The 225087-nt window shown below is 73.0% G+C and carries 208 protein-coding genes, 3 tRNA genes and 7 pseudogenes (2 of these 218 running past the window's edge); 104 read left to right on the forward strand and 114 right to left on the reverse strand.

The window, feature by feature from the left end; translation table 11 throughout:
* From LG274_RS07690 to LG274_RS07705, 4 genes are all read right to left on the reverse strand, one after another.
* Positions 1 to 83: the 5' portion of a WGxxGxxG family protein gene (locus LG274_RS07690; protein WP_404463752.1), read on the reverse strand. The gene continues 304 nt to the left of window position 1, outside the view; only the first 83 of its 387 coding nucleotides appear in the window; the start codon lies at positions 81 to 83; its stop codon lies beyond the left edge, outside the window.
* Positions 84 to 223: 140 nt separating this feature from the next.
* On the reverse strand, positions 224 to 1915 hold the full coding sequence (locus LG274_RS07695) for an ATP-binding protein (RefSeq protein WP_404463754.1): 1692 nt from the start codon (positions 1913 to 1915) through the stop codon (positions 224 to 226).
* On the reverse strand, positions 1896 to 2624 hold the full coding sequence (locus tag LG274_RS07700; RefSeq protein WP_298714340.1) for a response regulator transcription factor: 729 nt from the start codon (positions 2622 to 2624) through the stop codon (positions 1896 to 1898). Before LG274_RS07700 ends, LG274_RS07695 begins: the two co-directional genes overlap by 20 nt.
* A 333-nt stretch (positions 2625 to 2957) precedes the next feature.
* Positions 2958 to 3701 carry a ubiquinone/menaquinone biosynthesis methyltransferase gene (locus tag LG274_RS07705; protein WP_404463757.1) on the reverse strand — a complete coding sequence of 248 codons (744 nt, stop codon included), beginning with the start codon at positions 3699 to 3701 and terminating at the stop codon, positions 2958 to 2960.
* A gap of 202 nt (positions 3702 to 3903) precedes the next feature.
* Between LG274_RS07705 and LG274_RS07710 the strand changes: the two genes are divergently transcribed.
* The 8 genes from LG274_RS07710 (at position 3904) to LG274_RS07745 (ending at position 10819) form a co-directional block, all read left to right on the forward strand.
* The gene (locus LG274_RS07710; RefSeq protein ID WP_404463759.1) at positions 3904 to 4980 is read left to right on the forward strand and encodes an iron-siderophore ABC transporter substrate-binding protein; all 1077 of its coding nucleotides are present in this window, start codon (positions 3904 to 3906) and stop codon (positions 4978 to 4980) included.
* 9 nt (positions 4981 to 4989) lie between these two features.
* Positions 4990 to 6045 carry a FecCD family ABC transporter permease gene (locus tag LG274_RS07715; protein ID WP_404463761.1) on the forward strand — a complete coding sequence of 352 codons (1056 nt, stop codon included), beginning with the start codon at positions 4990 to 4992 and terminating at the stop codon, positions 6043 to 6045.
* Complete coding sequence (locus LG274_RS07720) at positions 6042 to 7112, forward strand: iron chelate uptake ABC transporter family permease subunit (RefSeq protein WP_298714351.1); 1071 nt, start codon at positions 6042 to 6044, stop codon at positions 7110 to 7112. Before LG274_RS07715 ends, LG274_RS07720 begins: the two co-directional genes overlap by 4 nt.
* Positions 7109 to 7978, forward strand: a complete 870-nt coding sequence (locus LG274_RS07725; RefSeq protein WP_298714354.1) for an ABC transporter ATP-binding protein — start codon at positions 7109 to 7111, stop codon at positions 7976 to 7978. Before LG274_RS07720 ends, LG274_RS07725 begins: the two co-directional genes overlap by 4 nt.
* The gene (locus LG274_RS07730; protein WP_404463764.1) at positions 7975 to 9030 is read left to right on the forward strand and encodes a siderophore-interacting protein; all 1056 of its coding nucleotides are present in this window, start codon (positions 7975 to 7977) and stop codon (positions 9028 to 9030) included. Before LG274_RS07725 ends, LG274_RS07730 begins: the two co-directional genes overlap by 4 nt.
* 76 nt (positions 9031 to 9106) lie before the next feature.
* Positions 9107 to 9772 carry an NAD(P)H-binding protein gene (locus LG274_RS07735; protein WP_404463766.1) on the forward strand — a complete coding sequence of 222 codons (666 nt, stop codon included), beginning with the start codon at positions 9107 to 9109 and terminating at the stop codon, positions 9770 to 9772.
* 40 nt (positions 9773 to 9812) lie between these two features.
* Positions 9813 to 10196, forward strand: coding sequence for a YciI family protein (locus LG274_RS07740; RefSeq protein WP_298714362.1), 384 nt, complete (start codon positions 9813 to 9815; stop codon positions 10194 to 10196).
* A 5-nt stretch (positions 10197 to 10201) separates the two neighbouring features.
* Positions 10202 to 10819, forward strand: a complete 618-nt coding sequence (locus LG274_RS07745; protein ID WP_404463768.1) for a GNAT family N-acetyltransferase — start codon at positions 10202 to 10204, stop codon at positions 10817 to 10819.
* Between the two features lie 8 nt (positions 10820 to 10827).
* Here the strand turns inward: LG274_RS07745 and LG274_RS07750 are convergent, their stop codons facing one another.
* The 3 genes from LG274_RS07750 to LG274_RS07760 all read right to left on the reverse strand — a co-directional run bounded on the left by LG274_RS07750 (position 10828) and on the right by LG274_RS07760 (position 13692).
* Positions 10828 to 11562: a Pr6Pr family membrane protein gene (locus LG274_RS07750; protein ID WP_248115774.1), complete on the reverse strand. Its 735-nt coding sequence runs from the start codon at positions 11560 to 11562 to the stop codon at positions 10828 to 10830.
* A gap of 133 nt (positions 11563 to 11695) precedes the next feature.
* Positions 11696 to 13021 (reverse strand): glutaminase A, encoded by a 1326-nt coding sequence (gene glsA, locus LG274_RS07755; protein WP_248115775.1) that lies wholly within the window; start codon positions 13019 to 13021, stop codon positions 11696 to 11698.
* Positions 13021 to 13692, reverse strand: coding sequence for a GNAT family N-acetyltransferase (locus LG274_RS07760; RefSeq protein ID WP_298714374.1), 672 nt, complete (start codon positions 13690 to 13692; stop codon positions 13021 to 13023). Before LG274_RS07760 ends, glsA begins: the two co-directional genes overlap by 1 nt.
* Before the next feature lie 85 nt (positions 13693 to 13777).
* Between LG274_RS07760 and LG274_RS07765 the strand changes: the two genes are divergently transcribed.
* Positions 13778 to 15193 (forward strand): FAD-binding oxidoreductase, encoded by a 1416-nt coding sequence (locus tag LG274_RS07765; protein WP_404463771.1) that lies wholly within the window; start codon positions 13778 to 13780, stop codon positions 15191 to 15193.
* 66 nt (positions 15194 to 15259) lie between these two features.
* Complete coding sequence (locus LG274_RS07770; RefSeq protein WP_404463773.1) at positions 15260 to 16072, forward strand: GTP pyrophosphokinase family protein; 813 nt, start codon at positions 15260 to 15262, stop codon at positions 16070 to 16072.
* Here LG274_RS07770 and LG274_RS07775 read toward each other — a convergent pair.
* Both LG274_RS07775 and LG274_RS07780 read right to left on the reverse strand, forming a co-directional pair.
* Entirely contained in the window at positions 16033 to 16185 is a 153-nt protein-coding gene (locus LG274_RS07775; protein WP_248115779.1) for a hypothetical protein, read from the reverse strand. The genes LG274_RS07770 and LG274_RS07775 overlap by 40 nt on opposite strands.
* Entirely contained in the window at positions 16178 to 16552 is a 375-nt protein-coding gene (locus tag LG274_RS07780) for a helix-turn-helix transcriptional regulator (RefSeq protein WP_298714387.1), read from the reverse strand. The genes LG274_RS07775 and LG274_RS07780 overlap by 8 nt, the downstream gene beginning before the upstream one ends.
* A 128-nt stretch (positions 16553 to 16680) precedes the next feature.
* On the opposite strand from LG274_RS07780, the gene arsB reads away from it, so the two are divergent.
* The 5 genes and pseudogenes from arsB (at position 16681) to LG274_RS07805 (ending at position 21331) form a co-directional block, all read left to right on the forward strand.
* Positions 16681 to 17847, forward strand: a complete 1167-nt coding sequence (gene arsB / locus LG274_RS07785; protein WP_298714390.1) for an ACR3 family arsenite efflux transporter — start codon at positions 16681 to 16683, stop codon at positions 17845 to 17847.
* A 126-nt stretch (positions 17848 to 17973) separates the two neighbouring features.
* A pseudogene (locus LG274_RS07790) lies at positions 17974 to 18237 on the forward strand (low molecular weight phosphatase family protein); the annotation flags it as partial.
* Between the two features lie 165 nt (positions 18238 to 18402).
* On the forward strand, positions 18403 to 18753 hold the full coding sequence (locus LG274_RS07795; protein ID WP_404466032.1) for an arsenate reductase ArsC: 351 nt from the start codon (positions 18403 to 18405) through the stop codon (positions 18751 to 18753).
* A 106-nt stretch (positions 18754 to 18859) separates the two neighbouring features.
* The gene (locus tag LG274_RS07800) at positions 18860 to 20569 is read left to right on the forward strand and encodes a polysaccharide deacetylase family protein (RefSeq protein ID WP_404463776.1); all 1710 of its coding nucleotides are present in this window, start codon (positions 18860 to 18862) and stop codon (positions 20567 to 20569) included.
* A 78-nt stretch (positions 20570 to 20647) separates the two neighbouring features.
* Positions 20648 to 21331 (forward strand): low molecular weight phosphatase family protein, encoded by a 684-nt coding sequence (locus LG274_RS07805; RefSeq protein WP_404463778.1) that lies wholly within the window; start codon positions 20648 to 20650, stop codon positions 21329 to 21331.
* Between the two features lie 30 nt (positions 21332 to 21361).
* Here LG274_RS07805 and LG274_RS07810 read toward each other — a convergent pair whose 3' ends face one another.
* Both LG274_RS07810 and LG274_RS07815 read right to left on the reverse strand, forming a co-directional pair.
* Entirely contained in the window at positions 21362 to 21910 is a 549-nt protein-coding gene (locus LG274_RS07810) for a TIGR03086 family metal-binding protein (RefSeq protein ID WP_248115784.1), read from the reverse strand.
* A 128-nt stretch (positions 21911 to 22038) separates the two neighbouring features.
* On the reverse strand, positions 22039 to 22647 hold the full coding sequence (locus LG274_RS07815) for a TetR/AcrR family transcriptional regulator (protein ID WP_248115785.1): 609 nt from the start codon (positions 22645 to 22647) through the stop codon (positions 22039 to 22041).
* 59 nt (positions 22648 to 22706) lie between these two features.
* Here LG274_RS07815 and LG274_RS07820 point away from each other — a divergent pair, with 59 nt between their 5' ends.
* A complete protein-coding gene (locus LG274_RS07820) occupies positions 22707 to 23456 on the forward strand; it encodes an ATP-binding cassette domain-containing protein (RefSeq protein WP_248115786.1) in 750 nt (249 codons plus the stop codon).
* Positions 23457 to 26213 (forward strand): YhgE/Pip family protein, encoded by a 2757-nt coding sequence (locus tag LG274_RS07825; protein ID WP_404463781.1) that lies wholly within the window; start codon positions 23457 to 23459, stop codon positions 26211 to 26213.
* A 96-nt stretch (positions 26214 to 26309) separates the two neighbouring features.
* Here the strand turns inward: LG274_RS07825 and LG274_RS07830 are convergent, their stop codons facing one another.
* Positions 26310 to 26894, reverse strand: coding sequence for a GNAT family N-acetyltransferase (locus LG274_RS07830; protein WP_298714411.1), 585 nt, complete (start codon positions 26892 to 26894; stop codon positions 26310 to 26312).
* 52 nt (positions 26895 to 26946) lie between these two features.
* On the reverse strand, positions 26947 to 27429 hold the full coding sequence (locus tag LG274_RS07835) for a MarR family winged helix-turn-helix transcriptional regulator (RefSeq protein WP_248115791.1): 483 nt from the start codon (positions 27427 to 27429) through the stop codon (positions 26947 to 26949).
* Between the two features lie 114 nt (positions 27430 to 27543).
* Here LG274_RS07835 and LG274_RS07840 point away from each other — a divergent pair, with 114 nt between their 5' ends.
* The 3 genes from LG274_RS07840 to LG274_RS07850 are packed head-to-tail and all read left to right on the forward strand — an operon-like array spanning position 27544 to position 29268.
* The gene (locus LG274_RS07840) at positions 27544 to 28422 is read left to right on the forward strand and encodes a DODA-type extradiol aromatic ring-opening family dioxygenase (RefSeq protein ID WP_404463784.1); all 879 of its coding nucleotides are present in this window, start codon (positions 27544 to 27546) and stop codon (positions 28420 to 28422) included.
* A 49-nt stretch (positions 28423 to 28471) separates the two neighbouring features.
* Entirely contained in the window at positions 28472 to 29047 is a 576-nt protein-coding gene (locus LG274_RS07845; RefSeq protein ID WP_404463786.1) for an NADPH-dependent F420 reductase, read from the forward strand.
* A 44-nt stretch (positions 29048 to 29091) separates the two neighbouring features.
* Positions 29092 to 29268: a hypothetical protein gene (locus LG274_RS07850; protein ID WP_298714423.1), complete on the forward strand. Its 177-nt coding sequence runs from the start codon at positions 29092 to 29094 to the stop codon at positions 29266 to 29268.
* 63 nt (positions 29269 to 29331) lie between these two features.
* Here the strand turns inward: LG274_RS07850 and LG274_RS07855 are convergent, their stop codons facing one another.
* The gene (locus LG274_RS07855; RefSeq protein ID WP_248115798.1) at positions 29332 to 30096 is read right to left on the reverse strand and encodes a sulfite exporter TauE/SafE family protein; all 765 of its coding nucleotides are present in this window, start codon (positions 30094 to 30096) and stop codon (positions 29332 to 29334) included.
* Positions 30097 to 30340: 244 nt separating this feature from the next.
* Here LG274_RS07855 and LG274_RS07860 point away from each other — a divergent pair, with 244 nt between their 5' ends.
* Positions 30341 to 31783: a LamG-like jellyroll fold domain-containing protein gene (locus LG274_RS07860; RefSeq protein ID WP_404463789.1), complete on the forward strand. Its 1443-nt coding sequence runs from the start codon at positions 30341 to 30343 to the stop codon at positions 31781 to 31783.
* Positions 31784 to 32006: 223 nt separating this feature from the next.
* Positions 32007 to 32096: pseudogene (locus LG274_RS07865) on the forward strand (hypothetical protein); the annotation flags it as partial.
* A gap of 129 nt (positions 32097 to 32225) precedes the next feature.
* Here the strand turns inward: LG274_RS07865 and LG274_RS07870 are convergent.
* From LG274_RS07870 to LG274_RS07885, 4 genes are read right to left on the reverse strand one after another with little or no spacing between them, the layout of a single operon-like run.
* Complete coding sequence (locus LG274_RS07870; protein ID WP_248115800.1) at positions 32226 to 32429, reverse strand: hypothetical protein; 204 nt, start codon at positions 32427 to 32429, stop codon at positions 32226 to 32228.
* A gap of 57 nt (positions 32430 to 32486) precedes the next feature.
* The gene (locus LG274_RS07875; RefSeq protein ID WP_404463791.1) at positions 32487 to 33041 is read right to left on the reverse strand and encodes a DUF1697 domain-containing protein; all 555 of its coding nucleotides are present in this window, start codon (positions 33039 to 33041) and stop codon (positions 32487 to 32489) included.
* Between the two features lie 2 nt (positions 33042 to 33043).
* Positions 33044 to 33862, reverse strand: a complete 819-nt coding sequence (locus LG274_RS07880) for a class F sortase (protein WP_404463793.1) — start codon at positions 33860 to 33862, stop codon at positions 33044 to 33046.
* A 39-nt stretch (positions 33863 to 33901) separates the two neighbouring features.
* A complete protein-coding gene (locus LG274_RS07885; RefSeq protein WP_404463795.1) occupies positions 33902 to 34594 on the reverse strand; it encodes an excalibur calcium-binding domain-containing protein in 693 nt (230 codons plus the stop codon).
* A 247-nt stretch (positions 34595 to 34841) separates the two neighbouring features.
* On the opposite strand from LG274_RS07885, the gene LG274_RS07890 reads away from it, so the two are divergent.
* Positions 34842 to 38594: an AAA domain-containing protein gene (locus LG274_RS07890; protein WP_404463797.1), complete on the forward strand. Its 3753-nt coding sequence runs from the start codon at positions 34842 to 34844 to the stop codon at positions 38592 to 38594.
* A gap of 126 nt (positions 38595 to 38720) precedes the next feature.
* Here the strand turns inward: LG274_RS07890 and LG274_RS07895 are convergent, their stop codons facing one another.
* A complete protein-coding gene (locus LG274_RS07895; protein WP_404463799.1) occupies positions 38721 to 39953 on the reverse strand; it encodes a PucR family transcriptional regulator in 1233 nt (410 codons plus the stop codon).
* An 84-nt stretch (positions 39954 to 40037) separates the two neighbouring features.
* Here LG274_RS07895 and LG274_RS07900 point away from each other — a divergent pair, with 84 nt between their 5' ends.
* Together LG274_RS07900 and LG274_RS07905 are read left to right on the forward strand one after the other, a co-directional pair.
* Positions 40038 to 41090, forward strand: coding sequence for a ferredoxin reductase (locus LG274_RS07900; protein ID WP_404463801.1), 1053 nt, complete (start codon positions 40038 to 40040; stop codon positions 41088 to 41090).
* A 68-nt stretch (positions 41091 to 41158) separates the two neighbouring features.
* Complete coding sequence (locus LG274_RS07905) at positions 41159 to 42445, forward strand: fatty acid desaturase family protein (protein WP_404463803.1); 1287 nt, start codon at positions 41159 to 41161, stop codon at positions 42443 to 42445.
* 40 nt (positions 42446 to 42485) lie between these two features.
* On the opposite strand, the gene LG274_RS07910 is transcribed toward LG274_RS07905, so the two are convergent.
* The 3 genes from LG274_RS07910 to LG274_RS07920 all read right to left on the reverse strand — a co-directional run bounded on the left by LG274_RS07910 (position 42486) and on the right by LG274_RS07920 (position 46562).
* Positions 42486 to 43406, reverse strand: a complete 921-nt coding sequence (locus tag LG274_RS07910; protein WP_404466035.1) for a sugar ABC transporter permease — start codon at positions 43404 to 43406, stop codon at positions 42486 to 42488.
* A gap of 77 nt (positions 43407 to 43483) precedes the next feature.
* A complete protein-coding gene (locus tag LG274_RS07915) occupies positions 43484 to 45121 on the reverse strand; it encodes an ABC transporter permease subunit (protein WP_404463805.1) in 1638 nt (545 codons plus the stop codon).
* A gap of 118 nt (positions 45122 to 45239) precedes the next feature.
* Positions 45240 to 46562 carry an extracellular solute-binding protein gene (locus tag LG274_RS07920; RefSeq protein WP_404463807.1) on the reverse strand — a complete coding sequence of 441 codons (1323 nt, stop codon included), beginning with the start codon at positions 46560 to 46562 and terminating at the stop codon, positions 45240 to 45242.
* Positions 46563 to 46905: 343 nt separating this feature from the next.
* Between LG274_RS07920 and LG274_RS07925 the strand changes: the two genes are divergently transcribed.
* Both LG274_RS07925 and LG274_RS07930 read left to right on the forward strand, forming a co-directional pair.
* Positions 46906 to 47925 carry a LacI family DNA-binding transcriptional regulator gene (locus tag LG274_RS07925; protein WP_020624544.1) on the forward strand — a complete coding sequence of 340 codons (1020 nt, stop codon included), beginning with the start codon at positions 46906 to 46908 and terminating at the stop codon, positions 47923 to 47925.
* A gap of 82 nt (positions 47926 to 48007) precedes the next feature.
* Positions 48008 to 49087: an ABC transporter ATP-binding protein gene (locus LG274_RS07930; RefSeq protein WP_255843581.1), complete on the forward strand. Its 1080-nt coding sequence runs from the start codon at positions 48008 to 48010 to the stop codon at positions 49085 to 49087.
* Between the two features lie 33 nt (positions 49088 to 49120).
* On the opposite strand, the gene LG274_RS07935 is transcribed toward LG274_RS07930, so the two are convergent.
* The gene (locus tag LG274_RS07935; protein WP_404463810.1) at positions 49121 to 49600 is read right to left on the reverse strand and encodes an SRPBCC family protein; all 480 of its coding nucleotides are present in this window, start codon (positions 49598 to 49600) and stop codon (positions 49121 to 49123) included.
* 102 nt (positions 49601 to 49702) lie between these two features.
* Here LG274_RS07935 and LG274_RS07940 point away from each other — a divergent pair, with 102 nt between their 5' ends.
* Both LG274_RS07940 and LG274_RS07945 read left to right on the forward strand, forming a co-directional pair.
* Positions 49703 to 50575 (forward strand): EamA family transporter, encoded by an 873-nt coding sequence (locus tag LG274_RS07940; protein WP_404463812.1) that lies wholly within the window; start codon positions 49703 to 49705, stop codon positions 50573 to 50575.
* Positions 50576 to 50660: 85 nt separating this feature from the next.
* Positions 50661 to 53522 carry a cation-translocating P-type ATPase gene (locus LG274_RS07945; protein WP_404463814.1) on the forward strand — a complete coding sequence of 954 codons (2862 nt, stop codon included), beginning with the start codon at positions 50661 to 50663 and terminating at the stop codon, positions 53520 to 53522.
* Between the two features lie 50 nt (positions 53523 to 53572).
* Here LG274_RS07945 and LG274_RS07950 read toward each other — a convergent pair whose 3' ends face one another.
* Both LG274_RS07950 and LG274_RS07955 read right to left on the reverse strand, forming a co-directional pair.
* Positions 53573 to 54733 carry a dipeptide epimerase gene (locus tag LG274_RS07950; RefSeq protein WP_343282157.1) on the reverse strand — a complete coding sequence of 387 codons (1161 nt, stop codon included), beginning with the start codon at positions 54731 to 54733 and terminating at the stop codon, positions 53573 to 53575.
* A complete protein-coding gene (locus LG274_RS07955; protein WP_343282158.1) occupies positions 54733 to 55884 on the reverse strand; it encodes a DUF819 family protein in 1152 nt (383 codons plus the stop codon). Before LG274_RS07955 ends, LG274_RS07950 begins: the two co-directional genes overlap by 1 nt.
* A 143-nt stretch (positions 55885 to 56027) precedes the next feature.
* On the opposite strand from LG274_RS07955, the gene LG274_RS07960 reads away from it, so the two are divergent.
* Entirely contained in the window at positions 56028 to 56858 is an 831-nt protein-coding gene (locus LG274_RS07960) for a spermidine synthase (protein ID WP_343282159.1), read from the forward strand.
* 15 nt (positions 56859 to 56873) lie between these two features.
* On the opposite strand, the gene LG274_RS07965 is transcribed toward LG274_RS07960, so the two are convergent.
* Entirely contained in the window at positions 56874 to 57383 is a 510-nt protein-coding gene (locus LG274_RS07965; protein ID WP_343282160.1) for a MarR family winged helix-turn-helix transcriptional regulator, read from the reverse strand.
* Positions 57384 to 57407: 24 nt separating this feature from the next.
* Between LG274_RS07965 and LG274_RS07970 the strand changes: the two genes are divergently transcribed.
* A complete protein-coding gene (locus LG274_RS07970; RefSeq protein ID WP_404463817.1) occupies positions 57408 to 58694 on the forward strand; it encodes an MFS transporter in 1287 nt (428 codons plus the stop codon).
* Positions 58695 to 58725: 31 nt separating this feature from the next.
* Here the strand turns inward: LG274_RS07970 and LG274_RS07975 are convergent, their stop codons facing one another.
* A complete protein-coding gene (locus LG274_RS07975) occupies positions 58726 to 59436 on the reverse strand; it encodes a 4a-hydroxytetrahydrobiopterin dehydratase (RefSeq protein ID WP_404463819.1) in 711 nt (236 codons plus the stop codon).
* Positions 59437 to 59494: 58 nt separating this feature from the next.
* Here LG274_RS07975 and LG274_RS07980 point away from each other — a divergent pair, with 58 nt between their 5' ends.
* On the forward strand, positions 59495 to 59890 hold the full coding sequence (locus tag LG274_RS07980; RefSeq protein WP_319076404.1) for a DUF2809 domain-containing protein: 396 nt from the start codon (positions 59495 to 59497) through the stop codon (positions 59888 to 59890).
* 166 nt (positions 59891 to 60056) lie between these two features.
* Here LG274_RS07980 and LG274_RS07985 read toward each other — a convergent pair whose 3' ends face one another.
* Positions 60057 to 61148 (reverse strand): endonuclease/exonuclease/phosphatase family protein, encoded by a 1092-nt coding sequence (locus LG274_RS07985; RefSeq protein WP_404463822.1) that lies wholly within the window; start codon positions 61146 to 61148, stop codon positions 60057 to 60059.
* Between the two features lie 168 nt (positions 61149 to 61316).
* Here LG274_RS07985 and LG274_RS07990 point away from each other — a divergent pair.
* Positions 61317 to 62128 (forward strand): annotated as a pseudogene (locus tag LG274_RS07990) (NADP-dependent oxidoreductase); the annotation flags it as partial.
* Between the two features lies 1 nt (position 62129).
* Here the strand turns inward: LG274_RS07990 and LG274_RS07995 are convergent.
* Entirely contained in the window at positions 62130 to 62687 is a 558-nt protein-coding gene (locus LG274_RS07995; RefSeq protein WP_298714477.1) for a hypothetical protein, read from the reverse strand.
* A 275-nt stretch (positions 62688 to 62962) separates the two neighbouring features.
* Here LG274_RS07995 and trpB point away from each other — a divergent pair, with 275 nt between their 5' ends.
* Positions 62963 to 64309 carry a tryptophan synthase subunit beta gene (trpB, locus tag LG274_RS08000; protein ID WP_298714480.1) on the forward strand — a complete coding sequence of 449 codons (1347 nt, stop codon included), beginning with the start codon at positions 62963 to 62965 and terminating at the stop codon, positions 64307 to 64309.
* On the opposite strand, the gene LG274_RS08005 is transcribed toward trpB, so the two are convergent.
* The gene (locus LG274_RS08005) at positions 64278 to 64535 is read right to left on the reverse strand and encodes a hypothetical protein (RefSeq protein ID WP_404463825.1); all 258 of its coding nucleotides are present in this window, start codon (positions 64533 to 64535) and stop codon (positions 64278 to 64280) included. The two genes, trpB and LG274_RS08005, sit on opposite strands and share 32 nt — an antisense overlap.
* A 98-nt stretch (positions 64536 to 64633) precedes the next feature.
* Between LG274_RS08005 and LG274_RS08010 the strand changes: the two genes are divergently transcribed.
* Positions 64634 to 65002: a VOC family protein gene (locus LG274_RS08010; RefSeq protein WP_404463827.1), complete on the forward strand. Its 369-nt coding sequence runs from the start codon at positions 64634 to 64636 to the stop codon at positions 65000 to 65002.
* A 108-nt stretch (positions 65003 to 65110) separates the two neighbouring features.
* Here the strand turns inward: LG274_RS08010 and LG274_RS08015 are convergent, their stop codons facing one another.
* Together LG274_RS08015 and LG274_RS08020 are read right to left on the reverse strand one after the other, a co-directional pair.
* A complete protein-coding gene (locus LG274_RS08015; protein ID WP_404463829.1) occupies positions 65111 to 66031 on the reverse strand; it encodes an SDR family oxidoreductase in 921 nt (306 codons plus the stop codon).
* Positions 66032 to 66365: 334 nt separating this feature from the next.
* On the reverse strand, positions 66366 to 66887 hold the full coding sequence (locus tag LG274_RS08020) for a GyrI-like domain-containing protein (RefSeq protein WP_404463831.1): 522 nt from the start codon (positions 66885 to 66887) through the stop codon (positions 66366 to 66368).
* A 417-nt stretch (positions 66888 to 67304) separates the two neighbouring features.
* Between LG274_RS08020 and LG274_RS08025 the strand changes: the two are divergent.
* Positions 67305 to 67676, forward strand: a pseudogene (locus LG274_RS08025) (CGNR zinc finger domain-containing protein); the annotation flags it as partial.
* A gap of 77 nt (positions 67677 to 67753) precedes the next feature.
* Here the strand turns inward: LG274_RS08025 and LG274_RS08030 are convergent.
* Entirely contained in the window at positions 67754 to 69382 is a 1629-nt protein-coding gene (locus LG274_RS08030) for an amidohydrolase (RefSeq protein WP_298714488.1), read from the reverse strand.
* Between the two features lie 68 nt (positions 69383 to 69450).
* Positions 69451 to 70284, reverse strand: coding sequence for an alpha/beta fold hydrolase (locus LG274_RS08035; protein WP_404463833.1), 834 nt, complete (start codon positions 70282 to 70284; stop codon positions 69451 to 69453).
* A gap of 60 nt (positions 70285 to 70344) precedes the next feature.
* Here LG274_RS08035 and LG274_RS08040 point away from each other — a divergent pair, with 60 nt between their 5' ends.
* Positions 70345 to 71049 carry a Pr6Pr family membrane protein gene (locus tag LG274_RS08040; protein WP_404463835.1) on the forward strand — a complete coding sequence of 235 codons (705 nt, stop codon included), beginning with the start codon at positions 70345 to 70347 and terminating at the stop codon, positions 71047 to 71049.
* Between the two features lie 68 nt (positions 71050 to 71117).
* Here LG274_RS08040 and LG274_RS08045 read toward each other — a convergent pair whose 3' ends face one another.
* From LG274_RS08045 to LG274_RS08085, 9 genes are all read right to left on the reverse strand, one after another.
* Positions 71118 to 72662, reverse strand: a complete 1545-nt coding sequence (locus tag LG274_RS08045) for a sodium:alanine symporter family protein (protein ID WP_248115841.1) — start codon at positions 72660 to 72662, stop codon at positions 71118 to 71120.
* A 110-nt stretch (positions 72663 to 72772) separates the two neighbouring features.
* Positions 72773 to 73768: an ABC transporter substrate-binding protein gene (locus LG274_RS08050; RefSeq protein ID WP_248115842.1), complete on the reverse strand. Its 996-nt coding sequence runs from the start codon at positions 73766 to 73768 to the stop codon at positions 72773 to 72775.
* Between the two features lie 31 nt (positions 73769 to 73799).
* Positions 73800 to 74501 (reverse strand): ABC transporter permease, encoded by a 702-nt coding sequence (locus LG274_RS08055; protein ID WP_298714496.1) that lies wholly within the window; start codon positions 74499 to 74501, stop codon positions 73800 to 73802.
* A complete protein-coding gene (locus LG274_RS08060; RefSeq protein ID WP_366371990.1) occupies positions 74498 to 75247 on the reverse strand; it encodes an ABC transporter permease subunit in 750 nt (249 codons plus the stop codon). The genes LG274_RS08055 and LG274_RS08060 overlap by 4 nt, the downstream gene beginning before the upstream one ends.
* The gene (locus LG274_RS08065; protein WP_248115846.1) at positions 75244 to 76053 is read right to left on the reverse strand and encodes an ABC transporter ATP-binding protein; all 810 of its coding nucleotides are present in this window, start codon (positions 76051 to 76053) and stop codon (positions 75244 to 75246) included. Before LG274_RS08065 ends, LG274_RS08060 begins: the two co-directional genes overlap by 4 nt.
* Before the next feature lie 130 nt (positions 76054 to 76183).
* Positions 76184 to 76564 carry a hypothetical protein gene (locus LG274_RS08070; protein WP_298714505.1) on the reverse strand — a complete coding sequence of 127 codons (381 nt, stop codon included), beginning with the start codon at positions 76562 to 76564 and terminating at the stop codon, positions 76184 to 76186.
* Positions 76565 to 76632: 68 nt separating this feature from the next.
* A complete protein-coding gene (locus LG274_RS08075) occupies positions 76633 to 77490 on the reverse strand; it encodes a MerR family transcriptional regulator (RefSeq protein WP_248115849.1) in 858 nt (285 codons plus the stop codon).
* Positions 77491 to 77652: 162 nt separating this feature from the next.
* Positions 77653 to 78714, reverse strand: coding sequence for a zinc-binding dehydrogenase (locus LG274_RS08080; RefSeq protein WP_404463840.1), 1062 nt, complete (start codon positions 78712 to 78714; stop codon positions 77653 to 77655).
* Positions 78715 to 79045: 331 nt separating this feature from the next.
* Positions 79046 to 80449: a M28 family peptidase gene (locus LG274_RS08085; protein WP_404463842.1), complete on the reverse strand. Its 1404-nt coding sequence runs from the start codon at positions 80447 to 80449 to the stop codon at positions 79046 to 79048.
* Positions 80450 to 80621: 172 nt separating this feature from the next.
* Here LG274_RS08085 and LG274_RS08090 point away from each other — a divergent pair, with 172 nt between their 5' ends.
* Both LG274_RS08090 and LG274_RS08095 read left to right on the forward strand, forming a co-directional pair.
* A complete protein-coding gene (locus LG274_RS08090) occupies positions 80622 to 82124 on the forward strand; it encodes a long-chain fatty acid--CoA ligase (protein WP_404463844.1) in 1503 nt (500 codons plus the stop codon).
* Positions 82125 to 82166: 42 nt separating this feature from the next.
* Complete coding sequence (locus LG274_RS08095; RefSeq protein ID WP_366372000.1) at positions 82167 to 82889, forward strand: DUF6226 family protein; 723 nt, start codon at positions 82167 to 82169, stop codon at positions 82887 to 82889.
* Between the two features lie 27 nt (positions 82890 to 82916).
* Here LG274_RS08095 and LG274_RS08100 read toward each other — a convergent pair whose 3' ends face one another.
* The 4 genes from LG274_RS08100 to LG274_RS08115 all read right to left on the reverse strand — a co-directional run bounded on the left by LG274_RS08100 (position 82917) and on the right by LG274_RS08115 (position 85645).
* Positions 82917 to 83669 carry a metal-dependent hydrolase gene (locus LG274_RS08100; RefSeq protein ID WP_366372002.1) on the reverse strand — a complete coding sequence of 251 codons (753 nt, stop codon included), beginning with the start codon at positions 83667 to 83669 and terminating at the stop codon, positions 82917 to 82919.
* 178 nt (positions 83670 to 83847) lie between these two features.
* A complete protein-coding gene (locus LG274_RS08105) occupies positions 83848 to 84582 on the reverse strand; it encodes an LrgB family protein (RefSeq protein ID WP_404463847.1) in 735 nt (244 codons plus the stop codon).
* Positions 84579 to 84941 (reverse strand): CidA/LrgA family protein, encoded by a 363-nt coding sequence (locus LG274_RS08110; protein ID WP_002855541.1) that lies wholly within the window; start codon positions 84939 to 84941, stop codon positions 84579 to 84581. Before LG274_RS08110 ends, LG274_RS08105 begins: the two co-directional genes overlap by 4 nt.
* Positions 84938 to 85645 (reverse strand): GntR family transcriptional regulator, encoded by a 708-nt coding sequence (locus LG274_RS08115; protein ID WP_404463850.1) that lies wholly within the window; start codon positions 85643 to 85645, stop codon positions 84938 to 84940. Before LG274_RS08115 ends, LG274_RS08110 begins: the two co-directional genes overlap by 4 nt.
* Before the next feature lie 105 nt (positions 85646 to 85750).
* Between LG274_RS08115 and LG274_RS08120 the strand changes: the two genes are divergently transcribed.
* On the forward strand, positions 85751 to 85933 hold the full coding sequence (locus LG274_RS08120; RefSeq protein WP_366372008.1) for a hypothetical protein: 183 nt from the start codon (positions 85751 to 85753) through the stop codon (positions 85931 to 85933).
* On the opposite strand, the gene LG274_RS08125 is transcribed toward LG274_RS08120, so the two are convergent.
* The 7 genes from LG274_RS08125 to LG274_RS08155 all read right to left on the reverse strand — a co-directional run bounded on the left by LG274_RS08125 (position 85915) and on the right by LG274_RS08155 (position 90808).
* Complete coding sequence (locus tag LG274_RS08125) at positions 85915 to 86922, reverse strand: GIY-YIG nuclease family protein (RefSeq protein ID WP_404463852.1); 1008 nt, start codon at positions 86920 to 86922, stop codon at positions 85915 to 85917. The two genes, LG274_RS08120 and LG274_RS08125, sit on opposite strands and share 19 nt — an antisense overlap.
* Before the next feature lie 102 nt (positions 86923 to 87024).
* On the reverse strand, positions 87025 to 87180 hold the full coding sequence (locus tag LG274_RS08130; RefSeq protein ID WP_366372012.1) for a hypothetical protein: 156 nt from the start codon (positions 87178 to 87180) through the stop codon (positions 87025 to 87027).
* A 33-nt stretch (positions 87181 to 87213) separates the two neighbouring features.
* Positions 87214 to 87783 carry a hypothetical protein gene (locus LG274_RS08135; RefSeq protein ID WP_404463854.1) on the reverse strand — a complete coding sequence of 190 codons (570 nt, stop codon included), beginning with the start codon at positions 87781 to 87783 and terminating at the stop codon, positions 87214 to 87216.
* 194 nt (positions 87784 to 87977) lie between these two features.
* Positions 87978 to 88574 carry a DinB family protein gene (locus LG274_RS08140; protein WP_404463857.1) on the reverse strand — a complete coding sequence of 199 codons (597 nt, stop codon included), beginning with the start codon at positions 88572 to 88574 and terminating at the stop codon, positions 87978 to 87980.
* Positions 88575 to 88597: 23 nt separating this feature from the next.
* Positions 88598 to 89029: an alpha/beta hydrolase gene (locus LG274_RS08145; RefSeq protein ID WP_366372016.1), complete on the reverse strand. Its 432-nt coding sequence runs from the start codon at positions 89027 to 89029 to the stop codon at positions 88598 to 88600.
* A 220-nt stretch (positions 89030 to 89249) separates the two neighbouring features.
* On the reverse strand, positions 89250 to 90470 hold the full coding sequence (locus tag LG274_RS08150; RefSeq protein ID WP_404463860.1) for a Fic family protein: 1221 nt from the start codon (positions 90468 to 90470) through the stop codon (positions 89250 to 89252).
* A gap of 68 nt (positions 90471 to 90538) precedes the next feature.
* On the reverse strand, positions 90539 to 90808 hold the full coding sequence (locus LG274_RS08155) for a GNAT family N-acetyltransferase (RefSeq protein WP_404466037.1): 270 nt from the start codon (positions 90806 to 90808) through the stop codon (positions 90539 to 90541).
* A gap of 115 nt (positions 90809 to 90923) precedes the next feature.
* On the opposite strand from LG274_RS08155, the gene LG274_RS08160 reads away from it, so the two are divergent.
* The gene (locus tag LG274_RS08160; protein ID WP_404463862.1) at positions 90924 to 92066 is read left to right on the forward strand and encodes a GNAT family N-acetyltransferase; all 1143 of its coding nucleotides are present in this window, start codon (positions 90924 to 90926) and stop codon (positions 92064 to 92066) included.
* 220 nt (positions 92067 to 92286) lie between these two features.
* Here the strand turns inward: LG274_RS08160 and LG274_RS08165 are convergent, their stop codons facing one another.
* Entirely contained in the window at positions 92287 to 92736 is a 450-nt protein-coding gene (locus tag LG274_RS08165; protein ID WP_298712104.1) for a hypothetical protein, read from the reverse strand.
* A gap of 135 nt (positions 92737 to 92871) precedes the next feature.
* Between LG274_RS08165 and LG274_RS08170 the strand changes: the two genes are divergently transcribed.
* The 5 genes from LG274_RS08170 (at position 92872) to glpK (ending at position 97632) form a co-directional block, all read left to right on the forward strand.
* Positions 92872 to 93147, forward strand: a complete 276-nt coding sequence (locus tag LG274_RS08170) for a hypothetical protein (RefSeq protein ID WP_095353548.1) — start codon at positions 92872 to 92874, stop codon at positions 93145 to 93147.
* Positions 93148 to 93208: 61 nt separating this feature from the next.
* Positions 93209 to 93352, forward strand: a complete 144-nt coding sequence (locus LG274_RS08175) for a hypothetical protein (RefSeq protein WP_248116808.1) — start codon at positions 93209 to 93211, stop codon at positions 93350 to 93352.
* A 160-nt stretch (positions 93353 to 93512) separates the two neighbouring features.
* The gene (locus LG274_RS08180) at positions 93513 to 95252 is read left to right on the forward strand and encodes an FAD-dependent oxidoreductase (protein ID WP_404463865.1); all 1740 of its coding nucleotides are present in this window, start codon (positions 93513 to 93515) and stop codon (positions 95250 to 95252) included.
* Between the two features lie 13 nt (positions 95253 to 95265).
* On the forward strand, positions 95266 to 95988 hold the full coding sequence (locus LG274_RS08185; RefSeq protein WP_298988255.1) for an MIP/aquaporin family protein: 723 nt from the start codon (positions 95266 to 95268) through the stop codon (positions 95986 to 95988).
* A 111-nt stretch (positions 95989 to 96099) separates the two neighbouring features.
* A complete protein-coding gene (gene glpK / locus LG274_RS08190; RefSeq protein WP_298988257.1) occupies positions 96100 to 97632 on the forward strand; it encodes a glycerol kinase GlpK in 1533 nt (510 codons plus the stop codon).
* Between the two features lie 777 nt (positions 97633 to 98409).
* Here glpK and LG274_RS08195 read toward each other — a convergent pair.
* The 3 genes from LG274_RS08195 to LG274_RS08205 form a co-directional block, all read right to left on the reverse strand.
* Complete coding sequence (locus LG274_RS08195; protein ID WP_404463868.1) at positions 98410 to 98748, reverse strand: GIY-YIG nuclease family protein; 339 nt, start codon at positions 98746 to 98748, stop codon at positions 98410 to 98412.
* 15 nt (positions 98749 to 98763) lie between these two features.
* Positions 98764 to 99261 (reverse strand): hypothetical protein, encoded by a 498-nt coding sequence (locus tag LG274_RS08200; RefSeq protein ID WP_404463870.1) that lies wholly within the window; start codon positions 99259 to 99261, stop codon positions 98764 to 98766.
* Between the two features lie 96 nt (positions 99262 to 99357).
* Positions 99358 to 100932, reverse strand: a complete 1575-nt coding sequence (locus tag LG274_RS08205) for an ATP-binding protein (protein ID WP_404463872.1) — start codon at positions 100930 to 100932, stop codon at positions 99358 to 99360.
* Positions 100933 to 101031: 99 nt separating this feature from the next.
* Here LG274_RS08205 and LG274_RS08210 point away from each other — a divergent pair.
* Both LG274_RS08210 and LG274_RS08215 read left to right on the forward strand, forming a co-directional pair.
* Positions 101032 to 101325: pseudogene (locus tag LG274_RS08210) on the forward strand (long-chain fatty acid--CoA ligase); the annotation flags it as partial.
* Between the two features lie 284 nt (positions 101326 to 101609).
* The gene (locus LG274_RS08215) at positions 101610 to 103520 is read left to right on the forward strand and encodes a DUF262 domain-containing protein (RefSeq protein WP_404463874.1); all 1911 of its coding nucleotides are present in this window, start codon (positions 101610 to 101612) and stop codon (positions 103518 to 103520) included.
* A 55-nt stretch (positions 103521 to 103575) separates the two neighbouring features.
* Here LG274_RS08215 and LG274_RS08220 read toward each other — a convergent pair whose 3' ends face one another.
* From LG274_RS08220 to LG274_RS08230, 3 genes and pseudogenes are all read right to left on the reverse strand, one after another.
* A complete protein-coding gene (locus LG274_RS08220) occupies positions 103576 to 103803 on the reverse strand; it encodes a GNAT family N-acetyltransferase (protein ID WP_404466083.1) in 228 nt (75 codons plus the stop codon).
* A 140-nt stretch (positions 103804 to 103943) separates the two neighbouring features.
* A pseudogene (locus tag LG274_RS08225) lies at positions 103944 to 104318 on the reverse strand (alcohol dehydrogenase catalytic domain-containing protein); the annotation flags it as partial.
* A gap of 461 nt (positions 104319 to 104779) precedes the next feature.
* Entirely contained in the window at positions 104780 to 105274 is a 495-nt protein-coding gene (locus LG274_RS08230) for a hypothetical protein (RefSeq protein ID WP_404463876.1), read from the reverse strand.
* Between the two features lie 311 nt (positions 105275 to 105585).
* Here LG274_RS08230 and LG274_RS08235 point away from each other — a divergent pair, with 311 nt between their 5' ends.
* Positions 105586 to 105750 (forward strand): hypothetical protein, encoded by a 165-nt coding sequence (locus tag LG274_RS08235; protein WP_404463878.1) that lies wholly within the window; start codon positions 105586 to 105588, stop codon positions 105748 to 105750.
* A 129-nt stretch (positions 105751 to 105879) separates the two neighbouring features.
* On the opposite strand, the gene LG274_RS08240 is transcribed toward LG274_RS08235, so the two are convergent.
* From LG274_RS08240 to LG274_RS08255, 4 genes are all read right to left on the reverse strand, one after another.
* On the reverse strand, positions 105880 to 106386 hold the full coding sequence (locus tag LG274_RS08240; protein ID WP_404463880.1) for a GIY-YIG nuclease family protein: 507 nt from the start codon (positions 106384 to 106386) through the stop codon (positions 105880 to 105882).
* Positions 106386 to 108812 carry an SIR2 family protein gene (locus tag LG274_RS08245; protein WP_404463882.1) on the reverse strand — a complete coding sequence of 809 codons (2427 nt, stop codon included), beginning with the start codon at positions 108810 to 108812 and terminating at the stop codon, positions 106386 to 106388. The genes LG274_RS08240 and LG274_RS08245 overlap by 1 nt, the downstream gene beginning before the upstream one ends.
* Positions 108813 to 108832: 20 nt before the next feature.
* Positions 108833 to 110221 carry a replicative DNA helicase gene (gene dnaB / locus LG274_RS08250; RefSeq protein WP_404463884.1) on the reverse strand — a complete coding sequence of 463 codons (1389 nt, stop codon included), beginning with the start codon at positions 110219 to 110221 and terminating at the stop codon, positions 108833 to 108835.
* 598 nt (positions 110222 to 110819) lie between these two features.
* Positions 110820 to 112097: an NADH:flavin oxidoreductase/NADH oxidase family protein gene (locus LG274_RS08255; protein WP_404463886.1), complete on the reverse strand. Its 1278-nt coding sequence runs from the start codon at positions 112095 to 112097 to the stop codon at positions 110820 to 110822.
* A 145-nt stretch (positions 112098 to 112242) separates the two neighbouring features.
* On the opposite strand from LG274_RS08255, the gene LG274_RS08260 reads away from it, so the two are divergent.
* Entirely contained in the window at positions 112243 to 112683 is a 441-nt protein-coding gene (locus tag LG274_RS08260; RefSeq protein ID WP_404463888.1) for an acyl-CoA thioesterase, read from the forward strand.
* 78 nt (positions 112684 to 112761) lie between these two features.
* Here the strand turns inward: LG274_RS08260 and rimK are convergent, their stop codons facing one another.
* A complete protein-coding gene (rimK, locus tag LG274_RS08265) occupies positions 112762 to 114027 on the reverse strand; it encodes a 30S ribosomal protein S6--L-glutamate ligase (protein ID WP_248116775.1) in 1266 nt (421 codons plus the stop codon).
* 26 nt (positions 114028 to 114053) lie between these two features.
* Here rimK and LG274_RS08270 point away from each other — a divergent pair, with 26 nt between their 5' ends.
* The gene (locus tag LG274_RS08270; RefSeq protein ID WP_248116773.1) at positions 114054 to 114593 is read left to right on the forward strand and encodes a RimK/LysX family protein; all 540 of its coding nucleotides are present in this window, start codon (positions 114054 to 114056) and stop codon (positions 114591 to 114593) included.
* 89 nt (positions 114594 to 114682) lie between these two features.
* Complete coding sequence (locus LG274_RS08275; protein WP_404466039.1) at positions 114683 to 115873, forward strand: succinylglutamate desuccinylase/aspartoacylase family protein; 1191 nt, start codon at positions 114683 to 114685, stop codon at positions 115871 to 115873.
* A 122-nt stretch (positions 115874 to 115995) separates the two neighbouring features.
* On the opposite strand, the gene rplI is transcribed toward LG274_RS08275, so the two are convergent.
* The 6 genes from rplI to LG274_RS08305 form a co-directional block, all read right to left on the reverse strand.
* Positions 115996 to 116460: a 50S ribosomal protein L9 gene (rplI, locus tag LG274_RS08280; RefSeq protein ID WP_248116771.1), complete on the reverse strand. Its 465-nt coding sequence runs from the start codon at positions 116458 to 116460 to the stop codon at positions 115996 to 115998.
* 22 nt (positions 116461 to 116482) lie between these two features.
* Complete coding sequence (rpsR, locus tag LG274_RS08285) at positions 116483 to 116722, reverse strand: 30S ribosomal protein S18 (protein WP_002857788.1); 240 nt, start codon at positions 116720 to 116722, stop codon at positions 116483 to 116485.
* 206 nt (positions 116723 to 116928) lie between these two features.
* Complete coding sequence (locus LG274_RS08290; protein ID WP_298714566.1) at positions 116929 to 117555, reverse strand: single-stranded DNA-binding protein; 627 nt, start codon at positions 117553 to 117555, stop codon at positions 116929 to 116931.
* Between the two features lie 58 nt (positions 117556 to 117613).
* On the reverse strand, positions 117614 to 117919 hold the full coding sequence (gene rpsF / locus LG274_RS08295; RefSeq protein ID WP_248116767.1) for a 30S ribosomal protein S6: 306 nt from the start codon (positions 117917 to 117919) through the stop codon (positions 117614 to 117616).
* Positions 117920 to 118280: 361 nt separating this feature from the next.
* Positions 118281 to 119246 (reverse strand): endonuclease domain-containing protein, encoded by a 966-nt coding sequence (locus LG274_RS08300; protein ID WP_298988211.1) that lies wholly within the window; start codon positions 119244 to 119246, stop codon positions 118281 to 118283.
* A gap of 448 nt (positions 119247 to 119694) precedes the next feature.
* Positions 119695 to 121125 (reverse strand): M18 family aminopeptidase, encoded by a 1431-nt coding sequence (locus LG274_RS08305; RefSeq protein ID WP_298710857.1) that lies wholly within the window; start codon positions 121123 to 121125, stop codon positions 119695 to 119697.
* Between the two features lie 189 nt (positions 121126 to 121314).
* Here LG274_RS08305 and LG274_RS08310 point away from each other — a divergent pair, with 189 nt between their 5' ends.
* A complete protein-coding gene (locus tag LG274_RS08310; protein ID WP_298710855.1) occupies positions 121315 to 121644 on the forward strand; it encodes a hypothetical protein in 330 nt (109 codons plus the stop codon).
* Here the strand turns inward: LG274_RS08310 and LG274_RS08315 are convergent.
* A complete protein-coding gene (locus LG274_RS08315; RefSeq protein WP_404463893.1) occupies positions 121536 to 123146 on the reverse strand; it encodes a glycosyltransferase family 87 protein in 1611 nt (536 codons plus the stop codon). The two genes, LG274_RS08310 and LG274_RS08315, sit on opposite strands and share 109 nt — an antisense overlap.
* A gap of 176 nt (positions 123147 to 123322) precedes the next feature.
* Here LG274_RS08315 and LG274_RS08320 point away from each other — a divergent pair, with 176 nt between their 5' ends.
* A complete protein-coding gene (locus LG274_RS08320) occupies positions 123323 to 124408 on the forward strand; it encodes an inositol-3-phosphate synthase (RefSeq protein ID WP_248116758.1) in 1086 nt (361 codons plus the stop codon).
* Positions 124409 to 124520: 112 nt separating this feature from the next.
* Here LG274_RS08320 and LG274_RS08325 read toward each other — a convergent pair whose 3' ends face one another.
* Together LG274_RS08325 and LG274_RS08330 are read right to left on the reverse strand one after the other, a co-directional pair.
* Positions 124521 to 126284, reverse strand: coding sequence for a formate--tetrahydrofolate ligase (locus tag LG274_RS08325; RefSeq protein ID WP_404463896.1), 1764 nt, complete (start codon positions 126282 to 126284; stop codon positions 124521 to 124523).
* 41 nt (positions 126285 to 126325) lie between these two features.
* The gene (locus LG274_RS08330) at positions 126326 to 127786 is read right to left on the reverse strand and encodes a CCA tRNA nucleotidyltransferase (RefSeq protein ID WP_404463898.1); all 1461 of its coding nucleotides are present in this window, start codon (positions 127784 to 127786) and stop codon (positions 126326 to 126328) included.
* Positions 127787 to 127852: 66 nt separating this feature from the next.
* Here LG274_RS08330 and LG274_RS08335 point away from each other — a divergent pair, with 66 nt between their 5' ends.
* From LG274_RS08335 to trxA, 5 genes are all read left to right on the forward strand, one after another.
* Positions 127853 to 128461: an NUDIX hydrolase gene (locus LG274_RS08335; RefSeq protein WP_248116752.1), complete on the forward strand. Its 609-nt coding sequence runs from the start codon at positions 127853 to 127855 to the stop codon at positions 128459 to 128461.
* 47 nt (positions 128462 to 128508) lie between these two features.
* Positions 128509 to 130395, forward strand: coding sequence for a murein biosynthesis integral membrane protein MurJ (gene murJ, locus LG274_RS08340; RefSeq protein WP_404463900.1), 1887 nt, complete (start codon positions 128509 to 128511; stop codon positions 130393 to 130395).
* Positions 130396 to 130471: 76 nt separating this feature from the next.
* On the forward strand, positions 130472 to 132427 hold the full coding sequence (locus tag LG274_RS08345; RefSeq protein ID WP_404463902.1) for a hypothetical protein: 1956 nt from the start codon (positions 130472 to 130474) through the stop codon (positions 132425 to 132427).
* Between the two features lie 120 nt (positions 132428 to 132547).
* Positions 132548 to 133549 (forward strand): thioredoxin-disulfide reductase, encoded by a 1002-nt coding sequence (gene trxB, locus LG274_RS08350; RefSeq protein WP_366370832.1) that lies wholly within the window; start codon positions 132548 to 132550, stop codon positions 133547 to 133549.
* A gap of 98 nt (positions 133550 to 133647) precedes the next feature.
* Positions 133648 to 133971 carry a thioredoxin gene (gene trxA, locus LG274_RS08355; RefSeq protein ID WP_248116745.1) on the forward strand — a complete coding sequence of 108 codons (324 nt, stop codon included), beginning with the start codon at positions 133648 to 133650 and terminating at the stop codon, positions 133969 to 133971.
* 91 nt (positions 133972 to 134062) lie between these two features.
* Here the strand turns inward: trxA and LG274_RS08360 are convergent, their stop codons facing one another.
* The 8 genes from LG274_RS08360 to rpmH all read right to left on the reverse strand — a co-directional run bounded on the left by LG274_RS08360 (position 134063) and on the right by rpmH (position 141785).
* On the reverse strand, positions 134063 to 135454 hold the full coding sequence (locus LG274_RS08360) for a ParB/RepB/Spo0J family partition protein (protein WP_404463905.1): 1392 nt from the start codon (positions 135452 to 135454) through the stop codon (positions 134063 to 134065).
* Between the two features lie 2040 nt (positions 135455 to 137494).
* Positions 137495 to 138430, reverse strand: a complete 936-nt coding sequence (locus LG274_RS08365) for a ParA family protein (protein WP_248116739.1) — start codon at positions 138428 to 138430, stop codon at positions 137495 to 137497.
* A 77-nt stretch (positions 138431 to 138507) separates the two neighbouring features.
* Positions 138508 to 139239, reverse strand: a complete 732-nt coding sequence (rsmG, locus tag LG274_RS08370) for a 16S rRNA (guanine(527)-N(7))-methyltransferase RsmG (protein WP_248116737.1) — start codon at positions 139237 to 139239, stop codon at positions 138508 to 138510.
* Positions 139232 to 139813, reverse strand: a complete 582-nt coding sequence (locus LG274_RS08375; protein WP_404463908.1) for a protein jag — start codon at positions 139811 to 139813, stop codon at positions 139232 to 139234. The genes rsmG and LG274_RS08375 overlap by 8 nt, the downstream gene beginning before the upstream one ends.
* 2 nt (positions 139814 to 139815) lie before the next feature.
* Positions 139816 to 140811, reverse strand: a complete 996-nt coding sequence (gene yidC, locus LG274_RS08380) for a membrane protein insertase YidC (RefSeq protein ID WP_248116735.1) — start codon at positions 140809 to 140811, stop codon at positions 139816 to 139818.
* 5 nt (positions 140812 to 140816) lie between these two features.
* Entirely contained in the window at positions 140817 to 141185 is a 369-nt protein-coding gene (gene yidD, locus LG274_RS08385; RefSeq protein WP_248116733.1) for a membrane protein insertion efficiency factor YidD, read from the reverse strand.
* On the reverse strand, positions 141185 to 141619 hold the full coding sequence (gene rnpA, locus LG274_RS08390) for a ribonuclease P protein component (RefSeq protein WP_404463911.1): 435 nt from the start codon (positions 141617 to 141619) through the stop codon (positions 141185 to 141187). The genes yidD and rnpA overlap by 1 nt, the downstream gene beginning before the upstream one ends.
* A 28-nt stretch (positions 141620 to 141647) precedes the next feature.
* Positions 141648 to 141785 (reverse strand): 50S ribosomal protein L34, encoded by a 138-nt coding sequence (gene rpmH, locus LG274_RS08395; protein WP_248116729.1) that lies wholly within the window; start codon positions 141783 to 141785, stop codon positions 141648 to 141650.
* A gap of 351 nt (positions 141786 to 142136) precedes the next feature.
* On the opposite strand from rpmH, the gene dnaA reads away from it, so the two are divergent.
* The 10 genes from dnaA to LG274_RS08445 all read left to right on the forward strand — a co-directional run bounded on the left by dnaA (position 142137) and on the right by LG274_RS08445 (position 153851).
* Positions 142137 to 143669: a chromosomal replication initiator protein DnaA gene (gene dnaA, locus LG274_RS08400; RefSeq protein ID WP_404463913.1), complete on the forward strand. Its 1533-nt coding sequence runs from the start codon at positions 142137 to 142139 to the stop codon at positions 143667 to 143669.
* A gap of 800 nt (positions 143670 to 144469) precedes the next feature.
* Complete coding sequence (gene dnaN / locus LG274_RS08405; RefSeq protein WP_248116725.1) at positions 144470 to 145585, forward strand: DNA polymerase III subunit beta; 1116 nt, start codon at positions 144470 to 144472, stop codon at positions 145583 to 145585.
* 19 nt (positions 145586 to 145604) lie between these two features.
* Positions 145605 to 146816, forward strand: a complete 1212-nt coding sequence (gene recF, locus LG274_RS08410; protein ID WP_404463916.1) for a DNA replication/repair protein RecF — start codon at positions 145605 to 145607, stop codon at positions 146814 to 146816.
* The gene (locus tag LG274_RS08415; protein WP_248116721.1) at positions 146809 to 147381 is read left to right on the forward strand and encodes a DUF721 domain-containing protein; all 573 of its coding nucleotides are present in this window, start codon (positions 146809 to 146811) and stop codon (positions 147379 to 147381) included. Before recF ends, LG274_RS08415 begins: the two co-directional genes overlap by 8 nt.
* Positions 147382 to 147711: 330 nt before the next feature.
* The gene (gene gyrB / locus LG274_RS08420; RefSeq protein WP_348983742.1) at positions 147712 to 149853 is read left to right on the forward strand and encodes a DNA topoisomerase (ATP-hydrolyzing) subunit B; all 2142 of its coding nucleotides are present in this window, start codon (positions 147712 to 147714) and stop codon (positions 149851 to 149853) included.
* A 291-nt stretch (positions 149854 to 150144) separates the two neighbouring features.
* Positions 150145 to 152826, forward strand: coding sequence for a DNA gyrase subunit A (gyrA, locus tag LG274_RS08425; RefSeq protein ID WP_404466041.1), 2682 nt, complete (start codon positions 150145 to 150147; stop codon positions 152824 to 152826).
* Positions 152823 to 153323, forward strand: a complete 501-nt coding sequence (locus tag LG274_RS08430; protein WP_248116719.1) for a DUF3566 domain-containing protein — start codon at positions 152823 to 152825, stop codon at positions 153321 to 153323. Before gyrA ends, LG274_RS08430 begins: the two co-directional genes overlap by 4 nt.
* Before the next feature lie 126 nt (positions 153324 to 153449).
* Positions 153450 to 153523, forward strand: a tRNA-Ile gene (locus tag LG274_RS08435).
* A 56-nt stretch (positions 153524 to 153579) separates the two neighbouring features.
* Positions 153580 to 153753 carry a hypothetical protein gene (locus LG274_RS08440; protein ID WP_404463919.1) on the forward strand — a complete coding sequence of 58 codons (174 nt, stop codon included), beginning with the start codon at positions 153580 to 153582 and terminating at the stop codon, positions 153751 to 153753.
* 25 nt (positions 153754 to 153778) lie between these two features.
* Positions 153779 to 153851 (forward strand) — tRNA-Ala (locus tag LG274_RS08445).
* A gap of 11 nt (positions 153852 to 153862) precedes the next feature.
* On the opposite strand, the gene LG274_RS08450 is transcribed toward LG274_RS08445, so the two are convergent.
* The gene (locus LG274_RS08450) at positions 153863 to 154450 is read right to left on the reverse strand and encodes a hypothetical protein (RefSeq protein ID WP_248116715.1); all 588 of its coding nucleotides are present in this window, start codon (positions 154448 to 154450) and stop codon (positions 153863 to 153865) included.
* 126 nt (positions 154451 to 154576) lie between these two features.
* Here LG274_RS08450 and LG274_RS08455 point away from each other — a divergent pair, with 126 nt between their 5' ends.
* Entirely contained in the window at positions 154577 to 155344 is a 768-nt protein-coding gene (locus LG274_RS08455) for a queuosine precursor transporter (RefSeq protein WP_404463921.1), read from the forward strand.
* Here LG274_RS08455 and LG274_RS08460 read toward each other — a convergent pair.
* Complete coding sequence (locus tag LG274_RS08460; RefSeq protein WP_404466043.1) at positions 155317 to 156330, reverse strand: nucleoside hydrolase; 1014 nt, start codon at positions 156328 to 156330, stop codon at positions 155317 to 155319. The genes LG274_RS08455 and LG274_RS08460 overlap by 28 nt on opposite strands.
* A 55-nt stretch (positions 156331 to 156385) precedes the next feature.
* On the opposite strand from LG274_RS08460, the gene LG274_RS08465 reads away from it, so the two are divergent.
* Entirely contained in the window at positions 156386 to 156610 is a 225-nt protein-coding gene (locus LG274_RS08465) for an amphi-Trp domain-containing protein (RefSeq protein ID WP_248116708.1), read from the forward strand.
* 63 nt (positions 156611 to 156673) lie between these two features.
* Here LG274_RS08465 and LG274_RS08470 read toward each other — a convergent pair whose 3' ends face one another.
* Complete coding sequence (locus LG274_RS08470) at positions 156674 to 157843, reverse strand: hypothetical protein (RefSeq protein WP_404463924.1); 1170 nt, start codon at positions 157841 to 157843, stop codon at positions 156674 to 156676.
* A 207-nt stretch (positions 157844 to 158050) separates the two neighbouring features.
* Between LG274_RS08470 and LG274_RS08475 the strand changes: the two genes are divergently transcribed.
* Complete coding sequence (locus LG274_RS08475; protein WP_282442663.1) at positions 158051 to 158584, forward strand: peptidylprolyl isomerase; 534 nt, start codon at positions 158051 to 158053, stop codon at positions 158582 to 158584.
* Positions 158585 to 158688: 104 nt separating this feature from the next.
* Positions 158689 to 159543: a rhomboid family intramembrane serine protease gene (locus LG274_RS08480; protein ID WP_404463926.1), complete on the forward strand. Its 855-nt coding sequence runs from the start codon at positions 158689 to 158691 to the stop codon at positions 159541 to 159543.
* Between the two features lie 196 nt (positions 159544 to 159739).
* Here the strand turns inward: LG274_RS08480 and LG274_RS08485 are convergent, their stop codons facing one another.
* Entirely contained in the window at positions 159740 to 160051 is a 312-nt protein-coding gene (locus LG274_RS08485) for a cell division protein CrgA (RefSeq protein ID WP_248116700.1), read from the reverse strand.
* Positions 160052 to 160215: 164 nt separating this feature from the next.
* On the opposite strand from LG274_RS08485, the gene LG274_RS08490 reads away from it, so the two are divergent.
* Entirely contained in the window at positions 160216 to 160872 is a 657-nt protein-coding gene (locus LG274_RS08490) for an aminodeoxychorismate/anthranilate synthase component II (RefSeq protein WP_248116698.1), read from the forward strand.
* A 48-nt stretch (positions 160873 to 160920) separates the two neighbouring features.
* Here LG274_RS08490 and pknB read toward each other — a convergent pair whose 3' ends face one another.
* The 7 genes from pknB to LG274_RS08525 are packed head-to-tail and all read right to left on the reverse strand — an operon-like array spanning position 160921 to position 171090.
* Positions 160921 to 163200, reverse strand: a complete 2280-nt coding sequence (gene pknB / locus LG274_RS08495) for a Stk1 family PASTA domain-containing Ser/Thr kinase (protein ID WP_404463929.1) — start codon at positions 163198 to 163200, stop codon at positions 160921 to 160923.
* A gap of 21 nt (positions 163201 to 163221) precedes the next feature.
* Positions 163222 to 165219, reverse strand: coding sequence for a protein kinase (locus LG274_RS08500; protein WP_404463931.1), 1998 nt, complete (start codon positions 165217 to 165219; stop codon positions 163222 to 163224).
* Positions 165216 to 166661 (reverse strand): penicillin-binding protein 2, encoded by a 1446-nt coding sequence (locus LG274_RS08505; RefSeq protein ID WP_248116692.1) that lies wholly within the window; start codon positions 166659 to 166661, stop codon positions 165216 to 165218. Before LG274_RS08505 ends, LG274_RS08500 begins: the two co-directional genes overlap by 4 nt.
* A complete protein-coding gene (locus LG274_RS08510; protein WP_298710821.1) occupies positions 166658 to 168094 on the reverse strand; it encodes an FtsW/RodA/SpoVE family cell cycle protein in 1437 nt (478 codons plus the stop codon). Before LG274_RS08510 ends, LG274_RS08505 begins: the two co-directional genes overlap by 4 nt.
* Complete coding sequence (locus tag LG274_RS08515; protein ID WP_248116688.1) at positions 168094 to 169662, reverse strand: PP2C family serine/threonine-protein phosphatase; 1569 nt, start codon at positions 169660 to 169662, stop codon at positions 168094 to 168096. The genes LG274_RS08510 and LG274_RS08515 overlap by 1 nt, the downstream gene beginning before the upstream one ends.
* A 4-nt stretch (positions 169663 to 169666) precedes the next feature.
* Complete coding sequence (locus LG274_RS08520) at positions 169667 to 170257, reverse strand: FHA domain-containing protein (protein ID WP_248116686.1); 591 nt, start codon at positions 170255 to 170257, stop codon at positions 169667 to 169669.
* Entirely contained in the window at positions 170254 to 171090 is an 837-nt protein-coding gene (locus LG274_RS08525) for a DUF3662 and FHA domain-containing protein (protein ID WP_248116684.1), read from the reverse strand. Before LG274_RS08525 ends, LG274_RS08520 begins: the two co-directional genes overlap by 4 nt.
* 152 nt (positions 171091 to 171242) lie before the next feature.
* Here LG274_RS08525 and LG274_RS08530 point away from each other — a divergent pair.
* Positions 171243 to 171326: transfer RNA gene (locus LG274_RS08530), tRNA-Leu, on the forward strand.
* Between the two features lie 109 nt (positions 171327 to 171435).
* Here the strand turns inward: LG274_RS08530 and LG274_RS08535 are convergent.
* Positions 171436 to 171636, reverse strand: coding sequence for a hypothetical protein (locus tag LG274_RS08535; protein WP_248116682.1), 201 nt, complete (start codon positions 171634 to 171636; stop codon positions 171436 to 171438).
* A 22-nt stretch (positions 171637 to 171658) separates the two neighbouring features.
* On the reverse strand, positions 171659 to 172822 hold the full coding sequence (locus LG274_RS08540; protein WP_404463935.1) for a DUF1524 domain-containing protein: 1164 nt from the start codon (positions 172820 to 172822) through the stop codon (positions 171659 to 171661).
* A gap of 389 nt (positions 172823 to 173211) precedes the next feature.
* Here LG274_RS08540 and LG274_RS08545 point away from each other — a divergent pair, with 389 nt between their 5' ends.
* Complete coding sequence (locus LG274_RS08545) at positions 173212 to 174492, forward strand: Glu/Leu/Phe/Val dehydrogenase (protein ID WP_298987844.1); 1281 nt, start codon at positions 173212 to 173214, stop codon at positions 174490 to 174492.
* Positions 174493 to 174583: 91 nt separating this feature from the next.
* Here the strand turns inward: LG274_RS08545 and LG274_RS08550 are convergent, their stop codons facing one another.
* Entirely contained in the window at positions 174584 to 174934 is a 351-nt protein-coding gene (locus LG274_RS08550) for a universal stress protein (protein ID WP_248116675.1), read from the reverse strand.
* A 167-nt stretch (positions 174935 to 175101) separates the two neighbouring features.
* Between LG274_RS08550 and LG274_RS08555 the strand changes: the two genes are divergently transcribed.
* From LG274_RS08555 to tctA, 3 genes are read left to right on the forward strand one after another with little or no spacing between them, the layout of a single operon-like run.
* Complete coding sequence (locus LG274_RS08555; protein ID WP_298710807.1) at positions 175102 to 176106, forward strand: tripartite tricarboxylate transporter substrate binding protein; 1005 nt, start codon at positions 175102 to 175104, stop codon at positions 176104 to 176106.
* Positions 176103 to 176663 (forward strand): tripartite tricarboxylate transporter TctB family protein, encoded by a 561-nt coding sequence (locus LG274_RS08560; RefSeq protein ID WP_248116671.1) that lies wholly within the window; start codon positions 176103 to 176105, stop codon positions 176661 to 176663. The genes LG274_RS08555 and LG274_RS08560 overlap by 4 nt, the downstream gene beginning before the upstream one ends.
* Position 176664: 1 nt before the next feature.
* Positions 176665 to 178170, forward strand: a complete 1506-nt coding sequence (tctA, locus tag LG274_RS08565) for a tripartite tricarboxylate transporter permease TctA (RefSeq protein WP_404463938.1) — start codon at positions 176665 to 176667, stop codon at positions 178168 to 178170.
* 111 nt (positions 178171 to 178281) lie between these two features.
* On the opposite strand, the gene LG274_RS08570 is transcribed toward tctA, so the two are convergent.
* Positions 178282 to 179241, reverse strand: a complete 960-nt coding sequence (locus LG274_RS08570; protein WP_404463940.1) for an HpcH/HpaI aldolase/citrate lyase family protein — start codon at positions 179239 to 179241, stop codon at positions 178282 to 178284.
* A 398-nt stretch (positions 179242 to 179639) separates the two neighbouring features.
* Between LG274_RS08570 and LG274_RS08575 the strand changes: the two genes are divergently transcribed.
* The 5 genes from LG274_RS08575 (at position 179640) to LG274_RS08595 (ending at position 185144) form a co-directional block, all read left to right on the forward strand.
* Positions 179640 to 180176 (forward strand): YceI family protein, encoded by a 537-nt coding sequence (locus LG274_RS08575; protein ID WP_248116665.1) that lies wholly within the window; start codon positions 179640 to 179642, stop codon positions 180174 to 180176.
* A 158-nt stretch (positions 180177 to 180334) separates the two neighbouring features.
* Positions 180335 to 182308, forward strand: coding sequence for a long-chain fatty acid--CoA ligase (locus LG274_RS08580; RefSeq protein WP_298986784.1), 1974 nt, complete (start codon positions 180335 to 180337; stop codon positions 182306 to 182308).
* A gap of 172 nt (positions 182309 to 182480) precedes the next feature.
* A complete protein-coding gene (locus LG274_RS08585) occupies positions 182481 to 183206 on the forward strand; it encodes a dienelactone hydrolase family protein (RefSeq protein ID WP_404463943.1) in 726 nt (241 codons plus the stop codon).
* A 137-nt stretch (positions 183207 to 183343) separates the two neighbouring features.
* Positions 183344 to 184180 (forward strand): hypothetical protein, encoded by an 837-nt coding sequence (locus LG274_RS08590; RefSeq protein ID WP_404463945.1) that lies wholly within the window; start codon positions 183344 to 183346, stop codon positions 184178 to 184180.
* A gap of 142 nt (positions 184181 to 184322) precedes the next feature.
* Entirely contained in the window at positions 184323 to 185144 is an 822-nt protein-coding gene (locus tag LG274_RS08595) for a lysostaphin resistance A-like protein (protein WP_404463947.1), read from the forward strand.
* A gap of 25 nt (positions 185145 to 185169) precedes the next feature.
* Here LG274_RS08595 and LG274_RS08600 read toward each other — a convergent pair whose 3' ends face one another.
* Complete coding sequence (locus LG274_RS08600) at positions 185170 to 186534, reverse strand: uracil-xanthine permease family protein (protein ID WP_248116660.1); 1365 nt, start codon at positions 186532 to 186534, stop codon at positions 185170 to 185172.
* Positions 186535 to 186640: 106 nt separating this feature from the next.
* Between LG274_RS08600 and LG274_RS08605 the strand changes: the two genes are divergently transcribed.
* Positions 186641 to 187561 (forward strand): carbohydrate kinase, encoded by a 921-nt coding sequence (locus LG274_RS08605; RefSeq protein ID WP_404466044.1) that lies wholly within the window; start codon positions 186641 to 186643, stop codon positions 187559 to 187561.
* A 182-nt stretch (positions 187562 to 187743) separates the two neighbouring features.
* On the opposite strand, the gene LG274_RS08610 is transcribed toward LG274_RS08605, so the two are convergent.
* A complete protein-coding gene (locus tag LG274_RS08610) occupies positions 187744 to 188832 on the reverse strand; it encodes a malate dehydrogenase (protein WP_404463949.1) in 1089 nt (362 codons plus the stop codon).
* Positions 188833 to 188889: 57 nt separating this feature from the next.
* On the opposite strand from LG274_RS08610, the gene LG274_RS08615 reads away from it, so the two are divergent.
* On the forward strand, positions 188890 to 189735 hold the full coding sequence (locus tag LG274_RS08615) for an HAD-IIB family hydrolase (RefSeq protein WP_404463951.1): 846 nt from the start codon (positions 188890 to 188892) through the stop codon (positions 189733 to 189735).
* 40 nt (positions 189736 to 189775) lie between these two features.
* Here the strand turns inward: LG274_RS08615 and LG274_RS08620 are convergent, their stop codons facing one another.
* The 3 genes and pseudogenes from LG274_RS08620 to LG274_RS08630 all read right to left on the reverse strand — a co-directional run bounded on the left by LG274_RS08620 (position 189776) and on the right by LG274_RS08630 (position 193961).
* Positions 189776 to 191200 (reverse strand): amino acid permease, encoded by a 1425-nt coding sequence (locus tag LG274_RS08620; RefSeq protein ID WP_404466046.1) that lies wholly within the window; start codon positions 191198 to 191200, stop codon positions 189776 to 189778.
* Between the two features lie 216 nt (positions 191201 to 191416).
* Positions 191417 to 192490 carry a threonine aldolase family protein gene (locus LG274_RS08625; protein ID WP_404463953.1) on the reverse strand — a complete coding sequence of 358 codons (1074 nt, stop codon included), beginning with the start codon at positions 192488 to 192490 and terminating at the stop codon, positions 191417 to 191419.
* 40 nt (positions 192491 to 192530) lie between these two features.
* A pseudogene (locus tag LG274_RS08630) lies at positions 192531 to 193961 on the reverse strand (DUF6421 family protein).
* A gap of 30 nt (positions 193962 to 193991) precedes the next feature.
* Here LG274_RS08630 and LG274_RS08635 point away from each other — a divergent pair.
* Entirely contained in the window at positions 193992 to 194423 is a 432-nt protein-coding gene (locus tag LG274_RS08635) for an Lrp/AsnC family transcriptional regulator (protein WP_404466048.1), read from the forward strand.
* Positions 194424 to 194441: 18 nt separating this feature from the next.
* On the opposite strand, the gene LG274_RS08640 is transcribed toward LG274_RS08635, so the two are convergent.
* Both LG274_RS08640 and LG274_RS08645 read right to left on the reverse strand, forming a co-directional pair.
* Positions 194442 to 194990, reverse strand: coding sequence for an NYN domain-containing protein (locus LG274_RS08640; protein ID WP_248116655.1), 549 nt, complete (start codon positions 194988 to 194990; stop codon positions 194442 to 194444).
* Positions 194991 to 195106: 116 nt separating this feature from the next.
* Positions 195107 to 196219 carry a hypothetical protein gene (locus tag LG274_RS08645; RefSeq protein ID WP_404463955.1) on the reverse strand — a complete coding sequence of 371 codons (1113 nt, stop codon included), beginning with the start codon at positions 196217 to 196219 and terminating at the stop codon, positions 195107 to 195109.
* Between the two features lie 171 nt (positions 196220 to 196390).
* On the opposite strand from LG274_RS08645, the gene LG274_RS08650 reads away from it, so the two are divergent.
* Positions 196391 to 197236 (forward strand): glycerophosphodiester phosphodiesterase, encoded by an 846-nt coding sequence (locus tag LG274_RS08650; protein ID WP_298710882.1) that lies wholly within the window; start codon positions 196391 to 196393, stop codon positions 197234 to 197236.
* Positions 197237 to 197239: 3 nt separating this feature from the next.
* Here the strand turns inward: LG274_RS08650 and LG274_RS08655 are convergent, their stop codons facing one another.
* From LG274_RS08655 to LG274_RS08675, 5 genes are all read right to left on the reverse strand, one after another.
* A complete protein-coding gene (locus LG274_RS08655; protein ID WP_298710780.1) occupies positions 197240 to 197794 on the reverse strand; it encodes a hypothetical protein in 555 nt (184 codons plus the stop codon).
* 1 nt (position 197795) lies between these two features.
* Positions 197796 to 199205, reverse strand: coding sequence for an aldehyde dehydrogenase family protein (locus LG274_RS08660; RefSeq protein ID WP_404466050.1), 1410 nt, complete (start codon positions 199203 to 199205; stop codon positions 197796 to 197798).
* Positions 199206 to 199539: 334 nt separating this feature from the next.
* Positions 199540 to 201258: a phosphoglucomutase (alpha-D-glucose-1,6-bisphosphate-dependent) gene (gene pgm, locus LG274_RS08665; protein WP_248116651.1), complete on the reverse strand. Its 1719-nt coding sequence runs from the start codon at positions 201256 to 201258 to the stop codon at positions 199540 to 199542.
* A 171-nt stretch (positions 201259 to 201429) separates the two neighbouring features.
* The gene (gene katG, locus LG274_RS08670) at positions 201430 to 203724 is read right to left on the reverse strand and encodes a catalase/peroxidase HPI (RefSeq protein ID WP_404466052.1); all 2295 of its coding nucleotides are present in this window, start codon (positions 203722 to 203724) and stop codon (positions 201430 to 201432) included.
* Positions 203725 to 203832: 108 nt separating this feature from the next.
* On the reverse strand, positions 203833 to 204309 hold the full coding sequence (locus LG274_RS08675; protein WP_343282179.1) for a Fur family transcriptional regulator: 477 nt from the start codon (positions 204307 to 204309) through the stop codon (positions 203833 to 203835).
* Positions 204310 to 204477: 168 nt separating this feature from the next.
* On the opposite strand from LG274_RS08675, the gene LG274_RS08680 reads away from it, so the two are divergent.
* From LG274_RS08680 to LG274_RS08690, 3 genes are all read left to right on the forward strand, one after another.
* On the forward strand, positions 204478 to 205641 hold the full coding sequence (locus LG274_RS08680; RefSeq protein ID WP_404463958.1) for an acyl-CoA dehydrogenase family protein: 1164 nt from the start codon (positions 204478 to 204480) through the stop codon (positions 205639 to 205641).
* Positions 205638 to 207794 carry a PIG-L family deacetylase gene (locus tag LG274_RS08685; RefSeq protein ID WP_404463960.1) on the forward strand — a complete coding sequence of 719 codons (2157 nt, stop codon included), beginning with the start codon at positions 205638 to 205640 and terminating at the stop codon, positions 207792 to 207794. Before LG274_RS08680 ends, LG274_RS08685 begins: the two co-directional genes overlap by 4 nt.
* A 225-nt stretch (positions 207795 to 208019) precedes the next feature.
* The gene (locus tag LG274_RS08690) at positions 208020 to 208586 is read left to right on the forward strand and encodes a DUF4190 domain-containing protein (RefSeq protein ID WP_404463962.1); all 567 of its coding nucleotides are present in this window, start codon (positions 208020 to 208022) and stop codon (positions 208584 to 208586) included.
* A gap of 24 nt (positions 208587 to 208610) precedes the next feature.
* Here the strand turns inward: LG274_RS08690 and LG274_RS08695 are convergent, their stop codons facing one another.
* On the reverse strand, positions 208611 to 210083 hold the full coding sequence (locus tag LG274_RS08695) for an amidase (protein WP_404463964.1): 1473 nt from the start codon (positions 210081 to 210083) through the stop codon (positions 208611 to 208613).
* Between the two features lie 54 nt (positions 210084 to 210137).
* Here LG274_RS08695 and LG274_RS08700 point away from each other — a divergent pair, with 54 nt between their 5' ends.
* Complete coding sequence (locus LG274_RS08700; protein ID WP_248116639.1) at positions 210138 to 210464, forward strand: rhodanese-like domain-containing protein; 327 nt, start codon at positions 210138 to 210140, stop codon at positions 210462 to 210464.
* A complete protein-coding gene (pheA, locus tag LG274_RS08705; protein WP_404463967.1) occupies positions 210461 to 211393 on the forward strand; it encodes a prephenate dehydratase in 933 nt (310 codons plus the stop codon). The genes LG274_RS08700 and pheA overlap by 4 nt, the downstream gene beginning before the upstream one ends.
* A 38-nt stretch (positions 211394 to 211431) precedes the next feature.
* Here pheA and LG274_RS08710 read toward each other — a convergent pair whose 3' ends face one another.
* Positions 211432 to 212559, reverse strand: coding sequence for a diacylglycerol kinase family protein (locus LG274_RS08710; RefSeq protein WP_298710757.1), 1128 nt, complete (start codon positions 212557 to 212559; stop codon positions 211432 to 211434).
* A 41-nt stretch (positions 212560 to 212600) separates the two neighbouring features.
* Here LG274_RS08710 and serS point away from each other — a divergent pair, with 41 nt between their 5' ends.
* Positions 212601 to 213887 (forward strand): serine--tRNA ligase, encoded by a 1287-nt coding sequence (gene serS / locus LG274_RS08715; protein WP_248116632.1) that lies wholly within the window; start codon positions 212601 to 212603, stop codon positions 213885 to 213887.
* Between the two features lie 155 nt (positions 213888 to 214042).
* Entirely contained in the window at positions 214043 to 214885 is an 843-nt protein-coding gene (locus tag LG274_RS08720) for an HAD family hydrolase (protein WP_248118403.1), read from the forward strand.
* Between the two features lie 120 nt (positions 214886 to 215005).
* Here LG274_RS08720 and LG274_RS08725 read toward each other — a convergent pair whose 3' ends face one another.
* Positions 215006 to 215638 (reverse strand): hypothetical protein, encoded by a 633-nt coding sequence (locus LG274_RS08725; RefSeq protein ID WP_248118405.1) that lies wholly within the window; start codon positions 215636 to 215638, stop codon positions 215006 to 215008.
* A 98-nt stretch (positions 215639 to 215736) separates the two neighbouring features.
* Entirely contained in the window at positions 215737 to 216324 is a 588-nt protein-coding gene (locus tag LG274_RS08730) for an inorganic diphosphatase (protein ID WP_298710753.1), read from the reverse strand.
* A 204-nt stretch (positions 216325 to 216528) separates the two neighbouring features.
* On the opposite strand from LG274_RS08730, the gene LG274_RS08735 reads away from it, so the two are divergent.
* From LG274_RS08735 to folP, 9 genes are all read left to right on the forward strand, one after another.
* Complete coding sequence (locus LG274_RS08735; protein ID WP_404463970.1) at positions 216529 to 216765, forward strand: hypothetical protein; 237 nt, start codon at positions 216529 to 216531, stop codon at positions 216763 to 216765.
* A gap of 61 nt (positions 216766 to 216826) precedes the next feature.
* Positions 216827 to 217351 carry a helix-turn-helix domain-containing protein gene (locus LG274_RS08740; RefSeq protein WP_248118411.1) on the forward strand — a complete coding sequence of 175 codons (525 nt, stop codon included), beginning with the start codon at positions 216827 to 216829 and terminating at the stop codon, positions 217349 to 217351.
* Complete coding sequence (gene dacB, locus LG274_RS08745; protein WP_404463973.1) at positions 217348 to 218817, forward strand: D-alanyl-D-alanine carboxypeptidase/D-alanyl-D-alanine-endopeptidase; 1470 nt, start codon at positions 217348 to 217350, stop codon at positions 218815 to 218817. The genes LG274_RS08740 and dacB overlap by 4 nt, the downstream gene beginning before the upstream one ends.
* Positions 218818 to 218868: 51 nt before the next feature.
* Positions 218869 to 220086, forward strand: coding sequence for a zinc-dependent metalloprotease (locus LG274_RS08750; protein ID WP_404463975.1), 1218 nt, complete (start codon positions 218869 to 218871; stop codon positions 220084 to 220086).
* Between the two features lie 13 nt (positions 220087 to 220099).
* On the forward strand, positions 220100 to 221371 hold the full coding sequence (gene tilS / locus LG274_RS08755; RefSeq protein ID WP_404463977.1) for a tRNA lysidine(34) synthetase TilS: 1272 nt from the start codon (positions 220100 to 220102) through the stop codon (positions 221369 to 221371).
* Positions 221372 to 221423: 52 nt separating this feature from the next.
* A complete protein-coding gene (gene hpt, locus LG274_RS08760; RefSeq protein ID WP_298710738.1) occupies positions 221424 to 221975 on the forward strand; it encodes a hypoxanthine phosphoribosyltransferase in 552 nt (183 codons plus the stop codon).
* A gap of 177 nt (positions 221976 to 222152) precedes the next feature.
* Entirely contained in the window at positions 222153 to 224240 is a 2088-nt protein-coding gene (gene ftsH, locus LG274_RS08765; protein ID WP_404463980.1) for an ATP-dependent zinc metalloprotease FtsH, read from the forward strand.
* A gap of 32 nt (positions 224241 to 224272) precedes the next feature.
* The gene (folE, locus tag LG274_RS08770) at positions 224273 to 224893 is read left to right on the forward strand and encodes a GTP cyclohydrolase I FolE (RefSeq protein ID WP_298986789.1); all 621 of its coding nucleotides are present in this window, start codon (positions 224273 to 224275) and stop codon (positions 224891 to 224893) included.
* A 49-nt stretch (positions 224894 to 224942) separates the two neighbouring features.
* On the forward strand, positions 224943 to 225087 hold the start of the coding sequence (gene folP / locus LG274_RS08775) for a dihydropteroate synthase (RefSeq protein WP_298986738.1). It continues 752 nt past the right edge of the window; the window shows 145 of its 897 coding nt (coding positions 1-145); the start codon lies at positions 224943 to 224945; the stop codon falls past the right edge of the window.

Raw genomic sequence — 225087 nt, forward strand, 5'->3', positions numbered from 1 at the left:
GCGACGGCGGCGGGGGCGCCGAGGCCGGCGACGACGGCGGCGCCGAGGGTCAGGGCGGTAGCGGTGCGGCGGATGTCAGTCATGTTCGTGCTCCTCTCACCGGCGGCCTGCGCCGACCGGCGTCGGGGTGGATCGGCCGGAAGTCCCGGACGACCCTGTCGGTCATACACAAGCACCGTACGCACAGGGGGGTGGGGGTCCGTCCACGGTTGCCGACCCGGGGTCAGGGCCGGCCAGCCCGGGCGGAACCGCGGCAGGAGCCCGCAGCCCCCGGCCCGGCGCGCCCCGGGGCGCAGGGCACGACGACGTCGAAGCGCGTCCACCCGCCCTCGGACGCCACGGTCACGTCCCCGCCATGGCTGCGCGCGATCGAGCGCACGATGGCCAGACCCAGACCCGTGGACGGCTCCGTGCCCAGGGTGTCCGTCCGGCCCTTCCCGGGGCCGCGGACGAAGCGGTGGAAGAGGGTGGCGTGTCGGTCGGCCGGGATGCCGCCGCCGTCGTCGTGGACGCTGACGAGCATGAAGCCGGGCCGGGGCCGGTCCTGCCGCACGGAGGCCGTGACGGTGGTCCCGACGGGGGTGTGCTTGGCCGCGTTGGAGAGCAGGTTGCCGACCACGCGGGCCAGCTGAGACCGGTCGCCGGTGACGGACCGCTGGGCGCCCGGCTCCGCCCCCTCGGGCAGGTCCACCACCCACGTGTAGTCCGGCCACGCAGCGCGGGCGTCCATCACGCCCTCGAGGACCACCTCGGACAGGTCCACCTGTTCGGCCAGCGCCACCTCCCCGGAGGGCTCCAGGCCCATGGCCCGGCCGCGCGAGACGGATTCGAGCCGTTCGAGCAGGAGCATGTCGTCCACGAGGGCCGCCATCCGGTCGGCCTGGAACAGCACCCGGCCGAGCGACCGTCGGCCGGTCGCGGAGAGCTCCTCCGTCATCGCGATCATCTCGGCGTAGCCGCGCACCGAGGCGAGCGGCGTGCGCAGCTCGTGGGAGGCGTCCGCCATGAACCGGCGCATCTGCTGCTCCTGCACGCGGCGCTGCTCCAGGGCCGCCTCGACCGAGCCGGTGAACCGGTCGAGCGCCTGGGCGACGACGGCCACCTCGTCCGGCCCCTGCAGGAGCCGAGGCGGCATGCGTGAGTCCTCCGGGTCGAGCCCGGCGCGGGCCATGTCCACCTGGGCGACCCGCTCGGCGACGGCGGCGACCTCGCTGAGCGGGGCCAGGCCCCGACGCAGCCACAGGTTCACCAGGATCGCGGTGGTGAGGACGGTGACGGACAGTCCGACGGCGACCGCGACCAGCGCCTGGCGCGCGATGTCGGACATGGCGCCCGTCGGCGCCCCCACCACGAGCACCTGGTCTGCGGCCACCCAGGAGCCCGGCGCGGTCAGGGTCTGGGCCTGGACGCGATAGGAGACGTCGCCGACGACGGCGTCCAGCATCGGCCCGCCCGGCCGGTCCGGGACGGCGTGCAGGAGGTCGTGGGCCTCCCGCGCCGTGAGCGGCACGGACTGCCCGGCGTCACCGACCCGGTGCCCGGTGAGGGTGTCCTGCTGATGCGCCTCCAGACCGGAGAGCGGGACGAGCGCGACCACCGTGCCCTCGGGCTGGCCGAGGGTGCCCGGCGCGCGGAGGTACCCCTCCCCGGGGCCGGCGTCGCCCCCTCCGCCCGGCGAGGGGGCCGTCAGCTGCTCCGAGGCGCGGATCCATGCTTCGGAGGCGTCCCGGGAGGCGGATTCGGCCAGCAGGGCCTTCGTGATGCCGGCCGCGAAGAACGAGTAGGCCAGGATGGTGGCCACCAGGATCAGAAGGACGCCGGCGCCGATGCGTCGGGCCAGCGATGTGGGCCGCGTGCGGCGGGTGCTGCCGTGCCCCGACGGGACCGCGGCGGTCTCAGGCAGGCCGGATGACATACCCGGCGCCGCGGATGGTGTGGATCATCGGATCCCGGTCCGCGTCGATCTTCTTCCGCAGGTAGGAGATGTACAGCTCGACGATGTTCGCGCGGCCGCCGAAGTCGTAACCCCAGACGTCCTGCAGGATGCGCTCCTTGGAGAGCACCGTGCGGACGTTGGCCATGAGGAACTTCAGCAGGTTGTACTGCGTGGCCGTCAGTTCGATCTCCTCGCCGCCGCGGGTTACCTCGTGGGTGCGGGTGTTCATCACCAGGTCGCCGACCGCGAGCACCTCGGAGCCGCCCGAGACCACGCCGGAACGCTGCACGAGCCGGTGCGCGCGGATGAGCACCTCCTCCATGGAGAAGGGCTTGGTCACGTAGTCGTCGCCGCCGGCGGCCAGGCCCGCCACGCGGTCCTCCGTCGCGTCCTTGGCGGTGAGGAACATGGCGGGCATCTCCGACCAGTGGGCGCGCAGGCGCTCCAGGACGTCCAGGCCGTCCATGTCCGGCAGCATGACGTCCAGGATCGCCAGGTCCGGCCGGCCGGCGGCGCCCAGCTCGACGGCGGTCGCGCCGTCGTGGGCCACGATCACCTCCCAGCCGCACAGGGTGAAGCCCATGGAGAGCAGGTCGGCGATCATCGGCTCGTCGTCCACGACGAGCACCCGCACCGGCGCTCCGTCCGGGTGCGAGAGCTCGGGCAGGACCTTCTTCAGCTCTGCCATGGATGACGAGCCGGTGGTGCTCTGGATGGGGCTCACAAGGTTCCTCTACGTTCGGGAGACGGTTCACGGTGCCCACGCGGACGTCGCGGGCTGCGGGGACGAGCGCCTCACGACGGAGGGGCGACGCCGTTCCGGGGGATGGCGGACGGGCGGCGACCGAGGGTCGGGGGGATGCGCGGGTCCCCCTCGAAGGAGCCCCATGCTACGCGGATCAGCTGGCTCGGCCGACAGTCTTCTCAGAAAGCGGACATCAGTGTGACTCATCACAGCCCTGACACATCTGGCGGTGCCACCGGGGCCGCCCTGCGCTGAGGCCGCGGCGCGTGGCGCGCGTCAGTCGACCGGCTTCATGGCCCAGTGCGTGGCCAGGGTGCCGAACATGCGGGTCTCGTGGCCGATGTTCACGAAGCCGGCCCCGGCGAAGAGGTCCGCGACCTCGTCTGGCGTGTGGAACGCCTTCGTCGAGGAGGACAGGTACGCGTAGGCCTCGGGCCGGTCGGCGATCAGCTTCGCGAGCTGCGGCATCACCCGGTGGATGTAGAAGGAGGAGAACGGCTTGAGCACGTTGTCCGGCGCCGGCGACGTCTCGAGGGCCGCGACCCAGCCGCCGGGGCGCAGCACGCGGAACTGCTCGGCGAGGGTCGCCGGGATGTCCGCGACGTTGCGCAGCAGGTAGCCGTGGGTCACGGCGTCGAACGAGTCGGCCTCGAACGGCAGGTCGGTCGCGTCCGCGACGACCCACTCGATGCGGTCCCCGCCCGCGCGGGCACGGCCGACCTCCATCATCTCGGCGGCGATGTCGGCGCCCACCACCTGCGCGTCGGGGTGCTGCCTGAGCACCTCGAACGCGAGGTCGCCGGTGCCGGTGGCCAGGTCGAGCACGCGGGCCTGCGCGGGGATGTTGGCCCGCGCCACCGTGTGGCGCACCAGACGCGGCTCCTGACCCCATGTCATGACAGCGTTCATCAGGTCGTAGCGGCTGGCGATGGCGTCGAACATCGCGGAGACCCGGTCGTGGTGGTCGGCGGCGCCGCGCTGGGCGTCGCCACGCGGGGCGGGGAGGGGGTTCTGGCTCACCAGGCCACCGTATCCCGCCCACCTCCCCCGACGACGCCCCTCACCGGGATTGCACAGAAGCGTTAGGTAGACCTAACCTTCCGGAGTTACCTCACGTCGATGTTCGCTAATGCTGGCCCGGCAGGGCCGACGCATCCTCCGACCGCAGACCCGACCCCCTCCGCCCGGCGCCCGCGCGTCGCGACCGTGAAAGGCCACCACCATGGCATCGTCCCCCCTGTCCCGCCGCTCCCTCCTCGCCGGCGGGGGAGTCGGCCTCACCCTCCTGCTCGCCGCGTGCTCCACCGGCCCGGCGGGAGGCTCCGCCTCGTCCGCGTCGGCCGGTGCGTCGTCGTCGGACCCCGCGGGCGGGGACGCCGCGTTCCCGCGCAGCATCGAGCACGTCTACGGCACCACCGAGATCCCGCAGCGCCCGACCCGCGTGGCCACCGTGTCCTGGGTGAACCAGGACGTGGCCCTCGCCCTCGGGGTGGTGCCGGTGGGCATGGCCGCCGTGGAGTTCGGCGGGAACGCGGAGAAGTCCACCGACTGGTTCGACGCGAAGCTCGCCGAGACCGAGGGCGCCCAGAAGCCCGTGCAGTGGTCCGAGGCCTCCGGCATCGACGCCGAGGCGATCGCCGCCGTGAAGCCGGACGTCATCCTCGCCGTCTACTCCGGCATCACGCAGGAGGACTACGACCGCCTCTCGAAGATCGCCCCCACCGTGGCCTACCCGAAGGACGTCCCCGCCTACGGCACCTCGTGGCAGCAGTCCACGGAGGTCATCGGCCGCGTGCTCGGCAAGGAGCAGGAGGCGGAGGAGCTCATCGCGGACCTCGAGCAGCAGATCAAGGACGCCGGCGAGAAGCACGCGGACCTCCAGGGCGCCTCCTTCGTCTACGGCACCATCGACCCCGCCGCCGCGGACCAGATCAGCATCTACACGGACGTGGACAACCGCCCGAAGTTCCTCGAGCTGCTCGGCATGGAGCAGGCGCCGGTGGTGACGGAGAACTCCCCCAAGGACCAGGCGTTCTTCTTCACGTGGTCGCCCGAGCGCGCGGACGAGCTGGAGGCGGACGTCTTCGTCTCCTGGGCCGCCCAGGACTCGGTCCGCGAGGCCATCGAGTCCGACCCCCTGCTGGGCTCGATCCCCGCGGTGAAGGCCGGCGCCCTCGTCCTGCAGACGGACGAGCAGGAGGTCCTCTCCGTCTCCGCGATCTCCCCGCTGTCCATCCCCTTCGCGCTCGAGAAGGTCGTCCCGCCGATCGCCGAGGCCGCGAAGACCGCGCAGGGCTGATCCCACCCCATGCCGTCCACGGCCCTCTCCTCCCCGGCCCGCGCCCGCGCGGGCGTGCTGATGGGCGCCCTGCCCGCGGCGCTGCTGCTGGCGGCGCTCGTGGCCGGCGTCGCCCTCGGCGCGCGCACCGTGCCGGCGACGACGGCGCTCGACACCCTGGGCGCGGTCCTCACCGGGCACCCCGTGCCGGAGGGCATCGAGGCGGCGGCCGTGGCCTCCCGCGTGCCCCGCGTGGTGACGGGGGCGCTCGTGGGGGCGGCGCTGGCCGTGGCCGGCGTCGCCCTCCAGGGGGCCACCCGCAACCCGCTCGGCGACCCGGGGCTGCTCGGGCTCTCCGCCGGCGCGGGGCTGGCCGTGGCGGCGGGCATGGCGCTCGGCGTCGCCGGCTCCACGTTCGGGGTGCTGGCGCTGGCCGCCGTCGGGACGCTGGTCGCGGCGGCGCTCGGCTACGCGGTGGCCGCGGCCGCCACGCGGGGGGGCCGGACGCCCGGCGCCCCCTCCCCCATGGCGCTCGTGCTGGCCGGCGCCGCGCTCACCGCCGGCGCCACCGCCGGCACCACGGCGCTGCTCGTGCTCTCCCCCACGGTCCAGGACCGCCTGCGGTTCTGGGCCGTGGGCACGGTGGCCCGCGCCGACCTCGGCGAGGCGCTCGCCCTGGCGCCCGTGATCGCCGTCGGGCTGCTGGCCGCCGTCGTGGTGGCCCCCGGGCTCGACGCCCTCGCCCTCGGCGACGACCTCGCGCACGGCCTGGGCGGGCGCCCGGAGCGGGTGCGCGCGGTGCTGCTGGGCGCGGTCGTGCTGCTCACGGCCGCGGCGGTGGCGCTGGCCGGGCCGGTCGGGTTCGTGGGGCTGCTCGTGCCCCACGCGCTGCGCCGTCTGCGGCCGCCGAGCACGCGGGCCCTGATGGTCGGCTGCGCCCTGTGGGGCGCCGTCCTCGTGATCCTCGCGGACCTCGCCGGCCGGCTCGTGGTGGCGCCCGGGGAGATCCACCTCGGGGTGACCACCGTCCTGCTCGGCGTGCCCGTGCTGCTGGCGCTGCTGCGCCGCCCGGGGGTGGCCGCATGAGCCTCCAGCGCACCGCCTCGGACGACGTCGTCGCCCGCCTGCGCCGCTCCGACCGGCGCCGCCTCGGATGGGCCTGTGCGGGCCTCGCCGTGGCCGTGCTGGTCCTCGCCCTGCTGCGCGTGGTGTGGGGCACGTACCAGGTGACCGTCCCGGACCTCGTGCGGATCCTGGCCGGGGAGACGATCCCGGGAGCGAGCTTCATCGTGCTGGAGGAGAAGCTGCCCCGCGCCGTGGCCGCGGTGCTCACCGGCGCCGCCCTGGGCGCGGCCGGCGCGCTCTACCGGCGCACCCTGCGCAACCCCCTGGCCTCGCCGGACATCCTGGGCGTCACCCAGGGCGCCGCGGCGGCGGTCGTGCTGGGGATGCTGGCGACCGCCGGGCAGACCGGTGGCGGATCGGACCTGACGCGCGCCGCCACGGCACTGATCGGCGGCCTCGCGGCGGTGGTCGCCGTGTTCGCCACGGCCCGCTCGGTGGGTGGCGAACGGTTCGTGGTGGCCGGCATCGCGGTGGCGGCGGCGGGCCAGGCCGTGGTGGCCGGGGCCATGCTCTCGCTGGCCCAGCACGACCTGCAGTCGGCCACCGTCTGGATCGCCGGCTCGCTCAACGGGGTCACGTGGGGCCGCATCGCGCTGCTCGCGGGCGTGCTCGTGGCCGCCCTGCCGCTGGCGGGGGTGCTCCACGCGCGGCTGGCCCCCGCCGACGTCGGCCCGGACCTCGCGCACGCCCTCGGCGCCCGACCGCGCCCCACCTCGGCCGCGGCGCTGGGGCTCGGCGCGGTGCTGGCCGCCGTGGCGACCGCCGTCGTGGGGCCGCTGGCGTTCGTGGCGCTGCTGGCCACCCCGGTGGCGCGCGGGCTCACCCGCGGCCTGCCCTCCCTGCCCGCGGCGGCGCTCACGGGCGCCGCGCTCGTGCTGCTCGCGGACCTCGTGGCCGGCGAGGCCGTCCCCCTGCTCACCGGCGCCGCCCTGCCCACCGGTGTGCTCACCGGCGCCGCCGGCGCCCCGCTCATGCTCTGGCTGCTGCTGCGCCAGGGCCGGACCCCAGGAGGCGTGCGCCCCGCATGACCGCTCCCCCGCTCACCGTCCCGTCCCCCGCCGCACCGCGCGCCGGGGCCGCTAACGACGTCGCGATCCGCCTGCGCGGCCTGACGCTCGGCTACGGCCCGGCTTCGGCGCCGCCGATCGTCGAGGACCTCGACCTGGACGTGCCCGCCGGGCGCGTCACCGCGATCATCGGCGCCAACGGCTGCGGCAAGTCCACGCTGCTGCGCGGCCTGACCCGCCAGCTCGCCCCGCGCGCCGGGAGCATCGAGGTGCTCGGCCGGGACGCCGCCCGCGTGTCCGCGCGCGACTACGCCCGCACCGTGGCGCTGCTGCCCCAGCATCCCGTGGCGCCCGAGGGCATGACGGTGGCGCAGCTCGTGGCGCGCGGCCGTCACCCGCACCGCGGGCTCCTGGGCGGCCGGGCCGCCGGCGACGACGCCGCGATCGCCTCGGCGCTCGAGCGCACCGACCTCGTGGAGCTCGCCGAGCGCGAGGCCGGCACGCTCTCCGGCGGGCAGCGGCAGCGGGCGTGGCTCGCCCTCGTGCTCGCCCAGCAGACCCCGGTGGTGCTCCTCGACGAGCCCACGAGCTACCTCGACCTCAGCCATCAGGTGGAGGTGCTCGACCTGGTGCGCGCGCTCCCGGACCCGCGCGGCGGGGGCCGAGCGACCGTCGTCGCGGTGCTGCACGAGCTGAACCTGGCGGCGCGCAGTGCGGACCACATCGTGGCGATGGCCGCGGGCCGGGTGGTGGCGCAGGGCACGCCGGGCGAGGTGATCGTGCCGGAGGTGCTGGCCGAGGTGTTCGGCCTGGACGCGGACGTGGTGGCCGACCCGCTGCTGGGCCACCCCGTGGTGCTGCCGCGCGGGGACGGGGACCGCCGATGAGCGCCGACGGCATGTTCGTGGCGCACACGCGCGTGGTGTCCGTGGAGCAGCCGTGCCGCGGGTTCCGGCGGATCGTGCTGGCGGGCCCGGACCTGGAGGCCGCCAGCGGGGACCTGCTGGGACTGCTGCCGCCCGGCGTCGCCGACCTGCACGCCCTGTACCGGGGCGCGCGGCCGCGCCGGGACGCCTATGTGAAGCTGCTGATCCCCCCGCCGGGCGGGACGTCGGCGGACCCGGACCTGTCCGCCGGGTTCCGCGCCGGGTTCCTGGCCATCCCGGAGGAGGGGCGCGGCTGGATGCGCACGTACACGGTGCGCTCGGCCGGGCTCGTGCGGCTCGACGGGCGGCAGGTGCCCTCGCTGACCGTGGACGTGGTGCTGCACGGCGACCCGGACGACTCCGCCGACCCGCATCAGGGGCCGGGCCTGCGCTGGGCGCGCGCCGTCCAGGCGGGGGACGCGGTGAACGTGCTGGTGCCCTCGGCGGAGGCGCCGGCGTGGTCCGGCTGGCGGCAGACGGGGGCGCACCGTGTGCTGGCCGTGGGCGACGAGACCGCCGTCCCCGCCCTGGTGTCCGTGGCGGAGGAGCTCGCGGACCCGTTCGGCGGGTTCGACGGCGAGGCGGACCTCGTGCTCGAGCTGCCCCATGACGGGCAGGCCGCCGACCTCATCGCCGAGCGCCTGGCCGTCCCCGAACCGTGGGACTGGCGGGCCGTGACGGAGCTGGCGGACCGGGGCCGCGTGCGCCTGCACGTGGGCCGCCGGGCGCCGGGGGCGCCGTCGGGGTCCTGGGCGCACGCCCGCCTCGCCGCCCTGCTGGGCGTGGACCCCGACGACGCCGGCGGGCCGGTCGCGCCGCCCGCGGCCTCCCCCGAGCGCGAGTGGACCGTCGCCGCCCTCGAGGCCGACGAACGGCCCGAGGCCTACGTATTCCTCGCCGGGGAGTCCGCGATGGTGCGCGCCCTGCGCTGGCTCAGCGTGGGCCCCGGCGGGGTGCCGAAGAAGCACGTCTCCTTCATGGGCTACTGGCGGGAGGGCCAGGCGGAGAGCTGAATCCTTGCCGCGGCCGCACCCGCCAGGCCTAGCGTGGGCTCCAGACCCATCCGATGCAGGAACGAAGGAGAACCTCATGTCGAACGTGCTCATCCTCGGCGGCCACGGCAAGGTGGCCCTGCTGGCCGCCCCGCTGCTCGCCGCCGCCGGCCACACCGTCACCTCAGCCATCCGCGACGCCGCCCAGAGCGCCGACGTCAAGCAGGCCGGGGCCACCCCCCTCGTGCTGGACATCGAGCACGCGGGCGTGGACGAGCTCACCGAGGCCTTCCGGGGGCAGGACGCGATCGTCTTCTCCGCCGGCGCCGGCGGCGGCTCCCCCGAGCGCACCCGGGCCGTGGACCACGACGCCGCCGTCGCGAGCATGCGCGCCGCCGAGGCCACGGGCGTGCGGCGCTACGTGATGGTCTCCTACCTCGGCGCCTCGCTGGAGCACGGCCTGCCCGAGGACGACGACTTCTTCCCCTACGCCCAGGCGAAGGCCGAGGCGGACGCCGCGCTGCAGGCGACCGACCTGGACTGGACCATCCTGGGCCCCGCCGCGCTCACCCTCGTGGAGCCCACCGGCCGCATCACGGTGGACCCGGACCTCGACGCCCCGGACGCCCCGAGGGGCGAGGTCTCCCGCGGGAACGTGGCCCGCGTGATCGCGGCCGTGCTCGAGGACCCGTCCACGGTGCGCACGCGGATCGAGTTCGTGGACGGCGACACCCCGATCACCGAGGCGGTCGAGGCGGCCTGAGGCCCTTGACGCGCCCCGCCCCGTATGCCCGAATGGGCGCATGAGCCTGTACCTGATCACCGTGTGGCACGCGCCGGGCGTCCACGCCACCGGCGCCGCGTACCAGTCCCCCGAGGAGATGCAGATCGCGCACGAGCGCGTCAGCGCCTACAACGCCATGCTCCAGAACGCCGGCGCCTTCGTGGGCGCGGGCGGCCTGATGCCCCCGGAGGAGGCGCTCGTGGTCGACGCCACCGCCGCGGAGGGGCCGGAGAAGGCGAGCACCGCGGCCGAGGTGCGCGGCGGCATCCTCGCCCGGGGAGACCTGCAGATGGGCGGGTTCTGGATCGTCGAGGCCCCGGACGACGCCGGTGCCCGCACCTACGCCGCCGAGGCCTCCTTCGCGTGCGGGCAGCCCGTGGAGCTGCGCCGCCTCCAGGGCTGACGCCGGTGCGCGAGGGCGCTCCGGAGGGAGGGCCCTCGCTCTGCGAGGTCCCCGAGCTGGCCGATGGCGAACTCGCCCTCCGCGCCGCCGACGGCCGCCACGCGCGCAGCCTCGGCGCGCTCATGCGGGACGTCGAGGTGCAGGTGCTCACCGGCTCCGTCTCCTCCACGGCCGAGGCCGAGGCGCTGGCCCGCGGCGAGGCCGAGCCGGATCTGAGCTCCGCCCAGCTGAGGGCGGTCTATGACCGCTGGGCGGGGGCTGAGGACCGCGCGGTCTGGGCCATCGAGGTGGACGGCGCGGTGGTGGGCGAGGTCCTCCTGCTGGACCTGGACGCGGAGAACCGGGTGGGCGGGATGCGCCTGTGGCTCGCCCGGGAGCGGGACCGCGGGATCGGGACGCGGGCGCTGCGCCTCGTCCTGGACCACGCGTTCGGCACCGTGGGACTGCACCGGGTGGGCCTCGAGGTGTACGCCCACAACCCACGCGCGGTCCACGTCTACAGGAAGCTGGGCTTCGTGCTCGAGGGGACGCTCCGCGAGGCCCTGCTGCTGGACGGGCGCTGGGTGGACTGCCACGTCATGGGGCTCCTGCGCCACGAGTGGGCGGCGGCACGGAGGGCGTGACGCACCGCTCAGGCCGGCGTGAGGCGCCGGTCGAGGTCGCCGAGCATCCCCATGAAGCCGGTGAAGCCGGTGAGGATCCCCACCAGCACGAGCCCGACGGTGCGGGAGCCGAGGCGCGGCACGTCCAGGAACGGATAGGGGTACCAGTCGATCCGCCGCCCGCGCGTCATGGTCATGGCGGCCCACAGCAGGGGGATCACGGAGGCGAGGCCGGCCCGGCGGTGCGTGATCTGCCCACGGGGGTCGAAGAGCGCCCACACGGCGGGGGCGAGCACGGGGTTCACCACGTGCTGCAGCGTGTCGTTGACGCGGTAGAGCGCGGTGTCCTCCTCGTGGCCGCGCAGCACGGCGTTGTACACGATGCCCGTGACCATCACGGAGCCCAGCCCCGCGGTGCGCAAGGCCCAGAACGCGTCCGACGTCGGCGCCGTGTCCCGCGCGGCGAGCGTCAGGGAGGTGCCGGCCACGAGCGCGTTGGACAGCCACGTGAAGTAGGCCGGCTGGTTCAGGGCGTGCGCCCACCCGGCGGAGAAGCCGCCCTGGTAGCCCACGCCCGGGATGACCATGGTCGCCTTCCTGGCCCCGATGGAGAACGAGGTGAGGCACCCGACGGCGGGCAGCACTCCGGCGCTCCACCACGCCAGACGCGCGACCGGGCGCGGCGCGACGGCCGCCGTGCGGCGATGACGACGCAGGCGGTGCAGGGAGGAGGGCAGGCTGACGCGGGGGGTGGGAAGGGGCATGGGGGACCTCGCACGAGAACGCGGTGGCGGGACGGAGGAATCCCCCCAGTGTTGCATGAACGGAAGATGAACGGAAGTCGTCGAGAGGAAGAACGCACGCGCGGGGGCGCCCGCCCCCGCGCGCACCCCGCCCTCAGACCTCGGCGAGGACCCCGTCCGGATCGTCGATCCGCACGCGGACGCCGTCGGCCTCGAGGCGGTGCACGCCCTCCGCCATGAGCCGCCGCCCCACCTCGGTCACCCGGTCCACCCGCTCGAGGTTCAGCACGACCTCCTCGATAGCCCCGTCCTCCTCGCCGGCCGCCACCGCGTCCTCCAGGGCGCCCCGGCCGACGGCGGTGCACGCCGCCACATCCGGGTGCTCATCCCCGTCCCAGGACCAGCCCCGCTGCCGGCGCTCGCCCGTGCCGAGGTCCGCGAGCGCCGAGACCACGGCGTCCGCGCCGCCGAAGCGGATGACGCCCTGCAGGTGCAGGCGCACGCTGGCGCCCTCGCGGCTGACGTGGCGCACCACGGTGCCGCCCAGGGCGTCGGCCTCCATGATGTGCAGGTTCAGGTCCTCGGACATGCGGCGGCACACCCGCACGCCGCGCAGCGAGCTGCCGTGGGCGTCCAGGCGGGGGGAGAACACGCCGATCCCCACCTGTCCGGGCAGGGCGCCGAGCACGCCCCCGGCCACGCCGGACTTCGCCGGGATCCCCACGTCCACGAGCCACTGCCCGGCGTCGTCGTACATCCCGGAGGAGCTCATGACGGAGAGGACCTGGCGGGCCACGCGCGCCGCGATGACCCGCTCGCCGGTGAGCGGGTGGAGGCCGCCCGCGGCGAGGCACGCGCCCATGAGGGCGAGGTCGCGGGCGGTCACGAGGACGGAGCACTGCGCGATGTACCCGGCGACCACGTCCTCGGCACGGTCCTGGATGATGCCGTGGCTGCGCATCATGTGGCCGAGGGAGAGGTTGCGGTCCGCGGTGGCCAGCTCGGCCTCGTAGGACTCCTGGTCCACCCGCAGTGGCCGGCCGGCGAGCGCGGAGAGCAGGGAGACGAGCCGGTCGATCCGCTCCTGCGGGCGCGCGTCCGGCCCCACGAGGAGCTGGTGCACGGCGATGGCGCCGGCGTTGATCATGGCGTTGTCCGGGCGGTGGGACTCCGCCTCGAGGGAGAGCTCGTTGAACGCCTCCCCGGAGGGGTTCAGGGCCACGCGGGCGTCCACCTCGGCGCGGCCGCGGTCCATGAGGGCGGCCGCGTACCCGAACGGCTTGGAGACGGACTGGATGGTGAACTCCGTCTCGTCGTCGCCGGCGGAGTAGAGGTGCCCCGTGACGGTGGCGAGGGCGATGCCCAGCCGGTCCGGGTCCGCGGTGGCCAGCGTGGGGATGTACTGCGCGAGCTCGCCCTCGTTGGAGTCCCGGAGGGAGTCGTGGAGGGAGCGCAGGTAGTCCTGGATCGGGTGACGCATCAGCGGGCCTCCCACCACATGCCGGTGAGGTCCTCGGTGCCGAACGCCCGCACGGGCTCGATCTCGGCGAACCCGAGGCGCGCGTAGAACGGCACGTTGGCCCGGGTGGAGGACTCGAGGTAGATCCCGGTGCCGTCCGCGCGCCGCTGCCGGTGGCGCACGAGGGCGCTCGCCGCGCCCCGGCCGCGGGCCGCGGGAAGGGTCCCGAGGTCCGCGAGGTACCAGTGCGGGACCGTCGGGCGGGCGCGCTCGCACGCGGCCACGGTGAGCGCCATGTCCAGCGCGTGGGCGCCGTGCACGCGCAGCAGGCCGGGCACGGAGGCGACGGCGGCCGGCACGGTGGTGCCGCGCGGCGCGTCCGGCGCCCCCCACAGGGCGGCGGCGAGGACCGTGCCGTCCGCGGGGTCCACGGCGACGTCGACCGCGCCGGGCACCCGCCCGTCGGGCCCGGGAGACAGGGCGTCCCGCACCGCACCGGAGAACTTGCGGGTCAGCCGCTCGACCCTCCGGGCCGCGGGGAGGAAGGAGACCGTGTAGGGGTCGGTGAGGAAGGACTCGGCGAGGACGGACGCCACCCGGCGCACGGTGCTCCCGCGCAGCGCGTCCGGCCGCAGGGTCACCACCTGCACGCGGGCGCGGTCGAGGGCCGGGGAGGGGTCCGGGGACGTCATGGCCGCCAGTCTAGGGACCGCGGCGCCGTCGCGGCCCGGCGTCACCGGCGCGCGGGGGCCGACGTGATCGGGGACACTGGGGGCCATGACGACGACCCCCGACGTGCTCGCCCTGCTCGAGCGGGAGCTGCCCGGCCGCGTGGACACCGCGGCGGAGGCCCTCGAGGCCGCCCGCACCGACCGATCCGGCCACCGCTCCCCCGCCGCTCCGCTGGCCGTGGTGCGCGCCGGCCGCGTGGAGGACGTGCAGGCCGCGTGCCGGATCGCCCACGCCACGCGGACCCCGCTCGTGACCCGCGGGGCAGGCACGGGGCTGGCCGGGGGCGCCGTCGCCGGGGCGGGCGAGATCGTGCTGGACGTCAGGGCGATGGACCGGATCCTCGAGGTCTCCCCCGCGGACCGCGTCGCCGTCGTCGAGCCCGGGATCCTCAACGGCGCGCTCAACGCGCGCCTGGCCGAGCACGGGCTGTGGTGGGCGCCCGACCCGGCCTCGAAGGACATCTCCACCGTGGGCGGCAACATCGCGATGAACGCGGGCGGGCTGCTGTGCGCCAAGTACGGCGTCACGCGTGAGGCGGTGCTGGGGCTGGACGTGGTGCTCGCCGACGGCACGCTCCTGCGCCTCGGCCACCGCACGGTCAAGGGCGTCACGGGCTATGACCTCACCGCCCTGCTGATCGGCTCGGAGGGCACCCTCGGCGTGATCGTGGGCGCCACGCTCGCGCTGCGCCCGCTCGTCCGGGGCGCCCAGGTGACCCTGGGCGGGTTCTTCTCCGACGTCGTCGCCGCCGCGGCCGCCGCCCAGTCCGTCACGGGCGCGGGCCACGTGCCGGCCCTGATGGAGCTCATGGACGAGGCCACGCTCGCGGCGGTGCGCGCGTACGTCGGCCCGGAGCTGGGCGCGGCGCTGCCCGAGCGCGGCGCGTTCCTGCTGGTGCAGGCCGACGGCGCGGGGGCGGCCGAGGACGGCGCCGCGATGGCGGCCCTGATGGAGGCGGCCGGCGGCGCGGTGACCGCCACCGCGGACCCCAGGGAGGCGGAGGCGCTCATGGCCCTGCGCCGCAGCGCGTTCCCCGCCCTCGAGGCGCTCGGCACCCCGCTCGTGGAGGACGTCGCGGTGCCGCGCAGCCGCATGGCGGAGATGTTCGCGCGGATCCGGGAGATCGAGGCGCGCACGGGCGTCGCCATCCCGACGTCGGCCCACGCCGGGGACGGAAACCTGCACCCGGTGCTGGTGTTCGGCTCGGCGGGCGAGGTGGGCGGCGAGGCCGGCACCGCGATCCCGGAGGCCGTGTGGGAGGCGGCGGGCGAGCTGTTCGCCGCCGGACTGGAGCTGGGCGGCACCCTGACCGGAGAGCACGGCGTGGGCCTGCTCAAGCGGGCGTTCCTGAGGGACGAGCTCGGGGAGGCCCAGCACGCGCTGCAGGAGCGGATCAAGGCCGTCTTCGACCCGCACGGGATCCTCAACCCGGGCAAGATGTTCACGCCGGACGCGGCCTGACGGGGCCCGGGCGGCGGCTGTGGAGATCCCAGGGCCCTCCAAGGCGGCGGCTCTACGCTCGGGGGCATGCCCGAGGAGCAGCCCCGCACGCCTCCGCCGTCGCCGGAGCGCCCGCCGTCGCCGTCCGAGCGCGCGCCCTCAGCGGCGACGGCCCTGGAGACCCTGCGCCGCACCCCCGTCGCGCAGCTGACGCAGATGCCGCCGGCCATGACGCGGGCCCTCGGCGCCCTGCGGGAGGACTTCGAGCGGTTCGACCTCGAGTACCGCTCCGCCCTGGTGCAGGTGGAGACGCGCCTGGAGACCCTGCAGGACGAGTTCGCCCTGGCGCACGACCACAACCCGATCGAGCACATCGTCACCCGGGTCAAGTCGCCCGAGTCCATCCTGCGCAAGGCCGCCGACCGCGGGCTCTCCCTGGACCTGGACGCGATGCGCCGCACGGTCACGGACATCGCGGGGGCGCGCGTGATCCTCAGCTTCACCGAGGACGTCTACCGCGTGTTCCGCCACTTCACCTCGCAGCCGGACATCCGCCTCGTGGAGGTGGAGGACTACATCGCCTCCCCCAAGCCAAGCGGCTACCGCAGCCTGCACTGCCTCGTGGAGGTGCCGGTCCACTTCTCCACGGGCACGCGCCACGTCACCGTGGAGATGCAGTTCCGCACGATCGCCATGGACTTCTGGGCGTCGCTCGAGCACAAGATCAACTACAAGTTCCAGGAGGACGTGCCCGCCGACATCGCCACGGAGCTCGTGGCCGCCGCCCGCGTGGCGGCGGACCTGGACTGCCGGATGGAGCACCTGCACCGGCAGGTCGCCGAGGGCCCCGGCGACGCGGGTCAGCCCGCCGGCGGCACCGCGTCCGGGGCGAGCGCGTAGATCCAGGCCCGCACCGTCCGGCCGTCCTCGAGGAGGACGTGCGCGTTCGAGCGGCCCGGCGCGAGGGTGCCGCAGACCGCGCGGCGGTGGTCCGAGGACGTCACCTCAGTCAAGGCCGAGCACCCCCCGGAGCTGCTCGAAGGCCTCCGGGACCACGGTGTAGTGCGCCCAGCGACCGCGCTGCTCGCGCGTGAGCAGCCCCGCGTCCACGAGGCGCCTCATGTGATGGCTCACCGTGGACTGCGCGATCCCGAGCTCCGCCGTGAGGTCGCACGCGCACACGTTCTCGCAGCCCTGCGCCGCCACGTGGGAGAGCAGGCGCAGGCGCATGGGGTCCGCGAGCGCCTTGAACACGACGGCGGTCCGTGACGCCGCGTCGGCCGAGAGGGGCGCCGTGGTGAGGGAGCAGCAGTCGGCGGGCAGGGCGCCCGCGTCGGGCCCAGACCCCGGGGGTTCACGCGTGGACAGGGGGGTGCTCATGCGAGCATGCTACTCACATTGACGTCCATCGATCTGTGATCGTCGCGTCCACATGCCCTGCGTCGACGCGACCCCTCGCGTCGCGTCACCGCTCCCCTCCCCCGCCGGACCGACCCGAACAGGCTGACATGACCCCTCCCGTCGTCGCCCCCGCCGCCCGCACCCCGTCCGCCGACCACCATCCCGTCCTCAAGGAGATGTCCTTCCTGGACCGCTGGCTCCCCCTGTGGATCCTGCTGGCCATGGGCCTGGGCCTGCTGCTGGGCAACCTCATCCCCGGCCTCGACCACGCCCTCGAGTCGGTCACGATCGCCAACGTCTCCGTGCCGATCGCCGTCGGCCTGCTCGTGATGATGTACCCCGTGCTGGCCAAGGTCCGCTACGACGAGACGCGGCGCATCACCGCGGACCGCCGGCTCATGGCCACCTCGCTGCTCCTCAACTGGATCGTGGGCCCCGCGCTCATGTTCGGCCTCGCATGGCTCTTCCTGGCGGACCTGCCCGAGTACCGCACGGGCCTGATCATCGTGGGCCTGGCCCGGTGCATCGCCATGGTGCTCATCTGGAACGACCTCGCGTGCGGCGACCGCGAGGCCGCCGCCGTCCTCGTGGCGATCAACTCGGTCTTCCAGGTGCTCGCCTTCGGCGTCCTCGGCTGGTTCTACCTCCAGGTCCTCCCCGCCTGGCTCGGGCTCCCGACGACGTCGGCCGAGTTCTCCGTCGGGGCGATCGTCCTCTCCGTGCTCGTCTTCCTCGGCATCCCGCTGCTCGCCGGCTTCCTGACCCGCACGGTGGGCGAGCGGGCCAAGGGGCGCGACTGGTACGAGAACCGGTTCCTGCCGAAGCTCGGCCCGTGGGCGCTCTACGGCCTGCTCTTCACGATCGTGCTGCTCTTCGCCCTCCAGGGCCAGGCCATCGTCGAGAGCCCCCTCGACGTCGCGCGAATCGCGCTGCCGCTGCTGGCCTACTTCGTGATCATGTTCCTGGGCTCCCTGCTGCTGGCCCGCGCCGTGGGCCTCGACTACGCCCGCGCCACCACGGTGGCCTTCACGGCCTCCGGCAACAACTTCGAGCTGGCCATCGCCGTGGCGATCGGCACGTTCGGCGTCACCTCCGGACAGGCCCTCGCCGGCGTCGTCGGGCCGCTGATCGAGGTGCCCGTGCTCGTGGCCCTCGTCTACGTCTCGATGTGGCTCGGCCGCCGCCTGTTCCCGAACGATCCCACTGTGCCCGGCCCCGTCGTGTCCGGCAGTGCCTCCGAGCCGACCGAGCGCGACGCCGCCGCCCGCCCCTGACGCCCACCTCCCTCCCACCCTCTCCAGGAGAACCCCGTGAACGATCAGCAGACCGCCGCCGCCCGCCCCTCCGTCCTGTTCGTCTGCAGGAAGAACGGCGGCAAGTCCCAGATGGCCGCCGCCCTCATGGAGCGCCTCGCCGGCGACGCCGTGGAGGTGCACTCCGCCGGCACCCACCCCGGTGAGGAGGTCAACGCCCTCGCCGCCGAGTCGGTGGCCGAGGTCGGCGCGGACATGTCCCACGGCACGCCCAAGCCCGTCGACCCCGCGCTCGTGGCCCGCGTGGACCGTGTGGTGGTGCTGGGCGACGAGGCGAAGGTCGAGCCGGCGGAGGGCATGGCCGGGAGCATCGAGACGTGGCGCACCGACGAGCCCTCCGAGCGAGGCGTCGAGGGCGCCGAGCGCATGCGCCTCGTGCGCGACGACATCGACGCGCGCGTGCACGCCCTGTTCGCGGAGCTGACCGGGCAGGCGACGCCGACGGATGACGACGAGGACGCCGAGGACCGTCCCTCCGTGCTCTTCGTGTGCGTGCACAACGCGGGCCGCTCGCAGATGGCTGCCGGCTGGCTCGAGCACCTGGCCGAGGGCCGGGTCGAGGTGCGCTCCGCGGGCTCCGCCCCGAAGGAGGAGGTCAACCCGGCCGCGGTCGCCGCCATGGCGGAGGTGGGGATCGACATCGCCGCGAACACCCCGAAGGTCCTCACCACGGACGCCGTGAAGGACTCCGACGTGGTGATCACCATGGGCTGCGGGGACACCTGCCCCGTCTTCCCCGGCAAGCGCTACGAGGACTGGGCGGTCGAGGACCCGGCCGGCCAGGGCGTCGAGGCCGTGCGCCCGATCCGCGACGAGATCCGCGCGCGCGTGGAGACGCTCGTCAGAGAGCTGCTCCCGCGCCTGTGACCTGCACCATCGCGGACGGGCGATCCCGCAGACCTTGGCACACCTGTGGCCAGATCGTGACCGAAAGACCGCAGGAGCGACGCGGTCTCAGGCTTAGCCTGGACCGGTGCTCTCGTCCCGCCCCGCCCGCCGTCTCCGTCCGCTCGCCGCCGCCGCGCTCGTCGCGGCGATGGCACTGACCGGCTGCTCGAGCGGGTCCCCGGACGGCCCGGCCGCGTCCTCCGCGCCGTCGTCCGGCGCATCGTCGGCGCCGGCCTCCTCCGCTCCTGCCTCCTCGCCCTCGGCGGCAGAGGCCGGCGCGACCGCGACGGAGGGCTCCCCGGAGTGGCCCCGCACCCCCACCCTGGACCGCATGCCGTTCGCCGGCCTCGACGTGAGCACGATCTCGGACAACCACCGCGCCACCCACCTCGTGGTCCCGCAGCTCGCGGGTGCCGAGCCCCTGAACTCGCGCCTGCGCGATCAGGCGCAGCGGCGCGCCGAGCAGTTCTGGTCCGACTCGGAGGGCAGCGAGGTCTCCGTGGCGCCCCCCTCGCTCTCCGGCTCGTGGCAGGCGGTGGGCGTGTCCCGGGACATCGTGGGCGTGCTGACGTCGGTGACGGAGTTCGCGGGTGCGGGCCACTCCATCGAGGAGCGGACCACGTGGTTCGACGCCGCCGCCGGCACGGTGGTCGAGCCCCTGGACCTGGTGTCCTCGGACAGCCGCGGCCTCCTGGAGCAGCGCGTGCACGCGGCCGTGGACGCCCTCCCCGGCGCCGAGCGGGAGATGAGCCCCTCCAGCGCGGACACCGCGTGGGAGCAGCTCCGCGACGGGGACGTCCGCACGTGGTTCACGCCGGAGGGCGACCTTGCGATCGGCTTCTCGGAGCACACGATCCTGGCCGGCAGCGCGGGCACGCCCGCGATCACGCTTCCGGCGTCCGACGTCGAGCCGTGGCTCTCCGACGCCGGGCGGGCGGTCCGCACGGCCGTGACCCGGCCCGACGTGGAGGCGTGGAACGCGGCGCATGCCCCCGTCACGGCCGGGCCGACGTCGTCCGCCCCGGCTCTGACACCCCCCGTCACCCCCGCACCGGCGTCCAGCTCCGAGGCCGCGCCCCGTGCGACGCCCACGGCACCCTCCACCCCCAGCGCGACGAAGAAGTCCTCCTCCACCCCCAGCGCGACGAAGAAGCCCTCCTCCGCCCCCAGCGCGACGAAGAAGCCCTCCTCCACCCCGGCCGCGGGCAGGGGCAGGACGGACTGCTCGGTCAAGCGCTGCATCGCCCTGACGTTCGACGACGGCCCCAAGCCCGCGACCGACGCCCGGCTGCTGGAGATCCTGGCCCGTCACGACGTCCGGGCGTCCTTCTTCATGATCGGCTCCTCCGTCGATGCGTTCCCGGGCACCGCGAAGAAGATCAGCGCCGCGGGCCACGAGGTGGGCAACCACACGTACACGCACGCCCTCCTGAAGCCGCTGGGCCGGGCAGCCCTGGACGCCGAGCTCTCGAAGGCCAGCACGGCCATCGAGCACGCGACCGGGGTGCGGCCGGCGGTCATGCGTCCGCCCTACGGCGCCTACAACGCCACGGTCACCACGGCGATCGAGGCCCACGGCATGCGCAAGGCCATGTGGACGGTCGACACGCTCGACTGGAAGCACCGCGACCCCGCCAAGACGCTCGCGATCGTGAAGAAGGAGGCCGCCCCCGGCGGGATCATCCTGATGCACGACATCCACGCCACGACCATCGAGGCCGTGGACCCCGTGGTGACCTGGCTCCAGTCCCAGGGCTACACCCTCGTGACCGTCTCCGACCTGCAGGACGGCTGATGGCCCCGCAGGTCAGACGCGATACCCTGGCCGCGAACGCACCCTCTCCCCGCCCCCAGGACACGAGGAGGCCACCCCATGCGGATCGCTGATCCCGGCCCTGCCGCCCCCGACCCCGGACGCGGCGCCCCCAGCGGCCCGGATGCCGTCGACCCGCTCACCGCGGGCCTCGGCGAGCTGCGCCGCCGCTATGCGGAGGCGCTCGGCGCCGAGACGGTGGAGCGCCACGTGCAGGACGCCCTGGCCGACCTGGCGCGTGCCGGCACCACGGGGCCGCACCTGGAGAAGATGGCCGTGCGCTTCGCGGCCTCCCGGCTGGACGCCCTGGCCGAGGCGGAGGGGCTCGTGGACCCACAGGCCCCGCGCGTGCTCTTCGTGTGCGTGCAGAACGCCGGCCGCTCCCAGCTGGCCGCCGCCCTGCTGGCCGAGCACGCCGGCGACGCCGTTCGGGTGCTCTCCGCGGGGTCCCGCCCCGCCGCGCACGTCCACGGCACCGTGGCCCCGCTGCTGGCCGAGCACGGCGCGGACCCGGAGGAGACGTTCCCCAAGCCCGTCACCGAGGAGATCCTCCGGACGGCCGACTACGTCATCACCATGGGCTGCGGCGACGAGTGCGAGGTCCACCCGCACACCGTGCACCGGGACTGGCCGGTGGGCGACCCCGCCGAGGCCGACTGGGACCGCCTCCAGGAGATCGTGGCGGACATCGAGCGGCGCGTGGCCGAGCTCTGGGCCGAGATCCAGGCGACCCTGCCGCGCTGAACCGCCGGCTCCCGCGTCCGCCGCGCGGCCTCAGGCCCGGCGGCCGAGGCGGGCGAGCAGGCGCTCCTGGCGCGGGGCGCCGTCGGCCACGGGGATCGCGGCCCCGAGGATCCCCGGGGTGTAGGCCCGCTCGCCGAAGCTCTCGAGGGCGGCCTCCACGTGGTCCATCTCCGCGTCCGTGAACTGCTCGTCCACGCCCTGCGAGCGGGCGAGGTCCCAGCGATGCACGATCAGGTCGAACACGTGGAAGTGCAGCAGCGCCTCGCCCACGGTCATGGCGCCCACCGCGGTGTCCATGGCCCGCTGCGTGAACTCCGGATCGCCCGCGAGGGCGGACATGGCGGCCTCGTGCTTGATCCACTGGAGGTGCCTCGGGGAGCGCGAGCCGTCGAACACGGGGACCTCGCGCCCCTGACGGGCGGCGAAGTCGCGCTCCGCGGTGACGACGTGGTCCAGGAGGTCCGCGGCAGTCCAGCCGTCGCAGGGGGTGGGCGCGTCCCAGTCGGCCACGGCCTGCACGAGGGCGGTGAACGGGGCGGCGGCGGCGTCCCAGCGGGCTTCGGTCTCGGTGGTGGCCATGGGGTCTCCTGAGGGTCGGTGCGACGCGGACGGCGTGTCCGCGCCGGGAACATGATCCCCCATTCCGGCGCGCGCCGCGCAGCGCCGCCACCGTGGAGGGGGCAAGCGCCTGGGCTGAGGGGCCGCCCTCAGGGCAGCAGGGCCTCGATGACGGTCTCGATGCTCGTGAGCACCGTCTCGCGGTCCACCTCGTCCGGGCGGAGGTGGCGTTCCACCGCGACGGTGTGGACGAGCATCAGCAGGAGCGCGGCCATCCGCGTCAGCTCCGCGTGGTCCGCGCTCGCGAACCGCTCGTGGTTCTCGAGCAGCTCCACGAGGAAGGCGCGCCGGCGCTCGCTGAAGGCCGCGTACTCGGCGCCCACCACGTCGTCGCGCAGGGCCACGGCCTGGAACTCGTGGACCAGCACCGGCCACTGGCCCGAGGCGTTCAGGACCGTGGACCCCAGGGCCTCGGCGAGCCGGCGCGTCAGCTCCTCCCGGCCCACCCCCTCCTCGACCAGCGCCGCCGCCACGCCGCGCATCGCCTCCGTGGTGATCCGCTCGAACTCGGTGGCGCACACCTCCGCGAACAGCTGCGGCTTGCCGCCGAAGCCCGAGTACACCGCGCCCTTGGTGTAGCCGGCGTCGGCCGCGATCCGGGCGAGCGACGCCTTCACGTACCCCTCGTGCTCGAACGCCCGGGCGGCGTGGTGCAGGAGGTCGGCGCGCACGTCGGCGCTGCGGGGTCGAACGGCCATGTTGCCCTTTCGGTACCGATGGTATTGAATACTGCATGAATCCAGTACCGATGGTACTGATGCCCGCGCAGCACGGCAAAGCACCCTCGAAGGAGCCCGCCCTGATCCCCGCGACCCCCACCCCCCTCGACCCGCCGGCACGGCGGGTCGCCGCCCGCGCCGCCCAGCACCACCTCGTGGCCCGCGGCCTGACCCTGCGCACCCGGAACGGGACCGTCTTCGCGCCCGTGGACCTGGACCTCCCCGCCCACACGCCGCTCGCCGTCCTGGGCACCCAGGGCTCGGGCCGCTCGGCCCTGCTCCTCGCCCTCACGGGCCGGCTCCAGGGCGTGGACGGGGAGCTGACCCTGGGCCGCATCGACGGCGTCCGCCACGCGCACCGCCTGCGCGAGGCCACGGCCGTGGCCCACGTCAGCGACCTCGTCGAGCTCGAGTCCACCCTCACCGTCCGCGAGTCGCTCGAGGAGCGGATCCTCACGGACGGCATCCGCCGCCGGGACGGCCGCGCGCGGTTCGCCCGGCTCAGCGAGGCCGTCGGCTTCGAGGCCGACCCCGGCACCCCCGTCGGGCACCTCCCGGCACCGGAGCGCACGGTCCTCACCGCGCTGCTCGCGTGCCTGCGCCCCGCCCGGCTCGTGGCCTACGACGACGTCGACGCCACGCTCACGGACGCGCAGCTCGCCCGCGTCTACACCGCCCTCGAGACCCTCGGGGACTTCGGACACCCCTTCGCCGTCAGCGCCCTCACCTCCTCCGCGGTCCCCCGCGGCGCCGTGGTGCTCCCCCTGACCCCCTCCCTGGAGGACTGAATGCTGTTCCGCTATGAGCTGCGCCGGTTCCGCGCCGGGCTGCCCCTGCTCGCCCTGATCTTCGTGCTCCTGGTGCCCGCGATCTACGGTGCCCTCTACCTCTCCGCCAACTGGGACCCCTACGGCCGGATGGACCGCCTCCCCGTGGCGATCGTGAACGAGGACCAGCCCGTGGAGTACGACGGCCGCACCCTCACCACGGGCGCCGACGTCACCCGCGAGCTCGTGGAGGACCGCGCGTTCGACTGGCACGAGACCACGCGCGCAGAGGCCGAGGAGGGCCTGCGGGAGGGCCGCTACTACCTCGTGCTCGAGATCCCGGAGGACCTCAGCGCCGACCTCGTGAGCCCCAGCGACGACGTCGGATCGCCGGAGCAGGCGCAGATCACCCTGCGCCGGGACGACTCCAACGGCTTCGTGATCGGGTCCGTGACCGCCTCGAGCCAGTCCAAGATCGAGAACTCGGTAAACCAGGCCGCCGTCGAGGCCTACTTCAAGGCCGTCTTCTCCAACATCGCCACCCTGCGCGACGGGATGGTGCAGGCCGCCGACGGAGCCGCCCAGCTGGCGGACGGCGCCCAGCAGGCCCGCGACGGGGCCACGTCCATCGACGACGGGCTCGCCCAGGCCACGGACGGCTCGGGCCGGCTCATGGAGGGCGTCGCCCAGGCCAAGGAGGGCTCGGCCCAGCTCGCCGACGGCGCCCGGAGCGCGAAGGACGGCGCCGACCGCGTCGCCAGCGGGGCCGCCTCCGCCGAGGAGGGCTCCGCGCGGCTCGCCGAGGGCGTGGCCCAGACCAAGGACGGCTCGGCCGCCCTCGCCGACGGCGCCGGCCAGCTCAACGCCAACGTTCCCGCCCTGCGCGAGGGCGCCCAGAGCCTGGCCGGCGGGCTGGCGCAGCTCGACGACGGCTCGAGCCGGCTCGTGGACGGCCTCGCCTCCGCCCGCGAGGGCTCCGCGGCGCTCGCGGACGGCGCGGACCAGCTGAACGCCAACGTGCCCACCCTCCGGGAGGGCGCGCAGAGTCTGGCCGGCGGGCTCGACGAGCTGGGCGCCGGCTCGGCCGAGCTCACGGACGGCGCGCGGCAGGTGGCCGGGGGCACCCAGGAGCTCTACGACACCGTGGCGCCCCGCCTCGACACCGTGATCGAGAACCAGGACGCGGTGGCGGCCGACGTGGCCGCCGTGAACCAGGACGTGCAAGGGCTGAACGAGATCGCCGGGGCCGCGGAGACCCGCGTCTCGGGCGCCGTCGGCACGGCCCAGGAGCAGCTGGCCGCCCTCGCCGAGGAGAACCCGGAGATCGCCGACCAGCCCGGCTACACCGCGCTGGCCGAGACCCTGGCCGCGGCCGCCGAGCGCTCCGCGCGCATCGAGGCCCGGTCCGCCGAGATCGCCGAGACCTCGGCGGCGGCGAACGATCGGGTGCAGTCCGCCGTGCAGGAGGACGTGGCCGGCGACGCGAAGGACAAGATCACCCGGCTCAACGACGGCGCCCACGCCGTCGCCGACGGTGCCGGCTCCCTGCAGGAGGGGATCGGGCAGGCCGGCGAGGGCGCGAACACCCTCGCCGACGGCGTCGGGAGGTTCTCCGACGGGCTCACCCAGCTCTCCGACGGCGCCACCGCCCTCGACGGCGGCATCGGACAGCTGCAGGACGGCGCGGGCACGCTCAGCGACGGACTCGGCACGGCCCATGATGGCGCGAACAGCCTCGCCGACGGCGTCGGGAAGTTCTCCGACGGGCTCACCCAGCTCTCCGACGGCGCCACCGCGCTCGACGACGGGCTCGGCCAGGCGCAGGACGGCGCCACCGCGCTGCACGACGGCCTGGCGCAGCTGAGCCCGGGTGCCGCGAGTCTCGCGGACGGCGTCGGCCAGCTGGCCGACGGGGCCGGCAGCCTCGACGACGGACTGGGCCAGCTCGGAACCGGAGCCAGCGACCTGGACGCCGGCCTGGGCCAGCTCAAGGACGGCTCGAGCCAGCTGCGGGACGGCCTAGGATCCCTCGACGACGGCGCGCACACGCTCGCCACGGAGCTCCAGGACGGCGCCGACCGGGTCCCGGCGCTCTCCGAGGACGAGGGCGAGGACGCCGCCCTGGTCATGTCCCGCCCCGTGGACGTGACGATGGACGTGCAGAACCCGGCCGACGTCTACGGCCGCGGCATGGCGCCGATGTTCTTCTCGATCGCCCTCTGGGTCTTCGGCATCGCGGCCTTCAACATCATGCGCCCCATCAGCGGACGCATGCTCGCGGGCCGCCGCAATCCCCTCGCCCTCGCCCTCTCGGCCTGGCTGCCGGTGGGGCTGGTGGCCACCGCGGGCGGGATGATCATGCTGCTGGCGACTCTGCCGATGGGCATGGCCCCGGTGCATCCGTGGCGGCTGGTCCTGCTGGTCACGGTGGTGGCGGTGGTGTTCTCGCTGTTCGCCCACCTCGTGCAGACCGCCCTCGGCACGCCCGGTTCCGCGGTCCTGCTGGTCCTGCTGATCCTGCAGCTGGCCTCCACGGGCGGCACGTACCCGGCCCAGGTGCTGCCCGGGTTCTTCCGCTGGCTGCACCCGTTCATGCCGATGAGCTACTCGATCGAGGCGTTCCGGCACGCGATCTCCGGCGGCCTGGACTCCCACTACTGGGGCCCGATGGCCGTGCTCCTGGCCCTCGGCGCGGTGCTGGTCGTGCTGGACGTGCTCGCGATCCGGAGACGCCAGCGGTTCCGCATGAAGGACCTGCACCCCGCGCTCGAGAAGTGAGAGGCGCGCGCCCGGGACCCCGGGCGCGCGTCCCGGCGCGGGCGACGGGGACGGGACGTCGTGGGTCGACGTCGGGGAGGCGGCGTCGGGAGCGGGTCAGAGCGCGATGAGCCGGGTGAAGTCCGTCTCGGCGTGGCCGGCCACGCGGAAGGTGCGCTCCCCCACGATCCGGAAGCCGATCCGTTCGTAGAACGCGTTGGCCCGGTGGTTGTGCACGTTCGTGCCGAGCCAGCCGTAGGCCAGGCCGCGGGCCCGCATCGCGTCCAGCCCGGCGGCCATGAGGGCGCCCGCCGCGCCCGTGCCGCGTGCCTCCGCGAGCACGTACAGCTTGGAGAGGCAGCCGACGGGCGCGTCCCCGACGACGGCGGCCACGGCCGGCTCGGCGGCCGGGGCGAGCTCCGTCATCACGTAGCCCACGACGCGGCCGGCCGTGTCCTCGGCCACGGCCACTGCGTGGTCGGCCGAGGCGATCCAGCCACCGATCACGTCCGCGTTCAGCTGCGCGGCGATGTGCTCGTCCATCGCCTCCCGCGTGGTGGTCGGCGGGCACGCGTCCGGGAACGTCGCGGCGGCCACGCGCGCGACGGCCGCGGCGTCGCCGGGGACGGCCGGGCGGACGGTCACGGGAGCGGGGGACGCGCGGACGGTCGGCTCGGGCGTCGGATCGGGGTCGGCGGTCATGCGGGGGACGGTACCCGAGGCGCTGGGCTGAGGCCCTGGCGAGACGCCGGGCTCATTCCTCGAGGCAGCGGTCCTCGGGGTCGATCGCGCCCATGATGCGACGCCCGATCACGGCGAGCTGACGCACCTGCGCACGGGTGAGCGGGTCCAGCACGGTGCGGCGGACCTCCGCCACGTGGCCGGGCGCCGCGCCGACCACCACCTCGCGCCCCTCGGCGGTGAGGGTCGCCAGCGTGACGCGCCCGTCCCGAGGGTCGGGGCTGCGGCGCACGAGGCCGCGCTTCTCGAGACGCGTCACCACCTGGGAGAGCCGTGGGAGGGAGCCGGCGGAGAGGTGCGCCAGCTCCCCCATGCGCCGTGTCCCCTCGGGCGCCTCGGAGAGGTGGGAGAGCACCGAGTACTCGAAGTGGCTGAGGCCGGCGTCGCGGCGCAGCTGCGCGTCCAGCGTGGGGTCCAGGCGCAGCACCACGCTCATCAGGGCGAGGAACGCGCGCCGTTCCTCGTCGTCCAGCCAGGGTGTCGTGTCATCCGCCATGCAGCCCATCGTACCCGCGGCCGACGGACCAATCACTTGCACTATGAAGTGCCTGCGGCCTACAGTTGATTAACGGATGAAGCATCACGCCCCGCCGTCGTCCAGGAGGACACCATGACCGCCACCATCCAGGATCCCTGGGCCCAGCCCACCCCCGCCGGCGCCTACGACGACCTGCTCGCCCGCGCCCTGCCGATGACCCGCGCCCAGCGGCGCTGGGAGCCCAGCGACGGGCGCATGCCCACGCTGTTCGTCAGCCACGGTGCGCCGCCCACCCTCGACGAGCCGCAGTGGCTCGCGGACCTGTTCGACTGGGCACAGTCCATGCCCAAGCCGCGGGCCGTGGTGATCGTCTCCGCCCACTGGGAGGACGCACCCGTGGCGATCTCCTCGGCGACGGCAGGCACCCCGCTGGTCTACGACTTCGGCGGCTTCCACCCGCGCTACTACGAGCTGCGGTACGCCACCCCGGACGCCACGGATGTGGCCGCCCGCGTGGCCGGCGTGCTCGGCCAGGGCCGCCCCGGCTCCGTGCACCAGACCGGCCGCGGCCTGGACCACGGCGCGTACATCCCGCTCATGGCCATGTACCCGGCCGCGGACGTGCCCGTGGTGCAGGTGTCCATGCCCTCGCAGGACCCGAAGGCCCTGCTGGAGCTCGGAGAGAGGCTCAGGGGGCTGCGCGAGGACGGCGTGCTCGTGATCGGCTCGGGCTTCATGACGCACTCGTTCGCCGCCATGCGCGACCCGCGCCTCTTCGGCCACGTGGACGCCTTCGACACGTGGGCTGCCGAGATGACCCACGCCGGCGACGTCGACGCGCTCATGGGCTACCTGGACAAGGCGCCCGGCGCCCACATCGCCCACCCGACGGCGGACCACTACGTGCCGCTGCTGCTCACCATGGGCGCCGCGAACGACCCCTCGAGCGCCCGGACCGTGTTCGACCGGTTCGTGTTCAGCAACCACATCCGCTCGTTCCAGGTCGACTGACCCGGAGCGCTTCACCCCCCCCCCCCCCGAAAGGAAGAGGTACCCCCTCATGACCACCCTGAGCATCATCGGCGACGGCACCATGGGCGCCGCGATCGCGGAGGTCGCCCGCCGCGGCGGTCACGACGTCACCCTCATCGGCCGCGACGGCACCGCCGCGGACATCACCGGCGAGATCGTCGTGCTGGCCCTGCCCTACCCGGCCCTCTCCGACGTCATCACGACGTACGCCCCCGCCCTCGAGGGCAAGGTCGTCGTGGACATCACCAACCCGCTGGACTTCGACACCTTCGACTCCCTGCAGGTGCCCGCGGACTCCTCCGCCGCCGCCGAGGTGGCCGACGCCCTGCCGAACGCACGCGTCCTCAAGGCCTTCAACACCACCTTCGCCGCCGCCCTCTCCTCCGGGAGGATCGGCGACCAGACCACCACCGTGCTGATCGCCGGTGACGACGCGGACGCCAAGTCCGCGCTGGCCGACGTCGTGACCTCGGGCGGCCTGAACGCGATCGACGCGGGCGCCCTGAAGCGCGCCCGCGAGCTCGAGGCCGTCGGCTTCCTGCAGCTCACGCTCGCCGCCGCCGAGAGGATCGGCTGGACCGGCGGCTTCGCCACCGTGCGCTGACCCTGCACGTCCCCGGACCGAGGGGCTCATGCCACACTGACGGTGTGAGCCCCTCGTCCGTGCGCCGGCCCTCCCCGGCGGCCGCTGCACTGGCCGCCCTCGGCGCCATGCTCGCGCTCGTGGTCCTGGTCAGCGCGCTCCTCGCGTTCGGCCCCGGCGGCGCCGCCGCCCCCGGGGAGGGCCCGACGTCGGCCGCACCGTCGTCGACCGCTTCGCCCTGACGCGCGGAGCAGGCCCTGGAACGAGCCGGAGGTGGGAGCGGCGGCGACCGTCGGCGCCGCCGATCAGATCCCTGACAGGCCCCGCACCAGAGCCACCGTGCCCCCGACGCCGGCCAGGCAGACGGCCAGGGTCCGCGCCTTCGAGGCGTCCACGCTCCGCGCGACGCGGGAGCCGAGGAGGATCCCCACGGGACCGGCGACGACGGCGACCGCCCAGACGAGTCCGGGCACGTCGACGTCGGGGGGCACCGCCGTGCCGAACAGCGACTTCGTGGCGAGGGAGGTGAGGTTGGCCAGCAGGAAGATCGGCTGCAGGGTGGCCGCCCAGGACTTCTGATCCCACTTGGCCGCCACCGCGTAGACCGCGAGCGCGGGACCGGCGACGCCCGCCGTCGTGTTCATGAAGCCGGCCACCGCCCCCGACGCGAAGACCGCGCCGTTGCCGGTGAGGGTGAAACGCTTCTGGAGGCCGAGGGCGGCGGCGATCGCGACCAGCACGGACGCGCCGAGCAGGATCTCCAGGGCGTGCGGCTCGAGGGAGCGCACCGCCCAGGCACCGAGGAACGAGCCGCAGACCAGCAGGGGGGCCAGGCGGACGAAGCGCGCCCAGTCCACGTGCCTGTGGAGGAGTGCGAAGAGGATGGCCGCGGACATCACGGCCGCCACGTTGGAGATCGTCACGCCGGCCACGGGGCCGAGCAGGATCGAGAGGGTCGGCGCGGCGATCATGCCCACGCCCATGCCGCTGATCCGCTGCAGCGCGCCGCCGACCGTGATGGCCAGCAGCACGACGAGGGCCATGGTGAGCGTGCCGGCGTCGAGTCCCATGGGCAGAAGTCTCCTCCGGATTCTGGGCGAGTCTCGACGAGCGACTCGCCCACCACCGTGTGACCGATGAGCACGTCGCCCAGAACCCGAGAGCGAACGGGGCCCTGGCGGCGTACACGGCCGCTTCCCCGGGCGTCTGGCGGGCCTCGAGGCGTTCCTCACCCGCTGACCCCCGCCCCCGCCCAGCCCAGCCCAGCCCAGCCCAGCCCAGCCCAGCCCAGCCCAGCCCAGCCCAGCCCTCAGGGTGGTCACGACACGCCGCATCCCGTTCCCGCAGATGGCGTGTCGTGACCACTCGGGACGCGTCGACGCGCCCGCCACGACCGACTCCTCGCTGGCGGCGCCCGCCGATCGCATCTCGTTCAGCGTCCTCCCCGACACGCAGTTCTACTCGCGCTATGCCACCGCCGGGACCGGAGACCCGTACATGACCCACTACGGCTCGGAGCCCTTCCTGGCCCGGACGCAGTGGATCGCGGACAACGACCAGGCCTACGACGTCGCCTTCACGATGCACCTCGGTGACGTGGTGGACCGCGCGAACCCGCCCGAGGAGTGGGCGGTGGCGGACGAGGCCATGTCCGTGCTGGAGCAGGCCGGCGCCCCGTACTCGGTGCTGGCCTGCAATCACGACGTCGGCGCCGGCGCCTCGGACACTGACGCCGTCTCCTACGAGACCTACGTCTCGCACTTCTCCGCCGAGCCCGCGGCGCAGCAGTCCACCTTCCTGGAGCGCGACCCCTCAGGCGCCTCGGAGGCTCACCTGGTGGCGCAGGACGGGACGACCTTCCTGGTGCTGGCCATCTCGTGGCAGTCCCAGCAGGAGACTCTGGACTGGGCGAACCGCGTGATCGCCGCCCACCCGGGCGTCCCCACGATCCTGACGAGCCACCAGATCCTCAACGTGGACGAGGCCACCGGCGAGCAGCTGTCCACGGCGTACGGCGAGCGCCTGTGGAACGACGTCATCGCGCCCAACGACCAGGTGTTCCTGACCCTCAACGGCCATCACCACGGTGCCACCGAGCAGGTGTGCTTCGACGACGCCGGCCGCACCGGCAACACGGCCAGCTACTTCACCACCGCCGACGGCGCGGACGTGAACGACGAGACCTTCCCGAACGGCTTCACCCTCGAGGCGTTCATCAAGATCGACCCGGACTTCACGCCCGAGGAGAACGCCTGGATGCAGTGGCTGACGCGCGACGGGCAGCGGGAGAACCTCCCCGGCTATGTGGACACCGAGGGCGATGAGCCCCCCTTCGCCTGGGCCTTCTCGAACCTCCGCGATGTCCAGCTCTCCGTGGTGGACTCCCAGGCCCCGGTCGCCACGGAGACGTCCGCCTGGTCCAGCGAGATCGTGGGCAGCGGGCAGTGGCACCACCTGGCCGCCGTGAACGACCCGACCACGAAGACCACCACCATGTACGTGGACGGTGTGCCAGTGCAGCGCAACGCCACGGAGACCGTGGGCATCGCCCACGACGAGGCGCAGCGCTGGGTGTTCGGCGCCGGCTCCTACGACGGCCAGCGTCAGTCCGGCTTCCTCGACTGCCTCGGCGAGACCCGCATGGTGGACCGCCCGCTCGCCCAGAACCAGTGGCTCACCTCCCGCGCGGAGACCACGACGCCGGTGGATCCGCCCCCGTCGAGCCGACCCCCGTGGCGCACCCGGAGCGCATGCTGACCCGTGGCGACGCCGTCGCCCTCGTCCGAGACCGCACCGGCGTGGACCTGACCGGCATCCTCGCCGACCAGCGGGGAGGCCGCCGAGGCGCTCGCACACCTGCGTTGACCGTGACCCCGCCGGGGCGACCCGCGGAGGGTCCCCGGATCCTGGGCGAGTCTCGACGAGCGACCTGACCTGGCAGGAGGTCGACGGGAGACAGCGGCTCGAGGTCGGCTCTCACGTGCGGGCCGACCTCCAGGGGCGCGGCTGCGCGGCCGAGGCCGCGGCAGCCCGCCGGGACCCCGCGCGGAACGCGCAGCGCAGTGCCGAGCTCGTCGCGGACATCCACCCGGAGAACACGGCGTCCCGGCGGGTGACGGAGAAGATCGGCGGGGACGGCCCTCGGAAGGACATGGGTGAGCCCCCACCTCAACGGCGGGGGCTCACCCATGGAGTCAGCTCACTTGGCGTGGCGCTGGAGCAGCTCCTTGGCCTTCTCCAGGCCGGCGGCCTCGATGTCATAGGAGCCGGTCGCCTTGTAGTGGTCCTCGACCGCGTCCGTGACGCTGTACTCCTCCGGGTTGCCGGGGGGCGTGGACGTCTCCAGGACGTGGAGCAGGTAGGTCTCTCCGGCGGCCAGGGCCTCGGGGGTCTCATGTGCCATGCCAGTCTCTCCTTGCAGTGCTGACGGTGGAGGAAGAGAGCGTATGACACCGCGGCGTCAGGACGCCAGCATCCGCACCGTCGCCAGGTTCCGGGCCGTGCCCACGACGCCGAGGGTCCGCTCGATCCGAGTCAGCGTGAGCGGCGAGTCTCGCACGGTCGTGGCGTGGCGGATCCAGAGGAACCGGCCCACGAGCACCGCGCGGTCCTCCCCCGGGTCCAAGGCCGCGAAGGCCACCGCCCGGCTCGGGTCCGGGACCGCGTCCAGCAGGGTGAGCTGCACCGCCTTCGGCTCCTGCTCCGGCCAGCCCTGCGCCTCGAGCACGGCGAGGGCCTCCCGGAGCTCGGCCGGCGACGTCGCCATCACCGGCACGTCGATGTCCCGCTCAGCCCGCGCCGCGGCGGCCACGGAGGCGGCGACGGCGGCCGGGTCCGCGCCGGCGGGCAGCGTCAGGATCACGTTGCCGCTGGCCTGGACCGTGCGGACGTCCGTGCCGCCGGCCTGCTCGGCCCAGCGGATGAGGTCCACCTTGGGGATGCGGCGGTGGGCGCCCACGTTGATGCCCCGCCAGAGGAGCACGTGGACGTCGCCCAGCGTCGTCGGGGCAGCCATGGTCAGCGCGCCTCGACCAGGTGGGCATAGACCACGCGGTTGTCCTCGAACGTCCGTGTCCACGGGTTGTAGCCGTCGCACGTGATCATGCGCAGCTCCGGGCGCTCGGTGTTCCCGTAGACCTCGTCCGTGGGGAAGTCATCCTTGCCGTACTCCTCGACGCGGTCCACCTCGAAGACGGCCGTGGTGCCGTCCTCGCGCTCCACCGAGACGACGCCCCCCGGCTCGAGCTCCGAGAGGCGGCGGAACACGCCGTCGCTGTTGCCGTACGCGCTCACGTGGCCGAGCAGCACGGCCGGGCCGCGCTCTCCGGGCGTGGGCGAATGGATGTACCACGCGGCGGGCGTCCCCGGGTCGCCGGAGGGGACCTCGAGGGCGCCGTCGTCGCGCAGGCCGAGATGCAGCAGCTCTGAGTCCAGGCCGATCTCGGGGGCGGAGACGGAGACGGGCTCGGACGCGGGCAGCACGTCGGGTGCGCCCTCCTCCGCGGCGGCCGTCGACGGCGGCGCGGAGCCAGTCGAGGCGGACGCGCTGGGTGCCGACGCGGGGATGCTCGCCGAGGCCGAGGCAGGCGGGGTGGACACGGGCGTCGCGCTCGGGGACGGCGCGTCGCCGGAGGACGAGAGGGAACGGCGATACGCGCTCTCACGGACGTCGGCGAAGTGCGGGGAGGACGACGAGGTGGACGGGCTGGGTGCGCTCGTCGCCGGCACGGGCTGGGTCGGCGAGGCCGACGGCGTCGAGCAGCCCGTGACGAGGAGAGACACGGCCGCCGCGGACGCCCACAGGCGCCCGCGGCGGCGGTCAGGGGATCCGGTCATGCGCGAAGCGTAGGGGATCCGCCGGGAGGGATGCCGGTGTCAGGCCTGCGCACGACGGCGGGTCGCCACACCGGCGCCGACGACGGCGGCCAGGCCCAGCGCGCCCACGGCCAGGGCGGCGGCGGGATCGGACTCCGGGGCGATGCCGGTGTCCGCGGCGCCGACGGGCACCTTGGTGACCTGCTTCTCCTCGGCCTCCTTCGTGGGCTCGGCCTCCTTGGCGGCGGACGCCTTGATCGCGGCGATCTCCTCGGCGGCGGCCCTCTCTCGGCCCTCGACCTTGATGCCGGTCGCCACGTCGATCTCGCAGCCGATGCCGTCCTGATCGGAGTCCAGGTCGTCGTGGTAGAGGTCCGAGGACTCCTTGATGTTGCCCTTGCCGGCGGCCCACGCGTCCTCGCAGTCGGCGTAGGTGTACGCGGCGTCCGGCTTCGCCTGGTCGCGCGGGTCGTGCGAGGCGGTGGGGGCAGGAGCGGGCTCGGCGGACGGCTTCGTCGCAGGGGTCCACTTGTGGGTGCTGGATCCCTTGGGAGGGTTCACGCACGCGACCTTGTCCCCGTCGCCGTCAAGGCCCTTGCGGAAGCCGGGGGTGTCCGGAGTGATGTGGGAGAGGTTCGCGGCGTAGACCTCCTGGCAGTTCGCATAGTAGGGCGCAGCCGTGGCCGGGGCGGCGGCGAACAGGGACACACCGAGGGCGGCGGTCAGGGTGACGCCGGTGGCGAGCTTCTTCATCGGGATTCCTCCGAGATCGTGGCGGGTGCCGTCCCTCATGCCGTCGTGTGGCGGGGGCGACATCTCGCATTCAAGCCGATCCCTCCAGCGATATCCATTCGACAGCCGGGGTGCCGCACAGGCCCCGATCAGCTGCCTCGCGCACACCGCCGCTTCCTGTGCTCGTCATCACATTCACCGTCTGACCTGGGAAGCTCCCGGCCGCGTCAGGGCCTTAACGTGTCCGGCCCGTCAGTAGCCTGCCTGGATGGACATGGACACGCGCGACCCCCACGCCCCGGCGGACCGGGAGCTGCTGCAGCGCGCCGCGGACGAGTGGCGTGACGCGCTGATCGACGTCGGCGGCACCAACCGCCTGCTGCACTTCCGCAGCACGGCCGCCACGGTGGACCTGGCCCAGGCCGCGCCGGACGCCTACACGGCCCTGCTCGCGGGCGGCGCCGTCCGCCTCTCCCAGCTCTTCCCGGGAGCGGACGCCCACGCCGCCGCGCACCGCGCCTGCACCCAGCTGCACCGCCGGCAGCGCGAGGCCGTGGAGGAGTACGGCGTCCCGGTCACGCACCTCGCGGTCGGCTTCGCCACCTGGCTCGGCGAGTCCGACGCCGCCCCCCGGCCCCACGCGCCCGTGCTGCTGCGCCCGCTGCAGATCGAGCGCACTCGCGGCGCCGGGGAGGGTTGGACGCTCACCCTCACGGACGACGTGCAGGTCAACACCGTGCTGCTGCACGTGCTCGCGCACGCGGGCGCCGAGATCGCCGAGGAGGACCTCCTCGCCCCGCTCGAGGACCTCGGCCCCGAGCAGGGGATGCGCGTGAGCCTCGCCCGGCTGGACGCGCTGGCCGCGGACGTCGAGGGCTTCGCCGTGATGCAGGAGGCCGTCCTCGCCGCCTTCTCGTACCAGAAGCAGCCCATGGTCGCGGACGTCACGGACCTGGACGCCCTGGCCGGCTCCGAGCTGGTCCGGGCCCTCGCCGGCGAGCCGGACGCCATGCGCGGCGCCCGCACGGCCGCCACGGGCGTGCCCGTGGAGCCCTCGTCCCCGGACTACGCGCCCGTGGACTCCGAGTACCTCGTGCTGGACGCGGACGCCAGCCAGTCGTACGTGGTCAACGCGGCCCTCGCCGGGCGGAACCTGGTGGTGCAGGGCCCTCCCGGCACGGGCAAGAGCCAGACGATCGCCAACCTGATCGCCGCCCTGATCGCCTCGGGGAAGCACGTGCTGTTCGTGGCGCAGAAGCGCGCCGCCATCACCGCCGTCCTGGACCGCCTGGACCACGTGGGGCTCTCCCACCTGCTGCTGGACCTGTTCGCCGCGGACGGCTCGCGGCGTCTGGTGGCCGAGCAGCTGAAGGCCGCCCTCGAGCGGCCGGAGGAGGACACGGGCCCGGAGGACGTCGCCCTCCACAGTCGGCTCGCCGCCGCCCGTGACCGCCTCGTGGCGCACAAGGACGCCCTCACCGAGCCGCGCCACGGCTGGGGGATCAGCGTGAGCGCCCTGCGCACCGGCACCGCCGGCATCCCGACGGCGGCCCGCACCTCCTTCCGCCTCCCCGCCTCCGCGTTCGGCGACTGGGCGCCCGGCGACCTCGACCGCCACGCCGCGGCACTGGACGAGCTGCATGAGCTCGGCGCCCTGAGCCCGGCCTGGCGCACCGCCCCCGGCTGGCGCCCGGACGCCCTGCGGACGCGCGAGGACGCCCAGCGGCTGCGCGGCCGCGTGCTCGAGCTGCAGCAGCGTCTCGTCGGCCTGACGGACCTGCTGCCGCCGCTGGCCCGCGCCGCCGGCTATCCGGCCCCGGCCACGCTCGAGCAGGTCGCGTGGGTCGTCGGGCTGCACGCGGGCGCCGCGCGGCTCGAGCGGCGGGTGCCGGGTCTCGTGCACGCCCCGGACGTGGAGGAGCTCGCCGCCGCCGTCGGGGGCGGCGAGGACGTCGGGTTCTGGCGGCGCCGCGGCCTCAAGCGCCGCGCGCGGGACGTCCTCGAGGGCGTGCCCCGAGAGGAGCACGCCGCCCTCCTGGCCGAGGCGGGGCACCTGCGTTCCCAGTGGCGCGGCAACGGAGCCCCCTCGGCCGCGCCCGCCACCGCCGAGGCCGAGGCCGCCCTCGCCGAGGTGCGCGCGCTGCTCGGCGAGCTCGCCCCCGCGGTGCAGGGCATGGACCTGGAGGGCCTGGGCCTGGAGGAGCTCCAGAGGCGCCTCGCCCGGCTCACCGACGGCGGCCGGGCCAGCGCGCTCGTCCGCTCGGCTGACGCGCGGGCCGCCCTGGCCGCGGCCGGCCTGGACCCGTTCGTGCGGATGCTCGTGACCCGGCTGTCCTCGGGCGAGCCGCTCGACGCCGAGCCCGGGCTCCTGCTGCGCTGGGCCGTGCTGCGCTCCCTCCTCGAGGAGGCCGAGCTGAGCAGCCCAGGCCTCGCGGGCCTGCGGGGCGCGGACCTGGACCGCGCGGCGCGCGCGTACCGCACGGCCGACGTCGCGCACCTGGCCGCCAATGCCACGCGCGTGCGCCGGCGCGCGGCCGAGCACCTCGAGAGGGAGATCGACGCCCACGGGGAGGAGTACGCCCGCCTGGTCACGGAGATCACCCGCAAGCGCACCGTGCGGCCGGTGCGCCAGCTCTTCGAGGACTCCCCCCACGTGATGCGGGCCGCCACGCCCGTGTGGGCCATGAGCCCCCTCCAGGTCTCCCGGCTGCTGCCCGCCGAGCGGTGCTTCGACGTGGTGGTCTTCGACGAGGCGAGCCAGATCAGGCCCGCCGACGCCGTCCCGGCCCTCCTGCGCGCCGGCCAGGCGGTCGTCGCGGGCGACAGCCGCCAGCTGCCGCCCACCGAGTTCTTCACCAAGGTCATGGAGGACGCGTCCGAGGACGAGGACGACGCCGTCGCCCTGGACGGGCGCGGCAGCGAGGGCCGTCGGGACGCGCGGCCCCGCGCCGGGAGCCTGACGAAGGACGCCGAGTCCATCCTGGCGGCCATGGACCGGCTGCTGGCCGGCCAGAGCCGCGGCCTGCAGTGGCACTACCGCTCGCGGGACGAGCGGCTCATCGCCGTCTCCAACGAGCACGTCTACCACCGCAGCCTCACCACCTTCCCGGCCGCGGACGCCCAGGACGCCGTGCGGCACGTGGAGGTGCCCGCGAGCCCCGGGATCAACGGCTCCGCCAACAGCCCCGAGGCGGAGGTGGCCGCCGTCGTCGAGCTGGTGCGCGAGCACGTGCGCCGCCATCCCGGGGAGAGCCTGGGCATCATCGCGTTCGGCGCGAAGCACGAGGCGCGGATCGAGGCGGCGCTGTTCCAGGCCATGGCCGAGGACCCGGCGTTCGAGCGCGCCCTGAACGCGCGCACGGACGAGCCGTGGTTCGTGAAGGCCATCGAGCGCGTGCAGGGCGATGAGAGGGACGCGGTCATCCTCAGCGTGGGCTACGGCAAGGGCGCGGACGGGCGGCTGCGCTACTTCTGGGGCCCGCTCCTGCGGGAGGGCGGCGAACGGCGCCTCAACGTGGCCATCAGCCGCGCCAAGCGCCGCATGACCCTGGTGACGAGCTTCAGCCCGGACGACGTCCCCGCGGACGGGCACTCCTCCGCGGGCTTCCAGCTGATGCACCGGTTCCTGCACTTCATGGCCTCGGGGGGCACGCGGCTGACCGGCGGGCCGAGCGGCGGGATCGCGCTGAACCCGTTCGAACTGGACGTGCAGCGCCGGCTCGAGGAGGTCGGCCTGAGCCTGGACGCGCAGGTGGGCGTGGGCGGCTGCCGGATCGACTTCGCCGCGCGGCATCCGGAGAAGCCGGGGCGGCACGTGCTGGCCATCGAGGCCGACGGTGCCTCGTACCACTCCGGCCACACCGCCCGGGAGCGCGACCGCCTGCGGCAGTCCATGCTCGAGGCCCGCGGCTGGCGCTTCCACCGCATCTGGAGCACGGACTGGTTCGCGGACGCGGATGCGGAGGTGGCCAAGACGGTGGCGGCGTTCGAGGCGGCGGTGGCGGCCGACGACGCGGGGTGACGGCGCGTGTCCCCGCAGGCTCAGATACCGTCGGCCCCGGCCGGGGCTCCGGCTCAGCGGTTGCCGGGGAAGCGCGGGTCGACCGCCTCGCCGCCGGGCGCGTGCACCGTGGCGGGGGCGCCCGTCTCATCGGCGCCGCGCGCGCAGCACGAGCTCGAGGTCGAACCGGGCGTCCGGGTCGTCCAGCGCGTCCCCGAAGAGCTCCCGCAGGCGTCCCACCCGGTAGCCCACGGTCTGCGGATGCACGCCCAGCTCCGCGGCGATCGGCGCGCGCTGGCCCCAATGCGTGAGCCAGGAGAGCAGGGTGGCCTCGAGGATCTCGCGCTTGGCCGCGGTCACGCCCTCGAGCGGCGCCAGCACCCGGCCGGCCAGCTGCGCCACCACGCGGGGCTCGGCTCCCAGCACGACGCGGGCGAGGTGGTGCTCGGCCAGCACGGGATCCCCCGTGCCGCCGCGGCCCTGCACCGCGAGCGTGCGCGCCACCCGGTACGAGTGCGGCGCCAGGCCCCACTCCACCGCCGGACCGACGACGGCCGCCGTGCCCGCGAGGAGACGCAGCATCTGCTCGCGCCGGACGCGGGGCGGCAGGGCGTCCACCACCGCGACCACCTCGGACTCCCGCTCGACCACCAGGCCGGTGCGGCCGAGGCGGTGGCGGACGTCCGCGCCGGCCGTGGCCGGGAGGACCACGACAGCCAGACGGCGCGGCAGGCGCCAGTCGGCGAGCGCGGCGAGGCGCTGCACCTCCTTCTCCTCCGCGCCGCCGCGGATGAGCGCGGAGGCGAGGTCGGAGCGGTAGAGCTCGAGCAGACCCGCCTGGGCCGACTGGGCTTGGGCATAGGCCTGCGCACTCACGGAGGAGAGCTCGTCGATGTACGCCCAGATGGACTCGCCGAGGTCGATCACCACGGACATGTCCATCCCCTGCCGCGCGCACTCGGCCGAGAGGTCACGGAACACGATCCGCGCAGACGTGCGGTACGCCCCGAGGAGGGCGTCCATGCTGCGGCCCTCCCGGAACTCCCCCGCGCCGAGGGTGGCCATGAGGGCGCGGGAGTCGTCGTTGAGGGCGGGCAGGTCCGTGCCGGGCAGGCGCATGAGCTGCTCGAATGCGGTCCGCACCCCGTGGGAGAGGTTGCGGCCGTACTTGCCGTCCCGGGCTTCGGCGTAGGCCGGGATCTGATCCGGGACGTCCTGGATCATGCGCGCCATGACGGCCGGCAGGGCCGGCGCGAGCTTCTCGGGCAGGTCGGCGGGCAGCGACTGCCACGGGGGGCTCCACTCGCCGTCGTCGCTGGTCAGGCCAGGGTGGACGACGGCGGGGGACGAATCCGGGAAGGGGGCGGGGGGCTGGCTCATCATTGTCTCCTCATGATGAAGAACGTCCCTCGATCGTACGTCCAGCGAGAAGAAACACAGCGTGTCCCGCCATACGCTTGGGCCATGGCCGGACCGACCCTGCTGACCCGCATCGCCTCGGTGCTGCTGCATCCCCTGACCCCCGAGGACGTGCTCGGACTGCTGGACCCCGTGCGCTCGTCGCGCCAGCTGCGCGGCGTGGTCACAGCCGTCACGCGCGAGACCGCCGGCACCGCCACGATCGCCTTCCGCCCCGGACCGGACTGGACGGCGCACGACGCCGGCCAGTGGGCCCGCATCGGCGTGGACGTGGACGGCGTGCGCCAGTGGCGCTCCTACTCGCTCTCCGCCCCTGCCGGCGCCGACCCGGAGATCACGGTCTCGGACATCGGGGTGGTCTCGGGCACCCTGGTGCGCGGCACCAAGCCCGGGGACGTCCTCTTCCTGGACCTGCCCGAGGGCGACTTCACGCTTCCAGAGGAGCCGCGCCCCCTGCTCATGCTCACGGCCGGCTCGGGCCTCACGCCCGTGATGTCCATGATCCGCACGCTCGTGCCACGCCGGGCCGACGCCGACGTCGTGCTGATCCACTCCTCCCGCACCCCGGAGGACGCGCTTTTCCGCGAGGAGCTGGCCGAGCTCGCAGACCAGTTCCCCGGCCTGACGGTGCACCACCGCTACACCGCCACGGACGGGCGCCTGGACCTCACCACCCCCGCCGATCTCGAGGCCCTGTGCCCGGACTGGCGCGAGCGGGCCGCGTACGCGTGCGGCCCGGCCGGCCTCCTGGACGCCGCGGAGGCACTGTGGTGCGCGCACGCCGGCGAGGACCTGCGCATCGAGCGCTTCCGCGCGGACCTGACCGCCGGCGTCGCCGGGGCGGGCGGGCGCGTGACCTTCGAGCACTCGGACGTGGAGGCGGACGCCCCGGGCGACGTGCCCCTGCTCGAGGTGGCGGAGGACGCCGGCGTGGCCGCGCCCAGCGGCTGCCGCATGGGCATCTGCCACGCCTGCCTCACTCCGCTGCGCTCCGGCCAGGTCACGGACCTGCGCACGGGAGAGGTCCACGGCGACCCCGGCGAGCTCATCCAGACCTGCGTGAGCGCGGCCGCCGGGCCCGTGAGCCTGGCCGTGTGAGCCCCGCCGGCCCCCTCCCGGCCCCTTCGACATCCACCCATCGCCTCCCGAACCGTCAGGAGACCACCGTGACCCAGACACTCCCCCGCCCCGCCGGCGCCACCGCCCCCGCAGACCCCGCCCTCGCGATCCCGGGCACCACCGTCCGCGGGCGGCAGGCCCGCGTCCTCCCCGACGACCGCCCGGACACCACGAGCTGGGCCCCGCGCGGCGACGAGGCCGACGCCGCGACGAGGGCCGCGCCGAAGGCCCGCCCCGGGATACTGGCCACCGAGGGCGGCCCCACCGTGCGCCCGCCGGCCGCCGCGCACCTGAGCGACGAGCAGGTGGCCGAGCTGGGCCGCGAGCTCGACGCGATCCGCGACGACGTGCTCGCCCGCCGCGGCGCGAAGGACGCCGCCTACATCCGCCGCGTCATCCGCCTGCAGCGCTGGCTCGAGGTGGGCGGACGCACGCTGCTGCTGAACGCGAAGAACCGCGCCGCGTTCGTCGCCGGCATCGCCATGCTGACCACCGGCAAGATCATCGAGAACATGGAGATCGGCCACAACGTCCTCCACGGCCAGTGGGACTGGATGCGCGATCCGGACATCCACTCCACCACGTGGGAGTGGGACTTCGTCACGCCGTCGTCGGCCTGGCAGAACACCCACAACGACGCGCACCACCGCTGGACCAACGTCATCGGCAAGGACACGGACGTGGGCTACAACCTGCTCCGGATGGACGAGTCCGAGCCGTGGCAGCCCCGCCACCTCCTCAACCCCGTCCTCAACGCGGCCCTCGCCCCGATCTTCGAGTGGGGCATCGCCCTGTACGACCTGGAGCTGTCCAAGTTCCAGGCCGGAGAGAAGTCCTGGGCGGAGATGCGCCGGGACCTGGCGTCGGTGGCCGTGAAGGCCTCGCGCCAGGCCGCGAAGGACTACCTGGCCACGCCGATCGTGGCCGAGGCCCTCACCGGCTCCGGCAGGGCCGCGGTCAAGGCCACCCTCATCTCCGGCGTGCTGCGCAACATCTGGGCGCACTCGGTGATCTTCTGCGGACACTTCCCCGACGGCGTGGAGACCTTCACGGAGGAGATGGTGGAGGGCGAGACGCGCGGCGACTGGTACGTGCGCCAGATGATCGGCTCCGCCAACATCTCCGGCTCGAAGCTCATGCACTTCATGACCGGCAACCTCTCCCTGCAGGTGGAGCACCACCTGTTCCCGGACCTGCCCTCGAACCGGTACGCCGAGGTGGCACCCAAGGTCCAGGACATCTGCCGGCGCTACGGCCTGCCCTACACCACGGGGCCGTTGCACAAGCAGGTCGGCTCGGCGTGGGCCAAGGTGTTCCGGCTGGCGCTGCCGTGAGGCGGGAGGGGTGGGCGCCCCTCCCACCGCCGTCGTCGGCTCAGCCCTTCACGCCGCCTGCCGTGAGGCCGGAGACGATGTACCGCTGCAGGAACAGGAACAGCGCCATCACGGGCAGGGCCGCCAGCACGGCGCCGGCCGCGAACACGCCCCAGTTCTCGGAGCGGGTCTCCGAGACGTAGCCGTAGAGGCCCACCGCGAGCGTCTGCGCGGACGGGTCCGTGAGCACCACGGAGGCGATCACGAACTCCGAGACCGTGGTGATGAAGGACAGCAGGGCCACCACCGCGAGGATGGGGGTCACCAGGCGCAGGATGATCGAGAAGAAGATCCGCGCGTGCGAGGCGCCGTCGAGCTTGGCAGCCTCGTCCAGCGACGGCGGGATGGTGTTGAAGAACCCGTACATCAGGTACGTGTTCACCCCGAGCGCGCCGCCCAGGTACACGAGGATGAGGCCGAGCTGCGAACCGATGCCCAGGACGGGCACCAGGTTGCCGATGTAGGTCAGCAGCAGGAAGATCGCCACCACCGCGAGCAGCTGCGGGAACATCTGCACCAGCAGCAGCGTCAGCAGCCCCACGCGGCGGCCCGTGAACCGCATCCGGGAGAACGCGTAGGCGGCCAGGGCGCCGAGGAACACCGTCATCACGGACGTGATGACGCCGATCACCATCGTGTTGATGAACCAGCGGCCGAAGGGCCGGTTCGGGTCGCTGAACAGGTCCACGTAGTTCTGCCCGCTGAACGAGGAGAACAGCCGGTTCGAGCTCGCCATCGTGCCAGTCGGGTCGAGCGACGCGGACAGCACGTACAGCAGTGGGAACAGTGCGAACGCGCTGGCCAGCACGCCCACCGCGTGGCGCCAGCCCAGCTCCCGCATCCAGCGGCCGAACGAGCGGCGGCGTCGTGGCGGGGCCGGGTCCTCCTCCCAGCGCAGCGGGTCCGTCTCCTGCTGCGCCAGGGCGGCGGCGAGGGGCGAGGTCGGGGCGGCCGCCTCGGGGGTGTCCGGCCGGGGCCGTCCGGAATCCTGGGGGATGCTCACTTGTCGATCTCCTCGAGCGCCTTGGTCTGCCGGAAGCTGATCGCCGAGATGGTCGCCACGATCAGGAAGATCACGATGGACAGGGCGGAGGCCAGGCCGTAGTCGCGCCCCACCCCGCTGAACGCCGTCTTGTAGACGACCGTGATCAGCAGGTCCGTGGCGCCGATGTTCGAGCCCGCGTCGGGGAACCGCGGTCCGCCGCCGGTCAGCATGTAGATGATGTTGAAGTTGTTGAAGTTGAACGCGAACGAGGAGATCAGCAGCGGCGCCACCGAGACCAGCAGCAGGGGCAGCTTGATGGAGCGGAAGATGCGCCACGGGCCGGCGCCGTCCATGCGGGCGGCCTCGTCCACGTCCTCGGGCAGGGACTGCAGGGCGCCCGTGGTCACCAGGAACATGTAGGGGAAGCCCAGCCACAGGTTCACCACGAGCACCGACAGCCGGGCCAGCCACGGGTCGGTGAGCCACGGGATGTCCGCGCCGCCGAAGAACACGGTGTTGACGAAGCCGAACTCCGGGTTGAGCAGGCCGGCCCACACGAGGCCGGACAGGAACGCCGGGAACGCGTACGGCAGGATCATCATCACCCGGTAGACCTTCTTGCCGCGCATGTCCGAGCGGTTGAAGGCGATCGCCAGCAGCAGCCCGACGGCGAATGTCGTGGCCACGCTCAGGAACGCGAAGGCGAAGGTCCACACGGTGACCCGCACGAGCGGGTCGCGCAGCTCGGGGTCGGTGAACGCACGCGTGAAGTTGTCCAGGCCTACGAACACCCGCCAGCCGGTCTGCAGCGTGCTGCCGTCGTCCGCCTGGAACTGGCCCTCGCCGTTGTCCCGGTACTCCGCGCCGCTCTCGAGGTCCGTGAAGGTGTCCCGGGCCTCGTCGTACTTCAGACGCGGCGTGTACACGTACCCGCGGGAGCCGTCGCGCGTCTCCAGGGTGCCGTCCGCGGCGTCGTCGCTCAGCGGGACCTTCAGGCGGGTGACCTGGTCCTGACGCTGCAGCAGGTCGCCGAACCGCAGGGTGGTGTACCCCTCCACCCCCACCGGCTGTCCGTCCTGCATCTGGGCCTCGACCGGCTCCAGCTCCTGGTCCGCGCCACCGAGGACGGGCTCCCCGTCCCGCAGGGTCAGCAGGTAGAGGTCGCCGCTCTCCTCCAGCACAGTGAGGTCGTACACCGGGGAGTCCGGCACGCGGATGGAGGAGGAGCGCTGGATGATCTCGATCGCCGCGGCCTTGTCCGAGTTGTGCCCGGCGCCGTAGTTCGTGAAGGCGATGTAGGAGGAGTAGACCACCACGAACACCTGGAACAGCATCAGGAAGACCAGGCCGGGGGCGAGGTACTTGGCCGGGAGGCCGCCGCGGCGCAGGTAGATCCAGTTGATGCCGATCGTGACCGCCAGGGTCAGCGCGAACACCGCCCAGTCCCCCGCGGCCGCGAGCTGGAACAGCAGGAACGCCGCGAAGGCGTCCACGAGGCCCAGCAGGACGATCTTGGCCAGCGTGCCACCGAGGCCCTCGGTGCCCCGGGCGTCCGCACGACGACGACGGCCCGGGCCGGTGCGGCGCGCGGCGTCGTCGAGGGCGGCGGTGGCGGCGTCGGACCGGTCCGACGCGGTGGAAGACGGGCTCATGGTTCCTCATCCGGCCCGAGGGCCTGCCGTGGAAGGGGGGGTGCGCGCCCCGAGGGCGCGGGGGCCACGGTCTGCCTCCGGCGTCCCCGCGGGGACGCCGGAGGCGGACCGCGCCGGATCACTGGCCGATGCGGCCCTCGATGTCGGAGATCATCTTCTGCCAGGTCTGGACCGGGTCGCCCTCGCCCTTGATGATGCTCATCTCGGCGCCGCCCCAGAACTCGAACACCGCGCCCATCTCGGGGGCCGCCGGCATGGGGACGCCGTCCTCGCCGATCTCGCCGAACGCCTTGACGGTCTCGTCCGAGGCCGCCTTGTCGAAGGAGGCGGTCAGCGCCGGGGGACGCTTGCCCTCGGCGTAGAGCGCGTCCTGGGCCGCCTCGGTGGAGAGGTAGTTGACCACGAACTCGTTCGCGGCCAGCTGGTTCTCGGACTCCGAGGAGACGAAGAAGGCGTTGACGCCCACGAACGGCTGCGCCGGCTGGTCGCCCATGGACGGGATGGCCTCGACCTCGAAGTCGATGCCGGCCGCCTCGGCCTCCTCGACGTTCCACGGGCCGGTGATGAAGTAGGCCGCGTTGCCGGAACTGAACTGCTCCTTGGCGATGTCCGCGGTCATGTTCGGGTTCAGCACCCCGGACTCGCCGTACTCGGCCAGCTTCTCGGCGAAGGCCTCACCCTCCGCTCCGCCCATGGCCAGCGAGCCGGTGTCGTACGAGCCGTCCTCGGCCTGCTTGAACACGGGGGCGCCCATGGAGGTCTGGAACGGGTACAAGTGGTACGGGTCGCCTTTGACGGCGTCCAGGCCCACCACGAACGGGTACTCGGCCTCGCCGGCGTCGACGGCCTTCTGGCCCTCCGCGATCATCTCGTCGAAGGAGGCCGGGGTGGACTCGGCCAGCTCGGTGTTGCGCAGGACGGCGATGTTCTCCACGGAGTACGGCACGCCCCAGGTCTGACCCTCATAGGTGACGGCCTGCACGGAGGACTCCACGAAGTCGCCGGCTCTCTCACCCAGCTCAAGGGGCTCGATGGTGCCGTTCTGCACGAGCGAGCCGATCCAGTCGTGGGCGCCGACGATCACGTCCGGGCCCTCGCCCGTGGGGTTCTGGGTGATGAAGTCGTCCTTCATCGTGGAGTTGTCCTTGACCACGAGCTCCACCGTGATCCCGGTGTCCTCCTTGAAGTCCTCCGCCACGGCCTGCAGCGGCTCCTGGCGGCTCTGGTCCACCCACATGGTGATGGTGGTGGCGCCGGCCTCGGAGAGGTCCTGGCTCGGGGACGCGGCGGCCGTGCCCTGATCGGTGGCGCCGGCCGGGGAGGAGGACGCCGGGGCGGGGGAGCCGCCGCCGCACGCGGTGAGCGCGAGGGCGGAGAACGCCGCGGTGAGGGTCAGGCTGAGCGGGCGGCGGAGGAGGCCGCCGGTCGTCGTCGACTGCATGGTGTGCCTTTCACGAGGGGTGGCGGCCCGCGGCATGCGCCGGCCGTTGCGTCGCCGACGTGGGCCCCGCGGTGAGACGGCGCCTGCCCCCGGCGGCTGAAGGAGTCAGTCCCCAGAAGTGTAAACGCTTCCACTGTGATGTGCCACACAGAGGTGCGATCCCGCATGAACCCGGGCATGCGGGAGTGGGGGCGGGGGTCAAGGCCGGCTGAAACCGCAATGGAAGCGCTTCCACCACCCCGCCTGCCGTGCCGTACTCTGGTGCCACGCATCGACCCCCGGCCCGCCGCCGTCGTGCACCCGCCCCGCCGCAGAACCCCACGAACCGGGAGGAGGACCGCCGATGGTCGGCATCAAGGACGTCGCCCGCATGGCCGGGGTCTCCACCGCCACCGCCTCCCGCGCCCTCACCGGCTCCGGCCCCGTGGCGGCCGCCACGCGCACCCGAGTCCAGGAGGCCGTCGCCACGCTCGGCTACGTGGCGGACTCCGCCGCTTCTTCGCTCGCCTCGGGCCGCACCCGCAACATCGGGCTGGTGACCCCCTCCGTCCACCGGTGGTTCTTCGCCGCCGTGCTCGAGGGCGCCGCGGACGAGCTCGTGCGGCACGGGTACGACCTCACGCTCTACGACGTCGGCCAGGACCCGGAGCGTCGATCCACGGTCATCTCCGACCTGCTGCCCCGACGGCGGCTGGACGCCCTGATCACCCTCTCGTTCCGGCTGAGCATGTTCGAGCTCGCCGGACTCGAACGCCTCGGCCTGCCCGTGATCGCCGTCGGCGGCCGCCTGCCGGCGGGCGAGACCCTGCCGGACTGGTTCACCGCCGTCCAGGTGGACCACGCCCGCGCCGCACGGATGGCCACCGAGCACCTGCTGGAGCTCGGACACCGGGACATCGCCTACGTGGGCCGCGTGGACGAGGACATCGAGTTCCAGGTCAGCACCGAGCGCACCCGCGGGTTCCTGCACGCCCTCGCCGCCACCGGGGTGCGCACGCCGGCCGACTGGATGGTGCCCGCGGACTTCACCATCGGCGGCACCTACCACCAGGCGCGCGCCCTCCTCGCCGACCCGCGGCGCCGGCCGACGGCGGTCATGTGCATCTCGGACGAGATGGCCATGGGCACCTGGATGGCAGCCCACTCCCTGGGGCTGCGCGTGCCCGAGGACGTGTCCGTGATGGGCCTGGACGGCCACCCCGAGGCCGCCCGCCTGGGCATCAGCACCGTGGACCAGAACCCGCTCGAGCAGGGCCGCCGCGCCGTCCGCCTGGCGCTCGGCGCCCTCGACGGCGCCGCCCACCCCCACCGGATCATGCACCACCTGGCCCTGCGGCCGAGAGCGAGCACCGCGCCGCCATAGACCGTCAGCCCCGACCCTCACCCACCCCTCTCCTTCACCTTGGATCGTCGGGCACGTACCTGCCCGTGAAAGGAACCCCACCATGGCCTCCGTGACCTTCCGCTCCGCCAGCCGCCAGTACCCCGGCTCCCCCCGCCCCGCCGTCGACTCCCTCGACCTGGAGATCGCCGACGGCGAGTTCCTCGTGCTCGTGGGCCCCTCCGGCTGCGGCAAGTCCACCTCCCTGCGCATGCTCGCCGGCCTCGAGGAGCTCTCCCGCGGCAGCATCCTGATCGGCGACCGGGACGTCACCGACGTGGACCCCAAGGACCGGGACATCGCGATGGTGTTCCAGAACTACGCCCTGTACCCGCACATGACCGTGGCGGACAACATGGGCTTCGCCCTGAAGATCGCCGGCGTCCCCGCGGACGAGCGGCGCCGCCGCGTCGAGGACGCCGCGAAGCTGCTGGACCTGACCGAGTACCTGGACCGCAAGCCGAAGGCCCTCTCCGGGGGCCAGCGTCAGCGCGTGGCCATGGGCCGGGCGATCGTGCGCGACCCGCAGGTGTTCCTCATGGACGAGCCGCTCTCCAACCTGGACGCAAAGCTGCGCGTGCAGACCCGCGCCCAGATCGCCAACCTGACCCGTCGCCTGGGCACCACCACCGTGTACGTGACCCATGACCAGACCGAGGCCATGACCATGGGCGACCGGGTGGCGGTCCTCAAGGACGGCCGCCTCCAGCAGGTGGACACGCCGCGCAACCTCTACGAGCGCCCGATGAACGTGTTCGTCGCCGGGTTCATCGGCTCCCCCGCCATGAACATCTTCCGCATGCCCGCCACGCACGAGGGCGTGCACTGGGGCGAGACGGTCATCCCCGTGCCGCGGGAGGATCTGGCCGACGCCGGCACGGCGGTGGACCTCGGCGTGCGCCCCGAGAACCTGGTGGTCAGCGACGACGCTGCCGGCCTGCCCGTGGAGGTGGACACCGTGGAGGAGCTCGGCGCGGACGCGTACGTGTACGGTCACGCGACGATCGGCGGCGAGGAGCGGCTCATCACCCTGCGGACGGTGGGCTACACGGCGCCGGAGAAGGGATCCGTGGTGCACGTGGTCCCGGACCCGGAGCGCGTGCACCTGTTCCACGCCGAGACCGGCGAGCGACTCAACCGCTGACGGCGGCGCGACGGCGGCGGGCGGCGCCTGCCCTCAGCCCTGACGCCCGGCCAGCTCCGCGAGCCGGTCGATCGACGCGCGGAGCTGCTCTTCGCCGGTCCGCAGGGCGCGACGGATGCGCTGCGGGTCGGCGAGCCGCGTCCAGTCATAGGTGTGGGTGACGCGGCAGCCGCCGTCGTCGTCGTCCTCGACCTCCCACCGCCACAGCTGGCCGAACGGCTCCCCGCCGACCTCGGAGGGCTTCCAGGCGATGCGGCGGCCCTCCTCGAACTCCACGACGCGGTTCTCGCGGTCCTCACCCTTGGTCAGGGTCATGACGAACACGTCCCCGACGGCGGTCACCCGCCGCCCGGGGGCGGCCTCAGCCAGGTTGTCATTGCTGTCCCACTCGGGCTGGCGGGAGGGGTCCGCGATCAGCTCGAAGACGACGCCGGCCGGCGCGTCGACGTGGCGGGTCGCGGACACGACGCGGTCCTCGGGGGCGGGCAGGGCGGTCTCGTCGATGTGCTCCATGGCGTCAGGGTAGGGGTGCACCGCCGCCGTGGGCCATGCCCTCCGCACGCGGGCGAGGAGCGCTCGCACGACCCCGGCTCCTCACCCCCTACCCTCGTGAGCATGACGTCCCGGCTGCGCCTCCTCCTGACCACCGCGATCGTCCCGGTGTTCTGGGGCTCCACCTACGTGGTGACGCGGCAGTGGCTGCCCGCGGACCTGCCCCTCACCGGCGCTGCGATCCGGGCCCTGCCGGCCGGGCTGATCCTGCTCGCCCTGACCCGGCGCCTCCCCCGCGGGGCGTGGTGGTGGAAGTCCGCACTGATCTCCTTCCTGACCATGGGCGGGTTCTTCGTGCTCGTGTACGTCTCCGGCTCCCGCCTGCCCAGCGGCGTGGCCGCCACGCTCATGGCCTCCGGGCCGCTGGTGATGGTGGTGCTGGGCCGCCTGCTGCTCCGCGAGCGAGCGCCGCTGATGGCGTACGTCGGCGCCCTCGTCGGGATCCTCGGCGTGGCCCTGCTGGCCGGCAGCGCGATCGCCACCCTGGATCCCATGGGCGTGGCGGCCGCGCTGACCGGCGTGCTGACGTCGTCGCTGGGGTACGTGCTGACGAAGCGGTGGAGGCCGCCCGTGGACTCGCTGACGTTCAGCGCGTGGCAGCTGACCCTGGCCGGCGTGATGCTGGCACCGGTGGCGCTGGCCGTGGAGGGCCCGCCACCGCCCCTGGGCCTGCCCGCCGTCCTGGGGTTCGCGTACATGGGCCTGATCGCGACCGGGCTGGCCTACGTGCTGTGGTTCCGGGGCCTCGCGGCGCTGCCCGCCCGGACGGTCGGGATCCTGGGGCTGCTCAACCCCCTGACGGGCGTCCTGCTCGGCGCCGCCGTGGCCGGGGAGATGCTCAGCCCCCTGCAGGCACTCGGGGCGGCGGTCATCCTGCTCGGCGTGGGTCTCGGGCTCATGACGACGCCGCGGGTGCTGCGACGGCGGCCCGCCTGACCGGGCCCGCCGCCGTAGACTCGAGACATCCGCCGTCATCGGCGCGGCCCGCCGGTGACCTGGTCCTTCCGAGGGAGCCCGCGCCGTGACCGACCACCCAGGCACGCCGACCGCCACCGCCCATCCCGTCCCGTGGACGCGGGCCACCGCAGCCGAGGCCCTCGCGCACTTCGGCGTGGACGGCCAGGTGGGGCTGAACTCCGCCGAGGTCCTCCGCCGCCGCGCGGAGCACGGCGCCAACGAGCTCGAGGCCTCGGCCGCCGAGTCGTCCTGGCGCCGATTCCTGAGGCAGTTCGCCGATCCGCTGATCCACCTGCTGGCCGCCGCCGTCGTGATCTCCGTGGTGGCCTGGTTCTTCGAGGGCGCGCACGGCGCCCCCGTGGACGCGATCGTGATCGCCGTGATCATCGTGTTCAACGCGGTCCTGGGCTACGTGCAGGAGGCGCGCGCCGCGGACGCGGTGGCCGCGCTGCAGGGGATGGCGGCGGTGATGGCCACGGTGGTCCGTGACGGCCGCACCGTGCAGGTGCCGGCCGTCGACGTCGTCCCCGGGGACGTGCTCGCGCTCGCCGAGGGCGACTCCGTGGCCGCCGACGCCCGCCTGATCGCCTCCTCCTCCCTGCACATCGCCGAGGCCGCGCTGACGGGCGAGTCCGCCCCGGTCGGCAAGGGCCCGGCCCCGATCCCGGGCGAGGTCAGCCTCGGCGACCGGGCGAACATGGTCCACAAGGGCACGGCTGTGACGCAGGGCGTGGGCACCGCGGTGGTCACCGCCACGGGCATGGAGACCGAGATGGGGCACATCGCGCGGCTGCTCAGCTCCACCGAGAAGAAGGCCACTCCGCTCACGCGGGAGATCGACGCCCTCGGCCGCACGCTGGGGATCGCCGTCATCGGGATCGCGGTGGTGGTGATGGCGGCGATCGCGATGACGAGCGGCATCCACTCCGTGCGCGAGGCGGTGGACGTGCTGATCGTGGGCGTCTCGCTCGCCGTCGCCGCGGTGCCGGAGGGGCTGCCCGCCATCCTCTCCGTGGTCCTCTCCCTCGGCGTGACGGCCATGAGCCGGCGCAACGCGATCGTGAAGAACCTCTCCTCCGTGGAGACGCTGGGCTCCGCCTCCGTGATCTGCTCCGACAAGACCGGCACCCTCACCCGCAACGAGATGACCCTGCAGGCCGTCCGCGCCCCCTCCGGGCAGGCCCGCCTCAGCGGCGTGGGCTACGCGCCGGAGGGCCGCGTGCTCCTGGACGACGGCGTCGACCTGCTCGCCGCCGACGCCGCGCACCCCCTGCGCGAGGAGGGCGTCGCGCTGCTGTGCGGCGGCTCGCTCGCCTCCAATGCCGAGGTGCGCCGGGACGACGACGGCGCCTGGTCCGTGCTGGGCGACCCCACGGAGGCCGCGTTCGTGGTGGCCGAGCGCAAGGCCGGCCTCGAGGAGGCCCGCGCCGCGCGCTTCACCCGGGTGGCCGAGGCGCCGTTCACGTCCGAGCGCAAGATGATGTCGGTCGTCGTGACGGACGGAGAGCGGGACGGCGCCCCCCTGCTCGTCGCGAAGGGCGCGCCGGACGTGCTGCTCCAGCACTGCACCCGCGTGCGCAGGGGTGACGAGGTGCTCGCGCTCGGGGAGCCCGACCGCGCCTCGGCGGCGCGCGACGTGCAGGAGCTCTCCGACCAGGCGCTGCGCACCCTCGCGGTGGCGTACCGCGGCCTCGAGCCCGCCGAGCTCGAGGCCGCCCGGGCGGCGGACGGGACCCTCGACGGCGAGGCCCTGCGCGGCCTCGAGAAGGAGCTCGTGTTCGTGGGCACCGCCGGGATCATCGACCCGGCCCGCGCCGAGGCCGCCGACGCCGTCGCCACCGCCCGCGGCGCCGGGATCCGGGTGGTCATGATCACGGGCGACCACCCGGCCACCGCGCTGCGGATCGCCCAGGAGCTGGGCATCGCCGAGCCCGGCCACCGCGCCCTCTCCGGGCCGGAGCTCGAGGCGATGGACGCCGAGCAGCTGCGCGCCGCCGTGCGGGGCGTGGCCGTCTACGCGCGCGTCTCCCCCGAGCACAAGCTGCGGATCATCGGTGCGCTGCAGGCCGACGGGGCCATCGTCTCCATGACCGGCGACGGCGTGAACGACGCGCCGGCCCTCAAGAAGGCGGACATCGGCGTGGCCATGGGCATCACGGGCACCGAGGTGTCCAAGGAGGCCGCGGACATGATCCTGGCCGACGACGACTTCGCCACGATCGTTGCCGCCGTGCGGCAGGGCCGGGTGATCTTCGAGAACATCAAGAAGTTCCTGCGCTACCTGCTCTCGTCCAACACGGGCGAGGTGCTCACCATGTTCTTCGGCGTGATGCTCGCGGGGTTCCTCGGCCTGACCGGGCACGGGTCCGGCGTGGTGGTGCCGCTGCTGGCCACGCAGATCCTGTGGGTCAACCTCGTGACGGACTCCGCGCCCGCCCTCGCCATGGGGATCGACGCGGAGGGCGACGACGTGATGGCCCGCCCGCCGCGCCGGGCGACCGACCGCGTGATCGACCGCCGCATGTGGGGCGGGATCCTCACGATCGGCGCCGTGATGGCCGCGGTCACCCTCCTGGCCCTGGACAGCCAGCTCCCGGGCGGCCTGCTGGCCGGCTCCGGCACCGTGGTGGACGCCCAGACCTGCGCGTTCACCACGCTCGTGCTCGCGCAGCTCTTCAACGCCCTGAACTCCCGCTCCGAGACCACCTCCGCCTTCCACCGCATGTTCCACAACCGCTGGCTGTGGGCGGCGATCGCCTTCGGCGTGCTCTCCCAGGTGCTCGTGGTGCACGTGCCGTTCCTGCAGACCGCGTTCGGCACCACGGCGCTGGATGCCGGCCAGTGGCTGATGTGCCTCGGCCTGGCCTCCGTGGTGCTGTGGTTCGACGAGCTGCGGAAGCTGGTGCTGCGGGCCCGCGGGGCGTGAGGACGGGGCGGCCCCGACGGGCCGCTGAGGCCGGGCGCAGGCGGCGGCCGTCACATCGTGGGCGGGTCGTCCTCTGCGCACAGCCGCTCCAGCCCCAGGCCGGGCCCGCCCGTGAGGCGCAGCGTGCCGTCGTCGGTGAAGCCGCCGGCCGGCAGCGGCGAGGCGAACCACGCGGGCGGATCCAGGTCCACCATGGCGATCGCCGGGTGGGCGAACGCGAGGTGCGCCCCGGCGGCGATCCCGATGCGCGGCTCCATCATTGCGCCGACCATGCAGGTCAGCCCGGCCTCGGCGGCCAGGTCCGCCACGGCCAGGGCCTCCCCCAGCCCGCCGGTCTTGGCGAGCTTGATGTTGAGCATGTCCGCAGCGCCGGCGTCGATGATCCGGCGCGCGTCGTCGGGGCCCCAGACGGCCTCGTCCGCCATGACCGGGAACGGGCTCTCGGCCCGCACGCGGGCCAGGCCGGCGAGGTCGTCGCGCGCCACGGGCTGCTCGACGAGGTCGATCGGCAGGCCGTCCGCGGCGAACCGGGCGAGCACGCGCACAGCCTCGTCCGGGGTCCAGCCCTGGTTGGCGTCGATCCGCAGGCGCGCGCCGGGCGCGGCCTCGACGACGGCAGCCAGACGCTCCCGGTCCTGCTCGGCGTCCCGGCCGAGCTTGATCTTGAGGATCCCATAGCCGTCCGCCGCCGCCTCGCGGGCGTGGCCCGCCATGACCGCGGGCTCCTCGAGAGAGACGGTCATGTCCGAGGCGATTCCGGCGGCCGGGTCCAGGCGCACGCCGCACGGCGCCCCCAGCAGCTCCACGAGCGGGACGCCGAGGGCGCGCGCAAGGGCGTCGTGCACCGCGACGTCGACGGCGGCCCGCGCGCTCGAGGCGCCCGGGACGACCCCGCGTGCCAGGGCGGCGAGCTCGTCCGGGGTGCCGGACACCCCCTCGAGGGCGGCCCGGATCGGCCCGTTGACGGCCGCGAGGATGGTCTCGGCGCTCTCGCCCGTGACCGCCACGGTCTCGGCCGCGGAGCCCTGCCCGACGACGCCGGCCACCTCCCCCGGACCGCCCGCGAGGGTCACGTCCACGGCCACGTAGGCCACGGCCTCCGTGCGGCGCTGCGCCGTCACGAACGGGCGCAGCAGACGGCTGGCGTGGAGGTGCGCCCGCACCGAGGCGACGGTGACGGGAGAGGTGCGCGCGGCGTCGTCATGCGCCATCAGAGGCCCTGCATGATCTGAGCGCCGAGCAGGCCGACCCAGGTGCCCATGAGCGTGCCGATCAGGGCGAACAGGATGCCGACGGGCACGAGCTGGCGGCTGAAGGTGCCGGCCACAACGGGAGCGGAGGCAATGCCGCCCACGTTGGCCACGGAGGCCACCACGATGGAGAAAAGCTCGGTGCGGGTGAGCTTCGCGTAGACCACCATGATGATCGCGTGGATCAGCAGCGTCACCACGCCGACCCCGAGGTACACCGGGGCCTGCGAGATGCCCGCGAAGTCGGAGCCGGTGGCGATCTGGCCTATCACGATGAACAGCATCAGGGTGCCGAGCTCCGCGGAGCCGGCCGCGCGCGCGAGCGGGGTCTGCGCGAAGATCAGACCGAGCACCGAGACGATGATGATGGTCCACGCGGTGGAGTTGATGAACGTGCCGACGGCGGGCAGGAGGCCGCCGATCCAGATGGCGAGGGTGGCGATGAGGATCGAGCCGAAGCCGAGGCCGGCCAGCGAGGTCACGGAGATCGGGCGCTTCTCCTCCTCGACCGCGGCGATGTGGCCGTCCAGGTAGCTCGCGTCCGCCTTGGTGAAGCGGTTGAACCGGTCCGAGAGCAGGACGGCGGAGAACATCAGCATGAGCCACACGGAGTAGACGACCGTGTCCGTGATGAGTGCGTAGCCGAAGATGTTCTCCGGCGCCTTCACGATGTCCTGCACGGCCACCATGTTGGCGCTGCCGCCCGTCCAGGAGCCCAAGAGCGCGCCGAGTGCCTTGCCCGACTCGGGGTCGAGGGCGCCACGGAAGAGCAGGAACGCCAGGATCATGCCGACCATGATGGACGCGGCGGTCACGAAGAAGGTCAGCAGCAGCTTGGGGCCGAGCGCCATGATCCGGCGCAGGTCGCAGCCGAGCAGCAGCAGGAAGATCATGGCGGGCAGCGCCACGTCCTTGAGCGCCTTGAGGGGCGCGCGGACGTCCTTGGCGTCGCCGAACACCCCGAGCGTGTTGAGCCCGGCGCAGATCAGGTACATGAGCACCATGGCGGGGACGTACTTGAAGAACTTCCAGCCGGTCGTCTTCTCCAGCACGATCAGCAGGCCGGCGAGTCCGAGGACCACGCCGATCATGAGCAGGCCGTCGGTGATCACGGGCCCTCCTTGGGTGGGTGCGAGCGCACAGCGGCGCGGGGGGCAGTCGAGTGTGAGCCACGCGATGACGAGTATGGCTCAGGTCACAGTACCGGAGCCGGGCCCCGCGTCGGCGCGGCGGCGCGGCCCGCATACTGGGGGCCATGCCCGTTCAGCGTCCTGCCGGCTCCCCCGCGCCCCGCACCGTCCACCTCGGCACGTCCGGGGAGCTCGCCCGGATCCTGCCCGACGAGCACGACGACGGCTGGGTCCTCGAGATCGGCGGGGCCGTGCAGTCCCACGTGGACCTCGAACACCCGGGGCGCATCCGGTACGAGTACCTGCGCCGGATGGCGAACGTGCTCGACGCCGCCTTCCCGGCGGGCGAGCCGGTCCGCGTGCTGCACCTGGGCGCCGGCGCGTTGACGCTGCCCCGGTACGTGCAGGCCACCCGGTCCGGCTCGGAGCAGACCGCGGTGGACCTGGACCGGGAGCTCGTGTCCTTCGTGCTCGCCGAGCTGCCCCTGCCGGCGGGCACGGACCTCGTCTCCGTGGTCGCGGACGCGCGGCTGGCCGCCGTCGACCTCGCGATGGACGGGGAGCGGTTCGACGCCGTCGTGCTGGACATCGGCACCGGTGAGGACGGTGCCGAGCACCTGCGCGGGGCCGTGTTCTACGGGGAGCTGCTCGAGCTGCTGACGGCGGGCGGGGTGCTGCTGGTGAACATCGGCGACGACGCCGGCCTGGGCTTCCTGGGCGCCGAGCTGGGCGCCCTCGAGGAGGCTGCCGCCGAGGCCGGGGTGCCCGGCCCGTGGACGCTCGCGGACCAGGGGATGCTGGAGCGCCTGGACTGGGGCAACGTCGTGCTGGCCGCGGGGGCGCCGCTGGGAGAGGCCGGCTGCACGGAGCGCCTCGCCGCGGCGGGGCCGCATCCGGCGGCCGTGCTGGACCCGGCGGAGTCGGCCGCGCTGGCCTCCCGCATCCGTCGCGCCTGAGGGCGGGCGCGGTGCTCAGGGCCGGGGGTCCTCCGCACCGGGGCCCGCCTGCGGCCGGGGCCACGGGTGACCCCGGCGCTCCTCCGCCCCCTCGTTGAAACGACGCAGGAGCCTGCTGAACTCGACGACGTCCTCGGCGGGCCAGGAGGAGACGATCTGCGCCACGTTGTCCGCGCGGGAGCTCAGCTCCGCGGCGAGGCGGGCGCGTCCCTCCTCCGTGGGACGGTGCAGCCGGGCGGAGCCGCCGTCGGGGTCCGCCACCCGCTCGACGAGGCCGGCCTTCATGGCGGCGGCCACCTGCCGGTGGACTGTGGAGACGTCGAGGTCGAAGGCCTCGGCCAGCTCGGCGACGCTCATGGCCCCGCCCGCCTCCAGGCGGGCCAGCAGCACGGTGGCGCTGCGCTCCAGCGCGCTCGACCGGCCGTAGGGGGCCACCCCCTGCGTGGCCACCCGCAGCAGGAGCATGTGCTCGTACATGATCCCGCGGACCGGGTCGGCCCACGCCCCCTCAGATGATTGCATCATGCAAACGATGCTACCTTTTGCACCATGCAAATCGCCGAGCAGGAACGCATCGCCTCCCCCACCTTCGTGCTCGCGTGGGTGGTCTCCTTCCTCCAGTTCGTCGTGTTCTACGCGCTCGTCACCACCATGGCCCTCTACGCCGTGCGCCAGTTCGCGGCGTCCGAGGCCGGTGCGGGGCTCGCGTCGAGCTCCTTCGTCATCGGAGCCACGCTCGCTCGGATCGTCACCGGCCACGTGGTGGACCGGTTCGGCCGCCGTCGGGTCCTGCTGGTCGCGCTCGCCGTCGTCGTGGTCTCGTGCGCGCTGTACCTGCCGGCCTCGTCCCTGCCGGCACTCATCGTCGTGCGCATGCTGCACGGTGCGGCCTACGCGTTCGCCAGCACGGCCGTGATGGCCGCGGCGCAGTCCGCCATCCCGGCCTCCCGACGCGCGGAGGGCACGGGCATCCTGGCCCTGGGCACCACGCTCGCCACCGCGATCGGCCCCGCCCTGGGCCTCTTCCTCGTCGGCTCGGCCGGCTACGGATGGCTGTTCTGGACCACGCTCGGCGTGACCGTGGCCAGCCTGCTCCTCGCTCTCGCCCTGGGCGAGCACCCCGCGGCCGCCCCGGCACCGACCCCGGACCCGGCCCCGGCCGGCGTGGACCACGGCGAGGCCCTCACCCCGGGCGAGGAGGGCGCGAGCGAGGTGCCCGTCGAGCATCCGGCGCCCGCGGTCGGCTTCCGCCTGCGCTCCGTGCTGCACCCGGCGGTGGTGCCGATCGCCGGGTTCATGCTCATCGTGGGCCTGGCCTACTCCGGGGTCATCACCTACCTCGACGCCTACTCCGTGGACCGCGGGCTCACGGCCGGAGCGGGGTTCTTCTTCCTCGCCTACGCGGCCGCCATGCTGCTCATGCGCCTGACCCTCGGCACGGTGCAGGACCGCCGCGGCGACGACGTCGTGGTGTACCCCGCGCTGGTCTGCTTCCTCGCCGCGCTGCTGCTGCTGGCGACTGCCACGCAGGACTGGCAGGTGGTGGTGGCCGGCGCTCTGAGCGGCCTGGGCTACGGCACGCTCATGCCGGCGGCGCAGGCGATCGCCGTCAACGCCGTGCCGGCCCACCAGCTCGGCGCCGGCATCTCCACGCTCATGCTGTTCGCCGACGTCGGCCTGGGCCTGGGGCCGGTCGCCCTCGGCGGGCTCGTGGCCGCGGCCGGCTACGGGGCGATGTACGCCGTGCTCGCGGCGGCACTCGTGGTCGGCTGCGTGTACTACTTCGCGGTGCACGGCCGGAAGCACGGCCGGAACGGGACCGCCGCCGCCCGCTGAGGCGGCTCGACGGCCCGGGCGCCAGGACGGCTCAGTGCTCGCGGTCGGGGCGCAGCGCGGTGCAGACGCACGCCCGATTGCCGTCGGCGTCCTCGATCACCCAGAACGAGGGCGCGGAGGCGTCGCTGAGCAGAGTGGCCCCGGCGTCGAGGGCGGCCTGCAGGCGGGCCTCCGCCTCCTCCGGGGCCACCCACACGTCCAGGTGCCAGCGCTGCTCCACCTCGGGGGCGGGCAGGGCGTGCTCCCCGGTGGAAGCCTCGCCCTCCGGGCCCTGCCACCACATCGACGGCGTCTGCCCGCTCGGGTCGGCGAGGTCGCCGTCCCCCGTGACATCGGCGCCGAACAGCGCCGCGTAGATCCGCGCCTGGGCCGCCCCGCGCGCGGTGTCGAGGGCGAGCTCCAGCTGGGTCAGGCCGGCGACGTCGGCGCGCACGCCCAGCTCCCGGGCGATCCCGCTGATGCGCCGGGCCATGCGGAGGTCGCGGGAGGTGACCCCGCCGACGTCGTGGCTGGCGAGCGTGAGCACCACGTCCGTGTAGGTGAGCGTGAGCTCGGGGTGGTGGTCGGCGTCCTGCGCCGCGGCGCCGATCCGGGCGGCGAGCTCGAGGCCGGTGGCGTAGTCCGCCGGGGTGAAGCGCGCCTTGAGGCGGCCGGCGAGCAGGCGCCAGTCCTCCAGGCCGGCGTCGGCCACCTCAGCGGTGCGCAGGAGGCGGCGGGGGTCCGTGACGGGGGTCTCACTCATGACGTCATCGTGCCACCGGGAGGTGGCCCCGGAGGAGACTGGGGGCACCATGGATCGCGTGAGCACCCTTCCCCCGACCTCCGCACGACGTCGGGCCGCCCTGGCGTGCGCCGCGGCCCTCGTGCTGGTGCTGGGACTCGGCGTCCGCCTCCTGCTCCACGGTGTGTGGACCGGGCCCGCCGGCGACGCCCTCTATGCGGTGCTCGTGTACCTCGTGGTGGCGTTCGTGCTGCCGCGGCAGAGATCCCTCACGGTGGGCGGCGTCGCGTTCGCGGCCTGCGCGGCGATCGAGCTGTTCCAGCTCACGGGCCTGCCCGTGGCGTGGGCGCAGGCCTTCCCACCGGTGCGGCTGGTGCTGGGGACGACGTTCGTGGCGGGCGACCTGCTGCTCTACGCGCTCGGCTGCGCGGCGGCCGCCCTGGCTGACGCGGGGGTGCGGGCGCGTCGGCGGTGAGGCGGGGGTGCGGGCGCGTCGGCGGTGAGGCGGGGGGCGCAGGCGCCTCGCCTGTGCACCCGAGGGTCGACGCGAGGCCGGGGTGAGACGACCCGGGCCGTTCCCCGGGGGGAGGGTGCTCCCTCGAGAATTGCCATGGGCTATCCGATCTAGCCCATGGCATTTCTCAACCGACACCCCCACCCCGGCCCACAGGGTCGCCCACCAGGCGGAGCGTCGCCGCGTAGGCGAGGTGGTCGGACGCACCGACCCGCAGCGTCGCGCAGTCGACCACCTCGACGTCGGGGGTGACGAGCACGTGGTCGATCGGGGTGCGGAGCCAGGCGGGCCGCTCGGCCGTCCACGTCCCCTCCGGGCTCCCGGGGCACTGCGCCGCCGTGTCCACCAGTCGCGTCCGGGCCGCCAGCGGCCCGTGCCGGAGAGTGGCGTTGAGGTCGCCGGCGAGGATCAGTGGCCCGCCGTCCGCCACGGCATCGGCGTCTGCGACGGCCAGCCTCTCCAGGTCGGCGCGCCACGCATCCATCAACCGGGGCACGGGCGGGGCGGTGTGCACCCCGAGGATCGCGGGGAGGACGCCGTGGGGGCCGGGGTCCTCAGACGCCGGGCTGGCAGGGTCGAGGCGGACCGCGCCGAACGTCGTCGGGACCGGGTCCCCGGGGGTGACGGCCCCGAGGCGTGCGTGGACGGCGATCGTCGTCGGCGCGACCCCTGCGGGCCGGCCGGCACTGAATCCGGCCTCGGTCGCCGAGTGGACACCCCCGGCGAAGCCCGTCCCCGCCACGGCCCGGCGGACGCGGTCCGGTGAGGCCTCCGGCAGCACGAGGACGTCCGGGTCGAGGTGGGTCACGAGCCGGTCGACGTCCGCCGCGGTCAGGGTGTCGAGGCTGTTGAACACGGTGACCCGCAGCATCGGACCCGTGTTCCCGACGGCGCCGGCCGGGCCCACGGACCAGGGCGGCCCCACCGGGAACGCGCTCAGGAGGACGCCCAGCAGCATCAGCGTCACGGCCGGTCCGGCGACGACGGCGCTGACCCGCGGGCTCACGCGCCGCGCCCGGGCCGCGGAGAGGAGGAGCGCCGCCAGGCCCAGGACGACGGCGGACGCGCCGAACACCCCCGGGAACGCGAGCGCCTGTGCCACGGGGATCCGCGTGCCCAGCCACTGCCCCGGCGCGCTGCCCGGGGCGAGGACGACGACGCTGGCCGCGAGGAGGACGGCCCAGAGGGCGGCGACGGCGATCCGGCCCAGGAGCGTCATGGGTCAGATCAAGCCGAGCCCGGTCAGCTTCGCGGCGGTGGTGTCCATGGGCCCAGGGTAGGCCGCGCCCCGCCGGTGCGTGCTCGACGCCGCGGACGCTGGGGCCGCGACGGCACGGGCGCACGCCGTGACGGACCCCTCATCTCGCGCTCAGCGGAGCGCGGCGGCCTGGACCGCGGCGCGACCCCCGCCGACCGCCCCGCGCGGACACGCCAGGTGGTGCTGGCCGCACGCCCGCACGGCGCCCCCACGCCCGAGGACTTCCGCCTCGAGACCGTGGACCTCCCCCCGCTCGAGGAGGGTTAGGTGCTCGTGGCCAACGCCGTGATGTCCGTGGACCCGTACATGCGCGGCCGCATGAACGACGTGAAGTCCTACGTGCCCCCGTTCCAGATCGACGCCCCGCTCGAGGCGGCGCCGTCGGCACGGTGATCGATTCCCGGAACGCGGACCTGCCCGTGGGCGCCCCCGTCCTCCACCAGCTCGGCTGGCGCGAGTACAGCGTGCTGGCCGGCCAGGACGCCACCGTCGTGGACACCGACGCCGCCCCCGACTCCGCCTACCTCGGCGTGCTGGGCATGACCGGCCTCACCGCGTACGCGGGCCTCACCGCCGTGGCGCAGATGAAGGAGGGCGACGTCGTCTTCGTCTCCGGGGCGGCCGGCGCCGTCGGCTCCACCGTGGGCCAGCTTGCGAAGGCGCTGGGCGCGTCGCGGGTGATCGGCTCCGCCGGCTCCGCCGAGAAGGTGCGCCGCCTCGAGGAGCTCGGCTTCGACGCCGCGTTCAACTACAGGGACGGCGCCGTGGCCGACCTGCTGGCCGAGGCCGCCCCCGACGGCATCGACGTCTACTTCGACAACGTGGGCGGGGAGCACCTCGAGGCCGCGATCGGCGGCATGAACCGCGGCGGCCGCGCGGCCCTGTGCGGGGCGATCTCGCAGGACAACAGCACGGAGACGCCGCCGGCCCAGCGGGGCCTGCTCAGATCGTCGCGGAGCGGCGGGCGGCGGCGGTCATCGCCGCGAGGCGCTCGCCCACGCGGGCGTCGGCCGGGTCCAGTGCAGGCTTGAGCGCGGCGGCCACCTCCCGCGCCACCTCCCCCAGCGATGCGGCATCCTGCGTCACCCAGGCGCGCAGGCTCAGGTGGGCGCGCATCCACGCGGTGAGCTCGTCCTCGGACTCGGGGGTGAGCGCGAAGCCCTCCCCGGTGGCGCCCGGGCTGGTGGGCTCCACGTCCAGGTCGAGGGTGCCCGCGAGCAGGGCCGCGAGCGCCTGGCGGACGGGTGAGGCGGCGGTGCGGCCGGACTGGAAGGCGACGCGCGCCCGTCGGCACTGCAGGCTCTCGTCGGCGGCGTCCACGGCGAGGACGTCGGTGGCGACGCCCAGGGCAGCGCGGGCCTCGTCGTCCGCCACGACGGCGACGATGCCCGGCACGGCGGGAGCGGCGGTGAGGAACTCGGCGTACCGCATGCCCGGCACGGCGGCGAGCACGGCGAGGGCGTCGGCGGTCTGGGTCGTCTCCGGTGCGGTGGTCGTCATGGAGACAGAGTGAATCGCCGTTCACCGAGCGGGCGATCCCCATCCACGATGTGAGACGTCGTTTCGCATGGTGGTCATGTGTCGGCGTCATGGACGGGGGGGCATGACCCTGCGCCTTCCCGGGGGCGTACCCTCACTGTCATGCAGACGCGCGCGCAGTGGTGGACCGCCTGAGGGCGGCCCCTGTCACGCGCACCTGACACACGAGCCGCCCGCCTGCCGGGCGGCTCTTCGCATGAGCGGCTCCGGCGGGCACCACCCACCAGGAGGACCCCATGACGCACCGCAATCCCGAGGACAACGCCCTGAGAACCGCCGCGGACATCGCCGGCGCCGACACCACCGCCGGTGTGCCGGACGCCGCCGAGCCCCGCACCCTCGCCGAGGCCACGGACCTCGTGCACACCCCGGACCTCGCGCCCTCCGAGGACGGCATGTTCGGCACCTACGGCGGCGCGATCCTGCCGCCCCCGCTGGCCGGCCCCATGCGCGAGGTCGCCGAGGCCTACGCGGAGGCACGCCATGACCCCGCGTTCTACGCCGAGTACGCCCGCCTGCTGCGCGACGTCGTCGGGCGCCCCTCCCCGCTGACCCCGCTCGAGCGCCTCTCCGACGAGCTCGGCGGAGCGCGGATCGTCCTCAAGCGCGAGGATCTGAACCACACCGGCGCGCACAAGATCAACCACACCCTCGGCGAGGTCCTGCTGGCCAAGCGCATGGGCAAGCACAGCGTCATCGCAGAGACCGGCGCGGGCCAGCACGGCGTGGCCCTGGCGACGGCGGCCGCGCTCGTCGGCCTGGACTGCGAGATCCACATGGGCGCGATCGACGTGGCCAAGCAGCACCCGAACGTGGTGCGCATGCGCCTGCTCGGCGCCAAGGTCGTCTCCGTGGAGAAGGAGGGCCGCTCCCTCAAGGAGGCCGTGGACTCCGCGTTCGACGTCTACGCGCAGAACCCGGACAGGTACCTCTTCGCGATCGGCTCCGTGGTGGGCCCGCACCCCTTCCCCACGATGATCCGTGACTTCCAGGCCGTCGTCGGGCGTGAGGCCCGCGCGCAGTTCCAGGCGCGCTTCGGCGCGCTGCCGGACGCCGTCGTCGCGTGCGTGGGCGGCGGGTCCAACGCGATGGGCGCGTTCACCGCGTTCCTCGACGACGCCGACGTGCGGCTGGTGGGCGTGGAGCCCGGAGGCCGCTCCGGGGCCAAGGGCGAGCACGCGATGACGATGGGCAGGGGCGTGGACGGCGTCATCCACGGCATGGCCACGAAGGTGCTCCAGGACGAGGCCGGCGTGCCGGACCCCGTGCACTCGATCGCCTCGGGGCTGGACTACCCGGGCGTGGGCCCGCAGCACGCCCGCTTCGCGCAGCTCGGCCGCGTGGAGTACGTGGCGGAGGACGACGCCGCGGTGCTGGACGCGTTCCAGCGGCTCGCGAAGCTCGAGGGCATCATCCCGGCGCTCGAGTCCTCCCACGCGGTGGCGCGGGCGATCCGCATGGCCGCGGAGATGGGCACCGACCAGCGCATCCTGGTGAACCTCTCCGGCCGCGGGGACAAGGACGTCGACTACGTCGCGGAGAAGCTGGGCATCACGGGCGAGGCGGACGAGACGGTGCGCTGAGCCGACCGTCGTGCCCGCCGCGCCCCGGAAGCTCGGAGACGGCGGCGAGCGCCGTGGGGGCGCCGGCGTCCGGCAGGGAGATCCTCTCGAGCCCCGGCACCTGGCCCGCAAGCCAGTCGAACCAGTGCGCGTGGACGTCCGAGTCGAAGCCGTGCACCAGGACGACGCGGTCGAAGACGCCGCCGCGCGGGAGGACGAAGGGAAGGAGACGTCGGATCCCATGCACCAGACGCTGGGGCAGCTCCCGCAGGCCAGGTCACCCGGGGTCATCCGGCACGCCGCGGGGCCTGTCGCCGCACGGGTGTCCTGTGGTCCGATGGCCCCATGAGCCTCCGCCTCTCGCACACCACCTGGGACGCCCTGGACCCCTATACGATCGCCGAGTTCTGGCGCGAGCTGATGGGCTGGGAGATCACCGAGCCCGATGCCTACGAACCGGGATCGGACGAGTGCTACCTCGTCACGCCGCACGGGTACACGGTCCTCTTCTACCGCGTCCCGGACGCCAAGACGGTCAAGAACCGCGCCCACATGGACCTCGCCGTCGAGGGCGGCTCCACCCGCGACGCCGAGGTCGAGCGCGCCCGGGGCATGGGCGCCGCTATGGTCGACGACCGTCGCGCCGACCTCGGATGGGCCGTCATGGCCGACCCGGAGGGCAACGAGTTCTGCATCCTCGACATCGGCGACTGACCGTCCGCACCGACGGCCCGAACGTGAACGAGTCGTCACGTTCTGTTGGTATCCGCGCGGGATACCAACAAAACGTGACGACTCGTTCCGTGGGGGTGGTTCAGCCGATCACGGCGTGGGCATGCCGCCGGTGACCGCGATGGTCGCGCCCACCACGTAGGAGGACTCGGGCGAGGCCAGGAACACGTAGGCCGGGGCGAGCTCGGTCGGCTGGCCGGCGCGGCCCAGCGGCGTGGACTGGCCGAACTCCGGCAGGTCCTCGGGCTGCTGGCCGCCCGAGGGCTGCAGCGGCGTCCAGATGGGGCCGGGCGCCACGGCGTTCACGCGGATGCCCTTCGGGGCGAGCTGCTGGGCGAGGCCCTTGGTGAAGGTGTTGATCGCGGCCTTCGTGGCCGCGTAGTCCACGAGCTTCTCCGGCGGCATGTAGGAGACCACGGAGGTCGTGTTGATGATCGTGGCGCCCGGCTTCAGGTGCGGCAGGGCGGCCTTGACCAGGCGGAACTGCGCCAGGATGTTGACGTCGAAGGTGGCCTCGAGCTGCTCGTCGGTGATGTCCTCGATCGACTCCTGGGCCACCTGCTTGCCGCCGTTGTTGACCAGGATGTCGAGGCCGTCGAGCTCCTCCACGGCCTTCGCCACGAGGTCCTTCGCGAACTGCTTGTCGCGCAGATCGCCCGGGATCGTCACGGCCTTGCGCCCGTCGGCCTCGATGACCTCCTTGACGTGCTGCGCGTCCTTCTCCTCCTCGGGGAGGTAGGAGATGACGACGTCGGCGCCCTCACGCGCGAAGGCGATCGCGGTGGCCGCGCCGATCCCGGAGTCGCCGCCCGTGATGAGCGCCTTGCGGCCCGTCAGGCGGCCGGTGCCGCGGTAGGACTCCTCGCCGAGGTCGGCCTTGGGCGTCATCTCGGCGTCCAGGCCGGTGCCGGGCAGGGACTGCTCGGGCGGGGTGATGGCCGGGTAGCGCTTGACCGGATCCTGCAGGGTCAGCTGGTCGGTGGTGATGGTGTTCGCGTCGTCGTTCGCCACGATCTGCTCCTTCGTCTCGGGGGACGCGCAGTCCGCACGCCTCGTCCTCCCGACCCTACGGACGGGCGCGGGGGCTGGGCCACGCCTGCGATCCTGGGAGCACCCTGCGAGGCCGCGACGCCCGCCGCCGTCAGGGCCGTGATCGCCAGGAGCAGGACGGTGGTGCTCGCCGCCCCCTCGGCCCGCAGGTCCACGGCGAACTGCCCCGCGGTCTCCAGCAGCCACGTGCCGCCGAGGGCCCAGTACAGGCTGGGGGCGGCGTGGAGGAGGCCGGCCACCATCGCGAGCGTGAAGTAGCCCCTCCCCCGGGTCCGCCGCACGGCGCTCCCCGCCGTCAGCGGTCCCGCAGCGCCGGCGTGCCGTGGACCGGCACCGCCAGCCCGGTCACGAGAGTGGCGGGGTCGACGCCAGGGCCCGGCTCCGTGTCATAGGCCTCCCAGAAGACGTCACCGGGCTCGCCGCCGAGCTCCTGCACCTGCGTGATGAACGCGGGCCACGCCTGCGGCAGGCCCTCGTACGGGCCGGTGTGCTTGGCGGTGGCCAGGCGGCAGGCCGGTAGCGACGACGGCTCCACGCGCACCCCATCCATCTCCACGGGACCGGCCAGCGGCGCGGCCAGGGGGAAGCCGACCTCGAGGTCCACGGTGTCCCCGAGCCCATGGCGGACGTCGGCGTCGTACCTGGAGAAGGCCGGCCCCACGGGCGTGACCTCGCCCCGCGCGATGGCCCCGCCGAGGGCGGTGAAGGCGGAGTCCATGAACGTGTGCATGTCGGCGGTGGGCTGGTCCACGCCGCGCACCACGGCGGTGGGGAAGCCGGGGAAGTCGATGACCTGGACGTCGGAGAGGGTGCTCATGGGCTCAGTCTGCCCCGGGACGGACGATCCGGCACGTGTCGAGCCATGCCGGGCCGGGCCGAGCCGAGCCGAGCCGAGCCGAGGGAGGGAGGGAGGGTACGCGATCTAGAAATGCCATGGGTCAACCGGCTTAGCCCATGGCATTTCCGGACCGACACCTCCCCGCGCCGCCCACAGCTTGGCGTCACCGGCCACCCCGCCCCCGGCTCACGGCTCACGACTCACGACTCACGGCTCACGGCTCACGGCTCACGGCTCCGCACGATCCTGTGGACAACGTCGCCTCCGCGCCTCGCGCAGGGTTCCATGGATCGCATGCGTCTCTCGCCCGTCGCGCGCACCGGTGCCTTCCTCGCGGCCGAACTCGCGACGATCGAGCGCCACGGCAGCGGCGGCGCCGCGTACGCCGAGGCGTTGATGCGGCACGGTCTCCTCCCGGGCGCCCTCGACCCCGACGACGCCCTGACGTTCCCGCAGACCGTGCAGCTCGCCGGCTGGGCCCGGGCCCTGCGCCCGGTCTTCGGCACCACGAGCGCAACCGCCGCGCCGGACCGCGGCGCCGCCGTCGACGCCCTGCTCGAGCGCGCGGGGGTGCGACTACGCCTCGCATCCGGCCCCGACCCGCGGTGGCGATTCACGGTCGAGGGCGATGCGCCCCTGGCTGCCGTGCAGGCGTGCACGGCGGGCGGGCTGGCCCTGTTCGTCCTCGAGGCGGGCGCGGACCGGCTCGGCGAGTGCGCGTCACCGCGCTGCCACGAGCTGTTCGTGGACCTCACGCGCAACGGCAGCCGGCGGCACTGCACGCCCAGCTGCGGCAATCACCAGGCGGTGCGCCGCCGCCGGGACCGGCTGGCGATCGAGGCCCTCTACAGCCCGCCATGCACGAACTCCCCGCCCACGGCCGTGGCCACCACCTCGAGGTCCGCGATCTCCTCGCTCGGCACCTCCCGCGGATCCTCGGAGAGCACCGCGAAGTCCGCGAGCTGACCGGCCACGAGCCGGCCCTTGCGGCCGCCCCAGCCGGTGGCCTCGGCCGAGCCCACCGTGTAGGCGTGCAGGGCCTGCTCCACCGTGATCCTGTCCTCCCGGCCGTACACGCGCCCGGTCTCGGTGCGCCGCAGCACGAAGTCCTGGACCACGTTCAACGGCCGGCCCCCGGCCACGGGACGGTCCGAGCTGCCCGGCAGCACCAGGCCCGCGCGCAGCAGCCGCCCGGCCGGGTAGGACAGCGGCACCCGCGCGGCGCCGATCCGCTCCTCCACCGAGTCGCCGAACGCGCTGATGAAGTTCGGCTGCGTGGCCATCACCACGCCCAGCGCCGCCATCCGCTCGATCTGGTCGTCGCGCACCACTCCGCCGTGCTCCACGCGGTGGGGCATGGCCGGCCGGCCGAAGCGCTCCCGGGCCTCCTCGATCACGTCGAGGGAGAAGTCGAGTGCCGCGTCCCCGATCGCGTGCATGGCCAGGCTCCAGCCCGCCCCCGCCGCGGCCAGGGAGGCCCGCCGCATCTCGCCCGGGTCGCCCTGGAGGTAGCCGCTGCCGTGGGGTCCGTGGCAGTAGTCCTGCGTCATCGCGGCGGTCGCGCCCAGCATGGCGCCGTCGGTGAACACCTTCGTGGGGCCGATCTGCAGCCACTCGTCGCCGACGCCGGTGCGCACGCCGGCGTCGAGCGTCACCTGGGCGCCGTCGTCGGTGTGGCCCTCCACGGGGTGCAGGGCGTCCAGGGTGACCATCGTCTGGAAGCGCGTCTTGAGCAGGCCCTGCGCACGCGCCCGCTGGTAGGCGCCGAACTCGAGGGTGCTGTGGCCGATCCAGCCACCCGCGATCCCGGCGTCCGTCACGGAGGTGATCCCCTCGGCCGCGTACTCCGCGGACGCCCGCTGAAGGCACTCGCCGATGTGCTCGTGCGACTCCGGGTGCAGCAGCCGCTGCACGAGCGACATCGCGGTCTCCTCGAGGAGACCGGTGGGGCGGTCATGCTCGTCCACGTGGATGTGCCCGCCCTCGGGCTGCTGCATGACCTGCTCGGAGATCCCGGCCATGTACAGCACCGCACCGGACACCGTGAACGCGTGCCCGGTGTTGTGGCGGATCAGCACGGGGCGCCCGTTCGCGGCCGCATCGAGGCCGTCGCGGTCCGGCTCGGGCCCGGTGAGGTGGCCCGGGTCGTAGCCCGTGCACGTGACCCACGCGCCGGGGATCAGCTCGTCGGCGCGGGCCCGCACGAGCCGGTAGACCTCCTCGGTGCTCGTCGCATGCTCGAGGTCCACGTCGAGCATGCTCTGCCCGAACCACACGCTGTGCGCGTGGGCGTCGTTGAAGCCGGCCACGACCGTCCGCCCCCGCGCGTCGAGCCGCTCCCGGGCGGTGAGCCCGTCGAGCTCCTCGTCCACCCCGACGACGAGCCCGCGCCACACGCCCAGGCGCCGGGCGTGCGGTCGGGCGGGGTCGCCGGTGCGGATGCGGGCGTTGTCCACGATGAGGTCGAGCTGCATGGGTCCGGGTCTCCTGGGCGGTCGGCGGATCGGGCGGTGGGCGGATCGGGCGGCGGGCGGCGGGCGGATCAGGACGCGACGTTCCGGGCCACCAGCGCCGCCCATGCCCGGACGAGGGCGTGCACGGCCTCCGGCTGGTCCAGGTGCAGGTTGTGCCCGGCCGCGTCGAGGGCCGTGTACGTGGCGCGCGGATAGTGGGCCAGCAGCCCGAACTGGTCGCGGAATCCCACCAGGTGGTCCTCCCGGCCCGTGAGGATCAGCGCGGGCGCCTCGAAGGTCTCGGCGCTCTCCTCCGGCACCTCGGGGAGGACGTATCGTGCGGAGAGGCGCTCCACGGCGTCCTCGTCCACGAGGCGGATGCCGGGCAGCGCGTTCACACGGAACCGCTCCCACGTGTCCGGGGTCAGGCGCGGGGACATCTCGAGGAACGGCGCCGCGTCCTCGGGATCGAGGCCGTCCAGGAACGCGGCGTCGCGCTCGCGCACCACGTGCTCCTCGCGGTCACGCTCGTCCTCGTCCGGATCGACGACGGGCGCCAGCAGCGCCAGCCCCACCACCTGCGCCGCGAACACGGCCGCCGCGTGGCGGGCGAGGAGCCCGCCGAGGGAGTTGCCCAGGAGGGCGAACGGGCGCTCCCCGACCTCCTCGCGCAGCCAGGCGAGGAGCCAGTCGGCCAGCTCCGGGAGGCCGCCGTCGCCGTCGAGGGCGGCGGTGCGGCCGAAGCCGGGCAGGTCGACGTAGATCCGCTCGAACGCGCCGGCCTCGGCCAGGGCGTCGTCGAGGGGCAGCAGGAGGCGGTGGTCCACGCCGTTGCCGTGGACGAGCACCAACGGGGTGCCCGTGCCGCGGCGGACGACGTGCGGATGCTCGGGAGTGCGGGTGGGCGCGGTGCGATCGGTCATGGGGTGAGCGTACGAGGCCGTCGCTGGCGTCCGGTGCGTCCGCGGCCCCAGGATGGGCGCATGATCGACCCCACCCCCACTGCCGTCACGGCGACGGCCCGGCTCGCCTTCGCCGTCGCCGCCGTGCTGTCTCTCGGCGGGAACCTGCTCTCGTTCTGGATCGGCTGGCACAAGGACTCGGACCTGGACGCGGGGGCGGGCTACTCGCACGTGTTCGCGCACGGGTGGGAGAACCTGCTGAACCAGCCGACGTACTTCACGTTCCTCTCCAACTTCCTCGTCGGGATCACGTCTCTGCTGCTGGCGCTGCGCCTGCACCGGCCCTCCACCCTCTTCCGGGTGCTGCGGCTGACGGGCGTGGCGTGCATCGTGATCACGGGCGTGGTGTTCAACCTGCTGCTGCGCGACGGCCCCTCGGCCACCCCGCTCGAGGGGTTCAACGACACGGTGCAGCACATCGTCACCCCGATCCTGACGCCGCTCCTGTGGGCCGTCGTCGGCCCGCGGCGGCAGGTGACGTGGCGCGTGGTGGGGCTCTCCACGGTCGTTCCGCTCGCGTGGCTGGCGTTCACCCTGGTCCGCGGCCCGTGGCTGGACTGGTATCCCTACACGATCCTCGACGTCCCCCGGCTCGGCTATGGCGGGGTGCTGGTCTACGTGGTGGCGATCCTCGGGTTCTTCGTGGCCGTGGCCGCGCTGCTGCGCGGCGCCGACGCGGCCCTGGCGCGCGCCGGCGTCGGGGTGGGGGCGGACCGCCGTCGGTGAGCGACGGGGACCCTGAGCGGTCCCGAGGCTGAGCGGCGCCGACGGCGTCGGCCGCCGACGTCGGCCGGTCAGCGCCCCCTCGGCGGGACGATCGCGATGGAGCGGGTGTCCGGGGCGGTGTCCGCCACGTGGTCCATGGCCGCCTGCACGTCGCCGGTGCGCTGGTACTCGGCGTGCACCTGGCGCCACAGGTGGGCGTTGCGGGCGCCGATCGTGTCCGGGTCCAGGATCGGGTCCTGGCCGGCGCGGCGCTGGCGGTCGTAGTCCTTCATGAGGCGGATCGCCATGGGGCTGAGCAGCACGAGCGCGAGGATGTTCACCCACGTGTACAGACCGACGCCGAAGTCCGCGAGGGACCACACGAACGCGGAGGTCTGCACGGAGCCAAACACCATCGAGGCGGCCAGCAGCACGCGCGCGACGGCGATGCACGCCTTCTGCACGCCCTTGTCCGGGATCAGGTAGGCGAGGTTGGTCTCCGCGTAGAACGAGAAGGAGAGCAGCGTGGTGAAGGAGAAGAGGAAGACGGCGACCGCCACGAAGGCCGGCCCGAACGCCGGGAGGACCGTGTCCACGCCGGCCTGCACCCACGCCGGTCCCGCGTCGACGCCGGGCAGGTTCTGCGTCAATGTCGACTCCCCGTCCGGGCCCAGGACGTCGAAGCTGTTGGTGGCCAGGATGACCAGGCCGGTGACGGTGCAGACGAACAGGGTGTCCACGTAGGCGGAGAACGCCTGGGCCAGGCCCTGCTTCACCGGGTGGGACACGTGCGCGGCCGCGGAGGCCTGGGCGCCGGAGCCGGTGCCGATCTCCGTGGAGTACACGGCGCGGCGCACGCCCCACGAGACGGCCGCACCGAGGATGCCGCCGTAGATCGAGTGGGCGCCGAAGGCGCTCTCGACGATCATGGCGAACATCGCGGGGATCTGCTGCCACATCATGGCCACCACGAACAGGCCCACGAGGATGTACGCCGCCGCCATGAAGGGGACGACGAGGCCGACCGTGCGGCCCAGCCGGTGCATGCCGCCGAACACGATGGCGCAGAAGAGGGCCGCCATGGCCACGCCGACCCACAGCGGGTCCCAGCCCCACGCCGCCGTGGTGGCGGCCGTGACGGCGTTGGCCTGGATCTGCGGGCCGGTGACGACGGTGGCGAACACGGTGGCCGCCGCATACGCGAAGGCCAGCCAGCGCCACTGCCGGCCCAGCCCCTCGAGGATGTAGTAGGCCGGGCCGCCGCGGTACTCGCCGCGGATCTTGTGCTTGTAGAGCTGCGCCAGGGAGCTCTCCGCGAGCGCCACCGGGGCGCCGACGATCGCCGTCACCCACATCCAGAAGAGGGCGCCCGGGCCGCCGAGGTGGATGGCCGCCGCGACGCCGGCGATGTTGCCCACGCCGATGCGTCCGCCGAGCGCCATGGCGAACGCCTGGAAGGAGCTCACACCCGCCGACGAGGATCCGCCGTGGACCAGCTGGCCCACCATGTCCTTGACCAGCCGCACCTGCGGCACCGCCATGCGGATCGTGAAGTACAGGCCCAGGGCGAGGAGCCCGACGACCATGGTGAGGCTCCACATGAGCTCGTTGGCGGACGTGATGAAGTTCTCCATGGGATCCCCCAGGTCGACGACGAGTCCGTGTGACTATACCCACACCCGAGCCGGTGACCTGGCCCGAGCCGTCAGGAGAGGGCGGCCGCGGCCCCCGGAGGGCCTGCGCCTCAGACCAGCCCCTTCTCCTTCAGCCAGGCCGCGGCCACCTCGGAGGGCTGCTTCTTCTCCGCGCCCGAGTTCTGCGCGTTCATGGCCATCAGGTCCTCGGTGGTCAGCTCCGCCTGCACGGCGTTGACGGCCTCCTTCACCGGGTCCGTGGCCTTGTCCTGCGCCATGATCGGCACCACGTTCTGCGGGGTGATCATGCCCGAGGGGTCCTCGAGGGTCACGAAGCCGTTGTCCTTGATGGCCGGGGTGGTGGAGAAGATGTTGGCCAGGTCCACGTCGCCGTCGGCGAGGGCGCGCACCGTGAGGGGGCCGCCGCCGTCGCTGATGGCGGTGAACTCCATCGCGTCCTCCGGGACGCCGTAGACCTCGGTCAGCGCGCTCAGGCCGGCGCCGTAGTCGCGCTGGGCGAGCTCGGGCAGGCCGCCGATGCGCAGGGTGCCGTCGTAGTCCTTGAGCTGGTCGAGCGAGGTCAGGCCGTGCTCCTGCGAGAACTCGGCCGTCACGTTGTAGGAGTCCTTGTCCTGGGCCTCGGCGGGCTCGAGCATCACGAGGCCCTGCGGCAGGGCCGCGCGGAGGGCGTCGGCCACCTCCTGCGGGCTCGTGGCGGTGGCCTCCTTGTCGTAGAACCCCAGCAGGTTGCCGGTGTACTCGCCGATGAGGTCGATGGACCCGTCCTCGAGGGCGCTGAGGTACACCTCGCGCGCGCCGATCTGCATCTTGCGCTCCACGGTGATGCCCTTGGCCTCGAGGACCTGGGCGTAGAGCTCGCCGATGATCTCGGACTCCGCGAAGTTCGCCGAGCCCACGGTCACGGAGCCCGAGCCGCCCGCCGACGACGACGACGCACCGGACGCGGCGGCCGTCGTCGGGGTGGAGGAGGCGAGGGGGTCGGAGCCGCCGCCGCACGCGGCGAGCAGCGGGGTGGCGGCCAGCAGGCCGAGGACGGCGCGGCGGCGGGGGTTCGGGACGGAGGCCTGGGAGAAGGCGGCGGCCATGGTGGGGTCCTTTCGAATCGGGGAATGCGGCTCAGGCAGGTGCGCTTCCGGGGCCTGCGCCGCGGTGCGGGCGCAGTCCCCGAGGGGTCACGAGGCGTTGGGCGGTCAGCAGCACCGCGTCGGAGACGAGGGCCAGGAGGGCGATCAGCACGGCGCCGGCGAGCATGGTGGGGTAGTCCTGCACCGCGAGCGCGTCGAACAGGTAGCGGCCCAGCCCGCCGAGTCCGAGGTACGCGGCCACGGACGTGGTGGCCAGCACCTGCAGGACGGCGGAGCGCAGCCCGCCGACGATCATGGGCAGGGCCAGCGGCAGCTCGACGGCGCCGATCAGCTGGGCGGTGGAGTGGCCGTGGGCGCGCGCGGCGTGGACCACCTCGCGGGGCACGGCCTGGAGTCCGGCGTACGTGCCGGCCAGCAGCGGGGGCACGGCGAGCACCACGAGCACGATCACGGTGGGGATGAGCGCCTGGCGCAGGCCGATCTGCAGCACGATCGCCAGGAATGTGAGCAGGCCGAGCGTGGGGAGGGCGCGGAGGGCGCTGGAGAGGGCGACGACGGCGCGCCGCCCCTTGCCCGTGTGCCCGATCCACACGCCCACCGGCAGCGCGATCGCGGCGGCGAGGAGCAGCGCCAGGGCGGAGTAGCCGAGGTGCTCGAGCACGCGGGCGGGCACGCCGTTCTCCCCGCTCCAGTGGGCGGGGTCGGCGAACCACGCGAACAGGTCCGCGATCATCGGGCGCCTCCCGTCGTCGCGGAGGCGTCGGCCGGCGCGGTGGCGGGGTCCCCGCCGAGGGCCAGGGCGGCCGCGGGCCCGGAGCCGGCGCGGTCCTCCGCGGGCGCCCGCCGGGCGCGCCGGGTCCACGGCATGAGCAGGGCGGCCAGGCCCACCAGGAGCGCGTCGACGGCGACGGCGAGGATCACCGTGCCCACGATCCCCGCCCCGATCTCGGCGAGGAAGGCGCGCGCGTACCCCTCCGTGAACAGGGAGCCGAGGGACTGCACGCCGATCAGCGCCCCCACGGAGACGAGCGAGAGGGTGGAGGCGCTGACCACGCGCAGACCGGCCAGGATCGACTCGCCGGCCTGCGGCAGCTCGACGCGCCAGAACAGCTGCCACGGGCTGTGGCCCTGGGCGCGGGCGGCGGTGAGCAGGTCGCCGTCGACGGCGTCGAATGCCTCGGAGGCGCTGCGCACCAGCAGGGCGGCGCCGTAGAGCGTCAGGGCGATCACCACGTTGAGCGGATCGAGGATCCGGGTCCCGATGAGGCCGGGGAGGATCACGAACACGGCGAGCGAGGGGATCGCGTAGACCACCCCGGAGCCGCCGAGCAGGAGGCGCCGGCCGATGCGGGAGGCGTTGGCCAGGCGGGCCACGGGGACGGCGATCAGCAGGCTCAGGAGGATGGCCGGGGCCGCGATGAGCACGTGGCGCAGCGCCAGCTCGCCGATGAGGTCGAGATTGCTCCAGATCCAGCTCACGGGGCCACCAGGGTCCCGGCCACGCGGCCGGCGGCGTCGACGACGGTGGGCGTGCCCGCGCGCTCCTCCACGTGCAGGCGGCGCCGGTCCCCGCCCACGAAGCGGGCCACGAAGTCCGTGGCCGGGCGGAGCAGGACGTGCTCCCCCGTGCCGCGCTGCTCCACGCGGGCGCCCTCGCGGAGCACGAGCACCTCGTCGCCGAGGAGGACGGCCTCGTCGACGTCGTGGGTGACGAAGAGGATGGTCTTGGCGAGCTCGCGCTGGATGCGCAGCAGCTCCGCCTGCAGGTCTGCACGGACCACGGGGTCCACGGCGCTGAAGGGCTCGTCCATGAGCAGGATGTCCGGGTCGGCCGCGAGCGCCCGGGCCACGCCCACGCGCTGGCGCTGGCCGCCGGAGAGCTGGGCCGGGTAGCGCTGCGCGAGCGCCGGGGTGAGGCCGACCATCTCCAGCAGCTCGTGGGCGCGGGCCTTCTCCGCGGCGCCGGCCCGGCCGGCCAGGCGCGGCACGGTGAGGACGTTGTCCAGCACGGTGCGGTGGGGCAGCAGGCCGGCGTTCTGCATGACGTAGCCGATGCGGCGGCGCAGGGTCACGGGGTTCAGGGAGGCGACGTCCTCGCCGTCCACGAGCACGCGGCCGGCGGTGGGGTCCACCATGCGGTTGACCATCTGCAGGAGGGTGGTCTTGCCGCAGCCGGAGGAGCCGAGGAGCACGACCGTGGCGTGGCGCGGGATCTCCAGGCTGAAGTCCTCCACGGCGCGGGTGCCGTCCGGGAAGGTCATCCCCACGTGCTCGAACCGGATCATGCGGGGCCTCCAGGATCGTGACGCGGCGGTGCTGCCGGGCGCGCTCGGGACTCCACCCTAGGACACGCCCGCGGCGCGGGTACAGGGGCGGGGGGCGCAGGTGGAACGTCAGGGGGCCGCGCTCGACGCGTCAGCAGTCCCGGCGCATCACCAGCCGGGGCCGACCCGAGCCCTTGGCCTTCGTCTCCCCCACCACCGCGAAGCCGGCCTTGTCAAACATGGACCACGTGCCGGCGAAGGCCATGGTGAGGTCGATCCGGTCCGGTGCAGCGCCGGCGTCGGCCGCGCGATTGGCGATGGGGTGGGCCTCGACGGCCGGGGCGCCGAGGCGCGGGATCTCCGTGCGCGGACTGATGCTGCACCAGGCCACGGGCTCGCCGTCGGCGTACCCGACGACGCCGGGCGCGACGTCCCGGGCCGCGAGCGCGCGCATGGCGTCCTCGCGGGTCTCGCCGAGCTCGCGCATCTGCGGGGCGGGCGGGCCGTGGGTGGTGCGATCCGGAAATGCCATGGGCTGACGCGGATAGCCCATGACAATTCCAGGTCGAGGTCGGCGCCCGGGGCATCAGACCTGCGGGTTCACCCCTCGAGCTCCCGCACCGTCGCGGCCAGCTCGATGCGACCCTCCATCGGGTCGGCCATGATCTGGCGCAGCTCGGCGTCGGCGAACGCGTCGTCGTCGAACGCCTCCATCAGAGCGATCATCGAGGGGTGCGGGAGCGCACCGCCGGGGGCGTCCTCGAGGAGGTCCACGTCCTGCTCGCCCGCGGTGAACGCCGCGTAGCGCTCCATGCGGCGCGGCAGCACGCCGGTGACGGTCTCGAAGCCCTCCGCCGCGAACGAGGGCGGTACCTCACCCGCCACCGGCAGCGCGAGGACCATCTCGACCGTGGTCGCGCTCCGCGCGCCCGGACGCATCGCCGTCCACATCGGGCCCGCCGGCTGGAGGCCCGCGGCGACGGCGGCCTCGCCGAGCGCCCCGAACTGGTCGTTGGCCCCGGCGTTCGCCGCGTCGGCGTCGAGGGCGTCCAGGTGCAGCTCCATGACGACGCCGACCCACGCGACGGCCTCGGCGGTGCGCTCCCGCACGACCGGCGCGCCGTCGTCGGGACCCTCGGCGTGCGCGCGGGCCAGGGTGAGGGCGCGGTCCTCCAGGTCGCGACGGCGCCGCAGCGCCTCTGCGTGCTCCTCCAGCAGGGCAGGCATCCGGTCGGGCTCCTCGAGGACCGCCTTGACGTCCTCCACCGCGAGCCCGGCGGCGCGCAGGACACGGATCTGCACGGCGGCCCGGACCTGACTCGGGGCGTAGCGGCGGTAGCCGGAGTGCGGGTCGACGTCGACGGGCGCGAGCAGGGCGCGATCGTCGTAGAACCGAAGGGCCTTCACGGACAGGCCTGTGGCGAGTGCGAACTCGCCGATGCTCATCAGGGCGGTCATGGGGTGATCCTCTCTCGGGGGTGCTCCCAGCGTGGGCGCTCCTCCAAGGGGAGGGTCAAGGCGGATCCGGGCGGTCTTGGCGTGGAACGCCTCGGCTCGAGACGCCCGGCACGATTGCGGGCGCGGGGCACGGGCGGCGAGACGAGTCGGCCCGCCGACACCTCAGACCTCCAGCAGCACCTTGATCTCGCGGCGCTCGTCCATGGCCTGGTAGGCCTCGGCGGCCTCGTCGATCGGCAGGCGCTTCGTGAAGACCTTGCCGGGCTGGATCTCGCCGGACTGGATACGCTCGATCAGCTCCGGCAGGAAGCGGCGCACGGGGGCCGGCCCACCCTCGAGGTGGATCTCGCGGCCGAAGAGGGCAGAGCCGTCGATCGTCTGGTCGTGGGAGACGCCCACGAACCCGACGTACCCGCCGGGCCGCACGGAGGCGAGCGCCTGGTCCATCGACTCCTGCGTGCCCACGGCCTCGCACACGCCGTGTGCGCCGTAGCCGTTCGTGAGCTCCTTGACCTTCGCGGCGCCCTCCTCGCCGCGCTCGGCGATCACGACGTCCCCGCCGAACTCACGGGCGAGCGCGGCGCGGTCCTCGTGGCGGGAGAACACGATGACCTGCTCCGCGCCCAAAGTCTTGGCGGCCAGCACCGCGCTCAGGCCGACGGCGCCGTCGCCCACCACCGCGATGGTCGTGCCGGGGCCGGCCTGCGCAGCCACGGCGGCGTACCAGCCGGTGCCGAGCACGTCCGAGGCGGCCAGGTAGTCGGCCAGACGGTCCGGGTCGGAGGGCTCGCCCCCGGGGACCTTCACGAGGGAGCCGTCGGCCAGCTCCACGCGCATGTACTGCGCCTGGCTGCCCGTGTACTCGCCGGCGTTGACGCAGCGGGACTGGTAGCCGGCCTGGCAGATCTCGCACGTGTTGTCCGAGAGCATGAACGATCCGATCACGAAGTCGCCGAGCTGGAGGGTGGCGACCTCCGCGCCCTTCTCCACGATCGTGCCCACGTACTCGTGGCCCATCCGCCGGTGGTCCACCTCGTTGTGGCCGCGGTAGGGCCACAGGTCCGAGCCGCACACGCACGCGGCGGCCAGCTTCAGGACCACGTCACCGGGCTTCTGCACGCGCGGGGTGTCCACCTCCTCAACGACGACGTCGCCCGGGGCGCGCATGACGACGGCCTTCATCGTCTCGGGGATGGCAGGGGTGGTGGAGGTCTGGGCGGTCATGGTCTGTCCTCTCGTCTGGCCCGGCGGTCCGGGCGGCGGTGTGCTGGGACCAGTCTTCCTTCCCTGGACGGTGGGGACGACGGATCGGCGACGCAGGCGGGGCCGGTGGATGGCCGCGTGCCAGCGGTTCGGCAGACCCCTCGAGGCCCCGCTCCATGACGATGCCGCCGAGCCTGGGTGCGTAAATACAGGCACTTCGTCCTGAAACCCGACCCGCGGTGCTTGAGGAAGGTGCTCCAGCCGTCCCGCGACGCAGGCCCCACCCCACACGGGGGCGGGGCCTGCGGCCGCCCCCGCGGGGCCACCCAGGCCGCCACGTGAGGCGACTCGGTCAGGAGGTGGCCAGCGCGTAGGCCGCGCAGCCCTGGATCTCCATGGAAACCGTCAGACGCTCGAGGGAGATGTTGCGGGCCACCGTGTCGTCCGAGGAATGGTATTCGGGCTCGAGGAAGAATCCGTCCCGGTGGAGCCAGCCGAAGTTGCCGCTGTCCACGCCGACCTCGGAGAAGGAGGCGTGGTCGGATCGGCCCATCGGGAAGATCTCGCCCATCTTCGTCCGGTACCCCAGTCGGTCGCCGGCCGCCAGCACAGCCTGGTTCACCGGGTTGGAACGCCCGTTGAGCTCCAGGAGCCAGTACTTCTCGGCCGGCTCCCAGCTGGTGGCGATCATGTCGTTGTTGAAGACCCCGCGCAGCCGGGCACGCTCCGCGTCGGCCAGGTTCCGCGCATGATGCCGCGAGCCGACGAGGCCGACCTCCTCCGAGCCCCAGAAGCCGAAGGAGAGATCGGCCACCGTCGGTGATGTCGCCATGACCCGCGCCAGCTCGAGGCACAGCGCGGTGCCGGAGCCGTTGTCGTTGGCCCCGCGTGAGCCGATGACGCTGTCGTAGTGGGCTCCGACCATCACGCGGTCCCGCGTCCTGCCGGCGGCCCCCTTGCGGCCGGGCCGAGTGCCGATCACGTTGGAGCTGCGGGTGTCGCGGTACTCCATGGTGGTCACGGTCAGCCGGGCTTCACCCGCACGGAGCAGCCCCAGCAGCTGCTCCTTCTGGACCTGGCTGACACCGACGACGGGGATGTCCACGCGCGGGACGGTCAGCCGGGGGACGAAGGCGGGCGCCTGGGACGGGGCCGTGGCGTCGCGGCGGGTGGCGATGACGGCGACGGCTCCCCGCTCGGCGGCGGCGACCGCCAGCGGGGTCACGTCCTCGGTCTGCGTGACCACCCGCATGATCACCACGCCCGTCAGGTCCGCAGGGAGATCGGCCGGGGACGAGGACGGGGCGAGGCGCAGCGATCCGCTGACCGTGACGTCCTGGACCGCCTCGGCGGCGGACCCGACGCCCCATCCGAACCGCGCGTCGAGGCCGGCCCCGGACAGGGTTCCGATCCGCCGGTCCGGCACCGCGAAGCGTTCCACCTCCACGGTGTATCCGGCCTGATCCAGCTGCGCGGCGATGTAGTCCGCAGCGCGGTCCTCACCGGGCGTGCCGGTGTAGCGCTGGCCGATCACCTCGGTGAGGTACGTCAGATCGTCCACGGCTCGGGCGGGCCTGATTCGGTTGATGATCTGACGATCCTGACCCGTCAGGCGAGGCGGCCGGACGGCCCCCGGCCGCGTCGCGTCGACAGCCCACGCCGGCATGGCAAAGGCGGTGGTGGCCGCGCCGACCGCCCCGGCACCGCTGAGGGCCAGGAACGATCGACGGGAGAGGCGGGAGGCGGAGATGGGCATGCGGGCTCCTCAGGAGGCGGGGTGGAAGTGGCACCCATCACACCCCATGTCTGGCCCGGCGACAAGATGGCGTGAGGTCGACCGACACACCCCGCTCGGCTCACAGCGAACGAGCGACGCCGGGCGTTACGCTGTGGCTCCCATCACATCCGACTCCCCTCGGAGGCCCATCGTGACCCTCACCCTGCCCGCCCGGCTCGAGCGCACCGCCGCCGAGCACCCCGACTCCCCCGCGCTGGTCCTCGGCGAGGAGCGCCTGACCTACGCGGAGCTGCAGGACCAGGTCCGGCTCCTGGCCGGGCTCCTGCGCCAGGAGGGCATCGGACCCGGCGACCGCGTCGCCCTCATGGCCCCGAACGTCCTCGCGTTCCCCGTGGTGCTGTTCGCGACGCTGCAGGTGGGCGCCGTCGTCGTGCCCATGAACCCGCTGTTCAAGCGGCGGGAGGTCGAGTACTACCTGGAGGACTCGGGCGCCTCGATGCTGTGGGCGATCCCCTCGCCCGACGCCGCCGAGGCCGCGCAGGCCGCGGGCGTGCCGCTGCGCACCCTGGGCGAGGACGGACTGGCCCCGCACCTGGCGGAGAGCCCCGGCCCGGTGACCGAGGCCACGCCGCGGGACCTCGAGGACGACGCCGTCATCCTCTACACCTCCGGCACCACCGGCCGCCCCAAGGGGGCCCAGCTGACCCACCGGAACATGGGCACCAACGCGGACACCGCGGCGGAGACGCTGATCCAGCTCCAGCACGGGGAGACCGTGCTCGGCTGCCTGCCGCTGTTCCACGTCTTCGGCCTCACGTGCGCGCTCATGGCGCCCGTGACGATGGGCGCCAGCCTGGCGTTGATCCCCCGCTTCGATCCCGCCGTGGCCGCGCAGACCGTCCGGGAGTGCGCGGTGGACGTGTTCATCGGCGTGCCCACCATGTACGGGGCCGTGCTGGCCGCGGCCAAGGACCGTCCGGAGGACCTGGCCAGCCTGCGCCTGGGCGTCTCCGGCGGGTCGGCCCTGCCCGTGGAGCTGCTGCGCCGCTTCGAGGCCACCTTCGACTGCGAGATCCTCGAGGGCTACGGCCTGTCCGAGACCTCCCCGGTGGCGTGCTTCAACCATCCGGGTGAGGAGCATCAGCCGGGCTCGATCGGACGCGCCGTCCGAGGGTGCGAACTGCAGCTGGTGACGCCGGACGGGGCCGTCGTGCCCGAGGGCGACGAGGAGACCCTGGGCGAGGTGTGGATCCGCGGGGAGAACGTGATGAAGGGCTACTGGGGCAAGCCGGAGGCCACCGCCCAGGCCATCACCGAGGACGGCTGGTTCCGCTCCGGCGACCTCGCCCGGCGCGATGCCGCGGGCAACTACTACATCGTGGACCGCACGAAGGACATGATCCTGCGCGGCGGGCTCAACGTGTACCCGCGCGAGATCGAGGAGGTGCTCTACGAGCACCCGGCCGTCGCGGAGGCCGCCGTGGTGGGGGTGCCCCACCCGGAGCTCGGCCAGGAGGTCGCCGCGCACGTGGTGCTCGCCCCCGGCGCGCACGCCACGGAGGCGGAGCTGATCGAGCACGTGAAGTCCCAGGTGGCCCCCTACAAGTACCCGCGCACCGTGAACGTGCGGGACGGACTGCCCAAGACTGCCACCGGCAAGATCCTCAAACGGGAACTGACGCCGGCGGAGTGAGCCCGGGATGACCGCCCAGGCCGGACACACGGTGAGCCTCCCATGACGACCCTGCAGCGCCTGCGCACGGAGGTGGCCCGGCGGTACGCCGCCCTCGACCTGCCCGCCTGGCCTGCCCCGCACCCGGACAGCGCCCCGCCCTGGGAGGAGGAGTACTCCCGGGTGACCGACCCGCAGCGATATCGGATCGCGGCCGCCCGGGCCCGCGTGTGGTCCGAGGTGCTCGCGGAGGCGGGCGCCGCCGTCGCGCCGGACCCGGTGCCTGGCATCCCGCTCGACGAGGCCGGGCGCGCCGACCTGACGGTCCCCGTGGACCGGGCGCTGCGGGTGGCGCCGCCGGCCGGCGTAGACGGCGCCTCCCCCTGGTGGCTGCTGGAGACGGACGTACCCCAGGCCGAGGACGGCGGCGTCCTGCCGGTGATCCGGGTGGCGGTCGGCGCCCCGGGGCAGGTGCACGCGCTGCTCCCGGACTGCGGATGCGACGCCTGCGACCCCGGGTCGGACGAGCTGCTCGAGGCCGTGGACCAGGCGGTCGCGCGCGCGGTCGGGACGGGGGTGAGCCTGCGGGGCCGTCACGGGCAGCGGCGCCGGGACTGGCACGTGCACGGGCGCTCGGACGGCACGGCCGAGGGACAGGGACGGGTCCCGGGATGGCCGTTCGAAGCGCTCACGGACGCCTGCCGAGACCTGGCCGCCGGCGGCCGTCCGAGGCTGCCGCGCGGGACCGAGGCGACCGTGCGGGCAGGGTGGTTCCCGGAGACGTGAGGGGGCGGAGTCGCCGGGTGCCGCCGCTCAGAACAGTGCCGCCACCCCCCGAACAGCGAGCGGGAGGAGCCGCACGGCCCGCACCACGGTGAACGCCGTGACCACCGAGACGAGCACCCACTCCCGCCAGGACCCGGTCCGGCCGAGCAGGGGGAGCCGGAACCGTCCGGAGGACTGCCACCACCGCAGGCGCGCGGGAGGCTCCGGACTGAGCGGCCAGAGCAGGGCCACCCCGTTGTCGGTGAGGGCGTCGCCGAGGATGTGCACGCTCACGCCGACGGCCACGGAGGCGGGGATCCACCACAGCCCGTCGCTGAGGACGGTCGCCGACACCGCGACCAGGATGCCGAGTGCCCACGCGGCCCTCCATCCCCGGTTCGGGAGCAGTCGGAGGGCCTTGGCGGCCACGGCCGCCAGGAACGCGGCGATGACCCCCTGCCCCGGCGTGTAGACGTGCCCCGCGATCGGCACCTGGATGGAGGCGGCCGCCGTGGCGATGGCGGTGAACGCCGCAATCCCCACCAGCGAGTGTGTGCCGCGTCGATGCCCGCCGGCCACGTGGCGGATGCCGCGACTCATCCACTCGGTCAGGGGCGGCAGGGCGTGGACGACGGTGGCGCGGGGGTGGTCCCAGTCGCTGATCATGGCCGCGCCGGCGGTGGTCACGGCGCCGAGCAGCTGGAGTTCGGCGGGCAGGTGCAGCACGGCGACCGGCGACTGCCAGTGCGTGAGCGCCAGCCAGGCCGCGGCGCCGGTGACCGCGTGGGACGGGCCCATCATGGGTGGGGTCCTCTCGTTCGCAGGACCGGGCCGCGTCACCGCGCCCGCGAGGGCCGGCGGGCGGCCCGCGGGGAAGGAAGAGGACCAGGGTGGCAGGCGGGGCAGACACGGTAAGGGCGACGCCGCAGCCGGAGCGGGTCGAGGCGGCTGCCCGGCCGCTGGGCAGCCGCCCGGCCCCTCACCCCGTCATCGCCAGCACCAGCGGGGCCAGCAGGGCGGTGAGCACGCCGGAGCAGGCCATGGCGAGGGCGGAGAACGCGCCGGTCTTCGGCCCCTCGGCGAGGGCGCGGGCGGTCCCGATGCCGTGGGAGCTCACGCCGATGGCCAGGCCGCGCACGCGGGGGTCGCGCACGCGCAGCCGGTCGAGCACCCAGGGGGCGAGCACGGCGCCGAGCACGCCGGTGAGCACGGGGAGCACGGCGGCGAGGGAGACGATCCCGCCGCCGGCGTCGGCCACCGCCATGGCGATCGGCGTGGTCGCGGACTTGGGGGCGAACGTGGCGGCCAGCGCTGCGTCCCCGCCCATCAGCCGCACGATCAGCACGGCGCTCACCATGGCGGTCAGCGAGCCGACGGTGACCCCGACGGCGATCGGCAGCAGCAGCTTCCGGATGTCAGGCCCGGCCCGGTACAGGGGGACGGCGAGGGCCACGGTGGCGGGGCCCAGCAGGAAGGTGAGGTAGCTGCCGCCGATCATGTAAGTCTCGTAGTCGATGCCGGTCAGGGCCAGGAACGCGGCCACCAGCACGATCGTCACGAGCACGGGCGTGAGCAGGGCGGTCTGCCGGGCGGCGAGCCACAGGCGGCGGGCGAGCACGGCGAGGGCGAGGGTCAGCGCGATGCCGAACAGCGGTGTGTGCAGGAGCGCGTCCCAGGCCTCGGCGAGGGAGTCGGTGAGTTCGGCGGCGTTCACTGTGCGTCCTCCTTGTCCGTGAGGCGGCGGGCGAGCGGGGCGGCGACGCCGGCGGTGACCACCAGCCCCAGCAGCCAGGGCACCACGAAGCCGACCAGCATCAGCGCCCGGTGTTCCCCGATGAGGCCCAGCACCGCGACGACGCCGACGCCCGCCGGGACGAACAGCAGCGGCAGGTGCTGGAGCAGGTGGTGGCTCGCCGTCATCACCGGCGCGTCCTCGGCCGGCCGGCGCCACGCGAGCAGGCCGAGCAGCAGGAGCATGCCCAGCACGGCCCCGGGGATCGGCAGGTGCAGCGTGTCGGCCACGAGCGTGCCCGCCAGCTGGCAGAGCAGCAGGATCAGCAGGCCCTCGATCATCGGGGTTCACCCGCCTCGGACGAGCCCACGCGCGGCAGGCCGGGGACGACGCCGGTCCCCGCGGCGTCGAGGTGCGCCTGCAGGGCGCGCTGGGCGTCCGCGGCGCGCCCGGCGGCCAGCTGAGCGCAGATCTCGGCGTGCCCATCGAGGAGGCGGCGGGCGGCGTCGACGGATCCGCCGGTGGCGGCGTGGATGAGGCGGGCCAGGCGGGGGGCGAAGGTGCGCACGACCTCGTCGAAGGCGGCGTTGCCGCACGTGGCGATCACGTCCCGGTGGAAGCGCACGTCCAGCGCGGAGAACGCCGCGAGGTCGCCGGCGTCCAGGGCGGCGCGCTGCTGCTCCAGGTTGGCGGTGAGCGTGGCGACGAGGGGCCCGACGGCGTCGGGCCGCGCGGCGACCGTGGCGAGGGCGGTGGACTCGAGGATGCCGCGCAGGGCCGTGAGGTCGGCCACGCTCTGCGGCGTGAGGGCCTGCACCGCCGCACCCTTCTTGGGGAGGAGCCGCACCAGGCCCCAGCGCTCGAGCTGGAGGAGGGCCTCCCGGGCCGGCGTCCGGGAGATGCCGGCCTCCGTGGAGAGCTGGACCTCGGTGAGCATCTCCCCCGCGGCGATCTCACCGCGGACGATGCGCCAGGCGACGTCGTGGGCCAGGCGGCCGGCAGCCGTGGCACGACTGCCCCATAAGGGGTCGGAGAGTGGAGTCATGCGGGCCAGAATAACCAGATGCATGCATGGATGTATGCATTGTGTCGGACCCGGAAGGCGCCCGGGTGGGGAGGGGCCCATGATGCCGGCGCCCACCCTCACCCCATGACTGTCGCCATCACCCGTCTCGACCCCGCCGGCGCGGACCGCGCGGAGCTCATTGCGCTGCCCACCGGCAACGCGTGGGCCTTCCCTGTGCGCCCCCACCTCACCCGGCCGGTGGCGAAGGAGGCCATCGACGACGGCGGCAGGCACCACACACTGCCGGGTTACCAGCTCCCGATGTAGTCCTCCGAGCCGAGGAGGCCGTGGGTGTCTGCCCAGGCTCCCCAGCGGTCGAGGAGGAGGGGGATGGCCTGGTCCTCCCACCAGGGCAGGTGGACAAGGCCCTGACTCATGCCTCCGCGGTTGAACCGCTCCACGTTGACCTTGTCCTCGTCGTAAGGCTCAGCCCCCTCGAGGGAGCGTTCGAGCGCATCGTGCAGGAGCCGGCCGAGTTCATACTCACTGGCGGGCATGGGGGTGTCGTCGAGCCGTTCAGCGAGCTCCTCCCAGAGACCGACGCTTCCCCGCAGCCCGTACTGGCGGGGGCGGCGGCGGAACAAGTCGCCGACGGTCGCGCGCGCCGACGAATCGGCCTCCACCACGTCCACACCGCGCTTCGCCTGCTCCGCCATGGCCGTGCGGGCCTTCCGGATGCGCTGGCGGAGCACCTGTGCTTCGGGGCTGGTGCCGCCGTAGGTGAGGTTCAACGGCGGGGTGTGCGTGTCGATCACAGGCTTCTCAATGCCCCCGAGCGGTGTCACGTCTGCGAACCTGGCGGGTGCCTGCCACACGCGGACGGCGAGGTGGCGCCGCATCCAGGTGGTCAGCTGCTCGCCGCTCTCCGGGGTGAGGGTGAATCGACCCGCGGAGGCGACGGCGACCGGCTCCAGGTCCAGCCGATCCACCAGGAGTGCGGCCAGGGTGCGGCGCAGAGTGGAGTGCGCGGTGCCGGCATCCGCGAAATGCTTGCGTTCCAGGCGGGCCCGCAGGCTGCCCTCGGCCTTGCCGATGTAAAGCACATCGCTTCGACTGACAGACGTGTCTAATCGCAGCTCGGCTCGCACTGCGTCAGGATCCTGCGAGACAACCGCGTACAGCCCGGTCGAATCCGGCACGACCTCGCCGTCACGCCCACCGATGACCACGCCGCCGTCCTCGACGCGTGCGAACAGCTGAGGGTCGTTCTGCAGAGCATGGGAAGCGGCCGCGATGAGCCCCGCCTTGGTGGTCATGCCAATGTCCTCTCTTCGTCCGGGACATCTACCCCGGCTGCGCCTCGAGCCCACGGAGGGTCCTGGACACGGTAGGCGCCCTGGCGATGGATCGCTGACCCCTCACCGCGCCAGAATCCACCAGTCCTCGGGGCCGAAGACGTGGAGGTCGTCGCATGCGAAGTCGCGCAGCCACGGGACGTGGTCCACGACGCGCAGGTACAGGCCGCGGTGCACGCCGGACTCGTCGCCGATCAGCTGCTCAGCGAACACGTTCATCTCAACGCCAACCGCGCGCAGGAGGGCGGCGCTTCACGCCTCGTCGGGCGCCCGGTCCTCTGCCTCGGCGATGACATCCTCCAGAGCCTGCAGGTGGGGTTCGGCGTCGTCCCCGGCGCCCAGGTCGGCCAGCGCGAGGCGGAGGGCCTCGAGGAGCTCGCCAGCCTCTGCGTCCGCGGCGGTGGAACTCCAGCTCTCCCGCCAGGGCTCCTGAGTGGCGTCCTGCTGCTCCAGGAAGATGAGCCGCTCGACGTCGTCGGCCGGGATCTTGAGTTCCTCATCCCACGCCTGCATGGTCGTGACGTACGTCCGGTACCTGTCGGGGTAGGTCCAGCCGCCGCCGATCCGGACGTCGACGTCCTTCACATGCTCGGCGAACCAGGCGCGCACCACGGAGTCGAGGACGGGGGCGATGTCGGACTCCCGGTGGGCCTTGGTGAGGAAGGAGAGGTACTTGGTGCCGAAGGCCCCGCCGAGGTGCTTGAGGCAGCCGGCCCCGCTCTTGCGCTGCTGCCGAATGTGCTCGAGGGCCGCGGGCCCGCCCTGCTCGAGGGTGATGCGGGTGACGTCGGCGAGCTGCTCCTCGAACCCGGGCTGCGCCATGATGCGCTCCACCCGGGACGGGCCGTAACCGACCCGTCCCGTACCCCCACACCATCGCGGCGATGAAGGCGTCCCGCTGCACGGCGCGGTCCTCGGCCGTCACCTTCGCGGCGTAACCGGTGACGACGGCGCGGGTCAGCGGCTCGCACTCGAGGCAGGCAGGCAGGCAGGTCGGGCACGGGAGGCATGTGCCTTCAGTTCCGGCCCGGCCCGCCGCTTCCCTCCGCGATGGCGGTCAGACGGTCCACGTGGGCGGCCCAGCGGTGGGCGTCCCACGGGGGCAGGTTGTTCCCCGGGGCGCGCAGGCCGGCCTGCCCGTCGATCTGCTCCCGCAGGATGTCCGCGTGGCCGGCGTGCCGGGCCTCGTCCAGGGCGACATGCGCGATGATCTGCGCGAGCGTGACCTCCGCCTTGTCGTCGGGCCACCACGCCACCCGCCCGGGGGCGTCGGCGCCGAGGGCCGTGATGGTCTCGTCCGTGTGGGCGAAGCAGCGGCGGGCGAACTCGAGGACGTCCTCGAGGGACTCACCCTCGGCGGCGAACATGTCCACGTTGTCCTCCTCCGGCTGCCCCGCCGCCGCCCAGGGCAGCTGCACCTCGGCGGGGCGGCCGAACGTCTCGCCGAAGTACTCCAGCTCGATGACGGCGGCGTGCTTGACCAGTCCCAGCAGGTTGGTGCCGGTGGGAGTGCGCGGCAGGCGGGCGTCGCGCTCGCTGAGGCCCTCGAGCTTCTGCAGGAGGGCCGCGCGCTGGCGGCGCAGCCCGTCGTGGAGGATCTGCTTGTGGTCCATGAGGTGATCCTGCCCCAGAGCAATCAGGCCGCGAACCCCCGCACGAGCTCAGCCACCCGCTCCGGCGCCTCCAGGTGCACGTCGTGCCCCGCACCGGGCACCTGCACGTGCCGCACATCCGGGCGCCGCCGCCGCATCTCGTCCAGCTCTCCGGCGGGCACGTACCCGTTCTCCCCGCTGATCAGCAGGGTTGGCGCGCCGATCTGCCCCCATTCCTCCCACCGGGGCCGCGCGTGGACGGGCCACAGGGCGGTCTCCAGCACGTCGACGTCGAAGCGTGGCACCCAGCCGGCGTCCGTTTCCTCGAGCCGCTCGCGTCCGTGGCGTACGCGGTCCTTCGGCAGGACTGGGCCTCCGGCACGTCGACGCCGGTCCCCGCCGACGTCGACGTCCCGGGTGGAGCGCGGGGATGGCGCGGTTGCGGGCGGCCCCGCCCCTGACTGGCCGTTGCGCACCGCGCGCCTGACGCTGCGCCCACACCGGGAGGACGACCTTGGCTGGCCCTGCCGGATCGGTGTCTCTGGTGGTGGGGAACGTGGGCATGCCCGTGGGGACGTGATCCTGTGGCTGACGGACCGCGAGTCATCCCGCGGGCCTCACCTCGTGTGTTCGCCTGACCATAGCCGGGGCACTACATACGGCACTGAGGCTGGTCAACCCTGTAGACCGCCCCCGTCAGCCCCGCCGGCCCACACGCGCGGCGAACTCGTCCAGGCAGGCGAGCACCTCGGTGGCCAGCCACACCCGGTTCCGCCGCTGACCGGAGACGGACTGCAGAGCGCCGGCCTCGACAAGCTGGTCCACGGCCCGCTGGGCGGCCGGGCGCGAGACACCCAGCGCCTGGGCCAGATGGTCCACGGTCACGGCGGGTTGCGCGATGATCACCGCGAGCGCCCGCCAGACCGCCGCGTCCCGCCGGGCGGTGAGCCGCTCGCGCCAGCCGGTCAGGGCCTCGTCCAGGTCCGCGACGAGCTCTCGGCCGTTGTCGACGGCGGCCAGGGCGGCCTGCGCGAAGCGGCGCACGATGGGCGCGGGGTCGCCGTCGCGGTAGGCGGTGAGGGCGTCGAAGTATCCGGCCGTGTCCGTGAGGAGTCCCGCGGAGAGGGGCACCCCCATGCGGGTGATCGCGCCGGCCCGGTGCAGGACGGCGTGCACGAGGACGCGCCCGGTGCGGCCGTTGCCGTCCGCGAACGGGTGGATGGTCTCGAACTGGGCGTGTGCGATGGCGGCCTGCACGAGGGCGGGCACGTCCGTGCGTCGCAGATAGGCGAAGAGATCGTCCATCCCGGAACGCAGGCGCTCCGGGTGGGGCGGGACGAACTGCGCCGTGTGCGGCGTGGGTGCCCCTCCCCCGATCCACCCCTGCGCATCGCGGTAGGCGCCCGGCCGGGCATGCTCCTGACCGTCCATGAGGGCACGATGGGCGGCCAGCAGGGCGGGCTCGTCGAGGTCGGCGGCCAGCCGGGAAGCAGCGCCCATGGCCCTCACGTTCGCCGCCACGAGCGCTGCGTTCGGGCGGGTGCGTTCGCCGAGAGTCGCCAGGGCGAGGGCTCGCGCGCCCGCGGTGATGTGCTCGATCTGCGAGGAGGACGCGGACTCAGTGCGCAGGAGCACCGCGTCGATCGGGGCGATCTCTCCAGTGAGCCCCGGGAGGGCGTGGCTGATCTCAGCATCGAAGCGCACGACGGCGGCCGTCGCCTCCTCGACCTCGGTGGCCAGATCGGAGGGCAGGTCGAACCCGAGTCGGGCGATACGGGCTGGGAGCGCGGCTCGATACGGGCCCGCCGCGCGCACGCGAGCGCGGCGGGTGAGGACGCCGGCGTCGTCGGGGTCCGCAGTCCAGGGGCGCTGCTCCCACCCGACGACCCACGGGGTCGGGCGCAGATCGTTGCTCATGCCACAACCTTACGCAACGTTATGTCTAGAGCGTTGCGTACTTCTGGGCGTCGTGAGATGGAAAGCCGTCAGCCCCGGGCCCGATGCTCCGAGGCGAGCATCGCGTCAGTGACGCCGTCCACCCAGCCGCGGGTGCGGTGCAGTGACGCCTCCTTAAAGGTGCCCTCGTGGCGCAGGCCGACCTTCTCCATCACGCGCGGGATGGGCGCGTTGTCCGCGAAGGCGTGAGCCTCCACGGGTCGGACGCCGAGGCCCGCGAAGGCGAGGTCCAGCAGGGCACAGGCCAGCTCGGTGGCGTGGCCCCGGCCGGCGTGGGCCGTTGCTATGGTCCAGCCGATCTCGGCCTGCGCGTCCCGGGCTTCCTCGCGCGGCGCGCCGCGAGGTCGAGGAGGGGCGTGGCCATGGGGTCACGGCAGCGGGCGGCGGTGACGTCCCTCCCCTACTCTCGGCCCCATGGACGTCACCTTCGCTCCGCTCGACCCGGCAGGCGCCGACCGGGACGCGCTCGTCGCCCTGCTCACCGAGAACGCGTGGCCGTTCCACACGCGCCCGCGCGTCAGCCGGCCGGAGGCGGAGGAGGCCGTCGATGGCGGCGCCTGGGAGGATGAGGACCACCGCACCTTCTGGATCGAGCATCCCGAGCACGGCCGCGTCGGCGTGGTGCGCCTGGAGGACCTCACGGACCCCACCCCCTTGTTCGACCTGCGCGTGGCGGAGCGGTTCCGCGGGCGCGGGCTCGGCGCGCAGATTCTCACCGCGCTCACCCGGCACGTCTTCGAGACGATGCCCGCGGTGGACCGCTTCGAGGGCCAGACCCGCGAGGACAACGTCCCCATGCTGCGCACCTTCCGCCGGGCCGGCTGGGTCAAGGAGGCGCACTACCGGCGCGGCTGGCCCGTGGACGCCGGCGAGCCGCTCGCGTCCGTGGCCTACGCAATGTTGCGCCAGGACTGGGCGTCCGGCACGACGACGCCGGTCCCCGCCGACGTCGACGCCCCGCCTCTGGCGGGGCGCAAGGAGGGCGCGGCTGCGGGCGGCCGCGCTCCTGACTGGCCGTTGCCCACCGCGCGGCTGACGCTGCGGCCGCACCGGGAGGACGACTTCGGCTGGTTGCAGGAGATGTACACGCAGCCCGAGGTGGTGCGCCACCTGCTGGACGAGCCCTGGGACGAGGCGACCGCGCGGGCGAAGCTGGCCAAGCGGATCACGTGGGACGGCCTCGGCGGCCCGTCCGGGGCGGTGTCCCTGGTGGTGGAGCACGCGGGCGTCCCCGTGGGTGACGTGATCCTGTGGCTGACGGACCGCGAGCGCGGTGTCGCGGAGATCGGCTGGGCACTGGATCCGCGGCATGCCGGTCAAGGCTTCGCCCGGGAGGCCGCGGCTGCGCTGCTGGACCTGGGGTTCGAGACGTCTGGCCTGCACCGGGTGGTGGCACAGATGGATGCCCGCAACACGGCGTCCGCCCGACTGGCCGAGACGCTCGGGATGCGTCGAGAGGCACACCACCGGCAGGACCTGTGGAGCAAGGGCGAGTGGACGGACACCCTCGTCTACGCGATGCTCGCGAGCGACCGGGGGGTGAGGGGCCATCTATGACGACGAAGGCAACGTCAGCTCCGGAAGAACCGCCTAGGGCCCCGTGGCGAAAGAGAAATCCCCCACGTGCGCATCGTGGAGAGGCGTGGGGATGCGGTGATGTGAACGTTCGCATCCATGCGCACCGAGGTCGGCGTGTCGGGCGCAATCCGTGCCGCCGAACGGACTTCTACGCTCACCCCATGTAGCTCGACACCGTGAGGGGGTGGACTCGCGAGGCTCACCAGGTGTGCGGACCGAGGTCCTCGAGGATCTCCAGGTCGAGAAGCCACTCGTCAGGGCGGGGAGTCTCGGGGAGCACCGGCTCGTAGGCGCCGACGTAGACGACCTCCCCCATACTGAGGCCGGTGGCCTCCTCCGGCTCAAGGATCGTCAGATCAGCGTGGCCGGGGACGCGGTCGATCTCGGCGAGCCGCCCCGAGGGCCACACCTCGTGTGCCGCCCTCACCACGGCCCGCACACGACGCAACGGGATCGACCCGGCGGGGCTGCCGTCGTCGTGATGGGTGACGATCCAGCCTGCAGATGCCAGGGGCCCAGCCTGACTCACTCCCCGGGAGGGCAGCAGGATCAGCTCGTGGACTTCCCCCACGGCGATCGGGTCACCGCAGCATTCCTGCTCCCAGTCCGAGAGCGAGGCGCGGCCGACGGCGCCGACGGTGATGTCCATCATCGGAGTGTAGGGGCGGGGCCTCACCCGAGGGCGCGTGGGGCGTCTTCACCGGTGATGCTGGGGATTGGACTTGAGGCCAGACGAGTGAAGGCCCGGACAACTCACCCTCACCGCGTACATAGGTTCGACGCCATGACGCGAACGGGAGCCTTCACCATCGCGGGACTGGCCGCCTTCGCTATCTCCACCGGCATCCTGGTTCTCCTGCTGATCACGGGCTCGGAGACGCCTCGGGAGACGATGGCCTTCTTCGCCCTGATCATCGGCTGCTACGCACTGTCCGCGCTCTGCTTCGCTGCGGCGAAACGCGTTCTGCTGGCGCTGCTGTCCGGCGCGCTGGCTGTCGTCAGCTTCCCGCTCGCCCTGTTCATCGGGTACGTCGTGGAGATGCTTCAGAGCCAGCAGTGACACCGCCCGGGGCACGCGTCACCCGGGGCGCTCCACCCTCGTTCCAGCGGGACAGGGTGAGGTGCCACAGCCCGGGGACCGTGCGAGACGGGTCGCCTCCACGCGCGCCAATGTGCCCCTGTACGAGCGGCTCGGGTTCCGCGAGACCGGGCCCGTCACCGCCTACGGCACCGAGGACCTCACCGGCATGTGGTGGAAGGCCTGACCACGCCCACCCGGCGCGTGGCCGCCGCGTGGATACCCGCGGCCCGGGAGTGACGTCATGGACCTCGGATCGTGCTGATACCGGATCTCGTGACGTGACACCGGGTATCGTGAGCCACGCCACTACGCTGTGCCTCCACCGATAAAGGAGCAACCCCTCCATGCCGACCCTGCGAACCGTCCCCCTCTCCGCCGCCACGCGGGAGGACCACCTCGCCCGCCTCCGTGCCACCAGCCCGGAGGCCCCCCTCGACATCCTGATCGTGGGCGGGGGCTCCACCGGCGTGGGCGCCGCGTTCGACGCGGCCACCCGCGGCCTCGACGTGGGCATCGTCGAGGCCCGCGACTGGGCCTCCGGGACCTCGTCCCGCTCCTCCCGCCTCATGCACGGTGGCCTGCGCTACCTCGAGATGCTGGACGTCAAGCTGGTGTACGAGGCGCTGCGTGAGCGCGACCTGCTGCTCACCCAGACCGCGCCCCACCTGGTGCGCCCCCTGCGCTTCGTCTTCCCGTTCTTCCACAAGGTGATCGACCGCGGCTTCATCGGCGCCGGCGTCACCATGTACGACGCCATGCAGTCGCTCGGCCGCCGCCGCGCGATGGGCGCGCACCGCCATCTCAGCCGCCGCTCCATGGCCGCGACCTTCCCCTCCCTCGACGACGAGAAGATCGTCGGCGCGGTGGAGTACGCCGACGCCCAGTTCGACGACGCCCGCCTGGCCATGATGCTCGTGCGCTCCGCCGTGGACCACGGCGCCGTGGCCGCCAACTACACCGCCGTCACCGACTACATGCGCGGCGACGACGGCCGTGTGCAGGGCGTGCGTGTCCGCGAGGAGACCTCCGGCGAGGAGTTCGACGTGCACGCGCGCGCCGTCATCCTGGCCGGGGGCGTGTGGACCCAGGAGCAGCAGGAGCTGGCCGAGGCCGACGGCGGCCTCGAGGTGCTCGCCTCCAAGGGCGCCCACATCACCGTCCCGCGCGACCGCATCCGCGCCGACGCCGCCACCGGCGTGATCACCAAGACGGAGAAGTCCGTGCTGTTCCTCATCCCGTGGGACGAGTACTGGGTGATCGGCACCACGGACACCCCGTGGGCGGAGGACGTGGCCCATCCGGCCACCACCGCGGACGACATCGACTACATCCTCGAGCACGCCAACGCTGTGCTGAAGGAGGACCTCACGCGTGACGACGTGATCGCCACGTACGCCGGCCTGCGCCCGCTCCTGCAGCCGGTCACCGGATCCGACGGCGGCTCCACCAAGATCTCCCGTGAGCACACCGTCACCGAGGTGGCCCCCGGCCTCACCGCCGTGGCCGGCGGCAAGTGGACCACGTACCGGGCCATGGCCGAGGACGTCGTGGACTTCGTGGTGCGCGAGACCCACCCGACCCGTCCCAGCCTCACCGAGCGCATCCCCGTGCTCGGCGGCCTCGGCTACTCGGAGATCGAGGCGGAGGCGGACCGCATCGCCGCCGACTACGGCCTGGACGAGGCCCGCGTGGACCGGCTCCTGTTCCGCTACGGCACCGTGCTGCGCCACGTGCTCGACCTGATCGACGCCGACCGGTCCCTGAGCGTCCCTCTCGCCGGGGCGCCGCGCTACCTGCGCGCCGAAATCGTCTACGCGGCCCGAGCCGAGGGCGTCGTCCACCTGGACGACGTCATCGAGCGCCGCACGCGCCTGTCCACCGAGGTCCGCGACCGTGGCGTCGCGGCGGCCGAGGAGATCGCGTCCCTCGTGGCCCCCGAGCTGGGCTGGGACGCTGAGCGCATCGCCGGTGAGATCCGCGCGTACAAGGACCTCGTCGCCGCACGCCTCCGCGGCGAGACCGCCCACGACGACGTCACCGCCGCCGCCGCGCTCGCAGCCGCCGACGCCGCCCCCATCCACTGAGAGGAGCCCGTCCATGGGCACGATCTTCCTGTATGAGATCGCCGGCACGGCGATCCTCCTCCTGCTCGGCGTCGGCGTCGTCGCCAACGTCGTCCTCACGAAGACCAAGGGCAACGGCGGAGGCTGGCTGCTCATCAACTTCGGCTGGGGGCTGGGCGTCTTCGCGGGCGTCTACGTCGCTGCCGCGACCGGTGCGCACCTGAACCCCGCCGTGACCGTCGGCCTGCTCGTCAGCGGCGCCGAGGAGTACGCCCCCGGCATCGCCGTGACCCTCGGCACCACGCTCGCGTACTTCGCGGCGCAGCTGATCGGCGCCTTCCTCGGCGCGGCCCTGGCCTGGCTGACCTACCGCGACCACTACCAGGCGGAGACGGACCAGGGCGCGATCCTGGGCACCTTCGCCACAGGCCCCGAGATCCGCAACCCGCTGTGGAACATGGTCACCGAGCTGATCGCCACGTTCGTCCTGGTGTTCGTGGTCCTGCTCTTCGGCTCCACCCCCTCCGGGCTCGGCCCGCTCGCGGTGGCCCTGCTCGTCGTCGCGATCGGCGCGAGCCTGGGCGGCCCCACGGGGTACGCCATCAACCCGGCGCGCGACCTGGGCCCCCGCCTGTTCCACGCCGTCGCGCCGATCCGGCACAAGGGCGGCTCGGACTGGGGCTACGCCTGGGTGCCGATCGTCGGCCCGCTCGTCGGCGCCGTCCTGGCGGGCCTCGCCGCGCCGCTGTTCGTCTGAGCAGCCCGTTCATCTGAGCGGTCTGCCCGTCCAACCCCGGCGGGCACGTTCCCCTGCGGGAACGTGCCCGCCACCCCCACACCCCCGTGACCACCTCCGAAGGAGTAGGACATGACCACCCCCCGCTACGTGATGGCCATCGACCAGGGCACCACGTCCACGCGCGCGATCCTCTTCGACCACAGTGGGGCCATCGTGTCCACTGGTCAGCGCGAACACGAGCAGATCTTCCCGCGCGCCGGCTGGGTGGAGCACGACCCAGTGGAGATCTGGACGAACACCCGCGAGGTCGTCGGCGAGGCCCTGGCCCGCGCCGAGGTGACCCGACACGACGTCGCCGCCGTGGGCATCACGAACCAGCGTGAGACCACCGTGGTGTGGGACCGCAGCACCGGCAAGCCGGTGTACAACGCCATCGTGTGGCAGGACACCCGCACCGACCGCCTCTGCGAGCGCCTGGCCGGCGACGTCGGCGCGGACCGCTACAAGGAGCGCGTCGGGCTGCCCCTGGCCACGTACTTCTCCGGCCCCAAGGTGGCCTGGATTCTGGAGAACGTGGACGGTGCCCGGGAGGCCGCCGAGAACGGCGACCTCATCTTCGGCACCACGGACTCGTGGCTCGTGTGGAATCTCACCGGCGGCGGCGAGGGCGGCCGGCACGTCACCGACGTCACCAACGCCTCCCGCACCATGCTGATGAACCTGGACACCCTCGACTGGAACGAGGAGATCTGCGCGGACATGGGCATCCCGATGTCCATGCTTCCGGAGATCGTCAGCTCCTCCGCCGAGGTGGGCACAGTATCCGGCCAGCAGCTGCTGCGCGAGACGCCGATCACCGGCATCCTGGGCGACCAGCACGCGGCGACCTTCGGCCAGGCGTGCTTCGAGGTCGGCCAGGCCAAGAACACGTACGGCACCGGCAACTTCATGCTGATCAACACCGGCGAGGAGCCGGTGCAGTCGGACAACGGCCTGCTCACCACGGTGGCGTACCGCATCGGCGACCAGAAGCCGGTGTACGCGCTGGAGGGCTCGATCGCCGTCACCGGCTCGCTGATCCAGTGGCTGCGGGACAACCTCGGGATGATCGGCAGCGCCCCGGAGGTCGAGACCCTGGCCGCCGGCGTGGAGGACAACGGCGGCGTGTACTTCGTCCCCGCGTTCTCCGGCCTCTTCGCCCCGCACTGGGACGCCGCGGCCCGCGGCGCCATGGTGGGCATGACGCGTTACGTCAACAAGGGGCACATCGCCCGCGCGGCGCTCGAGGCCACCGCCTTCCAGAGCCGCGAGGTCCTGGACGCCATGAACGCGGACTCCGGCGTGGACCTCACCGAACTGAAGGTCGACGGTGGCATGGTCGCCAACGAGCTGCTCATGCAGTTCCAGGCGGACCTGCTGCGCGTGCCCGTCGTGCGCCCCAAGGTCGTCGAGACCACCGCTCTCGGCGCCGCCTACGCCGCAGGCCTGGCGGTGGGGTTCTGGGCGTCCCAGGACGAGCTCGTGGCCAACTGGGAAGAGGACAAGCGCTGGGAGCCCACCATGGACGAGGAGGAGGCTGAGCGCGCCCTGCGGCTGTGGAAGAAGGCCGTGGAACGCTCCCGCGACTGGGTCGACGAGGACGTCGAGTCGGCCCAGGGCTGAGCCGTCCGATCCATAGGCCGGTCCGGCCGGCCCCGTGCGTCCCGTGCGCCCGGGCCGGTCCGGGCCGAGGCGGCCCCCGAGCAGTTTGGCGTGACAGTCCTCCTGATCCTTGCGCGGTCGGGCGAGGTGCTGTTCGACCTCACGGATCGCGCGGCGATCAGTCCCCTGCCCTCCAGGCGCGAGGTGCCCGGCTGCTCCGACGTCGACCTGTCCTCACCCAGGGTGCCCTCTTCCGCGCGGCTCCCGCCCAAGGCGGCGGTGGCCAGTTCGCCGAAGTAGTCCGCATCCACGTCTCGGCCGTCCTTGATGGCGCTCCGATGTGGAATCTCCTCGGAGATGTTCTCCACGGCCGCGTTGTTCGCCGGGGCCACCACCATTTCGAAGCCGACCACCTCGGGCCAGAGTTTGCGCACCCGTCGTCGCGTCCTGCCCTCGCCGGTCCACTCATGGGTGCGTTCGGTGAAGGCGTCGAGTGGGTTCTCACACGCCGACAATCGGCGTGCTCGTTCGACGACGTTGGACGCCAGGATGTCCCGGAGCATGGTCGTCTTGCCGGTTCCGGGTGGGCCGTTCACACCCATCAGACCTGGGCCGCGCGACGACATCAATGCGGGGGGCTTGCAGATGCCCCGTGTGCTCGTGGGCAGTCGCATTCGAGGAACTCAGCGCTGCCCGCAGTGCCTGGATGGCGCACTTGTCCTCCTCTCCGAGTCTCAGCGCGGGCATTCCATCCCCCCGTCTGCCCTTCGCTCTCTCCCCCCGGACAACGACGTCCGTTCAGTTCCGGTTCAGCCCGAACCGACGCGTCATCAGCGCGTCCTTGTAGTGCTTCTCCGCGGCGTCGATCTCCGCCTGCGGGGTGTTGGAGCCGAACACGCGGAGCAGGCTGAAGGTGTAGCGGCTCGGCTGGGCGGGGTCGAGGGCGAGGGCGTCGCGCAGGGCCGCGTTCCCGCCGTGCCCATCCCGGGCGTAGGCCTCCCACCGACCAAGCACGCCACGCTCGCCGTCAGCCTTGCCCACATAGCACTGGCCCTCGGTCTCATCGGCGATCAGGTAGATCCCGCGTACAGCCTGCAGGGCGGTGCGCCAGCCGGCATAGCGGGTCTCGGCGACCATCGACTGCAAGCCCCCTTAGCTGAGCAGCACGTGGTCGAACCCGGGGAACGCCTCCGTGGTGGGATCGGCGATCTCCAAGACGGGGAACCGTGCCGCGGACGAACCCCGCATTACCCAGTTTCTGACGCCTCCGGACCACCCCACCACAAGGCGCTCCTCAAGGGCGGCCAGCAGCGGCGCCGGCACGACGTTGTAGTACCGGTGCCGCTGCGTGCGCTCGGCCACGGATTCCCCACGGTTCTCGTACACGGCGGTGAGGCGAGAGCGAAGCGCGCCCTCGGCCATGAAGACCAGCCAGAAGCGGGCAGGCTCCTTCGGGAACTTCCCGCTATGGAGCTGCTCGCGCGTGTAGGCGAGCACGCGCTCGGGCGTGGCCGCGGCCCGCGAGGGAAGCCCATCCGCCTTGTATGTGTGACGGATGGCAAGAACCTCGTGCGGGTCCAGGCCAGCGGCGTCGAGCACCGCCCCAAGAGTCAGGACGAACGGCTCGGGAACCGGATCAGAGTGCGGCATAGGACCTCATTCTGCTCATGGGACGGATCCACATCGACAGATTGACACTTCAGACTCACAGTCGACCACCAAGGGGGGCTCTCAAGAGCGGCAGTGTCAGTCTCCCGCCCCTCTGGCCGCCACCAGTCGGTACCGGGTGTCCTTGTGGCCCTGCCCGCCGGCCATCTCCACGAGCCCCTCGACCAGGGGGCGTCGCAGGGCGTAGCGGATCTGCCGCGCGGTCAGCATGGTGGCCTCCTCCAGGTCGCGGATGCCCACCGCCTCCCCCGCGGCCAGGGCACCGAGGACGCGCCCCTCGTGGCGAGTCGGCACGGAACTGGACGGCACGGCCGACGACGGTGTCCCAGCCTTCGCCCCGGGCGTCACCTCCGCGGGAGACGTCCTCGCGACCTCTACGGCAGGCTCCCGCCGATGCGGCAGGACCCCCTCGGGCCGCGGCCGCCAGAGCAGAGCCTTGAACTGGACGCCCGTGTCGATGAGCTGAGGCCGGTCCAGCCCCCACTGCCGAGCGGACCGGAACACCTCGTGGATGCCGCCGCCCTCGCCCTCGATGACGGAGGCGCCGTCCGGCGTCGTGAGCTTCTTGGCGATCTGGTACAGCCGCTGATTGACGGCGGCCTGGGCGTGTTCGTCACTTTCGAGCTGGGTGAGTGACACTCCGCGGAGGCCGCCCGGGCTCTGGATGAACAGGGCCCGGTCCGTGAGCCGCACCTGGATGGCCTTGCCCGCGCCGAGGGTGTCGGGGCCGAGGTCGCGGTGCACGAGGGCGTTGCCGAGGAGTTCACGGACGGCGGCGAGCGGGAGCTCGGGGCGGCGCTCGAGCTGACCGTCGGGGCGGTACACGTGCTCGGTCCCGAGGTTCTGGCGCACCCAGGCCATCACCTCGTCGAGCAGCACGGGGACGGGGCCGGTGAAGTCCGTGAGGTTGCGGCTGCGCGCCTGCCCCTCTCCCCCGCGCACCTGGACGGCGGCGGTGACGGTGAGCCCCGGATAGCGGCCCTGCGGGTAGTCGCCGAGGGCGTAGAGGCCGGCCAGGGTGGGCTCCCCGGCGGCGGTGAGGACGTTGGTCTGGCGGAGGATCTCCTGGTGCGTGCGGTCACGGAGGCGGCGGTCCCGCTCGCGCACGGCCGCCACGTAGTCGGTCACGAGCTCGGGGACCAGGTCCTCCTCGCTCATCCCGGTGACGGGCTTGACGTCGTAGTCCACGCGCTCGTCGGCGTGGAGCTTGGCGACCTCCAGCATGCGCAGCTCGTGCGCGTGCATCACGTAGTCGCCGTCGGACTGGCGGAGATAGGCCTGCCCTCGCACCGTGGCGGGCCGGTCCGTGAGGCGCAGGGGCACCACGTGGGCGACGAGCACGTCCTTCCCGTCCAGGCGGAAGACCTGGGGCAGGAGGGTCGGACTGGGCGTGACGGCCTCGCGCGCCTGGGCCACGAGCCCCGCCTCCAGCACGGCGACGTCGGGCACGCCCACCACGCGGAACTCGCCGTGCGCCTCGTCGACGCCGCAGACGACGGTTCCACCGGCGGGCATGTTGGCGAAGGCGCAGAGCGTCTCCGGCATGGAAGGGACGCCGCCCGTCGCCCGCTTGACCTCGACCGAGGTGGTGTCGCCACGGCGCGCGCGGAGGGCTTCGAGGGTGGCCGTCAGATCATCAGAGGACCAGTTCACAGTGACAACTGTAAGTCATGGTGTCAGTGTCATGACGGGCGCTTCCCGTGACGACCGTTCAACCCGGACCCCGGCGACGTCGAAAACCTGGACGAGGTGCGCCTCCGCGGCGGCATGAACGTGTGCCCGCAGGAGATCGAGGAGGTCCTCTACGAGCACCTGGCGGCGGCGGAGGCCGCCGTGGTGGGCGTGCCGCACCCGGAGCTCGGCGAGGAGGTGGCCGCCTACGTGACGCTGGCGCCCGGCGCGACCGCGACCGAAGAGGAGCTCGTCGCGCACGTGAAGTCCCAAGTAGCGCCGTACAAGTACCCGCGCAGCGTGGTGGCGATGGACGGCCTGCCGAAGACGGCGACCGGGAAGATCCTCAAGCGGGAGCTGGCCACGGCGCAGTGAGGCGGGGCCGGCCCCGGGCAGGGCCCGGGCTCTTGGTCCACAGGACCGCAGGTTTCCGTCAGAACCTGGGCCGTCGGCTCAGGTTCTTACCGAAACGCGCGGTCCGCGCGCGGCGACGGCGCGATCGGCGACGCCACGGGGAGCGCCGACAGCGCTGGGGTCGCTGACGGCTTTCAGTAGGCTCAGACTCACCACGTGGGCGCCATGGTGGATGAACCCGGCTCCCGGAGGGCGCGTCCCACGCGATACGCCCGTGGTCCGAGACCTCGACGGAATGGAATCCCGTGTCGACCTTCCAGACCCCCCAGTACACGATCGTCGAACTGCTGAACAAGGCTCAGTGCGGCGAGCTTCAGCTTCCCGACTTCCAGCGGCCTTATCGGTGGGACGACGAGCGCATCCGGTCCCTGCTGGTCACGATCCTCCGCGGGCACCCCATGGGCGTCATCATGACCCTCAAGACCGGAGGTCATAATGTCCGCTTCAAGCCGCGCCCCATCACCGGTATCGGCCACGAGGGCCTGAAGGAGCCCGAACTCCTTCTTCTGGACGGTCAGCAGCGCACCACATCGATGGTGCAGGCCCTCACGGGGGATGGCGTGGTGGACACGGAAGACGCGCGCCATCACAAGCTGAGGCGCCGATACTTCGTGGACGTGGTCAAGGCACTGGGCGATGTCCGGGAACAGGAGGACGCCGTCGTGTCTCTGCCGGACTCGGGCATCGTCACGGGGAACATCGGCCGAGACGTCGTGCTGGATGTGACGACGGAGGAGAAGCAGCACGCGGCGGGACTCATGCCTGCCACGGTCCTCTTCGACAGTGCACGCTGCTTCGCGTGGATGATGGGCTACCAGCAGGGCGCCCCGGAGCGGATGGCCGTCACCCAGCAGTTCCTCTCGACCGTGGCCCAGTCCGTGCAGACGTACAAGGTGCCCGCCATCGAACTCGACAAGGACATCTCCAAGGACGCTGTCGCCACCGTCTTCGAGAAGGTGAACACGGGCGGTCTGCGCCTCGACGTCTTCGAGCTCCTCACGGCCACTTTCGCGGGCGACGGCGCCTACTTCAAGGAGACGGGCGAGGACTTCCGTCTGGCTGAGGACTGGGCGCGCACCGAGGAGGTGCTCCACAAGCACCCGGTGCTCAAAGAAATGAGGAGCACAGACTTCCTCATGGCTGTCTCCGTGCTGATCACCCTGTCCAAGCGCCGCACAGCCCTGGCCGCCGGCAAGACGGGCAAGCAGGTGCCCCAGACCAGCGCCCGCCGTGAAGACATCCTCAGCATGAGTCTGGACGACTACCGGACCTGGGCTCCTCAGCTGCGGGATGCCTTGCCTAGGGTGGCCAGGCATCTCCGCGATCTCCACATCCACGAGAGTCGGGGCATCCCGTACAGCTCGCAGGTCGTTTCGTTGATGATCGTCACCACCCTGCTGGGCGAGCGAGCTGAAGAGCACGCGGTGCGCGCGCGCTTGAACCAATGGTTCTGGTGCGGAGTTCTGGGCGAGCTCTACGGGTCTACGATCACGACCCAGCTGGCCAAGGACGCGGAGCAGTTGCCCGATTGGTCTCTGGCCAAGAGCTCTACCACTCCGGAGGCCATCATCCGCGCCAGCTTCGCGGAGTCACGTCTCGGTTCTCTGCGCTCACGGCAGTCCGCCGCCTACAAGGGCGTCTACGCGCTGATCATGGCGCAGCAGACCCCCGTGAAGGACTGGATGTTGGATCAGAAGCTTGACTTCCAGTCGTATGACGAGCTGCAGGTCGACATCCATCATGTCTTCCCCAAGAAGTGGTGCGAGGACAACGCGATCGAGTATTGGCGACGCGAGAGCATCATCAACAAGACTCCTCTGGCGAAGAAGACAAACATCCGCCTGCGGGGCGACTCACCCGCCGTCTACATCGACCGCCTGGATGCGAAGGGCCTCAGTGCGGAACAGGTGGACGCGCAGATTGCGACCCATGCGATTGACCCGGCGTTTCTCCGGGCAGGGGACTTCGACGGCTACTTCCAGGATCGTCGCCGTCGACTCGTGGACCTCATTGAGAGCGCCATGGGCAAGTCCGTCGTTCGCGACTGGAACGTTGATTCCGAATCAACGGATGCACCCGCGAACTTCAATGAGCCAGCGGCATCGACGGGCGGTGTCTCCATTGGGGGCGAGCCGACACCGGACAGGACCCTCTGATCCTATCGGAGGCGAACTGGCCCACCGCTCTCGGACCGGCTCATGAGGAGACGGCTCAGCTCTGCGCGCGGTACTCGGAGGCGAGCATCGCGTAGGTGACGCCGTCGATCCACCCGCGGGTGAGATGCAGCGGCTCCTCCTTGAGCGTGCCCTCGTGGCGCAGCCCCACCTTGGCCATGACGCGCAGGCTGGGCGCCTTGTCCGCGAAGGCCTCCGCCTCCACGCGGCGCACGCCCAGGCCGGTGAAGGCGAGGTCCAGCAGGGCGCGGGCCTGCGCGGCCACGGCGGCGTACCAGCCGGTGCGAGCACGTCCGAGGCGGCGAGGTAGTCGGCCAGGCGGTCCGGGTCGGAGGGCTCGCCGCCGGGAACCTTCACGAGGGAGCCGTCCGCGAGCTCGATGCGCATGTACTGCGCCTGGCTGCCCGTGTACGAGCCCGCGTTGGCGCAGCGGGACTGGTAGCCGGCCTGGCAGATCTCGCACGTGTTGTCGGAGAGCATGAAGGAGCCGATCACGAAGTCGCCGAGCTCGAGGGTGGCCACGTCCTCGTCCTTCTCCACGATCGTGCCCACGTACTCGTGGCCCATCTGCCGGTGGTCCACCTCGTTGTGGCCGCGGTACGGCCACAGGTCCGAGCCGCGCACGCACGCGGCGGCCAGCTTGAGGACCACGTCCGTGGGCTTCACGACGCGCGGGGTCTCCACGGTCTCCACGACGACGTCGCCCGGCGCCCGCATGACGACGGCCTTCATGGTGGCGGGGATCTCGAGGTCGGTGGGGGTGGGCGTCTCGGTGCTCATGGTCGGTCCTCTCGTCTGAGCCGGGGATGTCGCGGAGAAGTCTCCTCCTCCGCCGGGCACGGGGGCGACGGCTGAGGGGCGGCGGCCCCGCGTGAACGGGGTGGCAGTCCTAGTCACTTCGTTCACCCATGCTCGGAATTCGCAACGACCTGGTCAGGTTGTTGCATAGAAGCCACGCGGCGCCTGACGGCACTGAACTGTGCAGAGGGCATCGGGATTTCACTCGCGACTCGCGGTGGCGCAATCACATAGAAGGACCGGCCGCTAGCCGGGTTCTGTGCTTGTCACGGGCACATAGCGCTTGCGTCATTGTCCTCAATGGCCCCTGGCAGCAGATCGGCGAGTGTCTCGAGATGCGCCTCAGCTTCGTCCTGGAGACCCAGGGCGGCGATCCGAGTCGCGAGATGTTCCAATAGCTCCTGAGCCCTCGCCGAGGGCGCATCGGCCCATGCCTCAGCCCACTAACCCCCCACCTCGGCTTGGCAGCTGACGAAGATGAGCCGTTCGATGTCGTCGGCAGGGATGCCGCGTTCTTCAGCCCGGGCCTGCATGGTGGTCACATAGGTTTCGTACCGCTCCGCGTAGCCCCAGTTGCCGCCGATTTCCACATTCGCGGCCACGACGTCGACGCTCCTCCGAAACCACATGCGGACGACCGAATCGAGCACGGGCGAGACCTCCTGACCCTTCACCGGCTGGGCCTTGGTGAGGAAGTACATGTACTTGGTGCCAAGAGCTGGACCCAAGTGCTTCGGGAATCCTCGGTCGCGCTTCTCACTGTGGCGAGCATCCCGCACGCGCTGATATCCCCCAACCCCGCCCTCCGCAAGGGTCACGCGGGTCAGGTCGGCGAGGCCATCGAGGAAGTGGGGCTCGGCAATCATCTGGGCTACGCGTGAGGGGCCATAGCCCACGCGGCCATAGCGCCCGATCATGGCAACTAAAAAGGCCGTCATCTACGCGGCACGGTCATCGACGGCAGCCTTCCCGGCCAACTCCGTGACGTTCTCACGCGTCAACGGGTCCCCGTGCAGGACAGCAGGCCACCCACCCAGCAGGTCACCAATAGGTTCGGCATCCCCCAACGCCTTCTCCCACGAGAACCGTTTCCATATCGTGGGCTCATCCTTGGGCTCGCCGGCTGCAGTCCATCGGTCGATCGCCGTCCGAAGGGAATCAAGGACGGGAGTCGTCATATCGGGGAGCATACCGATCCCGGCGCGCCAGGCAAATAAGGCGCAAACCAATCTCAGTCTGCAGTGGCTTCATGGAAACGGTACAGCAGTTCTTTCAGCGACTCGGCCAGCGCCGCCTGGGCCGTCCGGTCTCCCAGCGGGCCGTCCTAGGGGAGGTTGGTGTCCACCAGGACGCCGTCGATGACGACCTCGAGAAGGCCCCCGCCACCGAGGCGTACTTCGAGGACTCCCCCTGACATCACCCTGCCCCGCGCGCACGCCCAGCCCTCGTGCGCATCCGCCGGAGCAATCGCCTTCTTTGGCAACGCCTCACGCAATGCCGCGCCGAGTGTTCGGCACGCCCACACCTCGTGGGCGGCCCGGCGCTACGCTCTGGACTGTCGCCATGCCCGAGGACCTCGGATCACCGTGGGCCCACTAGAGTCGCCGCCCTCGCCGCTTTCAGGCGGGGCCGCGGACCGGCGTGTCAGGTTCAGCGGCGGGTTCAGGTCTGCGATCACCCCGCGCTCAACCGCGGCCAGCGTCACCCTGTCCGACGGAGGCGTCCAGACATGCACCGCGAGGTGCTCGGTCATCCACCCGGTCAGTTCGACCTCCGACTCCCCCGTCAACGCGAACGTGGCCAGCGCCGCCGAGTTCACCGGCACCGTCGCCCGCGGCACAGGTAGCAGGCGCAGCTCATCCCGCAGCGGCGCGGCGAACGTCCTCCGCACGGCCGACCGGCCCGTCTTCCCGATCCCGAAGTGCTGCCGTACGTCCCGCCGCGCCAAGCTCTTCTCCGTCTGGCTGATGTAAAGGAGGCCTCCGTGACTTCCCGAGGAATGCGGTTCACCGCCTATTTGATGGCCCGCAGAGGCCGCCCTGAAGACCATTAGAGACGTAGGTCAATCCACCTTTTTGAGAATTCACGAAGTTTACTCCTGCCAACTTCATCATTGAATGCCAAGGCTTGACCTGCCTCTACATACCAGGCAGTCCACAGATTTCGAACCTCGGATGGAATTGGCGCTTTCAACAGCCTCGACCTCTGAACGGATTTGATCATGTTTTCAAAAAACGTGACAAACGGGTACTCTGAATCGTCACGGGCCATTTTTTTAGCGGCAGAGACGTCCTCAATTGCCCTCATTACATTTACCCAAAAATTATCTGCCGTTGAGTTTTTCAACGCAATCCGAAAACGCACCGTCGCCGCCGTATTGTAAACAAAGGCGTCCTCGTGTCGGGTAATAGCGAAATCCACAAATCTCAGTGCATCTACACTATCACCAGCCCTACTTGCACAAAGGGCGCGCTGCTCCCAGTATCGCGAGTTCCATCCAAAAAGCTGCTCGAGATCCGCGTAAAACTCCAACGCGCGCCTCCGGCCTAGCCATTCGGTCACCCTCTCCTCGTCCATAAGGACTTGAGACGCCCTATAGGAAGGAGTTCCGCTCTGAATGGCCGCAATATTAAGAGTGGGAGAAAGGGCGCGACAAAGAGAAATAAGAATATCGAAGATCCAGCTTGGGCGCTCCGCCCGAATTCTCTCCAAAAAAAGCTCTGCATGTTTCTTATTTGTTACTTGAAGTATGCCCTCCCTGTCGCGCACTAGAGGGTTCAGGTGGGGGTTCTTTTCTATGCACCGCAAAACGCCCTTGGGAGATTCAGCAGCTATTGAGGAAATCCAGCCGATGCGTGCACCCTTAGCGGGCCGATCTAGCAGTGCACAGGCAAAATAAATACTTCTGGCGTTCACATCAAGCTTAAGGAGATCCTCCTGGACCCTCTCTGACAAATCGCGCCCCGTAAAGAACTCACTAATAAGGCTTGCGAAGTCGTGTACACCGAGGCTTTCAATTTCCTTTTCGGCCGCAGCGTCAGACCTTCTTATCCAGTTAGAATTGAGGACGCCGTGCTCTCTCATTTTGGCATAAAGGTCGATTCTCGTTGTATGTTTAACCCCACCCGGAACCTGTACTTTAGTAAAGGATCCCCAGCGCTCAAGACGAGACGATAGAAGGTTTCTATCTACGCAGACAATCTTTAGCGGAATCGAGGCTTCGTTTGCCTTTGCGAGAGTTGCGGAAATATCCGCACTAAACAGGCCGGCATGATCGACATACAAAATAGTATTCGGCTGATCAGCTAGGTAGGAAATTACGGCGCCGGGATCGATACGCTCTTCCTCTCGAAAAGCAAATACATTCCAACCCTTGCGAGCTAGAGAATCGAGCGCCTGGATCACTACAGTCGACTTACCGCAAAACGGCGGCCCCGAAACGAGTACCCTAGACTCATTAGACAATAGAGCCTCTTCAATTTCGCGCGTCAGTCCACGATCGACTGTCATCCCCCTTCGAACGTCATTGAGGGTAGGCTCCGCCCCCGTCAGGACATTAGTTCCCCCCATAGGAACCTCGAAGCCATCTCCAAACAGGCGCCACTGTTGGACGAACTTCATGATCGTTCGAGAAACTGTGCTTGCCCCGGAATTGTCCTTAGTGAACCTAGCCTTCTGGTCCGGAAGGCGCTTCATCATGTTCCGAAGAAATTCCTCGGCACTTACTTGGAGATGCCCAAATCCCCACTGCTCATATTCACGAAGCTCGAAACTCTTGGCCTCAGACGGCCTAACAATTATTGAAGGGTACGGTCCGCTTGACGTGTCGTCCCGCTCCTTAAGCGCCCGGGCGAGATCTGCTTCGTTTGACATTGACGCGCCCAACACTACAACTGGCCCCGCTGATATGAGCTCATTAAATTGTGCGGATAGTGATCGTGGTGCTCGTATAATGTCGGAGTATTCAGCGCGCGAGAACACAATAGACTCCGGACGATTAGCAATGCCATGCAGATGGACCACAAGGAACTTGCCGTCCCTGAAGCCATCGTTAGTATCTTTCCAAGTTCTAGATTCACACGATGATCCTAGGGATTGCTCTATGGCATCATCGACGTTAAATGTCCAGGCAACCTCAAAGCCGACGTCTTTGAGCAAGTGCACCCAGGAGGCGGGTTTAGTATCAAAGAATCTCTCCCGAAACCACGTATCGCGTGATTTTCCAGAAATCGTGGTGGAATTTTCTATTAGTCCATAGAGACGGTCTGTTTCGAGATCTCTACAGTCTTCATCCAGGCCAAAATCTCTAAACATCTCGCGGCCCAGCTCCCAGCCCCCGGGGAGATGGCGGCCATCAGCACTGGTTGAATCGAGCGAAAATCCGGCACCAATCAGGAGGGTGTACTTCTTGCGAAAAAATCCGTCAAAAAAGTCGTCCCAGGGAAACTCGTCAATATTCCAGATCAATTCGCTCACGATCCATTCTGTAACAGCTCTTAGAACCCACCACTCCCCCCGCCATCCTGAGCGAGGTTGCTGAAGCGACTGTAGTGCCCCTGGAACCCCACCACAATGGTCTTCGTGGGCCCGTTGCGGTGCTTGGCCACGATCAGGTCCGCCTCGCCGGCGCGGGGGGACTCCTTGTCGTACACGTCCTCGCGGTGCAGCAGGATCACCATGTCCGCGTCCTGCTCGATGGACCCGGACTCGCGCAGATCGGACACCTGCGGCCGCTTGTCCGTCCGCTGCTCACTGCCACGGTTCAACTGGCTCAAGGCGATCACCGGCACGTCCAGCTCCTTGGCCAGCAGCTTGAGGGCACGGGAGAACTCGGCCACCTCCTGCTGACGGGACTCCACCTTCTTGCCCGAGCTCATGAGCTGCAGGTAGTCCAGCACCACCATCTTGAGGTTGTTCTTCTGCTTGAGCCGCCGACACTTGGCGCGGATCTCCATCATGGTCATGTTCGGGGAGTCGTCGATGAAGAACGGCGCCTCGTTCAGCCGCCCCACCGTCGCCGCGATCTTGGACCACTGGTCGTCCCGGATGGTGCCCTTGCGCAGGTCCTGCAGCGCGATCGTCGCCTCCGCGGACAACAGCCGCATGGCGATCTCGTTCTTGCCCATCTCGAGGCTGAAGAACACGGTGGCCATGTTGTGGTGGATGGCCGCGGCCCGCGCGAAGTCCAGCGCGAGCGTGGACTTGCCGACGGCCGGGCGCGCCGCGATCACGATCATCTGCCCGCCGTGCAGGCCCTGCGTCAGCTCGTCGAAGTCGTAGAAGTCCGTGGGCACGCCGGTCATGCCCTCGCCCTGGTTGCCCGCGGCCTCGATCTCGTCGACCGCGTGCTCCATGATCTCGGAGAGCTGGACGTAGTCCTCGGACTGGCGGTTCTCCGCCACCTTGTAGATCTCGGACTGCGCCTCGTTGACGATCTCCTCGACCTCGCCGTCGCCCTGGTAGCCCAGCTGCGTGATCTTGGTGCCGGCGCCCACCAGACGCCGCAGGATGGCCTTCTCGGCCACGATCGCCGCGTAGAAGTTGGCGTTGGCCGCCGTCGGCACGGACTGGATGAGCTCGTGGAGCACGGCGGGGCCGCCCACGCGGCTCAGCTCCTGGCGCTTGTTCAGCAGGTCCGCCACGGTGACGGCGTCGGCGGGCTCGCCGCGGCCGTAGAGGTCGATGATCGCCTCATAGATCATCTCGTGGCTGGGGCGGTAGAAGTCATGGCCGCGCAGCAGCTCCACCACGTCCGCGATCGCGTCCTTGGAGAGCATCATGCCGCCCAGCACCGAGCGCTCCGCCTCCAGGTCCTGGGGCGGGAGGAACCGCTCGGTGGAACGGCCGCCGTCGTAGGAGCCCGAGTCTCCGTAGTTGTCCGTCACTGCGGAGACTCCCTTCCCCGGCCCCCACGACGGCGGCCCCCATGGCCGGCGCACGCCGACCCCTGATCCTGCTGGTCCCCACGGTGAACCGCCGCACCCACCTGCGAGAGGCGGATGCGGCGGCCCCCGGCCGCGACGATCATGCAAGCGGATGCGCGCCTGGCTCGAGGGCCTGGGGCCAATACCCGCTCTCGCGTTGGGGATACTTCGGGACACTACGCGCGGTCAGGGGGCCGGGCAAGCACGTTGTCCACAGGCAGTGTGGACAACGGGTGGATTCTGCGGCGTGTCGTGTGGACGCCCTGGGGACGGCGCTGTGGACAGCCCTGTGACGCCTCCCAGAATCGGCGCCTGACCTGGCGTTTTTCCATCCCCATGACTGTGGAGAAGAAAATTCTTCCGCTCCTGGAGAGCGCGGTGTCGACTTGACACAGGCCCCCCTTGCCCCCGTCTCTCCCCTCTGGCAACGGGGGTTGGCCCGCATTCCATCCACACCGTCCACATCTGTGGACAAACGCTGTGGACAAACCCGCCTGACCTGGGGAGAGCCAGCTTGACACCTCCTGTTAACCCGGAGGACACTCCCGTCGCCGCGGCCTCACCCCCGCCGCGGGCTGAGCGCCGCCGGGCCGTGCTGCCGCACCATGTGGACCAGCGGCGCGACGGCGCTCATCCGATCCTGCGCCTCGAGCCCCTTCCCCAGCCGGGCCAGCTGCAGCTCGTACCAGGGCAGGGCCAGTGCCGGCCCGAGCGTGGAGTCCACGGCGGCGAGGCCGGTCTTCACGCGCGGCAGCTCCACCTCGATCTCCTGCCCCGCGATCGCCCGGGCGGCCAGCTCCGGCTCGATCACGAACGGCCGGGCCAGGCCCACGACGTCGGTCACCCCGTCCGCGAGCGCCGCCGCCATCGTCGCCGCGGAGCGGAATCCGCCGGTCAGCATGACGGGGACGTCGGTGACGTCCCGCAGGCGGCGGGCGTACCGCTCGAAGTACGTGCCGCCGTCGTTGTTCCCGCCCATCATGGCGGGGCTGGTGTAGGAGCCGCCGGAGACCTCGAGGAGGTCCAGGCCCAGCTCGCCCATGCGCTGGGCCACCTGCCGCGAGTCCTCCTCCGTGAGGCCGCCCTCGGAGAAGTCGGAGGAGTTGAGCTTGAGGCCGATCGGGAAGGCATCCCCGAGCTCCTCGCGCAGCGCGGCGTAGATCTCCACGAGGAAGCGCATGCGCCCCTCGAGGTCCCCGCCGTAGCGGTCCGTGCGGCGGTTGGCCTCGGGCGAGAGGAACTGGTTGACGAGGTAGCCGTGCGCACCGTGGATCTGCACGCCGGTGAAGCCCGCGGCCCGGGCGTGGGCGGCCGTGACGGCGAACCGCTCCACGATCCCGCGCACCTCCTGCGTCTCCAGGGCGCGGGGCGTGCCGAAGAAGCGGCCCGCGGAGCCGCCGAGGGGCACCGCGCTCGGGGCGGCGGGCGTGCGCATCACGGACTTCGGCGCCTGCCGGCCGGGATGGTTGAGCTGCATCCACAGGTGCGCGCCGCCCTGAGTGCCGGCCTCGGCCCAGCGGCGCAGTGCGGCCGCGTGCCGGCCGTCCTCCACCGCCACGTTGCCCGGCTCGCCCAGGGCGTGCTCGTCCACCATCACGTTGCCCGTGATCAGCAGGCCCGCGCCGCCGCGCGCCCAGCGCCCGTAGACCCGCTCGTGGGCCACGGTGGGGGCGAGGTCCTTGCCCGCGAGCGCCTCGCTCATGGCGGACTTGGCGATGCGGTTCTTCAGCACGGCCCCGCTCGGCAGGGTCAGCGGGGCGCCGAGGCGGGCGCCGGCGGCGCGGGGATCAGTCGTGGGAGCGGAGTCGGGAGTGGGGGCAGGGGTCGCGTCGGTCATGCCCCCACCCTGACACGCGGCACCCGCACCGGGCACCCGGCGACGACGGCGTCGGCCGGCCCGGGCGTTCCTCTCACGCTCGGCGTAGCGTCGCCCCTGAAGACCCGCCCGTCCGGGCGCCCGCCGACCCTCAGGAGTGCCGCGCATGAGCACAGCCCACGATCCCGCCCCCTTCGAGACGGAGCTGCAGCTGCGCTGGTCGGACCAGGACGCCTACGGCCACGTGAACAACGGACGGCTGGTCACGCTGGCGGAGGAGGCCCGGGTGCGCGCGCTGGCCGATTGGGCCGACTCCTTCACGCCGGGCAGCGGCGCGCTCGTGGTCCGAACGCTCCACCTCGAGTACCTGCGCCCCGTGCAGTACGCCCCCGCGCTGACGGCCCGGGTCTGGGTCTCGCGGATCGGCACCACCTCGTTCGTGCTGCAGCACGCGCTCATCCAGGACGGCGCCGTGGCCGTGACCGCCGAGGCCCTGATGGTGCATCTCACCGCGGACATGAGCGCCACCGCGCCGCTGTCCCCGACCCTGCGGGAGGCCTTCGAGGCGGTGCACCGCCCCGGGGTGAGCGCCGCGCAGGACCTCTGACGGGACGACGGCGCCGCATCGTCCGGGCGTGAACTGCTCCCGGACGGTGCGGCGCCGTCGTCGTGCCCGGGAGGGCCCTCAGGCGTCCGAGCCGGTGCCCGGATCCGTGGCGGACAGCGCGGGCGCGGCCGGCGCGGCGGCCGCCTCCTCGGCCACGGGCTCGAGGATGGGGTTCTCCGGCAGCTTCCGCACCTTCTTCGGGCGCCGCGAGCGCGCCGGGATGAGCGAGCGCATGTTCTCCAGCTTGCCGAAGCACAGCAGGCGGTCGCCCTCCTCGAGCACCTTGGAGTCGGCGGGGTTGGGGAACACGGACGTGCCGCGGTGCAGCGTGAGCACCTGGACGTCCTTGGCCAGCAGCCCCGAGTCCTCGATGCTCTCGCCCACCATCTCCGAGCCCGCGTGCACCGCGACCTCGGCCACCCCGTAGCCGCGGGAGACGGAGAGGCGCTGGCGCACGTCGATGTCCGGGAAGCCGGCCTGGTCCGCGATGTAGTCCACGATCGCGCCCGCCACGTCCAGCTCGGTGGCCGCCTCGATGCCCTGCAGGCCGGGCGAGGAGTTGACCTCCATGACCAGTGGCCCGTCCGTGCCCTCGAGCATGTCCACGCCGGCCACGCGCAGACCCATGATGTGGGCGGCGCGCAGGGCGGTCTCCTCGTACTCGGGCGTGAGCTCCACGCGCTCCACAGACCCCCCGCGGTGCACGTTGGAGCGGAACTCGTCCCCCTGGGCGCTGCGGCGCATGGCCGCCACCACGCGGTCCCCCACCACGAGCGCGCGGATGTCCTTGCCCTTGGACTCCTCCACGAACCGCTGGATGAGCACCTGCTGGTTCGTGCCGTGCAGCGTCTCGATGATCGCCTCGGCCACCTTCTTCGTGGGGGCCAGGATCACGCCGATGCCCTGCGTGCCCTCGAGCAGCTTGATGACCACGGGGGCGCCGCCCACCATGTCGATCGCGGACGACACCTCGCCACGGTTGCGCACGAACACCGTGGCCGGCATGGCGATCTGGTGGCGGGAGAGGATCTGCGTGGCTCGCAGCTTGTCCCGCGAGTTCATGATGCCGGCGGCCGTGTTGGGCGTGTAGACGTCCATCTGCTCGAACTGGCGCACGACGGCGGTGCCGAAGTAGGTGACCGAGTTGCCGATGCGCGGCAGCACGGCGTCGTAGGAGGAGAGGGGACGGCCACGGAAGGTCAGGTCCGGCTCCTCCGTGGAGAGGTCGATGCCGAAGCGCAGCGTGTCCAGCACCTTCACGTCATGGCCGCGCTCGAGGGCGGCGGACTTGAGGCGCTGGGTGGAGTAGGCGCGCGGGGAACGGGAGAGGATCGCGAGCTTCATCGGGTGTTCCTGCGAAGATGGGTCACGTGACCGAATCTAAGCACACGCAGGTGTCCATCCCCGCAGGTGTCCACACCGGTCACGACGGCGGCGCGGACGCCCCCGGCGCCCGCGTCGGCTGGCGTGAGTGGGTGGGCCTGCCCGGGGCGCAGACGCCGTGGATCAAGGCGAAGATCGACACCGGCGCCCGCACCTCCGCGCTGCACGCCTTCGGCATCCGCCGGTTCGAGCGCGAGGGCGGCGACTGGGTCCGCTTCGAGGTGCACCCGTGGCAGACCTCCGCCGCGGACGCACGGGTGGTCGAGATGCCGATCGCCGACGTGCGCGCCGTCCGCTCCTCGAACGGGAACGTCCAGGACCGCATCGTCGTCGTCATGCCGCTCACGCTCATGGGCCGCACCGTGCAGGCCGAGGTCACGCTGACCCACCGCGACGAGATGGGCTTCCGCATGCTCGTGGGCCGCACCACCCTCGCCGCCGCCGGGCTCCTGGTGGACCCGGCCGCCTCCTACCTGGGCGGCCAGCCGCCGCGCGGCGTGCGCCGCCGCAACCGGGGCGCGCTGTGAGCGCACCCGGCCGCCACGACGGCGACGCGCCCCTCGCGGAGCCCACCCGGGCCCCACGCGGCCGGCGGCGCACCCGCGAGTCCTTCCGCCTGGGCGAGGTGGAGGTGCGCCCCGGGCACCGCCGCGAGGTCTCCCTGCCGATCTCCCGCCTGGTCACCGGCGCCGAGGTCACCCTTCCCGTGCACGTCCTCCACGGCCGGCACGACGGCCCCACGGTGTGGGTGTCCGCCGCGATCCACGGGGACGAGGTGGTGGGCATCGAGGTCATCCGCCGCGTGCTGCAGCGCCTCTCCCCCGGCCGGATGCGCGGCACGCTGCTGGCTGTGCCGATCGTCAACGTGCTGGGCGTGATGGCCGGGGACCGCTACCTCCCGGACCGCCGGGACCTGAACCGCTCCTTCCCCGGCGCGGCCCGCGGCTCGCTCGCGGCCCGGATCGCTCACCTGATGATGACGCAGATCATCAGCCGCTGCGAGGTGGGGATCGACCTGCACACCGGCGCCGACCGCCGCTCCAACCTCCCGCAGATCCGCTGCGACCTGGAGGACCGGCGCACCCGGGAGCTCGCCGAGGCATTCGGTGCGCCCGTGCTCTTCCACGCCAAGCTGCGCGACGGCTCGCTGCGCGCCGCCGCCCGGGAGACCGGCGCGCGCGTGCTCCTCTACGAGGCCGGCGAGGGCTGGCGCTTCGACGAGTACGCGATCGCCCCCGGCGTGGACGGCGTGCTGCGCGTGCTCACCGCGCTCGGCATGGTCGACGGCGGAGACGTGGGCGTGGCGCTGCCCCCGGCGTCGGCCGAGGACGCGGCCCAGGCGGCCGACGTCGTGGTGCCCCTCGGCGACGCCACCACCGAGGTCCCCGAGGCCCTCGACGCGATGGGCGAGGACGCGGAGATCGTGCACGCCAGCGTCGTGGACGGCGAGCAGGACGCGCCCCTGACCGTGTGGCACTCCAGCTGGGTGCGGGCCCGCGCCGACGGCCTGCTGCACCTCGAGGTCACCCTGGGCCAGCAGGTGCGGGCCGGGGAGAGCATCGGCGCGCTCTACAACTCGTTCGGCCGGCGGCTCTCGGACGTGAAGGCGGAGCTGTCCGGCGTGGTGATCGGCCGCACCGAGGCCCCGCTCGTGCACCGCGGGGACGCGCTGGTGCACATCGGCGAGCTCGGCGGCCGGCCCGGCTCCACGTTCCCCACCCCCGACGGCGGCCGGCGCCTCCCCCCGCGCGTCGCCGAGGGCGACCCGGAGGCCGCACGGCGCTCCGCCGAGGACGACGAGGGCTGACACCGTCCGGAGGTGCGGGCGTCTCGTCAGGATGGGGGGACGACGACGCCCCGGCCTGCTCGAGCGAGCGGACCGGGGCGGCGTCGGGGTGATCGGCGAGCCGATCGGTCAGAAGCGGATGATCACTTCTTGGAGGCCTTGGCGGCGACGACCTGCAGGTCGATCACGGCCACGACGTCCTCGTGCAGGCGCACGTGGGCCTGGTGGGTGCCCACGGACTTGATGTGGGCCGGCAGGGTCACGGTGCGCTTGTCGATGGAGCCGAGGCCGGCGGCCTCGACGGCCTCGGCCACGTCCGCGGCCTGGACGGCGCCGAACAGGCGGCCGCCCTCACCGGCGGTGCGCTCGAGCTTCACCGTGGCGCCCTGGAGCTTGGCGGCCAGGGCCTGCGCGTCCTCCAGGTTGGCCACGGCGCGCGCGGCGCGGGCGTTCTGCATGGACTCGACCTGCTTCTCCCCGCCCTTGGACCACACGGTGGCGACACCGCGCGGGAGCAGGTAGTTGCGGGCGTACCCGTTCTTGACCTCGACCACGTCACCGGAGGCGCCGAGACCGGCGACCTCCTGGGTCAGGATGAGCTTTGCCATCTGTCTTCCTTCCTCTGCTCGATCAGCCGCGGCCAGCGCCGGCGTAGGGCAGCAGGGCCACCTCACGGGCGTTCTTGACGGCCTGGGCGATCTTGCGCTGCTCCTGGACGGTCACGCCGGTCACGCGGCGAGCGCGGATCTTCCCGCGGTCCGAGATGAACTTGCGCAGCAGGGCCACGTCCTTGTAGTCGATCTCCGTGATCTTGGCGGCCTTGAGCGGGTTGGACTTGGGTTTGGGCTTGCGGAGTTCAGCCTTCGCCATCGTGGTGCTCCTCAATGTTCTCTGGAGCCCGCAGAACGGTTCTGCGGGATGGGATCACGCGGCGACCCGGAGGGGCCGCTGCCGCGTGAGAGGCGCCCCGGCGGTGCCGGGGTGCTCGGGGTGGTCCGCCGGGGGGGCGGGCCTCCGGGCGACGTGCGCCCGGACGGAAGTCGTCTCGGTGTCCTTCGGTCCCGTGGCGGGACGGCTCAGAACGGAGGCTCGTTGGAGGAGGGGGTGTCCCATCCTCCGCCGCCGCCGCTGCCGGCCCAGGGGTCCTGCGGAGCAGCGTTGGCGCCGCCCTGCTGACCGCCCCAGCCGCCGCCCTGCTGACCGCCGCTCTGCTGACCGCCGCCGAAGCCGCCGTCGTTGGAGCCGCCGCCGGCGTTGCCGCCGAAGCCGGAGCCGCCCTGCTGGGGACCGCCGAAGCCGCCGCCCTGCTGGCCGCCGCCGAACCCACCGCCGCCGCCGCGCTGAGAGCGCGTGACCTTGGCCGTGGCGTACTTCAGCGAGGGGCCGATCTCGTCCACGTCCAGCTCGTAGCTGGTGCGCTTGTTGCCCTCGCGGTCGTCGTACGTGCGCGCCTTGAGGCGGCCCTGGGCGACCACGCGAGTGCCCTTGGTGAGGGTCTCGGCCACGTTCTCGGCGGCCTCACGCCAGATCGACGCGCGGAGGAACAGGGTCTCCCCGTCCTTCCACTCGTTGGTCTGACGGTCGAACGTGCGCGGGGTGGACGCGATCGTGAAGTTCGCGACCGCCGCACCGTTCGGGGTGAAGCGCAGCTCGGGGTCGGCGGTGAGGTTGCCGACCACGGTGATGACGGTTTCTCCGGCCATGGTCACTCCTGGTGTTCGCGGGAACGGGCGGGTGGTCAGGACACCCGGACGAACGAGGTCACTCGGCGGTGACCTTCTGCTCCTCGGGACGGATGATCTTGGTGCGCAGGATCGTCTCGTTGATGTTCAGAAGACGGTCCAGCTCCTGGGTGGCGGCCGGCTCCGAGTGGAAGTTGACGACCACGTAGATGGCCTCGGACTTCTTCTGGATCTCGTAGGCGGTCTTGCGACGGCCCCACACATCGACATTGTCGATGGTGCCGCCAGCGTTGGTGACGACCTCAAGGTACTTCTTGAGGGTCGGCTCCACGGTGCGCTCGTCGACCTCAGGGTCGATCAGCACCATCAGCTCATAAGCACGCATGCGAACCCACCTCCTCTGGGCTTGCGGCCACGGTCTCTCCGTGGCAGGAGGTTCTGTGCTTGTCCCCGCGTGGGTGTCCGCGCTCTTCGGCGGCACGCAGGGAACCAATCGAGTCTAGCAGGTGCCGGGCACCGATCAGCCGGGGACCGATCCGCCGGGGGCCGATCCGCCGGGCACCAATCCGCCGGGGGCCGATCAGCTGGGGGCCAATCAACTGGGGGCCGATCAGCTGGGCGCAGTACTGCCAGGTAACGCCGGGGGTTACTTGGCAGTACTGCGCCCAGCTGATGGGTGCTCCGCTCATGACTGCCCCGCACCTGACGACAGCGCTCCGACCGCGCCCATCTCATGCCTCTCCTGCTCATGCGTGGCCCCGCTGCCGAAGAAGCCGGGCCACCCGCTCCACGAAGCGCGGCCACTCCGCGAGGCCGAAGACCTCCTTGTCCACCCGCAGCACCTCGACGCCCGCATCCCGCAGCTCCTCGTCGCGGCGCATGTCCCGCCGGTACTGCGCGGCGTGGGTGAAGTGATGCTCCCCCTCGTACTGGATCGCCAGGCGAGCGCGCTCGTAGAACAGGTCCACCGACGTGGACTGCAGGACCCGCCCCAGGGCGTCGCGCAGGAGCACCACCGGGGGATTCACCTCAGGCTCCGGCAGCCCTGCCTCGACGAGACGGAGCCGCAGTCGCGTCTCCTGCGGGGAGTCCGACCCCTCCCGGACCCGCTCGAGCACCTCTCCCATCACGCTCCACCGGCGCAGGCCGCGCCACTCCTCCGCGCCCTGCCACATCGCCGTGCGACTCGCCAGCGGGTGCCTCCATCCCCTCGGCAGGCTGCCGCGGGGGCCGTCGGCCCGGCGCAGGAGCGAGTCCCCGGCCACCACCAGGTCCTCCACGGGCAGACCGCTCGCGGTGAGATCGGCCCACGTGCGGACCGGACTCGTCACGGAGTAGGCGTCGTCGTCCTGCCCCAGCGTGATGACATGCCGCTCCGGGTCCAGGCGCAGCCGGTGGCCGTGCGCGCCCTTCACCCGCGGCTGGGCTCCGGGCCGCACGCGTGAGAGGTGCGGCCGCACCTGGCCGCCATGAGGGAGCCAGATCCCCCACACGGCGGCAGCGGTGTTGTGACTGAGGACCAGGCTGCGGTCGCGCCGAGCATGCGCGATCGCGGTCTGCAGGGGGTCCGGTGGGGATCCCCGACGACGGCGCAGCCCGCGGCCGGCGGCCTCCAGGTCGCTCCGGCGCGCTCGGCTCGTCGTCAGACCTGCCGTCACCGCGCGGTCGACGGGGAACACGGACTCGGGCAGGGCGTCGAGAGGATCACTCACTCCCGCAGTGAAGCGCGGCGCAGCGCCTCGCCGGCATGCCCGCGGCCCATCTGTGCACAGGAACTCGGCCCGCGGAGCCGGTGCAGGAGCCGACGTCGAGGGCTCCAGGTCTCCCCACCGGCAGATCGGATGGCGGGATGCTCCGCCGAACGGACCGCCGAAGGGACCGCCGTACAGGTCGATGGACGGGTGGCCGTACGGGTGGCCGTACGGGTGGCCTTACGGGTGGCTGGACGCACCGCCGGCCAGCCGCCCACTAGCTGGGCGCAGTACTGCCAAGCAACGCCGGGGGTTACCTGGCAGTACTGCGCCCAGCTGATGCCGCGCCGCGCTCACCTCGCCCGGACCACGCCGGCTCGCGCCCCGCCTCCCGCTCACACCCCGCCCCAGGACTCCGTACCCGCCTCCCGCTCACACCCCGCCCCAGGACTCCGGGCCCGCCTCCCGCTCACACCCCGCGGAAGAACTCCCGCACCGCCGCGCTCAGCCACGCGGGGTCCTGCGCGCCGCACATCTCCCGGGCGGAGTGCATCGAGAGCAGGCCGATGCCCACGTCCACCGTCCGCACGCCCAGGCGCGTGGCGGAGATGGGGCCGATCGTGGAGCCGCACGGCATGTCGTTGTTCGAGACGAACGTCTGGAACGGCACGCCCGCCGCCGCGCACCAGCGCGCGAACGCGGCCTCGCCCTCGGCGTCCGTGGCGTAGCGCTGGTTCGCGTTGATCTTCAGCAGCGGGCCGGCGTTGACGCGCGGGTGGTTCACGGGATCGTGGCGCTCGGCGTAGTTGGGGTGGACGAGGTGCCCCGCGTCCGCGGAGAGCAGCCACGAGCCCGCCCGCGAGCGCGCCCTCCCCTGGCCGCTCACGCCGAGCGCGTCCAGCACGCGGTCCATGACCTCCTCGAGCAGCGGCCCGCCCGCACCGGTGCGCGTGGCCGAGCCCACCTCCTCGTGGTCGAAGGCCGCCAGCACCGGCACGACGACGCCGCCCGCACCCCCGGCGCCCTCCTCGCCTGAACCGGGGGCCAGGGCCTCCATGGCCGCCAGCCCGGCGTGCACCGAGGAGAGGTTGTCGAGGCGGCCGGAGGCGAAGAACTCGCCGTTGGCGCCGAACGCCCCCGGGGCCTGTGCGTCCGCGACCACCACGTCCACGCCGCGCACCTCCGCCACGTCCACGCCCGCCTGGGCCGCGAGCAGCTCGATCACGTTGCCGCCGAGCTGCACGGACGCGGTGTCCCCACCGGCGGCCGAGCCCACGGCCGCGACGATGGGCTGCGTGTGGCGCTGGCGCTGGAGGGCCAGGCCGTCCGAGTTCACGTCGCGGTCCAGGTGGACGGCCAGCTGGGGGATGCGGCCCACGGGCCCGGTGGCGGCCAGCACCTGGGTGCCGTCCGCGAGCACGAGCCGGCCGGCGAAGCGCAGCTCCCGGTCCAGCCACGAGTTCAGCAGCGGCCCGCCGTACACCTCGACACCGGCCTGGACCCAGCCGTCAGCCGTCACGCTCATGTGCTGCGGCTTGAGCTTGAAGCCGGGGGAGTCGGTGTGGGCGCCGAGCACGCGGAACGTCGGAACGCCGCCCACGCCCCGGCCCGCACGTCCAGCCGCACTCCCGTCCGCACGTCCAGCCGCACTCCTGTCCACACTCCCGTCCGCGCCCTCCGGCACGATCCAGGCGATCACGGCGCCGTCACGCACCACCACGTACCCGCCGGGGGCGGCCGGGAAGTCGGCGGCCTCGTCCAGGCGGGTGAAGCCCGCGGCCTCGAGCCGGCGGGCGGTCTCGGCGGCGGCGTGGAAGCTGGAGGGGGAGGCCTGCACGAACGCGGCCAGGTCCTGCAGGTGGGCGGAGAGCGCGGGGGTGTCCGGGGTCACGGTGGTCATGTCCCGACCGTACCGCGCACCCCGGACGCGGCACCCGCACCGGGCACCTGCCTGCACCTGACGGCCGGCGGCCCGCGGCCCGCGGCCCGGCACCCCGCGCCCGGCATCCCACGTCCGCGCCACGCCCACGCCCGCGCCCCGCCCCCGTAGCCTGGGCGCGTCGCCGTCGTCGAGCGAGGAGGAGACGCCGTGGAGATCCTGACCGCCATGGCCGTGGGGGTGTTCCTCATGGTGGCCTGGACCGTGGGCGGCTGGCTGATCGTTCGCATGGGCTTCGCCCGGGACAGGGACGGCGCCCCACACCGCACCCCCGGCGCCCCCGCCGTGGACCCCGGCACCGACCCCAACGCGGCCTGGCGGGCGCAGATGAAGGCCGCGACCGCCGCCTCGGGCGCCGTGTGCGCGTGCCCTCAGCCGGCCGGAGCCGCCGACGGCCGCGGCGCGGGTGCCGGCGTCACCGGCGCCGACGTCGTCGAGCCCTCCCCCGACTGCCCGATCCACCGCTGGGACTTCGCCTGACCGGAGCCGACCGCGCCGGGTGTCCCGAACGCGCCGGCGAGCGGGTCGGCGTCGGGACCGGCGCCCTCGGACTGCTTCACCAGGTCCTCCTCCGGGTGCAGGATCTCCCGCACCACGCGGGCGCAGAGCCAGAGGACGGCGAGCATGTGGGCGAGGATCGCGGCCACGTACACGGAGTCGTCCATGGAGTGCTGCGGCATGGAGCCGGCGGCGGTCTTGGCCAGGTACATCCACACGGCGAAGAAGTGCAGGGCCTCCACGGTCTGCCACACCCAGAAGTCCCTCCAGCGCGGCAGGGCCAGCGCCATGAGCGGGATCAGCCAGATCACGAACTGCGGCGAGTACACCTTGTTCGTCAGCACGAACGCGGCCACCACGAGGAACGTCAGCTGCCCCAGGCGCGGGGTGTGCCGCGCGCGCACGCCGAGCACGAAGATCGCTGCGCAGCACACCGCGAACGCCCCGTAGGCCAACAGGGAGAGGGAGTCCGCCGGCACCCTCCCCCACCCGGCCTGGACGGCGACGACGTCCCACGCGTGCCACACGCTCGACAGGCCGGGGCCGCGCTCGCCGGAGAAGGTGAAGAACACGGACCACGCGTCGAAGTTGGCCACCATGAGGGGCACGTTGACGGCGGCCCACGCGAGCAGGGTGCCCGCCGTCGCCGTGAGGAACGGCGCCCAGCGGCGCGAGCGCACGGCCAGGATCAGCAGCGGCCCGAGGATGAGCAGCGGGTAGAGCTTCGTGGCGGCGCCGAGACCGAACAGCACACCCGCCCAGCCGGGCCGCCCGCGGGAGAACACCCACATGCCCCACGCCATCAGCGCCACGGCCCACAGGTCCCAGTTGATGGTGCCGGCCAGGATGATCCCGGGGGCCACGGCCACCATGAGCCCGTCCGTCCAGCGGCGGCCCGCGGTGCGCACGGTCAGCACGGCGACGGCGGCCCACAGCCCCGTGACGAACAGCAGGTTCACGATCCAGAACACGAGCGTGCCCTGCTCGGCGTCGAACGGGAGCCCCTGCGTGATCTGCGCGATCACCGACCCCACGAGGGACATCAGCACGGGGTACTCGAAGGTGGACCCGGCCGCGAACGGCGCCCACGCGTTCTCCGCGAACCCCCGCCCGCCGTACAGCGCCGCCCAGTCCGAGTAGCACCCGGCGTAGTACACGTTGGGCGCGCCCCAGCCGTTCAACAGGCACGGCGCCTTCTGCAGAAGGCTCACGACGGCGGCCAGCGCCACCAGCAGCCCGGCGAGGGCCGCGGGCGAGGCCCAGGATCCGGTCCCCCGGCCGGGGCCGTTCGCGGCCAGGCCCCCGGGGAGGGCGAACCGGCCCGCCCCGCGCCCGATGCGCGCCGCCGAGGCCGCCGCGTGTGCGCCCTCAGCGGAACGCGCGGCGGCGCCACGGCCCTGCTCGGAGGCCTCCCGGGAGGGCCCGGAGAGGGCATGCGTGGGCGGCTCGTCAGGGGTGGCGGCGTGCGCCGGGGCCGGGCTCATGCTCCCATCCTAGGAAGCGCGGAGGACACCTCGCCGCGCCCCCGCGCCCCCGTGCGTCGTAAACTGGGGGCGCTGTTCCCCCGGGACAGTGCGCCCGCGCACCGCTGCGCGGGCCCCTTGTGCGCACCCGCCGCGCCGAGCATCCATCCCGGATCCGCTGAGGAGAGAACCTGACCGTGGCCAAGAACCCCATCCGCGTCGCCATCGCCGGCGTGGGCAACTGCGCAACGTCCCTGATCCAGGGCGTGGAGTACTACCGCGACGCCGCGCCCACGGACGCCGTGCCCGGCCTGATGCACGTGCAGTTCGGGGACTACCACGTCTCCGACCTGGAGTTCGTGGCCGCGTTCGACGTGGACGCGAAGAAGGTGGGCCTGGACCTCTCCGAGGCGATCCTCGCCTCCGAGAACAACACCATCAAGATCGCCGACGTCCCCCACGCCGACGTCACCGTGCAGCGCGGCCCCACCTTGGACGGCCTCGGCAAGTACTACCGCGAGACCATCGAGGAGTCGGACGCGGAGCCCGTGGACGTCGCCCAGGCGCTCAAGGACGCGAAGGTGGACGTGCTCGTCTGCTACCTGCCCGTGGGCTCGCAGCAGGCGGCCGAGCACTACGCGCAGGCCGCGATCGACGCCGGCGTCGCCTTCGTCAACGCCCTGCCCGTGTTCATCGCCGGCACCCCCGCGTGGGCCGAGAAGTTCACCGCGGCCGGCGTGCCGATCGTGGGCGACGACATCAAGTCCCAGATCGGCGCCACCATCACCCACCGTGTGATGGCCAAGCTCTTCCAGGACCGCGGCGTGACCCTGGACCGCACGTACCAGCTCAACGTCGGCGGCAACATGGACTTCAAGAACATGCTCGAGCGCGAGCGCCTCGAGTCCAAGAAGATCTCCAAGACGCAGGCCGTCACCTCCAACACCACCGCGAAGCTCGCGGCGGACGACGTCCACATCGGTCCCTCCGACTACGTGGCCTGGCTCGACGACCGCAAGTGGGCCTTCGTGCGCCTCGAGGGCCGCAACTTCGGCGACGCCCCCGTCAGCCTCGAGTACAAGCTCGAGGTGTGGGACTCCCCCAACTCGGCCGGCGTGATCATCGACGCCGTGCGCGCCGCGAAGATCGCCCTGGACCGCGGCACCGGCGGCCCGATCCTCTCGGCGTCCTCGTACTTCATGAAGTCCCCGCCGGTCCAGCACAACGACGACGAGGCCCGCGAGCTCGTCGAGGCGTTCATCCGCGGCGACATCGAGCGCTGACGGACCGCACGCCGCACTGGGCGCAGTACTGCCAGGCAACCCACCGGGTTGCCTGGCAGTACTGCGCCCAGCTCATCTGGGGGAGGCCCCGGTGACCCCGAGGCCTCCCCCCTCAGAAGAGCCCCGTCACCGTGCCGTCGTCGGCCACGTCCATGCGGTCGGCGGCCGGGGAGGCGGGCAGGCCCGGCATCGTCATGACGGCGCCGGTGAGCGCGACGACGAACCCGGCGCCCGTCTTCGCGGAGAGCTCGCGCACGGACACGGTGAACCCCTCGGGCGCGTTCAGGAGCGTGGGGTCGTCCGAGAACGAGTACTGCGTCTTGGCCATGCACACCGGCAGGCGGTCCAGTCCACGAGCGCGCAGCTGCGCGAGCTGCCGCCGGGCCACGGGGCTCAGCTCCGCTCCGGCGCCCCCGTACACGCGGCGGACGACGGCCTGGATCCGCTCCTCCACCTCCATCCCCTCGGTCCACAGCCCGGTCACCGGCGGCGCGGGCTCGCCCGGGGCCGGCAGGTGCTCCCCCAGCAGGCGAGCCAGCTCGAGGGCGCCCTCGCCGCCGCCGCCCCACACGTCCGCGACGGCCACGGGCACGCCGTTCTCCACGCCCCACGCGCGCAGCACGTCGAGCTCGGCGTCGTCGTCCTGCGTGAACCGGTTCACGGCGACGACGACGGGCACCCCGTACGCGCGCATGTTCCCGACGTGCCGCTCGAGGTTCGCCAGGCCGGCCCGCAGGGCGTCCACGTGCTCGGCGCGCACGTCGGCGAGGCCCCGGCCCGAGCGCTCGGCCGCCTCGGCGACGCCCGCCTTCACGTCCGGCAGCGCGATCCCGGCCTGCAGCTTGAGCGCGCGCACCGTGGCGACGACGACGGCGGCCGCGGGCGGGAACCCGCCGGCCACGGCCGTGATGTCCATGAACTTCTGTCCGCCGAGGTCCGCGCCGAACCCGGCCTCCGTGACCACGAGGTCTCCGAGCCGGCGGGCCGTGCGCGTGGCGATCACGGAGTTCGCCCCGTGGGCGATGTTCGCGAAGGGGCCGCCGTGCACGAGCGCGGGCGTGCCGCCGAGCGTCTGCACGAGGTTCGGCTTGATCGCGTCCTTGAGCAGCACGGCCATGGCCCCCTGGGCACCGTTCGGGCCGATCTGGGAGGCGGTGACGGCCTCGCCGTCGTACGTGTAGCCCACCGTGATGCGGCCGAGGCGGGCCTTGAGGTCGGCCAGGTCCGCGGCGAGGCAGAAGACGGCCATGGTCTCGGTCGCCACGGTGATCTCGAAGCCGCCCTCGCGCGGCACGCCCTGCGTGCGGCCGCCCAGGCCCGTGACGACGTCGCGCAGCGTGCGGTCGTTCATGTCCAGGGCGCGCTTCAGGGCGATGGTCCGCGGATCGATGCCCAGCGCGTTGCCCTGCTGCACGTGGTTGTCCACGAGGGCGCAGAGCAGGTTGTGCGCGGAGGTGATGGCGTGGAAGTCGCCGGTGAAGTGCAGGTTGATGTCCTCCATGGGCACCACCTGCGCGCGGCCGCCGCCCGTGGCGCCGCCCTTGATGCCGAACACCGGCCCGAGGGAGGGCTCGCGGAGCGCGACGACGGTGCGGGCTCCGGCGACGGCGTCCGGCGCGTCCGGCTGCTGCGCCAGGAGGTTGAGGCCGTCGGCCAGGCCCACGGTGACGGTGGTCTTGCCCTCGCCGGCCGGCGTCGGGCTGATGCCGGTGACGAGCACGACGCGGCCGCGCTCGGGGGCGGTCAGCGCGTGGACGTCCACCTTGGCCATGTGCCGGCCGTAGGGGATGAGCAGGTCCTCGGCGATCCCGGCCTCGGCCGCGATCTCGGCGATCGGACGGATCGGATGGGCGGCGGCGATCTCGGCGTCGTTCATGGTGCCGATCCTGCCACCTGGCCCTCGCGGGCCGCCGCCCCTCAGCCCTCCGCGCCCTCCTGGGCCTCCGGCTGCTCCGCCCACCAGCGGCGCAGCTCGGCCTCGGCCACATCCGCCTCATGCGGGCCCTCGTCGAGGCGCCACTCGAGCAGGTGCCGGTAGGCCCGCCCGACCACGGGGCCGGGGCGGAGGCCGAGCAGCGCCATGATCTTCTCGCCGTCCAGGTCCGGACGGACGGCCGCCATCTCCTCCGCCTCGGAGATCTCGGCGATGCGCCGCTCGAGGTCGTCGTACGCGTGGGCCAGGGTCTCGGCCTTGCGGCGGTTGCGCGTGGTCACGTCAGAGCGGGTCAGCGCGTGGAGACGCGGCAGGAGGTCCCCGGCGTCGTGCGCGTAGCGGCGCACGGCGGAGTCGGTCCACCCGGCGTCCCCGTACCCGTAGAAGCGCATGTGCAGCTCCACGAGGCGGGCCACGGCCTTGGTGGTGTCGTTGTCGAACTTCAGGGCGCGCAGCCGCTTGCGCACCAGCTTGGCGCCCACGTTCTCGTGGTGCCGGAACGTCACGGCGCCGCCCTTCTCGAAGCGGCGCGTGGCGGGCTTGCCGACGTCGTGCAGCAGCGCGGCGAGGCGCAGGACGACGTCGGGCCGCTCCGGGGAGTACTCCGCCTCCAGCTGGGCGGCCTGCTCGAGCACCGTGAGGGAGTGGTCGTAGACGTCCTTGTGGCGGTGGTGCTCGTCCGTCTCCAGCTTCAGGGCGGGCAGCTCGGGCAGCACGTGCTCGGCCAGGCCGGTGCGGACCAGCAGGTCCAGCCCGCGCCGCGGGTGGGCGCCGCACACGAGCTTCACGAGCTCCTCCCGCACGCGCTCGGCGGAGATGATCGCGATGCGCTCGGCCATGGCCGTCATCGCGGCCTCCACCTCGGGCGCCACCTCGAAGCCGAGCTGGGAGGCGAAGCGGGCGGCGCGCAGCATGCGCAGCGGGTCGTCCGAGAAGGAGTCCTCGGGGGTGCCGGGGGTGCGCAGCACGCCCGCGGCGAGGTCCCGCACGCCGCCGTGCGGGTCCACGAGAGCCATCTCGGGCATGCGCAGGGCCATCGCGTTCACGGTGAAGTCGCGGCGGAAGAGGTCGTCCTCGAGGCTGTCCCCGAAGGCCACCTGCGGCTTGCGGCTCTCCGGGTCGTACTGCTCGGCGCGGTAGGTGGTCACCTCCAGCTGCCAGCCGCCCTTGCGGAAGCCGATCGTCCCGAACCGCCGGCCCACGTCCCACGTGGCGTCCGCCCAGCCGGCGCCCACGGCCTCGGCGGCGTCCGGGTCCGCGTCCGTGGTGAAGTCCAGGTCCCCCGAGTCCCGCCCCAGGAAGAGGTCGCGCACCGGGCCGCCCACGAGGGACAGCTCGTGCCCGGCGCCGGCGAACCTCTCCCCCAGCTCCACGACGACGGCGGGCAGGGAGGCGTCCGCGGGGAAGCCGGGGGGCAGTGCGAGGGAGTCGTGGCTCAGTTCCATGATGCCTACAAGGGTGCCAGACCCTCTCCGCCCCGGCTCCGCGCCCGCCGCGTTAGAGTTGTGGGCATGACCAGCCCCGATCCTTCTGCGCACCGGGGCGCCCCCCTGCCCTCCGCACTGGGGCTGCGACGACGTCGTCCCGAGCCCGTCCGAGCGGAGGTTCCCCCCGTCGTCGCGCCGCGGGCCCCCGGGGCGGCCGGACTGCCCACCGTCGAGGAGGTCTCCGCCGGCGGCATCGTGATCCGCGAGCACGAGGACGGCCTCGAGGTGGCCATCATCGCCCGGTACAACCGCGGCGGACGCCTCGAGTGGTGCCTGCCCAAGGGCCACCCCGAGGGCGCCGAGGACCACCGCCAGGCGGCCGTGCGCGAAGTCGAGGAGGAGACCGGGATCGCCGGGCACATCCTCGAGCCGCTGGGCTCCATCGACTACTGGTTCACCGTGTCCCGCCACCGCGTGCACAAGACCGTGCACCACTTCCTGCTGCGCGCGACCGGCGGCGAGCTGACCATCGAGAACGACCCGGACCACGAGGCCGTGGACGTGGCGTGGGTGCGCCTCGAGGACGTCGCGCGGCGCCTCTCCTTCGCCAACGAGCGCCGGATCGTGGACCTGGCGCGGCGGATCGTGGACCAGCACTTCCCCGCGGGCGGCGCCCGCGACCACCGCCCCTGAACCCCGGCCCCGAGCGCGGGGCCGCCTGAGAACGACGGGTGACCCCCATGAGCAGCAGACCTGCCCCGCGCCGCGCGCTGGAGACCGCCCCGGCCGCCACCCCCACCCAGGACGAGGTGACCGCCGAGGGGGCCGCGCAGACCGCCTCCCCCGGGGCGACGCCCTCGGCGGCCACCGAGGCCACGGCGCCCGCCGACGTCGTGCCGGAGGGCGAGCAGCGCGCCGCCCGCTCCACCGCGATCATGGCCGCGGGAACGCTCGCCTCCCGCGTGCTGGGCTTCGTGCGCACCATCCTGCTGGCGGTCGCGATCGGCTCGACCGCGCTCGTGGCGGACGTCTTCGAGTCCGCGAACACGATCCCCAACGTGATCTACATGCTGCTCGCGGGCGGCATCTTCAACGTGGTGCTCGTGCCCCAGCTGATCAAGCACGCGAAGGACGCCGACCGCGGCGCGGACTACACCTCGCGCCTCATGACCCTGGCGACCCTCGTGATGGCGGCGTTCACGGTGCTGCTGACGCTGGCCGCCGCGCCCCTCATGAGCACCCTCACCGCGGGCTGGTCCGAGCCGATGCTCGCGCTCGGCACGGTCCTGGCCGTCTGGACCCTGCCCCAGGTGTTCTTCTACGGGATGTACGCGATCGTGGGCCAGGTGCTCAACGCCCACGGGCGGTTCGGCGCGTACATGTGGGCGCCCGTGGTGAACAACGTGGTCGCGATCGCCACGATCGTCCTCTACCTCGTGATGTTCGGCCGCTACTCGGGCGGGGACCAGCTCGCGGAGTGGACCACCACGCAGACCATGGTGCTCGCCGGCGGCCACACCCTGGGCATCGTGGCGCAGGCGCTCATCCTGTTCCTGCCCCTGCGGAGGCTCGGCCTGGGCCTGCGCCCCACGTTCGGCTGGAGGGGCATGGGCCTGCGCTCCACGGGCAGGCTCGCGGGCTGGACCCTGCTGACCATGCTGGTCGGCAACGTGGTCAACCTGCTGTGCACCCGCATCGTCACCGGCGCGACGGCGGCCCGCGCGGACGCCTCCGCCCGCATCCCCGGCACGGAGGGCTGGTCCGACGCCTTCGCGCAGGCCGCGGTGCCCGGGCTCCAGGCGTACAACGTGGGCATGCTGATCGCGATCCTGCCGCACTCGGTGTTCGTGATCTCCCTGGCCACCGTGCTCTTCAACCGCCTCACCCGCGCCGTGGGCAGGGGCGACGACGGGGCCGTCCGCGACTCCCTGCGCTCCGGCCTGCGGGCGTTCACGGTGCCGCTGCTCTTCGCCGTGGGCCTCTACGTGGTGCTCGCTGGGCCCCTGGGCCGCATCTTCGGCTCCTCCGCGGACACCGCGCTGGCCTCCGGCGTGGCGATCGGCCAGATCCTCCTCATCCTGGCCGCGGGCCTGCCGTTCCGCTCCGCGAGCTTCTACCTGCTGCGCAGCTTCTACGCGGCCGAGGACGCCCGGACGCCCATGGTCATCCAGGTGACCTCCGCCCTCGGGATGCTGGTGCTCGCGTACGCCGGCGCCTGGGTGCTCCCGGCCTGGTCGTTCGGCCACTGGGTGGCCGCCGTCGGCACGCTCTCCTACGTCTATCAGTTCGTGGTCGCCCACGTGCTGACGGCGCGGCGCATCGGCGACTACGGCCTGGCCTCCGTGGTGGCCGCGCACGCGCAGACCGGCCTGGCGGCCCTCGTGGCCGCGGTGCCGGGCGCGGCGGTGGTGTGGATGCTCGGCGGCTACGACGGCGGCTACGCGTGGGACTCCATCCTGACGGCGCTGCTCACCTGCGCACTGACAGGCGCCGTGATGGCCCCCGTCTACCTGATGGTGCTGCGGGCCCTGCGCTTCCCCGAGCTCGACGACGCGCTGCGGCCGATCGTCAGCCGCGTGCCGGCCCTGGGCCGCGTGCTCGGCTCCCGTTCCCCCTCCGCCCGCTGACCCCGCCCCCGACCCGCCGTGGCGGGCCCCGCCCCAGTATCATCGGGATTCGTCCCCGTCGTCAGGAGAAGACCCCGTGACCCAGCCCCTCGCCGTCGGTTCCGTCCTGGGCGGCCGCTACCGCATCACCGAGCACCTGGTCACGTCCGCGGACCAGAACCTCGTGTTCCTCGGCGCCGACCAGGTCCTCAACCGACGCGTCACCATCCTGGTGGCCTCAAGGGAGGACGCGGCCCAGGTGGCCACCTCCGCACGGGAGCTGGCCACGGGCGAGCGCCAGGACGACGTCCAGGTCCTGGACCTGGGGCTCAGCGAGGGGCGGACCTACCTGATCGCCGGCGGCGGGCCCGACCCGGACGTCCTGCTGGGCCTGGCCTACCCCCAGGAGGTGTTCGTCGAACCGTTCCAGACCGACACCCTGGGCTCGGAGATCTTCGGCGAGGCGCGCCGGGGCGAGGCGCACCGCTACGAGGACGACGAGGACTACTACTCCGACCTCGACCGGCAGCTGCGCGCCGACGAGGAGCAGTCGCGGCGCCGCCCGGGCATCCTGAACCGCATCTCGGACCGCCTCACCGAGCGGATCCGCCCCGCGGACGGCACCGCGGCCAAGGCCGCCGCGGCGGCCTCCGCCCTCGCCGCCGCCGCCGCCGCCACGCGCGCCCGCGTCGAGGAGGTCAAGGCCCGAGAGGAGCGCGCGGCCTCGGAGCAGGCCGACGCCCAGCAGTCTGAGCTGAGGCCGCGGGACGAGCTCACGCAGGAACCCGATCCCACGGAGTCCGTCGCCGTCGTCCAGGCGGACGGCGCCACCGACGCCCCGACGGCGAACGAGGCCGCCGACGCCCCGACCGAGACCCAGGCCGACGCGTCCGAGACCCTCGAGGATGCCGCGGCCACGCCGTCCACGGAGACTCGCGCACCCGCTCCGACGCACCCCGAGGAGCCGTCGGCTGACACCGCGGCCTCCTGGCGGGCCGACGTCGCCGCGGCCACGGTGGCCGCCACCGGCGCCAAGCCGGCGCCGCGCACCCGTCCCGCGCCCCGCCGCGCGCTGCCCGCCTTCACGCCGCTGAGCACCACCCCGGGCACGGAGGGCGGGGAGACGCCCGCAGCGTCGTCCGGGGAGTCCCCCGACGCGTCCCGCGCCCCGCTGACCCCCATCGCTCCCCTGGCCCCCGACGCCCTGCCGCGCGCCGCGGAGGCGGCGGCGCGCCCCGCCGTCGCCCCCGTCCCCGACCACGTCCACGACGCCGAGGCCGGCTCCCGCGCCGAGGCCCCGGAGGGCTCGGGCGGACGGTCGAAGTGGCTGCTGCCCCTGCTGATCCTCCTGGGCCTGCTGGCCGCGGTGGCCCTGGGCTTCCTGCTGCTGAACCAGAACCTGCGCGCCGTGCCGGCGGCGGAGAGCTCCTCCGCCGCCGCACCCCCGGCGGCCTCGTCGTCCCCGGCCTCCTCCCCCGCGGAGACGGCCACCAGCCCGGCCGAGTCCGAGACGCAGTCCCCGGCCGAGTCCGCGGCCCCGGCGGCGAGCTCCCCCGCCGCGACCGGGGGCGCGTCGTCGTCGGAGACGGCCCCCGCCGGGCGCCCCCGAGCCGCGGGCGTGGCCCGGTCCGTCCCGGACATGCCGAGCCTGGAGGACGCCCACGACGGCGAGCTGGGCAGCCTCGTGGACGGCGACACGTCCACGGCCTGGCAGAGCTACACCTACACGCGCCCCAACTTCGGCGGCTATGTGGCCTCGATGGACCTCGCGGTCGCCCTCGAGGAGCCGGCCCGGGTGAACGAGGTCGTGGTCGACCACGCCGGCGGCTCCGGCGGTGCGTTCACGGTGCTCCTGGCGGACTCCCCCGACGGGGAGAACGCCCGCGAGGTCGGCCAGGGGACCTTCGACGCCGACCGCGCCGTGGTCCCGGTGGAAGCCGACGACGCGGCGGCCGGCCACGTGATCCTCCGCATCACCTCCCTGCCCCGCCTGGAGGCCGGGGGCGGCGAGCGCCCGTACGGACTGCGCCTGACGGAGGTCACCGTCCGCTGAGCCGTCCCACGCGGGGCGTCGGGAACCACCCGGGGCGCCCGCGGGCGGAATACCCGGGGCGCGGCCGGCTGTTGTGCCGGGTGAGCGTCCGTCATCCCGACCCCACCTGGAGGAACCCCCGTGGCACCCACCGATCAGGACCCGAGCGTCCGCAACGTCGCCATCATCGGCTCCGGCCCGGCCGGCTACACCGCCGCGATCTACACCGCGCGCGCCCACCTGGAGCCCGTGCTGCTGGCCGGCTCGGTGACGGCCGGCGGCGAGCTGATGAACACCACCGAGGTGGAGAACTTCCCCGGCTTCCCGGAAGGCATCCAGGGCCCGGAGCTGATGGCCAACCTCGAAGCCCAGGCCCGCCGCTTCGAGACGGAGGTGCGCTACGACGACGTCGTGGAGGCCGACCTCACCGCCACCCCCAAGGTGCTCACCCTGGGCGACGGCACGCGGATCAGCGCCCACGCCGTCATCATGACGACCGGCTCGGCCTACCGCGAGCTGGGCGTGGAGGGCGAGAAGCGCCTCTCCGGTCACGGTGTGAGCTGGTGCGCCACGTGCGACGGCTTCTTCTTCCGCGACCAGCACATCGCCGTGGTGGGCGGCGGCGACTCCGCGATGGAGGAGGCCCTCTTCCTCACCAAGTTCGCCTCCAAGGTCACCGTCCTGGTCCGGAAGGACTCGCTGCGGGCCTCGAAGATCATGGCGCGCCGTGCCGAGGAGAACGAGAAGATCGAGTTCCGCTGGAACACCGAGGTCGTCGAACTCGTGGGCGCGGACAAGCTCGAGTCGGTGCGCCTGCGGGACACCGCGACCGGCGAGGAGTCGACCCTGGACGTCACCGGCCTGTTCGTGGCGATCGGCCACGATCCGCGCACCGACCTGGTGCAGGGCCAGCTCGAGCTCACCGAGCACGGCACGATCCGCATCGACCACCCGTCCTCCCGCACGTCGGTGCCCGGCGTCTTCGCGGCCGGCGACGTCACCGATCACAGCTACCGCCAGGCCATCACCGCGGCCGGCTCCGGCTGCGTGGCCGCCCAGGACGTCGAGCACTACCTGGCCACCGTCGCGGACGTGGAGGAGGCCGCCCCGGCCGAGCCGGCCTCCGACAGCGTGCCGGCATGACCGTCTGACGATTGACCCGTGAGGTCTGCGGGACTGCGTCACCCTCGTATCAAAGAACGACCCTGAACCCGTCTCGAACCGAAAACCAGGAGGCTCCCATGAGCACCATCACCGTCACCGATGCCGACTTCCAGCAGAAGGTCCTCGACTCCGAGCTCCCCGTCCTCGTGGACTTCTGGGCGGAGTGGTGCGGCCCGTGCCGCATGCTCGGCCCCGTCCTCGAGGAGATGTCCGACGACTACGAGGGCAAGGTCGTCATCGCCAAGGTGAACGTGGACGAGAACCCGGCCTCGGCCGCCCAGTACGGCGTGACCTCGATCCCGCTGGTCCTCGGATTCCAGGGCGGCCAGAAGGTCGCCGAGTCCGTGGGCGCCAAGCCCAAGGCGGCGCTGGAGAAGGAGTTCTCCGCGCTGCTGGGCTGACCAGTCCCCCGGACTCCCACAGCAGGGCCCCCTCCAGACGGAGGGGGCCCTGCTGTGTCCGCGGACGCGGACCGATGCGCGGTGTGCGGGGTCAGCGGGAGGTGTCTCCCTGGATGACGTCCATGATCCGGTTCAGATCGTCCACCGAGGTGAAGTCGATCGCGATCCGACCCTTCCGCGCGCCCAGCGTGATCTTCACGTTCGTGTCGAGCCGCGAGGTCAGCGCCGTGGCGAAGTGGTCCAGCCGCTCGTGGTGGGCGCTCTCCCCTCGCGTGCGTCGCGCTGCGGGGCCGGGGCGAACCGTGCCCTGGAGCTGCGTGACAGCCTCCTCGGTGGCGCGCACGGAGAGCCCGTCGGCCACGATCCGCTGAGCGAGGCGCTCCATCTCCGCCGGATCGGTGAGGCCCAGCAGAGCGCGGGCGTGGCCCGCGGAGAGTGCTCCCGCGGCCACCCGACGCTGCACCAGGGGAGGCAGGCGAAGCAGGCGCATGGTGTTCGAGATCTGCGGCCGGGAGCGGCCGATCCGCTGCGAGAGCTCGTCCTGGGTGCAGGCGAAGTCCTCCATGAGCTGCTGATACGCGGCCGCCTCTTCGAGAGGATTCAGCTGGGATCGGTGGAGGTTCTCGAGGAGCGCGTCCCGCAGCAGGTCCTGATCCGGGGTGTGCCGGACGATGGCGGGAATGGTCTCGAGCCCGGCCAGCTGGGTGGCCCGCCAGCGGCGCTCACCCATGATGAGCTCGTACGGGACGGCTCCGGAGACCTCACGGACCACCACCGGCTGCAGCACGCCCACCTCGCGGATGGAGGTGACGAGCTCCGCCATGTTCTCCTCGTCGAACACCTCACGCGGCTGCCGCGGGTTCGGCTGGATGTCCCCCACGGGGATCTCCCGCAGCACGGCGATGCTCGTGGGGACGGTGCCCTCGCTCTGCGGTGCAGGACGGGCGGCAGTGGCGCGCCCGGCGGGCGGAGCTTCCGTGGTCGTGGCGCCCGTTGCTCCGGCGTCTGCCGGCTTCGTTCCGGTGTCCGCTCGTCCGGGTTTCTTCGTCGCCGGGGCCTTCACCGTGGGCATGACCGGCCGGCCGCCCCGCGGGGCCTGTCGAGAGACAGGCTCATCGGAGGGCGTCGCTGGGGTGTTTTCGACGGCAGCGGATGCCTCTCCCGACGACTCGGGCTCGGCGGGAGAGGAGAAGAAGACGTCCACGGGACGAGGTCCTGCGGCTCCCCCGCTCTTCTGTGCGGTGCCGGCCTTGGACTGCGGAGCATCGTCCGTGGAAGGGGCGGCCTTCGTCTTGCCCCCAGTGCCGCCTTCACTGTCTGCCTTGTCCGCAGGGCGCGACTTCCGAGCGTTCTCCGTCTTCGGCGTGGCGGCCGAGACGTCCTTGCCGGCCTTGGCGTCGCGCGCCTGCTCGGCGGGAACGAGAGTGGCCTCCTCCCCTGCCTCGGTCTGCTCGATCTCCGGTTCGGCGGTGCTCTGGATCAATGCTCCAAGGCCTCGGCCGAGGCCTCCGCGGCGGCTGGTCTTCACAGGTCCTCCTGGCGAGTGGGGTGGTCGAGGTCAGTCTATGCGCGGCTCTCGCTCTCGGTTGCTGCCTGTTCCTTTCTGCCGCAGCCGCGTTGCGGCCGGAACGACGCCAGCGAGGACGGCCGTCACGGGGTGGGATGTTCCCCGGCAGCTCTGAGGGTCTGTCGTTTCACGTGAAACACCATCCGTGCCCTTCGGCCGCAGGGGAGATTCAGAACTCCGGGGCTATCGACGTACACACTCGGCTGAGGCCCCGCTCCCGTACAGAGACTCGATTCAACAACCAGAAGCGCCTGTACCGGAGTCCTTCAGATGTGCTTCCGCAACTGAGGTCCAGATGTGCCGATGCGGCCCGCAGCTGACGGCCTTACAATCCGTGCCAGGTATCCAGTGCCCAGTGCCCAGCTTCGAACACGGCAGACAACTCCCCAGATCCCGCGATTGGCGGCAGCGGAGATGACCTGCCCCGAGGGAAGTCCGATCCCGTCCATCTGCGGGGATCTACTCCGCCCTAGGTGCCGAGACGAAACGCTCCACGTTTCACGTGAAACATGTCAGGCCAGGTGTATCACGATGCGGTGAATCAGGCAGTTGTTCCGACTCTTGGGCTACGGGCGGACGCGCGCATAGACAAGCACCGGCACGTGCCGATGCATCCGCCTCTCGCGGCCTGACGCTAGCGCCCACCTATGCGCCCGATAGAGGAGGGCTGCCTTCTGTGGAGTGTCGTATCCGGAGGACCACTTCAGGGCGCACCCTTCCACCTGCGTCAGGCCCAGAGGAAGAGCAGAGACTTCACTCAAGGTTCGCCGGATGATCCTCAAATGCATTCTTCAAGGATGGCGATCGGAGCACTCGGAAGGCTTCAGAACCACGGGCCACAGGGCGCGCGAGGTCGAATCGCCCCCTGTTTCACGTGAAACACGGCTGAGGCAGCTGGCCGTCGCCTTCGCTTGCCCATTGCGTTCATCCTTCTCAGTCCCTGCTCACGCCGGAGCCGCAGGTGAACTAGACGGTGCAGGTGTCATCCCCGTTGGGGGAGCGGTCCGTCCAAACGCGAGGTGCCACCCGGCCAGCACCGCTTTCCCAGAACGGCGCAGCACCTGCCGGCACGTCCCCGTGCATACAGTTCCCGGCTCCGCCATTGAGCGCTCGCCTTTCTCGGCGAGAGGAGTCCGAGGGAAATCACGCCCCTTCTGCCTCTGAGTTCGCCACGGGAAATAGCGGGCACAAGGGGAGCAGGGGCCAGTGCTCGGAAGATGCCTGAGCATTGCAGCCGCATTCCACCGTTCACTTCGACCCTCAGACCGCGGCTGGCAACTCGCCATCCACAGCTCCGCGCCTCGTGCACACCCCGGTGTCCACAGGCGAAAGAGTGAGAATAGGCCCCGTTATCCACACGGAGATCTTTCATGAACAGCAATCGACCTGTATGCCAGCAGACTGGTGTCGTCGTTGTCCACAGGAGTTCTCCACATATCAACAGCGGATCCTCCTCCTGCTCCCCGGGGCTCCACGGTCATCCACTCTCCCTCATCCTCTGCGCGGTCGCATGGGATCGACCCGCGGCGCTGGGGGAATGGGCGAGTGGCGAGCAGGGTCTCCGCGGGGATGGCGCGCCCAGCACCGCTCATATGCACTGAGGTCCGTCGCACGCGTGGACCCCGTCACGGTCCGCACAGAAGCGGCACCGCCCGGGGGAGAGGGCGCGACGCCGGCGCCGACTGCTCGTTGCAGAGTGGCCCATGCCTGGGGAGGCGTCCCGCGCCGGATAGGCACGCCTCGAACACCCCGCCGCACCGGGCCCGCGGCCCCGACCGGCACCCACCGGCCCGGGCCCGCCCAGTCCCCTCCCGCGAAGGGTCGACCGTCGAGGATGCCTCACGCGCGGTTTCACGTGAAACGGCGGCGCCCGCAGGCGCCGCCGTCGCTCCTCTTGCCCTGCACGATCAGGACAAACATCAATTCATCGCGTTCGATGTAACGCGGGCCGACCCGTCACAGAGGCGTCGGGGCACCTCGCCCGGCGATCTCGACCGCCGCCTCCCGATACGCCACCGCACCGGCAGACGCCGGGTCGTACGTGAGCACCGTCTGCTGATAGCTCGGGGCCTCGGAGATGCGCACGTTGCGGGGGATGGCGGTCTGGAGCAGCTGCTGGGGGAAGTGGGCCCGGACCTCTTCGGCGACCTGGACCGCCAGGTTGGTCCGCGCGTCGAACATCGTGAGGAGGATGGTCGTGACCTGCAGCCTGCTGTTCAGGTGCTTCTGGATCATCTGCACGTTCTTCAGCAGCTGCGAGAGGCCCTCCAGGGCGTAGTACTCGGCCTGGATGGGGATGAGCACCTCCTCGGCGGCCACGAACGCGTTCACGGTGAGCAGGCCCAGCGAGGGCGGGCAGTCGATGAACACGTAGTCCAGCCGCTCCTGGCCCTGCTCGGCGCGCCATGCCACGTAGCGCTCGAAGGCACGGGAGAGGCGCTGCTCACGGGCCACGAGGGAGACCAGCTCGATCTCGGCGCCGGCGAGCTCGATGGTCGCGGGGACCACCTGCAGCCCGTCGACGTCGGGCGCGTCCTGCACGACGTCCTGGATCTCCATCTCATCGAGCAGCACGTCATACACGGAGGGGACGTCCCCGGCATGGGGGATGTTCAGCGCGGTCGACGCATTGCCCTGCGGGTCGATGTCGATCACCAGCACGCGCATCCCGGCCCGCGCCAGGGCGGCGGCCAGGTTCACCGTGGTGGTCGTCTTGCCGACGCCACCCTTCTGGTTGGACGTGGTGATCACCCGCGTCCGCTCCGGGCGCGCCAGTCGGCGCGCCTTCGGACGGGCGGCCTCCTCGGCGCCCGACTTCTCGGGGGGCCGTCCGGACCACTTCTGGCGCAGGGCCTTCCAGGCCCCACCCCGGCTCTCCTGCTCCTGCGCCATGCGGCTCTTCCTTCCGTGAGGCGGGTACGACGTCGTCGACGGGGATCCGCGCCGGCCCCTCCCGGGGGAGGGGAGGGTCAGCGGGGGCGTCGGGCGGCCACGCGCACCACCGTGGTGGTCTCGGGGAGCAGCCCCTCGCCCAGCGTGAGGATCTCCGGTTCAGCTCCACCATACGTGCGGAGCACTTTCCGGGCCGCGCGGATCTCCTCGGGCGCGGAGCGTCCCTTGATGGCCAGCAGCTCGCCCTCCCCGCGCAGCAGGGGCATGGTCAGGGGCAAAAGGTTCTTCATGGCTGTCACAGCGCGCGCGGTCACGACGTCGGCGCTGACCTCGCCCACCACCTGCTCCGCACGGGCACGGACCACGTCCACGTTCCCCAGGCCCAGGTCCTCGACCACCATGTCCAGCCACTCGACACGCCGCTCGAGGGGCTCGATGAGCACGAACCGGCAGTCCGGGCGAGCCAGCGCGAGGCAGAGCCCGGGCAGCCCGGCGCCCGAGCCGACGTCGGCCACATGCGCGTCCCGGGGCAGCAGCTCCGCGACGACGGCGCAGTTGAGCACGTGCCGCTCCCACAGACGCGGCGCCTCGCGCGGGCCGATCAGGCCCCACTCGATGCCGGTGTCCGCGAGGTGGGCCACGTAGCGCTCCGCGAGGGGCAGAGCGTCCCCGAACAGCTGACGGGCGGGCCCGGCCAGCTCGGCGGTGAGCGGCGGGGCCGGCTGGCCCTCGGGCGCGGGTCGTTCCCCGCGCTCACCCGGGCGCAGCCCGGGCCGCTCCTCGTAGGACGGCGTCGGCGACTCAGGCATCGGCGGACACGACGACGTGGCGCCCAGCGCCCTCGCCGTCCGACTCGGAGGTCAGGGCCGCCTCGGCCACCACGTCGTGCACGATCTTGCGCTCGTAGGCGCCCATGGGCTCCAGGCGCACCGGGCCCTCGCCGTCACGCACGCGCGCGACGGCGTCGGCGGCCAGCGCGCGCACCTCGGCGTCCCGGCGCCGACGGTGCCCGCAGATGTCCAGGATGAGGCGGGAGCGGTGCCCCGTGGACGTCAGCACGGCCAGGCGCGCCAGCTCCTGCAGCGCCTCGAGGGCGCGGCCGTCCTGGCCCACCAGGGCCGCCAGGCGCTCGTCGTCCTCCTCGGACACCACGGAGACGTAGGTCCGGCCGTCGCGCACCTCGATGTCGATGTCCCCGTCGAGGTCGGCGATGTCCAGCAGCTCCTCGATGTAGTCGGCCGCCACCTCGCCCTCCTCCTCGAGGCGGCGCAGGCCGTCCTCCTCGGGTGCCTCGTCCGCGCCGGGAGCGGCGCCGTCGTCGGGCACTGCACCTCCCTCCGGAAGGCGGACGTCCTCCTCGACGGCGGGATCCTGTGCGGGCACGGTCACTTCCTCCTCCGGTTCTTGCGCTGCGGCTGCACGCGCTGACCCGGGCGGAGCGGCTCACCGTTGAGCACGGTGCCGGCGGACGCACCCGAGGTGTGCGCGGAGGACGAGGCGGCCGGGGCCTCGGTGACCTTCTTGCCGACGGGAGGCAGGCCCTTGGCGGCGCGGCGCTCGTTGAGCTCCTGCTCGGCGATCGAGCCGGGGGTGGGGTTGTTGCGGATGATCCACCACTGCTGGCCCACGGCCCAGAAGTTGGAGTACGTCCAGTAGAGAAGCACGCCGATGGGGAAGTTGATGCCGCCGATGCCGAAGATCAGGGGCATCGCGTAGAGCATGATCTGCTGCGTCTGGGCCATGGGACCGGTCAGCGCGGTCTGGCTCATGTTCTTGGACATGAGCATCTTCTGCATGTAGAACATGGAGCCGCTCATGAGCAGGATGAGGACCAGCGCCACGATGAGCACGGGCAGGCCGCCGTCCTGGCCGAACGAGCGCATGAAGGTGTCCGACATGCGGGCGCCGAAGATCGTGGAGCCCTCGAAGGAGCGGATCTGGTCCGCGGAGAGCGCGTCCATGCCCTGGCCCTGCTCGGCGGCGGTCCGCGCGCCGATGAGCACCTGGTAGAGGGCGAAGAAGAACGGCATCTGCACCAGCAGCGGGAGGCACGCGGCGAACGGGTTCGCCTTGTGCTCCTTCATGAGGGCCTGCTGCTCGAGCGCCATGGCCTGGCGGGAGAGCTGGTCCTTCTTGCCCTTGTACTTGGCCTGCAGCTTCTGCAGCTCGGGCTGGATGGCCTGCATGGAGCGCTGGGCGTTGATCTGCTTGACGAACAGCGGGATCAGCAGGGTGCGGATCAGCACCACCAGCAGGAGGATGGACAGCGCCCACGTCCAGCCGGAGTCGGAGGGCATGCCCACCGTCTCCAGCAGGGTGTGGAACGCCCCGAGGATCCAGGACATGAGCCAGCGGAACGGGGCGAGGATGGCTTCGAACATGGGGGTCAATCCTCCGGCTGAGGGTCGGGTGGGACGGGAGGGTGGTTCAGGGAGATGATCCGGGGCTGCCGGCCCGGCGGCCACACGCGTCGGCCTGGCGGCACGGGGTCCACCCCGCCGTCCGCCCACGGGTGGCAGCTGGCGATCCGACGAGCGGTGAGCAGACTCCCCTTCGCGGCCCCGTGCACGTGGACGGCCTCGAGGCCGTAGGCGGAGCAGCTGGGGAAGTACCGGCACACCTGCCCGTACAGGGGCGAGACGGCGAACCGCCAGGCCATGATGACCCACGCGAACAGCGTGGAGGGCAGGGCGCGGAGGGGTCCCCATTCCCGCGCGGGCTCGCGCACCGTGAACGGTGAGGAGGCGGTGGCCATCAGGCCTCCTTCGCGAGGGGCGGCGGCGGGGGGAGGGGAGAGGGGTCCGCAGTCAGGCCGCGGGTGCGCAGCGCCTTGGCGAGGGCGCTGCTCACGTCTCGGCGCAGCGTGGCGTGGTCCGCGTCGGCCGCGGCGGGCAGGGCCCGCACCTGGACGAGCACGGGCAGCCCCCGAAGGGCCGGGGTCTCGAACTCGTGGCGGACGATGTCCCGCAGGCGGCGCTTGACGCGGTTGCGGACGACCGCGTTCCCCACGGACTTGGAGACGACGAACCCGGCCCGCGGTCGCTGAGGCGTGCTCAGCGTCGAGGGCCGGGTCAGCGCAGGGTCCAGGGCGAGGGACACCACGACGCTCCGACGGCCGACCCGGGTGCCGGTGCGGCCGATGTGGCGGAACTCCGCGGGGGTCCGGACGCGCCGGTCTCGGGGCAGCACGGCGCGCGTCAGCCCTGGAGGCGCCTGATCAGGCGGACAGCTCCGCGCGGTTCTTGCCGCGGCGGGCGGAGAGGATGGCGCGGCCGGCGCGGGTGCGCATGCGGGCGCGGAAGCCGTGCTTGCGGGCGCGGCGGCGGTTGTTGGGCTGGAAGGTGCGCTTGCTCACTGTGATCACTCCACGACGTGTTGTGTGTGCCTGCGACCGCCGACCTGAACAGGTGAACCAGGGGGATGGACCGGTGAGGCTCTGACATGAAATCCCCGGCGGGCACGATGGATCGACAGCCCGGGGGACCAGGCAACTCTAGTTCCCACGGACGCGCGGGTCAAACGGGTGCGCGGGCGAGCCCGGGCGCGCGGGGCGGGCGGGCGGGGTCGTCCACAGGAGGATAAGGGTTGTCCACCGACTGTGCACAACCCTGTGGACAGTCGCTAGACTCCCCTCACCGAGTCCGAAGGACGCCGTTCGCCGCAGTCTCCTCACCATTGGTGGGCTGCCCCAGGAAAGGAAGTCTCCGTGGTGGCAGATCAGGCCGTGCTGACGTCGTGGCGCTCCGTCGTGAGCACGCTGGAGGACGACGCGCGGGTCAGCGCACGTCTCATGGGCTACGTCTACCTGGCCCAGCCGCAGGGGCAGATCGGCAACACCCTCCTGCTGGCGGTGCCCAACGAGACCACCCGCGAGACGCTCCAGAGCGCCCAGGTGGCCGAGGCCCTGACGGACGCCCTCACCGCGGTGTTCCGCGAGGAGATCCTGCTCGCCATCTCCATCGACGCGAACCTGCAGCCGCCCCGCACCCCCGAGCCGGAGGCCCGCCGCTCCGCCCTCGCCGGCGAGCCCGTGAGCGCCGAGCCGACCCCGGACCCCGACTCCCGGCCCGGCCGTCGCGCGGTCGCCGCCGAGCTCCCCGGCTTCGAGCGTCGCCAGGAGGACCCCGCGCCCGAGGCCCCGGCCCCGGGCGGTCCCGCCGCCGGCACGCCCACGCCGGCGCCGCCGTCGACCTCGGCCGAGACGAGCCGCCTCAACGAGCGCTACCACTTCGAGACGTTCGTGATCGGCTCCTCCAACCGCTTCGCCCACGCCGCGGCGAACGCCGTGGCGGAGGCGCCGGCGAAGGCCTACAACCCGCTCTTCATCTACGGCGAGTCCGGCCTGGGCAAGACGCACCTGCTGCACGCGATCGGGCACTACGCCCGCCGCCTCTACCCGGGCCTGCGCGTGCGCTACGTGAACTCCGAGGAGTTCACCAACGACTTCATCAACTCCATCCGCCATGACGAGGGCGCCTCGTTCAAGCAGCTCTACCGCAACGTGGACATCCTGCTGATCGACGACATCCAGTTCCTGGCGGACAAGGAAGCGACCGTGGAGGAGTTCTTCCACACCTTCAACACGCTCTACAACAACAACAAGCAGGTGGTCATCACCTCGGACCTGCCGCCCAAGCAGCTCTCCGGGTTCGAGGACCGCCTGCGCTCCCGCTTCGAGTGGGGCCTGATCACGGACATCCAGCCGCCGGACCTGGAGACCCGCATCGCGATCCTGCGCAAGAAGGCGGAGGCCGAGGGGCTCGTGGCCCCGCCGGAGGCCCTCGAGTACATCGCCTCCCGCATCTCCACCAACATCCGAGAGCTCGAGGGCGCCCTCATCCGCGTGACGGCGTTCGCCTCGCTGAACCGTCAGCCGGTGGACATCGAGCTGGCCGAGCACGTCCTCAAGGACCTCATCACGGACGACTCGGCGCAGGAGATCACGCCGGAGCTGATCCTCCACGCGACGGGGGAGTACTTCAACCTCACCCTCGAGGAGCTGACCAGCAAGTCCCGCACACGCACGCTCGTGACGGCGCGCCAGATCGCCATGTACCTGCTGCGCGAGCTGACCGAGATGTCCCTGCCGAAGATCGGCCAGGAGCTCGGCGGACGCGACCACACCACCGTGATGCACGCAGACCGCAAGATCCGCGAGCTCATGGCCGAGCGTCGCACGATCTACAACCAGGTGACCGAGCTCACCAACGAGATCAAACGCAAGCAGCGCGGCGCCTGAGGGACGTCCGATCCCCTTCAACCGGAGCCTGAGACTCCATCCACATTGTCCACCACTGTGGACAACCCTGTGGAGAAGCGCCCCCACTGTGGACAACGCGCGCCCCGTCCCCGCGGGATCCCCGCGCCGATTCCGAGCGGTCCACACCCCTGGGGACGGTGGCCGCGCACAGGGTGGGGAGCCAGCCTCGAGCGAGGAGTTCTCCACCGTCATCCACAGGCGTCCACAGGCGTGAACCGCATGATTCCGCGGATCCAGCGAGGTGTGGACAAGGTCTGTGGACAGAACTGTGGACGGCCGGAGGACAAACGGTGCAGCGCACCGCACAACCTCCCACACCCCTGTGGACGACGTCGGTGGGCTGCGATCGGCTCATCCACCGGCCGTGCACACCCCCGACGGGACGGAATCCCCACGCCCCCCACAGCGAGATCGGCGGCCTGACGCCGCACATCGCGGTTGTCCACAGAATCCACACGTGCTATTACCCCTACTGACCCTTCCGTAGAGATCCTGTCAAGCAACATCAAGGCTCCCTGCGCCGCGCCCCGCTCCCGGCCCCTGCCGGGCCCCTGAATGACACGTCCTCGGCAGCCCTCCACAGAGCGGGGGTGAACTGACACCGCCCGCGCCGAGCGCCTATGCTGACGTTCACGTGACGGCTCGCCGAACCGCGGTCCCGCACCGCACGCCCGAGTCCGTCACCGCCGAGGCCTCCCATCCCCTCCGCCGGCGCTCGCGCCGAAGAGGGACGGGTCTCCCATGACCGACGTCCCCGCCAGAGAGGCAGTGCAGAGCTCGTGAAGTTCACCGTCGAACGCGACATCCTCAGCGACGCCGTCTCCTGGACCGCCCGCTCGCTCTCCCCGCGGCCCCCCGTTCCGGTGCTCTCCGGCCTGCTCCTCACGGCGGAGAACGGCCTGGTCTCCCTGGCCAGCTTCGACTACGAGACCTCGGCACGCCTGGAGATCGAGGCGGACGTGGAGGCCGAGGGCCAGGTCCTCGTGTCCGGGCGCCTGCTGAACGACATCGTCCGCTCCCTGCCCGCCGCCCCCGTCACGGTGGAGCTCGACGGCGGCAAGGTCGTGGTGACGTGCCGCTCCTCCCGCTTCGCCCTGGCCACCATGCCGGTGGGCGACTACCCCTCGCTCCCGGAGCTGCCGACGGCCGTCGGCACCGTGGACGGCGCGGCCTTCGCGCACGCCGTGGCGCAGGTGACCGTGGCCGCCTCCAAGGACGACACACTCCCGATCCTCACCGCCGTGAAGGTCGAGATCGACGGCGACACCATGACGTTCCTGGCCACGGACCGCTACCGGCTGGCCATGAAGGAGATCCGCTGGACCCCCGCGGACCCCTCGATCTCCACCTCGCTGCTGGTCAAGTCCCGCACCCTCACCGAGGTGGCCAAGTCCCTCGGGGGCGGCGGTGACCTCGAGATCATGGTCAGCGAGAAGGTGGACCTCGTGGGCTTCGCCTCCGGCGGTCGCCGCACCACCTCGGTGCTCGTGGACGGCGAGTACCCCAAGATCCGCTCCCTCTTCCCGGAGTCGAGCCCCATCCAGGCCGTCGTGGAGACCGGCGCCCTCGTGGAGGCCTCGCGGCGCGTCGCCCTCGTGGCCGAGCGCAACACCGCGCTGCGCATGGTGTTCCGGGAGGGCGAGGTCAGCCTCGACGCCGGCACGGGGGACGACGCGAGCGCCACCGAGTCCGTGCCCTGCACTCTCGAGGGGGAGGAGATCACGGTCGCCTTCAACCCGTCCTATCTCTCCGAGGGCCTGGCCGTCGTGGACCAGCCGCAGGTGCGCTTCTCCTTCACCGCCGCTCCGAAGCCCGCGCTGCTCACGGGCGTCTCCGAGGACGCCGGCACCGTCTCCGACTACCGGTATCTCGTGATGCCGGTGCGCCTGGCCTGACGGGCCCGGCCCCCACCCCGTGCGCCTGTCCCGCCTGACCGTCCAGGACTTCCGGTCCTACCGGTGGGCCGACCTCGAGATGCAGCCGGGCTCCACGGTCCTGCTCGGGGCCAACGGCGTGGGCAAGACCAACCTGGTGGAGGCCATCGGCTACCTGGGGTCGCACCAGTCCCACCGGGTGAGCGCCGACGCGCAGCTCGTCCGCTTCGGCCAGCCCGGCGCCAGGATCGCCGGCCGGGTGCACCGCGGCTCGCGCACGGTGGCGCTCGAGCTCGAGATCCTCCCGGGCCGCTCGAACCGGGTGGCCATCAACCGCGGCGCCCCCGTGCGGGCCAAGGAGGGCCTCGGCATCCTGCGCACCGTGGTGTTCGCCCCCGAGGACCTCGGCCTCGTCACGCAGGACCCGGGCGGCCGCCGTCGCTTCCTCGACCAGCTCATGGTGCAGCTGCGCCCCGCCCTGGGCGAGGCCGCCTCGGACTTCGAGCGGGTCCTGCGCCAGCGCAACGCGCTGCTGAAGTCCGCGCGGCGTGCCCGGCGCTGGGGCGCGGAGGAGGAGTCCACCCTCGCGGTGTGGGACGAGCACCTGTGCGCGGCCGGAGCCCGGCTGCTGCACGGCCGGCTCCACGTGCTGCGCCTGCTGGCCCACCCGCTCCAGGAGATGTACGCGGCGCTGACCAACGGCTCCAAGGCCGCGACCTACGCCTATGACTCCACCGTCCCGCTGGCCCGCGGCACGCACGCGGAGGTCCCCTCCGTGGCCGAGCTGGCCGCGGACATGGCCACGGCCCTCCTCGCCCAGCGCGACGAGGAGCAGGCCCGCGCCCTCACCCTCGTGGGCCCGCACCGGGACGAGCTGACCCTCTTCCTGGGCCCGGCCCCGGCGCGCGGCTACGCCTCGCACGGGGAGACCTGGTCTCTCGCGCTCGCCCTGCGCCTCGCGGCGTACGACGTGCTCGTGGCCGACGACCCGGATCCGGACGGCCGTCCCGTGCTGATCCTCGACGACGTCTTCGCGGAGCTCGACTCCGCCCGGCGCTCGCGCCTGGCCCGCCTCGTGGGGCGCGCGGAGCAGGTGATCGTCACGGGCGCCGCCGTCGAGGACATCCCGGCGGAGCTGACCGGGCCGCGGATCCTCATCCGTCAGGACGCGGAGGGATCCGAGGCCGTGCCGGCCGCCGACCCGGTGGAGGGAGACATCCGCGCCCCCCGCGAGGGCGGCCGCGATGGCTGAGCCGGAGCCCCCGTTCACCCCGGACCGCCCGGACCTCGCCCTCGTGCAGCTGCGCCGGGTCCGCGACGCCGCCCGGGAGCGCGGAGAGGCCCCCCTGCGCACACGAGGGAGCGGCGCGGGGCTCGCGGCGTCGATGGCGGGTACGGGCGGCGGCCCCCGCGGGCACGACGACGGCGTCCGTCGTCGCCGGCCGTTCTCCGGCGCGGACCGGGACCCGGCCGAGGTCTCCGACGTCTTCTCCCGCCTCATCCGGGACCGCGGCTGGTCCACGCCCGTGGCCGTGGGCTCCGTGCTGACGCGCTGGACCGAGCTGGTGGGCCCGGAGATCGCGCTGCACTGCCGCCCCGAGTCCTTCGAGAACTCCGTGGTGCGGGTGCGCACCAGCTCCACGGCATGGGCCACGCAGCTGCGGCTCATGGCGCCGGTGCTGCTCGAGCGGTTCGACGAGGCGCTCGGCCCGGGCGTGGTCACGCGCCTCGAGGCGCTCGGCCCGCAGGCGCCGAGCTGGCGGAAGGGCCCGCGCACCGTGCGGGGCGGCCGCGGCCCCCGTGACACCTACGGGTGACCCGGGACCGTAGGCGCCCCTCTGACGCACGGAGGGCCCGTCAGACGGCCCGGGTGTCCTGGACGGGATCCCGCACCCCTCCTGAGGGGTCTCTGGGGCCGCTCAGGGGCGGTCTCGGCCTCCGCCTTCCGCGATGTGGCGGGCACGAGGGCGGCAAGCGCCTAGACTGGTGGGGAACTGCGGAGCCCCGGTCCCATCCGACGCTCCGCCCCCGCAGCAGCCCGTCCGCGTCCTCCCGCAGGACCGCGGCGCCGTCCGCCCCCCGGCCGTGCGCCCGCGCGCGGGATGCCACGTGAGGATGCCGCCGACGTTGAGGAGTGACCAGCACCCGTGAGCGACGCAACGCCCGAGAACCCGGCCGAGGTGCCCGCGGCCACGCCGCAGCCCGAGACGCCGCAGGCCTCCGCCGAGGCCGCGCCGGCCCCGCGCGACCGCAAGGTGCCCGGCGACTACGGCGCCTCCGCCATCACGGTCCTCGAGGGCCTCGAGGCCGTGCGCAAGCGCCCCGGCATGTACATCGGCTCGACCGGCCCGCGCGGCCTCCACCACCTCGTGTACGAGGTGGTGGACAATTCCGTGGACGAGGCCCTGGCCGGGTACGCGGACGGGATCGACGTGACGCTGCAGGCCGACGGCGGCGTGCGCGTGGAGGACAACGGCCGCGGCATCCCCGTGGACGTCCACCCCACCGAGGGCAAGCCGACCGTGGAGGTCGTCATGACGATCCTGCACGCCGGCGGCAAGTTCGGCGGCGGCGGCTACGCCGTGTCCGGCGGTCTGCACGGCGTGGGCATCTCCGTGGTCAACGCGCTCTCCCGCCGCGTGGACACCGAGGTGCGCCGCCAGGGCCACGCGTGGCGCATGAGCTTCGCGAACGGCGGCGTGCCGCAGGGCGAGCTCGTGAAGGGCGAGGAGACGGACGCCACCGGCACCGTCCAGACCTTCTACCCGGACCCGGAGATCTTCGAGTCCGTGGAGTTCGACTGGGAGACGCTGCGCGCCCGCTTCCAGCAGATGGCGTTCCTGAACAAGGGCCTGCGCATCACGCTCACGGACGAGCGCGTCCAGGAGGACAACGCGGTCCAGGACGACGAGATCGTGGGGGAGGGCACCGTCGGGGACGCCCTCGAGGAGAACGGCCTCGACGAGGCCGCGCCCGCGCCCCAGCGCCGCACCGTGACCTACCGGTACGAGAACGGCCTGCTGGACTACGTGCGCCACCTGAACTCCTCCAAGAAGGTGGAGCTCGTGCACGAGGACGTCATCGCGTTCGAGGCCGAGGACGGGGACCGATCCATGGCCGTCGAGGTGGCCATGCAGTGGACGGGCGCCTATTCGGAGTCCGTGCACACGTACGCCAACACCATCAACACCCATGAGGGCGGCACCCACGAGGAGGGCTTCCGCAGCGCCCTGACCGCCCTCATCAACCGGTACGCGCGGGACAAGGAGATCCTCAAGCCCAAGGAGGACAACCTCACGGGCGAGGACATCCGCGAGGGCCTGACGGCCGTGCTCTCCGTGAAGCTCGCAGAGCCGCAGTTCGAGGGCCAGACGAAGACCAAGCTGGGCAACTCCGAGGCCCGCGGCTTCGTGTCCAAGGTGGTCACGGAGCACCTGGGCGACTGGCTCGAGCGGAACCCGGGCACCGCGAAGGAGATCATCCGCAAGGCCATCCAGGCCTCGCACGCCCGCCTGGCGGCCCGCAAGGCGCGTGACCATGCGCGGCGGAAGTCCCCGCTCGAGTCCTTCGGCATGCCCGGCAAGCTCGCCGACTGCTCCTCGAAGGACCCAGCGCGCTGCGAGGTGTACATCGTGGAGGGCGACTCCGCCGGCGGCTCGGCCAAGCAGGGCCGCAACCCGGACACCCAGGCGATCCTCCCGCTGCGCGGCAAGATCCTGAACGTGGAGCGCGCCCGCCTGGACAAGGCCCTCGGCAACGCCGAGATCCAGTCCATGATCACGGCGTTCGGCACCAACATCGGCGAGGAGTTCGACCTCTCCAAGCTGCGGTATCACAAGATCGTGCTCATGGCCGATGCGGACGTGGACGGCCAGCACATCACCACGCTCCTGCTCACGGTGCTGTTCCGCTACATGCGCCCCCTCATCGAGGCGGGCCACGTGTTCCTGGCCCAGCCCCCGCTGTACCGCGTGAAGTGGTCCAACGCCCCGCACGACTACGTGTTCTCCGACGAGGAGCGTGACGCCGCGATCGAGGCCGGCCTGGCCCGCGGCTGGCGCTACCCCAAGGACAACGGCGTGCAGCGCTACAAGGGCCTGGGCGAGATGAACTACCAGGAGCTGTGGGACACCACCATGGACCCGGAGCACCGCACCCTGCTGCAGGTGACCATGGAGGACGCGGCCGCCGCGGACGCCGTGTTCTCCATGCTGATGGGCGAGGACGTCGAGTCCCGCCGCGGCTTCATCCAGCAGAACGCCAAGGACATCCGCTTCCTGGACATCTGATCCGCGCCCGACGCGCGGGCGGGCACCCCACGGGTGCCCCGCGCGTCGGGCCCCCGGACTTCCCCTGCATGAGCTGACGAGGACGAGAGGACCCGCGTGAGCGAGACGACCCCCCCGGAGAACGAGTCGCCGGAGAACGAGACGCCCGAGACCGAGATGCCCGAGGGCACCGCCCCGGAGGGCGGCGTGCACGCCGCCGTGGTCCCGGCTGAGGTGAGCGAGGGCATCGAGCACTACGTGCTGCCCGAGGGCGCGGCCGACAAGGTCGAGCCCGTGGACCTCGAGTCCGAGATGAAGCGCTCCTACCTGGACTACGCGATGGCCGTGATCGTCGGCCGCGCGCTCCCGGACGTGCGCGACGGCCTCAAGCCCGTGCATCGCCGCGTCCTCTACGCGATGTACGACGGCGGCTACCGCCCGGACCGCTCCTTCAACAAGTCCGCCCGCGTGGTGGGCGAGGTGATGGGCAGCTACCACCCGCACGGCGACACGGCGATCTACGACGCCCTCGTCCGCCTGATCCAGGACTGGGTGCAGCGCTATCCGCTCGCGCTCGGCCAGGGCAACTTCGGCTCGCCCGGCAACGACGGCGCGGCGGCCCAGCGCTACACCGAGACCAAGATGGCCCCGCTGGCCATGGAGATGGTCCGGGACATCGACGAGGACACCGTCGACATGCAGGAGAACTACGACGGCAAGCAGCTCGAGCCCGTCGTCCTTCCCGCGCGCTACCCGAACCTGCTGGTCAACGGCTCCTCCGGCATCGCCGTGGGCATGGCCACCAACATCCCGCCGCACAACATGCGAGAGGTGGCCTCCGGCGTCCAGTGGTACCTCGAGCACCCCGAGGCCACGCGCGAGGAGCTGCTCGAGGCGCTGCTGCAGCGCGTGCACGGCCCCGACTTCCCCACGGGCGCCCAGATCCTGGGCCGCAAGGGGATCGAGGAGGTCTACCGCACCGGCCGCGGGCCCATCACCATGCGCGCCGTGGTGAACGTGGAGGAGCTCCAGGGCCGCACGTGCCTCGTGGTCACCGAGCTGCCGTACATGACCAACCCGGACAACCTCGCCGCGAAGATCGCGGAGATGGTGCGCGACGGCAAGATCAGCGGCATCGCGGACATGCGCGACGAGACCTCGGGCCGCACGGGCCAGCGCCTCGTGATCGTGCTCAAGCGGGACGCCGTGGCCAAGGTGGTGCTGAACAACCTCTACAAGCACACCGAGCTGCAGTCCAACTTCTCCGCGAACATGCTCGCGCTCGTCGACGGCGTGCCGCGCACCCTCTCGCTCGACGGTTTCGTGCACCACTGGGTGAAGCACCAGATCGACGTGATCGTGCGCCGCACCGCGTTCCGCAAGCGCAAGGCCGAGGAGCGCGCCCACATCCTGCGCGGCCTGCTCAAGGCGCTCGACATGCTGGACGAGGTCATCGCCACCATCCGCCGCTCCGCCTCGGCCGAGGTGGCGCGCGAGGCGCTCAAGGAGCTCCTGGACATCGACGACGTCCAGGCGCAGTCCATCCTGCAGATGCAGCTGCGCCAGCTCGCTGCGCTCGAGTCCCAGAAGATCCAGGACGAGTACGACGAGCTCATGGCCCGGATCGCCGCGTACACGGAGATCCTGGAGAGCCCGCAGCGCCAGCGCGAGGTGGTCTCCGGCGAGCTCGCGGAGATCGTGGCCAAGCACGGCGACGACCGCCGCACCGAGATCGTGGCCGGCTTCGACGGGGACATGTCCATCGAGGACCTCATCCCCGAGGAGGAGATGGTCGTCTCCATCACGCGCGGCGGCTACGTCAAGCGCACCCGGATCGACCAGTACCGCTCCCAGGCGCGCGGCGGCAAGGGCGTGCGCGGGGCCACCCTGCGCGGCGACGACGTGGTGGAGCACTTCCTCACGGTGTCCACGCACCACTGGCTGCTCTTCTTCACGAACTTCGGCCGCGTGTACCGGATCAAGACGTACGAGCTGCTCGAGGCCGGCCGGGACGCGAAGGGCCAGCACGTGGCCAACCTGCTCGCGTTCCAGCCGGACGAGCGGATCGCCCAGATCCAGCCGCTCACGGACTACTCCCGGGCCCCCTACCTCGTGCTCGCCACGCGGGGCGGCCTCGTGAAGAAGACCCCGCTGCTGGACTACGACACGAACCGCACCGCCGGCCTGATCGCGATCAAGCTGCGCGAGGGCGACGAGCTCGTCTCAGCCCGGGTGGTCTCCGACACGGACGACCTCGTCCTCATCTCCCGCCTGGGCCAGTCCCTGCGCTTCACCGCCACGGACGAGGCGCTGCGCCCCATGGGCCGCGCGACCTCCGGCGTGACCGGCATGAAGTTCCGCGGCGGCGACTCCCTGCTGGCCATGGACGTCATCCGGGCCGAGGGCGACGACGACGCGTACGTGTTCACCGTGACCGACGGCGGCTACGCCAAGCGCACCCGCGTGGGCGAGTACCGCCTGCAGGGCCGTGGCGGCCTGGGCACCAAGGTGGCCAAGCTCGTCGACGACCGCGGCGGCCTCGCCGGCGGCCTCGTCGTCCACGGGGACCAGGAGGTGCTCGTGGTGATGGCCTCCGGCAAGGTGGTGCGCTCCGCCGTCGCGGGCGTGCCCGCCAAGGGCCGCGACACGATGGGCGTGATCTTCGCGAAGCCGGACAAGAAGGACCGGATCGTGGCCGTGACGCTCAACAACGAGCAGGAGATGGTGGCCAAGGCGGACGCGGAGGCCGATGCCGAGGCGAACGCGCCCGAGGCGGCCAGCGAGGCCCTCGGCGACGCCGCGGATCCGGCGGTCAGCACGGCCGGCCTGGGCGTCGTGGCCGGGGTGGAGACGGGAGCCGACGAGGCCTCCGAGGGCGTGGCGGGCCCGGATGTACCCTTGGACGCAGCAGCCGATCAGAACGACCCCGTAGCCGCGGACGACGGCGCCCTCGAGGCGTCCGATGCTGAGGATGCAGACGGAGGAGAGCAGTGAGCACGTCCGCAGCGCAGCGCCCGTCCGGCTCCGGCCGGGCCGCGGGCGGCACGGAGAGGTCCTCCCGTCCGGTCCGCAAGGCCACCTCGTCCGCGGGGCAGGAGAACCTGGTCCGCGCCGTTCCCAAGGCGAAGGTGCGCCGCGCGCGCCTGATGCTGAGCCGGATCGACCCGTGGTCCGTGCTCAAGCTCGCGTTCCTGCTCTCCGTGGCCCTGGGCATCCTGACCGTGGTGGCCTCCGTGGCGCTCTACTCGCTCGCCGACGTCACGGGCGTGTTCGAGAAGGTCAACGGCATCCTGGGCACCGTCCTGGGCGTGGAGGCCGGCCGCTTCACGGTGCAGAGCCTCGCGCCGCTGAGCACCGTGACCTCCCTGGCCACCGTGCTCTCCGTGCTGAACGTGATCCTGCTGACCGCTCTCGCCACCGTGTTCGCGCTGCTGTACAACCTCTGCGCGTCCCTCGTGGGCGGCATCGGCGTCACGCTCACGGACGACTGACCGCCGCCGTCGGTCTCTCCCGTATGGGCCGACGGCGGTGGGCGTCCGCGCGCATTTGCGCCGGGCGCCCGCGCTCGTGTAGTGTCATCTCCTGTTGTGAACGGCTTCTGCCGAGAACGACGGTGAGGGCGTATAGCTCAGGCGGTTAGAGCGCTTCGCTGATAACGAAGAGGTCCCAAGTTCAAGTCTTGGTACGCCCACTCCCACCACAGAGCCCCGGTCCGCTGGGGCTCCGTTCGTACCCGGAGGGTTTCCCATGGATCGTCTGGCCCGCGTCGCCCTCGTGGCGGCCGCCGCCGCGGCGGCCTACGGAGCCCGCACGTGGCGGGCGAACCGTGAGGGGAAGGAAATCTGGGCCTCGGCCACGGATGGCCTGCCGGAGAGCGTGTCCCACGCGGACCCGGCGCCGAAGGACCGACCCGCCTCCTGAACCGGAGACGTGGAGCGGACCGCTCGGGGGCATGGCGCAATTGGTAGCGCACCTGCTTTGCAAGCAGGGGGTTAGGGGTTCGAGTCCCCTTGCCTCCACGGACGGACCATCACGAGGGCCCCGCCGGACGATCGAGACGATCGGCTCCGGCGGGGCCCTCGCCGTCTCTGCAGATCTCGCCCGTGCGCCCGCCGCGCGCTGACCGGTCCACGAAGTGGACCACGGACGTCCCGGGGACCGTCAGGAGGGTGTCCGGCGCCCTGCCCTCCCCGGTCCACGAGGCCCGCTGACGCCGCGCCCAGGCGGCGACGCCCGGGAGGGACATCACGAGGCCCGCCCAGAGGACCAGCCCGCCCGTGACGGCCAGGTAGCCCGCGGCGACCGGTGCACCCGGCGTGGCCTCCCACGCGGTGTGCACCACGGCATACGCGAGCAGTGCCGTCACGGCGAGACGCATCCGGCGCCGCTTCGCCTCCTCCTCCGGGCTGCGGGGCGGCCCGTGCAGCGGCGGGGGCGCTGCGCGCGGCGGGCGGAGGAGGACACGTCCGGCCGACCACCAGGCGGCGCCGCAGAGGAGGAGCATCAAGGTCACCTGCCGGCGATCCCGCCTGCCGAGGAGCGGGCTGCCGGTCCACGCCTCCAGCACCCCCCACGCCGGGAGGGCGAGGCCCAGCACGGTGACCACGGCCCCTCCCACGATTCGCCTCCTCCCCTCCATGCCGCCGACGCTAGCGGCCCGCCCCACGCCTCCGGGATGCCCTGTGGACAACTCGAGCCGCCGCCGTCGCGCCGGGCCTGCCCCGCGGGATGGTTGGATGGGTCGGTGAACACCACCGAACACCCGACCACAGACCAGCCCGCATCTGGGCAGGGCCCCACGTCCTACGCCGCGGTGCCCCACAGCTACTACGACATCTTCGTGGGCGTCTTCGTCGCCCTCCTCATCCTCTCCGGCGTCACCGCCGCGAAGCTCTTCTATGGGCCGACGGTGCCGATCCTCTCCGACGTCTTCTACGAGGGCGGCCCCCTCATCTTCGACGGCGGCGCCTTCCTGTTCCCGTTCGTCTACATCATCGGCGACATCCTGGCCGAGGTGTACGGCTGGCGCCGGGCCCGCCGCGCCATCGTCCTCGGGTTCGCGATGCTCGTGCTCGCCGCCCTCACCTACACGGTGGTCTCCTGGACCACGCCCGTCGAGAACTTCGAGGTGTGGGACCAGGCCCTCGCGCCCATGCTGCGGATCACCGTGGCCGGCATCGTCGCGTTCCTCGTGGGCTCCCTGCTCAACGCGTCCATCGTGGTCCGCCTCAAGGAGCGCATGAAGGAACGGCACGTGGCGTTCCGGCTCATCCTCTCCACCGTGGTCGGCCAGTTCTTCGACACCCTGGTCTTCTGCACCATCGCCTACGCCGGCACCATCTCGCTGCTGGAACTGGCGAACTACACGGCGACCGGCTTCCTCTACAAGACGCTCATCGAGATCCTCATCGTGCCCGTCACCCTGCTGACCATCCGAGCCCTCAAGAAGCGGGAGCCCACCTACCGGGCCCCCGGCTTCGAGATCTACCGCGAGGCCTCGCCGGCCGCCTGAGCGAACGCCGCGAACACCGCATCGGGGTCGTTGCCCGTGACGCGCCGCGCGTTCGGGCGGCGGCCCCAGATGCCGCGGTCGTCGTGCACCGTGGTGCCGCGCAGCAGGTCCGATTCTGCCTCCACGTCGATCACCGTGACCGCCGTCGTGATCTCCGCCTGACCCGTGGCCACCTGCGCGGCGAACAGGTCGTGCAGGTGCGCCACGTAGCCCTGGTCGTAGTCGTGGTGGAACTCGAAGTAGAACCGCAGCGCGTCGGCCAGCACGTCCAGCACGGCGCTCCCGGTCCCCGCGAGGGGGCCGGGCTGCCGGACACGGTCCGCGCTCCACCCGACGGGGGAGCGGCCGGCGTCCGCGAGGAGCGCGTCCAGCAGGGCGGGGGTGTACGCGATCCGCTCCGTGGTCTCGAGCGCGCACACGATCGGCAGCCGCTCCTCGGGCAGCCCCTCGAAGGCCGCGAAGACCTCCTTCGCCGCGTCCGGGTCACACCACGTGTTCCACTCCGCGGTGGGCGTGGTGTTGCCGGGGTGGTGGAAGGCGCCGCCCATGATCACGATCTGCTTCGCCAGCTCCGGCAGGCGCGGCTCGGCGCGCAGGGCGAGGGCCAGGTTCGTCAGGGGAGCAGTGCACAGCAGCACGCTCTGGCCCGGATGTGCCCGCAGCTCCTCGAGCCACACGTCGAGCGCGGGGCGCGCCGAGATCCGCTCCTCGCGCCACGGCACGCGCGCGTAGCCCAGCCCCTGCGGCCCGTGCGTCTCCGGGGTGGTCTCGGCCGGGCAGCGCAGGGGGGCCTCCGCACCCAGGGCGACCTCGACGTCGTCGTGCCCCAGGACCTCCAGCAGGCCGGCCGCGTTGAGGGCGCACTGCCGGGCGGAGGCGTTGCCGCCCACCGCCGTCACCGCCGCGATCTCGGCGCCGGCGCCCACGAGCTGGATCAGCGCGCACGCGTCGTCGATGCCCGGGTCCATGTCCACCAGCACGCGCATACTCACGGTCCGGACCCTATCGCCTTCCGCCGCCGCGCCCGCTAGCCTCGGCCTCATGAGCGAGCTCTTCGAGAACGAGCAGAAGCAGTCCATGACCCGCGAGCAGGCGGCCGCCCGCCTGCGCGAGATCGCCGACCAGCTCTCACGCCAGAACGAGGTGCGGGTGGTGCAGGGCGGTCGCGACGTCGTCGTGGCCGTGCCCGACCGGGTGGAGCTGGAGGTCGAGGTGGAGGTCGAGCAGGGCGGGACGTCCGAGCTGGAGATCAGCCTGTCCTGGTGACCGGCTGACGGCCCCCCACGACGTCGAGGCCCCGCCGGAGCGATCCGGCGGGGCCTCGTCATGTCAGCGGGTGGGCTCGCCCGGCACGCGGGCGTCGGCGTCCGCCACGGCCTGGCCCTGGCCGACGACGCGGTGGCCCGTGGCCTCGGCGACGGCCTCGCGCTGCTTGGCGTAGAGATCGTTCGCCGCCCCGCGCTCCACCACGGGGATGTTGGCGGTGATGGGGCCGGGGGTCGGCGCGGCCCACGGGTCCTGCACCGGCTTGGTGAGCTTCCAGATCGCGAAGCCGGCGCCCGCGGCGGCGGCGGCCATGCCCGCGACGATCCAGCCGCGGCCGCCCGCGCGCTCGGAGCGGTCGGCCTTGCGCGCGGTGCGCTTGAGGTCCTTCTCGGTCTGGCCGGCGTAGTGCTCGGCGCCCTTGCGCAGCTTGGCCACAATCTTCTTGTCCCCGGTGAGGGCGATCAGGGCCTGCTCCACGGAGGTGGGCACCTGGACGTCGTGCGCGGTCTGGCGGGCGCTGCCGGCCACGTCGGCCAGACGCGAGGCGGCGACGGGCGCGAACTCCTCACGGCGCTGCTCGGCGTAGCGGGAGGCCTCGGCGAGGCGCTCCTGGACCTGCGGGGCCAGCTTCTCGCCCTGGTCCTGGACGGCGGCGACGGCGGCGGCCAGGAGCCCGGCGGCGGTGAGCCCGCCCTTCGCGGCGGCGTCCTTGGCCTTGCCGGCCTTCTGGGCGGTCAGGAAGCCCAGCACGTCGGCCTTCGTGTCCGCCTTCTTGGCGGCGCCGCGGGCATCCTTGCGGACCTGCTTGGTCTTCTTCGCGCCGCGCTTGCCGGCCTTCTTCGCGGCCTTGCGGGCGGACTCGGCCTCCTTGGTGAACTCCTCGCCCAGCTCGGCGGCCTGGTCCTGGAGCGCGGAGAAGAACTCGTGCAGGCCGTCCTTCTGCTTCGCGACCACGGGGGCGACGGCGCCCAGGCCGCCGGCCACGGCCTTGCCGGCGCGCTCGGCCAGGGGGGCCATGTCCTGCTTGACGTCCTTGGCGCGGCGGCGGCCCTCCTCGGCGGCGAGGGTGGTGCCCACCTCGCCGAAGGCGGTGCCGGCCTCGCCCCACGCGAGGGCGGCCTCGATCCTGGGCAAGGCCCAGTGGCGCAGGATCTCGCCCTGGCGGGTCAGGAACGTGTCCGCCCCGCCGTCGTGCTGGATCGCGGAGTCGGTGGTCGGGTTCTTGCGGGCCATGTCTGCCTCCCGTGCAGTCGGATGTTCGCTGGACTGGTCGTCTCCGGATCAGCCTAGTGGCGTGCGGTGGCCATGGCACGGTCCGAGCGCGCCCCTTCTTCGAGCACCGCCCCGCCGGGGCGCCGCGATTCGGCCCACCGCGAAGACGCGGAGGGCGCGTCGCTCGAGCCGGGGCAGGCGGGGGCCGCGGGTGGAACAATGACGCCCATGACCGCCAACGCAACGCACACCGCGACCATCCACACCAACCACGGCGACATCGTCGTCGAGCTCTTCGGCAACCACGCGCCGAAGACCGTGAAGAACTTCGTGGGCCTCGCCACCGGCGAGCAGGAGTGGACCCACCCCCAGACCCGCGAGAAGAACAACGGCGCCCCGCTGTACTCCGGCACCGTGTTCCACCGCATCATCAAGGACTTCATGATCCAGGGCGGCGACCCGCTGGGCATGGGCGTCGGCGGCCCGGGCTACCAGTTCGGGGACGAGATCCACCCCGAGCTCCAGTTCGACCGCCCCTACCTGCTCGCCATGGCCAATGCCGGCCCCGGCACCAACGGCTCGCAGTTCTTCATCACCTCCGTGCCCACCGGCTGGCTCAACGGCAAGCACACCATCTTCGGCGAGGTGAAGGACGAGGCCTCGAAGGAGATCGTGGACCAGCTCAACGCCGTCGCCACGGACCCGCGCGACCGCCCGCTCGAGGACGTCGTGATCGAGTCCATCGAGATCGCCGAGGCCTGAGCGGCCCGCTCCCGGTGAGCACCACCCCCGAAGGACCGCACGGCCCGGAGTCCGCGCACGGCACACCCCCGGTGTGCCCGCGGCATCCGGGCCGTGCGGCGTATGTGACCTGTCCCGCGTGCGGCCGCCCCGCGTGCCTCGAGTGCCAGCGCCCCGCCGGCGGCGCCATGGTGTGCGCGGACTGCGCCGCGGCGCCCGGCAGCGGCGCCGCCCCGACGCCGTCGTCCGCCCCCGCGCGGGCGTCCCGTGGGCGCGGCGGCGTCCTCGGCGCCCTGACCGCGTCACCGACGACGACCGGCCTCATCGTGCTCACCGCCCTCGTGTACGCGCTGCAGTGGCTGTACCGGGACCCCGTCACCGGCGTGACGCCGTCCCTCTGGTACGCAGGCCTCTACACCTCGCCGCTGGCCTTCGAGCCGTGGCGCCTGCTGACCTACGCCCTCGTGCACGACGTCTCCGGGCCCACTCACCTGGCCCTGAACCTGCTGGCCCTGTGGGTGATCGGCCGCGTGCTCGAGCCGGTGCTGGGCCTGTGGCGATTCCTCGCCCTGTACGCGATCTCGGCGGTCGGCGGAGCCGTGTTCGCCCTGTGGACCTCCGACCCGCTGCAGCCGGTGGTGGGCGCCTCCGGCGCCGTCTACGGGCTCTTCGCGGCGCTCTTCCTCCTCACGCGGATCGGCGGCGGTCAGGTGCGCTCGATCGCGGTGCTCATCGGCCTGAACCTCGCGGCCTCCTTCGCCCTGCCGGGGATCTCGTGGCAGGTCCACGTGGGCGGCCTGCTCACGGGAGCGGCGGTCGCCCTGGTCCTCACCCGGCTCGGCCCGCTGCCGGGCACTCCCGGGCGGGGGCGCGGCGGGGTGGGCGCCCAGGTGGCGGGCCTCGTGGTCGTGCTGGCGGCACTCGGGGGCCTCACCGCCCTGGGGGCCTCCCGGATCGGACTCGACGCGCTGGTGATGTGAGCCGTGCCGGTCCGCGCCGCGCGGGCCGGCAGGCCGGCCCGCGCGGTGGCGGACTGTCCACAGGGGCCCTGTGCAGGAGTGGCCCAGTCACCGTCCACACCTGTGGACAAACCCGGGGACAACTGCTTCAGCCGCGTCAGCGGGCCGATGAAGTTCTCCACAGGGTTGTCCACCGCTGTGGAGAATCACACCCGTGTCATTCGCTCCAGCGGGACATCATGAGGAACCCGAGAAGGGCGAGGCCGAAGCCGATGAGGATGTTCCAGCCGCCGAGGCCCACCAGCGGGAAGAGCCCCTGCGTGAGGTAGTAGGTGCAGACCCACAGCAGGCCGAGGATCATCAGGCCGAACATGACGGCCTTGTACCAGCGGGGCAGGGGAGCGGGCCCGGCGTCGACGACGCCGAGGTCGGTGCTCACGGAGGAGGCGCGGGCGCCGGAACGGGCCCTCTCGAGCTCGGCGCGCTTGCGGCGGGCCGAGTCCTTGCGCTTGCCGGAGGGGGCTGCCACGGTGATGCTCCTTCTGCTGCCCGGGTCCGGGCGTCGCGGGTGGGACGTGGGGGTCCAGGGGCCACGCGGTATCCTTCCCTGACCTGCCGAAGGACCGGCGCGCGGCGTGCCGGGCCAGTCTATGCACCCCGCCCTCGCGCGGCGGGGAGGAAGAAGCGGCCCTCGTGAGCGACTCTCCGGTCTCCGTGCTCGTCGTCGACAACTACGACAGCTTCGTCTACACCCTGGTGGGCTACCTCCAGGAGCTGGGCGCCCGCACCACCGTGATCCGCAACGACGAGGTGGACGCCGAGCGCGTCCTCGCCCTGGCCGCGGAGCACACGGCGGTGCTCATCTCGCCCGGGCCGGGCGCGCCCGCCGACGCCGGCGTCTCCCTCGACCTCATCCGCTCCGCGGCCGACGGCGGCCGGCCGCTCTTCGGGGTGTGCCTGGGCCACCAGGCGATCGCGGAGGCGTTCGGCGCGACCGTGACGCACGCTGAGACGCTCATGCACGGCAAGACGTCCGTGGTGCGCCATGACGGGCATGCGACCTTCACGGGGCTGCCGGAGCGCTTCACGGCCACCCGCTACCACTCGCTCGCCGCCGTGCGCGACACGGTGGACGAGTCCGTCCTGGAGATCACCGCGGAGACCGACGACGGGGTCGTGATGGGCCTCGCGCATCGCACGGCCCCGCTGTGGGGCGTGCAGTTCCACCCCGAGTCGGTGCTCACCGAGGGCGGCTACCGCATGCTGGGCAACTGGCTCGAGTCGGTGGGGCTGGACGGCGCCGCCGAGCGCGGCGCGCAGCTCACGCCGCTCGTCCGCGAGGACGCCTGACCACGAAGGCCCACGAGGACGGCTGAGCGGTCCCCGCCGCCCCGCGGCTCACGTGGAGGGCGTCGGCTCGATCGAGGGCTCGGGGACCACGGGCTCCACGCCGCCCGAGGTCGAGGGGTCCGGATCGGCCGGTGCGGTCGGCTCCGGGTCGGGTGCCGGGCCACTGGGTGAGGGCTCCGAGGGGTCCGGGCCGGGCACGGGATCGCTCGGCGGTTCAGTGCTCGGGTCCGGGGTCGGCTCGACGGAGGTGCTCGGCTCCGGGTCGTCGCTGCTGGGCCGCGGGTCGCTCGGAGGCGCCGGGGCCGCGGTGGTCGGATCCGGCCGCGGGGCGGTGGCGGGCGGCTCCGCCGGCGGGGGGTCCCGCGTCGGCTCGGGCTCGATCCAGGACGGGGCGGGCGCGGCCGGGTCCTCCACCAGGGCGGGTCCCTCCACGGTCGCGAGCGCGGAGGAGGACGTGGTCAGCGTGATCGCGGACCGGATGTCCACGCGAGTCCCCGCGGGCGGATCCTGGCCCACCACGACGCCGGTGTCCACGGCCCCGCCCCCGTCGGACTGGACGCGGGTCGCCAGGTCCGGGGCCGTCCGGCGCAGCGTCGCCTGGGCGTCCTCCACCGTCATCCCCACCAGGTCCGGGACCGGCACCATGCCGGAGGAGAGGTAGAGGACCACGGGAGTGCCGGAGTCCACGCCGCTGCCGAGCGACGGGTCCGTGCGCACGAGCCGGCCCCGCGCCATCCCGCCGGCGTCCTGGTACTCCACGGAGGACACGGACAGTCCCAGCCGCTCCAGCTCCGCGCGCACCGTGGACTCGGGCGCGCCCTGCAGGGACTCCGGGACCACGACGTCGGCGGGGCCGCGGGAGACGTGCACGCGCACCTCGGCGCCCCGGTCCATGGCGGCGCCGGCGGCAGGATCGGTGTCCACCACGTGCTGGGCGGGCACGGAGGCGTGGAACACCGGGACGACGGCGGCGGTGAGGCCCGCGTCCGAGAGCGCCGCCACGGCCTCCGCCTCGGTCCGGCCCCGCAGGTCCGGCACCGTCGAGGGGCCGAGGCCCCGCCCGCCCAGCGTCAGGGAGAGGACGGCGGCCAGGAGCAGCAGCACCGCCCCCATGGCGCCCACGAGGGCCAGGAGCCGACGGCGGGACGTCCCCGGCTCGGGCGGCGGCGGCGCGGCATGGGAGCCCGCGGGCGTCGGGGCTGCGGGCGCGAGCGCCAGGGGGACGGTGGTCGGGCGGGCCGGGGCCACCGCGTGATGCGAGCCGGTGCTGGGGGAGCGTCCGTCCACGGAGGCCGCGGCGGCGAGCTGGGCGGCCGAGGGTGCTCCGGGCAGGGAGGTGCCGGCCACGGCGTGCCCGGCCACAGCCTGGGTGTCCGCGTCGTCGGGCGCGTCGTCGGGCCGTCCCCCCTCGCCCACGGCGGGCGGCGCCGCCGGGAGCGCGCGGGTGACCGGTCCCTCCTCGGCGAGGGGGAGCGCGGTGGGGTCGGCGACGGCGGCCTCGAGGGCACGGCGGAACTCGGTGGCGGAGGCGTACCGCTCGGCCGGGTCCTTGCGCAGGGCGCGCAGCACCACGGGGTCCAGCGCCGGCGGCAGCCCGGAGGCCACCTCCGAGGGCGCGGGAGGGGTTTCGCGCACGTGCTGGTAGGCGACCGCCAGAGGGGTGTCCCCCGTGAACGGCGGCCGTCCCGTGAGCAGCTCGAAGAGCACGCAGCCCGCCGAGTACAGGTCGGCGCGGGCGTCCACCGCGCGCCCCGTGGCCTGCTCGGGGGAGAGGTAGAGGGCGGTGCCGACCACGGTCTGCTGGGACGTGTTCGCCGAGGTGTCCGCGAGGGCGCGGGCGAGTCCGAAGTCCGTGACCTTCACGTCCCCGGCGGGGGTCACCATCACGTTGGCGGGCTTCACGTCCCGGTGGACGATCCCCTCCGCGTGCGAGTGCTCGAGGGCCTCGAGCACGCCCACCGTCCACGCGGCGGCGCGCCGCCATGGCACGCACCCGTCGTCGAGGACCTCGCGCAGGGTCCGCCCGGAGACGTGCTCGAGGACCAGGAACGGGCAGTCGACGGGATGGTGCTGGTCCTCGCTCATGCAGACGTCGCCCGTGTCGTACACGCCCACGATCGAGGGGTGGTTGAGGGCGGCGGCGGCGCGGGCCTCGCGCCGGAACCGCGCCTGGAACTGGGCGTCCCGGGCGAGGTCCGCGCGCATCAGCTTCACGGCCACCGTCCGGTTCAGGCGCAGGTCCCGGCCGCGGAAGACGTCGGCCATGCCGCCGCGTCCGATCAGCTCGTTGATCCGGTAGCGGTCGTTGAGGATGCGGGGTCCGGGCACGGGCACCTCCGTCGGCTGGCGTCAGCCGGCGGGGGTCGCCGTGGACGTCGGGACGTCCGTGGCCGAGGGGTCGGCCACGCCGGGCGAGGAGGCGCCCCCGCCCGCGGGGGACGGGGTGCTCGTCTCGGCCGACGAGGGGTCGGGGGGAGTCGGGGCCGGGGCCTCCGTGGTCGGCTCCGGGAGGGGCTCGGCGGCCGAGGAGGTCGGGGAGCCCTCGGGGGTCACCGGGGCGGCCGGGGTGCTTTCGGCGGGCTGGGAGGTGCTGGGCGCGGCCGGCGGCGCGGCGGGGGCTGAGGACGACGCCGGGGCCGGCTCCACCGGCGGGGCCGCGGGGGCGGTCCCCGAGCCGGCCGTGGCCACGATCACCTGGACGGGTGTGTCGAAGCGGTGCCGCTCCCCCGAGCCGGGCACGACGCGGACCACCTCGCCGGCGGCGCCGTCGGCCTCCGGATCGTCCACACGGTCCACGCTGAACCCGCGCTCGCGCAGCAGCGCGACCACCGTGTCCACGGGCTGGCCCACGAGGTCCTGGGGGAGTGTCCCGGCGCCGGTGGAGACGGCCAGGGTCACGGTCTGGCCGCGTTGCAGGGGGCCCACGGGGTTCACACCCATCACGGTGCCCTCCGGCTGCGGGTCGTCACGGTCCTCCTGCGCCACGGTCAGGCCGAGCCGCTCCAGCTCGGGGCGCACCTCGGCCACGGGGCGGCCCCGGTAGGCCTCGGCGTCCACCTGGACGGCCGAGGCCGAGGGGGAGGAGCCTGGGGCGCCGCCGTCGCGCGCCCCCATGACCAGGGGCCACAGCAGGGCGCCGAGCACCGCGAACACGAGGAGGGCGAGGAGGGCGATGAGCGGCCAGCGGGGTCCGCGGCGCCGGCCCGCGGGCGCGGAGCCCGACCGGGGCGCCGCCGCAGGGGCGCCCCAGGACTCCCCGGCCGGCGCCACCATGGGCGAGGGGCGGGTGTCCGCCGGGCGCGTGGCGGAGATGTCCTGGTCGGCCTGGGGCGCGGACGCGGCGGCCACGGGCAGTTCCGCGGTGGCTGGGCCGTCCCCGCCGCCCCGGCCGTCCTCGGAGCCGCTCTGATGCGTCGCGCGCATGCCCGCGTAGTCGAGCGTGGCGGTCTCCTGGTCCGCCTCGGCCGGCACGCCCTGCTCCTCCAGGAACGAGGCCAGCACGGGCGCGGCGGCGACGGCGGCCCGTGTGTCCCGCTGGCGCAGGGCGTCCGCCGCGTCGGAGAGGGCCGTGGCGTCGGAGGGACGCTCCCTCGGGTCCTTCGAGAGCATGCACATGATCAGCGCGCGGACCGGCGCGGGGACGGTGTCCGGCAGCGGCGGAGGGGTGTCGTTGACCTGCGCGAGGGCGATCGCGATCTGGGACTCGCCCGTGAACGGCCGGCGGCCGGCGAGGGCCTCGTAGCCGATGATGCCCAGCGAGTAGATGTCCGAGGACCCGGTGGCCTGCTGGCCCGTGGCCTGCTCGGGGGCCAGGTACTGGGCGGTGCCCATCACCTGCCCCGTGGCCGTCAGCGGCACCTGGTCCGCCAGGCGCGCGATCCCGAAGTCCGTGACCTTCACCCGGCCCGAGGGCGTGATCATGAGGTTGCCGGGCTTCACATCCCGGTGCACCAGGCCCTGCGCGTGGGCGGCGGAGAGCGCCGCGGCGGTCTGGGAGATGATCCGCAGGGTGCGCTCCGGGGAGAGGGAGGTCTCCTTCTCCAGGATCGCGGAGAGCGGCTGGCCCGGCACGAGCTCCATGACGAGGTAGGCGGAGCCCTTCTCCTCGCCGTAGTCGTACACGTTGGCCACGCCGGGGTGGTTGAGCAGGGCGGTGTGCTGGGCCTCGGCCCGGAAGCGGCGCAGGAAGTTGGGGTCGCCCGTGTACTCCTCCTTGAGGATCTTCACGGCCGTGATCCGGCCCAGGACCTTGTCCCGCGCCTTCCAGACCTCGCCCATGCCGCCGATCGCGATCCGATCGGTCAGCTGGTACCTGCCCCCGAGGGTGATCCCCGATGTCGGCCTCATTCTGCGACCACCGCTTCCATGATGCTCTTCATGCCCTCCACCACTGTCCGGTGTCCGAAACTCGTGTCCACGTCCTCGATGACGATCGTCACCGCGACCTGCGGGTCCTGCGCCGGCGCGAAGCCGGTGATCCATGAGTGCACGTTCTCACTGTCACCGATCTCCGCCGTGCCCGTCTTCGCCGCGATCCTCATCCTGTCCGAGGCCGCGCCCGTCGCGGTGCCGCTGCGGACGACCTCCTCCATCATCCCCGTGATCTGCCGCGCCACGTCCGCGTCCGTGCCTCGGCCGTGCTCCCGGGGGCTGAACTCCTCCACCGTGGTCAGGTCCGGGCGGCGCACAGCCCGCACCAGCTGCGGCTCCATCACCATCCCCTCGTTGGCGATGCCCGCGGCCACCATGGTCATCTGCAGGGCCGTGGCCTGCACGTCGCGCTGCCCGATGGCGGACTGCGCCAGGGACGCGTCGTCGAGGTCCTCGGGGAAGCGGGACGCGGCGATCGGCAGCGGCATCGAGCCCTCCTCGTTGAAGCCGAAGCGCTCGGCGGTGTCGCGGATCGCGTCCTCCCCGAGCTCGACGGCGGCCATCGCGAAGGGGGTGTTGCAGGACTGGGCCATGATCGTGGTGAGCGTGGCCTTCTCGATGCCGTCGCACTGGCCGCCGTCGTAGTTGCCCATCTGCGCCGAGGTGCCGGGCAGGGTCCACCGCGCGGGGACGTCCAGGACGTCGTCCGGGGCGTAGTCGCCGGACTCCAGCATGGCGACGGCGTCGATCAGCTTGAACGTGGAGCCGGGGGAGACCGTCTGCTCGGACGGACGGTTGCGGTACGCGCTCGCGCCCGGGATCGCCTCGAGCGCGGACATGGCCTCCTGGGCCTTCGCACGCGTGTGGGAGGAGAGGGCATTGGAGTCGAAGCCCGGGCGGGAGGCCATCGCGAGGATCTCGCCCGTCTCGGGGTCCGTGACCACCACGGAGCCGCGCACGCCCTCGGGCAGCGCGGCGTAGGCGGCGCGCTGGGCCTCCGGGTCGATCGTGAGCTCCACCTGGTCGCCCTCCGCGGTGGCGCCCGTGATGATCTCCACGGCGCGGTCCATGAACTGCGAGGTGGGGGTGCCCGCGAGCTGCTCGTTCATGGCCTTCTCCAGGCCCTCCGTGCCGTACGTGAGCGAGTAGAAGCCGGTCAGCGGCGCATACAGCGCGGTGTCGTGGTAGACGCGCTGGTAGGTGAAGGCGTCGTCGGACTCCACGGACTCGGCGATCGGCTCGCCGTCCACCAGGATGGGCCCGCGTGGTGCGCCGAACTCCAGGAAGATCTGGCGCGAGTTCAGGGGGTTCTGCTTGAGCCGGTCCGCGGCCACCACCTGGATCACGGAGGCCGCTGCGGCCAGCACCAGGAACATGGCCACCATGACCGTCCACGTGCGTCGGATCGCCTCGTTCATCGCGGGCCACCCCCCGTGGAGGAGGAGCCGGAGGCGACGGCGGCGCGCGGCAGCTCCGCGCCCGGGTCGAGGTGGCCGGCGCCGGGGCCCGAGGCGTTCACCATGGCGTCCACCACGACGGGCCGGCGGGCCGCGTGCGAGATGCGCAGCACGAGGCCCACGATGATCCAGTTGGCCAGCAGGGACGAGCCGCCTGCGGCCAGGAACGGCGTGGTCAGGCCGGTGAGCGGCAGCACGAGGGTGACGCCGCCCATCACCACGAAGACCTGCCACGCCATGGTGAAGGCCAGGCCGGAGGCGAGCACCTTGCCGAACGCGTCCCGCACGCCGAGGGCCGCCCGCATCATGCGGGTGACGAGGAGCAGGTAGAGCACCAGCACGGCGGCCAGGCCCACGAAGCCGAGCTCCTCGCCGATGCTGGCGAGGATCATGTCCGAGAAGGACAGCGGCACCTGGGTGGGGTTGCCCGCTCCGAGGCCCGTGCCCATGAGGCCTCCGGAGGCCATGGCGAACAGGCCCTGGACCACCTGGTAGGAGCCGCCGAAGTCCCGGTGGTAGATCTCCGGGTCGAACGCGTGGAGCCAGATCTGGAAGCGGGCGGTCACGTGCGGCATGAACAGGAACGCCAGCACCGCGCCCGCGGCCACCAGGCCCAGGCCCAACAGGATCCAGGAGAACCGCGAGGTGGCGATGTACAGCATGGCCATGAACATGCCGAAGAAGAGGAGCGCCGAGCCGAGGTCCCGCTGGAACACGAGCACGCCGAGCGCCACGAGCCAGGCCGCCACGAGCGGGCCGAGGTCGCGTACCCGGGGGAACGTCAGCGGGCCCACGCGCCGCCCGGCCAGCAGGATGAGGTCCCGGTTGGCGGAGAGGTACCCGGCGAAGAAGATGGCCAGCGTGATCTTGGCGATCTCGCCCGGCTGGAAGGTGCCGAAGCCGACGTTCACCCAGATGCGGGCGCCGTTGGCGCTCAGACCGAGGCCGGGCACGAGCGGCAGCACCAGGAGGAGGGCGGAGGCCGCCAGGAAGAGGTACGGCCAGCGGCGCAGCAGCCGGTGGTCCCGCACCAGGAACACCAGGGCCGTGGCCACCGCGACGGCGAGGACGGACCACATCAGCTGCGAGTCGGCGCTGGCCCCGCGCGTGTCCTCGCTGAGCCGGCGGATCACGGCGATGCCCAGGCCGTTGAGCAGCGCGGCGATCGGCAGGATGAAGGGGTCCGCGTAGCGCGCGCGCAGGCGCAGCACGACGTGCATCACGAGGGTGGCCGCGGCGAAGACCCCGAGGGGCACGAGGTCCGTGCGGGTCACGGTGCCGCCCGCGCCCAGGATGCCCAGCAGGTCCGCGCCGACGGCCACGGCCAGGGCGAAGACCAGCAGGATCAGCTCGGTGGTGCGGCGCGGCCGCGGCGGGGAGATGACGTCGGGCATCAGCGCTCGCCTCCTTCCGGGGTCTCACCCGTGGGCGCGGGGGCGCCGGGGGCGAGGGACTCGCTCAGCTCGGTCACGATCTGCTCGGCGTGGCCGAGGTCACGGGCCGCCATGCCGGAGCGGACGCGCTCCTGGGCGTACGAGGGGAGGCCGTCCACGGACAGGTCGGTCCGCCGGTCCACATGGGAGAGGTCGAGCGGGCCCAGGTGCTGGGGGACGCCGCGGTACACGGCCACCTGCCCGGCGTCCTCGCCCACGTAGTACTGGGTCTGGGTCCACAGGTAGCCCCACAGCGCCACGGCGGCGAGGAGGAGGGCCAGCAGGGTGGTGAACACGGGGATGAACCAGCCGCGGCGGTACTGCGTCGGCTTCCCGTCGCGCCTGCGGCGGCTGCCGTCGTCGGCGCCGTCCGCCGGGGACTGCGCGGTCGCGGAGCCCTCCGGGGTCCCGACGGCGCCCGCCGCCGGGGTGTCCGAGGCGGACGCGGCCTCCGCCTCCCCGGGGGTCCCGGGACGGCCGGACGGGCCGACGGCGGAGTCGAGCGGCGCGGGGGTGACGGACTCGCCGCCGCTCGTGAGGAGCGCGGCCGTCCGGCGGGGACGGTTCTCCGGGGCGGGCGTCTCGCCGAGCAGGGCGGCCGCGCGGCGGCGGGTGGAGCTGCGGGTGACCACGGGGATGCGGTCGGTCTTCACCGCGGAGGAGGCGGCGCCCACGATCAGGTGGGGCCGCGCCGCGAGGTCCTCGCGCAGCAGGCGCCCGGACACCGCGCCGGCCTCCGGCGCCTGGGCCACGGCCAGGGCGTCCTCCGAGAGGTGCACCTCCGGCGGAGGGGCGAGCTCCTCGGGCGTGCCCTCCGCGACCTCGAACACCACGATGGTGACGTTGTCCGGGGCGCCGCCCTTGAGGGTGAGGTCCACCAGGTTGTCCACCACGGTGTTGAGGGCCTCGCCCTCGGCCAGCTCCTGGTGGATGCGCTCCACCGTGACCACGTCCGTGAGTCCGTCGGAGCAGAGCAGCCAGCGCTCGCCGGCCGCCACGGGCACGTCGAACACGTCGAGCTCGGGGGAGGCGTCCACGTCCCCCAGCACCCGCATGAGGACGTTCTTGTTGGGGTGGAACTGCGCCTCGGCAGCCTCCAGGCGGCCCTCGTCCACGAGCTTCTGCACGAACGTGTGATCGCGCGTGACCTGGGAGAACGCGCCGTCGGCGAGGCGGTAGGCCCGCGAGTCGCCGATGTGCGCCATGTGCAGCGTCTCGCCGGCAAGGAGCGCGGCGGTGCAGGTGGTCCCCATGCCGGCCAGCTTGGGGTTGGCGTGCACGAGCTCGTTGAGGATCAGGTTCGCGTTCTGGATCTCGTCCGGCAGGACCGTGCCCGGGTCCTTATAGCCGACGTCGTCCAGCGGGGCCAGGTCCAGCACCGTGGAGGCGCTCGCGACGTCGCCGCCCACGTGCCCGCCCATGCCGTCCGCGAGCACCGCCAGGTGACGGCCCACGTAGGCGGAGTCGTCGTTCTTGGAGCGCACGCGTCCCACGTCGGACCGAGCGGCGAAGCGGAGGACGAGGGTCATCGGATCAGGCCTCGAGCCTCATGACGGTCTTGCCGATGCGGATCACCGATTCCGGGCCCACGGGCAGGGCGCGGGTCACGGGCGCGCCGTCCACGGCGGTGCCGTTGGTGGAGCCCAGGTCCTCGAGGAACCAGCGGGTGCCCTGCGGGAAGAGCCGTGCGTGGCGGCCGGAGGCGTAGTCGTCCACGAGGACCAGGCCTGCGTCCTGCGCGCGCCCCATGAGCAGCGGGCGGCCGTCCAGCTCCACCGTGCGGCCCGCGAGCGGGCCCTCCACGACGCGCAGGGTGCGGGCCAGGCGCGGGGCGGGGAGGGTGGGGGCGCTCGCGGCGGCGGGCGCGGCGTGTGCGGGGGACGACGACGGCGCCGCGGGCGAGGACCCGGCCGCGGAGGCTCCGGCGGTGGCCGGGACGGGGCCGGCGGCCACCCGGGCGACGGGGGCCTGGACCTCGGCGTCGCGCCGGGCCTGCTCGAAGCGGGTCTTGTTGCGTCGGCCCACCACGAGGTCTCGTCCCTGGGAGAGGACGATCGAGATGATCAGGATCCACAGGGCCAGCAGGAGGCCGAGGCGCAGCACGGCGATGGCGAGCTCGTTCATGCCCGGGTCCCTCCGGTCGGCGCGGCGGCGTGGAAGACCAGCTCGGTCTGGCCCACGGTGATCCGATCACCCTCGCGCAGGGTGGTGGAGCCGTCGACGCGACGGCCGTTGACGAGCACGCCGTTGCGGCTGCCCAGGTCGATGAGGGTGACCGTGGCGCCCACCCGCACGAGGCGTGCGTGCTCGCGGGAGACCGAGGTGTCCGGCACCACGAGATCGGCGCGCTCGGCGGACCGGCCCAGCACCACGTCCGTGGTGTCGATGCGGTGGTGGACGCCGTCCAGCTCGAGTGCGGGAACGCGGGGCCGGGCCGGCTCGCGGGGCAGGACCACGGTGGGCTGGACGGCCGGCGCAGCGGCTCGGCGCGGGGCCGGCCGGCGTGCGGGCTGCGGTGCTGCCGGTGCCGGCGGCGGTGCGGGGGCAGTCGGCGCCGGAGCGGCGGGGGAGGAGGAGCTCGAGGAGCCGTCGTCGAGGTGCGAGACGACGCGCAGGCTGCCGGGGCGGACCGCCTCGTCCGCGTGGAAGGCCACGCGCACCGCGCCGGGGAGGCCGTACCCCTGGGTCTCGGCGTGGCGGATGACCTCGTCGCAGAGCTGGCTCGCCAGGGGGCTGCCCCACGCGCGGGCACGCTCGAAGTCCGCGGGGGAGAAGTGGACCACGAAGTCGTTGGGCGCCACCGTATGGCCCTCCGACAGGGCGAAGGACTCGTCGTCCATCGCGTGCCGCAGCGCCGTGGCGATCTCCACCGGCTTCACCGAGCGTGAGCCGCCCGCGGAGAACGCGGAGCGCACGGCCTTCTCCAGGCCGTGTTCGAGGTTGTCCAGAAGTCCCACCGATGGGGCCCCTTTCCACAGTCGTCGCCTCCGATAGTACGGGGCCGGACCGTGGCGAGAGGATTTGCGGGGTGGCCGGGCGTGCGGGTAGAGTATCTCTCGCTGCCTGCGGCGGTTCGTGTGAAAAGCGGATCACGAGCAGGAAGTCACTCGCGCGAGTGGCGGAATAGGTAGACGCGCTGGCTTCAGGTGCCAGTGTTCGAAAGGACGTGGGGGTTCAAGTCCCCCCTCGCGCACAGCGGGCCGGACGCCGGCCGCACGGAAGGACCCGGGAACCTCGGAAGAGGATCTCGGGTCCTTTCTGCATGTCCGGGCAGGGGCGTGCTCGTGCCCACGCTCAGGGAGTCAGGCGGACCGGGAGTGGCCCGTGAATCTGTACCCGATCGGGTACTCGGCGTAGAGAACACGGCGCGGGAAGAGGCAGCTCACCTCGTCGGAGAACGCTGCCGCCGCCGAGCGGGATTCGAAGACGCCCAAGACGGTGTTGTCCGGCGTCTCATCCTGGAGGACGATCCAGACACTCGGGCGGTCCTTTTCTGAATTCATGTGGTGATCATGCACTCCAGCCTCACTCGCAGACGACCCCGTCATCGTCGCCGTCGCGGTACCAGGCGTACTCGGGGTCCGAGCCGGGCGCGTAGGGGCCGTACCCGGCGTCCTTGGCCTTCTTGCAGCTGCTGAAGCGCGGGTCCGTCGCGGATTCCTCGGCTTCAGCCTCATCCGGTTCGGCCGCCTCGGGCTCGGTGGTCGCCAGCCGGGGCGCGGCCTTGGTCGGTGCGGGTTTCGGGGCGGGAGCGGGCGCCGCGCTGCTCCTCACGGGCTCCGGCGCCGCCTGCGGTTCGCTCATCGCCCCCGGCGACGCGCCGCCGTCGGGAAGCTCCTGGTCCGGGCAGGACTCGAGTACGCGTTCCATCGCGCCCTTCTCCCCGTCGGTGACCCACAGCGTGTAGGTCATCTTCACCGCGATCTGCCGCGCCACGTAGGGGCACCGCGCCGCGCTCCGCGGAGGCAGCCACGAGGCGGCGTCGGCGTCGGACTTCTTCTGGTTGGACGGGCCGTCCACGGCCAGCAGGTTCAGCGGGTCGTTGGCCAGGGCCGTCCGCTGGGCCTCGGAGAGCCCCTGGGCGCCCTTCTGCCACGCGTCCGAGAGCGCCACGACGTGGTCGATCTGCACCGCCTCCGACGTCCCCTGCCCGCGCGTGAAGTGGATCTGGGTGCCCGTGTACGGGTCCTCGAGGACACCCGTGAGCACGACGCAGTCCCGCGTGCCCGGCTTGAAGGTCTCGTCCACGAGGTCACGGGCAAGGACGTCGTTGCGCGTGTCGCAGCCGTTGTGGTCCGTGTCCGTCCACGCCGGGCCGAACTCCGCGCGGTCGTAGCCCGTCTTGGGCGCGCGGCCCTTCACCTCCAGCCGCTCCAGGGCCGCGAGGGCGCTCCCGGATCGGGCCTGCCCCTGGGCCTCCGGCGCGGACGACGACGTCGGCGCGGGCTCGGGAGGGATCGTCGCCTCGGGCGTCGCGGACCCCGACGGCGGCACGGCCGTCGTCGTAGGGCTGGAGGCCGCCTCGGGTGCGGGCAGCGTGGGTTCGGCCGCCCGGGTGACGGACGCGGCCGCCCGGCTCGGGTCCGGCGTCGGCGTGGAGGCGGTGCTGTCCGGGGGGACGCAGCCGGACGCGAGGAGCGCGAGGGCGGCCGTGAGTGCGGCGAGGGCGCGGGAGCGGGGGAGGGGCATGCGAGGGGTCCGGTCTGTCCCCAGGCGGACGGCTGTCCCGCGGTCGGCCCTCCTGGGTGCGGGCGGCCGCGGGGGCACCTCGGGGTCAGCGGGACGATCCGGCGCGGGTGCGGGGGCCGGATCGGGGAAGGAGAGTGTTCCACCCTATCGGCGGGGGTCGTCCCCCCATGTCAGGGGCGGGTCCGGCGCGTGTCGTGGGGTGTGACGCGGGCCGCCGTCGCCCGTCCCTGGGGTGTGGCGCCTCCGGCCACTACGCTGGCCGGGTGCCCGCTGACCGTCCACCTGACGGCGCGGGCGTGAATCCGTCCGGACCGGCCTCCCCACTGACGTGGACGCCTGCTCAGGTCCGGCCGGTGACCACCCCCATCACCGACCGAGGACGTTCAACGATGACGACCACCCCGACCGGCGCCGCCACGGCGCCGGCGCCCCGCTCCCCCCTGGACGACGCGCAGGCCCAGCTCGCCGCCGCCGTCGCCACGCTGGGCTACGACGAGGGGCTCCACCAGCTCCTCGCCACCCCCCGCCGCGAGATGGCCGTGGCCATCCCGCTGCGCCGCGACTCCGGTGAGGTCGAGGTGCTGCGAGGCTACCGCGTGCAGCACAACCTCTCCCGCGGCCCCGCCAAGGGCGGCGTGCGGTTCGCTCCCCACGTGGAGCTCGACGAGGTCCGCGCGCTGGCCATGTGGATGACCTGGAAGTGCGCCCTCCTGGACGTGCCGTACGGCGGCGCCAAGGGCGGCGTCAGCATTGACCCGCGCCAGTACTCGGCCGGCGAGCTCGAGCGCGTCATCCGCCGCTACACCTCCGAGATCCTGCCGATCATCGGCCCGGACCAGGACATCCCCGCCCCGGACGTGGGCACGGACGAGCGCATGATGGCCTGGATGATGGACACCTACTCCACCAGCCGCGGCCACACCACGCTCGGCGTGGTCACCGGCAAGCCCGTCGCCCTGGGCGGCTCCCTGGGCCGCGCGTCGGCGACGTCGGCCGGCGTCGTGCACGTCGCGCTCGCCGCCCTGCGGCACCGCGGCATCAAGCCCGAGGGCGCCACCGCGGTGGTCCAGGGCTTCGGCAAGGTCGGTGCGGGCGCGGTCGAGTTCCTCGCGGAGGCCGGCGTCAAGGTCGTCGCGGTCTCGGACCAGTATGGCGCCGTGCACAACGCGAACGGCCTGGACTACGACTCGCTGCTGGCGCACATGAAGGAGACCGGCAGCGTGGTGGACGCCCCGGACACCGAGCCGATGGACGCCGCCGCCGTGCTGACGATGGACGTGGACCTGCTGGTCCCGGCCGCAGTCGAGGGTGTGCTCACCGAGGAGAACGCGGGCGACGTGACGGCGCGGATCGTGGTGGAGGGCGCCAACGGGCCCACCACCTCCGCCGCCGACCGCATCCTGACCGAGAACGACGTCCTCGTGGTGCCGGACATCCTGGCCAACGCGGGCGGCGTGGTCGTCTCCTACTTCGAGTGGGCCCAGGCCAACCAGGCCTACTGGTGGTCCCGCCAGGAGGTGGACGAGCGCCTCGAGAAGCGCATGGTCACCGCGTGGGACGCGCTCCTGGAGGCCAGCCAGAAGCGAGGCCTCACCCTTCGTGAGGCCGCCACCGTGACCGCGGTGGAGCGGGTGGCCGACGCGCACCTGCTGCGCGGCCTCTACCCGTGATCGGGGGCGCCTGAGGGCGCCTGTGCACTGCACCTCGGCCCCGCGTCTCCCCCTCGGAGGCGCGGGGCCGACGTCGTCACCGGGGTGCGGGTCAGGGCTTCACGCAGAGCACGGGCACGCGGGCCTCGAGGATGAGCTGCTGGGCGGCGGAGCCCAGGAGGAGCTTGCCCACGGGGGAGCGGTGCTTCACGCCCACCACGATCCGCGTCGCGCCGATGCGCTCGGCGTGGTCCAGCAGATCTCCGACGGCGTCCCGTCCGCGCTCCTGGGCATGCTCCACGGACACCTCGACGCCCGCGTTCCCCGCCTCGGACGGGTCCGGCTCCGTGCCGTCGAGGGAGAAGTACACAAGGTTCTCGCCGCGCAGGGCGGCCTCACTCAGGGCGGCCCGGTGGGCTGCGGCGCTCTCGGGGGAACCGGTGCCGGCGATCACGATAGTCATGGGGTCCACTGTGCGCGATGGGTCGGGCGTTTGTCCCCTCCAGGAGCCATGTGGCGCCCTCGATCGAATGTGACCCACATCGCTGATACCGTCTCACCACCACTCGCACCAAGACCCGTCGGCGCGGATGTCTCCGCCCTGCCGGGTCTCGTCAGAAGGACCCCAGCATGCCCTCCTCCTCGACGGCCGATCCGCCTCGCCGCGGCGGCCTCGGCCGCCTCCTGTTCTCCGTGGTGGCGGTGATCACCGTCATCGTCGCCAGCGCGTTCTCCATCGGCTCGGCCTCGGGCGGCACGGACGTCCGCACCAACCTCACCCTGATCGCCCCGGCTGCGGCCGGCGGCGGCTGGGACTCGTTCCAGCGGGAGCTCCAGCAGGCGATGCGCGTGAACGGCCTGGTGAACAACGTGCAGGTCGTGAACATCCCCGGCGCCGGCGGCACCATCGGCCTGGGCCAGCTGAGCACGCTGGAGGAGCCGAACAACCTGATGGTGGGCGGTACGGGACACATCGCGACCCACGCGGCCCGGGGGGCGGGACCGCAGCTGTCCGACGTCACGCCGATCGCCCGGGCCGTGGAGGAGTACAACCTCGTGGTGGTCCCCGCCGACTCGCCGTACCAGAGCATGGACGAGCTCATCGAGGCATGGCGCGCGGATCCGCCGCACGTGGGGTGGACCGGCGGCGGATCCTTCGACCAGCTCGTCATGGCGGACCTCGCCGGGCAGGCCGGGATCGATGTGGAGGAGACCACCTACATCAACTCCGACGGCGGCGGAGAGGCGATCCAGGCCCTGCTGAACGGCACCGCCCAGGCCACGGCGGGCGGCTTCGCCGACATGTACCCCCAGGTGCAGGGCGGCCGCCTCCGGGCGCTCGGCGTGGTGGCCCCGGGGCGACTCACGGGCGTCGAGGACATCCCCACGCTGCGGGAGCAGGGCTACGACGTGACGCTGACCAACTGGCGCGGCCTCTTCGCCCCTCCCGGGATCTCCACCGAGGACCGGGCCGATCTCGAGGCGCTCGTCACCGAGGCGCTGCAGACCCCCGAGTGGGCGGACGCGGTGGAACGCAACTACTGGAACCTCGTGCCCCTGACCGGGCCGGAGCTCGAGACGTTCATCGACGACGAGGTCCAGCGCATCCAGAGGCTGACGGAGGAGATCCGATGAGCGACTCGACCACCGTCCCCGCCGTCTCGCCCGAGCGCTCCCGCTGGGGGCGTGCCACCGGCCTCTCGGCCCTCGTCATGCCCGGCGTGCTGGCGGCGTTCAGCCTCTACCTGCTGATCGGCTCGCTCCGCATGGACACCGAGGGGATGGACTTCCCCGGCCCCTCGTTCTTCCCGCTGATCCTCGCGGCGGTCGGGCTGGTGCTCGCCGTGGCCCTCGCCGTCCAGGTGGCGGTGACGCGCGAGTCCCCGGAGGGCCAGGCGGACGCGGACGGCGAGGTCGGCCAGCCGGCCGGTCCCCTCACCCGCTTCCACTCCGACTTCTCCGCCCTGGCCTGGGTGTTCCTGGGCTTCCTGGCGTTCGCTCTGCTGCTGCCGTGGCTCGGCTGGATCCTGGCCGGCGCCCTGCTGTTCTGGACCGTGGCCCGCGCCTTCGGCTCGCCGCGGCCGGTGTTCGACATCCTCGTGGCCCTGTTCGTCTCCTCGCTCGCGTACCTCGCGTTCGCGGTCGTGCTCGGTCTGACCCTGCCCTCGGGCGTCCTGGGAGGTGGCTTCTGACATGGAGACGCTCGGTCTTCTGATGGAGGGCTTCGCGGGAGCCCTCACCCCGATGAACCTGCTGTGGGTGGTGCTCGGCTGTCTGCTCGGCACCGCCGTGGGCGTCATGCCCGGCCTCGGGTCGTCCATGGCCGTGGCCCTGCTGCTGCCCATGACGTTCGCGCTCGAGCCCACGGCCGCGTTCATCCTGTTCGCCGGCGTGTACTTCGGCGGCCTGTTCGGCGACTCGACCATGGCCATCCTGATGAACACCCCGGGGCAGGCCTCGGCCATCGCCTCCACCTTCGAGGGCCACCGCATGGCCCAGGACGGGCGCGCGGCCCAGGCGCTCGCGACGGCGGCGATCGGCGCGTTCATCGGCGGCATCATCGCCTCGGTGTGCGTGGTGTTCCTGGCGCCCGCGCTGGCCGAGTTCTCCACTAGCTTCGGACCGGCCGAGTACTTCGCGCTCGCCCTGTTCGCCTTCGTGGCCACCTCCTCCGTGGTCGCCGACTCCGTGCTTCGGGGCCTGGCATCGCTCGTGCTCGGGCTGGGCATCGCCGTGGTGGGCATCGACGGCGTCACCGGGACCGAGCGGTTCACGATGGGCTCCTCGCAGCTCTTCGACGGGATCCCGCTGGTGACCGTGACCGTGGCCGTCCTCGCCCTCGGCGAGGTGTTCCATGTCGCCTCCCGCGTGCGCCGCGAGCGGAGGGACCTGCGGATCCGCCGCACCGGCCGGCCGTGGCTCTCCGGGGCCGAGTTCCGCGAGGCCGCCCCCGCGTGGCTGCGCGGCACCGCGATCGGCCTGCCGTTCGGCATCGTCCCCGTCGGCGGCTCCGAGGTCCCCACGTTCCTGGCCTACTCCGCGGAGCGCCGCCTGGACAGGCGCCGCCGGGTCCCGATGTTCGGCAAGGGCGCCATCCGCGGCCTCGCCGCCCCGGAGGCCGCGGGCAACGCGACCACCGGCATGGCGATGGGCGCCCTGCTCACGCTGGGCCTGCCCGTCTCGGCGACCGCCGCGATCATGCTCGCGGCGTTCCGGCAGTACGGCCTGCAGCCCGGCCCGCTGCTGTTCGACCGCTCGCCCGACCTCGTGTGGGCGCTGCTGGCCAGCTTCTTCATCGCCATGGTGGTGCTCCTGGCCATCAACCTCCCGTTCGCCCAGCTGTGGGCCAAGCTCCTGCTCATCCCTCAGCACTACCTGTACGCGGGGATCACCCTGTTCTGCGGGCTCGGGATCTACGCCACCACGGGCGCCGTGTTCGACCTGCTCATGCTGCTGGCCCTCGGCGTGCTCGGCTTCCTCATGCGCCGCTACGGCTACCCGCTCGCCCCGCTCATGATCGGCATGGTCCTCGGGCCGCTCGCCGAGACCAGCCTCAGGGATGCGCTGCTGAGCTCGGTGGGCGATCCCGCCATCCTGGTCTCCAGCCCCATCACGTGGGTGATCTACGGGATCCTGGCCGTCGTCCTGGCGTTCTCCGTGCGTGCCGCCGTCGTCAGCCGCACCCGCCGGGACGTCTGAGCGGAGGCGGGATCCGCGCCCCCCGAGGCAACACGGGTTGAGTTGTCACCGGTGTGCGGCCTCCGCACCCGTGACAACTCAACCCGCGTTTCTGGTGGGCGACGGCCCCGCTCAGTAGTGGTACGTATCCGACGGCGCCGTGATCGCGTTGTCCTGGTCCGGGTACCGCGTGGAGTGCACCCCGAACGCGGCGGCCAGCCCGAGGATCTTCTCCGCGCGCGCCTTGCGGGGCAGGTCGGAGCCGTTGCGGATCTCGCCGCCGTCGGCCTCGAAGTCCGCGAGGAACTCGTGGGCCCACGCCAGCTCCTCCTGGGACGGGCTGAGCCCCTCGTTCACGGCCGCGCACTGCTCCGGCGCGAGGCACAGCTTGCCGGTCATGCCGAACTCCGCGGTCACCGCCGTCGCCTCGGCGAGCTTCACGCCGGTGGAACCCACGGTGGGCCCGTCGATCGCGCCCGGCAGCCCCGTGGCCTTCGCCGCGATCGTGAACTGGGACCGCGTGTAAGCCAGCGCCATCGGCGACTCGCCCAGGCCGGTGTCGCGGCGGAAGTCGCCGATGCCGAACGCCAGGCGGAACGTGCCCTTCGCGGCGGCGATCGAGTCGATCCGCTGCAGTCCGCGTGCCGTCTCCACGAGCGCCACCACGGGCACGCCCGGCAGCCGCTTCGCGGTCTCGTTCACGTGGTCGGTGGACTCCACCATCGCCAGCACGACGCCGGCCAGGCCGCCCTCGGCGACCGGCCCGCCCAGGTGCGCGGGCAGGGTCGCGGCGAGCGCCGCGACGTCGTCCTCCCACCACTTCGAGCCGTAGCCGTTGAGGCGCACCCACGCGGTGTGGCCCGAGGTGAGCCAGTCGACGGTGTCCTGCAGGGCCTTGGGCTTGTCCGCGGGGGCCACGGAGTCCTCGACGTCCAGGACCACGATGTCCGCCGCCGAGTCCTCCGCGGGCTGGAAGCGCTCGGGCTGCGCGGCGTTCACGAGCAGCCAGGAGCGGGCGAGCTCGGGGTCGATCCGCTGGCCGGGCACGGGGGAGAACGGCTGGGTGGGCGAGGGGGAGAGGGTGACGGTCATGGCTGGGCCTCCTTCAGGCGGGAGGGCGACGCGGGGGCGGGTCGCCGGGGCTGGTGTCGTCGTCGGACGGTCCGCGGGCGGGGTGACTCACGCGGATCGGTCGGACGGGGAGGACCAGGTGGGGGCCCGTCGTCGTCGGCGCGGGTCGGCGCCGGGAGCGGCCGCGGGTGGGCGGCACGTGTGGCCCAGGTTACAGGACACCGGTCGCGACGACGATGCCCGCGCCCCCGGCGCGCGAACGACGAGATTCCGCGGTTCACACGTGAAGTGTGACGGAGTGTTTCTGGCTTTCACGTGCAAGTCCTGGACGCGCGATGGAGAGAGATGTTTAGATTTGAAACAAGCACGGGGGAGCACCCTGTGACCGCAGATCCGAACATCCTTGAAGGAGCATCCCCATGACGCAGGTCACCCCCGGAACCTGGAACCTCGACGCCTCCCACACCGAGGTGGGCTTCACGGTCCGCCACGCGGGCATCTCCAAGGTGCGCGGCACCTTCCAGGCCGTCTCCGGCACCCTCACCGTCGCCGAGGACTTCGCCCGCTCCTCCGCGGACATCACCGTGGACATGCAGTCCATCGACACCAAGGACGCCAACCGCGACGGCCACCTCAAGGGCGAGGACTTCTTCGACGTGGAGAAGCACCCCACCATGACCTTCCGCTCGACCGAGGTCCGCGGCTTCGACGGCGAGGAGTTCGTCCTGGTCGGCGACCTCACCATCCTCGAGACCACGAAGCAGGTCGAGCTGGAGGTCGAGCTCGGCGGCCAGACCACCGACCCGTTCGGCACCACCCGCGTGGGCTTCGAGGCCAAGACCGAGATCTCCCGCAAGGACTTCGGACTGACCTGGAACGCCGGGCTCGAGGCCGGCGGCGTGCTGGTGGGCGACAAGGTGAAGATCGAGATCGACGCCGAGTTCGTCCAGGCCTGATCCGGGCCCGGCCCGCCGGACCCGCAGACGTCCGGGGCTGATCGTCTCCCCCCCCGGACACCCCACGACGCCGGCCGCCCCCACCCCGGGGCGGCCGGCGTCGCCGTGGCCGGACCGGGTGCAGGTCAGCGGGCCGCGGATGCACGAGAATCGTCACCATGGACTCCGCCTCCCCGGTCCCCGCCGCCCCGTCCGCCTCCCCGGTCCCCCGCCGCCAGGTGGACATGCCCGCCCTCGCCGACGCCGCCGAGCTGCGCAACATCACCGACGTCCTGGAGCGCCGCGTCGCGGGGCACCCCGACGTGGTGGCCTTCCAGGTGCGCCACCCCGCCGCGCCGTTCGACGCCCCGTGGGAGCCGGTCACCACGGCCGCGTTCCACGCCCGGGTGCGCGCGCTGGCCAAGGGCCTGATCGCGCTGGGGATCCGCCCGGGGGACGCCGTGTCCATCGTCTCCGCCACCCGGTACGAGTGGACCCTGATGGACCTCGCCTGCCTCTACGCGGGCGCCGTGGTGGTCCCCATGTTCGACTCCGCCCCGGCCACGCAGATGGCGGCGATCGCCGACGTCGTGGGCGTGCGCGCCGCCTTCGCCGGCTCCCGGGCCGCCGCAGCCACGCTGCGCGAGGCCCTCGACGCGCGGGACGGCGCCGCTCGCGGCCCCCACGGGTCCGCGGTGTGGACCCTGGACGACGCCGACGCCGACGGCGCCCCCGCCGGCGACCTGCGCGCCCTCGAGGCGCTCGGCGCCGACGTCACCGACGGGGCGCTCGAGGCGGCCCGCACGGCCCGAGGCCTGGACGACGTCGCCACGATCGTGTTCACGTCCGGCACCACGGGGGAGCCCAAGGGGACGAGGATCCTGCACCGGTCCTTCGTCCACCAGGTGCTCAACGTGGCCGAGGCCTACCGGGGGTTCGTGCACCCGGGCGGCTCCACCGTGCTGTTCCTGCCGCTGGCGCACGTGCTCTCCCGCGCCGTGCAGATGATCTGCCTGCACGGTGGGATGTCCGTGGCGCACGTGGGCTACCCGAAGGCCGCCGTGCCGTCCATGGGGCAGATCCGCCCGACCTTCGTGATGGTGGTCCCCGGCGTGCTGTCCAAGATCGTGCTCGGCGTGGAGGAGAAGGCGCGCGGCACCCGCGTGGGCCCGCTCTCCGTGGGCGTGCTCTGGGAGCGCGCCCGGGCGGCCGCCGTCGCGAAGGGGCGCGTGGTGCTGGGCGAGGACCCCAAGCTCCTGGTGCCCGTGCGCGCCCAGCTGGCCCTCTACGAGCGGCTCTTCTACCGCCGGGTGCGGCACCTGCTCGGCGGCCGGGTGACCCACCTGCTGTGCGGCGCGGCCAAGCTCGACCCGGACCTGCTGCGCCTGTTCACCGGCATGGGCCTGACCGTGTTCGAGGGCTACGGGCTCACCGAGACCACCGCCCCCGCCGTGGGCCATCGCGAGGGGGACGTGGTCCCCGGCACCGTGGGCCTGCCCCTGCCCGGGATGTCCGTGCGGATCGCCGACGACGACGAGATCCAGATGCGCGGCCCCGGCGTGTTCGCCGGGTACACCGACGAGGATGAGACCGCCGCCGCGTTCGACGGCGAGTGGTTCCGCACCGGGGACCTCGGCCGTCTCGACGACGACGACCGGCTCACCGTGACCGGTCGCGTCAAGGACGTGATCGTCACCGCCAACGGCAAGACCATCAACCCCGCCGCGTGGGAGCGCGAGGTGGAGCTGCACCCCGCGGTCGGCCACGCCGTGGTGATCGGCGATGGCCTGGACCACCCCACCGCCATGATCCTGCTGGACCGCGAGGCCCTCGCCGCGTGGGTGCAGCGTCACCTGCCGGACTGGCAGGTGCCCGACGCCGTGTCCGCCCGCCTGCGGGACGGCGCCGAGACCGCGGAGCGGTTCAGGGACGAGGCCGGGCGCATGATCGAGGTCTCCGAGCAGCGGATCCGCGACTCGGTGGGCGCGGCCATCGACGCCGCCAATGCGAAGGTCCCCGTGCCCGAGCGGCTGCGCTCCTACAAGGTGCTCCTGCCGGACCCCGAGGAGCTCGCCGCGCTCCTCACGCCCACGCAGAAGCTCAAGCGCTCGGCGCTCGCGGAGCGGATCGCGCACCTGCTGCCGAAGCGCTGAGGTGCCGAAGCGCTGAGGTGCTGAAGCGCTGACGCTCCGACGCTTCGGCGCGCCGGCGCGTTGTGGTCACGACACGCCGTCCGCCCCGGAGCGTGCGCGGCGTGTCGTGACCACAGCGCGGAGTGCGACCAGCCCTCGCCGCACCCCGGGCGCGATCCGTAGGGTGGGGCGCATGATGGCTTCCAAGACCCCGCACCAGAACGTCTCGTTCAACCTGCCCACGAAGGACGCCTCCCGCGACGGCGACCAGCAGGGCCACGGCTACCTGGCCCTGCCGGAGTCCGGGAAGGGGCCCGGGATCATCGTGATCCAGGAGTGGTGGGGTCTCGTGGACCACATCAAGGACGTGTGCGACCGCCTGGCCGCGGAGGGCTTCGTGGCGCTGGCACCGGACCTGTTCGGCGGCTGGATCGCTCACGACGGCGACGAGGCCGGCGAGATGATGCAGAACCTCCCCGCCGAGGAGGGCGCCCGCCAGCTGGCCGGCGCCGTCGACTTCCTGCTCGGGCGCGACGAGGTCACCTCCGAGACCGTCGGCGCGATCGGCTTCTGCATGGGCGGCGGCTTCGTGCTCGCCCTGGCGAACCAGCAGGGCGCGAGGGTCTCCGCCGCCGTGCCCTTCTACGGCGTGGGCCAGGGCGTGCCCGGCGACTTCTCCGGGGTGGAGGCCGCCGTCCAGGGCCACTACGCCGAGCGGGACCAGATGTTCCCCGTGGAGAAGGCGCGCGAGCAGGAGCAGCAGATCCGCGAGGAGTCCGGCGCGGAGGTCGAGTACTTCTACTACGACGCCGACCACGCCTTCCACAACGACGAGAACCCGGCGGGCAACTACCAGGAGGCCGAAGCGAAGCTCGCCTGGGGCCGCGCGGTCTCCTTCCTGAAGGAGAAGGTCCGCTGAGCCCCGCACGAGGCGGCCGCCCCTCCCGCTCCGGCGGAGGCGCGCGGCCCGGACGGCCCGGCGGCAAGACGGGTGCGGGCAAGGCCGGCGGGGCGAAGGGCGGCGCCGGCCGCCGTCGCGACGCCCCCGCGGCGAAGGTGCGCTTCGACGTCGCGGAGAACCCGCCCGAGACGCTGTTCCTGGCGACCATCCCCGGGGCGACGCCGTCCACGTGGGTCGGACGGTTCAGCTCGCGCGAGCGCGTAGTGAAGCTGGTCAACCACGACGAGTCGGCGCAGTTCGCGCACCTCGCCCATGACGCCTACGGGCTTCCGCTGCACCCGCTGCCCCAGCTGGGGTACGTGCGGTGGCGCCGCGACCGCACCCTGGACGAGGTGCTGACCGCGGCCGGCGTCGATCTGCGGCACGTGCACACGGTCACCTCCTACTCGGAGCTGCCCGTGGTGTGCGTCGGCAAGGACCACCTGCTCTCCGCGTGGGACGTGGACGCGGACGGCCCCGTGCCCATGGCCGAGCTCGACCCCGAGGAGGAGCTCGAGCCCGCCCGCTTCGCCCCGGCCCCGAGCGAGGACCCCCTGGACCCGGCCGAGGTGCCGGGCGCGGGCGAGCGCATGGCCATCGAGATCGCCGCGTCCGGCACCGGGCACGTCGTGCTGCCGATGTCCGTGGCGCGCATGTTCGGCCGCAAGGACGTCGTGGTGCTGCCCGTGGCCAGCGCGCTGGACGACGTCGTGGGCAAGTCCCGCGCCGACCGCGAGGCCGAAGCGATGCTCCAGGAGCTCGAGGGCGAGGCCGCCGTCGAGGACACGGGCGTGGAGGGCGAGGTGTCCGCGGAGGGGGCCGCCTACGAGGCCGGCGACCCCCGTCATCCCGGCTGGGACGTGGGCCTGGCCTGGCTCAAGGAGGCGGACACGCCGCTGGTCCAGATGTTCGTCGGCGTGAGCCGGGGACGGCGACCCGGGAGCTCGCGATGACCCGCGGGCAGACATGATGAGCACCGCCGACAGGACGAGCCCTGCGCCGTGGGGCCCATCCGCGGTGAAGGGGGCCCACGGCGCAGGGGTCGTCGACGGGGGCGGCCGAGGCGGGAGGGCCTCCCGGACGCTGCGCACGGCCGTGCTGGCCGCGTGCGCCCTGGCATATGCGCTCTCTGTGGGGTCAGTGGTCCTGGGCCATCCGAACGGGCTGACCGTCTCCGCCGACCCCTCCGCCCCGACCCTGCCCCTGTGGCAGGTGTTCCTGCCGCCCGTGGTGGGTGTCGCTCTGACCCTCCTGCTGCCGCCCCGGCGGACGTCCCAACCGGCGGTGGTGGGAGAGGCGCGGGCGTTACGGCACGGCACGGCCTTCCTGGTCGGGCTGGCCGTGCTCACGATCGGGCTCGGCCTCTCGCCGCTGTCCGACGTGGACTTCGTGCTCTCGAAGGCCCTGCTGTTCATGGTGCTGCCCGCCCTCGCGCTGCGCTTCGTGTGGCGTGGCGGGGTGCAAGTGCTCCGCGCTGGAGGGGCGTGGCGCTGGTGGGCGCCGCTCGCCGTCGTGGTGGTGTGGGCGTGGCTGTCCCAGGCGGCGCCGTGGGTGCCGGCCGCGGACTTCTCCGGCCACGACCTGACGTTCCTGCTCCTCGGGGCGGCGGTGACGGCGCTGACGGCGGGCGTGGGCGAGGAGCTGTTCTACCGCCGCTGGCTGCAGACGCGGCTGGAGGTGTGGCTGGGGCCGGCGGCGGGCATCGCGCTGACGTGCGTGCTGTTCGGGCTCATGCACTTCGGCACGCACGGGTCCACGGACCTGGCCCGGGATGCCGCACTGATCGTGGCGGTGCAGGGCACGTCGGGCCTGTTCCTGGGCCTGCTGTGGTGGCGGTACCGGAACATCGCGATGAACATCCTGGCGCACCTGATCATGAACGGCTGGGCCGTGGCGGCGTACCTGCTGACGCGGTGAGCCCCGGCAGGGCTCGCCGTCCACCTCAGCCGAGGCGGCCGGCCTGGGTGGCCTCGTACCGCTCGGCGTCCTCGTCCTCGGGGACCGGCTCGGTGCCGCGCCAGCGGGCCACGGCCGTCATGAGGTGGTGCACCACGAGCGCGGCGATCGTGCCGAGCGTGATGCCGCCGAACACCAGCCCGCCCGCCGTCAGCTGCGGGTCCGCGATCGCCACGATCAGGCCCGCGCCCGCCGTCATGAGGTGGATGGTGTTGGAGAAGTCCACGCGGTTCTGGACCCAGATCCGCACGCCCATCACGCCGATCATGCCGTAGAGGATGATGCCGGCGCCGCCGGCCACACCGGCCGGGATGGTCGCGACGGCGGCCCCGAACTTGGGCAGGAAGGCGAGGGCGATCGCGGTGAGGCCGGCCACCCAGTACGCGGCGGTCGAGTACACCCGCGAGCTCGCCATGACGCCGATGTTCTCCGCGTACGTGGTGGTGCCGACACCGCCGCCCAGGCCGGAGAAGGTGGTGGAGAGGCCGTCGGCGATCAGCGCGCGGCCGGTGAGCGGGTCAAGGTCCCGCTTGGTCATCAGGCCGACGGTCCTGACGTGGCCGATGTTCTCGGCGATCAGCACGAGCACCACCGGCAGGAACAGCGGCAGCACCTGGAGGCTGAACTCGGGCGCGTGGAACGGCGGCAGGCCCACCCAGGCCGCCTCGCCGACCGCGGCGAAGTCCACCTGGCCCTGGGCCAGCGCCAGCACGTACCCGGCCAGGATGCCCACGAGGATGGACAGCCGCCCGACGAGGCCGCGGAACAGCACCGCCGTGAGCACCACCGCCAGCGCCGTGCCGAAGGTGGTCAGGGGCACCTCCTGCATGGCCGCCGTCGTCGCGCCGGCGAGGTTCAGGCCGATCAGCGCCACGATGGTGCCCATCACGGCGGGCGGCATGAGGGCGTGGATCCAGCCGGTGCCGGACAGGTGCACGACGACGCCGATCGCCGCGAGCAGCAGCCCCGTCGCCATGATGCCGCCGAGCGCGGCGCCCGTGCCCTCGAGCGCGGTGGCCGCCGTGAGCGGGGCGATGAACGCGAACGAGCTGCCGAGGTAGCTCGGCAGGCGGTTGCCGGTGATCACGAGGAACAGCAGGGTGCCGATGCCGGAGAAGAGCAGCGCCGTCGTCGCGGGCATGCCGGTGATGGCGGGAACGAGCACGGTGGCGCCGAACATGGCCATCACGTGCTGCACGCCGATGCCCACGGTGCGTGGCCAGCTGAGGCGTTCGTCCGGGGCGACGACGGTGCCCGGCGTGATGGTGCGGCCGTCGCCGTGCACGCGCCAGCCGAACCCCCGGGAGGGGTCGGCGTGCCGAGCGGGTGAGGTGGGGGTGCTGTGGGCCATGGCCGCCTTGCCGTTCAGGAGTGGATGAGGGCGCCGGACCGGGCTTCGGATCGGGGCGGGCGTCGGTCTGTAGGGTACCGTTTGAGGTGTGTCTGAGTACTTCGGAGTGATCGGCGAGGCCCTGGTGGACGTGGTCCTCTCGGACACCGCCACGCCCCGAGCGCACGTGGGCGGGAGCCCGCTGAACGTGGCCGTCGGTGTGAGCCGCCTGGAGCGCCCCGTGCTGTTCGCCGGCCGCTTCGGCCAGGACGAGTACGGCGCCATGATCGCCGCCCATCTCGAGGGCAACGGCGTGCGCAGCCTCCTGGAGCCGGACTCCTCCCCGACGTCGCAGGCCACCGCGCGCCTGGACCCGACGGGCGCCGCCAGCTACGAGTTCGACCTCGACTGGACGCTGTCGCCCGCCGCCGCCCTCGTGCGGGACCTCCGCGCGGCCGCCGGCGGGTCGCTCAAGCACGTGCACGCCGGCTCGATCGCCACGATGCTCGCCCCCGGCGACGCCGAGGTCATGGGTCTGCTCGAGGCGCTCTCCCCGGAGACCACCGTCAGCTACGACCCCAACGTGCGGCCCAGCATCGTCCCGGACCGGGTGTTCGCCCGTGCTCGCGCCGAGGAGTCGGTGCGCCTCTCCGACGTCGTCCACGCCTCTGACGAGGACATCGCCTGGCTCTACCCGGACCGGCCGCTGCTCGAGACCCTGAAGGCGTGGCAGGCCATGGGCCCGGCGTTCGTGGTCATGACGCGCGGCGCCGAGGACATCGTGGCCGTCACTGCACACGGCGTGCGCGAGCGCCCGATCGTCCCCGTGGACGTCGCGGACACCGTGGGTGCCGGCGACTCGTTCACCGCGGCGCTCCTGGCCGCCCTCGACGACCGCTCCCTGCTCGGCGCGGCCCACCGGGAGCGGCTGCACGCCATGGACCCGGCCGACGTCGAGTCCGTGCTGATCTACGCCTCCCGCGCCTCCGCGATCACGGCGTCCCGCCCGGGCGCCGACCCGCCGACGCGGGCCGAGCTCGCGGGCTGACGACGACGCGGGCGGACACCGTCCGACGCAGAGCGGTCACAACACGCCGCGTGCGGACGCCGTCGGACGCAGAGTGGTCACAACACGCCGCGTGCCGTGTCTCCAGACGGCGTGTCGTGACCACCCTGAGGGGCGGGCGGCGCCCCGTCGTCCGGCGCCCGCCCGTTCCCCAGCCGGCTCGCTCAGAGCAGCCCGAGCCCCGTGACGGCCTCCCGCTCCTCGTCGAGCTCGGCCACGGTCCTCTCCAGGCGCTCAGCCGCGTCCGGCAGCAGAGCGGCGTCTGGCTCCAGGCCCGGCACGATCCGCCACTGCCCGCCCTCGGACACCACCGGGAACGAGCTGATCAGGCCCTCGGGCACGCCGTAGGAGCCGTCGGACACGATCGCCGCGGAGGTGCGCCGGGCCTGCCCGTCCGTGCCCACGCCCGTGCCGAGGAACCAGTCGCGCATGTGGTCGATCGTCGCGCTCGCGGCCGACGCCGCCGAGGACGCCCCGCGCACGCTGATGATCTCCGCGCCGCGCTCGGCCACCCGCGGGATGAACTCCTCGGCGGCCCATCCGGCGTCCACGACCTCGAGCGCGGGGCGCCAGCCGCCGTCGGCGCCGCCCACCCGCACGCGCGCGTGGGTGAGGTCCGGGAACTGCGTGGCCGAGTGGTTGCCCCAGACGGTGATGCCGTCCACGTCGGTCACCGCGACGCCGGCCTTCGCCGCGAGCTGCGAGACCGCGCGGTTGTGGTCCAATCGGGTGAGCGCGGTGAAGCGGTCGGCCGGCACGTCCCGAGCGTGGGAGGCAGCGATCAGCGCGTTCGTGTTCGCCGGGTTGCCCACGACGACGACGCGCACGTCCTCCGCTGCGTGGTCGTTGATCGCCTGGCCCTGGGGCCCGAAGATGCCGCCGTTGGCCTCGAGCAGGTCGCCGCGCTCCATGCCGGCCGAGCGCGGGCGGGCGCCCACGAGCAGGGCGTGCTGCACGCCGTCGAAGGCCACCGCGGGATCGTGCGTGACCTGGACGTCCGCGAGGAGGGGGAACGCCGCGTCCGCGAGCTCCATCGCCGTGCCCTCGGCGGCCCGCAGCGCCGCCGGGACCTCGAGCAGGCGCAGGCGCACGGGGACGTCGGCGCCGAGCATCTCGCCGGAGGCGATCCGGAAGAGCAGCGCGTAGCCGATGTTGCCGGCCGCGCCGGTGACGGTGACGGTGCGGGGGGGCTGGGCCGCACTCATGGGGGCGGGGGCGGGGGCGGTGCGCGCGGCGCTGCTCTGGGTGTCCATGCGCTCATCCTGCCAACTGCCCGCGCCCCTCGCGAGGACTCCGCCTAGACTCGACGCATGCCTCTGCCGACCTCGATCCGCCGCCCCCGGCTCGTCGCCACGGACCTGGACGGCACCGTCATCGGCTACGCGCACACCCGCTCGGGGCGGCTCTCCCCGCGGACCATCGCGGCGCTGCGGTCGGCGCACGAGGCGGGCGTCGTCGTCGTGTTCGTGACGGGGCGGCCGCTGCGCTGGCTGGACGCGCTCGCGGACCAGCTGGGCGACGTCGGACCGGTGATCTGCTCCAACGGCGCCGTGGTGGTGGATCCCGCGACCGGCGAGGTGCTCGAGTCCCGCCCGATGGAGCGGGGGACGGTGTGGACGGCGGTCGAGCGGCTGCGGGCCCTGGACCCCACCGCCACGTTCGGCGCCGAGACACTCGACGGCTTCTTCTGGGAGACCGCGTTCACGGAGGCGTCGGCGTTCGAGGACGCCACGCCGGCCGCGGCTGCCCTCGAGGGCGTGCTGCCCGCGGAGGCCGTCGTCGTGAAGCTGATGGCCCGCTCCACCGCCCTCGAGCCGGACGCGTTCCTGGAGGCCGCGCGCGCCGAGCTCGGGGAGCTCGTCAGCGCGACGCACTCCGCGCCCGGCGTGGCCCTCGTGGAGATGTCCGCGCCGGGCGTGCACAAGGCGGCCACCCTCGCGGACTTCGCGGCGAGCCGGGGGATCGCGCCGGCGGACGTCGTCGCCTTCGGGGACATGCCCAACGACGCCGAGATGCTTGCGTGGGCGGGCCTCGGCTGCGCCGTGGCCTCAGGCCACATGAGCCTGCGCGCGGCGGCGGACGCGGTGGTCGGGGCCTGCGACGACGACGGCGTGGCCGGGGCGATCGAGGAGCTGCTGGCGCTGCCGGAGGTCTGACGGGCGGGCGCGGCCGACCGGCCCGGCCCGGCCGCCGGGGTCACCAGCGCTCGCGGGTGAGGTCGGCGTCCTCGGAGCGCACGGGCTTCGAGCCGGTGACCAGCTTATGGCCGAGCCACAGGGCCAGGAACAGCGGCAGGCCGAGGTACGCGGTGGCTGCGGCGAGCAGGTCCACGCCCTCGCCGAACGCCCCGTACCCCTGCCCCAGGACCACCACGGTGCACAGCAGCAGCGCGACGATCGGACCCAACGGGAAGAGCGCGGCGCGGTAGGGCAGGTCCTCGAGGCGGCCGCCCTGGACGATGTACGCGCGGCGGAACCGGTAGTGGCTCCACGCGATGCCCATCCACACGATGAACCCGGCCAGTCCGGAGGCGGAGACGAGCCACACGTAGGCGGCCCCGTCTCCGACGAGGGTGGTGAGGAAGCACAGGGCGCCGACGGCGGTGGTGACCAGCAGCGCGTTCATGGGAACGCCGCGGCGGTTGACCTTGGCGAGGAACCGCGGGGCCTTGCCCGAGTCGGCCAGGGCCCAGAGCATGCGGGTGGAGGCGTACAGCCCCGAGTTGCCGGCGGAGAGGATCGCTGTGAGGATCACGGCGTTCATCACGGCGGCCGCGGCCAGCACGCCGGCGTTCTCGAACACCAGGGTGAACGGGGAGATCGAGATGTCCTCCACGCCGCTGCCCAGCAGGTTGGGGCTGGTGTAGGGGATCAGGAAGCCGATCACGGTGATCGCGCCGACGTAGAAGAGCAGGATGCGCCAGAACACGGTGCGGATGGCCTTCGGGACGTTCCTCTCCGGGTCCTCCGCCTCGCCGGCCGCGACGCCGACGAGCTCGGTGCCCTGGAAGGAGAAGCCGGCCACCAGGAAGATCGCGAGGATGCCCGGGGCGCCGCCCACGAACGGGGCCTCGCCGGTGGTCCAGTTCTCGAAGCCCGGGGCGGCGCCGCCGAGGATGCCGGCGATCATCATGACGCCGAGGACGAGGAAGACCACCACGGTGACGACCTTGATGAGCGAGAACCAGAACTCGGACTCGCCGTAGGCCCGGGTGGAGAGCGCGTTGAGGCCGAAGAGGATCGCCAGGAAGAGCGCAGACCAGGCCCACGAGGGGACGTCCGGGAGCCAGTAGCGCATGACCAGAGCGGCCGCGACGAGCTCCGCGGCCACCGTGATCGCCCAGTTGTACCAGTAGTTCCAGCCGATGGCGAAGCCGAACGAGGGGCTGACGAACCGGGTGGCGTACTCCTCGAAGGCGCCCGAGACCGGCAGGTAGGTGGCCATCTCGCCGAGGGACTGCATGAGCAGGAACACCATGAAGCCGATGACGACGTACGCCAGCAGCGCGCCGCCGGGGCCGGCGGTGGCGATGCTGTTGCCGGAGGCCACGAACAGGCCGGTGCCGATGGCGCCGCCCATCGCGATCATCATCAGGTGGCGGGCGGCCAGGGTGCGGCGCAGGCCGTTGTGCGCCTCTGACGGGGCGGGAAGGGCGGCGGTGCTGGCGGCGGGGCCGGCGGCGGTGCTGCCGGCCGGCAGGGCGGAGCCGGGGGTGTCTCTGGAGTCCACGGAGGTCTTTCGTCGCTGGGGGCGGGCGCACGTCCGGCGCCTCCACCCCGGATTCGAGGTCGCAGAACTCTATACCCGGACGCGGCCGCGGCGCGCGTCGCCCTCGGGTCAGCCCGCCGCGGCGAGCTCCTCGCGCAGGGCCGCGACGAACGCGTCGACGTCCTCCTCCGTGGTGTCGAAGCTGCACACCCAGCGGACCTCGCCCGTCGCGGGGTCCCAGTCGTAGAACCGGAAGGACCGGCGCAGCCGGTCCGCGACGCCGGCCGGCAGGGTCGCGAAGACCGCGTTGACGTCGGTGTTCTGGGTCAGCGCCACCCCGGGGAGGGAGCCGTCCGCGATGCCGGCCGTCACGGCGTCGCTGAGGCGCCGGGCCATGGCGTTCGCGTGGCCGGCGATCCGCAGGTGCAGGTCCCCGTCGAAGAGCGCGATCAGCTGCGCAGAGACGAAGCGCATCTTGGACGCGAGCTGCATCTGGTGCTTGCGCAGGTAGGCCAGGCCCTGCACGGCGTCCGGGTTCAGCACCACGATCGCCTCCGCGGCGAGCGCCCCGTTCTTGCTGCCGCCCAGGGAGAGCACGTCCACGCCGGCGTCCGTGGTGAACGCGCGCAGCGGCAGGTCGAGCGCGGCCGCGGCGTTGGCGATCCGCGCCCCGTCCAGGAACACCGTCATGCCGCGCGCGTGCGCGTGCTCGGTGATCGCGCGGATATCCTCCGGCGTGTACAGGGTGCCGAGCTCGGTGGACTGCGTGATCGCGACGACGAGGGGCTGGGCCCGGTGCTCGTCCCCCCATCCCCACGCCTCGGCGTCGATCAGCTCGGGGGTGAGCTTGCCGTCCAGGGTGGACACGGGCAGGAGCTTGATCCCGGCGGCCTTCTCCGGCGCGCCGCCCTCGTCCACGTGGATGTGGGCGGTGTCCGCGCAGACCACCGCGCCCCAGCGCGGCAGCATGGACTCCAGGGCGACGACGTTCGCGCCCGTCCCGTTGAACACCGGCCAGGCCTGCGCCTGCTCGCCGAAGTGCCCGCGGACCACCTCCTGCAGCCGGGCGGTGTAGGCATCCTCGCCGTAGGCGGTCTGGTGGCCGCCGTTGGCCTCGGCGATCGCCGCGAGGACCTCCGGGTGCACCCCGGAGTAGTTGTCCGAGGCGAACCCGCGGCTCTCGGCGTCGTGGATCCTCTGCATGTCGGTCCCCTTCCGGTGGGTGGTCATCGTGCGACGCGCCTCAGGCGTCCGCGGCGCGGATGCCGGCCGTGGAGTCGATGACGCCCCGCATCTTCTTCTCGAGCGCCTCGAAGAACATGGAGAGCGGGAACTCGTCGTCGAGCACGAGGTCGGTGAGCCCCTTCGGCGGGCCCGCCAGCACGTCCTGGGGGAGGCCCTGCGCCCACGCCGAGGCCGGATGCGGGGCCACCACGGACGCGACCAGCTCGTGGGCCTTGAGCCAGTGCACGGTCTTGGGGCGGTCGATGGACTCCCAGTACAGCCGGTCGATCGCGTCGCCGAGCTCGACGACGGCCGGCGCCAGGCCCTCTCAGTCCACGCTGAGCTTCACGTCCCGCCACTCCACCACGTGCCGGCGGTGGAGCCACGCGAAGAGCAGCTGGCCGCCGAGGCCGTCGTCGTTGCGCACGCGGGAACCGGTGAGCGCGAAGCGGAAGACGCGGTCGAAGAGCACGGCGTAGTGCACGAGCTTCGCGTGACGCAGGGTCGCCTGCTCCGTCTCGCTCAGGTCCTCCCCGGCCTCCGCGCGGGCGGTGAGGGCCTGCTCGATCCGGACGCACTCGCGGAACGCGGTCAGGTCGCAGCGCATCTCCTCGAGCGTGTAGAGGAAGAACGGCATGCGCTGCTTGATCATGAACGGGTCGAAGGGCAGGTCGCCGCGCATGTGCGTGCGGTCGTGGATGAGGTCCCACATGACGAACGTCCTCTCGGCGAGGTCCTGGTCCGCCACGAGCTCCGCGGCGTCGGCGGGCAGGTCCAGCTTCGTGATGTCCGCGGCCGCGGCGACGACGCGGCGGAAGCGGGCCGCCTCGCGGTCCTGGAAGATCGCGCCCCACGTGAACGTGGGGATCTCGCGCATCGCCACGGTCTCGGGGAACAGCACCGCTGAGTTCGTGTCGTAGCCCGGCGTGAAGTCGATCAGCCGCAGGGACAGGAAGAGCTTGTTGCCGTGGTCGCCGGCCTCGAGGTCCGCGATGAACTCCGGCCAGATGGCCCCCACGATCAGGGCCTCGACGTGTCGGTCGGGCGAGCCGTTCTGGGTGTACATCGGGAAGACCACGAGGTGACGGATGCCGTCCACGCGGTGCTCCTGGGGCTGGAACGCCACGAGGGAGTCCAGGAAGTCGGGCACGCCGAAGCCGTCCGCCTCCCAGCGCGCGACGTCGCGGGGCAGGGCGGCGAGGTAGGCGGCGTCGTGCGGGAAGAGCGGGGCCAGCGTGGCGACGGCGGCGGTGATCACGGCGACGTGGTCGCGGGCGGCGGGGTGGTCGACGGGGTCAGGCACCGAGCCGTCCTCGGCCTGGAGTCCCTGGAGTGCCGTGGCGGCCGCCTTGAGTCGCAGCCAGGCCGGGTGGGACTCGGCGTGGCGGGCGTCCTCGACGACCTCCGGCTCGCCGATGATGGCCTGCTCCGTGGGCAGAGAAGTGGTCATGAACGCCTCCTGTCGCTGTGTCGCCGGTAAATCTCCCGCGATCCGCGTGCCACCCTCGCCCAGCTCTCGGAGCGGGTCGGCCTCTCCTCGTCCGCGGTGCAAGCGCGGCTGCGCAAGCTCGAGGGGAGCGGGGTGATCACCGGATACCGGGCGCTGCTGGACCCCGAGGCGGTCGGCAAGCCGCTCGCGGCCTTCATCGAGATCACGCCACTGGACCCCCGGCAGCCCGACGACGCGCCGCAGCTCCTGGAGGGGGTCGCCGCGATCGAGGCCTGCCACTCCGTGGCCGGGGACGCGGCGTACATGCTGTTCGTCCGGGTGGGCTCGCCACGCGAGCTCGAGGCGCTCGTCAACGAGATCCGCCACGTGGCCTCCGTGAACACGCGGACCACCGTGGTGCTGCAGACCTTCTACGAGCACCGCCCGATGCTGCCCCTCGAGGAGCCCGGCCCGGTGCGCTGACGCACGGGGCCCGGTGGCTCAGAGGAACTCGAGCGGATCGAACTCGGCGACGTCGATGACGCGCAGGCGCGGCAAGGACGAGTCGAACGCCTCGACCTTGTACTCGAGGTCGAAGAACTCCACGCCCGGGATGGCCCGCAGGATGCCGGAGAGGAACTCCTCGAAGCCGATGATGCCGGTGCGGCGGCCCGGGGTGGAGGCCAGGTCGGCCAGCTGTGGGGCGAAGTCGGCGTCGTGGCTGACGAGGACGACGTCGTCCTCGCGTGCCTGGAGCGCGGCCATGGTCTTCTGGATGCCGAGGTCCACGACCTTGCCCTCGCCGCGCAGCATGATCGGCTGGTAGCCGAGTGCGGTGAGCGCCTGCACGAAGGGGATCGGGATCTCGCCGTCGATGGCGAGGAAGAACAGGCCCTTGACGGGCTGGTTCCAGTGGTCCTGCATGAAGTGGAGCAGGCGCTTCCAGCGCGGCCGCTCGTCGGACTGGGGGCGCCGCTGGAGGATGGACGTGCCGAGGGTCGCGTCGATGTTCTCGCCGTCGACCAGCAGGTAGGTGGTTCGCTCGCTCACGGTCTCGAGGCTACCCCGCGGGGCGGACGCGGTCCGCGGGGCGGTGGCGGTGGCGGGGTGGAACTCGACGGCGGGCGTCTCGAGCGAGCCCGCGGGAAGGTCGGCGCGGCGGGCCATCAGCGGCCGCCGATCCGGTCCGTCACGAGGCGCGCCACGCCCTCGATCGGGCCCGCCCGCCAGGGCCGCGACCGCACGTACGTGCGCCACAGCAGCGGCAGCGCGATCGCACCGAGGATCAGCACGACCACGTTGAACCACGTGTCGTCCGCGCCGCCGGGCGTGCGCCACGGGCCGGGGCCCGCAGCGCGCGCCGCCCACCCGAGGTAGGCGTGGTGCGCCACGTACACGGACAGGGTCATGGAGCCGGGGACGGAGAGCAGCTCGGTGGCGGGGTTCGCGTGGTTCGGCACGACGGCGGCGCACAGTCCCAGCACCAGCAGCACCAGGCCGGTGTCCACGAGGACCTCGGGCACGGTGCCGGAGTACGGGACGGGCATCGCGCCGGTCCTCGCGCGGGAGGACGCGAGGACGACGCCGGCCAGGGCCGCCCCGCCGACCGCCCACCACACCGCGTCCACGCGCATGCGGCGGGCCGGGTCCTCGCGGGTCCCGTGCAGGGTGCGCAGTACGACCGCTCCGAGCAGCGCCCACGCGAGCAGCAGGGGCAGGCGGTAGGGCGCGTCGGTGAGCATCGTGGCCACGCCCGTCGCGAGGCGGTCCGCGGGCAGGCCCACCGCGTCGGCCAGCGGCAGGAGTGCGGCGACGGCCGCCGTCGTGCCCTGGGCCACGAGGGCGACGCCGCCGGACGCCGAGAGGAGGGCGAGGACGAGCTGCGCGGCGAGCGGGAGCGCGGCGAGCAGGCCCATCAGGAGGGCGACGACGGCGAGGTGCGGCAGGATGTCGTGCACCTGGGCGCCGAAGAACCCGACGAGCCAGGAGCACGCCGCGAGGACGAGCGCCCGGATGACCGCGCGGGCCGCCGCGCGGCCGATGCCCAGGTGCTGGACCTCGAGGCGGGCGGAGACGCCCACGAGCGCCGCGAACAGGGCCGCCGTGAGGTGCTCGGTGAGGTTCAGGACACCGCCGGGGCCGCCGGTGGGCGCGGTGTGGGCGAGCATCATCGAGATCAGCGCGAGGCAGCGGGCGACGTCGACCCAGATCAAGCGGTGGTGGACGGGGCGCGAGGACGGCCCGGCCCGGCCACGCGAGCGGGACGAGGTGCGGGGCACGGAGGGCTCCTGAAGACGGGGACGAGGTGGGTCCAGTCTAGGAAGCACCCTCGTCGCCGTCGGACTCGCAACGGGAGGTTTCCGGGCGCCCGCTACCCTGACCCCGTGACCCGCCGAACCGTGCCGTCCTCAGGCCCGTCGCCGTGCCCGCGTGCCCGTCCCGCGCGCTCCCTGCGTGCGCCCCGGCCAACGCCCCGTCCCGCCCCCGCCTACCTCGCGGACTCCCTGCCCGGCCGTGCCGGCCGGCCCCTCGGCTTCGCGCACCGCGGCGCCGGGAACGAGCGGGAGAACTCGCTGGCGGCGTTCCAGTCGGCCTGTGATGCGGGCTTCGCCTACCTCGAGCTGGACGTGCGCACCACGAAGGACGGCGTGCTCGTGGTCTTCCACGACGAGACCCTGGACCGCGTCACCACCGGCCGCGGCCGGATCTCCGACGTCACGTGGGAGCAGCTCCACTCCGTCACGGTCGGCGGCGAGCCGCTCCTGCGCTTCGCCGACCTCCTCACCGCACTCCCCGAGGCCCGCCTCAACGTGGACCTCAAGGACCGCGCGGCCGCCCCCGCCATGGCCCACCTGCTCGCCGAGCACGAGGCGTGGGACCGCGTGCTCGTCGCGTCCTTCCACGACTCCCGCCGCCGCCTCTTCCGGCGTTCTCTCACCGCCCTCGGCCACGCCGAGCGCGCGCACGGCCCGCACCGCATCGCGACGTCGGGCGGGGCCGCCGCCATCGCCGCGCTCGTCCTGCTCGGCCCGCTTGGCCTCACGGGGTGGCTGCGCCGCCACGCCCTCGACATCGACTGCGTGCAGGTGCCGATCCGGCACGGGCGCATCCGGGTGGTGACGGCCGACTTCGTGCGCCGCTGCCACGCTGCGGGCCTGCCCGTGCACGTGTGGGTCGTGGACGAGGCCGAGGAGATCGAGCGGCTCCTGGACCTCGGCGTCGACGGCGTCATGACCGACCGTGCCGACGTCCTCGCGGAGGTCTTCACGCGCCGCGGCCTCTGGCCGCAGCGCTGAGCCTCACCGTCGCGGCGCCAGCACCAGCTCGACGCCGGCCCGCGTCAGGGTGAGCGCGCCGTCCTCCGCCTCGTCCACGGCCACCGGGCCGTCGAAGAGCCGACGCACCGCCTCGGTTGCCGAGGCGGTCTCGTCCTCGGGCAGGCACGCGACGGCCGGCTGGCCCTCGCTCGGGTGCGCCTGCCACCCGTCCGGCGTCACGCTCAGGACGTCCACGCGCGGCTGCCCGCACAGTTCCCGAGCGGTGAACGTGAACGGCGCGCCCGTGTCGACGTCCACGCTCGTCCACGGACCCGTCGCCACGGGGCGCCCGTCCCAGGCCAGGGACGTCACCGCGTGGGGCTGCGTGCCGACCGGCAGATCGCCGCCCCGGCCCCGAGCCGCGCCGGGCGCGGCGAGGTCGGAGGCGGAGATGCGCGACGGCGTCGCCCCGCTCGGGGACCCGGCGCCGGCACCCTCCGATGACCCTCCCGACGTCGGCCCGGCGCCGCACCCGGTGACGGCGAGGAGGCCCGTCATCACCAGGGCCGGCGGCAGGCGGCGCAGCCGGCTGTCCATGTCAGAGCATCTTCGGGATCATCTTGCGCTTCATCCAGCCGTACGGCGGGTACGCGGTCTTGAGCGTGTCCACCTGGTCCGACTTCGTGATGGACGGGCGCAGGTGGGAGAACGTCTCGAAGCCCGCCTGCCCGTGATACGCGCCCATCCCGGAGGATCCGATGCCGCCGAAGGGCAGCGTGGTGATGCCGGCGTGCAGCAGGGCGACGTCGTAGCCGAGGCCGCCGGCCTGGACCTGCTCGTCGAACGCGCGGTGCAGGCGCGGGCGGTCCGTGAAGAGGTACGCCGCGAGGGGGTGCGGGCGGTCGGCGATGAAGTCCAGCGCGTCCTGGAACGCCCCCACCTTCAGCACGGGCAGGACGGGGCCGAACAGCTCCTCCTGCATGAGCGCGCCGTCCGGCTGCACGCCCGTGACCACGGTGGGCGCCATGTAGCGCGCGGCCGGGTCGACCTCGCCGCCCACGAGCACCTCGGCGCCGGCAGCCACGTCCTTCTCCACCATGTCCGCGAGGCGCTGGGCGTGCTCGGCGGAGATGAGGCGGCCGTAGTCCTTGGACTCGCGCGGCTCCGCGCCGTAGAACTCGCGGATCGCCTTCGGCAGCTCGGCCACCACCTGCGCGTGGGCCTCCTCGCCCACGGCGAGGATGTAGTCCGGGGCCACGCACGTCTGGCCCGCGTTGGTGAACTTGGCCCACGCGAGGCGGCGGGCCATCGCCCCCGTGTTGCGCGCGGGCGTCACCACCGCCGGGGACTTCCCGCCCAGCTCCAGCGTGACGGGGGAGAGCGTCTTGGCCGCGGCCTCGTACACGATCCGCCCCACGCGCTCGCCGCCCGTGTAGAGGATGTGGTCCCACGGCTCCGCGAGCAGCGCGGTGTTGCAGTCCCTGCCGCCGGCCACCACGGAGATCAGCGCGGAGTCCAGGTACTGAGGCAGCAGCTCCTGCAGGGCACGGGCCGTGGCGGGCGCCTTCTCCGAGGGGCTGATGACCACGGCGTTGCCCGCCGCCAGCGCGCCCACCAGCGGGGCGAGCGTGAGCTGCACGGGGTAGTTCCACGCGCCGATGATCAGCACGAGCCCCTTGGGCCGTGGCCGCACCTCGGCGCTCGCGGGCTGCAGGGTCAGCGGCAGCTTTGCGGGCCGCGGCTCCATCCACTCGCTCAGGTGCAGGATCGCGTGGTCCACCTCCGAGCGCACCGAGATCACCTCGGTCATCAGCGCCTCCGTGGGCGCCTTGCCGAGGTCCTCGCCCAGGGCGTTCACGAACCGCTCCTGCTGCTCCGTGAGCATCCGCTTCAGCCCGCGCAGCTGGTGCAGGCGCACGGTGCGGGGGTGGGCGGCGCGCAGGCGGGCGGCGGCGCGCAGCCTCCCGACGGCGGCGTGCGGCTCCTCGGGTCGGGTGCCGGCAGGCATGATCGGCAGGGCCTCGGTGGGCAGCGGCTCGCGCAGGGGCTCGGCGGTCTCCTCCTCGGGCTCGTCCTCGCCGAGGTCCCAGCCGACGTCCGCGGCCAGGCCCTCCGGGAGGGCCCCGGCCGTCGTCAGGAGGGCCGGGGTGCCGGTCGCCGCTGCGTCGTCCGCGGTGTCCGCGGTGTCCGTGACGTTGCCGTCGTGGGGGGAGGCGGCGTCGGTGCGGGTCGTGTCCGGCTCCTCGCTCGCGTGGCGGGGACGGGGCTGCTCGGGGGTGCCGTTGCTCATGGAGCCCACGCTACCCAGGCGGGCTGGGCGGCGGCAGGGTGCGCCTCCGCGCTCAGCCGATGACGCCGTCCACCAGCCGCTGCGCGTCCTGCTGCACCTGCGCCAGGTGCTCCTCGCCCAGGAAGGACTCCGCGTAGATCTTGTAGACGTCCTCGGTGCCGGAGGGGCGCGCGGCGAACCACGCGTTCTGCGTGACCACCTTGAGCCCGCCGATCGCCGCCCCGTTGCCCGGGGCGGTCGTGAGGGCGTGGAGGATCTGCTCGCCGCCCACGGTCTCGGCGGTGATGTCGTCCGCGGTGAGCTCCTTGAGGCGGGCCTTCTGCTCGGCGGTGGCCGGGGCGTCGATGCGCGCGTAGGCCGGGGCGCCGTGCAGGGCCACGAGGTCCCGGTAGCGCTCGGACGGGGACTGGCCCGTGACCGCGATGATCTCCGCGGCCAGCAGGCACAGCAGGAGGCCGTCCTTGTCCGTGGACCAGGCGTCGCCGTCGAAGGTCACGAAGGACGCGCCCGCGGACTCCTCGCCGCCGAACACGCCCGTGCCGGTCAGCAGGCCGGGCACGAACCACTTGAAGCCCACCGGCACCTCCACGAGGTCGCGCCCGAGGTCGCGCGCCACGCGGTCGATCATCGACGAGGAGACGAGGGTCTTCCCGACGCCGGCGTCCTGCGGCCACCCCTTCCGGCTGCGGTAGAGGTAGTCGATGGCCACCGCGAGGAAGTGGTTGGGGTTCATCAGCCCGCCGTCGGGGGTGACGATGCCGTGACGGTCCGCGTCGGCGTCGTTGCCGGTGGCGACGTCGAAGGGGGCCACCCCGTCCGCGTCCGGGGTCATGCGCTCGATGAGCGAGGCCATCGCGTGGGGGGAGGAGCAGTCCATGCGGACCTTGCCGTCCCAGTCCAGCGTCATGAAGCCGAACCGCGGGTCCACCTCCGGGTTCACCACGGTCAGGTCCAGCCTGTGCCGCTTGCCGATCTCGCCCCAGTACGCCACCGACGCGCCGCCCATGGGGTCCGCGCCGATCCGCACGCCGGCCTCGCGGATCGCCTCGAGGTCGATCACCTCGGGCAGGTCCGTGACGTAGCGGTCCAGGAAGTCGAACTCGCCCAGCTTCGGATGGCCGGCGACCTCGTCCGCACCCACGCGGCGCACGCCGTCGAGGCCCGCGGCGAGCAGCTCGTTCGCGCGGTTCGCGATCCAGGACGTGGCCTCGGTGTCCGCGGGGCCGCCGTGCGGAGGGTTGTACTTGAAGCCGCCGTCGGCGGGCGGGTTGTGGGAGGGCGTGATGACCAGCCCGTCCACGAGACCGGTGTTGTCCCCGTCGGCGGAGAAGCCCGCCGGCGTGAGGTCGCGGCCCTCGTTGAGGTGCAGGATCGCGTGGGAGACGGCCGGGGTCGGCGTGTAGCCGCCGCGCGCGTCCACGAGCACCTCGACGTCGTTGCCGAGCAGCACCTGCACCGCGGTGTCCTGCGCGGGCTCGGAGAGGGCGTGGGTGTCACGGCCGACGAGGACGGCGCCCGTGATGCCCTTCTCTGCGCGGTACTCGACCACGGCCTGCGTGATCGCCGCGATGTGGTCGTCGTTGAAGGAGGTCTTGAACGCGGAGCCGCGGTGGCCGGAGGTGCCGAAGACGACCTTCTGCGCCGGGTCGGACGGGTCCGGGTGGCCCGTGCGGTAGGCCTCGAGGAGGGCCTCGACGTCGATCAGGTCCTCCGGCAGTGCGGGGGTGCCAGGGCGCTGGGAGGCGGGGACGGGAGCGGCGTTCTCGGTCATGCCCCTCACCTTGGCACGCGCGGGTGAGCGGGGGAAGAACTCGCGGTTGCCGCACGGTCCTGGCCTGACGCACCCGCCCCCCACGACGACGGGCGCCCACCCGCGAGGGTGAGCGCCCGTCGTCGTCCGGCCAGGACCTCGGCGCGTCCGGGCGTCCGAGGCCCAGGGGCGTCAGCCCTGGTTCGTGGACTCCTTGGCGGCGCGGCGCGCGTCGAAGCGGTCCGCGTCCATGACCGTGGCCCACGCGGCCACGAAGTCGCGCACGAACTTCTCCTTGGCGTCGTCGGCGGCGTACACCTCGGACAGGGTGCGCAGCTCGGAGTTGGAGCCGAACACGAGGTCGTCACGGGTGCCGAAGAGCTCCTTGCCCTCGGCGGTCACACCGCGGTACCGGCCCTCGGCCACCTTCTCCCACTGCGTGTCGATGTCCGTGATCGCGGTGAGGAAGTCCTGGGACAGGACGCCCACGTTCTCCGTCCACACGCCGTCCTTCGAGCCCGCGGGCACGGCGCCCAGCACGCGCAGGCCGGCCACGAGCACCGTCATCTCCGGGGCGGAGAGGCCGATCAGGTTGGCGCGGTCCACGAGCGCGAACTCGGACGGGAACTGCTTGGACGGGCGCGGATCCCAGTTGCGGAAGCCGTCCACCTTGGGCTCCATGTGGCGGAAGGACTCCACGTCCGTCTGCTCCTGGGTCGCGTCGCCGCGGCCCGGGGTGAAGGGCACGGAGACGGGCACGCCGCCATCGGCGGCCGCCTTCTCCACGGCCCAGTTGCCCGCGATCACGAGGGTGTCGGCGAAGGAGACGCCGGTCTGCTCGGCGATCTGCTCCAGCTTCGCGATGACCGGGCCGATCACGGCCGGCTCGTTGACCTCCCACGAGCGCTGCGGCTCGAGGCGGATGCGGCCGCCGTTCGCGCCGCCGCGCTTGTCCGAGGAGCGGAAGGAGGAGGCCGCGGCCCACGCGGTCTTCACGAGCTCCGTCACGGACAGGCCGGAGCCGGCCACGGCGTCCTTGACGGCCTGGACCTCGGCGTCGCCGGGGACCGTCGCCGGGGCGGTGACCGGGTCCATCCACACGAGCTCCTCGGCGGGCACCTCGGGGCCGTAGTGGCGGGCGATCGGGCCCATGTCACGGTGGGTCAGCTTGAACCACGCGCGGGCGTAGGCGTCCTGGAACGCGCCGAAGTCGTCCTTGAAGCGCTGGGAGATCTCGCCGAACACGGGATCGAAGCGCAGGGCCAGGTCCGAGGTCAGCATGCGGGGCTCGCGGCGGCCCCGGAAGTCGGACTCGGGCACCATGTCGGAGCCGCCGCCGTTGACGGGGCGCCACTGCTTGGCGCCGGCCGGGGACTCCATGAGCTCCCACTCGTACGCGTAGAGGATGTGGAAGAACTCGTTGTCCCAGCGGGTGGGGTGGTAGGTCCAGGTGACCTCGAGGCCGGACGTGATGGTGTCGCGGCCCTTGCCCTCGCCGTAGGCGTTCTTCCAGCCCAGGCCCATCTGCTCGATGTCCGCGGCCTCGGGCTCGGCGCCGATGTTGCCCTCCACGGGGCCGGCGCCGTGGGTCTTGCCGAAGGTGTGGCCGCCGCCGATCAGCGCGACGGTCTCCTCGGCGCTCATGCCCATGCGGGAGAACGTCTCGTGGATGTCCTTGGCGGACTTCAGCGGGTCCGGCTCGCCCTCGGGGCCCTCTGGGTTCACGTAGATCAGGCCCATCTCGACGGCCGCGAGCGGGTTGTCCAGCTCGCGGTCGCCCTTGTAGCGCTCGGCGCCGCCGTTGGTCCACTCGGTCTCGGGGCCCCAGTAGACGTCGTCCGCGGGCTCGTAGGCGTCGATGCGGCCGCCGGAGAAGCCGAAGGTGGGCATGCCCATGATCTCGTGGGCCACGGTGCCGGCCAGGACGATCAGGTCGGCCCAGGAGAGGGACTGGCCGTACTTCTTCTTGACCGGCCACAGCAGGCGGCGGGCCTTGTCCAGGGAGGCGTTGTCCGGCCAGGAGTTCAGGGGCGCGAAGCGCTGCTGGCCCTCGCCGGCGCCGCCGCGGCCGTCGGTCACGCGGTAGGTGCCCGCGGAGTGCCAGGCCATGCGGATCATGAACGGGCCGTAGTTGCCGAAGTCGGCCGGCCACCAGTCCTTGGAGGTGGTGAGCACCTCGGCGATGGTCGCCTTCACCTCGGCGAGGTCGAGCTTCTCGAACGCGGCCGGGTAGTCGAAGCCGCCGTCCTCGGGGCGCTGGACCGGCTGGTCCTTCGCGAGGATCTTCAGGTTCAGGCGGTTCGGCCACCACTGCTGGTTGGCGTCGCCGGAGGTCGGGTGCGCCAGCGGGGCGCCGTGCGCGACGGGGCACTTGCCCTCGGCGGCGTCCGACTGCGGGTTCCTGGCCGCGGCGTCGGTGGCCGTGTCCGGGCCGTCGGCGTCGTGGCGGGGCGCGGTGGGCTGGCCGACGGCGACCGTGTCGTTCATCTCGCCGACGGTGGTGCTCTCCTCGCCGTGCGGGAGGTTCTTCTCTTCAGCGCTCATGGCGTGATCCTTTCGGGGACGGAAGGTGGGGTCGCGGGGTGGATGGGGGGCTCAGGGGGCCGCGGCGGACGACGACGGCGGGGCCGCCTCGTCCTGTCCGTCGCGGCACGCGGGGCACAGGCCCCAGTAGTAGACCTCGGCCTCGTCGATGAGGAACCCGTGGTCCGACTGCGCCTGCAGGCACGGGGCGGACCCGGTGTGGCACGGCACGTCGACCACGGCGCCGCACCCGCGGCACACGAGGTGGTGGTGGTTGTCATGGCGGCGGATCTCGTAGCGCGCGGCGGAGCCGGCGGGCTGGATCGAGCGGACGAGCCCGGCCTCGGTGAGCGCGTGGAGGCAGTCGTAGACCGCCTGGTGCGAGACGGAGGGCAGGGCCTCCCGCGCCGCGGTCAGGACGGCGGCCGCGTCCGCGTGCGGGTGGGCGCGCAGGGCGCTCAGCACCGCGAGCCGTGGGCGCGTCACACGCAGCCCGGCGTCGCGCAGGAGCGCGTGCTCGGGGAGCGGGGCTGTCGACGACGGGCGCATGGGCCCCATGTCACCGCCTTTTCTGGAACTTGTCAAGAAAGCCGCCCCTGCCGCGTCCGTCTCCGCGTGTGACGCCCCGGCCCCGGGCCGTTCCCCCGCTCCGGGGCCGCTCGCTAGGGTGAACGCCCAGTGCGGCACCGCGGCCGTACGCGGAAGAAAGGCCCCGTCATGAGCGCACCCGAGCCCGTCCGGCTCCCCCTGGTCTCCGGGGAGCGGCCGTCGACACGGGGAGAGCGGGGGCCGCTCCCCACGGGCGCCCGCGTGCTTCCCCGCGACGACGCCGCCTTCCTCTCCACTGCGGCGGCCTGCGGGGGCGACGTCGCCCCGATGGTGGCGCTGCTGAGGGAGGGCGCGGCCGACGGCGATGCCCCTCTCGACCTCCCGCTGACCGGCGAGGGCGCCACCCGCGAGCAGTGGGAGCTGCTCGCCTCCGTGGCCGCGCAGGACCTCTCCGCCGCCCGGGTGCTCGAGCCCCACCTGGACGCGCTCTCGATCCTGTCCCAGGCCGGCGTCCCCGCCCCGGAGGGCCTGCTCGGCGTCTACGCGTCCGAGTCGGGCGGGCAGACCCCGACGGTGCGCCGCACCGACGACGGCTGGCGCCTCGACGGCGAGAAGCCCTGGTGCTCTCTCGCAGACGAGTGCTCCCACGCGGTCGTCACCGCGAAGGACGGCGACGGCGTGCGCCACGCCCTCCTCGTGGACCTCGGCGATCCCGGTGTGACGACGGCCGACGCCGCGTGGCCCGCCCTCGGCCTGGCCCCCATCACCACCGTGGGCCTGCGCTTCGCGGACGTCCCCGGCGAGCCCGTCGGCGAGGACGAGTGGTACCTGACCCGCCCGGGCTTCGCGTGGGGCGGCATCGGGGTGGCCGCGGTGTGGTTCGGCGGGGCCGTCGGCATCGCGCGCACCCTGCGGGACTCCCTGCGGCGGCGGGCGGCGGGCGCGGGCCCCAGCCCGGACCAGGTCGGCGAGGCCGCGCTCGGCCGGGTCGACCGCCTCCTGCACGCGATGGGCACCCTCCTCGCGCGCGCGGCCGCCGACGTGGACGCGGGGCGCCTCGACCACGGGGACGGCATGCTCGAGGCCGACCGCATCCGCGGCACCGTGACGCAGCTGTGCACGGAGGTGCTCGACGTCGTCGGGCAGGCCACCGGTCCCGGCCCGCTCACGGGGAACGCGCGGCACGCGCGGGCCGTGGCGGACCTGCAGGTCTACCTGCGCCAGCACCACGGCCACCGCGACGACGCACGCCTCGGCCGGGCCCTGCTGGAGCGCGGGGACGCTCGGGACGCGGCGCCGGCCCCCACCACCGACGGTGCGTGGCCCTGGTGAGCTTCTCCCACCTGGACGCCGGCACCTCCGAGGACGCCTGGGCCGCGGGGGGCATCGCCGAGCTGCCCGCCCTGACCCCGCCGGACTGGACCCCGCGCACCCTGCTGCTGGTCGCCGTCGCGCATCCCGACGACGAGACGCTCGGCGCCACCGGCCTGATCCGCGCGGCGCTGTGGGGCGGGGCCGGCGTGCGCGTGCTCGTGGCCACCGCGGGCGAGGCCTCCCACCCGGACTCGCCGACCCACACGCCGGAGGACCTCGTCCGGATCCGCCGCGGGGAGATGGACCACGCGATGGACGCGCTCGCGGCCGGCACCGGCCCGGACGGCGGGGACCGCCGCGAGGCGCTGACCTGGACCTCGCTCGGCCTGCCCGACTCCGGCGTCGCGGACCACGCGGACGCGGTGCGGGAGGCGGTCGTCGCGGCGATCGAGGAGCACCTCCGTGCGCACCCGGACGGCGCCGTCGTCCTCGCCTCCCATGACCCCGGGGACGGGCACGCGGACCACGAGGCTGTGGGCGCCGTCGTCGCGGACCTGGCCGGCGAGCGCGACCTTCCGCTGTGCGCGTTCCCCATCTGGTTCTGGCACTGGGGCGACCCCGCGGACCTGCCCGCGCGCCGCTACCGGCGGCTGCCCCTCACCGATGAGGACCGGGCGGCCCGCCGCGCCTCCCTCGCCGCGCACGCCTCCCAGGTGGCGCCGCTGTCCGAGGCGCCCGGCGACGAGGCCATCCTCGGCCCGAACGTCCTGGCCCACCACGAGCGGCCCTTCGAGGTGCACCGCTACTCCGGCCCCGAGGACGCCGACGCCGGCCGCGCCGCGGCCGTGTTCGACCGGCTGTACCGGGAGCACGCGGACCCGTGGCGGTACCTCAGCTCCCCCTACGAGGCCCGCAAGCGCGCGCTCACCCTCGCGATGCTGACCCGCCCGCGGTACGGCACCGTGGTGGAGGCGGGCGCGTCGATCGGCGTGCTCACCGCGCAGGTGGCCGAGCGGGCGGAGCGCGTGGTGGGGCTCGAGGCCTCTCCGGTGGCGGTGGAGCGGGCGGCCGAGCGGCTCGCGAGCCTGCCCGATGCCGAGGTGCGCCGCGCGGTGCTGCCGGGGGAGTGGCCCGCGGACGCGGCCGGGGCCGACCTCGTGATCGCCTCGGAGATCGGCTACTTCCTGCAGCCCGAGGAGCTGGACGCCATGCTCGACCGCGTGGCCGAGGACCTCGCCCCCGGCGGGGAGCTGCTGCTCTGCCACTGGCGCCACCCGATCCAGGGCTGGCCCCTCGACGGGGACACGGTGCACGCCCGCGTGGCCGCCGACCCGCGTTGGCGCCTGCATGCCGAGCACACCGAAGACGACTTCCGGATCAGCCTCCACGTGCGCGCGGCCGCGGCCACCCATGCCGTGGTCGTGGTGCCGGCTCGGAACGAGGAGGCCCTGCTGCCCGGCTGTCTCGCGGCGCTGAGCACGGCCATGGACCGCTGGGAGCAGCACCACGCGCAGGGCTCCGCGGCCGTCGTCGTGGCGGCGGACGGGTGCGAGGACGCCACCGTGTCGGTCGCCGAGCGCGCCCGCCACGCGGACCCGCGTCTCCACGTGGTCGAGCTCGGCGACGGCGAGGGCGGCGTCGGCCGGGCCCGCAGGGCCGCGGCGGGGCACGCGCGCGGCCTCTTCCCGGACGTGCCCGCGGAGCGCCTCTGGCTCGCCTCCACGGACGCGGACTCGCGCGTCCCCGCCGACTGGCTCCTCGCCCAGACGACGACGGCGGGCGAGCGGGAGGCCCTCGTGCTCGGGACCGTGGACGTCGAGCTGGAGGCAGGCGGCGCGGGCTCCGGTGAGGGCTCCGGAGCGGCGGAGGGCGCCGCCGGCACCGCCCGCCACGCCGCGCTCGAGGCCTGGCGGGCCGCCTACCGCCACGGCGAGGGGCACCCCCACGTGCACGGCGCCAACCTGGGCCTGCCGTGGTCCCTCTACGAGGCCGCGGGCGGCTTCCCGGCCGTCCCCGAGCACGAGGACGTGGAGCTCACCGGGGCGGTGCGGGCACTCGGTGAGGAGCGGGTGATCGCCACGGACCGCGCGCGCGTCTGCACCTCGGCCCGCCTGGTGGGCCGCACCCCCGGAGGGTTCTCCGGGTTCCTGCGGGAGGCGGGCGGGGAGTGAGCGGGCCCAGGGCGCATCGGCCTGGAGCGCCTGTCCGGCGCGCCTGCCCTTCAGCTGGGCGCAGTACTGCCAGGCAACCCCCGAGGTTGCCTGGCAGTACTGCGCCCAGCTCGCGCGGAGGCGGGTCCGGTGGGGCAGGTTCGGCAGCGCGGTGACCGGCGGGCGGGTCCGGTGGCCAGTGACCGGGCCTGGGTCGCGTGAGGCCCTGCCGACTAGACTGGTGACATGACCGAGCCGAACGCCCAGCCCGACCCGCACCGCGCTCCCGCGTCCCAGCCGAGCTGGTACGGGAGCGGTTCCGCCGACGGCGCGAACGGGTCGAGCGCCGCCGGCTGGCCGGACGCCTCCGGCACGCGTGGGCCGGAGACCACCGCGCCCGGACCGTACGGCCGGGGCGGCGACGGCGCATCCCCGGGTGCCCACGGGACCGCCCCGGGGTCCTACGGCGCGTACGGCGGCGGCATGCCCGCCTACACGTACGGCGGCCAGCCCCTCGCACCGGGGCAGACCGCGGGCACAGCGCTGTCCGTGTCCTCCATGATCCTCGGCATCGTGTCCCTGGTCGGCGGCGTCATGCTGTTCTTCCCGCCCATCGTGGGCGTGGTGATGGGCCACATGGGCCTCAAGCGGGAGCCCAACGGCCGCGGCATGGCCATCGCGGGGCTGGTGATGAACTACATCTCCCTCGCGCTGCTGGCGCTGCTCGTCGTGGGGTTCATCCTCCTGATCGTGGTGATGGGCATGTCCATGGACGCCGTGTACAACGACGCCGTCCAGGGCCTGGACGGCTGATCACCGGAGACCGCGGGGCCCCGCTCACCCCGCCAGCAGCAGCTCCAGGTGCGCCGCCAGCTGCAGCAGGGCCCCCTCGGTGCCTGCCCGGCCGATGAGCTGCACGGACCAGCTCAGGCCGTCGTCGTCGGTGAGCACGGGCACAGACACCGCGGGCAGGCCCATCACGTTGACCATGGACGTGTAGGGGGTGAAGGCGCACTGCGCCGCGTAGTTCTCCTCCGGCGCCATGGCGAGGAAGTGCCCCACGAGGGGCGGCGGCGTGGCCAGCACGGGCGTCATCACGACGTCCACGTCCGAGAACTGCGCGCGCATCCCGTGCGCCCACTCCTCCAGGCGCGCGACGGCGGCTCTGATCTCCTCGGCGCCCGTCGCCCGCGCGGAGCGCAGGAACGAGGCCGCGACGGCGCCCAGGTGCACCTCGGCGCCGTCGGGCAGGGGCGCCTCGAGCAGGCCCGAGGTCCACGCCGTGCGGAAGTCCCGGTGGTAGTCCTCGCCGTAGTAGGGGCTGAACTCCTCCACGCGGTGGCCGCCGCCGCCCAGGGCGGCCGCGGCACGGGTGAGGGCGGCGATCGCGGGGCGGGCCAGCGTGATCTCCACGTCCGGGCTGAAGGGCGAGGCCATGGTCACCCCGATCCGCCGGGGGTCCCCGAGCTCGCCCGCGCTCGCCAGCTCCACGGTGCTGCGCACGTCCGTCAGGGCGCGGCCGGCGAAGCCCTCCGTGCCGGCGAGGACATCGAAGAGCAGGGCCGCGTCCGCCGCGGTGTGGGCGAGGGGGCCGGCCACGGTGAGGTTGCGGACGGTGTCCTCCGACCGGTCCGTGGGCAGCGTGCCACGGCCCGGCTTGAGGCCCACGAGCCCGCAGGCCGCGGCGGGGATGCGCACCGAGCCGCCGCCGTCGGAGCCGGGGGCGAACGGCAGGATCCCGGCGGCCACCGCCGCGGCCGAGCCGCCCGAGGAGCCGCCGGGCGTGCGCGCCGGGTCCAGGGGGTTGCGGGCGGGGGCGTCCACGAGGTTTTCCGAGTACGAGTCGAGGCCGAACTCGGGGACCGTGGTCGTGCCGAGGGTCACGGTCCCCGCGAAGCCGAGGCGGGCCACGAGCGGGTCGTCCTCGGCGGCGGGCGGGGCGTCGGCCAGCAGGGCGGAGCCCTGCCGCGTGGGCAGCCCGGCCACGTCGACCAGGTCCTTGAACGCCACCGGCAGGCCGTGGAGGGAGGCGGGGACGACGTCGTCGCCCGCTGCGCGCCGGGCGTCCGCGCCGGAGCCGGCGGCGTGCGAGCCGCGGCGCGCGGACTCGGCGTCGAGCGCGTCCGCCCGGGCGAGAGCGCGCTCCTCGTCCAGGACCACGAACGCGCCGAGGTCGGCGTTCGCGTGGGCGGCGTCGAGCGCGGCCCGGGTGACCTCGCGCGCGGACAGCTCGCGTGCGGCCAGCGCGTCCCGCAGCTCCACGGCGGAGCGGTCGAGGAGTCGGGCGGTGCGGGCGGCGGAGTTCTCCATGGGGACGAGGGTAGCCAGCCTTGTGGTGTCCGGGCGCCGCCGTAGGGTGGAGCCATGAGCAACTTCGAGACCGTGACCGTGGACCAGATCCCCGCCGACGCCCCCATCCTGGACGTGCGTGAGGACGACGAGTGGGCCCTGGGGCGCGCCGCCGGCGCCCAGCACATCCCGCTGGGCCAGCTGCCGGACCGCCTGGAGGAGCTGGACCCGGACACCGACTACCACGTGATCTGCCGCACGGGCGGCCGTTCCGCGCGCGCCGCGGAGTTCCTCGTGGGCCGCGGCTACTCGGCGATCAACGTGGCCGGCGGCTCGGGCGCGTGGCTCGAGGCCGGCAAGCCCATGGAGGCCGACGGCGACGCCGAGCCGACCGTCAAGTGAGCCCTGAGCGTCCCCGCTACGCCTTCCTGGGCCCCGAGGGCACCTTCACGGAGGCGGCGCTCCGCCGGGTCGCGGATGAGGAGGGCTCGGAGTTCGTGCCCGCCGCGTCGGTGATCTCGGCCCTGGCCGCGGTCCGGGCCGGCGAGGTGGACCGGGCGATGGTGCCCATCGAGAACTCGGTCGAGGGCGGCGTCTCCGCCACCCTGGACGACATCGCCCTGGGCGACGAGCTGCAGATCCTGGCCGAGGTGCTCGTCCCCATCAGCTTCGTGCTCGTGGGGCGGTCCGGGGTCACGGGGCTCGGGGACGTCCGCCGCATCACCACGCACCCGCACGCGTGGGCCCAGGTGCGGGGGTGGGCGGAGGCGACCCTGCCCGCGGCGGAGTTCACCCCCGCCTCCTCCACCGCCGCGGGCGCGCGCCTGCTGCTGGAGGGCGCGGCCTTCGACGCCGCCGTGTGCGCACCGCTCGTGGCCGAGCAGACCGGTCTGCCCGTGCTCGCGGAGCGGGTCGAGGACGTGACGGGCGCCGTGACGCGCTTCGTGCTCGTCTCCCGGCCCGGCTCACTGCCCGCGCCCACCGGCTCGGACAAGACCACCCTCACGGTGCCGCTGCCGAACGACCACCCGGGTGCGCTGCGGGAGATCCTCGACCAGTTCGCGACGCGCGGAGTCAACCTCTCGCGCATCGAGTCCCGGCCCACGGGCACGGGGCTGGGCCAGTACTTCTTCTCGATCGACCTCGAGGGGCACCTCGCCGAGGAGCGCGTGGGGGCGGCGCTGGCCGCCCTGCACCGGATCTTCCCGGGCGTGCGGTTCCTCGGCTCCTACCCGCGGGCCGAGCACCGGGCCGCCGTCGTGGCGCCGCACACCTCGGACGAGGCCTATCGGGCCGGCCGGGAGTGGGTCGAGGGGCTGCGCGGGCGCTGACCCGGGTCCTCGACGCCGAGGCCGGCTCGTCCGCCGGCTCACTCCACCGAGGCGCGCTCCTCGTTCCCGATCATCACGGTGAGCGTGTCCGGCTGGACGCGGGCGTCGATGGCCACGACGTCGCCGGTCGCGTCGCCGTCGAGCTGGGAGGGCATCGGCTCGGCGAGGCGGATCGAGACCCGCGTGGCCTGCTCCGTCTCGAGCACGGGGATGGGTCGCTTCGAGCGGACCAGGGTCTTGGCGGCGATCCGTGCCCAGTCGAGGGCGTGCTTCGGGGAGAGGACCACCACGTCCAGCAGGCCGTCGTCGAGCTTGGCCTCCGGCAGCAGCTCCAGGCCGCCCGTGAGCATGCCGCAGTTGGCCACCATCACGCTGCGCACCTTGAAGCGCTTGGTCGTGCCGCCGTCGAGGGTGACGGTGACCTCGTGGCGCGCGCCGCCCAGGTGGCGAAGCCCCGCCTCGCTGTAGGCGAGCCACCCCGCCCTGCTCTTCAGGTCGTCGCGGGTGTCGCCCATGATGTCCGCGTCGTAGCCGGCGCCGGCGATCACCGTGAACGTGTTCCGGCGCTGACCGCCGTCCGCGTCCGTGAGGCGGATGTCCACCGTGTCGATCACGCGGCGGCGCCCGTGGAGGGCGATGCGGATGCACTCCTCGAGGTCGTTGATCGGCAGGTCGAGGTTGCGGGCCAGCAGGTTGCCCGTGCCCATCGGGACCACGCCCAGCGGGATGCCGGAGCCGGTGAGCTCCTCCGCCACGAGCCGCACCGTGCCGTCGCCGCCGGCCACGATCACGAGCCCGACGCCCGCCTCGATCGCGTCCCGGGCCATCTGGGTGCCGGCGTCGTCCTCCGCCGTCTCCAGCACGAGCGCCTCGCCGAACCCGTAGTGCCGCACGGCGTCCATCACCTTGCCGCGGACCTGCTCCGCGTCGTTCTTCACGGGGTTGAGGATCAGCGCCACCTCGTGGGAGGGCGCCGCGGCCTCCTCGGTGGCGACGACGCGCTCCCGCAGCTCCTCGACACGGGCGGCCAGGGACTGGCGGTCCGCGCGCAGGGCGGCGATCTCGCGGTCGCGGCGCCGGCCGGAGACCACGTGGCCGATCACGACGACGGCCAGGGCCACCACCGCGACGAGGGCGAGGACGGCCAGGATCAGTTCGGGGGTCATGCGGCCAGTCTAGAGGGGCGCGGGTTCGCTAGTCTGGGCGGGTGATCGACGTCAAGGACCTCATCGAGCAGCCCGAGAAGTACCGCGCCTCCCAGGAGGCCCGTGGGGCGGACGCGTCCCTCGTGGACCGCCTCCTCGAGGCGGACGCCGCGCGGCGCTCCGCGATCACCCGCTTCGAGGAGCTGCGCGCCCGGCAGAAGGCGTTCGGCAAGCAGGTGGCGCAGGCCCAGGGCGAGGAGAAGCAGGCCCTGCTCGCCGAGGTGAAGGACCTCGCCGCGCAGGTGAAGGCGGCGGAGGTGGCCTCCGGTGAGGCTGAGGCGCAGGTGGCCGACCTGCAGCGGGGCTTCCCCAACCTCATCGTGGAGGGCATCCCGGCCGGCGGCGAGGACGACTTCGAGGTGCTCAAGGAGGTCGGCACGCCGCGCGACTTCGCGGCGGACGGCTTCGAGCCCCGGGACCACCTCGAGCTCGGCGAGCTGCTCGGCGCGATCGACATGGAGCGCGGTGCGAAGGTCTCCGGTGCCCGCTTCAGCTTCCTCAAGGGCGTGGGCGCCCGCCTCGAGCTGGGCATTATGCGGATGGGCCTGGACCTGGCGATCGAGAACGGGTTCGTGCCCGTCATCCCGCCCACGCTCGTGCGCCCCGAGACCATGCAGGGCACCGGCTTCGACGTGCAGCACGACGACGAGATCTACCGCCTCGAGCGGGACGACCTCTACCTCGTGGGCACCTCCGAGGTCGCCCTGGCCGGCTACCACGCGGACGAGATCATGGATCTCTCCGAGGGGCCCGTGCGCTACGCCGGCTGGTCCACGTGCTACCGCCGCGAGGCCGGCTCGGCCGGCAAGGACACCCGCGGCATCATCCGCGTGCACCAGTTCAACAAGCTCGAGATGTTCGTCTACACCACGCAGGAGGAGGCCGAGGCGGAGCACGCCCGCCTGCTCGCGTGGGAGGAGCAGATGCTCGCGGCCGTCGAGGTCCCCTACCGCGTGATCGACACCGCCGCCGGCGACCTCGGCCTCTCCGCCGCCCGCAAGTTCGACTGCGAGGCGTGGGTCCCCACGCAGGGCACCTACCGAGAGCTGACCTCCACCTCGAACTGCACCACGTTCCAGGCGCGCCGCCTCAACATCCGCGAGCGGATGAAGAATGACGACGGCGCCAAGGGCGGCACCCGCGTGGTCGCCACGCTCAACGGCACGCTGGCCACCACGCGGTGGATCGTCGCGATCCTGGAGAACCACCAGAACGCGGACGGCTCCGTGACCGTGCCGGAGGCGCTGCGCCCCTACGTGGGCGGGCTGGAGCGGTTCGAGGTCCTCTGACCCCGTGCCCCCCCCGGCGGAACGAGGTGTCACGAAGTGTGGGTATGGCGGCCGCATACCCACACTTCGTGACACCTCGTTCGGGGGTGAGGGGGCGTCCCGGCTGTTCACCCGCGCGTCGCTGTCCCGTCCGGGCCGTGTGGTTGGGTGGGGCCATGACCAAGAAGCTCGTATGCCTGGATGTGGACGGAACGATCGTGGACCACGACGGGCACCTGCATGAGCCCGTGCGTGAGGCCGTCAAGGCCGTCGTCGCGGCGGGCCACCACGTCGTGATCGCCACGGGGCGCTCCCGCGGGGCCACGCTGCCGGTGGGGGAGTCCCTCGGGATCGACGCCGGCTACATGGTCTGCTCGAACGGCGGCATCACCCTGCGCCTGGACCGCGGCCTGGAGGACGGCTACGAGGTGACGGACTGCCGCACGTTCGAGCCGCGCTCCGTGCTCACGCAGCTGCGTCGCCGCCTGCCCAGCGCGAAGTACGCCGTGGAGGTCCCGGACGGCCGGTTCCTCTCCACCGAGCGCTTCCAGGACGCCTCCTTCGGCGTGGACGCTACGGGCACCACGTTCGACGCGCTCATGGACGCCACCGCCGTGCGCCTCGTGGTGTTCTCCACGGACTCCTCGGCTGAGGAGTTCGGCCGCGCGGTGGAGGGCATCGGCCTCTCCGGCGTGACGTACTCCGTGGGCTGGACGGCGTGGCTGGACGTCGCCGCGGCGGGCGTCACGAAGGCCTCGGCGCTGGAGGGGCTGCGCACCGTGCTCCACGTGGGCATCGAGGACACCGTGGCGGTCGGGGACGGCCGCAACGACCTCGAGATGCTGCGCTGGGCCGGCCGCGGCGTGGCCATGGGCCAGGCCGTGCGCGAGGTCAAGGAGGCCGCGGACGAGGTGACCGGCGGGGTGGACGACCACGGCCTCGCGGACGTGCTGTGGTCGCTCGTCCCGGAGGCCGACCGCCCCGCGGGCGTGCGCGTGCAGGAGCCGGCGGCCGTCTGACGGCCCACCGGCGCTGACCCTGATGCTCCCGCCGCTACCCGGCTGGCGCGGCGGCTGGAACGCAGGGGTCAGCCGTCAGCGGGGAGTCGGGCGCCGGTGGGCTGCAGGGGGAGGGCTGTCTCAGGCGGCATCGACGAGGCCCAGCAGCCGCGCGGCAGCCGGCCGGCAGGCGTGCTCCTCGTTCCAGAACGCGCGCTGCGTCGCCTGGGACACCGCCTGCACCGTGATCCCCAGTGCTTCGGCGGCGGGCCTCTGCTGGCCGCGCACGCCGGGGACGAGCAGGTCCAGCACGGCCCACTCCGCCTCGGTGCGTGTCCACACGAGCTGGCCCACCAGTTTGAGCACCGCCTCGGCCTCCGCCGCGGCCGTCTCGTCCCGGCCCCGCACGGCCAGCGGGATGCGCGCGGTGGAGAGGGCGGCCGCCTCCACGGCGCGGCGCGCGGCGGAGAGCGCCGGCCCGCCGGCGTCGTGGACGTCCCCGGACTCCGGCAGGCCCGGCGTCCCGTCCGCGTGCATCACGCCCCCGACGCCGACCCCCACGTTCCAGCGCCGCTCCCGCAGCGCGCGCAGCGCCACGTCCACGGCGAGGGCAGGGTCCTCGACCGCGCCGATCAGCTCGTCGCCCACGGAACGCTGGAAGGGCAGCGCCGCCGCCGCCTCGAGCCCGGGCACTGCGTCCAGGCTGCGCAGGAAGGCGTCCACGCGATCGCCGGCGTCGGGGGTGTCCCGCTGGTTGAGGGTGAGCACGAGCATGCGCTCGATTGTGCCAGCGCAGACGGCGGCCGCCCACCCGGATGGGTGAGCGGCCGCCGTCGTGCGTGGCGCGGGACGCGCCGGGGGTGGTCCGGGGGTCAGCGGCCCTGCGGCACGTCGGTCTCGGAGCCCTCCTCGGTGGCCGGCTCGGCCTCCTCGGTGTCCACGTCGCGGCCCTGCGGCTCGTCGGACGGGGAGTGCTCACCGGCGGCGGCGAAGCGCTCGATGGAGGCTTCGAGCTCCTTCTCGGCGTCCGCGCGGCCCTGCCAGCCCTCGGCCTTGACCCACTTGCCCGGCTCGAGGTCCTTGTAGCGGGTGAAGAAGTGCTCGATCTCCTGCTTGAGGGACTCCTCGACGTCCTCGAGCTCCACGATGTGGTCGAACCGCTTGTCTGCGGGGACGCACAGCAGCTTGGCGTCGCCGCCGCCGTCGTCGGTCATGTTGAACACGCCGACCGGACGGGCCTCCACGATGCAGCCGGGCACCAGGTCGAAGCCCGGCAGGAACACGAGGGCGTCCAGCGGGTCGCCGTCCTCGCCGAGGGTGTTCTCGAAGTAGCCGTAGTGCGTGGGGTACTGCATCGAGGTGAACAGCACGCGATCCAGGCGCAGGCGGCCGGTCTCGTGGTCGAACTCGTACTTCACGCGGGAGCCCGCGGGGATCTCGATGGTGACGTCGTGCGCCATGGCTTCTCCTTCAGACAGGGGCGATTCCCGGACGGCGGGCGCGCCGCCCGGCGGAACTGTGGCCAGCCTACCGCCGCGCCCCGCCACTGCGCCGGAGGGGCGCGTGAGGCAGGGCACCCGCGGCTGGGCGTGGGCGCTGATCGTCCTGGGCTCCTGGCCGCGGCGACCGCACTGGCACTGCTCCTGGGAGGACGGGGCGGAGAGGTGGGCGAGGGGTCCGCCACGACCGCCCCCGCGCCGCCGGCCACGTCCTCCGAAGCGGTCCCGGGCGGGCCCGCGACTCCCTCCTCCACCGGCTCCCCCCGGGTCACCAGCTCCGTGCGCCTCAGGGACGGCTGCCTCGCGGCGGAGCGCGGCACGGAGGTGCGCGGCGTGGACGGTCGCCACCTGATGTGCACGTGGGGCGACGGCGGGTACGCGTGGACCGAGGTCGCCAGCTGAGACGGCGCCGTCACCGGCACGTCTTTGCACCTGCAACCGCGGGTCCGTCATCATGGTCGGCATGGCCCTCACCGATCACGACCTCCAGGACAACCTCGACCAGCAGCGCGCGCTGTACGGGCAGCCGCTGGGCGAGCGGTTCGGCGTCCTGCGTGAGGCGTACGGGGTCAGCCAGCGGGCCCTGGCCGGGGTCCTCGGCCTGTCCGCGCCGATGCTCTCCCAGCTCGGCTCCGGGCAGCGGATCAAGATCGGCAACCCCGCCGTCTACGCGCGCCTCGTCATGCTCGAGGAGCGCATGGGAGAGGGCGACCGCGCCGCCGTGCTGGAGGAGGTCCGCGCGTCGGACCCCGTGCTGACCACGCGCGTGCGTGCGGTCACCGGTGACGGTGCGGCGGCGACGTCGGACGCGCGCCTCGATGACGCCGGACCCGACGCCTTCGCCGCGGCCCATCACCACCGGGCGAGCGCGGCGCAGTGGGACGCGGTGCTCGAGGCCGCGCGCCGCAGCGGCGCGGACGAGCTCGTCGCCCTCTTCTCCGCGGCCCGGTCCGTCGCCGCGGGCGACGCCACCCCGGTGGCGTCGTGACCGACCGCCGCTCCGATCGCACGATCGTCGTCCTCTGCGTGCTGCTGGCGCTGGCCGTGGCCACCCTGCTCGGCATGCTGGCCCGGGACTTCCTGCTCCCGCGGCTGGCCTCGGGGCCCGCCCCCTCGGCGGTCTGGTCCGCCCCCGCCCCGTCCCCCTCCCCGACGACGACGCCGTCCCCCTCCCCGACGCCACGGGCCTCGACCTCGGCCCCGGGGGAGGTGCCCTCGGCCGCCGCGGTGGCGGACGCGGTCGAGCCGGGGCTGGCGGCGGCCCCGGGGGTGGCGTCCGCGGAGTTCCGTGACCTCGCCACGGGGCGGGTGCTGTTCTCCCGGCGCGCGGACGAGCCGGTCGCGCCGGCGTCGGCCATGAAGCTCCTGACGGCCGCGGCCGCCGTGGACGCGCTCGGCCCGGACGCCGCTCTCACCACCCGCGTGGTCGCCCGTCCGGCGGCGGACGGTGGAGCCACGGAACTGGTGCTCGTCGGCGGCGGCGACGTCCTGCTCGGCACGGGGGCCTCGGACCCTTCGAGCGTGGCGGGCCGCGCCGGCCTGCGCACCCTCGCGGAGCGGACCCTGGCCGGGCTGGACGAGCGCGGCGTCACCGGCCGGGTGGTGGTGAGCACGGACCTGCGCCTGTTCGAGGACGAGGCCCCGCTCAACCCGGCGTGGTCCACGGGGATGGTGGAGAGCGGCAACATCGCCCCTGTCCAGCCGCTGGCCACCTACGGCGGGCGGGCCACGCCGGGGACCGGACAGGACCGGCTGGCGGACCCGGCCGCGTCCGCGGCCCGCACCTTCCAGGCCGAGCTCGCCGCCCTCGCGGAGGACGCGGCGGAGGCGGGCGAGGGCGGCGTCGAGGTGGCCGTGCGGGAGGAGGTCCCCGCGACGCAGGCGCCCCGCGAGGAGGTGCGCGCGGCCGCGTCCGTGGCGGAGGTGACGTCCGCTCCCGTCCGCGCGCAGGTCGAGCACATGCTCATGCACTCGGAGAACCAGGTGGCCGAGGCCCTCGCGCACACCGCGGCCGCGGCGGCCGGGCTCCCCGCCACCCACGACGGCGCCGCCGCGCTCCTCGAGCGTCGGGTCGCGGCGCTGGGCGTGGACACGGCGGGCATGGACGTCGTGGACGCCTCCGGCCTCGCCGCCGCCAACCGGGTGAGCCCGGAGCAGCTCGTGGAGGTGGTGACGGGGCTCTCGGCGGGGCCGGCCCAGGACGGGGTGCTGGACGCGCTGCCGCGCCCCGGCGAGGACTCCACGCTGGGCGAGCGCTTCCCGTCCCCGCCCGCGCGCGGCGCCGTGGCCGCCAAGACCGGCACCCTCGACCAGACGGTCTCCCTCACCGGCACCGTCACCACGACGTCGGGGCGGGTGCTCGCGTTCAGCGTGGTGTGCTCCGAGGTCGACTGGCAGATCGAGCCGGCGCGGGCGGCGATCGACGAGGCGGTGGCCGCGGTCGCCGCCCTGTGAGCGGGCACCGGACCCGGTCCCGTGCCCGGCGCCTGTGATGGGATGGGCCGCATGAGCGCAGACCAGCCCCGCATGGCCGGCGGCCCCACCGCCGGCCCGGCCGCACCCGCCGTGCACCCCGTGGACTGGGCGTTCGCCGCCCGCACGGCCGAGGCCCTCACCGTGGCCGGGCCGCGCATCTCCGCGCGGGAGGCGCGCGGGGAGGCCGAGGGCCTCCGTGTGGCCGCGGCGGCTTCCGTGCCGCACGTCCACCGGCTGACCGGACTCGAGGCGGCCCGGGACCTGCTCGACTCCCAGGTGCTCGTGGTGGACCGCCCCACGTGGTCCCGCGCGAACACGCAGTCCTTCGCGGCGCTTTTGGGCCCCACGTTCGCACACCTGCAGGCCACGCGCCCGGCTGAGTACGAGGCAGCCACCACGCCCGTCGCGACGCGCGCCACCGCCCTGGAGATGGGCGGCATCCTCGCGTGGCTCTCCGCCAAGGTGCTCGGCCAGTACGACCCGTTCAGCGCCCTCCCGGGGCCCGACGGCGTCCCCGCCGGCCCCGCGGGCGGCCGCCTGATGCTCGTGGCGCCGAACGTGGTGCAGGTGCGCCGCGAGATCCACGTGGACCCCGCCGACTTCCGGCTCTGGGTGTGCCTGCACGAGCAGACCCACCGGGTCCAGTTCGCCGCCGCCCCGTGGCTGCGCGGGCACCTGCGGTCGGAGATCACCGGGCTCACCGGCGGGCTGTTCGACAAGGCCGAGTCCCTGCCCGAGCGGCTGCGCTCCGCCCTGGCTGCCGCGAACCCCCTGGCGGGGTCCGTGCGGGGTCGGGGCGGCGGCGTCGCGAGCCACGCCGGCGGGGAGGCGGGCCCGGCTGTGACGTCGGGCCGGCCGAGCCTGGGCCTGCTCGGCGCGTTCCAGGACGAGGAGGACCGGGAGCGCCTGTCCCGCGTGACCGCCGTGATGTCCCTGCTCGAGGGCCACGCGAACGTCGTCATGGACGCCGTGGACTCCTCCGTCGTGTCCTCCGTCAAGACCATCCGCCGCCGCTTCGACGAGCGCGGGGACCGCCGCTCCGCGGTGGACCGGGCGATCCGCCGGATCCTGGGGATGGACGCCAAGATGGCCCAGTACCGGGACGGCCAGCGGTTCGTGGACGCCGTGGTCGGGGAGATCGGCATGGACGGGTTCAACGTGGTGTGGGACGCCCCGGAGCTGCTGCCGAGCGAGGCGGAGATCCATGCGCCCGAGACGTGGGTGGCGCGGATCCGCGCCGAGGCCTGACGGGTCCGCTCCGGTGACGCTCCCCGCCCTGGACGCGGTCACCCCGTGGCCGCGGCGCGCCCGCTGGCCGGGGGCCCTCCACCGCGCCGTGGCCGCGGTGCGGACGGTCCTCGGACCGGACGCCGACGGCGGCGCGACCGGTGGGCGCGGGTCGTCTCGGGCGCGGGCCGAGGAGGGCGCGCAGGCCCCCCGGGCACTCGTGGCGCTGTCCGGCGGGGCGGACTCCCTGGCCCTCGCGGTGACCTGCGCCGTGCTGACGGCGACGCGCGCCGGGCGGCCGCTGGGTCCGGTGGGCGCCGTCGTGGTGGACCACGGGCTGCAGGACGGCAGCGCGGCGGTCGCGGCGGCCGCCGCGCAGGTCGCCCGCGGCCTCTGCCTGGACCCCGTCACCGTGACGCCCGTGCGGGTGGTCCCCGCGGGGGACGGCCCCGAGGCCGCGGCCCGCACCGCGCGTCGGGAGGCTCTGGCCCGCGCCGCCGAGGCCGCGTCCGCCGACGCCCTCGCCCTCGTGCTCACCGCGCACACCGCCGACGACCAGGCCGAGCAGGTGCTCCTCGGTCTCGCCCGAGGATCCGGCACCCGGTCGCTCGCGGGGATCCCGACGCGCGGGACCCTGCCCGGCGGCATCCCCGTGGCCCGGCCCCTGCTCGGCCTCACCCGGGCGGACACCGAGGCGATCTGCCGGTGGGCCGGGATCGCCTGGTTCGAGGACCCCCACAACCGGGCCCCGGCCCTGCTGCGCTCGCGGATCCGCACCCGCGTCCTGCCGGCCCTCGAGGACCCCGACGCCGGCCTCGGCCCCGGCGTGCGCGACGCCCTCACGCGCACCGCCGCCCTGGCCGCCGAGGACGCCGACGCCCTCGACGCGTGGGCCGGTCGGGAGTTCGCGGGCCTGCTCCTGGGGGACGCGCGTGCCGCTGCGGGTGCTCCGGACCCCGTGGCCGAGGCGGGGCGCCCCGTGGGGGAGGCGCCCGGCGTCGTGGTGGCGCTCGATCTGGACGGGCTGGCCGCCCTGCCGCCGGCGGTGCGCCGCCGGGTGATCGTCCGCGCCGCCCGCCGGGCGGGGGCGGAGGACCTCTCTCGGGAACGGGTGCTCGCCGTGGAGACCCTCGTCACGGGGGCCCGCCGGGGCGGCACGTCGGCCGGTCCCGTGGAGCTGGCCGGCGGCGTGCGTGCGGTCCGGGAGGGGCCCGGAGTGACGTGCGTCGCGGAGTCCTCCGGGCAGGCCGACGGTGGGGGCCCGTGTGCCAGACTGGTCCTCATCCCCCGACGCCCCGGCTGCTGACCGCGACCCGGCGCCGGCCCCACCCGCACGAGCACCCAGGAGCGGCACCCGCATGGACGCACAGGATGTCCGGAAAGACCTCACCCACGTCCTCATGAGCAAGGAGGAGGTCCAGGACACCATCACGGACCTCGCCGCGCAGATCGACCGCGACTACGAGTCCAAGGACCTCCTGATCGTGGCCGTGCTCAAGGGCGCCGTGATGGTGGTCGCCGACCTCACCCGGGCCCTGCACTCGCACGTCGAGATGGACTTCATGGCCGTGTCCTCCTACGGCTCCGGCACCAAGTCCTCCGGCGTGGTGCGGATCCTCAAGGACCTCGACGCGGACCTGACCGGCCGCCACGTGCTGATCGTGGAGGACATCATCGACTCGGGGCTGACCCTCTCCTGGCTCAAGGCGAACCTCGAGTCCCGCGGCCCGGAGTCGGTGGAGATCTGCGCGCTGCTGCGCAAGCCGGACGCGATGAAGGTGGAGATCGACGTGAAGTACGTCGGCCGCGACATCCCCAACGAGTTCGTGGTGGGCTACGGCCTCGACTACGCCGAGAAGTACCGCAACCTGGACTTCGTCGGCACGCTGGCCCCGCACGTCTACAGCTGACCCCCGCCGCCCGCGGGGGAGAGGGGGCTGTCCACCGGCGGCGAACTCCCCGCGGCCCGTCCCCGCGCCGCTCCGCCCGCCCGGTACCGTGGTGCAGTGACCCAAGGCCCGGGCCGCGCCTCCGTGCACCCGGCCCGCGTCCCGCCGGGACATGGCAGACCAGGAGACAGACGGACCGTGAAGAAGCTGTTCAACAAGCCCTACGTCTGGATCCTGCTCGGGCTCCTCGTGCTGGGGATGGCCATCCCGCTGGCCACGAGCCAGGGCGGCCGCGCGATGGTGGACACCAACGTGGGCATGTCCATGCTGAAGGACGACAGGGCCGTGGAGGCCCGCGTGGTCGACGGCGACCAGCGCGTGGACCTCTCCCTCCGTGAGCCCTACGAGCAGGACGGCCGGGACCTCGGCAAGGACGTCTACTTCCACTTCTCCGCGGCGCGCGCGGACGACGTCGTCGCGGCCGTGGACCAGTCCGCGCTGGACGGCTACACGGACGAGCCGGTGCGCAGCAACTGGCTCACCTCGCTGCTGGGCCTCATGGTCCCGTTCCTGCTGATCTCCCTGTTCTTCTGGTTCCTCCTCTCCCGCATGCAGGGCGGCGGCGGCAAGGTCATGCAGTTCGGCAAGTCCCGCGCGAAGCTCATCAACAAGGACAACCCGGACGTGCTGTTCAAGGACGTCGCCGGCGCGGACGAGGCCGTGGAGGAGCTCGAGGAGATCAAGGAGTTCCTCACCGTCCCGGACCGCTTCCACGCGGTGGGCGCCAAGATCCCCAAGGGCGTGCTGCTCTACGGCCCTCCCGGCACGGGCAAGACCCTGCTCGCCAAGGCCGTGGCCGGCGAGGCCGGGGTGCCCTTCTACTCGATCTCCGGCTCGGACTTCGTGGAGATGTTCGTGGGCGTGGGCGCCTCCCGCGTGCGCGACCTCTTCGAGCAGGCCAAGAACAACGCGCCGGCCATCATCTTCGTGGACGAGATCGACGCCGTCGGCCGGCACCGCGGCGCGGGCATCGGCGGCGGCAACGACGAGCGCGAGCAGACCCTGAACCAGATGCTCGTGGAGATGGACGGCTTCGACGCCTCCACCAACGTCATCATGATCGCAGCCACCAACCGCCCGGACGTCCTGGACCCGGCGCTGCTGCGCCCCGGCCGCTTCGACCGGCAGATCCCCGTGGAGGCCCCTGACCTGGAGGGCCGCGCGAAGATCCTCGAGGTCCACGCGCAGGGCAAGCCGATCGCCATGGACGTGGACCTGCGCTCCCTGGCCAAGCGCACCCCGGGCTACACGGGAGCGGACCTGGCGAACGTCATCAACGAGGCGGCGCTGCTCACGGCCCGCTCGAACAACAACGTGATCGACGACAAGGCCCTGGACGAGGCCGTGGACCGCGTGATGGCGGGCCCGCAGAAGCGCACGCGCCTCATGAACGAGCACGAGCGCAAGGTCACGGCCTACCACGAGGGCGGCCACGCGCTCGTGGCGGCCGGCCTGCGCAACTCCGCCCCCGTCACCAAGATCACGATCCTGCCGCGCGGCCGCGCCCTGGGCTACACGATGGTGGTGCCGGAGAGCGACAAGTACTCGGTCACGCGCAACGAGCTGCTCGACCAGCTGGCCTACGCGATGGGCGGCCGCGTGGCCGAGGAGGTCGTCTTCAAGGACCCCTCCACCGGCGCGGCCAACGACATCCAGAAGGCCACCGAGACGGCGCGCAAGATGGTCACCGAGTACGGCATGAGCTCCCGCGTGGGCGCCGTGAAGCTCGGCACGGGGGACTCCGAGCCGTTCGTGGGCGGGGGCTCCGGCAGCTCGTCCCGCGAGTACTCCGACGAGCTGGCCTCCCTCGTGGACGCCGAGGTCCGCGCCCTCCTCGACGGTGCGCACGCCGACGCCCACTGGGTGCTCACCGAGAACCGTGACATCCTCGACCGGCTCGCCTACGAGCTCCTCGAGCGGGAGACCCTCAACCAGGAGGAGATCGCCGAGATCTTCGCGGACGTGCGCAAGCGTCCGGAGCGGGATCTCTGGCTCGCGGCCGACGAGCGCCTCCCCCACGACGTGCCGCCCGTCCTCTCCCCGGCCGAGCGCCGCTCGCGCCGCGACGCGGAGGAGCAGGCGCCCGTCGGCACCTCGAACAGCACGGTGCCGGTCGCTCCCGAGGGCGCGCCGCCGTCGTCGCTGGGCGGAGACGCCCCCGGCGGCACGCCGCCGGCCACCGGCCCGGGCAACGCGCCCGGCCCCGGGAAGGGGCCGACGTGGTGAACCCGGACCTGCTCCTGCACGACGACGGCCCGATGGGCGAGGACGACGCGTTCCCGGGCGTGCCCGGCACGTTCGACCCGCGCTCGACCGCCGTGGACCGGCCGCGCATCGAGCGGGCCGTCCGGGAGATCCTCGAGGCGATCGGCGAGGACCCGGACCGCGAGGGGCTGCAGGACACCCCGAAGCGCGTGGCCAAGGCGTACGCGGAGTTCTTCGCGGGCCTGCACCAGAGCCCCGAGCAGGTGCTGGGCACCACGTTCGACATCGCGCACGAGGAGCTCGTGCTGGTGAAGGACATCCCCTTCTACTCCACGTGCGAGCACCACCTGGTCCCCTTCCACGGCGTGGCGCACATCGGCTACATCCCCTCCGCCGAGGGGCGGGTGACGGGGCTGTCCAAGCTCGCCCGGCTCGTGGAGCTCTACGCCCGCCGCCCGCAGGTGCAGGAGCGGCTCACCACGCAGGTGGTGGAGGCCCTCATGGAGCACCTGGCGCCGAAGGGTGCGATCGTGGTGGTCGAGGCCGAGCACCTGTGCATGTCCATGCGGGGGGTGCGCAAGCCGGGCGCGAAGACCGTCACCTCGGCGGTGCGCGGTCAGCTGCGGGACCCGTCCACACGCTCCGAGGCCATGAGCCTCATCATGCACGGCTGAGCGACGTCGGGCGCACCCGCGGGCGCCGCCCCCGAACGAGGAGGACACAGTGAGCACGCGTGAGGCCAACCGGGCCCTGCTGGGCGCCCTGCCCGCGGACCGCACCCTGGTGATGGGCATCCTGAACGTCACCCCGGACTCGTTCTCCGACGGCGGCGCCCACGACGCCGTCGGCCCCGCCCTCGCCCACGCGC

This window comes from Micrococcus antarcticus, from assembly GCF_044872765.1.
Taxonomy (GTDB): Bacteria; Actinomycetota; Actinomycetes; order Actinomycetales; family Micrococcaceae; genus Micrococcus.

What these genes read in the sequence shown, in the direction of transcription:
- LG274_RS07695 (WP_404463754.1), bottom strand. Translation starts at nt 1,915, where the DNA reads ATGTCATCCGGCCTGCCTGAGACCGCCGCGGTCCCGTCGGGGCACGGC.
- LG274_RS07700 (WP_298714340.1), bottom strand. Translation starts at nt 2,624, where the DNA reads ATGGCAGAGCTGAAGAAGGTCCTGCCCGAGCTCTCGCACCCGGACGGA.
- LG274_RS07710 (WP_404463759.1), top strand. Translation starts at nt 3,904, where the DNA reads ATGGCATCGTCCCCCCTGTCCCGCCGCTCCCTCCTCGCCGGCGGGGGA.
- LG274_RS07715 (WP_404463761.1), top strand. Translation starts at nt 4,990, where the DNA reads ATGCCGTCCACGGCCCTCTCCTCCCCGGCCCGCGCCCGCGCGGGCGTG.
- LG274_RS07720 (WP_298714351.1), top strand. Translation starts at nt 6,042, where the DNA reads ATGAGCCTCCAGCGCACCGCCTCGGACGACGTCGTCGCCCGCCTGCGC.
- LG274_RS07725 (WP_298714354.1), top strand. Translation starts at nt 7,109, where the DNA reads ATGACCGCTCCCCCGCTCACCGTCCCGTCCCCCGCCGCACCGCGCGCC.
- LG274_RS07730 (WP_404463764.1), top strand. Translation starts at nt 7,975, where the DNA reads ATGAGCGCCGACGGCATGTTCGTGGCGCACACGCGCGTGGTGTCCGTG.
- LG274_RS07735 (WP_404463766.1), top strand. Translation starts at nt 9,107, where the DNA reads ATGTCGAACGTGCTCATCCTCGGCGGCCACGGCAAGGTGGCCCTGCTG.
- LG274_RS07740 (WP_298714362.1), top strand. Translation starts at nt 9,813, where the DNA reads ATGAGCCTGTACCTGATCACCGTGTGGCACGCGCCGGGCGTCCACGCC.
- LG274_RS07750 (WP_248115774.1), bottom strand. Translation starts at nt 11,562, where the DNA reads ATGCCCCTTCCCACCCCCCGCGTCAGCCTGCCCTCCTCCCTGCACCGC.
- glsA (WP_248115775.1), bottom strand. Translation starts at nt 13,021, where the DNA reads ATGCGTCACCCGATCCAGGACTACCTGCGCTCCCTCCACGACTCCCTC.
- LG274_RS07760 (WP_298714374.1), bottom strand. Translation starts at nt 13,692, where the DNA reads ATGACGTCCCCGGACCCCTCCCCGGCCCTCGACCGCGCCCGCGTGCAG.
- LG274_RS07765 (WP_404463771.1), top strand. Translation starts at nt 13,778, where the DNA reads ATGACGACGACCCCCGACGTGCTCGCCCTGCTCGAGCGGGAGCTGCCC.
- LG274_RS07770 (WP_404463773.1), top strand. Translation starts at nt 15,260, where the DNA reads ATGCCCGAGGAGCAGCCCCGCACGCCTCCGCCGTCGCCGGAGCGCCCG.
- LG274_RS07780 (WP_298714387.1), bottom strand. Translation starts at nt 16,552, where the DNA reads ATGAGCACCCCCCTGTCCACGCGTGAACCCCCGGGGTCTGGGCCCGAC.
- arsB (WP_298714390.1), top strand. Translation starts at nt 16,681, where the DNA reads ATGACCCCTCCCGTCGTCGCCCCCGCCGCCCGCACCCCGTCCGCCGAC.
- LG274_RS07795 (WP_404466032.1), top strand. Translation starts at nt 18,403, where the DNA reads ATGGCTGCCGGCTGGCTCGAGCACCTGGCCGAGGGCCGGGTCGAGGTG.
- LG274_RS07805 (WP_404463778.1), top strand. Translation starts at nt 20,648, where the DNA reads ATGCGGATCGCTGATCCCGGCCCTGCCGCCCCCGACCCCGGACGCGGC.
- LG274_RS07810 (WP_248115784.1), bottom strand. Translation starts at nt 21,910, where the DNA reads ATGGCCACCACCGAGACCGAAGCCCGCTGGGACGCCGCCGCCGCCCCG.
- LG274_RS07815 (WP_248115785.1), bottom strand. Translation starts at nt 22,647, where the DNA reads ATGGCCGTTCGACCCCGCAGCGCCGACGTGCGCGCCGACCTCCTGCAC.
- LG274_RS07820 (WP_248115786.1), top strand. Translation starts at nt 22,707, where the DNA reads ATGCCCGCGCAGCACGGCAAAGCACCCTCGAAGGAGCCCGCCCTGATC.
- LG274_RS07825 (WP_404463781.1), top strand. Translation starts at nt 23,457, where the DNA reads ATGCTGTTCCGCTATGAGCTGCGCCGGTTCCGCGCCGGGCTGCCCCTG.
- LG274_RS07830 (WP_298714411.1), bottom strand. Translation starts at nt 26,894, where the DNA reads ATGACCGCCGACCCCGATCCGACGCCCGAGCCGACCGTCCGCGCGTCC.
- LG274_RS07835 (WP_248115791.1), bottom strand. Translation starts at nt 27,429, where the DNA reads ATGGCGGATGACACGACACCCTGGCTGGACGACGAGGAACGGCGCGCG.
- LG274_RS07840 (WP_404463784.1), top strand. Translation starts at nt 27,544, where the DNA reads ATGACCGCCACCATCCAGGATCCCTGGGCCCAGCCCACCCCCGCCGGC.
- LG274_RS07845 (WP_404463786.1), top strand. Translation starts at nt 28,472, where the DNA reads ATGACCACCCTGAGCATCATCGGCGACGGCACCATGGGCGCCGCGATC.
- LG274_RS07855 (WP_248115798.1), bottom strand. Translation starts at nt 30,096, where the DNA reads ATGGGACTCGACGCCGGCACGCTCACCATGGCCCTCGTCGTGCTGCTG.
- LG274_RS07870 (WP_248115800.1), bottom strand. Translation starts at nt 32,429, where the DNA reads ATGGCACATGAGACCCCCGAGGCCCTGGCCGCCGGAGAGACCTACCTG.
- LG274_RS07875 (WP_404463791.1), bottom strand. Translation starts at nt 33,041, where the DNA reads ATGGCTGCCCCGACGACGCTGGGCGACGTCCACGTGCTCCTCTGGCGG.
- LG274_RS07880 (WP_404463793.1), bottom strand. Translation starts at nt 33,862, where the DNA reads ATGACCGGATCCCCTGACCGCCGCCGCGGGCGCCTGTGGGCGTCCGCG.
- LG274_RS07885 (WP_404463795.1), bottom strand. Translation starts at nt 34,594, where the DNA reads ATGAAGAAGCTCGCCACCGGCGTCACCCTGACCGCCGCCCTCGGTGTG.
- LG274_RS07890 (WP_404463797.1), top strand. Translation starts at nt 34,842, where the DNA reads ATGGACATGGACACGCGCGACCCCCACGCCCCGGCGGACCGGGAGCTG.
- LG274_RS07895 (WP_404463799.1), bottom strand. Translation starts at nt 39,953, where the DNA reads ATGAGCCAGCCCCCCGCCCCCTTCCCGGATTCGTCCCCCGCCGTCGTC.
- LG274_RS07900 (WP_404463801.1), top strand. Translation starts at nt 40,038, where the DNA reads ATGGCCGGACCGACCCTGCTGACCCGCATCGCCTCGGTGCTGCTGCAT.
- LG274_RS07915 (WP_404463805.1), bottom strand. Translation starts at nt 45,121, where the DNA reads ATGAGCCCGTCTTCCACCGCGTCGGACCGGTCCGACGCCGCCACCGCC.
- LG274_RS07920 (WP_404463807.1), bottom strand. Translation starts at nt 46,562, where the DNA reads ATGCAGTCGACGACGACCGGCGGCCTCCTCCGCCGCCCGCTCAGCCTG.
- LG274_RS07925 (WP_020624544.1), top strand. Translation starts at nt 46,906, where the DNA reads ATGGTCGGCATCAAGGACGTCGCCCGCATGGCCGGGGTCTCCACCGCC.
- LG274_RS07930 (WP_255843581.1), top strand. Translation starts at nt 48,008, where the DNA reads ATGGCCTCCGTGACCTTCCGCTCCGCCAGCCGCCAGTACCCCGGCTCC.
- LG274_RS07935 (WP_404463810.1), bottom strand. Translation starts at nt 49,600, where the DNA reads ATGGAGCACATCGACGAGACCGCCCTGCCCGCCCCCGAGGACCGCGTC.
- LG274_RS07940 (WP_404463812.1), top strand. Translation starts at nt 49,703, where the DNA reads ATGACGTCCCGGCTGCGCCTCCTCCTGACCACCGCGATCGTCCCGGTG.
- LG274_RS07950 (WP_343282157.1), bottom strand. Translation starts at nt 54,733, where the DNA reads ATGGCGCATGACGACGCCGCGCGCACCTCTCCCGTCACCGTCGCCTCG.
- LG274_RS07960 (WP_343282159.1), top strand. Translation starts at nt 56,028, where the DNA reads ATGCCCGTTCAGCGTCCTGCCGGCTCCCCCGCGCCCCGCACCGTCCAC.
- LG274_RS07965 (WP_343282160.1), bottom strand. Translation starts at nt 57,383, where the DNA reads ATGATGCAATCATCTGAGGGGGCGTGGGCCGACCCGGTCCGCGGGATC.
- LG274_RS07970 (WP_404463817.1), top strand. Translation starts at nt 57,408, where the DNA reads ATGCAAATCGCCGAGCAGGAACGCATCGCCTCCCCCACCTTCGTGCTC.
- LG274_RS07975 (WP_404463819.1), bottom strand. Translation starts at nt 59,436, where the DNA reads ATGAGTGAGACCCCCGTCACGGACCCCCGCCGCCTCCTGCGCACCGCT.
- LG274_RS07985 (WP_404463822.1), bottom strand. Translation starts at nt 61,148, where the DNA reads ATGACGCTCCTGGGCCGGATCGCCGTCGCCGCCCTCTGGGCCGTCCTC.
- LG274_RS07995 (WP_298714477.1), bottom strand. Translation starts at nt 62,687, where the DNA reads ATGACGACCACCGCACCGGAGACGACCCAGACCGCCGACGCCCTCGCC.
- trpB (WP_298714480.1), top strand. Translation starts at nt 62,963, where the DNA reads ATGACGCACCGCAATCCCGAGGACAACGCCCTGAGAACCGCCGCGGAC.
- LG274_RS08010 (WP_404463827.1), top strand. Translation starts at nt 64,634, where the DNA reads ATGAGCCTCCGCCTCTCGCACACCACCTGGGACGCCCTGGACCCCTAT.
- LG274_RS08020 (WP_404463831.1), bottom strand. Translation starts at nt 66,887, where the DNA reads ATGAGCACCCTCTCCGACGTCCAGGTCATCGACTTCCCCGGCTTCCCC.
- LG274_RS08030 (WP_298714488.1), bottom strand. Translation starts at nt 69,382, where the DNA reads ATGCAGCTCGACCTCATCGTGGACAACGCCCGCATCCGCACCGGCGAC.
- LG274_RS08035 (WP_404463833.1), bottom strand. Translation starts at nt 70,284, where the DNA reads ATGACCGATCGCACCGCGCCCACCCGCACTCCCGAGCATCCGCACGTC.
- LG274_RS08040 (WP_404463835.1), top strand. Translation starts at nt 70,345, where the DNA reads ATGATCGACCCCACCCCCACTGCCGTCACGGCGACGGCCCGGCTCGCC.
- LG274_RS08045 (WP_248115841.1), bottom strand. Translation starts at nt 72,662, where the DNA reads ATGGAGAACTTCATCACGTCCGCCAACGAGCTCATGTGGAGCCTCACC.
- LG274_RS08050 (WP_248115842.1), bottom strand. Translation starts at nt 73,768, where the DNA reads ATGGCCGCCGCCTTCTCCCAGGCCTCCGTCCCGAACCCCCGCCGCCGC.
- LG274_RS08055 (WP_298714496.1), bottom strand. Translation starts at nt 74,501, where the DNA reads ATGATCGCGGACCTGTTCGCGTGGTTCGCCGACCCCGCCCACTGGAGC.
- LG274_RS08065 (WP_248115846.1), bottom strand. Translation starts at nt 76,053, where the DNA reads ATGATCCGGTTCGAGCACGTGGGGATGACCTTCCCGGACGGCACCCGC.
- LG274_RS08070 (WP_298714505.1), bottom strand. Translation starts at nt 76,564, where the DNA reads ATGGCATTTCCGGATCGCACCACCCACGGCCCGCCCGCCCCGCAGATG.
- LG274_RS08075 (WP_248115849.1), bottom strand. Translation starts at nt 77,490, where the DNA reads ATGACCGCCCTGATGAGCATCGGCGAGTTCGCACTCGCCACAGGCCTG.
- LG274_RS08080 (WP_404463840.1), bottom strand. Translation starts at nt 78,714, where the DNA reads ATGACCGCCCAGACCTCCACCACCCCTGCCATCCCCGAGACGATGAAG.
- LG274_RS08085 (WP_404463842.1), bottom strand. Translation starts at nt 80,449, where the DNA reads ATGCCCATCTCCGCCTCCCGCCTCTCCCGTCGATCGTTCCTGGCCCTC.
- LG274_RS08095 (WP_366372000.1), top strand. Translation starts at nt 82,167, where the DNA reads ATGACGACCCTGCAGCGCCTGCGCACGGAGGTGGCCCGGCGGTACGCC.
- LG274_RS08100 (WP_366372002.1), bottom strand. Translation starts at nt 83,669, where the DNA reads ATGATGGGCCCGTCCCACGCGGTCACCGGCGCCGCGGCCTGGCTGGCG.
- LG274_RS08110 (WP_002855541.1), bottom strand. Translation starts at nt 84,941, where the DNA reads ATGATCGAGGGCCTGCTGATCCTGCTGCTCTGCCAGCTGGCGGGCACG.
- LG274_RS08115 (WP_404463850.1), bottom strand. Translation starts at nt 85,645, where the DNA reads ATGACTCCACTCTCCGACCCCTTATGGGGCAGTCGTGCCACGGCTGCC.
- LG274_RS08120 (WP_366372008.1), top strand. Translation starts at nt 85,751, where the DNA reads ATGACTGTCGCCATCACCCGTCTCGACCCCGCCGGCGCGGACCGCGCG.
- LG274_RS08125 (WP_404463852.1), bottom strand. Translation starts at nt 86,922, where the DNA reads ATGACCACCAAGGCGGGGCTCATCGCGGCCGCTTCCCATGCTCTGCAG.
- LG274_RS08130 (WP_366372012.1), bottom strand. Translation starts at nt 87,180, where the DNA reads ATGAACGTGTTCGCTGAGCAGCTGATCGGCGACGAGTCCGGCGTGCAC.
- LG274_RS08135 (WP_404463854.1), bottom strand. Translation starts at nt 87,783, where the DNA reads ATGGCGCAGCCCGGGTTCGAGGAGCAGCTCGCCGACGTCACCCGCATC.
- LG274_RS08140 (WP_404463857.1), bottom strand. Translation starts at nt 88,574, where the DNA reads ATGGACCACAAGCAGATCCTCCACGACGGGCTGCGCCGCCAGCGCGCG.
- LG274_RS08150 (WP_404463860.1), bottom strand. Translation starts at nt 90,470, where the DNA reads ATGAGCAACGATCTGCGCCCGACCCCGTGGGTCGTCGGGTGGGAGCAG.
- LG274_RS08160 (WP_404463862.1), top strand. Translation starts at nt 90,924, where the DNA reads ATGGACGTCACCTTCGCTCCGCTCGACCCGGCAGGCGCCGACCGGGAC.
- LG274_RS08165 (WP_298712104.1), bottom strand. Translation starts at nt 92,736, where the DNA reads ATGGACATCACCGTCGGCGCCGTCGGCCGCGCCTCGCTCTCGGACTGG.
- LG274_RS08170 (WP_095353548.1), top strand. Translation starts at nt 92,872, where the DNA reads ATGACGCGAACGGGAGCCTTCACCATCGCGGGACTGGCCGCCTTCGCT.
- LG274_RS08180 (WP_404463865.1), top strand. Translation starts at nt 93,513, where the DNA reads ATGCCGACCCTGCGAACCGTCCCCCTCTCCGCCGCCACGCGGGAGGAC.
- LG274_RS08185 (WP_298988255.1), top strand. Translation starts at nt 95,266, where the DNA reads ATGGGCACGATCTTCCTGTATGAGATCGCCGGCACGGCGATCCTCCTC.
- glpK (WP_298988257.1), top strand. Translation starts at nt 96,100, where the DNA reads ATGACCACCCCCCGCTACGTGATGGCCATCGACCAGGGCACCACGTCC.
- LG274_RS08195 (WP_404463868.1), bottom strand. Translation starts at nt 98,748, where the DNA reads ATGGTCGCCGAGACCCGCTATGCCGGCTGGCGCACCGCCCTGCAGGCT.
- LG274_RS08200 (WP_404463870.1), bottom strand. Translation starts at nt 99,261, where the DNA reads ATGCCGCACTCTGATCCGGTTCCCGAGCCGTTCGTCCTGACTCTTGGG.
- LG274_RS08230 (WP_404463876.1), bottom strand. Translation starts at nt 105,274, where the DNA reads ATGACGGCCTTTTTAGTTGCCATGATCGGGCGCTATGGCCGCGTGGGC.
- LG274_RS08235 (WP_404463878.1), top strand. Translation starts at nt 105,586, where the DNA reads ATGGAAACGGTACAGCAGTTCTTTCAGCGACTCGGCCAGCGCCGCCTG.
- LG274_RS08240 (WP_404463880.1), bottom strand. Translation starts at nt 106,386, where the DNA reads ATGGTCTTCAGGGCGGCCTCTGCGGGCCATCAAATAGGCGGTGAACCG.
- LG274_RS08255 (WP_404463886.1), bottom strand. Translation starts at nt 112,097, where the DNA reads ATGACCGACGCGACCCCTGCCCCCACTCCCGACTCCGCTCCCACGACT.
- LG274_RS08260 (WP_404463888.1), top strand. Translation starts at nt 112,243, where the DNA reads ATGAGCACAGCCCACGATCCCGCCCCCTTCGAGACGGAGCTGCAGCTG.
- rimK (WP_248116775.1), bottom strand. Translation starts at nt 114,027, where the DNA reads ATGAAGCTCGCGATCCTCTCCCGTTCCCCGCGCGCCTACTCCACCCAG.
- rplI (WP_248116771.1), bottom strand. Translation starts at nt 116,460, where the DNA reads ATGGCAAAGCTCATCCTGACCCAGGAGGTCGCCGGTCTCGGCGCCTCC.
- rpsR (WP_002857788.1), bottom strand. Translation starts at nt 116,722, where the DNA reads ATGGCGAAGGCTGAACTCCGCAAGCCCAAACCCAAGTCCAACCCGCTC.
- LG274_RS08290 (WP_298714566.1), bottom strand. Translation starts at nt 117,555, where the DNA reads ATGGCCGGAGAAACCGTCATCACCGTGGTCGGCAACCTCACCGCCGAC.
- rpsF (WP_248116767.1), bottom strand. Translation starts at nt 117,919, where the DNA reads ATGCGTGCTTATGAGCTGATGGTGCTGATCGACCCTGAGGTCGACGAG.
- LG274_RS08305 (WP_298710857.1), bottom strand. Translation starts at nt 121,125, where the DNA reads ATGACCACCGTGACCCCGGACACCCCCGCGCTCTCCGCCCACCTGCAG.
- LG274_RS08315 (WP_404463893.1), bottom strand. Translation starts at nt 123,146, where the DNA reads ATGAGCCCGGCCCCGGCGCACGCCGCCACCCCTGACGAGCCGCCCACG.
- LG274_RS08325 (WP_404463896.1), bottom strand. Translation starts at nt 126,284, where the DNA reads ATGAACGACGCCGAGATCGCCGCCGCCCATCCGATCCGTCCGATCGCC.
- LG274_RS08330 (WP_404463898.1), bottom strand. Translation starts at nt 127,786, where the DNA reads ATGGAACTGAGCCACGACTCCCTCGCACTGCCCCCCGGCTTCCCCGCG.
- LG274_RS08335 (WP_248116752.1), top strand. Translation starts at nt 127,853, where the DNA reads ATGACCAGCCCCGATCCTTCTGCGCACCGGGGCGCCCCCCTGCCCTCC.
- murJ (WP_404463900.1), top strand. Translation starts at nt 128,509, where the DNA reads ATGAGCAGCAGACCTGCCCCGCGCCGCGCGCTGGAGACCGCCCCGGCC.
- trxA (WP_248116745.1), top strand. Translation starts at nt 133,648, where the DNA reads ATGAGCACCATCACCGTCACCGATGCCGACTTCCAGCAGAAGGTCCTC.
- LG274_RS08365 (WP_248116739.1), bottom strand. Translation starts at nt 138,430, where the DNA reads ATGGCGCAGGAGCAGGAGAGCCGGGGTGGGGCCTGGAAGGCCCTGCGC.
- rsmG (WP_248116737.1), bottom strand. Translation starts at nt 139,239, where the DNA reads ATGCCTGAGTCGCCGACGCCGTCCTACGAGGAGCGGCCCGGGCTGCGC.
- yidC (WP_248116735.1), bottom strand. Translation starts at nt 140,811, where the DNA reads ATGTTCGAAGCCATCCTCGCCCCGTTCCGCTGGCTCATGTCCTGGATC.
- yidD (WP_248116733.1), bottom strand. Translation starts at nt 141,185, where the DNA reads ATGGCCACCGCCTCCTCACCGTTCACGGTGCGCGAGCCCGCGCGGGAA.
- LG274_RS08415 (WP_248116721.1), top strand. Translation starts at nt 146,809, where the DNA reads ATGGCTGAGCCGGAGCCCCCGTTCACCCCGGACCGCCCGGACCTCGCC.
- gyrA (WP_404466041.1), top strand. Translation starts at nt 150,145, where the DNA reads ATGAAGCGCTCCTACCTGGACTACGCGATGGCCGTGATCGTCGGCCGC.
- LG274_RS08440 (WP_404463919.1), top strand. Translation starts at nt 153,580, where the DNA reads ATGGATCGTCTGGCCCGCGTCGCCCTCGTGGCGGCCGCCGCCGCGGCG.
- LG274_RS08460 (WP_404466043.1), bottom strand. Translation starts at nt 156,330, where the DNA reads ATGCGCGTGCTGGTGGACATGGACCCGGGCATCGACGACGCGTGCGCG.
- LG274_RS08465 (WP_248116708.1), top strand. Translation starts at nt 156,386, where the DNA reads ATGAGCGAGCTCTTCGAGAACGAGCAGAAGCAGTCCATGACCCGCGAG.
- LG274_RS08470 (WP_404463924.1), bottom strand. Translation starts at nt 157,843, where the DNA reads ATGGCCCGCAAGAACCCGACCACCGACTCCGCGATCCAGCACGACGGC.
- LG274_RS08475 (WP_282442663.1), top strand. Translation starts at nt 158,051, where the DNA reads ATGACCGCCAACGCAACGCACACCGCGACCATCCACACCAACCACGGC.
- LG274_RS08500 (WP_404463931.1), bottom strand. Translation starts at nt 165,219, where the DNA reads ATGAGGCCGACATCGGGGATCACCCTCGGGGGCAGGTACCAGCTGACC.
- LG274_RS08505 (WP_248116692.1), bottom strand. Translation starts at nt 166,661, where the DNA reads ATGAACGAGGCGATCCGACGCACGTGGACGGTCATGGTGGCCATGTTC.
- LG274_RS08510 (WP_298710821.1), bottom strand. Translation starts at nt 168,094, where the DNA reads ATGCCCGACGTCATCTCCCCGCCGCGGCCGCGCCGCACCACCGAGCTG.
- LG274_RS08515 (WP_248116688.1), bottom strand. Translation starts at nt 169,662, where the DNA reads ATGACCCTCGTCCTCCGCTTCGCCGCTCGGTCCGACGTGGGACGCGTG.
- LG274_RS08520 (WP_248116686.1), bottom strand. Translation starts at nt 170,257, where the DNA reads ATGAACGAGCTCGCCATCGCCGTGCTGCGCCTCGGCCTCCTGCTGGCC.
- LG274_RS08535 (WP_248116682.1), bottom strand. Translation starts at nt 171,636, where the DNA reads ATGAATTCAGAAAAGGACCGCCCGAGTGTCTGGATCGTCCTCCAGGAT.
- LG274_RS08540 (WP_404463935.1), bottom strand. Translation starts at nt 172,822, where the DNA reads ATGCCCCTCCCCCGCTCCCGCGCCCTCGCCGCACTCACGGCCGCCCTC.
- LG274_RS08545 (WP_298987844.1), top strand. Translation starts at nt 173,212, where the DNA reads ATGACGACCACCCCGACCGGCGCCGCCACGGCGCCGGCGCCCCGCTCC.
- LG274_RS08550 (WP_248116675.1), bottom strand. Translation starts at nt 174,934, where the DNA reads ATGACTATCGTGATCGCCGGCACCGGTTCCCCCGAGAGCGCCGCAGCC.
- LG274_RS08555 (WP_298710807.1), top strand. Translation starts at nt 175,102, where the DNA reads ATGCCCTCCTCCTCGACGGCCGATCCGCCTCGCCGCGGCGGCCTCGGC.
- LG274_RS08560 (WP_248116671.1), top strand. Translation starts at nt 176,103, where the DNA reads ATGAGCGACTCGACCACCGTCCCCGCCGTCTCGCCCGAGCGCTCCCGC.
- tctA (WP_404463938.1), top strand. Translation starts at nt 176,665, where the DNA reads ATGGAGACGCTCGGTCTTCTGATGGAGGGCTTCGCGGGAGCCCTCACC.
- LG274_RS08570 (WP_404463940.1), bottom strand. Translation starts at nt 179,241, where the DNA reads ATGACCGTCACCCTCTCCCCCTCGCCCACCCAGCCGTTCTCCCCCGTG.
- LG274_RS08575 (WP_248116665.1), top strand. Translation starts at nt 179,640, where the DNA reads ATGACGCAGGTCACCCCCGGAACCTGGAACCTCGACGCCTCCCACACC.
- LG274_RS08580 (WP_298986784.1), top strand. Translation starts at nt 180,335, where the DNA reads ATGGACTCCGCCTCCCCGGTCCCCGCCGCCCCGTCCGCCTCCCCGGTC.
- LG274_RS08585 (WP_404463943.1), top strand. Translation starts at nt 182,481, where the DNA reads ATGATGGCTTCCAAGACCCCGCACCAGAACGTCTCGTTCAACCTGCCC.
- LG274_RS08600 (WP_248116660.1), bottom strand. Translation starts at nt 186,534, where the DNA reads ATGGCCCACAGCACCCCCACCTCACCCGCTCGGCACGCCGACCCCTCC.
- LG274_RS08610 (WP_404463949.1), bottom strand. Translation starts at nt 188,832, where the DNA reads ATGGACACCCAGAGCAGCGCCGCGCGCACCGCCCCCGCCCCCGCCCCC.
- LG274_RS08615 (WP_404463951.1), top strand. Translation starts at nt 188,890, where the DNA reads ATGCCTCTGCCGACCTCGATCCGCCGCCCCCGGCTCGTCGCCACGGAC.
- LG274_RS08625 (WP_404463953.1), bottom strand. Translation starts at nt 192,490, where the DNA reads ATGCAGAGGATCCACGACGCCGAGAGCCGCGGGTTCGCCTCGGACAAC.
- LG274_RS08655 (WP_298710780.1), bottom strand. Translation starts at nt 197,794, where the DNA reads ATGGACAGCCGGCTGCGCCGCCTGCCGCCGGCCCTGGTGATGACGGGC.
- LG274_RS08660 (WP_404466050.1), bottom strand. Translation starts at nt 199,205, where the DNA reads ATGCCTGCCGGCACCCGACCCGAGGAGCCGCACGCCGCCGTCGGGAGG.
- pgm (WP_248116651.1), bottom strand. Translation starts at nt 201,258, where the DNA reads ATGACCGAGAACGCCGCTCCCGTCCCCGCCTCCCAGCGCCCTGGCACC.
- katG (WP_404466052.1), bottom strand. Translation starts at nt 203,724, where the DNA reads ATGAACGACACGGTCGCCGTCGGCCAGCCCACCGCGCCCCGCCACGAC.
- LG274_RS08675 (WP_343282179.1), bottom strand. Translation starts at nt 204,309, where the DNA reads ATGCGCCCGTCGTCGACAGCCCCGCTCCCCGAGCACGCGCTCCTGCGC.
- LG274_RS08680 (WP_404463958.1), top strand. Translation starts at nt 204,478, where the DNA reads ATGAGCGCACCCGAGCCCGTCCGGCTCCCCCTGGTCTCCGGGGAGCGG.
- LG274_RS08690 (WP_404463962.1), top strand. Translation starts at nt 208,020, where the DNA reads ATGACCGAGCCGAACGCCCAGCCCGACCCGCACCGCGCTCCCGCGTCC.
- LG274_RS08695 (WP_404463964.1), bottom strand. Translation starts at nt 210,083, where the DNA reads ATGGAGAACTCCGCCGCCCGCACCGCCCGACTCCTCGACCGCTCCGCC.
- LG274_RS08700 (WP_248116639.1), top strand. Translation starts at nt 210,138, where the DNA reads ATGAGCAACTTCGAGACCGTGACCGTGGACCAGATCCCCGCCGACGCC.
- LG274_RS08710 (WP_298710757.1), bottom strand. Translation starts at nt 212,559, where the DNA reads ATGACCCCCGAACTGATCCTGGCCGTCCTCGCCCTCGTCGCGGTGGTG.
- LG274_RS08720 (WP_248118403.1), top strand. Translation starts at nt 214,043, where the DNA reads ATGACCAAGAAGCTCGTATGCCTGGATGTGGACGGAACGATCGTGGAC.
- LG274_RS08725 (WP_248118405.1), bottom strand. Translation starts at nt 215,638, where the DNA reads ATGCTCGTGCTCACCCTCAACCAGCGGGACACCCCCGACGCCGGCGAT.
- LG274_RS08730 (WP_298710753.1), bottom strand. Translation starts at nt 216,324, where the DNA reads ATGGCGCACGACGTCACCATCGAGATCCCCGCGGGCTCCCGCGTGAAG.
- LG274_RS08740 (WP_248118411.1), top strand. Translation starts at nt 216,827, where the DNA reads ATGGCCCTCACCGATCACGACCTCCAGGACAACCTCGACCAGCAGCGC.
- LG274_RS08750 (WP_404463975.1), top strand. Translation starts at nt 218,869, where the DNA reads ATGAGCGCAGACCAGCCCCGCATGGCCGGCGGCCCCACCGCCGGCCCG.
- hpt (WP_298710738.1), top strand. Translation starts at nt 221,424, where the DNA reads ATGGACGCACAGGATGTCCGGAAAGACCTCACCCACGTCCTCATGAGC.
- folE (WP_298986789.1), top strand. Translation starts at nt 224,273, where the DNA reads ATGGGCGAGGACGACGCGTTCCCGGGCGTGCCCGGCACGTTCGACCCG.